Raw genomic sequence first — 171224 nt, forward strand, 5'->3', positions numbered from 1 at the left:
TTCCTCGACGTCGTCGTGCCGGCGGCCGACGCCGAGGAGGCCCGGCTCGTGCCCGGCGCGCGCGTCGTGGGGGTGACGACCCTCGCCGACGTCGCCCGGCTCCACGGGGCGTCGCTCGACGACCCGGGCGGTGCCGCGTCCCCGGTCGTGGTGCCCCGCCCGGCCGCCGTGCGACCGCAGCCGGGCGACCTCGCGGACGTCGTGGGGCAGCACGAGGCGCGGCACGCGCTCGAGGTCGCCGCCGCGGGCGGGCACCACCTGCTGCTGGTCGGCGCGCCGGGCGCGGGCAAGACGATGCTCGCGTCACGGCTGCCCGGGATCCTGCCCGACCTCACCGAGGGCGAGGCCGTCGAGGTGACGGCCGTCCACTCGGTGGCCGGGGTGTTCGACCCGGGGTCCGGGCTCGTCCGCCGCCCGCCGTACGAGGACCCGCACCACACGGCCACCCCGGCGGCGATCGTCGGGGGCGGCAGCGGCCTGCCCCGGCCCGGCGCCGCGTCGCGCGCCCATCGCGGGGTCCTCTTCCTCGACGAGGCGCCCGAGTTCGGGGCGCGCGTGCTGCAGACCCTGCGGCAGCCGCTCGAGCACGGCGAGCTCGTGATCCATCGTGCCGGCGGGACGGCGCGCTACCCCGCGCGCTTCCAGCTCGTCCTCGCGGCGAACCCGTGCCCGTGCGGCAAGGGCGTCGGGAAGGGACTCGAGTGCACCTGCTCGCCCGTCGCGCAGCGCCGCTACTTCGGCCGGCTGTCCGGTCCGCTGCTCGACCGCGTCGACGTCCAGGTCGAGGTCCGACCCGTCACCCGGGTCGAGCGTGCTGACGCCGGGCGGCCGGAGTCGAGCGCGGCGGTCGCGCGGCGGGTCGCCGCCGCCCGGGAGACGGCGTCCGCGCGCCTGGCGGGGACGCCGTGGCGGACGAACGCCGAGGTGCCCGGCACCTGGCTGCGCGACCGGCTGGGTCCCGATCCCAGCCTGCTGACGGACGTCGACACCGCGCTCGACCGCGGCACGCTGAGCCTGCGTGGCGCGGACCGTGTGCTGCGCCTCGCCTGGACGGTCGCCGACCTCGCCGGGCACGCCGCACCTACGCGCGCCGACGTCGGGGCCGGGCTCGCGCTCCGGACGCGGGGCTACCGTGGCTGAGCGGCGGGCGGCCCCGACGGCTCCCGTGCGGCCGGTCTTCGACGTCAACGACGACCGGCTCGCGCGGGCGGCGTGGTCGCGCCTGGCGGAGCCCGGGGACGAGGTCGCGGTCGCGCTCGTCGAGCAGCTCGGGGCCTCGGCCGCGCTGGCCTGGCTCGTCGAGGCGGTGAACGACCCGGCGCAGGCTCGCCGCGAGCTCGTCGGGCTCGCGGAGGTCGCAGGCGACGGTGGGGCGGGGCTGGGGCCGCTGCTCGGAGGGGCCGGACCCGGCGCCTCGGCAGCCGGCGACGACCGGCCCGCGCCCGGTCGCGACCCGCGGAGCGGGCCCGTCGCGCGGCTCCTGCGCGCCGTCGCGCGCTGGGCCCCGCGGCTGGAGGGTCTCGACCCGCGCCGCGAGCTCCGCGTGCTCGACCGGCTCGACGGCTCGTTCGTCGTCCCGGGCGACCCGGGATGGCCAACGGCCCTCGACGACCTGGGTCCGGGTCGCCCGCTCGCGCTGTGGGTCCGCGGGTCGGACCGCCTGGCGGCGCTGGCCGCGCGCTCCGTCGCCGTGGTCGGGGCACGCGCCTGCACGGACTACGGGCGCCACGTGACGGGGGAGATCGCGTCGGGCCTCACGACGCGCGGGTTCACGGTCGTCTCGGGCGGCGCCTACGGGATCGACGCCGCGGCCCACCGCGCGGCGCTCGTGTCGGGCGGTCCGACCGTCGCGTTCCTCGCCGGCGGGGTGGACCGGCTGTACCCCGTCGGCAACACGGAGCTCCTCCGGGCCGTCGTCGGGACCGGAGGTGCCGTGGTGTCGGAGGTGCCACCAGGCTCCGTGCCCAGCCGGGTCCGCTTCCTGCTGCGCAACCGGCTCATCGCGGCGTTCGCGGGTGCGACCGTGGTCGTGGAGGCGGCCTGGCGCTCGGGGTCCCTGAGCACGGCGGTCCGCGCGGCCGAGCTCTCGCGGCCCGTCGGCGCCGTCCCCGGACCCGTGACCTCGATGGCGTCGACCGGCTGCCACCGTCTCCTGCGCGACGGGGCCGCCGTGTGCGTCACCGACGCCGACGAGGTGGCGGAGCTGGCCGGAGCGCTGGCACGGGACGCGGCGCCCGCGGCGCCGGCCGCGGGGACCCGCAGGACACCCCGCGACGCCGTGTACGACGGGCTCGACGCCGTGGAGACCCGGACGTGGGACGCGCTGCCGTTGCGGTCGGGCGCCCCGACGGACGCCGTCGCGCGGTCGGCGGGGCTCGCCGTCCCGGAGGCTGTCGGTGCCCTCGGTCGGCTCGAGGTCCGCGGTCTGGCAGAGCGGACGCCGGGCGGATGGCGGCGCGTGCGCGCGGGGTGAGGAGCCGGCCGGGCGGCGTCACGGTGCCGGGCGGAGGTGCCGGGCGGAGACGACGAGGGCCAGCCGAGGAGGGAGCCCGGCGGAACGCGCGCAGAGCCGCCGCGTCGCACGGAGCATGGGTGGCGACGAGTCGGCGCGGAGGAGGGGGCGTGCGGGCCTCCGGGCAGAGCCGCGGAGCGCCTCCCGCGGACGTGCGGTGCCGCGCGCGAGACTGGGGGAGTGACCCGCACGACCCGTCCCGACGACGCCGACACGCCCGACGAGCGCCGGCCCGACGCCCTGCCGCCCGCGCTCGACGCGGCGCTCGCGGACTTCGGGACGCATCTCGAGGTCGCTCAGGGCTCGTCCGCGCACACGGTGCGCGCGTACACGGGCGACGTCGAGTCGCTCCTGGGCCACGCCGTGCGGAACGGGGCGTCGTCGCCGGAGGACGTCGACCTCGCGGCCCTGCGCGCGTGGCTGACCGAGCAGTCCGAGCGCGGGCTCGCCCGGGCGACGCTCGCGCGCCGGGGTGCGGCCGCGCGGGCGTTCTTCGACTGGGCGCGGCGGACCGGGCGCGTGGTAGCGGACCCGGCGGCCCGGCTCGCGAGCCCGCGCGTCCCGCGCACCCTGCCGACCGTGCTCACGGCCGACGCGGCCGGCAGGTTGCTCGATGCCGCGCGGGAGGCGGCGGCCGCGGGCGACCCGGCCCGGTTGCGCGAGTGGGCCGCCGCCGAGCTGCTGTACGGGGCCGGGATCCGCGTGGGCGAGCTCGCGGGTATCGACGTGGACGACGTGGACCTGTCGCAGCGGGTCGTCCGGGTGCTCGGCAAGGGGGACAAGGAGCGCGTCGTGCCGTTCGGCGTCCCGGCGGCACGGGCCGTGACGCGCTGGCTGGACTCGGGGCGGCCGGGGCTCGTGACGGAGCGGTCGGGCGCGGCGCTCCTCGTCGGGGACCGGGGCGGTCGGTGGGGGCAGCGGCAGGTGCGCGACGCCGTGCACCGGCTCGCGCTCGCGGCGGGGGTCGACGACGTCGCCCCGCACGACCTGCGGCACAGCGCCGCGACGCACCTCCTCGCGGGCGGCTCGGACCTGCGCAGCGTCCAGGAGATCCTCGGGCACTCCTCGCTCGCGACGACGCAGCGCTACACCCACGTGACGGCCGAGCGGCTGCGCAGCTCGTTCGAGCAGGCCTTCCCACGCGCCTGAGCACGCCGGGGCATCGTCGTCCGGTCACGGCTCCCCGAGCGGGAGGAGCACGATCGGCGGCCGCTCGCCGAGCAGCGCGAGCGGGTCGACGTAGCGCTCGCCCCGTCGCACGCCCCAGTGCACGCAGGCGGCCGCGCAGTGGCTCGCGACGGTCTCGCCGCCGGGGGAGCCCTGCACGGTCCCGACGACGTCACCCGCGGCGACGCGCGTCCCCCGCGGTGCCACGGCGGTGACCGGCTCGAGCGACGTGCGCAGCCCGTCGTCGTGCGTGACGACCACCACGTCGCGGCCCGCGACGGGGCCGGCGAACGTGACGACCCCGGGTGCGGGGGCGAGGACGGTCTCGCCGGCGGCGGCGGCGAGGTCGACGCCCCGGTGGCCGGGCAGCCAGTCGTGCAGCGGCGGGTCGAACGGTGCGAGCACGCCGAGCGCGTCGGGCGCGCGGTCGAGCGGCGGCACCCAGCCGGGGGAGGCGCCGGCGGGGGCGTCCAGGGGCCCGCCCGGGGCGGCGGGCGCCGGTGGGCCCAGGACGAGCAGGAGCGCGGTCAGCACGAGGGCCACCGCACGTCGTCGGACGGTCGCAGGGGTACGGTCGAGAGCCATCGCGCCAGGGTGCCCGACGCAGGTCGCGGCCGGGCGGCGGGAGTCGGCGGCCTGTGGACGGCGGGTCGCGACGACGCACGGGACCGGCGGCTGTGGTCGGCCCTGCCGTCGGGTAGACTTGCCGCTGCGACCGGCGCGTTCGCCGTGCCCGGCCCGAGGTGATCACCTCGGCCGAGGACGGAGCCGGTCGACTTCGCGCGTCACGTCCTCGCCCATCCTCCCGGCTCCGCCGGACCGGGCGGGGCCGCGTCCGGCGTCGGTCCTGCCCGCACCTGCTCGAACGGTGCGTCGCAGGCGTCGGCACGGGTGACGCCAGGGGTGCGACCACCAGGGTCGTCACCGACAACCGCACCGCGGTCCGTCCCACGGGAGGGGCCGCCAGAAGCGTGCGCGCACCGGGTGGATCCCGGGCCGCACGGCGAAAGGACGTGTCATGGCCGTCGTGACCATGCGCCAGCTCCTCGAGAGCGGTGTCCACTTCGGGCACCAGACCCGCCGTTGGAACCCGAAGATGAAGCGCTTCATCTTCACGGAGCGCAACGGCATCTACATCGTCGACCTCCAGCAGTCGCTGTCGTACATCGACCGCGCATACGAGTTCGTCAAGGAGACCGTCGCGCACGGCGGTTCCATCCTCTTCGTCGGCACCAAGAAGCAGGCCCAGGAGCCCGTGGCCGAGCAGGCCGCGCGCGTCGGCATGCCCTACGTGAACCACCGCTGGCTCGGTGGCATGCTCACCAACTTCACCACGGTGCACAAGCGTCTCCAGCGCCTCAAGGAGCTCGAGGAGATCGACTTCGACGACGTCGCCGGCTCGTCGCTCACCAAGAAGGAGCTCCTCGTCCTGCGTCGCGAGAAGGACAAGCTCGCCCGCACGCTCGGCGGCATCCGCGACATGGCGAAGGTCCCCTCCGCCGTGTGGATCGTCGACACGAACAAGGAGCACCTCGCGGTCGACGAGGCGCGCAAGCTCCACATCCCGATCGTCGCGATCCTGGACACCAACTGCGACCCCGACGTCGTGGACTACAAGATCCCGGGCAACGACGACGCGATCCGCTCCGTGACGCTGCTCACGCGCGTCATCGCGGACGCCGTCGCCGAGGGTCTGCTCCAGCGCCACTCGGGCCGTTCGGGCGCCGAGGCCGAGGCGGGCGCCGAGGCCGAGCCGCTGGCCGAGTGGGAGCGCGAGCTCCTCGCCGGTGCCGAGAAGCAGCTCGAGGCTGACGAGACCGCCGCCGAGGCGAACGTCGAGGCCGCCGCGGCCGAGGAGGTCGCCGAGGCTGCTGCCGAGGTCGCCGCCGAGGAGCCGGGCGACGCCGCCGCCGAGGTCGTGGCCGAGGCTGCTGCCGAGGTCGCCGCCGTCGCCGACGCGGAGGCCGTGGTCGCCGACGCCGAGGCCGACGAGACCAAGTGACGTCCCGGGGTGCGCGGCGGGCGACCGCCGCGCACCCCGTGCCGTCCCACCGGCGCACCGGGCACCGCCACGGTGCCCCCAGCACGTACCCGTGACGAAGAACCCGTGACGAACCACGAGTGAGGAACCACCATGGCGAACTACACCGCCGCTGACATCAAGGCGCTGCGCGAGCGCACCGGCGCCGGCATGCTCGACGTCAAGAAGGCTCTCGACGAGGCGGACGGCGACGCGGAGAAGGCGCTCGAGATCATCCGCGTCAAGGGTCTGAAGGGCGTCGCCAAGCGCGAGGGCCGCTCGACCTCCGAGGGCCTCATCGCCGTCGACATCCGCGACACCGAGGGTGGCCAGGTCGCGACGCTCATCGAGCTCAACTCCGAGACGGACTTCGTCGCCAAGAACGACACGTTCATCTCGCTCGCGGACCGCGTCCTCAAGGCTGCGGCCGAGGCCGGCGCGCGCGACGCGGACGCGGCGCTCGCCGCGGACGCGGACGGCGAGACCGTCCAGCAGGTCATCGACAACCAGGCCGCGACGCTCGGCGAGAAGATCGTCCTGCGCCGCGTGACCCGCGTCGCGGGCGAGCGCGTCACGGCGTACCTGCACCGCACCGCGCGCGACCTGCCGCCGTCGATCGGCGTCGTCGTCGCCACGGACGCCGCGGGCGAGGCCGTCGCGAAGGACGTCGCGCAGCACGTCGCCGCGATGTCCCCGACGTACCTGTCGCGCGACGAGGTCCCGGCCGAGACGGTCGAGAACGAGCGCCGCATCGCCGAGGAGACCTCGCGCAACGAGGGCAAGCCCGAGGCCGCGCTCCCGAAGATCGTCGAGGGTCGTCTGAACGGCTACTTCAAGGACGTCGTCCTCGTCGACCAGCCGCTCGCGAAGGACCCGAAGAAGACGGTCGGCCAGGTCGTCTCCGAGGTCGGTGGCACCATCACCGAGTTCGTGCGGTACCGCGTCGGCGCCTGACGCCCCCGTCGGCCCGGTCCCGTCGCCCGCGAGGCGACGGGACCGGGCCGACCGCGCACCCGGCTCCGGGCGCGCGACGACCGGCGTCGTGCCGCACCATCGGGTGGGACGACGGCGGAGCACGACCACCCCGCCCCACCGGGCCAGGACGAAGGACAGGTGTCGACAGTGACCGCAGGCGAGCAGACCACGCCCCGCGAGGGGTCCCAGCACCGGCGGGTGCTCCTCAAGCTGTCGGGCGAGACGTTCGGCGGCGGGCAGATCGGTCTGGCGCCCGACGTCGTCCAGCGCGTCGCCCAGGAGATCGCGGACGCGGTCGCCCAGGGCGTGCAGGTCGCCATCGTCGTCGGCGGCGGGAACTTCTTCCGCGGCGCCGAGCTCTCCCAGCGCGGGCTCGACCGCGCGCGCGCCGACTACATGGGCATGCTCGGCACCGTCATGAACTGCCTCGCCCTCCAGGACTTCCTCGAGCAGGCGGGGGTGAAGACGCGCGTGCAGACCGCCATCACGATGGGCCAGGTCGCCGAGCCGTACATCCCGCTGCGGGCGATCCGCCACCTCGAGAAGGGCCGCGTCGTCATCTTCGGCGCAGGCGCGGGCATGCCCTACTTCTCCACCGACACGGTCTCCGTGCAGCGCGCCCTCGAGACGCACTGCCAGGAGGTCCTCATGGGCAAGAACGGCGTGGACGGCGTCTACACCGCCGACCCGCGCAAGGACCCGTCGGCGACCAAGCTCGACCACCTCACGTACACCGACGCGCTCGTCAACGACCTCGGGGTCATGGACGCGACGGCGCTGAGCCTGTGCCGGGACAACGACGTGCGGATGCGCGTGTTCGGCATGAGCGAGCCGGGGAACGTCACGCGTGCCCTGGTCGGCGAGAATATTGGCACACTGGTCACGACCGACTGACATCGGTGCGCCGACGCCGGCGACCCCGGACACGACGGCACGGACCGACCCACGACGAACGACGAAGGAGCACTGGTGATCGACGAGACCCTCCTCGAGGCCGAGGAGAAGATGGACAAGGCCGTCGAGGTGGCCAAGGAGGACTTCGCCGCGATCCGCACGGGCCGTGCGAACGCCGCGATGTTCAACAAGATCACGGTCGACTACTACGGTGCGCCGACGCCGCTGCAGCAGCTCGCGTCGTTCACGGTGACCGAGGCGCGCACGATCCTCGTCTCCCCGTTCGACAAGAGCTCGATCACGGCGGTCGAGAAGTCGCTGCGCGACTCCGACCTCGGCGTGAACCCGTCCAACGACGGCAACGTCATCCGGGTCGTGCTGCCCGCCCTCACGGAGGAGCGCCGTCGTGACTTCGTGAAGCTCGCCAAGGCGAAGGCGGAGGACTCGCGCGTCGCGATCCGCAACGTGCGCCGTCGCGCCAAGGAGGAGCTGGACCGCATCGCGCGCGACGGCGAGGCCGGCGAGGACGAGGTCGGGCGCGCGGAGAAGGAGCTCGAGGCCCTCACCAAGGCGCACGTGGACCAGGTCGACGCGCTGCTCGCGGGCAAGGAGAGCGAGCTGCTCGAGGTCTGAGCACCTCGTCCGGCGAGCTCCTCCACGCACCGATGACCGACACCTCCTCGACGGCCGCCGGCGACAGCACCTCCGCGGCGCGCGCTCCCAAGGCGGGCCGCAACCTGCCCGTGGCGATCGCGGTGGGCCTCGGCCTGCTCGCGATCGTCGCGGCGAGCCTCGCCTTCCGGCCCGAGTTCTTCGTGCTGCTCGCGACCGTGGCGGTCGGCGCCGCGCTGTGGGAGCTCGCCCAGGCGTTCAAGCGCCGCGAGCTGCACCTCCCGCTCCTCCCGCTCCTCGTGGGCACGGTCGGCATCCTCGTCTCCTCGTACTACTCGGGGCCCGAGGCGCTGCTCGTCTCGTTCATGCTCACGGTCGCGGGCGCGGTCGTGTGGCGGGTCATCGACGGGTCGGGGACGGCGGCGGTGCGCGACGCCGCGGCGGCGACGTTCGCGGCGGCCTACCTTCCGTTCATGGCGGGCTTCGTCATGCTCATGCTGGCCGCCCCCGACGGGCGCGTCCGGGTCCTGATCTTCATCCTGCTCGCCGTCGCGAACGACGTCGGCGGGTACGTCGCGGGCGTCCTGTTCGGGCGTCATCCGCTGGCCCCGTCCGTGAGCCCCAAGAAGTCCTGGGAGGGGCTCGCCGGGTCGTTCGTCCTGGCCACCGCCGTCGGGGTCGTCGGCGCGGTGGTGGGCCTCGGCGCGAGCCCGCTGCTCGGCGTCGCGCTGGGCGTCCTGGCGCCGCTCACGGCGACGATCGGCGACCTCGCCGAGTCGATGATCAAGCGCGACCTAGAATTGAAGGACATGGGGTCGCTCCTGCCCGGTCACGGAGGCATCCTGGACCGGCTCGACTCCATGCTCCTCACCGCCCCGTTCGTGTACGTGCTCCTCGCGCTGGCCGTCTGACAGCCGTCCGACGTCCCGCTCGCACCGCGGTGCGAACCGTCCGCACGACCCCCCACGCTTGGACCTCCTCATGACCGTCCGTTCCGTCCGCCCCTCCGCGGAGTCGAAGCCGCTCCCGCTCGTCATGACCGCGCCCCGGCGCGGCAAGCCGCCGCGCCACTTCGCGGACCTCGCGCCCGAGGAGGTGCGCGACGTCGTCGTCGAGCTGGGGGAGAAGCCGTTCCGCGCCAAGCAGCTCGCGACGCACTACTACGCGCACCTCACGCGCGACCCCGAGGCGATGACGGACCTGCCGAAGGCGACGCGCGACGTGCTCACGGACGCGCTCTTCCCGCCGCTGCTCACCGCGGCGCGGCGGATGGAGGCCGACGGCGGGACGACCGTCAAGACGCTGTGGCACCTCTTCGACGGCGCCAAGGTCGAGTCGGTGCTCATGCGGTACCCGCAGCGCTCGACGCTGTGCGTGTCGAGCCAGGCGGGCTGCGGCATGGCGTGCCCGTTCTGCGCGACGGGGCAGCTCGGCCTCACGCGCAACCTGTCCGTCGCGGAGATCGTCGAGCAGGTCCGCTCCGCCGCCCGGTCGCTCGCCGACGGGGAGATCCCCGGCGGCCCGACCCGGCTCAACAACCTCGTGTTCATGGGCATGGGGGAGCCGCTCGCCAACTACAAGGCGGTCATGGGCACGGTCCGACGCCTCGTGGCGCCGGCCCCGGACGGGCTCGGCATGTCGGCGCGCAACATCACGGTGTCGACGGTCGGCCTCGTCCCGGCGATGCGCAAGCTCGCCGACGAGGGGATCCCGGTGACGCTCGCGCTGTCGCTGCACGCGCCCGACGACGACCTGCGCAGCGAGCTCGTGCCGATCAACACGCGGTGGAGCGTCGACGAGACGCTCGACGCGGCGCGGCACTACTTCGAGGTCACCGGCCGGCGCGTGAGCATCGAGTACGCGCTCATCAAGGACATGAACGACCACGCGTGGCGCGCCGACCTGCTCGGCGAGAAGCTCAACGCGCGGGGCCGCGGCTGGGTGCACGTCAACCCGATCCCGCTCAACCCGACGCCCGGCTCGATCTGGACGGCCAGCGACCCTGCCGTCGAGGCGGAGTTCGTGGCACGATTGCGCGGGCACGGGATCCCGACGACGATCCGTGACACCCGCGGCAGCGACATCGACGGTGCCTGCGGGCAGCTCGCTGCAGAGGAGGACGAGTGAGTTCGCTGTTCACCACGGTCGGCAAGACCCGGAACGGGTACGACCCCGAGGAGGTCGACGACTTCTTCGAGCACGCCCGCGACGTGTACGAGGGCCGGGCGCAGGAGCGGCTGACCAGCACCGAGATCCAGGCCTCGGTCTTCGACCTGGTCCGTGGTGGGTACGACACGCACGAGGTCGACGCCGCGCTGGACCGCCTCGAGGGCGCGTTCATCGCGCGCCAGCGCGCGGAGTACGTCGCCGCCCACGGCCAGCAGGCCTGGATGAACGCGCTCGCGGAGCGCGCCCGGTCGCTGTACGGCCGTCTGGGCCGCCCGGACGGCGAGAAGTTCGCGCTCGCGGAGCGTGGCAAGCCCGCCTACGACGTCGACGACGTGGACGACCTGTGCGACCGGCTCGTCGCCTACTTCGACCGTCAGGTCCCGATCACCGCGGCGGAGATCCGTTCCGCGACGTTCGGCCGTGCGCGCGGTCGCGACGGGTACGCGGAGGGCCCGGTCGACGCGTTCTTCGCCCGCGCCATCGAGGTCCTGCTCGGCGTCGAGTGACGACGCCCGGCGCTTCCCGACGCGCGTGACCCTCGACCCGCGGACCTCCGCGAGCCCGCTGGTGCGCCGCGCCGCGGCGTGGCTGGCGGCCGTCAACGCCCGGCACCCATGGAACCACAACGAGCACTTCCACGGCTGGGTCGTGCGCCGTGTGCCGCGCGGCGCCCGCGTCGTGCTCGACGCTGGCTGCGGTGCCGGCGTGCTGCTCGGCAGGCTGCGCCGGCGGGTCGCCGAGGTCCACGGCATCGACGCCGACGGCGGCATGGTCGCCCAGGCGCTCGTGCGCCACGCCGCGGATCCCGCGGTGACCGTGCGGCGGCTCGGGTTCGACGACGTCGGCTCGCCCGACGACGTCCGCTCGCCCGACGGGTCCGGTCCACCGAGCCACCCGGCCGGCCCGGCCGCCGGGCCGGAGGGCTACGACGCGGTGACGATGGTCGCCGTGCTGCACCATCTCGACCTCGACGAGGCGCTCCGGCACGCCCGCAGCCTGCTCGCCCCGGGCGGGCGCCTGCTCGTCGTCGGCCTCGCGCGCGTGGCGTCGGCGCGCGACCTCGCCGTCGACGTCCCGTCCGCGCTCCTCAACCCCCTCGTGGGCCTCGTCAAGCACCCGCGGCGGGCCCGGCCCGGCGATCCCGGGACGGACGCCCCGGGCATGCCGGTCCGGGACCCGCGGCACACCGTCGACGAGGTCGCGCGCACGGCCCGGGCGCACCTGCCCGGGGCGCGCGTGCGCCGTCGGCTCTTCTTCCGGTACACGCTCGAGTGGACGGCCCCGCGCTGACGCGTCCGGGACACGCCGTGCGCACGCACCGCCCGCGGCCTGGGAGGATGGGAACCATGCCCGACGGACCCGCCCCCGCCCTCCGCACCGTGACGATCCTCGGCTCGACCGGGTCGATCGGCACCCAGGCGATCGACGTCGTCCAGGCTCACCCCGACCGGTTCCGCGTCGACGCGCTCTCGGCGGGCGGCGGGGACGTGGAGCTGCTCGCGCGCCAGGCCGCGGCGCTGGGCGTGCGCGCGGTCGGCGTCGCCGACGCGTCGCGCGCGACGGCCCTGGGCGAGGCGCTGGCGCGGGCCTTCGCCGGCCGGGGCGACGTCCCCGAGGTGCTCGCCGGACCCGACGCCGCGGACGCGCTGGCAGGCCGGGGGAGCGACGTCGTCCTCAACGGCGTCACGGGCTCCGTGGGTCTCGGCCCGACGCTCGCCGCACTGCGCGCCGGGTCCACGCTCGCGCTCGCGAACAAGGAGTCGCTCGTCGCCGGAGGCGCCCTGGTGCGCGCGGCGCAGCAGCACCCCGACCAGATCGTCCCCGTCGACTCCGAGCACTCGGCCATCGCGCAGTGCCTCCGCTCCGGGACGCGGGCCGAGGTGCGCCGCCTGATCCTCACCGCCTCGGGCGGGCCCTTCCGCGGGTGGGACGCGGACGCGGTCAAGGCGGCGACGGTCGAGCAGGCGCTCGCGCACCCCACCTGGGCCATGGGCCCGGTCGTCACGGTGAACTCCGCGAGCCTCATGAACAAGGGCCTCGAGCTCATCGAGGCGCACCTGCTGTTCGACGTCCCGGCCGACGACATCACCGTCGTCGTGCACCCGCAGTCCGTGGTGCACTCGATGGTCGAGTTCGTCGACGGCTCGACGATCGCGCAGGCGTCGCCCCCGGACATGCGCCTGCCCATCGCGCTCGGGCTGTCGTGGCCCGACCGGCTCGACCCGGTGACCCCGCCGTGCGACTGGACGGCCGCGACGTCGTGGACGTTCGAGCCGCTCGACGACGCCGCGTTCCCCGCGGTGAGCCTCGCGCGCGCCGCCGTCGCGGCGAGCGCGACCCACCCGGCGGTCTACAACGCCGCCAACGAGGAGGCCGTCGCCGCGTTCCTCAGCGGACGCGCAGGTTTCGGTGACATCGTGACGACGGTCGAGCGTGTGCTCGCGGCGCACGACGGAACCTCCGCGGACGCCGTGACGTTGGACGACGTGGCGGAGGCCGAGACCTGGGCGCGCGCCCGCGCGCGCGAGATCCTGGACCGCCGGTGACGAGCAACCGTCCGGTCGCGTCGAGCGCCCGGGCCGAGAAGGAGCAGAGAGACAGATGGCGACGCTGATCGGCATCCTCGTGATCGTGGTCGGGATCGTCGTCTCGATCGCGCTGCACGAGGTCGGGCACATGGTGCCCGCGAAGAGGTTCGGCGTCCGCGTGAGCCAGTACATGGTCGGGTTCGGCCCGACCCTGTGGTCGCGTACCAAGGGCGAGACCGAGTACGGGTTCAAGGCGATCCCGCTCGGCGGCTACGTCCGCCTCGTCGGCATGTACCCGCCCGCGCCCGCCGGTGCGCGGCCGCGCGGGAACGGCTTCTTCTCGCAGGTCGTCGCCGACGCCCGCGACGCGAGCACCGAGGAGATCCGGCCCGGCGAGGAGCACCGGGCCTTCTACAACCTCTCCGCGCCCAAGAAGGTCGTCGTCATGCTCGGCGGCCCCTTCATGAACCTCCTCATCGCGTTCGTGCTCATGGCGATCGTGTGCGTCGGCATCGGCCTGCCCGCCGTCACGACGACGGTCGGGTCCGTGTCCGCGTGCGTCCCGTCGGTCGTCGCGACCGAGCAGGAGGAGTGCGCGGCCACGGCCGACCCGTCGCCGGCGGCCGTCGCCGGACTGGAGCCGGGCGACACCGTGGTGTCGTTCGACGGCGCGGAGGTCACCTCCTGGGACCAGCTCTCCGGGATGATCCGCGGCTCCGCCGGCCAGGCGACGCCCGTCGTCGTCGAGCGCGACGGCGAGCAGGTCGACCTCACCATCACGCCGGTCGACGTGGAGCGCCAGGTCGTCGCCGAGGACGGGACGCCCGTCGTGGACGAGTCCGGCGACCCGGTGACCGAGCCCGCCGGCTTCGTCGGCTTCACCCCGACGGTGGAGCGGCAGCCCACGGGGATCGGCGTCGCGGCCGAGGCCACGTGGCAGCAGGTGAGCGGCACGGCGGGGATCATCGTCACCCTGCCCGTGAAGGTCTACGAGGCTGCCCAGGCTGCGTTCACCGACGCGCCGCGCGGCCAGGACTCGGTGATGAGCGTCGTCGGCGTCGGCCGTGTCGCCGTGGACGTGGCAGGTGCCGAGAGCCCCGTCCTCGACCGCGTCGTGACGATGCTCATGCTGCTCGCCGCGCTCAACGTGGCCCTGTTCGTCTTCAACCTCATCCCGCTGCTGCCGCTCGACGGCGGGCACGTCGTCAACGCCCTCTACGAGGGGGCCAAGCGCACGGTCGCGCGCGTCCGCGGCCTCCCGCGCCCCGGCCCTGCTGACCTCGCCCGCATGATGCCCGTCGCGTACGTCATGTTCGTCGTCCTCGTCGGCGTCGGCGCCCTCCTCATCCTCGCCGACATCATCGACCCGGTCCGCCTCACGTGACGCCGTCCCCGTCGGAGTCGTCGGGTTCGCTGCCCGCGGCGTCGCGCGTGGGCACCCGCGCGTCGTCCTGAGGTCGGCGCGCGGTGCTGAGGCGCGAGAAGTGGCCCCTGCGGGCGGCGTGCCAGGGACCACTTCCCGCATCTCGTGACCACGGACGCGAGAGCGCGGACCCGACCCCGGCGGCGTGGAGGGGCCGCGAAGATGTGCGGGACCGAGCGGGAAGGTGACGTCCCGGACAGGTCCGACGTGCGGCGTCGGACGGCGGGCGGGGGATACTAGGGGCGTGAGCGTACCCATCAGTCTCGGAATGCCTGCCGCCCCGCCGCCTGTCCTCGCGCCGCGACGCAAGAGCCGCAAGATCAAGGTCGGCAAGGTGGACGTCGGCGGCGACGCGCCGATCAGCGTCCAGTCGATGACGACGACGCCGACGACGGACATCAACGCGACGCTCCAGCAGATCGCGGAGCTCACGGCGTCGGGCTGCGACATCGTGCGCGTGGCGGTGCCGAGCGCGGACGACGCGCTCGCGCTGCCGGCGATCGCGAAGAAGTCGCAGATCCCCGTCATCGCGGACATCCACTTCCAGCCCAAGTACGTGTTCGCCGCGATCGACGCGGGCTGCGCCGCCGTCCGCGTGAACCCGGGCAACATCCGCAAGTTCGACGACCAGGTCAAGGAGATCGCGAAGGCGGCCTCCGACGCGGGCGTGTCCCTGCGCATCGGCGTGAACGCCGGTTCCCTCGACCCGCGCCTGCTGGCGAAGTACGGCAAGGCGACGCCCGAGGCGCTGGTCGAGTCGGCCGTGTGGGAGGCGTCGCTGTTCGAGGAGCACGGGTTCCACGACTTCAAGATCTCGGTGAAGCACAACGACCCCGTCGTCATGGTGCGGGCGTACGAGCTGCTCGCGGAGGCGGGGGACTGGCCGCTGCACCTCGGCGTGACCGAGGCCGGACCGGCGTTCCAGGGCACGATCAAGTCGGCCACGGCGTTCGGCGCGCTGCTGAGCAAGGGCATCGGCGACACGATCCGCGTCTCGCTGTCCGCGCCCCCGGTCGAGGAGGTCAAGGTCGGCAACCAGATCCTCCAGGCGCTGAACCTGCGGCCGCGCAAGCTCGAGATCGTCTCGTGCCCGTCGTGCGGTCGCGCCCAGGTGGACGTGTACACGCTCGCGGAGAAGGTCACGGCCGGGCTCGAGGGCATGGAGGTGCCGCTGCGCGTCGCGGTGATGGGCTGCGTCGTCAACGGTCCGGGCGAGGCGCGCGAGGCGGACCTCGGGGTCGCGTCGGGCAACGGCAAGGGCCAGATCTTCGTCAAGGGCGAGGTCGTCAAGACGGTGCCGGAGTCGCTCATCGTCGAGACGCTCATCGAGGAGGCGCTGCGCATCGCGGAGACCATGACGCCGGAGAACGACGCGCAGGCCGGCCCGCCGGTCGTCACGGTCGGCTGACGGTCCGGTGGCCCGCTGGCGTCCGTCCGTCCCGGCCCTGAGGCCGCGGTCGCGCGGCGAGGCCGGTGACGGCGAGCGCGCCCGGGCGCGCGTCCTCGTCGACGCGGACGTCCCGGAGGCGCTGGCGGTCTGCGCGGGCGACCCGGTCGCGTCGACGCTCGCGGCGGCGCGGCTCGCGGTCGCGCAGCACGCGGGCCTGCACGCAGCGGGCGGTCAGGCGTGGGGGTTCCCGGCCGTCGGGCCGCTCGAGGCGGTCTGCTGGGCCGGTGCCAACCTCGTGCCGGTCGTCCCGGCGTCGCTCGAGCCCGACCGGGCCCGCGCGGCGGTCGCGGCGTTCGCGGTGCTCGCGCGGCACGCGGGTCGGCGATCGTCGTCGGTCGTGGGCGAGCGCGACGCCGTCCTCGCGCTGTGGGAGCTGCTCGCGCCGCACTGGCCGTCGCCGCGCGAGATCCGGGCGAACCAGCCGTCGCTCGCGATCGACCGCGAGCCCGACGTCGAGCCGGACCCGGGCGTGCGCCGGTCCGTCCCGGCGGAGGTGCCCGTCGTCCTGCCCGCGTGCGTGCGCATGTTCACCGAGGAGGTGGGCTACTCGCCCGTCGAGGGCGGCGGCCGCGCGTACGAGGAGCGGGTGCGGTCGCTCGTGCTCGCGGGCCGGTCGTTCGTCCGGCTCGCGGCGAGCGACGGCGCGCCGCACGTCGTCTTCAAGGCCGAGCTCGGCGCGGTCACGCCGCTCGTGGCGCAGGTGCAGGGCGTGTGGGTCGACCCGCGGTACCGCGGGCGGGGCCTCGCGGCGCCGGGGATGGCCGCCGTCGTGCGCCTGGCACGCCAGGGCACCCCGGCCGAGGCCGCCCGCCGCGTCGCGCCGCCCGTCGTGTCGCTGTACGTCAACGACTACAACACGCGCGCCCTCGCGACGTACCGCCGCGTCGGGTTCGAGCAGGTCGGCACCTACGCCACCGTGCTCTTCTGACCTCGCGGCGCTCCTGACGCCCGTCGGCGACCGCCCGGGCGGTGCTACTTGAGCAGGCGCGACATCCGGCGGTCGGCGAGCACCTGGCCGCCCGTCTGGCACGTGGCGCAGTACTGCAGGCTGCGGTCGGCGAAGCTCACCTCCCGCACCGTGTCCCCGCACACGGGGCACGGCAACCCGGTGCGCCCGTGCACACGCATCCCGGCGCGCTTGGCGTCCTTGAGCTCGGCTGCCGGCTTGCCCGACGACGCCGCGACGGCCTCGGTGAGCACCTCCCCGACGGCGGCGTGCACCCGGGCGACCTCGTCCGGCGTGAACGAGCGCGTGAGCTTGAACGGGCTCGTGCGGGCGGCGTGCAGGATGTCGTCGGAGTAGGCGTTGCCGATCCCCGCGATCGACGACTGGTCGCGCAGCAGCCCCTTGACCTGCTGGTTGCGCGCGGCCATGAGCACTCCGAGCGCCTCGGGCGTGAAGCCCGGGTCGAGCGGCTCGATCCCGAGCGTCTCGATCGCCCGTATCTCTTCGGGGTGCCGCACGACGTGCACCGCGAGCCGCTTGCGCGTCCCGGCCTCCGTGAGGTCGAACCCCGAGCCGTCGTCGAACCGCACGCGCAGCGCGAGCACCGCGGCCTTCCCGCCGCCGCTGCCGCCGAGCCGGGGCCGCACGGGCGTCGTCGGCGCCTTCTCCGACCACCGCAGCCACCCCGCGCGGGCGAGGTGGAAGACGAGGTGGACCTCGTCGTCGGGCCCCGGGGCGGGCGGGCCGCCCCCGGCCGGCGCGAGGACGAGGTCGAGCCACTTGCCGTGGCGTCGGGCGCCGGTCACGACGCGCCCGACGAGCGCGCCGACGGGCGGGTCGAACGTCTTGAGCGCGGCGATCTGCGCGACGTCGGCGGCGACGACGGTGCGGCTGGTCGCGCGGTCGTCGAGGAACCTGACCAGGGCCTCGACCTCGGGCAGCTCGGGCATGGGGACATCCTCCCCGCCGGTAGGGTGGGGCGCATGTCTTCCGTCACGTCCGGCGCGTCCGCCGCGGCCTCCACCCGCGTCCGGGGCGCCGACCTCCTGCGCCTGTCCACCCTGTTCGTCCGGACGCTGCGCGAGGACCCGGCCGACGCCGAGGTCGCGAGCCACAAGCTCCTCGTGCGAGCGGGCTACATCCGCCGTGCCGCCCCCGGCATCTACACCTGGCTCCCGCTCGGCCTGCGCGTGCTGCGCAAGGTCGAGGACGTGGTCCGCGAGGAGATGGCCGCGGCGGGCGCGCAGGAGGTGCACTTCCCGGCGCTGCTGCCCAAGGAGCCGTACGAGGCGACGGGCCGCTGGACGGAGTACGGGCCCAACATCTTCCGGCTCAAGGACCGCAAGGAGGGCGACTACCTCCTCGCGCCGACGCACGAGGAGATGTTCACGCTCCTCGTCAAGGACCTGTACTCGTCGTACAAGGACCTGCCGCTCACGATCTACCAGATCCAGACCAAGTACCGCGACGAGGCGCGTCCCCGCGCGGGCCTCATCCGCGGCCGCGAGTTCGTCATGAAGGACGCCTACTCGTTCGACACGACGGACGAGGGCCTCGAGCGCTCCTACGAGGCGCAGCGCGCGGCGTACCGGCGCATCTTCGACCGGCTCGGGCTCGAGTACGTGATCGTGGCCGCGACGTCGGGCGCCATGGGTGGCTCGCGCTCCGAGGAGTTCCTCACGCCGACGCCGATCGGCGAGGACACGTTCGTGCGCTCGCCCGGCGGGTACGCGGCCAACGTCGAGGCGGTCGTGACGCCCGTCCCGGAGGCCGTGGACTACGCCGACGCGCCCGCCGCGCACGTCGAGGACACCCCCGACACCCCGACGATCGACTCGCTCGTCGCCCTCTCCAACGACCGCTTCCCGCGCTCCGACCGCGCATGGACGGCCGCGGACACGCTGAAGAACGTCGTGCTCGCCCTCACGCATCCCGACGGCCGCCGCGAGGTCGTCGTCGTCGGGCTGCCCGGCGACCGCGAGGTCGACCTCAAGCGCGTCGGCGCGGCGTTCGAGCCGGCCGAGGTCGAGCCGGCGACGGACGCGGACTTCGCCGCGCACCCCGAGCTCGTCAAGGGCTACATCGGCCCGCAGGCGCTCGGCCCGAACGTCCGCCGGGACGCCCCCGCGGACGTCGCCGAGGGCGAGGTGCCCGAGCGGCACTCCGTGCGCTACCTGCTCGACCCGCGGGTCGTCGCGGGCACGCGCTGGATCACCGGCGCGAACGAGCCGGGGCGGCACGTGTTCGACCTCGTCGCCGAGCGGGACTTCGCCGCCGACGGCACGGTCGAGGCCGCCGAGGTCCGCGCGGGCGACCTCGCGCCCGACGGCTCCGGCCCGCTCGAGCTGGCCCGCGGCATCGAGATCGGTCACATCTTCGCGCTCGGCCGCAAGTACGCCCAGGCGCTCGGGCTCACCGTGCTCGACGAGAACGGCAAGCAGGTCGTCGTGACCATGGGGTCGTACGGCATCGGCGTGACGCGCGTGCTCGCCGCGCTCGCGGAGGCCAACCACGACGACGCCGGTCTCGCGTGGCCCGCGCACGTCGCCCCCGCGCACGTGCACGTCGTCGCGACGGGCAAGGACGCGAGCGTGTTCGACGAGGCCGAGCGCCTCGCGACCGAGCTCGCCGCCCGGGGCGTGGAGGTGGTCTACGACGACCGTCCCAAGGTCTCGCCGGGCGTGAAGTTCAAGGACGCCGAGCTCCTCGGCGTGCCGCTGCTGCTCGTCGTGGGCCGCGGTCTGGCCGACGGCGTCGTCGAGGTCCGTCCCCGCGCGGGCGAGGCCGTGCAGGTCCCCGTCGCGGACGCCGTCGAGCACGTCGCGGCGCAGGTGGCCGAGCTCCTGGGCTGACCCGTCGCAGCGTCGGGGGCGCCCCCGGTCCGGTTCACGGACCGGGGGCGTCTTCGTCGTCCCCGGGGGAGCAGGGAGGAGCGGCGTCCCGCACGGGTCGCGTGCCGGTCCCGGACGGGGCCGGGCGGCGCCCGCCCGACGGCGGGGCGCGGGCAGGCTCAGCCGGCGGACTGCTCGGGGAGCCCGGGGAAGGCGACGGGCGGCTCGCCCCACGCGACCGCGCCCGTCCACGAGTCGACGAGGAGGGCCACCGCCTCGGCCCGGGACGTGGGCGCGGCCGTGGCGACGAGGCTCGCGTACGACTGCGCGAGGCCGGACTCGACCTGGCGCGCCAGGGCGGCGAGGTCCGCGTCGTCCGGCAGCACGTAGGCGACGCGCCGGGGGTCCTGCGCGGTGCCGTCCGTCCCGGCGGCGAGCGCCCACGCCTGGCCGCGCGCCCGGTGCTCGGCGGCGCGTGCGACCGCCGCCGTGCGGGCGTCGCCGTCGGACTGCGCCGCGCGCACCTCGTACGCGTACCCCGCGGCGTCCTCGGACTCGACGAGCGTCGCGAGGTCCGCGGCGCCGATCCCGGCGGGGGCCTCCGCGACCGGAGGCGCCGCCGACACGAGCCCGTCGGCCGCGGCCGACCCGGTGAGCGCGGCGAGGCGCCGCGCCGAGACGTGCTCCGAGGTGGCGACGGACGCGAGGAGCCGCGCGAGCCCGGCGTCCGTCGACGCGTCGGCCGCGGCGCCCGTGCGCTGCGCGGCCTCGACGAGGGCGACGACGACGTCGTCGGTCGTGGCGGTGGCGGGGTCGTCCGTCGTACCGCGGTCCGTGGCGGTCGGCGCGTCCTCGGCCGGTGCGTCGTCCGCGCCGTCTGCGTCGTCCGTCGCGGTGGACGACGTGGGGCCGTCGCCGGGAAGGTCGAGGTCGCCCAGGCCCGAGTCGTACACGCCGCCGAGGGCGTCCGCGTGCTGCTCGGCGAACGCCGCGACCTCCGCGAGCGCGGCGAGCGTGGCCGGGTCGGTCACGCTCGGCGTGACGTCCGCCACGAGCCCGGCGACCGCGAGGGCGTCGTCCACCGCGTCCGCGCGCAGCACCTCGACGGCGTCGGGCGAGGGCTCGGTGGGGGGCGGGGTCTCCAGCCGCACGCCGCACCCGGCCGCCAGGACGGCCGTCGCCAGCACCGTCACGGCCGCGAGCAGCCGGCCGCCGGGCCGGGACGTCCGGCGCGGGCGGGGACGGGTCGCGGCGGGCACCGCGGTCGCGTGGGGACTCATCGGGGGCGATGATGTCACGTCCGGGGCTCGCGAGTCGTTAGGCTGGTCCCCGGTCGAACGTCCCGACGGCCAGGCCGTCGGGAGATTCCCGAGACAACAACACACCGGTCGTCTTCCGTACCCGGCGTGGGACACGGACAGGAGCTGAGTCATGGCAGGGCAGGCGGGCGGTCAGCCCGGCAAGGCACCCGGAGGCGACGCGGCGACGCACGCGCTCCGCGAGAGCGTGCGCGCGGCGATCGAGCCCGCGGTCCAGGACGCGGGGCTCCACCTCGAGGACGTCACGGTGTCGCGTGCCGGAGCCCGGTCCGTGGTGCGCGTCGTGCTCGACCTCCCGGACGACGTCGAGGGGAACCTCGACCTCGACACGGTGGCGGAGGCGACGCGCCCGATCTCGACGGCGCTGGACGCGGTGGACCCGCTCCACGGCGCGTACACGCTCGAGGTCTCGACGCCCGGCACCGACCGTCCGCTCACCGAGCCCCGCCACTTCCGGCGCGCCCGCGGCCGCCTCGTGCGCCTCGTGCTCGCCGACGGCGGCACGGTCGAGGGGCGCCTGCGGTCCGGGTCCGAGGTCGGCCCCGGGCTGCTCCTGGACGTGCCGGGCAAGCGCGGTGTCGTGACGGAGCGCGTCGTGCCCCTGGCGGACGTGGTCCGCGGGCAGGTGCAGGTGGAGCTCAAGCGCGCGCTCGAGGCCGACCTGCCCGAGCTCGACGAGACCGACGGCTCGACCGACGAGACGACCGCCCACGACGAGGAGGCCTGACGATGGACGTGGACATGAGCGCGCTGCGCCTGCTGGAGCGCGAGAGGGACATCAGCCTCGACGTCCTGGTCGCCGCGATCGAGCAGGCCCTGCTCTCGGCGTACCACCGCACCCCGGACGCGTACACGCGCGCCCGGGTCGAGCTCGACCGCAAGACCGGGCACGTCACGGTGTGGGCGCGCGAGGAGCTGCCGGCTCCGGAGACCGATGACGAGGACGCCCCGCGTGGCCCGGTCGAGCACGGTCCCGAGTTCGACCACACGCCCGCCGACTTCGGCCGGATCGCGACGTCGACCGCGCGGCAGGTCATCGTCCAGCGCCTGCGCGACGCGGAGGACGACCAGATCCTCGGCACGTTCCGCGGCAAGGAGGGCGAGGTCCTCGCGGGCGTCATCCAGCAGGGGCGCGACCCGCGCGTCGTGCTCGTGGACGTCGGCGGCACGGAGGCCGTCCTCCCGCCGCACGAGCAGGTGCCGACGGAGGAGTACGTGCACGGCGAGCGCCTGCGCGCCTACGTGCTCGAGGTCGCCCGGGGAATGAAGGGCGCGCAGATCACGTTGAGCCGGACGCACCCGAACCTCGTGCGCAAGCTGTTCGAGCTCGAGGTCCCGGAGGTCGCCGACGGCTCGGTGGAGATCACGGCCATCGCGCGCGAGGCCGGGCACCGGACCAAGGTCGCGGTGCGGTCCAGGGTCCCGGGTCTCGGGGCCAAGGGCGCGTGCATCGGGCCGATGGGCTCGCGCGTGCGCGCCGTCATGGCGGAGCTGCACGGCGAGAAGATCGACATCGTCGACCACAGCGACGACCCGGCGCAGTTCGTCGCGAACGCGCTGTCGCCGGCTCGTGTGTCGTCCGTCACGGTCGTCGACGAGGCGGCCCGGGCCGCGCGCGTCGTCGTCCCGGACTTCCAGCTCTCGCTCGCGATCGGCAAGGAGGGGCAGAACGCCCGCCTGGCCGCGAAGCTCACGGGGTGGCGCATCGACATCCGCTCGGACGAGGGCGGCGCCCCGTCGGAGGGTTCCGACCGCGACGCTCCCGCAGGTCCCCGCACCGGAGACCGGTAGTCGCCGGGAGTGGGACGGTCACGGATGACGGGACGGCGCGGTAGACTGTCCTCGACCGGGCCGCGCGCCCGCACCTCGACCATGCCCCAGGACACCCCGACCCGCCCCGTACCCACGGGCAAGGGTCCTGTCCGCACGTGCGTCGGATGCCGGGAGCGCGACCTGCGGTCAGCTCTCCTCCGTCTGGTCCTCGACCGGTCCGGCGCGAGCACCGACGAGCCCCGGCTCGTGGTGGACGCGGGACGGTCGCTGCCGGGTCGTGGTGCGTGGCTCCACGCGTCGACCCGGTGCCTCGAGACGGCGGAACGCCGGCGGGCCGTCCCGCGGGCCCTGCACGTCGCCGGGCCCCTCGACCTCGCCGCGGTCCGCACCGCGATCGAGGCCCGGTCGGGAGAGCACGGCTGAGCCACTGCGTCACGGCCCCACCCGGGGCCGCACTGCACGACACGTCGACAAGGAAGCGGGTTAGAAGCCGATGGGCACCCGATGAGTACCCAGCGATGAGCACCCAGCACTAACGACGGTCCTCCCTGTCCGGGGCGGACCGAGACAGGAGAGTTGTGGCAAAGGTCCGCGTCTACGAGCTCGCGAAGGAGCTCGGGGTGGAGAGCAAGACCATCATGACCAAGCTGACGGAGCTCGGTGAGTTCGTCCGCTCGGCATCCTCGACCATCGAGCCACCGGTGGTCCGCAAGCTGCGCGACGCCTTCCCCGCCGGGGGCGGCGGCGCGAGCAAGCCCGCGGCGGCTCCCGCCCCCGCGCGCCCGGCCGCGCCCAAGCCGGCCCCGAAGCCCGAGGTGAAGGCCGAGCCGGTCGCGCCGAAGGCGGAGGCGCCCGCGCCCCAGCCGGCGGCACCCGCCCCGGCGAAGGCCGAGCCCGCGAAGGCGGCTCCGGCACCCGCCGCGCCGGCTCCGAAGGCCCCGGCGCCCCAGGCCCCCGCGGCCGAGCGCCCCGCGCCCGCCCAGAAGCCCACCGCCACGCCCAAGCCGGGCGGCGGCACGAACGCGCCCGCGCCCCGTCCCGGCGGCACGAGCGCGCGCCCTGGCGCCCCGCGCCCGGGCAACAACCCGTTCGCCTCCAGCCAGGGCATGCCCCGGCAGGGTGGCGGGCCCCGTCCCGGTGCCCCGCGCCCGGGCAACAACCCGTTCGCGTCGAGCCAGGGCATGCCCCGGCCCGGCTCGCGTCCCGAGCGCACCGAGGGTGCGGCGGCGGCGTCCGGCGAGCGTCCGGGCGGCCCCCGTCCGGGTGGTCCCCGTCCCGCACCGCGTCCCGGCGGCCCGCGCCCGAACCCGGGCATGATGCCCGGTCGCACCTCGATCGGTCGCCCCGGTGAGCGTCCTGCTCCCGGCGGTCGTCCTGGCGGGGGCGGCGGCGGTCGTGGCGGCGGTGGCGGCTTCGCCGGTCGCCCCGGTGGCGGCGGTGCTCCCGGTGGTGGCGGCGGCTTCGCCGGTCGCCCCGGTGGCGGCGGTCGTGGTGGCGCGGGTCGTGGCTCCACGCAGGGCGCCTTCGGGCGCGCCGGTGGCCGTCCGGTCCGTGGGCGCAAGTCGAAGCGGGCGAAGCGCCAGGAGTTCGAGCAGATGCAGGCGCCGTCGCTCGGCGGCGTGCAGGTTCCCCGCGGCAACGGCAAGACCGTCGTCCGCCTGCGTCACGGCTCGTCCCTGAACGACTTCGCCGACAAGATCGACGCGAACCCCGCGAGCCTCGTCACGGTCCTCTTCCACCTCGGTGAGATGGCGACCGCGACCCAGTCGCTCGACGAGGACACGTTCGGCACGCTCGCGGCCGAGCTCGGCTACGTCATCGAGATGGTCTCGGCCGAGGAGGAGGACCGCGAGCTGCTCGGGTCCTTCGACATCGACCTGGACGCGGAGCTCGAGGCCGAGGGCGACGACGAGCTCATGGCTCGTCCGCCGGTCGTCACCGTCATGGGTCACGTCGACCACGGAAAGACCAAGCTCCTCGACGCGATCCGCCAGACGGACGTCGTCGCGGGCGAGGCCGGCGGTATCACCCAGCACATCGGTGCCTACCAGGTGCGCCACGAGCACGAGGGCACCGACCGCGCCATCACCTTCATCGACACCCCGGGTCACGAGGCGTTCACCGCCATGCGTGCCCGCGGTGCCCAGGTGACGGACATCGCGATCCTGGTCGTGGCCGCGGACGACGGCGTGATGCCGCAGACCATCGAGGCGCTGAACCACGCCCAGGCGGCGAACGTGCCGATCGTCGTCGCGGTGAACAAGGTGGACAAGGAGTCGGCCAACCCGGCCAAGATCCGCCAGCAGCTCACCGAGTACAACCTGGTGGCCGAGGAGTACGGCGGCGACACCATGTTCGTCGACGTGTCGGCCAAGCAGAACATGGGCATCGACGACCTCCTCGAGGCCGTCCTGCTCACGGCCGACGCCTCGCTCGACCTGCGTGCGAACCCCGACAAGGACGCCCGCGGCGTCGCCATCGAGGCGAACCTGGACAAGGGCCGCGGCGCCGTCGCGACCGTCCTCGTCCAGTCCGGCACGCTGCGCGTCGGCGACGCGATCGTCGCCGGCACGGCCCACGGCCGCGTCCGCGCGATGTTCGACGAGCACGGCAACGCCGTGACCGAGGCGGGCCCCGCCCGTCCGGTCCTCGTGCTGGGTCTCGCGTCCGTGCCGAGCGCGGGCGACACGTTCCTCGTGGCGCCCGACGAGCGCACGGCCCGCCAGATCGCCGAGAAGCGCGAGGCCGCCGAGCGTGCCGCCCTCCTGGCCAAGCGCCGCAAGCGCATCAGCCTCGAGGACTTCACGCAGGCTCTCCAGCAGGGCAAGGTCGAGACCCTCAACCTCGTCCTCAAGGGCGACGTGTCCGGTGCCGTCGAGGCCCTCGAGGACGCGCTGCTCAAGATCGACGTGGGCGACGAGGTCGAGCTGCGCGTCATCCACCGCGGCGTCGGTGCGATCACGCAGAACGACGTCAACCTCGCGACGGTCGACAACGCGATCATCATCGGCTTCAACGTGAAGTACGGCGAGCGCGTCGAGGACCTGGCCGAGCGCGAGGGCGTCGACGTCCGCTTCTACTCGATCATCTACCAGGCGATCGAGGACGTGGAGGCCGCGCTCAAGGGCATGCTCAAGCCGGAGTACGAGGAGGCCCAGCTGGGCACGGCGGAGATCCGCGAGATCTTCCGCTCCTCGAAGTTCGGCAACATCGCCGGTTCGATCGTCCGCTCGGGCGAGATCCGCCGCAACGCCAAGGCGCGCGTCCTGCGCGACGGCAAGATCGTGGGGGACAACCTCACGGTCGAGTCGCTCAAGCGGTTCAAGGACGACGCCACCGAGGTCCGCGAGGGCTTCGAGTGCGGTATCGGGCTGGGCTCGTTCAACGACCTCCAGGTCGGCGACACGATCGAGACGTTCGAGATGCGGGAGAAGCCGCGTTCCTGACGCTCGTCACGCCCGGGGGCGGTCACGGTCCGTGGCCGCCCCCGGGCGTTCGTCTCCCGTCCCGCCCGGCCGACGGGGACCGTTCGGCGTACGGTCGTCGGGACCGTAGCCGGAACGCTCGGCACGAAAGGAAGAAGCCATGGTCGACCACCCTCGGGCGAGGAAGCTCGCCGACCGCATCAAGGAGATCGTCGCGCAGATGCTCGACTCGCGGATCAAGGACCCGCGCCTCGGGTTCGTCACCGTGACGGACGTGCGCGTCACCGGTGACCTGCAGAACGCGTCCGTGTTCTACACCGTGTACGGCACCGACGAGGAGCGCGCCGGGACGGCAGCCGCGCTGGAGAGCGCCAAGGGCCTGATCCGGTCCGAGGTCGGCAAGCAGACGGGGATCCGCCTGACGCCGGCGATCGAGTTCCACCTCGACTCCGTCCCGGAGACGGCGGCGCACCTCGACGCCGCGCTCGTCGAGGCGCGCCGTCGCGACGCCGAGCTCGCGGCCCTGCGCGAGGGCAAGACCTTCGCCGGGGACGCGGACCCGTACCGGACGAGCGACGAGGAGGCGGAGTCGGCCGAGGGCTGACCTCCGACCGCGCACCGCACCGAGGGCCGGTGGCGACACGCAGCGCGTGCCGCCACCGGCCCTCGGCCGTCCCCCGACCGGACGGGCGCTGTGCCTGCGTCCCGGCCTCCGGTCAGCGGCCCGTGCCGCGCGGGAGGAGGAGCGCGCCCGCGGTGGCGACGGCGAGCACGGCGGCACCGACGGCGAGGGCCGGCACCAGGCCGGTCGCGAAGGCGGCCGGTGTCAGCGCGCCGCCCGCGGCGAGGAAGACGGCGGTCAGCACCGCGACCCCGAGCGCGACGCCGACCTCCCGCAGCGTCGCGTTGACGCTGCTCGCCGTCGCGTGGTCCGCCTCCCCGACCCCGGCGAGCACCGCCGTCGCGAGGGGCGCGAAGGTGAGCCCCATGCCCACGCCGGCGAGCACGAACGCCGGGACGAGCGCGCCGTACGCGGCGGGGTCGGCGTCCACGAGGAGGGCCATCCCGCCGAGCGCGACGGTCTGCAGCGAGAGGCCCGTGACGACGAGGGGGCGCACGCCGACCCGGGACGCGAGCGCGCCCGCGAGCGGGGCCACGACCATGGGTGCGGCCGTCCACGGCAGGGTCCGGACGCCCGCCTCGAGGGGTGAGTAGCCCAGGCCGACCTGCAGGAACTGCGTGAGCAGGAACACCGCGCCGAACATCCCGACGGCGAACGCGAGGCTGGCGACGTTGGCCGCGCTGAAGCTCCGCGAGCGGAACAGGCGCAGCGGGACGAGCGGGTGCGCGCTGCGCGCCTCCTGGAGGACGAAGAGCACGAGCAGGGCCGCCGCGGCGGCGAGGGTCGCGATCGTCGCCGTCGAGTCCCAGCCGCGCCGCTCGGCGTCGACGATGCCCCACACGACGAGCAGGACGCCGCCGCCGGCGAGGAGCAGCCCCGGGGCGTCGAACGGCTGGCGGCGCCCGAGCGACTCGCGCAGCGCAGCGAGGACGAGCGGCACGGCGACGACCGCGACCGGCACGTTGAGCCAGAAGATCGCCTGCCAGCTCAGGCCCTCCACGACGGCGCCGCCGACGAGCGGGCCGAGCGCGACCCCGAGGCCGGAGACGCCGCCCCAGACCCCGATCGCGAGCGCGCGCCGCGCGGGCGGGACCGCGCCGACGAGCAGCGTGAGCGACAGGGGGAAGATCGCGGCGGCGCCGGCACCCTGGACGGCGCGGGCCGCGACGAGCGCGCCGGGCGTGTCCGCGAGCGCGGCGGCGGCCGACGCGAGCGTGAAGAGCGCGATCCCGCCGACGAACACCCGGCGGCGGCCGAGGCGGTCGCCGAGCGCGGCCGCGGGCAGCATGAGGGTCGCGAACGCGAGCGTGTAGGCGTTGACGAACCACTGGAGCTGCTCGACGGTCGGTCGCAGCGCCTCCGAGATCACGGGGAGCGCGCCGGTGACGACGAGGTTGTCGAGCGTGGCCATGAACATGGGCAGCGACGCGGCGACGAGCGCGAGCGCGACGGGGCGCGCTCGCTGCGTCGTGGGACTCGGGTCGGGCACCTGCGGGGCGGGCGGGCGGCGCTCCGGCGCGTCCGCGACGGTCGTGCCGGTGCCGGACGGGCCGTCGGGCCAGGGCGTCGGTCGAGGGGAGTGACATGGTCGGCCTCCGAGGCGGAAGTAAGCATTGATTGATTACTACCTGGGTGACGCTAGTAATCGACTGATAACCTGTCAACCATGAGTTCCGACGCGCCGGCCCGGCGCATGACGCGCGACGAGCGCCGCGAGCAGATCCTCGACGCCGCGACCGCGGTGTTCGCGGAGGGCGGCTACGCGGGCACGAGCACCGACCAGGTCGCCCGCGCGGCGCACGTGTCCCAGCCCTACGTGGTGCGGCTCTTCGGGACCAAGGAGGAGCTGTTCCGCGAGGTGTTCGACCGCGTCGCGAGCGAGATCGTCGCTCAGTTCGAGGCCGTCCCGCCCGGCCCGGACGCGAAGGCCGCGATGGGCGAGGCGTACCTGCGGCTCATCGCCGACCCGGACCAGCTCCGCGTCCTCATGCACGGGTTCATGCTCGGCTCCGACCCGGTGCTCGGCGCCCGGGCGCGCGAGGTCCTGGCGCGCGGGTTCGACCTCTACCGCACGCGCTCCGGGGCGAGCGACGAGGAGGCGCGGGACTTCGTGGCGCACGGGATGCTGCTCAACACCCTGTTCGCCGTCCAGGCGCCGTCCCGCGCGGACGACGACCCGGTGCTCGCGGCGCTCGTCCGGTGCACCGTCCACCCGTCGGACGCGCCGGGCCGTGCCGGGTCGAGGGCGCCCCGATGACCGCCGCACGCGCCGCGCGCCCGCGCGACCGCGCGCCGCGGCGGCCGACGGCGCCCGACGGTCTGGTCGTCGTCGACAAGCCGGGCGGCTGGACGAGCCACGACGTCGTCGGTCGCGGGCGCCGGCTCGCCGGCACGCGCAAGGTCGGGCACGCGGGCACGCTCGACCCCATGGCGACGGGCGTGCTCGTGCTCGGGGTCGGTCGGGCGACCAAGCTGCTCACGTACGTCGTGGGCGCGGACAAGGACTACGACGCGACGATCCGGCTGGGCGCCGCCACGACGACCGACGACGCCGAGGGCGAGGTCGTCGCGCGCGCCGACGCGTCGGGGGTCGGGCGCGCGGACCTCGACCGCGGGATCGCCGACCTCACGGGCGAGATCCTGCAGGTGCCGAGCACGGTGAGCGCGATCAAGGTCGACGGGCAGCGGGCCTACGCCCGGGCTCGCGCGGGCGAGGACGTCGCGCTCGCGGCACGGCCCGTCGTCGTCTCGCGCTTCGAGGTCCTCGACGTGCGCCCGGTGGGGCCGGGGGAGACGCCCGACAACGCGCCCCCCGCCCTGGACGTGGACGTCGCCGTGACCGTGTCGTCCGGCACGTACGTCCGGGCGCTCGCCCGCGACCTCGGTGCCGCGCTCGGCGTGGGCGGGCACCTCACGGCCCTGCGGCGCACGCGCGTCGGCGGGTACGGGCTCGCCGTCGCCTCGACGCTCGAGGAGCTCGAGGCCCAGGCCGACCGCGACGGGGTCCTCGCGACGCTGCCGCTCGCCGAGGCCGCGCGCGCGACGTTCCCCGTGCGCGACCTCTCGACGTCGGAGGCCACGGCGCTGTCGTACGGGCAGTGGATCCCGGCGACCGGGACGCCGGGCACGACGGCGGCGATCTCCCCGGCCGGGGAGCTCGTCGCGCTGGTCGAGGACACGCGCCGCGGCGGCGCGGACCTCGCGAGGCCCGTGCTCGTCCTCGCGCCCGCCTGACGTCCTTCGGTTCGGCGTCGGGGCCGGGGCGTGGCAGTCTTGTCCAGCGGCGCCGACGACTCCCTGCCGGCGCGCACGACCCACCCCCTCACCGGAGGAGTTCTCGCGTGCACCTGTGGACGGACCTGAGCCAGGTTCCCCCGGGTTTCGGCCCGTCGGTCGTGACGATCGGCAACTTCGACGGCGTCCACCGCGGCCACGCCCAGGTGCTCGGGCGGATCGTCGACCTCGCCCGCTCGCGCGCCGCGCGCGCCGTCGCCGTGACGTTCCACCCGCACCCGGCGGTCGTGCACCGCCCCGAGAGCGCGCCCGAGCTCATCACGGGCATCGCCGACCGGGTCGAGCTGCTCGCGGCGACGGGCCTGGACGCCGTCCTCCTCGTGGAGTACACGCTCGAGTTCGCGCGCCAGACCCCGGAGGAGTTCGTGCGCACGTACCTCGTCGACGGGCTCCGGGTCGGGACCGTCGTCGTGGGGCACGACGTGCGCTTCGGCCGCGACAACGCGGGGACGATCGAGACCATGGTCGAGCTCGGGTCGCGGTTCGGCTTCGAGGTCGTGGCGATCGACGACGTCGGGCAGCACCAGGGCGTGCCCGTCACGGACGAGGCCACGCCGGGCGACTCCCAGGTGCGCTGGTCCTCCACGGGGGTGCGGGCGCTGCTCGCGGCGGGCGACGTGCGCGAGGCGGCCCGCATCCTCGGCCGGTCGCACCGCGTGCGGGGCACGGTCGTGCACGGCGACGCCCGGGGCCGCGAGCTCGGCTTCCCGACGGCGAACCTCGGCGCGATCAGCGGCATGGTCCCGGCCGACGGCGTGTACGCGGGCTGGCTGGAGCGGCCGCAGCTCGCGGGCGCCGACCCCGAGCACGCCGACGTCCGCCTCCCGGCCGCGATCTCGATCGGCACCAACCCGACGTTCGACGGCGTCGAGCGCCGGGTCGAGGCGTACGTCCTGGACCGCGCGGACCTCGACCTGTACGACGAGGACGTCGTCCTCGAGCTGGTCGAGCGGCTGCGTCCCACGCTGCGGTTCGACGGCATCGAGCCGCTCGTCGCGCAGATGCACGACGACGTCGCCCGTGCCCGCGCGATCCTCGCCGGCGCGGACGGGGAGCCGGTCGCGACGATCCCGGGGTCCTGACGGTGGCGGCACCCGGCCCCGTGCTCGAGGCGCGCGCGCTGCGCGTCGGGTACGCCGACGTGGCCGTGTGCGCGCCCGTCGACCTCACGGTGCACCCCGGCGAGCTGGTCGTCGTCATCGGCGCGAACGGGAGCGGGAAGTCGACGCTCCTGCGCACGGTGCTCGGCCTGCAGCCCCCGCTCGGTGGCGCGGTGCGGGCCTTCGGGCGTGCGGTCGACGAGCGCGAGCGGGACTTCCGCGCGCGCGTCGCGGGCGTGCTCGACGACGACGCGTTCTTCCCCGCGCTCACGGTGCGCGAGCACCTCGTCCTCGTCGCGCGCGGCCACGGCGTGGTCGGCGCGGGAGCGGTCGTGGACGCGCTCCTGGACCGGTTCGGGATCGCCGAGCAGGCGGCGTCGCTGCCGACGGCGCTCTCGTCGGGCCAGCGACGCCGCTTCCTGCTCGCGTCGGGCCTCGTCCGGCCCCGCGAGCTGCTGGTCCTCGACGAGCCGGAGCAGCGCCTCGACCCCGGGATGCGCGAGCGGCTCGCGGGGCTGCTCGTGGACGACGCGCGCAGCGGCGTCGCGGTCGTCCTCGCGACGCACGACCCCGAGCTCGTCGCGCGGACGGGCGCGCGCGGCCTCCTGGTCGGCGACGACGCGTGCGTCGCGCTCGACCCGGCGGACACCCACGACGCGCTCCTGGCGGTGCGCTGACGGTGACCGGCGCGCGCCCCGGCGGACCCCCCGGAGAGACCCGCGGCACGGGCCGCGACGGCGCCGACGGCGCGGTGGACATGCTTCGCTCCGACCCGGACGAGCTGCTCACCGGACGCGAGCTGCGTCGTCTGACCGCGCGTGCCGCGGCGGCGCGCGCCGACGCGGGCCCGGGGGAGATCGTCGTCGACGTGGCCTACGCCGTCGTGTCCGTCGCGCTCGCGACCGGCTGGGTGATCGGGCTCGCCTCGATGCTGCGCTCGGCGCTCGACCCCGGCTCGGCGGCGGGAACCGTGGTCCTCGGACCGGGCGCCGTCCAGGCGCTCGGGACCGCCGCGCTGCTCGCGCTCCTCACGGGCACGGCCGTGCGCCTCGGTCCGGTGGGGGCGGGCAGCGGGGGAGTGCGCTGGTGGGTGCCCACCCCGGCGGACCGGCGCGGGCTGGTGTCGCCGTCGTTCGTCCGCGCGGTGCTCCTGGGCGGTGTGCTGGGCGCGGTCGGGACGGTCGTCGTGTCGGTCGCCGCCGGCCTCGACGTCGCCCCCGCGCTCCGGGCGGCGCTGACGGGCGGCGCGCTCGGGCTCCTGCTCGTGTCGGTGGCGGGCCTCGCCCAGCCGTTCCCGCGGGCGGCCGGCGCCCTCGCCCGCACGAGCGACGTCGCCGTCGCGGCCGTGCCGGTCGCGGGCCTCGTGCTCGTCGTCGCGGGCCGCCCCGGGCTGCCGGCGCTCGCCGCCCCGCCCCTCGTGGCGCTCGGCCTCCTCACCGTCGGGGCCGTGCTCGTGCTGCGCTGGTGGCGCGGGCTGGAGTCGCTCGGGGCGACCGTCCTGCGCGCGCAGAGCTCGGTCGCCGACCAGGTGGGCGGAGCCGTGCTCTCGTTCGACACGCGCGACCTCGGCCGCGCCCTGCGTCGTGCCGGGGCGGCCCGCGTGCGCGTCCGGCGCCCGCGCCGGTTCGCCGCCGTGCGGGGCGCGTTCGGCGCGGTCGTGGCGGCCGACCTCGTGCTCCTCGGGCGCAGCCCGTCCGCCCTCGCGCAGCTCGTCGGTCTGGGCGCGCTGACGGTCGTCGCCCAGCAGGTCCCCGGCCTCGGCTCGGGGTTCGGCCTCTTCGCGGTGCTGGTCGTCGCGGGCCTCGGGGCCGCGGTGCTCGGCGCCGAGGGGGCGCGCACCGCGGAGATGGCGCCCGTCGTCGACTCCCTCGTGCCGCTCGCCGCACGGTGGACCCGGCTCGCGCGCACCGTCGTCCCCACGCTCACGGCCGCCGCGTGCCTGCTCGCGGGATCGGCACCGCTCGTCGTCGCGACGGGCGACGCGCGCTGGGCCGCGCTCGGCGCGCTCGCGGCGGTCGTGCAGGGCGCCGCCGCCGTGCGGAGCGCCTACCGCGAGCCGCCGAACTGGGGCGGCCCCCTGCTCGCGACGCCCGCGGGCGGGGTGCCCACGGGCGCGGCCGCGGTGCTGCGCAAGGGGCCGGACGTCGCCGTCCTCGGCGCCGTCCCCCTCGGGGTGGCGCTCCTCGTGGGCACCGCGGGCTGGGCCGCCGTCGTCGCGCAGGCGCTGGTGGCGGCGCTGGCGCTCGCGGTCGCGACCCACGTGCGCGCGGCGCGCTGACCCCACCTCCGCCGAGCGAGCGACCTGCGGCGAGACCGCGACGTCCAGCACACCAGGGGCAGCGTGCCCTGCGGCGGATCGCTGTCTCGGCGTCGGTGGGCTCAGACGGGTGTCGGCGCCTCGACGACCCGGCCGTCCGCCAGGTGCACGCGGGCGTCGACCGGGTCGAGGGTCGCCTCGTCGTGCGTGACGAGCAGCGTCGCGGCGTCGAGCTCGCGCGCGAGGCGCACGACGAGCTCCACGACCTGCACGCCGCGCTCGTGGTCGAGCGCCGAGGTGGGCTCGTCGACGAGGAGCACCTGCGGGTCGTTCATGAGCGCCCGGGCGATCGCCACCCGCTGGCGCTGACCGCCCGAGAGGTGCTCCGGGCGGCGGTCCGCCCGGTCGGCGACGCCCACCGCATCGAGCAGGGCGAGCGCGTGCGCGCGGCGCGACGCCGCGGGCCGGCCCCGCAGGTGGCTCATGAGCTCGAGCTGCTCCAGCACGGTGAGGGACGCCACGAGCTGCGGCTGCTGGAACACGATCCCGATGCGCTCGCGGCGCAGGGCCGCCGCGCGGTCCGCGGCGCGCCGAGCCCGACGCCGGGACCCGCGGCCGGCCGCTGGCGCACCCCGCTGGTCCTCGGGTCCGTCGAGCGGGGCGCTGACGACGTCGTCGCCGACCCGCACCACGCCGGACGTGGGCGGCGTGAGGGTCGCGGCCACGGCGAGCAGGCTGGACTTGCCGGCGCCGGAGGGGCCGAGCAGCGCCGTGGTCGTGCCGGACGGCACGGTGAGGCTGACGTCGTCCACGGCGACGAGGACGCCGTCGCCGTCGGGGTAGGCGAGGCGGATGCGGTCGAGCGTGAGGTCCATGGGAGCTCCTCGGGTTCGGGGTGGGCGTCGGGGCCGGGTCGGAGGGGTGACGGAGGCGTCGGGACGGCGACCGGGGCAGGTCAGCGCGCCGCGAGCGCGGCGTGCGGGTCCACGCGCGCGACGCGCGTCACCGCGAGCACCGCCCCGAGCCCGCCGAGCACGACGAGCACGACGGCGGGGACGAGCGTCGTCGAGAGGTCGACGACGACGGGCATGACGCGCGCCGCGAGCAGGCCCGCCCCGGCCGCGAGCGCCGTGCCGAGCCCGACGCCGACGCCGAGCACCACGCCCGCCTGGCCGATCGCGTCGCGCAGGAGGTAGCGCGTCGAGGCGCCGAGCGCGCGCAGCACGGCGACGTCTCCGGCGCGCTGGATGGTCCAGACGGTGAAGAACGCGCCGACGACGAGCGCGGAGATGGCGAGGAGGAACACCTGCATGAGGGTCAGCGAGAGGTTCTCGGCGGTGAACGAGGAGATGGCCGAGCGCGCCTCGCGCGGCGTCGCGGTGACGGTCCCGAGCTCCGCGTCGGCCGCGGCGAGCGCGTCCGCCGACGGTGGCTCCTCGCCGAACCGGAGCGCGACGACGGTCGCGGCCGGGCCCTCCTGTGCGTCGCCCGCAGCGCCGCCGCGCGCGCCGACCGCCTGCCAGTCGTCGAGGGAGACCCACACGACGGGCGTGTGGGAGAAGTCGGCCTCGACGTCCTCGACCGCGGCGACCCGCAGGTCGAGCGGGCCCGCGCTGACCCGGTCGCCGACGTCGGCGCCGAGCGCGTCGGACGCCCCGCGGGAGAGCACGACGGAGCCCGGCGCGACGTCCGTGCCGTCGCCGGAGGTCCCCGGCACCAGGCCGGAGCCCGGCCGGACGCCGAAGGCGGTGACGGCGGCGGTCGTCTCGCCGGAGGCCCGCACCGTCGCGACGCCGAGGGGCTCCGCGGCGCGCACGCCGGGGACGGCGGCCCACGCGTCCCGCTGGTCGGCGGTGACCTCCGACTCGGTGAAGGTCGGCGAGGCGCCCTCGGCCGGGGGCGCGAACGCGAGGCGGTCGGCGGGCAGGTCCGTCACGGCCGACGTGCTCGCGCGGCCGAGGCCGGCCGTGAGCGCGGCGAGGAACGCGACGAGGAAGGTGATGAGCGCGACGACCGCGATCATGAGCGCGAAGCGCCCGCGGGCGTGGCGCAGGTCGCGCAGGGCGAGGAACACGGGGACGACCTCCGGGGTCCGTGGGGTGAGGGACGGGGTGCGGGCGGCGCAGGCCGCGCTCTCCCGTCGACGGTCCCTCCACGGTCCCGCGGCGCGGGCCGTGGCGGATCGTCGCCGCGGTCGGTCCTGCGTCGCCGCGGGGTGGAGCCGGGCATCGACCGTTCGGACGATGCCGGGCCGGGGCCGGGTGGCTAGGGTGTCGCCGTGATCCCGGCCGTGCCCTCGACCCCCGCCGCGCCCGACAGGCCCGTCGGGCCCGGCGGACGCGTCGTGCCGGCGGCCACCCGCTGGCTGCGCCGCGGCCTGGACGTCCTCTTCGTCGGCCTGCTCGCGCTCGCCCTCGCCGGGGCGCTCGCCTCCGGCACGGTGCGCGGCCTCGTCGCCGTCGCGGCGGGCGCCGCGCTGCTCGCGCTCTACGTCCTGGGCCGGCGCCGCCTGCCGCTCCCGGACGACGTGGGAGCGCCGCGCGGCGCGTGGTGGCCCGCCGGGGCGTGGGTGACCGGGCTCGTGGTCCTGTGGGTCGCCCTGTGCCTGACCTCGGTCACGGCCGTCTGGGTCGCGTTCCCGCTCATGTTCGTCGCGATGCACGTGCTCGGCCCGCGCCGCGGCCCGGTCGCGGTCGGGGCGGTCGTGCTCCTCGTGGTCGGGGTCATGTGGGCCGGCACCGCGAACCTCGCGGTGCCGTTCGTGCTGGGCCCGGCGATCGGCGGCGCCGTGGCGGTCGTCGTCGTGCTCGCGCTGGAGGCGGTCGTGCGCGAGTCGCAGGAGCGTCAGCGCACCCTCGACGAGCTCGTCCGGACGCGCGACGAGCTCGCCACCGCCGAGCGCGAGCGCGCCGTCGCAGGGGAGCGCGAACGCCTCGCGCGCGAGATCCACGACACGCTCGCCCAGGGGTTCTCCTCGGCCGAGCTGCTCCTGCGCGCGGCGCAGACCGCGCTCGACGCCGGGGACGTCAGCACCGCGCGCGGGTACGTCGAGCAGACGCGGGAGGTCGCGCGGCACAACCTCGCCGAGGCGCGGCGCGTCGTGCGTGCGCTCGCGCCCGCCGACCTCGCGTCGTCGAACCTCGTCGACGCGCTGCGCCGGACCGCGGCGCGGACCGCGGCCCGGACCGCGGCTCGTCCGACGGCCGACCCGGTCGGGGGCGCGTCCGGTGCCGGGCCGGACGTCGTCGTGCAGGTGAGCGGCGACCCCGTGGCGCTGCCGACGGACGTCGAGGCCGCCCTGCTGCGCGTCGCCCAGTCCGCGCTCGCCAACGTCGAGCGGCACGCGGCCGCGACGCGCGTCGCCGTGACGCTGAGCTTCCTGGCGGGCGCGGCGGCGGGGGAGGAGGCGGTCGCCCTCGACGTGGTCGACGACGGGCGCGGCTTCGACCCGGAGGCCCTCCCCGCGCCCTCCGACGACGTGCCGGGCGGGACGTCGGGCGGGTTCGGCCTCGTCGCGATGCGCGCGCGGCTCGCCGAGCTCGGAGGCACGCTGTCCGTGGAGTCCGCGCCCGGTGCGGGCACCGCCGTGGCGGCCTGGGTGCCGCTCGGGGCCGCCGAGGACGCGGAGGAGGGGCGATGACCGGACCGGGCGTCGTCGACGTCGTGCTCGCGGACGACCACCCGGTCGTCCGCACGGGCCTGCGCGCCGTCCTCGAGGCGGAGCCGGACGTGCGCGTCGTCGCCGAGGTCGGCTCGGCCGAGGAGCTCCTCGCGCGGCTGCGCGGCGGGCTGCGGGCCGACGTCGTGCTGCTCGACCTGCAGTTCGGGCCCGGCCGGCTCGGAGGGGTCGACGCGGTCCGCGAGATCGTCGCGACCGACGGGCCCGCCGTGCTCGTCGTGACGACCTACGACGCGGACGCCGACATCCTCGCGGCCGTCGAGGCGGGCGCCCGCGGCTACCTGCTCAAGGACGCGCCGACGCACGAGCTCGTCGCCGCCGTGCGCGCCGCCGCGGCGGGCGAGGTCGCGCTCGGCCCGGCGGTGCAGCGGCGGCTGCTCGGCCGCCTGCGCAGCCCCGGCACGGCGCTCACCGCGCGCGAGCTCGAGGTGCTCTCGCTCGTCGCCGAGGGGCGCACCAACGACGAGATCGCGCGCGAGCTGTTCCTGTCCCGTGCGACCGTGAAGACCCACCTCGTCCACGTCTACGACAAGCTCGGCGCGCCGTCGCGCACCGCCGCCGTCGCCGAGGCCCGACGGCGCGGCCTCCTGCGCGGGTAGCGCGCCGCCCCGTGGTGCGCCGGCTCGCGCGGAGCACGACCGGGACGAGGCGGCGCGTCCACCTGGTAAGATCGATGCGCCGTCTGACCGGCCGCGGATCCAGAGAGCCCCGGGAGAACCGTCCCGGCGCACCGCGCAACGAACCCGAAGGAGAACCGTGCCGCTCGACACTGCCACGAAGCAGCGCATCATGACCGAGTACGCGACGAGCGAGGGCGACACCGGTTCGCCCGAGGTTCAGGTCGCGCTCCTCACGCAGCGCATCAAGGACCTCACCGAGCACCTCAAGGAGCACAAGCACGACCACCACAGCCGTCGTGGTCTGCTCCTCCTCGTCGGCCAGCGCCGTCGCCTCCTCGGCTACCTGCAGAAGGTCGACATCAACCGCTACCGCAGCCTCATCGAGCGCCTCGGTCTGCGTCGCTGACACGACACCGCCAGCCCGGTCCCTGCGGGGACCGGGCTGGTCTGGTGTGATGTACCCGTCACACCCCGGCTGAGCACCACCCAGCCGCACACCACCCACCGCGCCGCCGGCCTCTCGTTCGGTCCTCGGTAGTGGCTCACGGACCCCCGCGGTCTCGTCTCCGGACGTGATCGTGCGGGAACCGCCGTGGACCTCGATCGAAGACCGCCGAGCGTCGAGTGCGACCGGAGCCCCCGCGCCACGCGCGCCGGGGCGCGGACCGGAACCCTCGACAGGGGCTACCCGGGCGGCGCTTCGAGAAAGGGAGGGCACCCGTGGAGGGTCCCGAGATCCAGTTCGCCGAGGCCACGATCGACAACGGTCGCTTCGGCACCCGCACCGTCCGGTTCGAGACCGGGCGCCTCGCCCGTCAGGCCGCCGGCTCCGTCGCCGCGTACCTCGACGACGAGACCATGCTCCTGTCGGCCACGACGGCCGGCAAGCACCCCAAGGACCAGTTCGACTTCTTCCCGCTGACGGTGGACGTCGAGGAGCGCATGTACGCCGCGGGCCGCATCCCCGGCTCGTTCTTCCGCCGCGAGGGCCGCCCCTCGACGGACGCGATCCTCGCGTGCCGCCTCATCGACCGCCCGCTGCGCCCGCTGTTCGTCAAGGGCCTGCGCAACGAGGTCCAGGTCGTCATCACGGTCCTCGCGCTCCACCCGGACGACGCGTACGACACGCTCGCGATCAACGCCGCCTCGGCGTCGACGCAGATCTCCGGCCTGCCGTTCTCCGGCCCGGTCGGCGCGGTCCGCATCGCGCTCGTCGACGGCCAGTGGGTCGCGTTCCCCAAGTACTCCGACAAGGAGCGCGCGGTCTTCGACATGGTCGTGGCCGGGCGCGTCGTGGGTGACGACGTCGCGATCGCGATGATCGAGGCCGAGGCCACCGACGGTGCCTGGGGCCTCGTCAAGGACGAGGGCGTCGGCGCGCCGACCGAGGAGGTCGTCGCCGAGGGCATCGAGGCGGCCAAGCCGTTCATCAAGGCCCTGTGCGACGCGCAGTCGGCGCTCGCGGCCCAGGCGGCGAAGCCGGTCAAGGAGTACCCGGTCTTCCTGGACTACCAGGACGACGCGTTCGCCGCGGTCGAGGCCGAGGTCTCGACCGACCTGCGCGCCGCGCTCGCCATCGCGGACAAGCAGGACCGCGAGAACCGTCTCGACGAGATCAAGAACGAGATGGTCGGCAAGCTCCAGGCCGGGTTCGACGGCCGCGAGAAGGAGCTCTCCGCCGCGTACCGCTCGCTGCAGAAGAAGCTCGTGCGCCAGCGCGTCCTCACCGAGGGCGTGCGCATCGACGGCCGTGGGCTCGCGGACATCCGTACCCTGTCGGCCGAGGTCGAGGTGCTCCCGCGCGTGCACGGCTCCGCGCTCTTCGAGCGTGGCGAGACCCAGATCATGGGCGTCACCACGCTGAACATGCTCCGCATGGAGCAGCAGATCGACTCGCTCGGTCCGGAGACGCGCAAGCGCTACATGCACAACTACAACTTCCCGCCCTACTCGACCGGCGAGACCGGCCGCGTGGGCAGCCCGAAGCGCCGCGAGATCGGCCACGGCGCGCTCGCCGAGCGCGCGCTCGTGCCGGTGCTCCCGAGCCGCGAGGAGTTCCCGTACGCGATCCGTCAGGTGTCCGAGGCCCTCGGCTCCAACGGCTCGACGTCCATGGGCTCCGTGTGCGCCTCGACGCTCTCGCTCCTCAACGCGGGCGTGCCGCTGCGCGCCCCCGTCGCGGGCATCGCGATGGGCCTCATCTCCGACACGGTGGACGGTGAGACCCGCTACGCGGCGCTCACCGACATCCTCGGTGCCGAGGACGCGTTCGGCGACATGGACTTCAAGGTCGCCGGCACGCGCGAGTTCGTCACGGCCATCCAGCTCGACACCAAGCTCGACGGCATCCCCGCCTCGGTGCTCGCCGGTGCGCTGACGCAGGCGCGCGACGCGCGCCTGACGATCCTCGACGTCCTCGCCGAGGCCATCGACGTGCCGGACGAGATGTCCCCGAACGCCCCGCGCGTCATCTCCGTGAAGGTGCCGGTCGACAAGATCGGCGAGGTCATCGGGCCCAAGGGCAAGATGATCAACCAGATCCAGGAGGAGACGGGCGCGGACATCTCCATCGAGGACGACGGCACCGTGTACATCGGCGCCACCGACGGCCCGTCGGCCGAGGCCGCCCGCGCGGCGATCAACGCGATCGCCAACCCGCACGTCCCGGAGATCGGCGAGCGCTTCGTCGGCACGGTCGTCAAGACGACGTCGTTCGGCGCGTTCATCTCGCTCTCCCCGGGCAAGGACGGTCTGCTGCACATCAGCCAGATCCGCAAGCTCGTGGGCGGCAAGCGCGTCGAGAACGTCGAGGACGTGCTCTCCATCGGTCAGAAGGTCCAGGTCGAGATCGGCGAGATCGACCCGCGCGGCAAGCTCTCGCTGCACGCCGTGGTCGAGGAGGAGGCTCCGGCCGACGCTCCCGCGACCGAGGGCGCGGACGCCTGACGTGCCCTGGGACCTCCCGCTCGTCCCGGCGGGTGACGCCGGGGCCGAGCTGACCGCCGGGCAGGACGGAGCGACCATCCGTCGCTCCGTCCTGCCCGGCGGGGTCCGCGTGCTCACCGAGTCGATGCCGGGCCTGCGCTCGGCGACGATGGGCGCGTGGGTGGGCGTCGGCTCGCGCGACGAGACCGACGGCCACTTCGGCTCGACGCACTTCCTCGAGCACCTGCTGTTCAAGGGCACCGCCCGCCGCTCGGCCATGGACATCGCCGAGGCGTTCGACGCCGTCGGCGGCGAGGCCAACGCCGCGACCGGCAAGGAGCACACGTGCTACTACGCGCGCGTGCTCGACGCCGACCTGCCCATGGCGGTCGACGTCATCGCCGACATGGTGACGTCCGCGCGGCTGGACCCCGACGAGCTCGAGACCGAGCGCGGCGTGATCCTCGAAGAGCTCGCGATGAACGACGACGACCCCTCGGACGTCGTGCACGAGGAGTTCGCGGCCGCCGTCCTCGGCGGGCACGCGCTCGGGCGGCCCATCGGCGGCACCCCGGACACGATCAACGCGGTCCCGCGCGAGGCGGTCTGGGAGCACTACCGGTGGCACTACCGCCCCGAGACGCTCGTCGTCGCGGCGGCCGGCGGCGTCGACCACGACACGCTCGTCGCACAGGTGGGCCAGGCGCTGCACGACGGCGGCTGGTCGCTCGACGCGGACACCGCGCCGCGCGCCCGTCGCGACCCCGCCGACCCCGCCCTCGCGGACGTCGGGACCACGGGGGTCGAGCTGTCGGTCCACCGGGCCGTCGAGCAGGCGAACGTCGTCATCGGCGGCACCGGCCTGTCGGCGACGGACGACCGTCGCTTCACGCTCTCCGTGCTCAGCGCGGTGCTGGGCGGCGGCATGAGCTCGCGCCTGTTCCAGGAGATCCGGGAGAAGCGCGGCCTCGCGTACTCGACGTACTCCTTCGCGTCGGGCCACGGCGGCATCGGTACGTTCGGCCTCTACGCCGGGTGCGCGCCGTCCAAGGTCGACGAGGTGACCGAGCTCCTGCACGCCGAGCTCGACCGCCTCGCCGGCGACGGCATCACCGGCGCCGAGCTCGACCGCAGCATCGGCCAGCTCTCCGGCGGCATGGTCCTCGGGCTCGAGGACTCCGGCTCGCGCATGAGCCGGCTCGGCAAGGCCGAGCTCGTCTACGGCGAGCTCCTGAGCGTCGAGGAGTCGCTCGACGCGATCCGCTCGGTCACGGCCGACGACGTGCAGAAGCTGGCGGGCGAGCTCGCCTCGCGGCCCCGGTCCGTCGTGCGCGTCGGGCCGTTCGGCGGCTGAGCCCTCGCCTGCCACGGCGTCTCGCGGCGGCCGTCCTCCTCCCGGAGGGCGGCCGCCGTCGCGCTGCGGGCCGGGTGCCGTGGGCGCGCCCACCACCGGTGCCGCGGACGGCGCGCCGGTCGGCCCGCGCACCGGCGATAGGGTGACGGGCGTGAGCGAGCAGAACATCCCCGCGCCCGATACCGCCCCGACCGACCCCGGCCAGGGGCCGGGCCGCCCGTTGCGGGTCGCCGTCCTGGGCGCTGCCGGGCGCATGGGCGCGACCGTCTGCACGGCCGTCGAGGGTGCGGCGGACCTCGAGCTCGTCGCGCGTCTGGACGCCGGCGACGAGGTCACGTCCGCGACGCTCAACGGCGCCGACGTCGCCGTCGACTTCACGGTCCCGTCCGCGACGGAGGCGAACGTCCACGCGCTGATCGACGCGGGCGTGCATGCGGTCGTCGGGACCACGGGCTGGACGGACGAGAGCCGGGGTCGGGTCACCGAGCACCTCGAGCGCCGCGCCGCGGGCGGCGGCCCCGCCCTCGGCGTCCTCATCGCCCCCAACTTCGGCCTCTCGGCCGTCCTCGCGATGACGTTCGCCGCGAAGGCGGCCCGTTACTTCGAGTCGGCCGAGGTGATCGAGCTTCACCACCCGGACAAGGTCGACGCGCCGTCCGGCACCGCCCGGCACACCGCTGCGGCGATCGCCGCGGCACGTGCCGACGCGGGCCTCGCCCCGAGCCCCGACGCGACCGAGTCCGGGTGGGAGGCGCGGGGCGCCGACGTCGAGGGGGTGCGCGTGCACGCGGTGCGTCTGCGCGGCCTCGTCGCCCACGAGGAGATCCTGTTCGGCAACGCGGGCGAGCAGCTCGTCATCCGGCAGGACTCGTTCGACCGCGTCTCCTTCATGCCGGGCGTGCTGCTCGCCGTGCGCGAGGTCGTCGCGCGCCCGGGCCTGACGGTCGGTCTCGAGAACGTGCTGGACCTGGCGTGAGCGCCCCCGACGGCACCGACGGCACCGAGGGCCCCGCCGACCCCGGCGAGGACCGCGGTACGGGCACCGGTCCCGGTCGGCAGGGCAGGGCTGCCCGGCCCTGGAAGGCGATCGTCGGCGCGGTGCTCGTGACGATCCTGCTCGCGCTGTACGTGTGGCAGGTGGCGGGGCGTGCCGCCGCGCTGGTCGGCACGGGCGAGCCGGTCGCGATGGTGATCGGTGCGGGCGTGCTCGTGCTGCCCCTGCTCGTGGTGGGCCTGGTCGGCCGCGAGTTCCTGCTCGCGGGCACGGTGCAGCGCATGGCGGACGACCTGGCGGCGCGCGGCCGGCTCCCCGTCGACGACCTGCCGCGCTCGCCCGGGGGGCGGATCGACCGGGACGCGGCCGACGCTGCGTTCGCGCCCTACCGCGACGCGGTCGACGCCGACCCCCAGAGCTGGGAGGCGTGGTACCACCTGGCGTTCGCGTACGACGCCGCGCGTGACCGCCGTCGGGCGCGCGAGGCCCTGCGCAAGGCCGCGGCTCTCTACCGCGCCCGTCGCTGACCGAGGCGGTCCACCCGACGTGGGCGGACCATGTCGGCAGGTCAGAGGCTCGTCCAGCAGTAGAGGCGGTGGCCCGCGTCGTCCGCCTGGACGCACAGGGTCGCGAGCCGGTGCAGGGCACCGGCCAGGTCGGCGGGGTCGGAGCCTTCCAGCTCCTCGGTGGCGGCCCAGCGCACGGCGACGGCGTCGAGGTCGGTCGAGGTCGCCGCGGCGAGCGCCGTCACGAGCTCCGCGGTGACCGCGACGACCCACGGACCCTCGTCGCCCGCGCTCGCGACGAGCTCCCCGTGCCGGGGGTCGCTCTTCGCCTCGGCGTACGGGCGGTCCGTGAGGAGGCCCGCGAGCGTGCCCAGCACGACGAACGGGTCGATCCCCTTGAGCTCGACCGTGGGGAACACCGGCTGGTTCGTCAGCGGGTCGGGGCTGCTCGGGCCCGTCCGTGCCGCGCGACCGGCCTGCGCGTCGTCGGGTGCGGAGAAGTAGTCGGTGAGGATGCCCATGGCGGTCGATCCTCGCAGGTCACCCGCGCGAACGGGTCACGACGGTGTCACGGCTGCGTGACGAACGGTGGCACGAGCCCTCAGATCTCGGCGGCCCACCGGCGTTCCACGACGTCGCGCACCCCGGTGGCGAGCGTCCGGGTCCGCCCGTCGGGCCCGAGCCCGGCGCCCGCGAGGAACGTCTCGCGCGCCGTGTCGCCGTCGAGCACCCAGGTGACGACCTCCTCCGCGCCGTCGCGTCGCAGCCGGTCGACCGCCGCCGCGAGCAGACGCGACCCGTGGCCGCCGCGCTGGTGGCGCGGCTCGACCTCGAGCGCGAGGACCTGCCCGGGGGCCACGGCGGCGAACCCGACGACGTCGGCGCCCGCGCACGCGACGAGCACGCCGAAGCCCGGGCCGGGGGGCGAGGAGATGCCGGCGGCCCACTGCTCGCGCATCCGCACGGTGTCGAGCGCGTCGAGCACGTCGGCCCCGAGGACCTCGGCGTGGGACGAGCGCCAGGCACCGACCTGGATCGCGGTCACCGCGACGTCGTCGCCGGGCACGGCGGGGCGGACGGAGACGTCGGCGGTCTCGCGGAAGAGGCTCACGGGTTCACCCTACGAGACCTCGGGCGTCGGCCGTGACGGAGGCGTCCTCAGCCCCAGCCCAGGGCGCGCAGGCCCGCGGCCGTGGCTGCGGCGAGCACGACGACGACGATGAACGGCGCGCGCAGCGCGAGCGCGACCGCCGCGACCGCGAGCGCGGGCAGGCGCGCGTCGACGACCAGGGCCTGCCCGTCGCCGACCGTCTGCACCGTGACGAGCGCCGCGAGGAGCGCGGCGGTCACGAGCGCGGCGGTGCGGGCGACGCGCTCGTCCGCGAGCCAGTGCTCGGGCACGAGGTGCCCGGCCAGCTTGAGCGCGAAGCACACGGCGGACGCGACCAGCACCACGACCCACACGGTCGCTGACGTCATGACGGCTCCTTCCCGGGGCGCCCGTCGGCGGGCGGCGCCGACGGCCCGCTCGACGCGTCGCGCCGGCGCCGCGCGTCCACCTGCCCGATGACGATCGCGACGGCGGCGGCCGCCAGCACCGGGACGCCGCCCGGCGCGACCGGGATGAGCGCGGCCGCGACGACGACGGCCGCCGCCGCGGTGAGCTGCATCGCCCGCGCCGCGAGGCGGGGCCACAGGAGGGCGAGGAACGCCGCGGCGGCGGCCGCGTCCAGGCCCCACGCGCGCGGGTCGCCGAGCGCGTCGCCCGCGAGCGCCCCGACGAGCGTCATGGCGTTCCAGAGCACGAAGATGCCGACCCCGGTCCACCAGAACCCGGCCCGGACCGCGCGGCGCGAGCGCTGCGCCGTCGCGACGGCGGTCGACTCGTCGATCGTGAGCTGCGCCGCGACCACCTTGTGCCACGAGCGCAGCGCGAGCAGGGGGCCCAGCTGCGCCCCGTACAGCGCGTTGCGGACCCCGAGGAAGCCCGCGGTGGCGATCGCGGCGCCCGGCGCGCCGCCCGCGCCGACGACGCCGATGAGCGCGAACTGCGACCCGCCCGAGAACATGAGCAGGCTCAGCGCCATGGTCTGCGCGACGTCGAGGCCGGCGACCACGGACAGCGCCCCGAACGAGATGCCGTACAGGCCCGTCGCGACGGAGACCGAGACGGCCTGGCGGACCGCGGCGCGGACCTCGTCCTCGACGGCGTGCTCGACGGCGTCGGTCACCTCGGCGTCGAGCGACGCGGGCGCGTCGGGCTCGGCGTCGGGGCGCGTGACGTCGTCGGGCCGGCTCATGCGTGCGGGTCGGCCGGGCCCTCGCCCGCCGCGGCGGCGTTCGCCGCGCGCTGGTGCGCCGTGAGGGACATGCGGTCGATCGCCGCGAGCGCGAGCGCGGACACGACGAACGCGAGGTGGATGATCGTCTGCCACAGCATGGTCTCGGCCGTGATGCGGTTGCTCGACGACTCGATGAACGTGCGCAGCAGATGGATCGAGGAGATGCCGATGATCGACATCGCGAGCTTGGTCTTGAGCACGTTCGCGTTGACGTGGCTCAGCCACTCCGGCTGGTCGGGGTGGTCGTCGAGCCGGATGCGCGAGACGAACGTCTCGTAGCCGCCGACGATGACCATGATGAGCAGGTTGGAGATCATGACGACGTCGACGAGGCCGAGGACGGCCAGCATGATCTCCTCGGCGCCGTAGGTGTGCGTCTCGAGCTGGTGCGTGTCCGCGTTCATGGCCGACACCTCGCCGGTGAACCCGCCGACGATGAGGTGCCACAGCTCCTTGAGGAACTGCCAGACGTAGACGACCTGGGCCACGATGAGGCCGAAGTAGAGCGGTGCCTGGAGCCAGCGGGACGCGAAGATCATGTACCCGACGGTCGTGACGCGGGCGTTCGGGGAGGGGGCGGTCGGGCTGGTGGTCAGCGCGGGCGACGAGGGCACGGGCGGAGGCTCTCCGGGAGTCGGCGGCAGGGGAGCGTCAGGCTACAACGCGCGGTGCCGGCACGTCGTCGGGCACCACGGCGCCGGGCACGCCCGCCGCCGCGCGGGCGTCGTGGACGTCCCGCCTCAGAGCGCGACGTACACGGTCTCGAGGTACTCCTCGAGGCCCGCCTCGCCGCCCTCGCGGCCGAGGCCGGACTGCTTCAGCCCGCCGAACGGCGCGCTCGCGTCCGACACCATCCCGCGGTTGATACCGATCATCCCGGCCTCGACCTCCTCGGACACCCGCACGGCGCGGTCGAGCGAGGCGGTGTACGCGTAGGCGGCGAGGCCGTACTCGGTCGCGTTCGCGAGCGCGAGGCCCTCGTCGTCGTCGCCGAACGCGACGACCGGCGCCACCGGCCCGAAGATCTCCTCGGTGACGACGCGCGCGTCCGGGTCGACGCCGGACAGCACGGTCGGCACGTAGAAGTACCCCGTGGACCGCGGCCGGTCGGCGCCCGTGAGGACCTGCGCGCCGCCGTCGGACGCGGCGTCGACGAGCTCGGCGACCTTGTCCACCGCCTTCGCCTCGATGAGCGGGCCGACCTGCGTCCCGTCCTGCGCGCCCGGCCCGACCCGCAGGTCCTCGAACGCGGTGGCGAGCCGCTGCGCGAACTCGCGCGCGACGGCGTCGTGCACGAGGAAGCGGTTGGCCGCGACGCACGACTGGCCCGCGTTGCGCAGCTTCGCGACGAGCGCGCCCTCGACCGCGGTGTCGAGGTCCGCGTCGGCGAACACGAGGAACGGCGCGTTGCCGCCGAGCTCCATCGAGGTGCGCAGCACCTGGGGCGCGGCCTTCTCCAGGAGCGTGCGCCCGACGGCCGTCGAGCCCGTGAACGACAGCTTGCGCAGGCGCTCGTCGGCGAGGAGCGGCTCGGTGACGTCCGCGGCGCGCGACGACGGGACGACGTTGACGACGCCGGTCGGCAGCCCGCGGTCCGCGAGCTCGGACCGGATGACCTCGGCCACGAGCGCCGTCGTCAACGGCGTGAGCCGGGCGGGCTTGATGACGACGGTGCAGCCCGCGGCGAGCGCCGGCCCGATCTTGCGCGTCGCCATCGCGATGGGGAAGTTCCACGGCGTGACGAGCAGGGCCGGGCCCACGGGCCGGCGGAAGACGAGCTGCCGGTTGCCGCCCGCGGGTGCGGTGCGGGCGAGCCCGTCGGCGCGCACCGCCTGCTCCGCGTACCAGCGCAGGAAGTCGGCGCCGTAGAGCACCTCGGCGCGCGCCTCGGCGAGCGGCTTGCCGCACTCGGCCGTGATGAGCGCGGCGACGTCGTCGGCGCGCGCGACGACCCGGTCGTAGACGGCGCGCAGGACCTCGCCGCGCACGCGCGGGGGCGTCGCCCGCCACGCGGGACCGGCGCGGTGCGCGGCGTCGAGCGCGCGGAGCGCGTCGGCGGGGCTCGCGTCGGCGACGTCGAAGAGGGACTCCTCCGTGGCCGGGTCCTCGACCTCGAACGTCCGGCCGCCCTCGGCGGGGCCCCAGTGGCCGTCGACGAGCAGCCCCGTGGGCACGTGCGCGACGAGCGCGGGGGAGAGGTTCGACGTCGAGGCGGGGCGGGACATGCTCCGAGTATCGCCCTCGGGGTCGCGGGGACGCACCCGGGCGGCGGTCGCGCGGGGCGGTCCCACGCCTGGACGGGCGCGGTGCGGGGACCCGCCGCACGGTAGTTTGTGCACATGGTCCTTCCCGCCACCCCCGCGCGCCCGTTCGGTGCCGTCCTCACGGCCATGGTCACCCCGATGACGCCCGACGGCGCCGTCGACCTCGCGGCGGCGGCCCGGCTCGCGAAGCGCCTGGTGGACGACGGGAACGACGGCCTGGTGCTGAGCGGCACGACGGGCGAGTCGCCCACGACCCACGCGCCGGAGAAGCAGGACCTCGTGCGCGTCGTCGTCGACGCGGTCGGCGACCGCGCGGCGGTCGTCGCCGGGGCCGGGTCCAACGACACCGACCACGCCCTGCGCATGGCGGAGCAGGCGGCCGAGGCCGGCGCCGACGGGCTCCTCGTCGTCTCGCCCTACTACTCGCGCCCCAGCCAGGAGGGCGTGTACCGGCACGTGACGGCGATCGCCGACGCGACCGACCTGCCCGTCATGCTCTACGACGTCCCCGGACGCACGGGCGTGCGGATCGCCCCCGCGACGTACGCGCGGCTCGCGGCGCACGAGCGGGTCGTCGCGAGCAAGGACGCGACGGGCGACGTGTACGCCGCCGCCAAGCTCGCCGCCGCGACCGGGCTCGCGTTCTACAGCGGCGACGACGGCCTGCTGCTGCCGTTCCTCGCGCACGGCGCCGCCGGCATCGTGTCCGTGTCCGGGCACGCGGTCGCCGGGCCGTTCGCCGAGGTCGTGCGCCGCTTCGACGCGGGCGACCACGCGGGCGCGCTCGACGTCTTCCTCACCACGACGCCCGTCATCGACGCGCTCAACGGCGCGGGCTTCCAGGCCGTCATGGCCAAGGCAGCCGTCGAGCTGCGCGGCCTCACCGACAACCGGTTCCTGCGCCTGCCGAACGTCGCGGCGACCGAGGACGACGTCGCGCTGGTCCGCGACGCCCTCGTCGCCGCGGGCGTGCTCGTCGGCGCGAGCACCGCGGCGGCCACCGCCGCACCCACGAACTAGCGAGGGCAGGAGCCCTCGAAACCCCCGGCTCAGCCACGACAGGAGGCCCCGTGAGCCATCCCCACCCTGAACTCTCCCTGCCTCCCGAGCTCCCCACCGGAGGGCTGCGCATCGTCGCCCTCGGCGGGCTCGGGGAGGTCGGCCGCAACATGGCCGTCCTCGAGTACGACGGGCGCCTGCTCGTCATCGACTGCGGCGTCCTCTTCCCCGAGGACAACCAGCCCGGCGTCGACCTCATCCTCCCGGACTTCGACTACATCGCGGACCGGCTGGAGGACATCGAGGCGATCGTCCTCACGCACGGCCACGAGGACCACATCGGCGCCGTCCCGTACCTGCTGCGCCTGCGCCGCGACATCCCGCTCGTCGGGTCGCAGCTCACGCTGGCGTTCGTCGAGGCGAAGCTCAAGGAGCACCGCATCTCGCCCGTGACCCTCGCGGTCAAGGAGGGCCAGGTCGAGCAGCTCGGCGTGTTCCGATGCGAGTTCGTCGCCGTGAACCACTCGATCCCCGACGCGCTCGCGGTCGCCGTGACGACCGGCGCCGGGACCGTGCTGCACACGGGCGACTTCAAGATGGACCAGCTCCCGCTCGACGGGCGCATCACCGACCTCCGGGCGTTCGCGCGCCTCGGCGAGCAGGGCGTCGACCTGTTCATGGTCGACTCGACCAACGCCGAGGTCCCCGGGTTCGTCACGCCCGAGGTCGAGATCGGCCCGGTGCTCGACAACGTCTTCGCAGCGTCGGAGAAGCGCATCATCGTCGCGTCGTTCTCCTCGCACGTGCACCGCGTGCAGCAGGTCCTCAACGCGGCGCACCACCACGGGCGCCGCGTCGCGCTCGTCGGGCGCTCGATGGTCCGCAACATGACCATCGCCGCCGAGCTCGGGTACCTCCACGTGCCCGAGGGCGTGCTCATCGACCTCAAGAAGGTCGACTCCCTGCGCGACGACGAGATCGTGCTCATGTGCACCGGCTCCCAGGGCGAGCCCATGGCGGCCCTGTCGCGCATGGCCAACGGCGACCACAAGGTCCAGGTCGGCCACGGCGACACCGTGATCCTCGCGTCGTCGCTCATCCCGGGTAACGAGAACGCCGTGTTCCGCATCATCAACGGGCTCACCCGGCTCGGGGCGCGCGTCGTGCACGGCGGCAACGCCAAGGTGCACGTGTCCGGGCACGCGAGCGCGGGCGAGCTCCTCTACTGCTACAACGTGCTCAAGCCCAAGAACGTCATGCCGGTGCACGGCGAGGTCCGCCACCTCGTCGCCAACGGGGCGCTCGCGGTCCGCACGGGCGTGCCGGCCGACCGCGTCGTGCTCGCCGAGGACGGCGTCGTCGTCGACCTCGTCGACGGCAAGGCGTCGGTCGTCGGCGCGGTGCCCTGCGGGTACGTCTACGTCGACGGGTCGAGCGTCGGCGAGATCACCGACGCCGAGCTCAAGGACCGGCGCATCCTCGGCGAGGAGGGCTTCGTGTCCGTCTTCGCCGTCGTGGACTCCGCGACGGGCAAGGTGCTCGCCGGGCCCCAGATCCTCGCGCGCGGGTTCGCCGAGGACGACAAGGTGTTCCAGGACATCCAGCCGGAGGTCGTCAAGGCGCTCGAGGACGCGATCGCCGGCGGCGCGACCGACACGCACCAGCTCCAGCAGGTCATGCGGCGCGTCATCGGGCGGTGGGTCTCCAACCGCCTGCGCCGCCGCCCGATGATCGTCCCGGTGGTCGTCGAGGCGTAGCGCCAGCCCCCGGGCCGGTCGGCCCCTCGGTCGACCGGCCCGGAATGGGGCGAAGTACCACTATCCTGGCGCTCCGCCCGAGCTCCCAGGAGACCGCCCATGTCCTCCCCGCACCCCGCCGGCGCTCCGTCACCGCACTCCTTCCCTGCCGCCGCCCCCGTTCTCGCCGGTCATGCCGGGGTGCCGAGGACGCCCGCCGCGTCACCGCGACCGGTGCCCCGTGGCCTGGGCGTGGCGTCCGTCGCCCTCGCCGCAGCGGTCGCCGGGGGAGCGGTGGTCCAGGCCGCGCTCGCCGTACCCGTGGTCTCGACGCTGCACGAGCTCGTCCGGGGTCGGAGCGTGTCGATGGCGGTCCTCGCGGCGTACGACACCGTCGCCCTGCTGTTCTGGGTGGTTCAGCTCGCGGCCGGGATCGTCACCGTCGTGTGGCTCTGGCGCTCCCGGCGCTTCGCCGAGACCGTGACGCCGTGGTGGTCGCACGCGCGCTCGCGCGTCTGGGTCTGGCTGGGATGGATCGTTCCGGTCGTGTCGCTGTGGTTCCCCCTCCAGGTCGTGCGCGACGTCCGTGCGGCGACGCTCCGCGCGGAGCGTCCGGGGCTGGGCGGCTGGTGGGCGGCCTGGCTCGTCGGAGGGTTCGCCGCGAACGCCGGCGGTCGGCTGATGAGGTCGGACTCCCCGGACGTCTGGTCGGCGCTCCCGGTGCTGGACGCTGTCGCGGCCGTCGCTCTCGTCGTCGCCGCCGTGCTGTGGGCGCGCGTCGTGCGGGAGGTGGGCGACGGCCAGCGGGCCGTCGTCGCGTCCGCGACCGCGCCGGGCGCCGGCTGGTCCTGACCGTCGTCGGCGGGACCCGTCAGCGTCCCGCGAGCGCGCGCCCGACCGTGGTCGTGGCCCTCACGTAACGCTCGGCGCGCTCCGCGTCGTCGCCGGGGACGAGGTCGGCGAGCTCGAGCGAGACCAGGCCGTGCACGAGGCCCCACAGCCCGAGCGCGACGTCGTCGACGGCTGCCGCGTCCGGCACGAGGCGCGCGACGGCGTCGCGCAGCACGAGGAACGTCGCCTCCTCGACGGCGCGGGGGCGCTCCGCGCCGGGCCGCACGCCGCGGGCGAACATCACCGCGTAGAAGTGCGGGTCCGCGAGCGCGAAGGCGCGGTACGCGCCGCCGAGGGCCGCGAGGTCCGCGCCCGGGTCGTCGGTCCGGACGACGGCCGCGAGGTGGGCGGCGAAGCGCCGGAAGCCCTCGGCGGACACGGCAGCGACGAGGTCGTCGCGGCTGCCGAAGAGCGCGTACACCGCGGACGGGCTCGTGCCCGCCGCCGTCGCGACCGACCGCACCGTCACCGAGCCCTCGCCGTGCGCGGAGATGGCGCGCGACGCCACGTCGAGGAGGCGGTCGCGCAGAGCGTCGTCGTGCAGTCGGGGGCGGGCCACGCGACGAGTCTAGAGGGCTTGACCCGGGTTTGCGAACGGTGTTCTATAACAGTGTTCGTAAACCCGGGCGGCACCTGGCGCCCGGGTCGTCCCGCTCACCCCGGAGGTTCCCGTGCTCGAGCTCACCGACGCCGCCCGCATCACCGCCGGCATCGTCCTGCTCACGGTCGTCGGCATCGAGTCCGGCGGCGCGTTCCTCGTCAAGGTCGTCACGCGGCGCGTGCCGGCGACGGGCTTCCAGACGTCGTTCTTCCGCGCCGGGCACGCGCACGCGGGCGTGCTCGTGGTCCTGGGGCTCGTGTGCCTGCTGCTCGCGGACGCCACCGACCTCGCGGGCTTCTGGCGGTGGCTCGCGGCCACCGGGGTCCTCGTCTCCGCCGTCCTCCTGCCCGCCGGGTTCTTCCTGTCCGCGGTGGGTGCGGGGCGCGACGCGCCGAACCGGGCCGTCGTGCTGCTCCCTGCCGGCGGAGTGGTCCTCGCGGCGGGGGTCGTGACGCTGGCGATCGGGCTCTTCCTCGGGTGACGGCGGCGGTCCGGGCGCGCGCGGTGCTGCGGGTGCGCCACGGCGTCGTGGGCGGCCGCCGCTACGGTTCGGGCATGACGAACGCCGAGGACTTCGCCCCGCTCGACCCCGTCCGCCTGGTGACCCTGTCGCAGGGGTGGAGCATCATCTACTCGCCCGGCGGCCCGGAGTGGCACCAGCACAAGGGCGCCCTCGAGCGGCACGGCGTCGAGGGCTCCGGGTACGACTTCTCCGGCGCGCTCCAGGCCACGCTGACCGACCACGAGCCGGGCGTCCTCGACGCCGTCGGGTTCGACCCCGAGGGCGGCATGGTGAGCGTGCACGGGCCGGACCTCGACGCCCTGCACGCCGCGGCCCGGCACCTGCACCGCCTGGTCACCGACGAGCAGGCGCTCGACGCCGCGCTCGCGCGGTCCGCGGAGCTCGGGCTCGACGACTGAGACGTCCTGACGGGCGGTCGCTCGGTCGGCAGCCGGGAGCGTGTCAGCGGGAGCGCAGCGCGGCGAGCTGGTCGGCGTGCCACTCCGCGACGTACCCGACGAGCCGAGGGTCCGCCACGGTCGAACCGTGCCCCACGGCCGCGTCGAGCGCGTCGAGGTAGGCCCGGTCGGCCGCGAAGCGTCCGTCGACCGCCGCGCGTCCGACGGCCGGGCTCCCGTGGCCCGGGACGAGCACGTCCACGTCGCGCGCGGCAAGCTCGAGCGCGTCGAGCGCACCCCGGTAGACCCTGACCGGGTCGAGGGCGTCGGTGTCCACGAGCGGCACCTCGACGTCCGAGAGCATGTCGCCCGCCACGAGCACGGTCCCGTGCGGCGTGCGCACCACCAGCGCGGCGTGGCCCGGCGCGTGGGCGTCGTGCTCGACGACGGCCACCGACCCCGGGCCGGTCGGTGCCGCGTCGGGCCACGGGAGCCGCCGCGCGCCGCGGGGGAGCGGGGACAGCGCCCCGACGAGCGCGGGGTCGTGGCCGGGTGCGGCGGCCTCGGTCGACGCGAGGACCGTGGCACGCCGTCGCTGCGTCGTGGCGGCGGTGCGCGCCGTCGCCCAGCGGGGCGCGGCGCCGAGCGCGGGCGACCACAGCACGTGGTCCCAGTGCGCGTGCGTCGCGAACCCGGCGGTCACGCGCCAGCCGCGCGCCCGCACCGCGGCGGCGAGCCCCTCGACCTCGGCGACCGTCACCGCCGGGTCCACGACCAGCGCCCCGCCGTCCGGCGTGGTGACGACGGTCGACGTCGTGGTCCAGATCTCCGCCGTGGCGACCCAGACGCCGGGGAGCACCTCGACGAGGTCGCGCGCTCGCGGCGCGGCCGCGGCCCCGCCGGGGGCGGCGGTGCCCCGGCCGGTCGGTGGGTCGCTCGGTCCGCCGCCCGGTCCGTCGCTCCGCTCGGCGTGCGTGGGCTCGTGCACGGGTCCTCCGGTCCTCGTCGTTCGCGGGTCGTCGTCCGGGGTCGTCGTCCGTGGGTCCTCGCTCGCGGGGGTCGCGGGCCGTCCGGCAGCACCCCGGCCGGGACACGCGCCGCCGGGTCCGCGTCCGTGTCGTCCCTCGCAGGTAGGTTAGGACCACTATGGCGACCCGCACGTCCCCGCAGGCACGTCGGACCGCGAGCAACCGCACGCCAGCGCCCCGCACCTCGGCGCGCGGCGGTTCGTCCTCGGCCCGCGGCACGTCGCGCGCCGGTACCGGTCGCGGGCGGTCCACCTCCTCCGGCACGCGCCGGCCGGCCCGGCGCCCCGCGTCGGGGCCGCCGTGGCCCGTCCGCGCGGTGCGGGCGGTCTGGCTCGGCGCCGCGCACGGCGTGGGAGCGCTCGTGCGCACCATCGGAAAGGGAGCAAGAGAGCTGGACCCGGCACACCGGCGCGACGGCGTCGCGTTCTTCCTCATCGGCCTCGCGGTCGTCGTCGCGGCCCGCGAGTGGTGGGGCATCCAGGGCACGTTCGGCAAGGTCGTGCACGGCGTCGTCGCCGGCACGTTCGGCCTCGCGGGCGTCGCCGTACCCGTCCTGCTGCTCTGGCTCGCCGTGCGCATCATGCGCCACCCCGAGCGCGCCCAGGCGAACTCGCGCGTCGCGATCGGGCTCACGCTCATCGTCGTGTCGGTGTGCTCGCTCGTGCACATCTCCGAGGACCTCCCGGCGCCGGGCGACGGCTTCGAGGCGGTGCAGGACGCCGGCGGCATCGTCGGCTACCTGGCCGCGACGCCGGTGACCACCGGGCTGACGCCCTGGTTCGCGGTGCCCATCTTCCTGCTGCTCGGGTTCTTCGGGCTGCTGGTCGTCACCGCGACGCCGGTGCACCGGATCCCCAGCCGGCTGCGCGGCCTCTACGACGTGCTCACCGGCAACCACCGCGCGGACGACGCGGAGCAGGACGCCGACGGCCTCGCCCTCGCGGAGGGCGTCTCGCGCCACGACGGCTCCGACGTCCCGACCGGTCGTCGCCCTCGCAAGCCCCGGAAGACCAAGGCGCAGCGGGCCGCGGAGGCGGCCGAGATCGAGAAGCCCGAGGGCGGGTTCTCGGGCGACGAGGCGTTCGAGACCGCGGCGTTCCTCGACTACGAGGAGGACACGCCGCGAGGGCGGGGCAAGAAGCGGCGCGGGGACGAGCCGGTGCCCGGCACCGCACCGACCGAGGCCGTCCCCGCCGTCGGGCACGGCACCGCGCAGGACACCGCGGCGGCCGCGATGGGCGCCGTCGCGCCCGACCCCGCCGACGGCGCGGGCAGCGTCCCGCCGCCCCCGCCGAGCAGCCCCCTGCCGCGCGGCGTGCAGCCGATGCTCGAGGGCGACACGGTCTACCTCCTGCCCAACGAGGACTCCCTGGTCAAGGGGGCGCCGCACAAGGTCCGGTCCGCCGCGAACGACCGGGTCGTCGAGGCGCTCACCCAGACGTTCGAGCAGTTCGAGGTCGACGCGAAGGTCACCGGCTTCACGCGCGGCCCGACGGTCACGCGCTACGAGGTCGAGGTCGGCCCCAAGGTCAAGGTCGAGCGCATCACGTCGCTCTCGAACAACATCGCCTACGCGGTCGCGAGCGCGGACGTGCGCATCCTCGCGCCGATCCCCGGCAAGTCGGCGATCGGCATCGAGATCCCCAACACCGACCGCGAGACGGTCGTGCTCGGCGACGTGCTGCGGTCGTCGGCGGCGCGCCGGACCGAGCACCCCATGGTCATGGGCGTGGGCAAGGACGTCGAGGGCGGCTACGTCGTCGCGAACCTCGCGAAGATGCCGCACATCCTCGTCGCGGGCGCGACGGGCGCGGGCAAGTCGAGCTTCATCAACTCCATGATCACGTCGATCCTCATGCGCTCGACGCCCGAGCAGGTGCGCCTCGTGCTCGTGGACCCGAAGCGCGTCGAGCTGACCATCTACGAGGGCATCCCGCACCTCATCACGCCCATCATCACCAACCCGAAGAAGGCGGCTGAGGCCCTCGACTGGGTCGTGCGGGAGATGGACGCCCGGTACGACGACCTCGCCGCGTTCGGGTACAAGCACATCGACGACTTCAACGCCGCCGTGCGCTCGGGCAAGGTCAAGCCGCTGCCGGGCTCCGAGCGCAAGATCGCGCCCTACCCGTACCTGCTCGTGGTCGTCGACGAGCTCGCGGACCTCATGATGGTCGCCCCGCGCGACGTCGAGGCGTCGATCCAGCGCATCACGCAGCTCGCGCGAGCGGCGGGGATCCACCTCGTGCTCGCGACGCAGCGGCCGTCGGTCGACGTCGTCACCGGCCTCATCAAGGCCAACGTGCCGTCGCGCCTCGCGTTCGCGACGTCCTCGCTCGCGGACTCGCGCGTCGTGCTCGACCAGCCGGGCGCCGAGAAGCTCATCGGCCAGGGTGACGCGCTGTTCCTCCCGATGGGCGCCGCGAAGCCCATGCGCGTCCAGGGCGCGTGGGTCTCCGAGTCCGAGGTGCACTCGGTCGTCGAGCACGTCAAGGGCCAGCTCAAGCCGGTGTACCGCGAGGACGTCACGCAGACCGCGGCGAAGAAGCAGGTCGACGAGGACATCGGCGACGACCTCGACCTGCTCCTGCAGGCGACGGAGCTCGTCGTGACCTCGCAGTTCGGCTCGACGTCGATGCTCCAGCGCAAGCTGCGCGTCGGGTTCGCCAAGGCGGGTCGCCTCATGGACCTCCTCGAGTCCCGCGAGATCGTCGGCCCGTCCGAGGGGTCCAAGGCGCGCGAGGTCCTCGTCTCACCGGAGGAGCTCCCGTCCGCGCTCGCGCTGATCCGCGGCGAGCCGGCGCAGGACGTCTTCGACGGTCAGGCCTCCTCGGCGCCCGCGGCCTCGGCCGGTGCGGGGCACGACTACGGCGAGGGCACCGACGGGCACATGCCGCCGGTGGCGACCGACTACCACGACGGGGCCGACGTGGAGTCGGGCTGGCGCTGAGCCGGTGACCGCACGTCCGGGCCGCGGTCGGACCATCCCGGGCGACCCCCTAGGCTGGTGACGTGGTCACCGCCGTCCCCTCGCCGTGGAACTCCGCGAACCTCGTCACCATGGCGAGGATCCTGCTCGTCCCGTTCTTCGCGTGGGCGCTGCTCGTCGACGGCGGGGAGTCCGTCACGTGGCGGCTGGTCGCGACGGGCATCTTCGTCCTCGCCGCGACGTCGGACCGCCTGGACGGCTACCTGGCGCGCAAGTACGACCTCGTCACGGACCTCGGCAAGCTGCTCGACCCGATCGCGGACAAGCTGCTGGTCGGCACCGCGCTGGTCCTGCTCGCGTGGCCGCTCGGCGTGCTGCCCTGGTGGGTGCCCGTGGTCGTGCTCGCGCGCGAGCTCGGCGTCACGCTCCTGCGGTTCGCGGTCCTCAGGTACGCGGTCATGCCCGCGTCCCGCGGCGGCAAGCTCAAGACCGTGCTCCAGACGGTCGCCATCACGCTCTTCCTCCTGCCGCTGGCGCACCTGCCCGCGTGGATCGGCGTCGTCGCCTGGGTGGTGCTCGCCGCGGCGATCCTCGTCACCGTCGTGACGGGCGTGGAGTACGCGTACCAGGGCTGGCGGCTGCGGCGCGACGCGATCCGCGCGGCCCGCCTCGCCGAGCGCGGGGCGACGCCGGACGCCGCCTCGGCCTCGTGACGGGCGCGCGCGCCCCCGAGGTCGGGGGGACCCCGCTCGCGCGACCGGACGTCGTCGGCCTCCTCGCCGCGCTGGAGGCGCGCGGGTGGACCCTCGCGACCGCCGAGTCGCTCACGGGCGGCCTGCTCTCCGCGACGATCGTCGACGTGCCGGGTGCGTCGCGCGTGCTCCGCGGCGCCGTCGTCGCGTACGCGACGGACGTCAAGCGGTCGGTGCTCGGGGTCGACGGCGACCTCCTCGCCGCGCACGGGGCCGTCCACCCGGACGTCGCGCGCCAGATGGCGGAGCGGGTGCGGGAGGTGCTCGGCGCGGACGTCGGGGTCGCGACCACGGGCGTCGCGGGACCGGACCCGCAGGACGGTCAGTCCCCGGGCACGGTGTTCGTCGCGGCGAGCGGGCCGCGCGGGACGCACGTGCGTCGGCTGCACCTCGACGGCGACCGCGCGGCCGTGCGTGCCGGGACCGTCGCCGCGGCGGTCGACCTCGCGCGCGCGGTGGTCGAGGAACCGCCCTCCGCGGACCCGCGGGGTGAAATCCGCGGGTGAACCGCGGTCGCCCGGGCGACCCGCCGGGCCCGGGCCCGGCGGTGCTCGTGGAGAGGTCGTGAACGTGCCGCGGGGGGTTCGCCGGGCGGCACGGCGCGGGAACAAGGCCCCACGTCGGGACGTTGCACAGCACGTGATCGCCAACAGGACCGTCAACCGACCGGTGGGCCGCACGGACAGCGCGCCGACGGCCGGTCCGGCACGCCGAAACGGAGACGTGAGCGGACCGCGGGCGGGGTACGGTAGGACGACCCCGTCACGCGGGGCAGTGAACAGGAAGACCGGCACGAGCAGTTCGCGCACCCCGGTGGGGTCCTCACCGGCTCCGGGGGGCGCACGGGACACGGAAGGGGGTCGCCAGATGATTGTTCTTCGACGAGAGATCGGGGACGTGCTGCGAGACGCTCGCCAGCGACAGGGGCGCACCCTGCGAGAGGTGTCCTCCGCCGCACGGGTCTCGCTGGGCTACCTCAGCGAGGTCGAGCGCGGTCAGAAGGAAGCGTCGTCGGAGCTCCTCGGCTCGATCTGCGAGGCGCTCGACATCCCGATGTCGTTGGTGCTGCGCGAGGTCAGCGACCGGGTCGCGGTCGCCGAGGGTCTGCTCATCCCGGACACGATCCCGGCAGACTTCGCGACCGCGGTCCTCGGGCGGCAGAACCCCGACGGCACCGCACGACGAGAGGACCTGCAGCCCGTCGGCTGACGGTCCACGCCGGGGCCGCCCCGGAGCAGGTGCCGGGCAGCGACGCTCGCGATCACCCGCTCGCGGGCGGCGCCTGGCACGAGGGACACCAGAAGACCGGACGGTCGTACGGCGGCTCGTTCGCCGTACCTTCTGCGACAGGCGTGCCACAGACGTGGCACGCCTTTCGTGTGCGCGCGTGCACGTGACGTACGACGCCGGCCCGGGGGTCGAACCCGTGCCGGACGGTGCGCTGCATGAGCGCTCGTGCCGTCGTGAGCACGCCCGCGAGGTCCTCGACGTCCCGGACCGGGGTCCACGGGTAGATCCGCTCCGCGAAGAGCGACTCGGCCGTGTAGATCGTGCCGATACCGGCGACGAGGTGCTGGTCGAGCAGCGCCTCCGCGACCGGGACGCCGGTCCTCTCGCGGCCCGGTCGGTGCCGTGGCCCCGTGCCTCCCGCGGCGTCGTCCGCCCGCATGCGCGCGACGGCCTCCGCGAGCCCCGCCGTGAGAAAGTCGTCGGCCAGCACGTCGGGGCCGAGCGGGCCGGTGATGGTCCGTTCGTCGGCGGTGCGCAGCACGTGGAGCATCCCGATGCGGTTCCCGACGGCCGTCCACCACTCGTTGGCGAGCACCACGCGCACGTTCGGCTCCGCGCCCCGCGCGTCCCGGGCCCCCGTGCGGGCGAGGCGCCACGACCCCTCCATGCGCAGGTGCGTGTGCAACGACCGACCGTCGTCCAGCCGCGTGAACAGGTGCTTGCCGTACGGCACGTTCGCCACGACCGTCCGGCCCGTGAGGTCGACCTCGGCGGCGGTCGGCCATCGCAGCTCGGCGCGCACGAGGACCCGGCCGGCGAGCGCCTCGTCCAGGCGCGCGGACACGAGCCGCAGGATGTCACCCTCGGGCACGGCCGGCCCTCCGCGCGCTCGGGGTGCGTCGGCCGCTCCTCCCGGGACGTGGCTGCACGGGCGCCACGTCAGGCCGCCCGCAGGCCGCGGGGCGTCGCGCGGAACCCCGCGTCGAGGAGGGCGCGGACCGCCTCGTCGGCGGACGTCGCCGTCGTCCCCGCCCCGGCCAGCGCCTCGACCCCGTCGACCCGCTGCACCACGACCTTGCCGAGCCGGCCCGCGCGCACCGCGCGGACGAGCTCGGCGCTCGCCTCGGCGAGCCGCGGGCCGTCGACGAAGGAGAGGACCGACCGGCCCCCGCGCTCGACGTACAGGGCGAGGTCGCCGTCGCTCAGCACGACGACGGCCCCGGCCTTGCGCCCGGGGCGGTGGCCGCGCGACGTGTCGGCACCGGTCGCCGCGCGGTCCGCCGGCACCGCGCCCCCGGCGGGCTTTCCCACGGCCGCGGCCGCCACGGGGCTCGTCGCGGTGCCCGGCCCCGGGCCGACGGCGGACGGTCGTGCGGGCCACGGCAGCGCGGCGCCGTACGGGTTCGCGGGGTCGGTCGCGGCGAGGAGCACCGCGCCCGGCCGGGGGCCTCCGCGCGGCTGGCCGTCGTCGGGACGCAGCGGAGGCCGGCCGTCCGGCCCGGTGCCCGACCCGCGGGCCGCGGCGGACTCGATCGCCCGCTCGCGGTCCTGGGCGTCGGTGCGGAGCTGGTCCACCGCGCCCGGGAGCGCGAACTGGGAGCCGCCGAGGTGCTCGACGAAGTACCCGCGCCGCGCGGCTCCCGTCGCCTCGAGCTCGCTCAGCACGCGGTACACCGCGCGGAACGATCCCGCCACGCCCTCGGCGGGGGCGACGGCGCGCGTGAGCACCCCGTGCCGGTCGAGCAGGACGCGCGCGAGCGCGTGCGCGCGCCGGGTCGGGTCCGGCTCGCGCGGCGGCAGCGCCGACCAGCGGCCGGCGCCCCCGCGCAGCGTCGTGTCGGGCGAGGTCGGGGGCCGCAGCCCCGCGAACCGACCCCGCCCGACGGGGCGGGCGCGCGCCGGCGCCCGGGGGGCACGGTGCGCACCGCCGCCGGACCCGAGCCGGGCGCGCAGCGAGCCCAGCCCGTCGTTCGTCACGTGGCCCGACCAGACCAGGTCCCACAGCGCCTCGAGGGTCGGCCCGACCTCGGCGCCCGCCCGCTCGGCGAGCCGCGGGAGGAAGTAGCCGCCCGAGCCGTCGAGCAGGTCGAGGAGGGTCGCGTGCAGCCCGGTCTCGGGCGCGGGGCCGGGGTCCGGCAGCGTGAGCGGCGCCCACTCGGCCAGGTGGAGGCTCACGAGCCCGTCGCCGCCGCCCGAGCCGGGCAGGGGGGCGTGACCGCACCACACGACCTCCCCGGTCGTCGTGAGCTCGTCGAGCATCGTCGGCGTGTAGTCCGTGACCCGCGACGGCAGGACGAGCGTCTCGAGCGCGGAGGCGGGCACGGCCGCCCCCGAGAGCTGCTCGACGACGCGCAGCAGGCCGTCGGCCCCGCGCAGCGCTCCGAGCCCCTGCCACCGCGGCAGGAAGACGCCGAGCGTCTCTGCCGGCACCGGCTCGACCTCGGCGCGCAGCGCCGCGAGCGACCGCCGGCGCAGCACGCGCAGCACCTCGGCGTCGCACCAGTCGTCGCCCGTGCCGCCGATCGACTCGGGCCGCAGGCGCCCGCGGACGACGAGCCGTGCCGCCTCGAGCCGCTCGAGCGTCTGCACCACCACCGCGACGCCGAGGCCGAGGCGCGTCGCGAGGTCGCCCGCGGTGAACGGGCCGTGCGTGCGCGCGTGGCGGCGCACGAGGTCGCCGAGGGGGTCGGGGACGGGCTCGGTGAACACCTCGGGGATGCCGACCGGCAGCGCGACGCCCAGCGCGTCGCGCAGGCGGCCGGCGTCCTCCACGACGGCCCACTGCACGGCCCGCTCGGGAGCGACGCCTGCCAGCCGGACGCGGACCACGCGCCGGGCCGCCTCGAGCTCGCGCACCCACGCCCCGGCGTCGGCGCGCACGTCCTCGCGCGTGCGGGCCGCGACCTCGGCGTCCGTGAGGGGCCCGACCCGCCGCAGCACGTCCCACACGTCCTCCGCGTGACGGGCCTGGCGCTCCGGCGCGAGCGCGCCGAGCTCGGCCTCCGTGCGCTCGATCTGCGCGGGGTCGAGCAGGTCCGCGAGCTGCGCCGCGACGCCGTCGCCGCCCAGCAGCTCCGCGAGCAGCGTCGGGTCGAGCGAGAGCGCCGCCGCACGCCGCTCCGCGAGCGGGGCGTCGCCGTCGTAGAGGAACTGCGCGGTGTACCCGAACAGCAGGGACTGCGCGAAGGGCGACGGCGTCGGGGTCGTCACCTCGACGAGGCGCACGCGCCCGGCGGCGAGGTCGCGCATGAGGTCGGTGAGCGCGGCGACGTCGAAGTCGTCCTGCAGGCACTCGCGCGCCGCCTCGAGCACGATCGGGAACTCGGGGTACTGCGACGCGACCGACAGGAGCTGGGCCGAGCGCTGGCGCTGCTGCCACAGCGGCTGGCGGCGGTCCGGGCGACGCCGGGGGAGCAGGAGCGCGCGCGCCGCCGCCTCGCGGAACCGGGACGCGAACATGACCGACCCGCCGAGCTCGTCGCGCACCGCGTCGAGGACCTCGTCGGGGTCGAGCAGCAGGTCCTCCGCCGGCACGACGGGCGCGTCGCCGCCGAGCCCGCCCGTCCCGTCGCTCGACCCCTCCAGCCACGAGTCCCCGGTGTCCGGCAGGCGCAGGACGATGCCGTCGTCCGCGTGCATCGCCGCGGCGTCGACGCCGTACCGCTCCCGCAGCCGCGCGGCGAGCACGAGCGCCCACGGCGCGTGCACCTTCGCCCCGTAGGGCGAGTGCACGACGACGCGCCAGTCCCCGAGCTCGTCGCGGAAGCGCTCGACGACGACCGTCCGGTCGTCCGGCACGCGCCCGGTCGCGTCGCGCTGCTCGCGGAGGTAGGCGAGCAGGTTGTCGCTCGCCCACGCGTCGAGCCCGGCGGCACGGAGCCGGTCGGCCGCGGCGTCCTGGTCGTCCGCGGCGAGGGTGTCGGTCTCGCGGACCCAGGCGCCGAGCGCGCGGCCGAGCTCGGCGGGCCGGCCGGGGGAGTCGCCCTTCCAGAACGGCAGGCGCCCCGGGATGCCCGGCGCCGGGGTCACGAGCACGCGGTCGGGCGTGATGTCCTCGATGCGCCAGGTGCTCGACCCGAGCGTGAACGTGTCGCCGACGCGCGACTCGTACACCATCTCCTCGTCGAGCTCGCCGACGCGCTTCCCGCCGCGCGGCGCCCGGCCGCCCGCGGTGTCCGGGTCTCCGGCGACGGTCCCGGTGCCGGAGTCCGTCGCGAGGAAGACGCCGTACATCCCGCGGTCGGGGATCGTCCCGCCGCTCGTCGCGGCGAGGCGCAGCGCGCCCGGGCGCCCGGTGATCCGGCCCGACGCGCGGTCCCACACGATGCGCGCGCGCAGCTCGCCGAAGTCCTCGCTCGGGTAGCGCCCCGCCAGCATGTCGAGCACGGCGTGCAGCGACGCGTCGCCCAGGTGGGCGTAGGGCGCGCTGCGTCGCACGACGGTGGCGAGCTCGGCGACGGTCCACTCGTCGACCGCGACCATCGCCACGACCTGCTGCGCGAGCACGTCGAGCGGGTTCGCGAGCACGTGCAGCTCCTCGATGCCCCCGGTGCGCATGCGCTCGGCCACGACGGCGGACGGCACGAGGTCGCCCCGGTGCGTGGGGAACACGACGCCGTGCGAGACGGCGCCCACCTGGTGCCCCGCGCGCCCGATGCGCTGGAGCCCGGACGCGACCGACGGCGGGGCACCGACCTGCACGACGAGGTCGACCGCGCCCATGTCGATGCCGAGCTCGAGGCTCGACGTCGCGACGACCGCGGGCAGGCGCCCGTCCTTGAGCTCGGTCTCCGTCCGCGTGCGCTCCGCGCGGCTCATCGACCCGTGGTGGGCGCGCGCGATGACGGGCTCGGCGCCGGAGCTCGCGCCCGACTGCGCCTGCACCTGGGCCGCCGTGATCGTGCCCGGGTCGAGGACGTCCTCGCCCTGGCGCTCCGCCCACACCTCGTTCATGCGCGCCGTGAGCCGTTCGGCGCCACGTCGCGAGTTGGTGAAGACGAGCGTGGAGCGGTGGTCGGCGACCAGGTCGACGACGCGCTCCTCGACGTGCGGCCACACCGACGGGCGCGGAGGGCGCACGTCGGGCGCCCCGGTGGGTCGCGAGGTCGCCGGACCCGACAGGTCGGGCTCGCCCGGGGGCAGGGGCGGGAGGCCGTCGAGGGACGTCCCCGGTCTCGTGCCACCACCCCCGCGGCCGCCCGCCCCCGGGCGCGCCGCCGTCCGCTGCGAGGTGTCGGGAACGAGGGCCGCCGAGCCGAGGTCCGCGAGGTCGGGGACGGGCACCACGACGTCGACCTCGATGCGCTTGCTCGCGGGCGGCTGCACGACGACCACCTCGCGACCGGCCTCCGCCTCCGGGCGGTGGCCGCCGAGGAACGTCGCGACGGCCTCGACGGGCCGGACCGTCGCCGACAGCCCGACGCGCTGCGCCGGCGGGCGCTCCTGCGCCTCGAGGAAGGCGTCGAGCCGCTCGAGGGACACCGCGAGGTGCGCGCCGCGCTTGGTCCCGGCCACCGCGTGGATCTCGTCGACGATCACCGTCTCGACGCCCGCGAGCCCGGCGCGCGCCTGCGACGTGAGCACGAGGAACAGCGACTCGGGCGTCGTGATGAGGATGTCCGGCGGGTGCGTCGCGAGGCGGCGGCGCTCGCTCGTGGGCGTGTCGCCCGTCCGGGTGCCGACGACGACGTCCGGCACCTCGAGCCCCAGCCGCACCGCCGCCTGGCGGATGCCGGCGAGCGGCGACCGGAGGTTGCGCTCGACGTCCGCCGCGAGCGCCTTGAGCGGCGAGACGTACACGACGCGGCAGCGCCGCTCCCGGGCGACCTCCGCGCCGGACCCGGGCGCGGCCATGATCCGGTCGAGCGACCAGAGGAACGCCGCGAGCGTCTTGCCCGACCCGGTCGGGGCGACGACGAGCGCGTGCCGGTCGCTCGACACGGCGTCCCACGCCCCCGCCTGCGCGGCGGTCGGGGCGTCGAACGCGCCCGAGAACCAGGCGCGCGTGGGCGCGGCGAAGCGCGCGAGCGGGTCCACGGTCACCCGCCCATTGTGGTCGTGCCCACCCACACGCGCCGCGCGACGCGGGGCAGGCGCCCCGCCAGTGCGACAGACAGGTGCGGGAACAGCACGGCCGTCCGTCCGTGGGAGGCTGGTGCCGTGCGCTACCGCGAGTTCTCCGAGCTGGTCGACGAGGTGTTCGGCGCGTCCCTGGGACGCGCCTACGTCCGGGAGCAGGTGCTGTCCGCGCTCGACGACCGGACCGCCGCCCAGGCCCTCGAGGACGGCGTGGAGCCGCGCGTCGTCTGGCACGCGCTGTGCGACGCGCTCGACGTGCCCGACGAACGCCGCTGGGGTCACGACGACCACCGCCAGGCCCCGCCGCGCCGCTGACCCGTCCCGCGCCGGCGGCCGCGGACCGTCGAGGGGCGCGACGGGCCGCGCGCCACGATGATGGCCGCATGAGCGCTCCCGCCCGAGGCCGTGCCGCGGTCCGCGTGACCGCGGCCGACGTGCGGGGAGCCGTCTGGTCGCTCGTCTCGACGACCGTCGGCCTGGGGCTCGCGATCTGGTTCGTGCCCGGGGTCGAGGTCACCAACCCGTGGTCGCTCGTCCTCGCGGCGCTCGCCGTCGGGCTGGGCGACGTGCTCCTGCGCCCCGTGCTGCGGCGGCTCGCGCACCGGTTCGGCGTGGTCGGCGCGCTCGTGTCCGGCGTGGTGGCGCAGCTGGCGGTCGCGTGGGCGGCCCTCACGTACCTGCCGGGGTTCCGGAGCGGCTCGTGGGTGGACGTCCTCGCGGTCCTCGTGCTCGCCGCCGTCCTCATGGCGCTCGGTCGCTGGGTCGTGGGGGCGAGCGACAACGAGTACGTCCTGGGCGACCTCCTCCGGCGCGCGCGCCGGCAGGCGGGACTCCCGCGGCGGGACCAGGGTGCGGCGGGTGCGGCCGGGCGGCCGGCGGGGCTGCTCCTCGTCCTGCTCGACGGCGTCGCGCGCCCCACGCTCGACTACGCGCTCCAGGCGGGGCTGACCCCGACGCTCGCGCGCTGGCTCGGCAGCGGGAGCCACCACCTCACGACGTGGTGGGCGCGCGTGCCCGCGACGACGCCGGCCTCGACGATCGGCCTCCTGCACGGCTCGACCGAGCACGTGCCCGCGTTCCGCTGGTGGTCGCGCGCGCTCGGCCGGCTCGTCGTGACCAACCGCCCCGCCGACGCGGCGGCGGTCGAGGCGCGCACGAGCGACGGTTCCGGGCTGCTCGCGGGGGGCGGCGTCGCCGTCTCGACCATGTTCTCGGGCGACGCCGCGACGAGCCTGCTCGTGATGAGCCGTGCGCGCGAGGGCCTCGGGCCGGGGCAGATGTTCGTGCACTTCTTCGCGAGCCCGTTCGTGCTCGTCCGGGCGGTCGTCGTTGCGCTCGGCGAGCTCGTCAAGGAGCTGTACCAGGGCTGGCAGCAGGCCGTGCGCGGCGTCGAGCCCCGCGTGTCGCGCCTCGGCTGGTACCCGGTGCTGCGCGCGGTGACGAACGTCGTGCTGCGCGACCTCAACACGACGCTCGTCGCGGAGCAGCTCGTGCGCGGGGCGCCGGTCGTGTGCGTCGACCTCGTCGACTACGACGAGATCGCCCACCACGCCGGGCCGCTGCGCCCTGAGTCGCTGCGCGCGCTCGAGGGGCTCGACCGCGTCGTCGGCCTCTGGGAGCAGGTCGCCGCGGTGGCCCCGCGCCGGTACGACGTCGTCGTGCTCTCGGACCACGGGCAGTCGCTCGGGTCCACGTTCGAGCAGGTCGAGGGCCGGTCCTTCCTCGACGAGGTCCGCCGGCTGATGGCGCTCCGGCCGGGCCCGCACGACGGGCCTCGCGCGGGCGAGGGCTCCTCGCGGGGCGAGGGCTCCTCGCGGGGCGAGGGGCGCCGTCGGGCCACCGCGCCGGACAGCGAGACCTGGGGCCCGACGAACACGGCCCTCAACGCCCTGCGGCCGACGGCGCCGGACGCCGTCCCGGAGGGCGCGGGCCGCATGCTGGTCGGTCCGGACCGCTCGGAGCGCCGCGGCGGACCCGAGACCGCCGCGCTGCCCGAGCTCCCCGAGGTCGCGGTCGTGGGGTCGGGCAACCTGGGCATGGTGTGGTTCCCGCGCGAGCCACGGCGGCTCACGGGGGACGAGGTCCGTGACCGGTGGCCCGGCCTGCTCCCGGGGCTCGTCGCGAACCCCGCCGTCGGCGTCGTCGTCGAGCGCGGGGCCGGCGGGGAGGCGCGGGCGCACGGCCGCGGCGGCTCGCGCGACCTGCGGACCGGCGAGGTCGTGGGGGAGGACCCGCTCGCGGGCTACGGGTCGCGCGCGGCGGCGGACCTGCTGCGTGTCGCGGACCTCGAGGACGCGGGCGACCTCGTGCTCGTCTCGCGTGTGGACGAGGTCGGGATGGTGCACGCGTTCGAGGGGCTGGTCGGGTCCCACGGCGGCCTCGGCGGGGCGCAGAACGAGGCCGTCCTGCTGCACCCCACGCACCTCGTGCTGCCCGACGACGAGCTCGAGGACGTGGACGGCGCGCGGATGCTCGTCGGGGCCGAGGCGGTCCACCGGCGCCTCGTCGCCTGGCTCGGCGACCTCGGCCTGCGCCCCGCCGAGCCCGCCGAGCCCGCCGCGCCCGCCGCGCCCGCCGCGAACGGGGCGCCGCGAGGGGAGGAGGAGCCGTGAGCGTCCGCGTGACGTGGCTCGGCCACTCGAGCGTCGTCCTCGACCTGCCGTCCGGCCGCCCCGGCGGCCGGGCCGTGCGGCTCGTCGCCGACCCGCTCCTGCACCGGCACGCCGGGATGCTGCGGCGGCGCGGGGAGCGGCCTGCCGCGGTGTGGCAGGGCAGCGACGCCGTCCTCCTGTCCCACCTGCACCACGACCACGCCGAGCTGCGCTCGCTGCGCCTCCTCGGCGACGTGCCCGTGCTCACCGCGCCGGCGAACGCGCGGTGGCTGCGCGCCCGGGGCCTGCGCGGGGTCGGGCTCGACGACGCGTGGCACGCGGTCGGCCCGGCCGAGGCGGGGGTCGAGGTGCGCCTCGTGACGGCGGTGCACGGGCACCGGCCGATGCCGCACCGGCCCAACGCGGCGAACGGGCACCTCGTGCGGTCGGACGGTCCGCGCGGTGTGCGGGTGTGGGTCGTCGGGGACACCGAGCACTACCCGGACATGGTCCACCTCCCGGCGCTCGCGGACGGCCCCGTGGACGTCGCGCTCGTCCCGGTGGGCGGGTGGGGCCCGCGCCTGTCGGGCGGGCACCTCGGCCCCGCGCAGGCGGCACGGGTGTGCGCCGAGGTGGGCGTCGGCGTCGCGATCCCGGTGCACTGGGGCACGCTGCACGCACCGGGCGGACGGCACTTCCCGCGCGGGTGGATGGACCACGCGGGGACGGCGTTCGAGGCGGCGGTGCAGCGCGAGGCGCCGGGGACGCGCGTCGTGGTGCTGCGCCCGGGGGAGGCGTGGTCGTCGTCCGGCGACGAGAGCGGGGCGCGGGCGTGACACGCCGAGGTGCGCGTTCCGGGATCGAACACGTGTTCGGCTAGAGTTGTGCACAGGGCCCGCCGCGGCGGGTCCAGGACGCCGGTCCGGCACGACGATCCACAGGCTCGAGGGTCGCCGGAGCCGCGTGTCGGTGGCTGCCCGTAGCGTCGGGCCACAACGAACAGATGAACGTCGAACCGAAGGTGGACTGACATGCCCGCACCCGCAGACCGCGAGAAGGCGCTCGAGGCAGCCCTCGCCCAGATCGACCGGAGCTTCGGCAAGGGCTCCGTGATGCGCCTCGGCGAGGAGGGCCGCGCCCCCGTCGAGGTCATCCCCACGGGCTCCATCGCGCTCGACATCGCGCTCGGCATCGGCGGCCTGCCGCGCGGGCGCGTCATCGAGGTGTACGGCCCGGAGTCCTCCGGCAAGACCACGGTCGCGCTGCACGCCGTGGCGAGCGCGCAGCGCGCCGGTGGCATCGCGGCGTTCATCGACGCCGAGCACGCGCTCGACCCCGAGTACGCCAAGAAGCTCGGCGTGGACACCGACGCCCTGCTCGTCTCCCAGCCGGACACGGGGGAGCAGGCGCTCGAGATCACGGACATGCTCATCCGCTCGGGCGCGCTCGACATCATCGTCATCGACTCCGTCGCGGCGCTCGTGCCCAAGGCCGAGATCGAGGGCGAGATGGGCGACAGCCACGTCGGCCTTCAGGCCCGCCTCATGTCGCAGGCGCTGCGCAAGATCACGGGTGCGCTCAACGCGTCCGGGACGACCGCGATCTTCATCAACCAGCTCCGCGAGAAGATCGGCGTCTTCTTCGGCTCGCCCGAGACGACGACCGGTGGCAAGGCGCTGAAGTTCTACGCCTCCGTCCGCCTCGACATCCGCCGCATCGAGACGCTCAAGGAGGGCACCGACGCGGTCGGCAACCGGACCCGCGTCAAGGTCGTCAAGAACAAGATGGCCCCACCCTTCAAGCAGGCCGAGTTCGACATCCTCTACGGCGTCGGCATCTCGCGCGAGGGCGGCCTCATCGACATGGGTGTGGAGCACGGGTTCGTGCGCAAGTCCGGGTCGTGGTTCACCTACGGTGGCGACCAGCTCGGCCAGGGCAAGGAGAACGCGCGCTCGTTCCTGCGCGACAACCCGGACCTCGCCAACGAGCTCGAGAAGAAGATCAAGGAGAAGCTCGGCGTCGGGGCTAAGGTCGACGCGCCGGCCGACCCGGCCGCGGGCGCGACGGTCGCGGCCGACGGCGCTGCGGCGCCCGCCGCGGCGAAGGCCCCGGCTGCAGCCGCCAAGGGGAAGAAGTCGCCGTTCTGATCGGCGAGCAGGACGGGGACGAGGGCGTCGAGCCCTCCGGCCCGCCCGAGGAGGACGACGGGCGTCGTGCCGGCCGCAAGGCCGCGCGGCGCCCGCGCCCGACCCTCCACGAGCTCGTGGAACGGGGCGAGATCAGCGACGCCGACCTCGCCGAGCGCGCCCGGGAGACCGTGCTGCGGATCCTCACGGCCGCGCCGAAGAGCCGCGCGGAGCTCGCGCAGTCCCTCGCGCGCAAGGGCTACCCCGAGCACGTCGTGCTGCCGATCCTCGACCGGCTCGAGGAGGTCGGCCTCGTCGACGACGCGCAGTACGCGGAGATGATCGTCCGCACCCGGCACGCGGAGCGCGGGCTGTCCCGCCGCGCGATCTCGACCGAGCTGCGCCGCCGCGGCATCGACGGCGAGGTCGGCGCCGCGGCGCTCGAGCAGGTCGACGACGACTCCGAGGCCGACGCGGCCCTGGAGCTCGCGCGCACGCGCCTCGCCCGCACGCGTGGCCTCGACCGTGACGTGCGGGTGCGCCGGACCGTCGGGGCGCTCGCCCGGAAGGGCTACAGCCCGTCGCTGGCCTTTGAGATCGTCCAGCGAGAGCTCGACGCCGAGGCGGTCGAGCCCCCGCTCGACTGAACCCGTCAGCGGGTGACGGAGACTGCGGGTGCGTCCTCGGCCGGTCCTCCCGCGACGACCGTGGGGTTCCCGATGCCCGGGCCGGCGGCCGTCGCGCCCGCGGTGCGGCCGCTGAGGAAGCGGGAGAGCCAGCGCGCCACGAGGGTCAGCAGCCAGTTGATGACGATGAAGATCACCGCGGCGAGCACGAGCGACTGCAGGATGTTGCCGTTGCCGACGCCGTAGAGCTGCGCGGCCCGCAGGAGCTCGTTGTACGTGATGATCTGCCCGAGCGCGGAGTCCTTGAGCACGACGACGAGCTGGGACACGAGCGCGGGGAGCATCGCGATGAGCGCCTGGGGGAGCTGGATCGACCGCAGCGTCTGCCCCGTGGTGAGCCCGATCGCGAGCCCGGCCTCGCCCTGGCCCCGGGGGAGGTTCCCGACGCCCGAGCGGACGAGCTCGGCGATGACGGAGCCGTTGTAGAGCACGAGCGCGAGCACCACGGCGAGGAACGGCGCGTCGTCGACGTGGCTGAGGCCCAGGAGCAGCCAGAAGAAGATCATCATGAGCAGCACGGGCACGGCCCGGAAGAACTCGACCACGATGCCGCTCACGACGCGCACCGCGCGCAGGTGCGACAGCCTGCCGGTGCCGAAGAGGAGCCCGAAGACCAGCGCGCCGACGATGGCGAAGCCGGCGGCGCGCAGCGTGTTCTGCAGGCCCGGGATGAAGTAGTACTGCCACGCGTCGGCCGTGAACAGCGACGACCACAGCTCGGGGGCGAGCTGGCCCTTGTTGCCGAGCGCGACGAGCACGAGGGCGGCGACGCCGAGCACGACGATCGCCCCGACCACGTTGCCGATCATGATCGCGCGTCGCGCCCGGGGGCCCGGGGCGTCGAAGAGGACGGACTGCTGGGTGCTCATCGGCGGACCGCCAGTCGGTTCGAGAGGGACGTGGTGAGCAGCCCGATGGGGATGACGAGGATGACGTAGCCGATCGCGAACGTCAGGAAGATCCCGTAGATGTAGTTCGAGTTGAACTCGATCATGGTCTTCATGAGGCTCGACGTCTCCGTCGTGACGCTCGCCGCCGCCGCGACCGTGGAGTTCTTCAGCAGCGCGATGAGCGTGTTGCCGAGCGGCGCGACGGAGCCGCGGAACGCCTGGGGCAGGATGATGAGGCGCGCCGCGGGCAGGAACGGCAGGCCGATCGCGCGCGCCGCCTCGGCCTGGCCGAGCGGCACCGTGTTCACGCCCGACCGGATCGACTCGCACACGAACGCCGCGTGGTAGATCGCCAGGCCCACGACCGCGAGCCGGAAGAAGTTCGCCGCGAAGTCGGGTGCGAGCGTGACGTTGAGCTGTCCCCACAGCCCCAGCACCATGAAGGTCATGATGATGGTCAGCGGCGTGTTGCGGAACACGTTGACGTACGCGGTCCCGGCCCAGCGCAGGCTCGGCACGGGGGAGATGCGCATGAGCGCGAGCGCCGTGCCGAGCACGAGCGCGAGGATCGCGGCCCAGAACGTCAGCTGGATGTTGACCCAGAACGCGCCGAGCACGTCGTACTCCCGGGCGAGCGCCCAGGTCTGCGACAGGTAGTCACCCACGGTTGGTGGTCCTCCGGGAGGGTACGTGCCGGGCCGGGTCGACGGCCCGGTGGCCGGGGGAGCGGCGCACCGGCGCGCGGCTCCCCCGGCCGTGGACGGTCAGGCGCAGGGGTCGACCGTCGGAGGGTTCTCGCTGGCGTTCGGCGTGTACCCGGTGCCTTCGGTGTTCTTGGTGACGAACTCCTCCCAGGAACCGTCCTCGATCATCTTCTCGATCGCGGTGTTGACGTCCTCGCAGACGTCGTTGTCCTGCGGGAGCCCGACGCCGTAGCGCTCGGTCGAGAACGGCGCCCCGACGACCTTGACCTTGCCCTTGTTGGCGGGCTGGGCCGCGAGGCCCGCGAGGATGATGTCGTCGGTCGTGACGGCGTCGACCTGGCCGGCGGTGAGCGCGGTGACGCACTCGGCGTAGCCGGGGCGCTCGAGGAGCTGCACGCCCGCGGCGTACTCGTCCTTGATGCGCTGCGCCGACGTCGAGCCCGTGACGGAGCAGAGGTTCTTGCCCTCGAGCGACTCCGGTCCGGTGATGTCGGTGTTGTCCTCGGCGACGAGCAGGTCCTGCCCGGCCACGAAGTACGGCCCGGCGAACGCGACCGTCTCCTTGCGCGTGTCCGTGATGGAGTAGGTCGCGAAGATCATGTCGACCTGGCCGGTCTGGAGCATCGTCTCGCGCTGGGCGGACGGCGCCTCGACCCACTCGATCTGGTCCTCGCCGTAGCCGAGCTCGCCTGCCACGTACGTGGCGACGTCGACGTCGAAGCCCGTGTAGGTGGAGCCGTCCTGGTACCCGAGCCCCGGCTGGTCGAACTTGATGCCGATCTTGATCGAGCCCTCGGCGCCACCGCCGGTGTCGCCCGTGTCGGTGGCCGTGTCGGTCGCGTCGTCGTCGCCGCCGCCGACCTCGCCGCCGCCGCACGCCGCGAGCGTGAGCGCGGTGAGAGCGGCCAGCACGGCAGCACCTGCGTGTCGTGTGCGCATCGTTCCTACCCTTCGTGAGTGGTGGACGCCCGTCGAAGGTGTGCCTCGACGGTCGACCGGGTTCTGGGGCTGTCGGGCCGGGCTCGTGCCTGCCCGGCGGGGTTCAGTGGGTGAGGATCTTCGAGAGGAAGTCCTTGGCGCGGTCGCTCTTGGGCGCGGTGAAGAACTCCTCGGGATGGGCCTCCTCGACGATCTGGCCGTCGGCCATGAAGACGACCCGGTTCGCGGCCTTGCGGGCGAAGCCCATCTCGTGCGTGACGACGATCATCGTCATGCCCTCCTTGGCGAGGGCGACCATGACGTCGAGGACCTCGTTGATCATCTCGGGGTCGAGCGCCGAGGTGGGCTCGTCGAAGAGCATGACCTTGGGCTGCATCGCGAGCGCGCGGGCGATGGCGACGCGCTGCTGCTGCCCGCCGGAGAGCTGGGCGGGCATCTTCTGCGCCTGGTTCATCACGCCGACGCGGTCGAGCAGCGCGAGCGCGCGGTCCTTCGCGACCTTGGCCTTCTCGCGCCGCACCTTGACGGGGCCGAGCGTGACGTTGTCGAGGATCGTCTTGTGCGCGAAGAGGTTGAAGGACTGGAAGACCATGCCGACGTCGGAGCGCAGCCGCGCGAGCGCCTTGCCCTCCTCGGGCAGCGGCTCGCCGTCCACCAGGATCTCGCCGGAGTCGATCGTCTCCAGCCGGTTGATCGCCCGGCACAGCGTCGACTTGCCCGAGCCCGACGGGCCGATGACGACGAGCACCTCGCCGCGCCGGACGGTCAGGTTGATGTCCCGGAGCACGTGCAGCTCCCCGAAGTGCTTGTTGACGTCGCGCAGCTCGACGAGCGGCTCACCGAGGACCTGCTCGGCGGGGAGGGGCTGAGCGTCCTGCGCGCTGCGCTGCGCGTCGGACGGCGAAGAGGTTTCGTCGGCCATTCCTGGACACTATGTCCCTTCTGTTGCACGGTGCCACCTCATCCGGCAACAGTCGGGCAACAGTTCCGTAACACGGCACCCGGCGCCGTACCCTGGACGGTGATGTCCACGATCGCCCCCGCCCCCGTCCCGGCCGCGCTCGCACCCGGTGCCACCTCCGGTGCGCCGGTCGACGACGCGCACCCGCGCACCTACGTCGTCCGCACGCTCGGTTGCCAGATGAACGTCCACGACTCCGAGCACATGGCCGGGATGCTGGAGGAGGCGGGGTACACGCGCGCGAGCGCGGACGACGAGGCCGCGAACCGCGCCGACGTCGTCGTCATCAACACGTGCGCCGTGCGGGAGAACGCCGCGACGCGCCTCTACGGGAACCTCGGCCAGCTCGCCTCCGTGAAGGCCGCGCGGCCCGGGATGCAGATCGCCGTCGGCGGCTGCCTCGCGCAGAAGGACCGCGGCACGATCGTCGAGAAGGCGCCGTGGGTCGACGTCGTCTTCGGCACGCACAACCTCGACGCGCTGCCCGTGCTGCTCGAGCGCGCACGCCACAACGAGGCCGCGCAGGTCGAGATCGCCGAGTCGCTGCAGGTGTTCCCGTCCACGCTGCCGACGAAGCGCGAGTCGGTCTACGCCGGCTGGGTGTCGATCAGCGTCGGCTGCAACAACACGTGCACGTTCTGCATCGTGCCGCACCTGCGCGGCAAGGAGCGCGACCGTCGTCCGGGCGAGGTCCTCGCCGAGGTCGGGGCGCTCGTCGAGGCCGGTGCCATCGAGGTGACGCTGCTCGGCCAGAACGTCAACAGCTACGGCGTCGAGTTCGGCGACCGCGGCGCGTTCGCCAAGCTCATGCGCGCGTGCGGGACGATCGACGGCCTCGAGCGCGTCCGGTTCACGTCGCCGCACCCGGCCGCGTTCACCGACGACGTCATCGCGGCCATGGCCGAGACGCCGAGCGTCATGCCCCAGCTCCACATGCCGCTCCAGTCGGGCTCCGACCGGATCCTGCGCGCCATGCGCCGCTCCTACCGCTCCGAGCGGTTCCTCGGGATCCTCGACCGGGTGCGGGCCGTCATGCCCGACGCCGCGATCACCACCGACATCATCGTGGGTTTCCCGGGGGAGACCGAGGAGGACTTCGCGGAGACGATGCGCGTCGTCGAGGCCTCGCGCTTCTCCTCGGCCTTCATGTTCCAGTACTCGCCCCGCCCCGGGACGCCGGCCGCGACCATGGACGAGCAGCTCCCCAAGGAGGTCGTCCAGGAACGCTTCGAGCGGCTCCAGGCGCTCCAGGAGCGCATCGCCGGCGAGGAGTCCGCACGCCAGGTGGGCCGGACGATCGACGTCCTCGTCGGCGAGGGCGCCGGGCGCAAGGACGGCGCCACGCACCGCGTGACCGGACGCGCCCCGGACAACCGGCTCGTCCACCTCGCGCTCCCCACGGACGTCGTCCCCACGGCGCCCGACGACGCCGCGACCTCGTCCGGCGCGACGCCCTGGTCCACGGACCCGCGCCTCGCGGACGACCTCGACCCCCGCATGCCGCGACCCGGTGACGTCGTCACGGTCGAGGTCACGCGCTCCGCGCCCCACCACCTCATCGCCGACTCGGCGGTCGGGGGCGGCACGTTCGCGGTGCGGCGCACCCGCTCCGGCGACGCGTGGGCGCAGCGCGAGCGCGCCCGCCTGGGCGGTGCCGACGACGACCACGGGCACGGTCACGGCGGCGGCGCCGCGTCCGGCCCCGTCGCCCTGGGCCTCCCCACGCTCCGCGCCTGAGCCGCCGATCCCGGCCCCGCGTGCCCGGACGCGCGTTCCGGGCGCGCATGCCCGCCAGTGCTTGCTGGCCGTGCGGACCTGGACGTGCGCGGCCCGGACGTGATGGCCGGCGTCAGTCGTCCAAGGTTCCCGGGGGGAGCTGGGCGCCGATGGCGTGGAAGAGCTGGACGGCTGTCCCCAGGCCGCACGAGACGGTCTGGGCGAGCTGGTCGTCCGTCGCGCCGTGCTCGAGGTCGACGGAGACCTCGGCGTAGAGCGCGAGCCGGCCCGCCTCCTCGCGGACGTAGACCTTGGGCCAGATGCGCTCGCGGTTCCAGTCGTTCACGGCCTGCAGGGTCACGAGCCGGGACTCGAGCGGGAGCGACGTGGACCAGCGGCCCCGCACCTGGAGGATCTCGGAACGGTCGCCGAGCAGCAGGAACCAGAAGCGGTGGCCGTCCCACGTCCCGGTGATGTCCCCGTCGTCGTCCACGCGGAAGTGGTACCCGCGACGCGTGAGGTGGTCGCCGATGCGCGCCATCGACAGCGCGCGCGGCAGCTCCTCCTCGCGCGGGAGCGAGTCGGGCGCCTTGGGGCGGCGGTTGCCGAACAGGCGTGCGAACCAGTTGGTGCGGGCCTGCGTCATGGCGCCTGCCTCGCGGGGTCGGGGTAGAACTCGTCGAGCGCGTCGAAGAACATCGACCCGGTGCTCAGGCCGCACTGGAGGAGCTGGTCGAGCTGGTCGTCCGTCACCCCGTGCTCGAGGTCCACGGTCACCTCGGTGAAGACCTGGATCATCCCGTTGTCGCGCACGCGCGTGTACGTCTTGGGCCAGATCCGGTCCGCGTTCCACTCGTTGCAGAACTCGAGGATCTCCTCCAGCCGCTCGAGCGCGAGGTCGCGGTTCCACTGCCCGCGGACCTGCAGGATCTCGTCGCCGTGGCCGAAGAGCAGGAAGTAGAACAGCCGGCCGTGCCACAGCCCGCCCACGTCGCCGTCGGAGTCGACGAAGTAGCTGTAGCCGCTGTCGGTGATCCACTCGACGACCCGGGAGAGGGACAGCGGGGTCGGGGGTCGCAGCACGTCCGTCGCGACCTGGCCCAGCTCCCGCGCCAGGAGGTCCTCGACCTGCGACTGCAGCTCGTCCCCGGCGCGGCCGGGAACGGCCCCGCCGCCGTCCGGAGCCTCGCCGGGATCACCGTCCCGCCGGTCGTCGTCGTCCTGCGCCCCGAAGAACCTCACCCACCCACCGTACTCGCGCGCGCCCCCGGACGCCGCATCGCCGACGTCGTCCCGGCGACCGCTACGGTGGGCGCGTGACCGTCCGCGCCGTCGTCCTGCCCGGTACCCCGCTGCTCGTCCCCGGCGCCGCGGGTGCCGCCGCGGTGCTCGGCGCCACGCGCACCGCGGCGCTCGCGGCGCTGGGTCGACTGGTGGACGGCGTCCCGTCCCTGCGCGGGGATCGGTCCGCCCCGGCCCCCGTGGTCGTCGTCGCACCGGGAACCGCACGGACGCGGGGACCGGCACGGGCGTCGCTCGCGGCGGCGGGCGTCGCGGACACCTGGCTCGACACCGCCTGGGCCGTCGCGACCCGGGCGGGCGGGCCGGGAGCCCCCGTGGCGGGGACGGCCGCGTCGGTCGGGCTCCTCGCCCTGGCCGGTGCCGGCTGGGCGGGCCCCGTCGACGTCGTCGAGCTCGGTGACGACGAGGCCGCCGCGCAGGCGCTCGGCGCGGACCTCGCGCGGCAGGGTGCGCGGGTCGTCGTCGTGCACGACCCGCGGAGCGCGGCGCCGGACGCCGTGCTCGCCGGGTTCGGAGCCGCGCCCGACGACGGGCACCGCCACGTCGCGACGGGGGAGTACGAGGAGCGCGGCTACGAGGTGCGCTGGTTCGACGACGGCGCCCTCGCCTCCCCGGCGCCGGCCGGGCCCGTCAGCCGCTGAGCCCCGCCCCGACGGCGGCCGCGTCCTGCTCGCGACCGAGGCGGCGCAGCGTCGCGACGAGCTCGTTCGCGACCATCGTCCGAGCGTCGCGGTCGTGGACGATCGCGAAGCCCTCCATCGCGGACTCGAGGAGGTCGACGGCGTCCGCGTCGGCTCCGGCCGCGGTGCGGGAGCGGCCCGCGAGCCAGAACGCGTGGGCGGCGTCGCCGACCTGGCCCGCGCGGGCGAACTCCTCGGCCACGGCCTCGGCGAGCGTGGCCGCGGCGTCGAGCTCTCCTGCGGTCGCCAGCAGCCGGGCACGGGTGTCCCGCAGGTCGCGGCGCTCCCGCTCGTCGGCGGCGGAGTCCCGCTCGACGAGGTCGGCCGCGCGGGTCGCCTGGCCGACGACGTCGGGACCGGCGGCGTCGAGGTCGTCCAGCGTGCGCTGGAGCTGCGCGAGCGCGCCGGTCACGTCGCCGCGCCCGGCCTCCAGCCGTGCCGACGCGCGGACGACCGGACCGACGAACCGGGGGGCGACGCCGCCCGCGCGCAGGAGCGCGAGGGCGTGCACGAACGCCGGGGCGGCGCCGTCGTCGTCGCCCTCGACCGCGGCGAGCTGAGCCGCCTCGGCGAGCGCGAACCCTGCCCGGTCGAGGTGGCCGGCCGACTCCAGCAGCGCTGACGCGCGCCGCAGGAGCTGCGCGGCGCGCACCGGGTCCTCGCCCGTGACGTCGTCGGCGAGCCGGAGCAGACCTTCGGCGTCGGTGGGCTCGTCCCCGGCGTGCTCGGCCTGCCCAGCGTGGTCGGCGCTGTGCTCGGTGCGTGCGAGGTCCGCGGCGGCGTCACCGGTGGGCGCCGGGGCCGGGCCGTCCGACGGGTGCGCCGTCCCCCGGTCGTCCGCCGCGCCGGCGGCGTCGACGGTCGGGGCGGCCGGGGCACCGGCCACGGGCCCCGGTGCGCCCGACAGGACCGAGAGGTCCACGGGCAGCGAGCGCGCCCCGTGGTCCCACGCGGCGCGCAGCCGCTCGGTCGCGGCGGGCGTGCCGTTGCGGTCGTCGAACGAGCGCGCGAGCCCGGCCGCCTCGCGGCGCACCCAGTCGTCGAGCTCGGCGACCGTGGTCGCGGGCACGTCGCGCAGGGCGAGCGGGGCGTCCGCGTGCTCGGCCCGCAGCACGCCCGTCGCGACGCTCACGCTCGTGAGGAAGCCGAGCCGGTCGCCCGGCGAGTCGGCCTCGGTGAGGAACGCCTGGTGCTCGGCGAGCAGGCGCAGCGCGCGCGACGCGTTCCCGGTGCGCGCGAGGAACTCGACGTGCCGGCCCTTCGGGCCCGTCATCGACACGCCGGTGTCGAGATGCCGCAGCCCGCGACGGTGCGTGCGGGCGGCGGCCTCGGCGTCGCCGACCGCGACGTACGCGAGCTGGAGGTGGGAGAGCATGTCGCCGGGCTCCGTGGCGCACGAGGGCGACCCCTGCAGCACCTGCTCGAGCAGCCGGATGCCCTCCTCGTGGCGCCCCGTCTCGAAGAGGTACGCGGCACGGTCGCCCGGCTCGCAGGCCTCGCACTGGGAGTACTCGTCCCGCGGGGTCGCGACCCACGCCCGGTAGGCGTCCTCGACGTCCGCGCCCCCGCGCTCCCGGGCCCACTCGAAGCGCTCCAGCGCGACCGCGTTCGTACCGTTCCCGGCGAGCGCGTAGCGCCGCGCCATGTCGTCGAGCGTGCGCTCGATCTGCGCGGCGGGGACCGTGGGGAACTCCATGAGGTGCCCGACCATCCACTTGAACGACCAGAAGAGCGAGTGCGCGTCCTCGGCGTCGAAGTGCTCGGGGTGCTCGTCCCACCAGCGCAGCAGCTTGGTGAACGGCAGGTAGGCCTTGGTGACCTCGCCGCCCCAGACGAAGGACTCGACGAGGACGAAGAGCGCGTACGCGCGCGCCCCGTCCGGCCCCTCGGCCTCCACGCGCTCGACCTCGGCCGCGGCGGCCGTGGAGCGCGCGAGGCCGTAGGGCATGCGGCGGACGTCGTACAGCGTGGCGTTCACCTGGTCCACGGACCGGGTCATCGGTTCTCCTCGTCGGTGTGCTGGTCGGTGTGCTTGTCGGGGCGGGGGGTCGCGAGGGCGCGGGCCAGCAGGAGCGACAGCGAGTCGTTCATGAGCGTCGCCTCGACGGGCTGCAGCGCCTTGCCCGACGCCAGCACCGCGGTCACGTACAGCGAGCGGGCGCCCGCGGCGCGGACCTCGGCGTCGGGGCTCGCGAGCAGGTCGCGGACCGTGTCGTTGGCGTCGTTGAGGACGAGCCGACGGGGGCGGACCGGGCCGCTGAGGCCCGCGAGGACCTCGCCCCACAGGTCCTCGGTCTCGGCCACGCGGGCCGCCTCGCGCGCGTGGTCGCCGTCGCGGTCGTGCAGCAGCATCGCCGGCAGGGCGTCCGGCTCGTACCGGCGCAGCACGACGTCGCAGTCCTGCTCGGCGAGCGCGGCGTCGAGCGACGCCAGCGCGTCCGCGACCTCGAGCTCGCGCAGGGGCTCGACCTCGTCGAGGACGTGCGCGACGTCGGTGGCGGAGACGGGCGACAGCCGCCACTGCGGGAACCGCGCCGCGACGCGCTCGAGCAGGTCGGCGTCGTAGACGTACCCGCCGTTGACGACGGCGAGGCCCTGGGCCGCCGCGACGGGCGCGATGCGGCGGAACTCCTCGACGCTCGACGTGTAGAGCAGGCGGGCCTGCGGGTGCGCCTCCGCGAGGTCGGCGAGCGTCCCCGTCCCCGCGGTCGTCTCGAACGGCAGCACGCGCGCCGCGACGTCGAGCATCTCGTCGTCGGTGAGCGCGAGCGCCCGGACCGCGAGGTGGTGGGTCTCCAGGAAGCGGCGCGCGAGGACGGTGTCCGTCGCGAGCGTCTCGAGCAGCCACCGGCGGACCTGCGCTCCGAGCGCGTCCCGGGTCGCGAGCAGGACCTCGTCCTCGTACAGGCCCTCGCGCGACGCGGTCGGCCGCAGCACGGACGCGTCGAGGACGCAGCGGACGAAGAACGCCCACGGGGGCAGGAGGTCGTCGACGGCGCTGCCGAGCAGCATGCGCTTGAGGTAGACGCGGTGCCGCGCCGTGGTCGTCGGCGCGACCGCGGCGGGCAGCACGTACCCGACGCCGGACAGCCCCGCGAGGGGCAGGTCGAGGTCGATCCGGGCGAGCGGGCCGAAGCCCAGCGTCCGCTCGGCGTAGGCCGTCAGCGCCGCGTCGCGCGCGGCGGGCGTCGGGTGCGCGGCACGCCAGGGCAGCTCGTCGCCGCTCAGCCGGCGCAGCACGACGGGCGCGTCCGCGCCGACCGGGGCCGCGTCGTCGAGACGCGTCTCGACGAGCAGCTCGACGGGCAGGAGCGAGCCGAAGTCCTGCGCGAGCGCGACCACGGTCTCGGGCGCGAGCCAGTGCTCGGTGTCCCGGCGCGGACGCAGGCGCACGACGCTCCCCGGCTCCGCGGGCGCGTCCGGGTCGTCCGGGCCCAGCTCGACGAGCTCGTACCGCCCGTCGGCGCGGCCCCGCCAGCGCACCGGCGCGACCGGGGCGCCCGACGGGCTCGGGCGGGCCGAGCGCGAGACGAGCTCGATCTCGTCGGCGACCATGAACGCCGAGAGCAGCCCGATGCCGAACTGGCCCAGGAACTCCTCGCGGCCCGAGCCCAGCTCGACGTCGCGCTTGGAGCTGCGACCGATGGTCGCGAGCAGCTCCTGCGCCTCGTCGCGGGTCAGGCCCACGCCCGAGTCGTGCACCTCGAGACCGCCGTCCGGGAGCGGGCGCAGCAGGATGCGGCTCGGTGCCTCCGAGCCCTCCAGCGCGACCCGCGCCGTGATCGCGTCGACCCCGTTCTGCAGGAGCTCGCGCAGGTAGACGCGCGGGCTGGAGTACAGGTGCCGGGCGAGGAGGTCCACGACGCCCCGCAGGTCGACCTGGAACGCCGCCGTCGCCTCCCCGCCCGGGGCCGTGCCGTGCGGGGAGACCCCGCCGTCGGTGCGCTCGTGCGCCGCGCTCACCGCGCGTCGACGTCGGGGCCGTCGGCGACGACGGCCTGCGCCGCGGTGTCGGGGAAGCGCTCGTCGAGCGCGTCGAAGAACTGCAGGCCCGTGAACAGGCCGCACTCGACGAGCTGGCCGAGCTGGTCGTCCGCCGCGCCGAACTCGAGGTCGGTCGCGACCTCGGTGTACACGGCGACCTGGTCGTCCTCGACGCGCGTGTAGACCTTGGGCCAGATCTTGTCGCGGTTGAACTCGTTGGCGACGAGCACGACCTGCGCCTCCGCGGCGGCGGGCAGCGTCCGGTTCCACCGGCCGCGGACCTGCAGGATCTCCTGCTTCTCGCCCATGAGGAAGAAGAAGAACACCTTGCCGTCCCAGTTGCCGCCGAGGTCCCCGTCGGAGTCGACGAAGTACCGCCAGTCGCGGCTCTTGAGGAACGCCTCGACCCGCTCGCGCGTCACCGGCGCGTTCTGGCTGGTCGGGGCGGCGTCCGGCTTGGTGAAGAAACCCATGTGCTCGAGTCCTTGTCGTCGGTGCGTGCGTCCGTGCGCCGCCCGCGGGAGGGCGGGTCGGGGCACGCGACGGGGTCGGTGGCGGGCCCGCGAGCAGGCGGACCGTCCACCGGACACACTACGCATCACCGCCCACACGACCCAGGCCCGGGCGACCCGGCCGGTACCGTTGCGCGGGTGAAGACCGAGCCCGACCCGACCGGCGCGCAGCACGGCGACGACCCGTACGGCCGCCGCGTCGTCGTCGCCGTCGTGGGACCGACCGCCACGGGCAAGTCGGACCTCGCCCTCGACCTGGCCGAGCGGCTGTCCGTGCCCGGCGCGCCGGCGGAGATCGTCAACGCCGACGCGTACCAGCTCTACCGCGGCATGGACGTCGGCACCGCGAAGGTCCCCGTCGACGAGCGCCGCGGCGTGCGCCACCACCTCCTCGACGTGCTCGACCCCGTCGAGGACGCGTCGGTCGCGCGCTACCAGGAGGAGGCCCGCCGGACGCTCGACGAGATCGCCGCGCGCGGGGCGCGCGCCGTCGTCGTGGGCGGGTCGGGCCTCTACGTGCGCGCCCTCCTCGACGACATGCGGTTCCCCGGCACCGACCCCGCCGTGCGCGCGGCGCTCGAGGCGCGTGCCGAGACGGAGGGGACGCGCGCGCTGCACGACGAGCTCGCCCGGCGCGACCCCGCGGCGGCCGCGAGCATCGGCCCCGCCAACACGCGACGGGTCGTCCGCGCCCTGGAGGTCATGGAGCTCACGGGTGAGCCCTTCACCGCGAACCTCCCGCGGCAGGTCTACGTGCGCCCGACCGTCCAGCTCGGCCTCGACTGCGACCGCGCGGTGCTCGACGCGCGCGTCGCGGGCCGGGTCGAGCGGATGTGGGCGCAGGGGCTCGTCGACGAGGTGCGCCGGGTGGAGGCGCGGGGGATGGGCCGGACCGCGCGTCGCGCCGTCGGGTACGCCGAGGTGCTGGCCGCGCTCCACGGCGAGACGACCGAGGACGCCGCGCGCGAGGCCGTCACCGCCAACACGCGCCGCCTCGCGCGCAAGCAGATGGGCTGGTTCGGGCGCGACCCCCGCGTGCGCTGGCTCGACGCGCAGTCCCCGACGCGCGTCGAGGACGCGCTCGCGCTCGTCGCCGTGGCCGACGAGCACGCCGCCGCGTCCGCCCGGGGCGAGGCCGTCGGGCCGGACGAAGCGGACGGCGCCGCACCGGTGCGCCGTAGTCTGGGCTCATGATGCGCACCCGCTTCACCAAGGGCCACGGGACCCGCAACGACTTCGTGCTGCTCGCGGACACGACGGGCGAGCTCGACCTCACGCCCGAGCTCGTGCGCGCGCTCGCGGACCGCCGCGGCGGGATCGGTGGCGACGGCGTCATCCGCCTCGTCCCGACCGCGCTCGTGCCCGAGTCGCGCGAGGTGCTCGCGGAGGACCCGCACGCCATCTGGTTCATGGACTACCGCAACGCCGACGGCTCCGTCGCCGAGATGTGCGGCAACGGCGTGCGCGTGTTCGCCGCGTTCGCCGAGCGGCTCGGGCTCGTGAGCTTCGCGGGCGGGAACGAGGTCCCCGTCGGGACGCGCGCGGGCGTCAAGCGCGTGCGCAAGGAGGACGACGGCTGGTTCGCGGTCGACATGGGCCCGTGGTTCCTCCCCGGCGGCCGGCCCGCGCTGCACGACGGCTACGACGCGACCGTCGTCGTCCGCGGCTGGGAGGTCCCGCGCCCCGCGCTGAGCGTCGACCTCGGCAACCCGCACACGGTGCTCGCCGTCGCGCGCGAGGACGTGCTGGCACACGCGGACCTCACCCAGGCGCCGGTCGTCGAGCCGCACCCGGCGCACGGGACGAACGTCGAGCTCGTGGTGCCGCTGGGTGAGACGACGGCGGACGACGGAACCCTCGTCGGTCGCGTGCGCATGCGCGTCCACGAGCGCGGCGTCGGGGAGACGCCGTCGTGCGGCACCGGTGCGTGCGCCGCGGCGCTCGCGGTCCGGGTCTGGGGCGGCCCGGACGCGCCGGACACCTGGCTCGTCGACGTCCCGGGCGGGACGGTGCGCGTGCGGGCGCTCGAGGGCGACCGCGTCGAGCTCGCGGGACCCGCCGAGCTCGTCTACTCGGGCGAGGTGGACCTGGCGGCGTTCCTGCCCGCGCTCGCGGCGTCGGCCCCCGACGACGGCGTCGACGGCGACGGCGACGGCGCCGACGCCGCCACGACGGCGGACGACCACGAGGCCGAGCCCGTCGCGACCGAGGACGACCGCGCGCCGGTCTGACGGTCGGGCTCAGCCCGGGGCCACGACCTCCAGCACCCGGAACCCCTTCGCGCTCGCGGCGCGCTCGACGACCGCGCCCTGCAGGTGCGGCGGCAGCGCCTCGGCGAGCCACCGCTGGAGCGAGTCCGACCCGAGGTTGCGCTGCACGACGAGGTGCGCGCTCGCGCCCGGCGCGAGGCGCGGGAGCCAGTGCAGCAGCATCGCGTGCAGGACGTCCTTGCCGACCCGGATCGGCGGGTTCGACCACAGCGCGGCGAACGCGACGTCGTCGGGCACGTCGTCCGGCACGACCGCACGGACGTTCGTCAGGCCGAGCCGCTCCGCGTTGCGCCGCACGAGGTCGAGCGCGCGCTCGTTGACGTCGACGGCCCACACGGTCGCGCCCGGAGCTTCCAGGGCCATCGTGAGGGCGACCGGGCCCCAGCCGCAGCCGAGGTCGAGGACGTGCGCGGCGTCGCCGTCGGACCCGCCGTCCGCGCGGGCGGACCGGGCCGCCACGACGTCGTCGAGCGGTGGGGTGGTGCGGAGCAGGACCTGCGTGCCGAGGTCGAGGCGCCCGGGGGAGAAGACGCCGGACGCGACCTCCACCTCGACGTCACGTCCCGCAAGGCGCACGGAGATCGTGCGGCGCTCGGCGGGGGACGCCGGCTTCGCGGTGAAGTAGTGGTCCTGCGTGCTGTCGTGCGCAGGGTCGACGGCGGGGTCCTGGTCCTCGGTCACGTCGGCCGATCCTACGCGGACCGGCACGCGGACGACGGCGGCCGGCTCCGTCCGCGCAGGGCTCACCGGCTTATCCGCTGGCCCCGGGACGATTTCCCGTGCCACGCTTGTTGTGTCACCAGGGCGCACGCGCGCCTCTTCCCGACGAAAGGCGGCACATGAGCGCTACCCCGGCAAACTCACCGGCGAACCCCACCCCGGCTCAGGACGAGCCGACCGGCGCGACGCGGGACATCGCGAGCGACGTCGTGGCGCGGGTGCTCGCTCGGGCCGGGACGGCGCGCGCCGAGGGCGGCACGGTCCACGCACGGCACGACGGCGAGCAGCTCGAGCTCGAGGAGCGCAGCGCGCTGCGCCGCGTGGTCGGCCTGTCGACCGAGCTCGAGGACGTCACCGAGGTCGAGTACCGGCAGCTGCGCCTCGAGAAGGTCGTGCTCGTCGGGCTGTGGAGCCCCGGCTCCGACCCGCGCGAGGACGGCGCCCCCACGTCCGCGGAGGAGGCCGAGATCTCGCTGCGCGAGCTCGCGGCCCTCGCCGAGACGGCGGGCTCCCAGGTGCTCGACGGCGTGATCCAGCGCCGCGCGAAGCCCGACCCGGGCACGTACCTGGGCTCCGGCAAGGCAGCCGAGCTGGCCGACGTCGTCGCCGCCAGCGGAGCCGACACGGTCGTGATCGACGGCGAGCTCGCGCCCTCCCAGCGGCGTGCGCTCGAGGACATCGTCAAGGTCAAGGTGATCGACCGGACCGCCCTGATCCTCGACATCTTCGCCCAGCACGCGAAGTCCCGGGAGGGCAAGGCGCAGGTCGAGCTCGCCCAGCTCGAGTACCTCCTCCCGCGCCTGCGCGGGTGGGGCGAGTCGATGTCCCGGCAGGCCGGTGGTCAGGTCGGCGGGGCGGGCGCGGGCATGGGCTCGCGTGGTCCGGGTGAGACGAAGATCGAGCTGGACCGCCGCCGCATCCGCAACCGCATGGCCAAGCTGCGCCGGGAGATCCAGGCGATGGCCCCGGGCCGCGAGACCAAGCGCGCGTCGCGCAAGCGGCACGCGGTCCCGTCCGTCGCGATCGCGGGCTACACGAACGCGGGCAAGTCGAGCCTGCTCAACGCCATCACGGGCGCGGGCGTGCTCGTCGAGAACGCCCTGTTCGCGACGCTCGACCCCACGGTGCGCCGCACGCGCACCGAGGACGGTCGCGTGTACACGCTCGCCGACACCGTCGGGTTCGTCCGCGCGCTGCCGCACCAGCTCGTCGAGGCGTTCCGGTCGACGCTCGAGGAGGTCGGCGACGCCGACCTGCTGCTCCACGTGGTGGACGCGTCGCACCCCGACCCGGAGGGCCAGATCGCGGCGGTGCGCCACGTCCTGGCCGACATCCCGGGCGTGGAGGACGTGCCCGAGGTGATCGTCCTCAACAAGGCCGACGTCGCGGACCCCGAGACGATCGCGCGGATCCGGCTGCGCGAGCGGCGCACGGTGGTGGTCTCGGCGCACACGGGCGAGGGGATCGAGCACCTGCGCGAGCTCATCGCGCACGAGCTGCCCCGCCCGGACGTCGAGATCGACGTCGTCGTCCCCTACCACCGCGGCGACCTCGTGCACCGGGTCCACACCGAGGGCGAGATCGACCACGAGGAGCACACGCCCGAGGGCACGCTGCTGCGCGGTCGCGTCGCCCAGGCGCTCGCGACCGAGCTCGTCGGGGCCTCGGCCCAGGGCTGACCGGCCCGCACCGGACCTCGGCCCGACGCTCTCCACGGCCCCGTGCGGCTCCTGCCGCACGGGGCCGTGCCGTGCCCGGCGCCGTCGTCCACAGGGCCTCCGCCCCGTGGGTGACCGACCGTAGACTCGGCGGGTGCCCCCCTCCACGCGACCTGCCCCCGACCGCGTCGACGCCGAGGGGCCGGGGACGACGGCCGGCACCGCGGGAGGCGACGTGCCCGACGTCGACGCGCTGCTCGACGTCGCCGTCACGCGGCTGGGCGGCGCGCGGCGCGACGGCCAGCACGCGATGGTACGCGCGGTCACCGACGCGATCGAGGGGTCGGAGCACCTCGTGGTGCAGGCGGGCACGGGCACGGGCAAGTCGCTCGGGTACCTCGTGCCCGCGGTGCGGCACGCGGTGGCGACCGACGAGCGGGTGATCGTCTCGACCGCGACGCTGGCGCTCCAGCGCCAGGTCATCACGCGCGACCTCCCGCTCGTCGCCGACGCCGTCGCTGACCGCCTCCCGCGCCCCGCGACGATCGCGCTCCTCAAGGGCTGGCACAACTACCTGTGCGTCCACAAGATCGCGGGCGGGTACCCGGCCGACGAGCCGACGCTGTTCGACCTGCCGGGCGAGTCCGCGGGCGCCGCCGACCACCCCGCCGCACGCGGCGGGACCAGCGCCGCGGCGCTCGGCGAGCAGGTCGTGCGCCTGCGCGAGTGGGCCGACGAGACGTCGACCGGGGACCGGGACGACCTCGTGCCGGGGGTGAGCGACAAGGCGTGGCGGCAGGTCTCGGTCACGGCGCTCGAGTGCCTCGGCCAGCGGTGCCCCCTGCTCGCCGAGTGCTTCCCCGAGAAGGCGCGCGCGACGGCACGGGAGGCCGACGTCGTGGTGACCAACCACGCGATGCTCGGCATCGCCGCGATGGGCTCGCCCGGCGTGCTGCCCGAGCACGACGTGCTCGTCGTCGACGAGGCGCACGAGCTCGCCGACCGGGTGACCGCGGCGGCGACGGTCGACCTCTCCGTCCCGGCGATCGAGAGCGCGGCCCGCCTCGCGCGGCGGCACGGGGGCGTCACGACGGACGCGCTGGACGCGGCCTCGGCCGCGTTCGGCACGGTCGTCGGAGCGCTGCCCGCCGAGCGGTTCCCGGACGGGCTGCCCGAGGGCGCGCGCTCCGCCGTCGCCGCCGTGCGCGACGCCGCGCGCGAGGTGCTCTCGACGCTCAAGCCCGAGACCGGGGTCACCAAGCCGGCCCAGCCCGACTCCGGCCTGAAGATGGCGCAGTCGACCATGCTGCAGCTCTTCGAGGTCGCCGAGCGCATGGCCGCGGACCCGACCGGGCACGACGTGCTCTGGTGCTCCCGGCCCGGCGAGGGCGGTTGGTCGGCCGACCGGTTCGGGGAGGGCGCGAGCCGCCTGCACGCCGCCCCGCTGGGCGTCGCGGGCCTCATCCGCACGCACCTGCTCGCCGAGCGCACCGGGGTCTTCACCTCGGCGACGCTCGCGCTCGGCGGGAGCTTCGACGCCGTCGCGCGCACCTTCGGGCTCGGCGGCGGCGAGAGCGGGGACGCCGACGCGCCGCGGTGGCGCGGGCTCGACGTCGGCAGCCCGTTCGACTACGCGCGGCAGGGCATCCTCTACGTCGCCAAGCGGCTGCCGACGCCCGGCCGCGAGGCGTCCACGGAGCACCAGCTCGACGAGATCGCCGCGCTCGTGGAAGCGGCGGGCGGCCGCACGCTCGGCCTGTTCTCGTCGCGTCGCGCCGCGGTGGCCGCTGCGGAGGCGATGCGCGAGCGGCTCGACGTGCCGATCCTGTGCCAGGGCGACGACCAGCTCCCCACGCTCGTGCGCGAGTTCGCCGACGACCCGGCGACGTGCCTGTTCGGCACGCTGTCGCTGTGGCAGGGCGTCGACGTCCCGGGGCCGTCGTGCCATCTCGTGCTCATCGACCGGATCCCGTTCCCGCGCCCGGACGACCCGGTGAAGTCGGCGCGGGCCCGTGCCGTCGAGGCCGCGGGCGGCAACGGGTTCATGCAGGTCTCGGCGACGCACGCCGCGCTCCTGCTGGCGCAGGGCGCCGGTCGGCTCGTCCGGTCGACGGCGGACCGTGGCGTGGTCGCGGTCCTCGACCCGCGCCTCGTGACCGCGCGCTACGGGACGTTCCTCACGCGGTCCATGCCGGGGTTCTGGCAGACGACGGACCGTGACGTCGCCACCGCTGCGCTCCGGCGCCTCACCGCTCTAGGCTGAGTCCTTTCCCGCGAGCATCAGGGAACCCAGCGAACTTCACGGAGGCGACATGACGACGAGCACGTCCCCGCACGGCACGGGCGACGCGACCACGGGCGGGCCGGGAGGGGGAGCGCGGACGACCAAGCTGGCGATCGTCGGCGCGGGCGCCGTCGGGTCGACGCTGGCCTACGCGGCCCTCATGCGCGGGGCCGCGCGCACGGTCGCGCTCCTGGACGTGAACCGGGCGAAGGTCGAGGCGGAGGTGCTCGACCTCCAGCACGGCATCCAGTTCATGCCGATGGCCCGCGTCGAGGGGTCGGACGACGTCGCGGTGTGCGCAGGGGCCGACGTGGTCGTCGTGACGGCCGGGGCCAAGCAGAAGCCCGGCCAGACGCGGCTCGACCTCGCCGAGGGCACGATCGGCCTCATGCGCACGATCCTTCCCGGGCTGGTGGAGGTCGCCCCGGACGCGGTCTACGTCATGGTGACGAACCCGGTCGACATCGTCACGTACGCGGCGCTCAAGTTCTCGGGGCTGCCACCGTCGCAGCTCTTCGGCAGCGGGACGGTGCTCGACTCGTCGCGCCTGCGCTTCCTCGTGGCCCAGCACTGCGGCGTGGCGGTGCAGAACGTCCACGCGTACATCGCCGGCGAGCACGGCGACAGCGAGATCCCGCTATGGAGCTCGGCGACCATCGGCGGCGTGCCGCTCCTCGAGTGGCCGGGACTCGGTGGCCGTGGCCCGCTGACCGAGGCGGTGCGCGACGACATCGCGCGCGAGGTCGTGCAGTCGGCCTATCGGATCATCGAGGGCAAGGGGGCGACGAACTACGCCGTCGGGCTCGCGGGCACGCGCATCATCGAGGCCGTGCTCGACGACGAGCACCGCATCCTGCCCGTCTCGACGCTGCTCGACGGCGCGTACGGGCTCGACGACGTGTGCCTCTCGCTGCCCACGCTCGTCGACCGTCGCGGCGCCAGCGAGCGGGTCGAGGTGCCGCTGGCCGCGGCAGAGCTCGCCGGGCTGCGCTCGTCCGCGGAGTCGCTGCGGGGCGTCGCCCGGCGCTTCGGCCTCTGACCCACCGGGCCCGCCGACGGGGTCCGCGCACCGCGAGAGCCGGGTGGTCGACGACCACCCGGCTCTCGCCGTGCTCGGTGACTGTGACTGTGACGGGGACGACGACGGGGACCGGACCCCGTGCGCTCAGAGGCTGCGCAGGACGGAGACGACGCGCCCGAGGACCTGGGCGTCGTCGCCCGGGATCGGGTCGTACGCCGCGTTGTGCGGCATGAGCCAGACGCGACCGTCCGCGCGGCGCAGGGACTTCACCGTGGCCTCGCCGTCGATCATCGCCGCGACGATCTCGCCGTTCTCCGCCACGGGCTGGCGGCGTACGACGACCCAGTCGCCGTCGCAGATCGCGGCGTCGACCATCGAGTCGCCCTGCACCCGCAGGAGGAAGAGCTCGCCCTCGCCGACGAGCTGGCGGGGCAGCGGGAAGACGTCCTCGACGACCTGCTCCGCGAGGATCGGGCCGCCGGCGGCGATGCGGCCGACCACCGGGACGTACGACGGCGCCGGGTGCGCCTCGTCGTACGCGGGCTCGGTCGCGGAGCCCGCCGCCGTGAGCGGGGTGGCGCGGCGCGCGTCGTCCGGTTGAACGACCTCGATCGCGCGGGGGCGGTTCGGGTCGCGCCGCAGGAACCCCTTGCGCTCGAGCGTCGTGAGCTGGTGCTTCACCGACGACGGGCTCGTCAGGCCCACGGCCTCGCCGATCTCCCGCATGCTCGGCGGGTAGCCGCGCTGCTCGACGCACGCGCGGATGGTCTCGAGCACGAGGCGCTGCCGCGGCGTGAGCCCGTCACCTCCCGCCGACCCGTCCGGGAGCTCGCGCACCTCGGCGAGCCCCCGTGCCCTGTCCGTGCCTCGTCCCGCCATGGTCGCTCCGCCTTCGTCCGTCGCGGCCGCCGACGCCTCCCGGGCCTGCAGCCTCCCCTCCCCGGCGCGTGCGCTCCGGGACCTCGGTCGCCCCTCCGGGTCCGAGCGGACATGTCCGGCGAACCGACCTGACCCCAGGCTAGGGGAGGTTGCGACACGAATCAAACACCTGTTCGAGCATGTCTCGACTCCGTGGGTCGTTCGTGATAGACCTTCGTACAGGTGTTCTACGTACACGTGTTCGACCGGTCCGGGTCGGCGCGGAGGCGAAGGGCTCGCGGCGTCCGATCGACCGGGGAAGGCGATCGGGCCCGCGGGCCGGGACGGAGCAGGGATGGATGCGATGACGATCTCGACGGTCGGGCCCCTCGGCCCTGGGGCAGGGCGAGCGGGGGAGCGGCCGCTGCGGCTCACGCGGCGGGGCCGCGTGGTCCTCGTGCTCCTGGCCGCCGTGGTCCTGCTGCTCGCCGCACGGGTGGGCGTCGCCGTCGCGAGCGGTCCGGGAGAGCCTCTGGAGGTCCGGGTCCACGTCGTGAGTTCGGGCGAGACCCTCTGGGAGCTCGCGCAGGGCGTGGCGGCCCCGGGCGAGGACCTGCGCGACGTCGTGAGCGGGCTCGCCGAGCTCAACGGGCTCTCGTCGTCGGGCCTCCAGGCCGGTCAGAGGATCCTCCTGCCGACATCCGCCTGACGCCGAGCCCCGCGGTCTCAGGGGGCCGGTGCGGTGTGACGCAGGACGGTGCGGTGTGACGCAGGACACGGGAGGAAACGGCTCCGCACGGTGCGCAGGGGTTGCGGTGGCATTTAGGTCACCCTAAGTTAGTGTCACCTCACAACGCCGGCTGGGGGGCTGGGCGGACGAGGCGAGGAGCACGCGGTCCACCGCGACTCCTGTGCACGTCACCGCGCGTGAGGCGAGTCACGCGCGAGATGGGGACGGGGGCGTCCCGACGGGGGCGGTCGAACACGACCGCCCCCGTTCTGCCGTCCACGCGCCCCGGTGCGGCTGCCCGCGCGCCGCCGCGTCACCGCGCGCGAGCCGCCGGCGTCGGAGGCGTGTTGCACCGTCCTGCCGCGACGGCATACGTTCGTCGCGCCGACCTGTCGGCGCGAACCCGCGGAGGAGCCCGCCATGCACTGCCCGTTCTGCCGCCACGCGGACTCCCGCGTCGTCGACTCGCGCACCTCGGACGACGGCGCGTCGATCCGTCGGCGCCGTCAGTGCCCCGAGTGCAACCGCCGATTCACGACGATCGAGACCGCGAGCCTGTCCGTGGTCAAGCGCTCCGGCGTGACGGAGCCCTTCTCGCGCGAGAAGATCGTCAACGGCGTGCGCAAGGCCTGTCAGGGGCGGCCCGTCAACGAGGACGACCTGGCGGTGCTCGCGCAGCGCGTCGAGGAGACCATCCGGGCGAGCGGCAGCGCCGAGCTCGACGCGTACGAGATCGGGCTCGCGATCCTCGGGCCGCTGCGCGAGCTCGACGAGGTCGCCTACCTGCGCTTCGCGAGCGTCTACCAGGCGTTCGACTCGCTCGAGGACTTCGAGAGCGCGATCACCTCGCTGCGCGTCGAGCGCGAGGAGCGCGAGACGGCCGCGGCGCGGGCCGAGGAGGGCTCGGGCAGCACCGCTGCGGACGCCGACGTGCGCGAGCACACCGCACCGCACGCCTGAGGCGTCGCGCGCAAGGTCACGTCGCGGCGCCGTGCGCGAGGTCACGTGGTGCCCCCGGCGGAGGGCCCGGGTCGTCGACGTTCGCCCGGCGGGCCTACAGGTCGCTGGACCGCGACGCCCAGATGTTGATGCCGGTGTCCGCGGGCAGCGCGTCGACGGCGGCGAGCTCCTCGGCGGAGAGCGGCGGCGCGTCGAGCGCGGCGAGGTTCTCGTCGAGCTGTCGCGTCGAGCTCGCGCCGAGCAGCACGGAGGTGACCCGCTCGTCCCGCATCGCCCAGAGGATCGCCGTCGTGGCGAGGCTGCGCCCGTGGGCGCGGGCGAGGTCGTCGAGCCGGCGGACGTGGTCGAGGTTCGCCTCCGAGAGGAATGCCGGTCGCAGCGGCCCCCCGCGCGCCGCGCGCGAGTCGTCCGGGACCCCGTGCAGGTACCGGTCGGTGAGCATCCCCTGGGCGAGCGGCGAGAAGGCGACGACGCCGAGTCCCTCGGCGCCGGCGACGTCGAGCACGGACGCGCCTGCGGGGTCGTGCGGGTCGGGCTCCTCGACCCACCGGTTGAGCATCGAGTACGACACCTGGGTCACGACGAGGTCGACGCCCACCTGCTCCGCGACCTGCAGCGCCTCCCGGGTGCGGCGCGCCGAGTAGGACGAGATGCCCGCGTACCGCGCGCGCCCCGAACGGACCGCGGTGGCGAGCGCGCCGACGGTCTCCTCGAGCGGCGTCGTCGGGTCGAAGCGGTGGGAGTAGAAGATGTCGACGTGGTCGAGCCCGAGGCGACGCAGCGAGGCGTCGAGCGAGGAGAGCAGGTACTTGCGCGAGCCGCCCTCGCCGTAGGGACCGGGCCCCATGCGGTAGCCGGCCTTGGTCGTCACGACGAGCTCGTCGCGCACGGGCCGCAGCTCGCGCGCGAGGAGGTGCCCCAGCGACTCCTCGGCCGCTCCGCCCGGCGGGCCGTAGTTGTTCGCGAGGTCGAGGTGGGTCACCCCGCGGTCGACCGCGTGCAGCACGATCTCGCGCTGCGTCGCCCGCGGGTCGGCGTCGCCGAAGTTCTGCCACAGACCCAGCGACACCGCCGGCAGCGCCAGCCCGGAACGGCCGAGACGGCGGTGCGGCAGCGGGGCGTGGTCCGCGGACGACGCCGCGGAGGGGCCGGCGGCGGGGGCGGTGGAGGAGTCGGTCGGCACGGGGCCGACGCTACCGGACGCCACCCGACCGTCCCTCGGGGAGCGGCTGACCGGCGGACAAATCAGGTGGCGTCCGGCGTCGGGGTGCGGGAGGCTGGTCGAGGTGCCCGCACCGTCGGGCCGACCGCAGTGCACGACCGAGTTCCCCCATCGACGAGGAGACCGCCATGGCGTCCGACCAGCAGCGATCCGCTGCAGACACCGCACCGACCGACGAGGCCAAGGCGAAGTTCCGGGAGGCGCTCGACCGGAAGAACGCCGCACGCCACCGCACGGCCGACGGCGAGTCCAACACCGGGGCGGTGCACGGGTCCGAGACCGTGGGCCCGGTCCAGCGCACGTTCCGCCGCAAGTCGGGCTGACCGCCGGTCCGGCTCAGCGCTCGTCGTCCGGTCGCCCCGTCGGGGTGGCCGGACGACGCACGTCCGGGGCGACGACGGTCGCTAGGCTTCCGAACGGGCGAAGCGTCGCCCGGTCAGCTCGCGGACCTCGATGACGACCCACTCCTCGGTCGGCACGTCGACGACGGGGACGAGCGGGGCCGCGTCCGCCAGGACGGCGTCGACCTCGTGCTCGGAGCGCACCCGGCGCGCGGTGCCGCGGGCGACGACGCTCCAGGCCCCGTCGTCGTCGACGTGGTCCCACTCGAGCGCGACCCGCTCGTTGGTCGCGAGGGTCGCGAGCTTGGTCCCCGGCACGGTGCGGAACGCGAGCGTGCGCCCGTGCGCGCGGACGGTCACGGGGTAGATGTCCGGCTCGCCCCGCACGCTCACGGCGAGGCGTGCGACGTGGGTCCCCTCCACGAGGTCCCACGACGCGTCCGCGTCGAGGATCTGCGGCCCGTCGTGCGTGTATCCGGTCATGCCTCATCGTGGCACCGCCGAGCGCGGGGCGCTCAGCGGCGAAGGTCATGCCGCCCGAGGACCTTCGCCGCGTGCGCCGGGGCCACCGGTGCACGCGGCGAAGGCGCTCGTGGTGAGCGTCAGTCGAGGACGCGCAGGGCGATCGTCTGCTCCATCGCGGCGAGCGCCTCGATGACGGCGGGCTCGACGCGCGAGCCGACGTCCGTGACGACGTAGCCGATCTCGCCACGCGTGGCGAGGAGCTGACCCTCGATGTTCGTGCCGTGCTCCGCGAGGGTCGCGTTGACGGCCGCGAGGACGCCCGGCGTGTTCCGGTGCAGGTGCGTGATGCGCGTGATCCCGGTCGTCTGCTCGAGCGCGAGGTTCGGCACGTTGACGCTGAGCGTCGTCGAGCCCGTCGTGAGGTAGTCGCGCAGCTTGGCCGAGACGAACTGGCCGATCGCCTCCTGCGCCTCCTCGGTGGAGCCGCCGATGTGCGGCGTGAGGATGACGTTCGGCAGGCCGCGCAGCTCGGAGTCGAACGCGTCGCCCTTGCGCTTGGGCTCCTGCGGGAACACGTCGACGGCGGCACCGGAGACGCGGCCCTCCTCGATCGCCTCGCGCAGCGCGCCGTAGTCCACGACGAACCCGCGCGACAGGTTGAGGAAGATCGAGCCCTGCCGCATGCGGGCGAACTGCTTGGCGCCGAACAGCCCGGCGTTGCCCTGGCGGCCGTCGACGTGCAGCGTGACGACGTCCGCCTGCTCCAGCAGCTCGTCGAGCGTGTCCATGCGTCGCGCGTTGCCGAGCGCGAGCTTCTCCGCCGTGTCGTAGAAGACCACGGACATGCCGAGGTTCTCGGCCACGACCGAGAGCTGGGTGCCGATGTTGCCGTAGCCCACGATGCCGAGCGTGCGGCCGCGGACCTCGTGCGCGCCCTCGGCCGACTTGTCCCAGCGGCCCTCGTGCAGCGCGCGGTCGCGCTCGGTGAGGCGGCGCGTGAGCGCGATGATCTCGGCGAGCGCGAGCTCGACGACGGAGCGCGTGTTCTGGAACGGGGCGTTGAACACGGCGACGCCCTGCGACGCGGCGGAGCGCAGGTCGATCTGGTTCGTGCCGATGCAGAACGCGCCGAGCGCCACCAGGTCGGGGGCGTTCTCGAGCACGTTCGCGGTGACGTTCGTCTTGGACCGGATCCCGAGGAGGTGGACCCCGTCGAGGGCCTCGATCAGCTCGGACTCGTCGAGGGCGCCGGAACGGACGGTGACGTCGATGCCCGCCGCCTCGAGGTTCGAGGCAGCGAGGGGGTGCAGGTTTTCAAGGAGGAGGGCGCGTAGCACGCTCCCATGGTGCGCCCGGTCCGTGGTCCGGACCAAACGGGTCTTGACACTCGGGACGAGGTGAACGGCCGACCTGCGCCGTCCGGGTCGGAGGGTCAGGGTGCGACGCGCGCCCCGTCCTCCGCGACCGTGCTCGTCGGCGCGTCCGTCGTCGAGCCCGCCTCCTCGCCCGGTCCCGTCCCGGTCACGCCGGCCGGGAGCGCGCGGGCGTGCACGACGACGAGGCGCTGGGTCGGGCGGGTCATGGCGACGTAGAGGTCCGAGGCGCCGGACGGGCCGGTCGCGACCTCGGCGGGCTCCACGAGCACGACGGCGTCGAACTCGAGCCCCTTCACCTGCACCGGGTCCAGGACCGTGAGCGGGGCGTCCGGGCCCGCGTCCTCGAGACCGAGGGCGGCGCGCAGGGCGGGCGTCGCGTGCGCCGCGGCGACGACGGCGACCCGCCCCGACTCCGCGGCGACGAACTCCGCGCGCGCCGCGTCGGCCTCGGCGCGGACCTGGGCGGGGAGGCCGGCGGGCGTCGCCTCGACGACGCGCAGCGCGTCCTCCACGTCGCGCGCGGACGTGAGCGGCGAGACCGGCAGCCCCGCGGCGAGGGCCGCCCGGCGGGCGGCGTCGGCCACGGAGGCGGGGGTCCGGTAGTTGACGGTCAGCTCCGCGAGGCGCCACGCGTCACGGAAGACCGGGTCGAGCATGCCCTTCCACGAGCGCGCCCCCGCGAGCGACGACGTCTGCGCGACGTCGCCGACGACGGTGAACGAGCGCGTCGGGCACCGGCGCACGAGCATGCGCCACGCCATGGCCGACAGCTCCTGCGCCTCGTCGACCACGACGTGACCGTAGGTCCACGTGCGGTCCTGCGCGGCGCGCTCCGCGGTGGTCAGGCGCGGGCCGCTCGCGGAGAAGCGCTCGGCGAGCACGTCCGCGCCGACGATCCCGCCGCCGGCCCCGGACGACTCGAGCACCTGCCGCGCGTACTCGAGGTCCTGCGCGCGCTGCGCCGCCCGTGCGGCGGCCTCGGCCCGCTCCGCCTGGTCGTCCTCGCCGAGGAGCTCGGCGGCCTCGTCGAGGAGCGGGACGTCGGCGGGCGTCCACGGCGAGCCCTTCGGCCGTTCCAGCAGGCGCCGGTCGGCGGGCGAGAGCTCGGGTGCCGCCTCCGCGAGCCGGTGCGGCTTGGTCCACAGGTCCTCGACGAGGCGCTCCGGCGTGAGAGGGAGCCACGCGAGGTTGAGCGCGACGCGCACGTCGCGGTGCGAGCGCAGGTCCTCGAGCGCGAGCGCGCGGTCCTCGCCGACGAGCGGCTCGCCGAGCTGGCGCCCGTACTGGTCGACGAGGCGCGAGAGCATCTCGCGGACGAACGTGACGCGCGCGAGGTTGTGCGGCTTGTGGGTGCGCCGCGCCTTCGCGATGGCGTCGCGGACGTCGCGGCGCCGGATCAGCAGGTCGTGGCCGTCGAGGCGCACGGGGACGTCCGCCGCGGGCACGCGCTCGCGCGCCCGCACCGCGCGTCGCACCGCGCGGGCCATGACCGCCCGGCCCTTGACGCGCGCGACGCGGGGGTCCTCCGCGCCGTCGGCCACGACGCCCGGCAGGAGGTCGGCGATCGTCGTGCTGACGACCCCGGTCTCGCCGAGCGACGGCAGCACCTGGTCGATGTAGCGCAGGAACGAGTGGCTCGGGCCGACGAGGAGGACGCCCGAGCGCTCGAGGAGCCGCCGGTGCGCGTAGAGGAGGTAGGCGGCGCGGTGCAGCGCGACGGCGGTCTTGCCCGTGCCCGGCCCGCCCTGCACGACGAGCGCGCCGGCCAGCCCGGACCGGATGATCGCGTCCTGCTCCGCCTGGATCGTCGCGACGATGTCGCCCATGCGCCCGGTACGGCCCGCCGCCATCGCGGCGAGGAGCGCGCCCTCGCCCGAGAGCGTGGTCCCGGTGACGGCCTCGGGCGCGTCCAGGTCCAGGAGCTCGTCCTCGAGGCCCGTCACGTCGCGCCCGCGGGTCACCAGGTGCCGCCGCCGGACGACGCCGTCGGGGTGGGCCGCCGTCGCGCGGTAGAACGACTGCGCCGCGGGCGCGCGCCAGTCGGTGAGGAGGCTCGTGTGCTCGGCGTCGGTCAGGCCGATGCGCCCGACGTAGCGGCGCGTGCCGTCGTCCAGGTCGAGGCGGCCGAACGCGAGCCGGTCCTCGACCGCGTCGAGCTGCGCGACGCGGTCCTCGTACAGCGTCGCGAACGCGTCGCGCTCGCTCCGGTTCTGCGGCGAGCCCGACGGCCCGGACCGGCGGACGGCGTCGAGCCGCGCGCGGGCGGCGGCGCGCAGCTCGTCGAGGCGTGCGTAGAGGGTGTCCACGACCTCCTGCTCGAGCCGGAGTTCGTCGTTGCGTCCCACGCTGTCCCTTCCCTCGGCCGGGCGTCGCGTCCGGGCGCGCGCCCGTGACACGGCCGTCCATTATGGCGCACCGGCGCCGGGACCCGGACCGCGCCTCGGCGCGTCCCGTGCCCGTGACCGGGCCGGACGCGCGGCTGACGCTAGGATCGTGGGCCATGGCGACCAGAGGGGAGCGGGCGTCGTGACCGGGACCGACCGTCAGGTCCCCGCGCGGCCCTCGGCGCGGGGCGACGAGGCCGACGCGCGCGACCAGGTGCTGTCCGAGCGCGCTGTCCTCGCACCGACCGACGAGCTGCGCATCCTCCTCGTCGAGGACGACGACGGCGACGCGATCCTCGTCGAGGAGCTGCTGGCGGACGGCAACCTCACGGTCGACCTCCACCGCGCGACGACGCTCGACGCCGCGCTCGAGATGCTCGTCTCCTGGCACGTCGACTGCGTCCTGCTGGACCTCGGTCTGCCCGACTCGGTCGGGCTGTCGGCGGTCGAGCGGGTGCGGACCGGCACCCACCCGCCCGCCCTGGTGGTCCTCACGGGGCACTCGGGCATCGACCTCGGCGTCCAGGCCGTCGCCGCCGGCGCCGACGACTACCTGGTGAAGGGCGAGGTCGACGGCGACCTCCTGGGCCGGTCGGTGCGCTACGCCGTGCAGCGGCGCATGTCCGTCGAGCAGCAGCGCGCGCTGTACCGCAGCGAGGTCCGGGCGGCCGAGACCGCGCGACTCGAGCGCGCGCTCCTGCCCACGCCGCTCGTCCAGGACGACCGGCTCGACGTCATGGTGGGCTACGTCCCCGGCGGCAACGGCCTCCTGGGCGGCGACTTCTTCGACGCGGTCGAGCGGCCGGACGGGACCGTCCTGTGCATCATCGGCGACGTCGCGGGCCACGGTCCCGACGAGGCCGCGCTCGGCGCGACGCTGCGCACGGCGTGGCGCACCATCGTGCTCTCGGACACCCAGCCGGAGGGCATCCTCCCGCTCCTGGAGCGCGTCCTCGTGCCCGAGCGCGCCCGCCCCGAGGTCTTCGTCACGCTGTGCCAGGTCGTGGTCTCCGCGGACCGCCGCCGCGCGGAGGTGTACCTCGCCGGGCACCTCGCGCCGCTCCTGCTGCGCGACACCGCGACCGAGATCACGCCCACCGCGCGCGGTCGCGCGCTCGGCATCCCCGTGCAGGGCGGGTGGGCGTCGCAGTCCGTCGACCTCGGGGAACGCTGGGCTCTCATGCTCTACACGGACGGGCTCGTCGAGGCGACCGTCGCGGGGCCGGGTGGCGTGGCCGGGCCGCGCACCCGCCCGGAGCGGGTCGGCGTCGACGGGTTGCGCCGCGCGGTCGACAGCGCGCTCGAGCAGGGCGTCGAGGGGGTCGTGGAGCGCGTCTTCCGCCGCGTGCGCGACCTGCACGGCGGCCCGCTGGCCGACGACGCCGCCCTCCTCGTGCTCGGCTGGGGCGGGGACGAGGGCACCCCCGGCGAGCGCACGGCGACTCTCGCCGACTCCGACGAGTGGGCCCGGTGACGCGCCCGGTGGGCGAGACGGCCGTCGCGGGGCGCGCCGGGCGCCGGCGTGCCCCGACCCTGCGCCGCCGCCTCGGGTGGGCGCTCGTCGTCGCGGGCGTGATCCTCCTCGGCGTCCTCGCGACGTCGGCCATCGCGCTCTCGCGCGTGCTCACCATCCAGAGCGAGGTCACCGGGCCGTTCTTCGACGCGGTGACCGAGGCGGACGCCGCGTACGTGGGCCTGCTCGACGCCGAGGTCGCGGTCCGCGCGTACGTCGCGACCGGCGACGACACCGCACTCGAGGCCTACACCCGCGCGGTGGGGACGGACGCCGAGGGCGTCGTCCCGGACCGCACCCTCGTCGACCGCCTCGGGTTCGACGCCGAGCTCGCGGCGCTGGCCGGGCAGTCTGACGCCTCCGTGCGGGCCTGGGTCACCGACTACGCCGAGCCGGCCATCGCGACCACCGAGGACGACGGGCCGGGGCGGGTGCGCGCCGTCGACCAGGCCCACGGCGCCGAGCTGTTCGCGGCCGCGCGGGCCGACACCGCGCGGTACGTCGACGCGCTCCGGGCCGAGCGCGTGGAGCGGCTCGACGCGCTCGAACGGTGGAGCCGGGCGCTCTTCGGGAGCGTCCTCGTCCTGGTCGGCTCGGCGCTCGCGGTCGGGATCATCCTCTGGGTGTGCCTCAAGCGCTGGGTGACCGAGCCGATGGCCGAGCTGGCGCACCGGGTGCGGCTCGTGAGCTCCGGGAGCCTCGACGAGCCGGTCGTGACCTCCGGTCCGGCGGAGATCGCCGACCTCGCGCAGGACGTCGAGCACATGCGCGTCGAGCTCGTGAACCAGGTCGCGGAGATCAAGTCGTCCCACGAGGACGCCGCCCGCTCGCACGAGCTCCTCGCCGAGCAGGCGCGCGAGCTCGAGCGGTCGAACCGCGACCTCGAGCAGTTCGCCTACGTCGCGTCCCACGACCTCCAGGAGCCGCTGCGCAAGGTCGCGAGCTTCACGCAGCTCCTCAAGAAGCGGTACGGCGGCGAGCTCGACGACCGCGCGGACCAGTACATCGACTTCGCGGTCGACGGCGCCAAGCGCATGCAGCGGCTCATCCAGGACCTGCTCGGCTTCTCCCGCGTGGGCCGGACGGGCAACGAGCGCGTCGACGTGGACCTCGAGCGGGAGCTCGAGGGCGTGCTCGAGGACCTGTCCGAGAAGGTCGCGGAGACGGGGGCGAGCATCACGCACGACCCGCTGCCCGTCGTCGTCGGCGAGCGGGCGCTCCTGCACCAGCTCCTGGCCAACCTCGTGGGCAACGCGCTGAAGTTCCGGGACCCGGACCGGCCGCCGGCGGTGCACCTGGGGGTGCTCGCGCGCGACACGCACTGGGAGATCTCCGTCGAGGACAACGGGATCGGGATCGACCCGCAGTACGCGGAGCGCGTGTTCGTCATCTTCCAGCGTCTGCACGCGAAGGACGTGTACGAGGGGACCGGCATCGGCCTCGCGCTGTGCAAGCGCATCGTCGAGTACCACGGCGGCCGGATCTGGATCGAGCCGCGCGAGGGCGGGACGACGATCCGCTTCACGCTCGCCCACGCGTACGTGCACGCGCAGGTCGGCTACGCTCGCTCCGACCCCGACGGCGCGGAGCAGGTCACCCCTGCCCGCGCGCGTCACGACGACGAGGAGAGCCCCGCATGAGCCACGGCAGCAAGCCGATCGACGTCCTCCTGGTCGAGGACGACCCCGGCGACGTGCTCATGACGCGCGAGGCGTTCGAGGACCACAAGGTGACGAACCGCCTCTCGGTGGTCTCCGACGGTGTGAGCGCGCTGCAGTTCCTGCGCAAGGAGGGCGAGCACGCGGGCGCCCCGACGCCGGACCTCATCCTCCTCGACCTCAACCTGCCCCGGATGGACGGGCGCGAGGTCCTCGCCGAGCTCAAGGCGGACGAGGCGCTGCGCAAGATCCCGGTCGTCGTCCTGACGACGTCGGAGGCCGAGGAGGACGTCGTGCGCAGCTACTCGCTGCACGCCAACGCGTACGTCACCAAGCCCGTCGACTTCGACCGCTTCATCGACGTCGTGCGCCAGATCGACGACTTCTTCGTCTCGGTGGTGCGCCTGCCCGGTCGCTGACCTGGGCACGGGCCCGGGACGGGCCACTGCGGGACCGCCGGTCCGGGAAGAACCGCGGGACGAGCCGTGTTGTCCTCGTCAGGCCCGCCGCGCCGTCGGCAGCGCACGGGCGAAGGACGTCACGAGGAGGATGCATGCTGGACCCTCGCGGGATCTACGAGCTCGACGAGCAGGCGGTGGCACGCCTGTGGCCCACGCCGCCCGAGCCGGGCGCCGGGCCCGTGCTGCTGCACGCCGTCGCGGGGTTCGTCGACGCGGGCAGCGCGGGCGCGGTGGCGGTCGACCACCTGCTGGAGATCGGCGAGGTCACCCGGGTGGTGACGTTCGACGTCGACCAGCTCCTCGACTACCGCTCCAAGCGCGCCACGATGACCTTCAGCACCGACCGCTGGTCCGACTACGACGAGCCGCACCTGGTGATCGACCACGTGCGCGACGCCGAGGGGACGGGGTTCCTGCTGCTGCACGGCGCCGAGCCGGACGTGCAGTGGGAGCGCGTGGTCGCGGCGGTGCGCGACGTCGTCGAGCGCCTCGGGGTGTCGCTCACGGTCGGCTTCCACGGCATCCCCATGGGGATCCCGCACACGCGTCCGCTCTCGGTCACGGCGCACGCGACCCGGCCCGAGCTGCTCGGCGAGCACACGTCGTGGTTCGGCACCGTGAAGGTCCCGGCGAGCCTCGCCGCGCTGCTGGAGCTGCGGCTCGGCCGCGCCGAGCACGACGCGCTCGGCGTCACCGTGCACGTGCCGCACTACCTCGCGCAGTCGTCGTACCCGCCCGCGGCGGTGGTCGCGCTCGAGCACGTGCAGCGCGTCACGGGCCTGGACCTCGCGACGAGCGGGCTCGCGGAGGCGGTGCAGGAGGCGAAGACGGAGGTCGAGCGTCAGGTGCGTGACTCCGAGGAGGTCGCCGCCGTCGTGCGCGCGCTCGAGGAGCAGTACGACGCGTTCGCGCGCTCCGTCGGTCGGACGAGCCTGCTCGCCGAGTCCGCGCCGATCCCGACGGCTGACGAGCTCGGGGCGGAGTTCGAGCGCTTCCTCGCCCAGCAGTCGGGCGACTGAGCCGCGGCTCGCCCCGACCCGCCCCGGTCCGCCGACCGGGGCGGAATGTGCCGAAAAATCATCACGAGAGGTGGCGAGTTCCGTGGCGGACCAGACGTGGTCCATGCCACACTGTGACCCGTTGCAGTGACGTACTTGCGCACGACCCGGTGCAGGGCCGGTACGTGGGTCCGCCCGGCGGGGTGGTCCGGCGTCGGGCCCGCCGGCCGCACACGGCCGGGCGCCGGCGAAGGACGTGGGACATGGCATTGCGGCGTACGGGGGTGGACGAAGGGTCCGCTCGCTGATGTCCCCGGACGGACAGAAGGTCAGAGGAAGAGCATGGCGCAGGGTTCTGTGAAGTGGTTCAACGCCGAGAAGGGCTACGGCTTCATCGCGCAGGACGGCGGCGGTGCCGACGTCTTCGTGCACTACTCGGCGATCGAGTCGAACGGGTACCGCACGCTCGACGAGGCGCAGCGGGTCGAGTTCGAGATCACCCAGGGGCCGAAGGGCCCGCAGGCGGAGAAGGTTCGTCCGCTCTGACGTCCACGACGTCTCGCGGCCGGGCCACCCGGTCGTCGCAGGAGCCGCGTCCCTCGGGCGCGGCTCCTGTCGCGTCTCACGACCCGTCCGCGGCGGTGCCGTCGGCCGACGTCCCCGCGGGGTCGTCGAGCACCGGCGCGGTGCCGACGAACGCGCGGAGCTCGTCGCCCGTGACGACGCGTGCCGGGACGGCGAGCGAGCGGACCGCACGCGCCAGCGTCGTGCTCGACAGGGTCGGCGCACCGGACCCGGCACGGACCGCGGCCAGGACGACGTTGCCGTAGCGCCGGCCCTTGAGCTGCGCGGGCTCGGCGATCGCCGCGACCCGGTCCTCCGCGCAGGCGTTCTCCCCGAACGCGGCTGCGAGCGTCGCGGTCTCGCGGCGTGCCGTCGTGAGCGGCGGTCGGTCGGCGCAGTTGACCAGGTACACCCCGCCGGGGCGCAGGACGCGGTGCACCTCGTCCGCCATGCCGCGCGTCGCGAGGTGGTCGGGCGTGCGGTCGCCGTCGAACACGTCGCGCACGACGACGTCGTACGAGGCGTCGGGAAGGCTCGCCAGCGCGTGCCGTGCGTCGTCGGGACGCAGCCGGAGCCGGGGGGAGCGCGGCAGGTCGAACCAGGTGCGGACCAGCTCGAGCAGGCGGGCGTCGAGGTCGACCCCGAGCTGGGACGAGCCCGGCCGGGTGTGCTCCACCCAGCGCGGCAGGCTGCACCCGGCCGCGCCGAGGTGCAGCGCGCGCAGCGGGCCCGGGGCGAGCTCGTCCACGACGGCCGCCATCTGCTGCATGTACTCGAACGCGAGCATCCCGGGGTCGTCGAGGTCGAGGTAGGAGCTGGGGACGCCGTTGACGTAGAGCGTGACCGCCGACGGGTGGTCGGGGTCGCGCTCGACGTGCGCGGTCCCCGTCGACGTGGGCACGGGCCCGGTCGGGAGGTCGGGGGCCGCGGCCGTGCCACGGCTCCCGGCACCCCGGCGCCGGGACGGTGTGGGTGGCGCGGAGGACCCTGGGGAGCGTCGGGAGGTGCGGCGAGCCATGTGCTCACCGTACGGGCTGGCAGCCACCCGACGTTGACAGGATCGAACAGGTGTTCGATAGTGGAGGAGGAGGTGCGCGATGTCGAACGAAGCAGGCGCGAGGGGGGCGGTCGCCGTCCCCGCCGAGGTCCGTCGGCTGCTGGACCGCGCGGACGCGGAGCTCGTCGCGGCGGCGCTCGCGCAGGACGCGGGCGAGCGCTTCGTGCACGCGCACCTCGGTGCGCTGCGCGCCGCCGCGGCGGTCGTCGCGTTGCGCGCCCGCCCCGTGCGCCGCGGCCGGGCCCGGTCGGTGTGGGACCAGCTCGCGGACGCCGAGCCGTCGCTCGCCGCCTGGTCCGGCTACTTCGCGAGCGGGGCGCGCGTCCGCGCCGCCGTCGACGCGGGTCGGTTCGACGCCGTGGACCCGCGCCGCGCCGACGAGCTCGTGGCGTGCGCCGAGGACTTCCGCGACGAGGTCGCGATGCTCGTCGACCCGGCGGCCGGGTTCGTCCGGATGCCCGGCCTGCGGACGGTGGCGTCGTGACCTCGGCGCGGCGCTCGCCGAGCGCCCGGTGAGGCGGCGGTGAGCCGCGGGCCGCGCGCGGTCGTCCGCCGCGACTGGGGCGACGACGAGGAGGGGTGCTCGATCCTCCACGTCGACATGGACGCGTTCTTCGCGTCCGTCGAGCTCGCCCGGCGCCCCCAGCTCGTGGGGCGTCCGGTGATCGTGGGCGGCGCGGAGCGGGGGGTCGTCCTCGCGGCGACGTACGAGGCGCGGGCGTTCGGCGTCCACTCGGCGATGCCGATGGTGACGGCGCGCCGCCTGTGCCCCCAGGCGATCGTCGTGCCCCCGGACCACACGCGGTACCACGAGGTCTCCCGGTCCGTCATGGCGGCGATCGGCGAGATCACGGCGCTCGTGGAGCAGGTGAGCGTCGACGAGGCGTTCCTGGACGTGAGCGGGGCCAGGCGACGGCTCGGGCCCCCGACGCGGATCGCGGCCGAGCTGCGGCGGCGCGTGCGGGCCGAGCACGGCATCACCTGCTCGGTCGGCATCGCGACGAACAAGTTCGTCGCCAAGCTGGCCTCGACGCACGCCAAGCCGGACGGCGTGCTCCTCGTGCCGGCCGCGGCCACGGTCCCGTTCCTGCGGACTCTGCCCGTCGGCGCCCTGTGGGGCGTGGGGGAGCGGACCGAGAGCGCGCTGGCGCAGTGGGGCATCCGCACCGTCGCCGAGCTCGCCGACACGGACGTGGCCTCCCTCCAGGCGGCGGTCGGCAAGGTCGCGGGGGCGCACCTGCACGACCTCGCGTGGGGGCGCGACCCCCGGCCGGTCGAGCCGGAGCGGTCCGAGCGGAGCATCGGCGCCGAGACGACGTTCACCCACGACCTGCGCGACCTCACGGCGGTCCAGGCGCGCGTGCTGGAGCTCGCGGACCGGTGCGCGGGCCGCCTGCGCCACCAGGGTCTCGTCGCCCGCACCGTGAGCGTGAAGGTCCGGACGAGCGACTTCCGCACCGTCACCCGCGCACGGACCCTCGGAGCCCCGACGGACGTCGCGCGCGAGATCTACCTCGTGGCGCGCGAGCTCGTCGCGAGCGTCGACCTCCGGGGCCTGGCCGTGCGGCTCGTGGGAGTCCGCGCCGAGGGGCTCGAACCTCGCGCGGAGGCCGTCGTGCAGCCCACGCTCGAGGAGGCCGTCGAGGAGACGAGCGCGGCGCGACGCCGGGTGGAGGAGGCCGTCGACGCGGTCCGAGGGCGGTTCGGGGTGAGATCCATCGCCATGGGGCCCGCCAGGACCCGCTCGACTACCAACCCCGCGGATGTCGATCTATCCTGAGGGTGACACACGACCACCGTGGAGAAACGGGGTGCTCATGCCTCTGTCTGAGTACGAGCAGCGGGTCTTGGAGCAGATGGAGCGCGCGCTCACCTCGGACGACCCGCGGTTGGCGAACACGCTCCAGGCGCCACGACGACGTTCGGCGCTGCGCTATGTCCTGGCCGGGGTCGGCGTCGTCGGCGGCCTCCTCCTCCTCGTGCTGGGGGCCGCGCTCTCGCAGACCTGGCTCGGGGTGATCGGCTTCGTCCTCATGTTCGGCGGCGTCGTCCTCGTCTTCCAGTCCCCGCGCTCGTCGCGCAAGGGACCGGTCGGGACCGTCGAGGCGGACGGCACCGTCCGCCCGGCCGCGCCGAGCAAGCCGTCGCGCAAGCCGTTCCTCAGCCGACTGGAAGAGCGCTGGGACCGTCGGCGCGAGCAGGACGGTCGCTGAGCGATCCCTCGACCGCGTCGACCGCCGTGTCGACGAGCTCCTGGAGCCGCTCCGGGCGGGTGACCGTCCGCGGCTCCGGGGCGTAGCGCTCGGCCTCCAGAGCCGACGCGAGCCCGGCCACGGCCTCGGCGACGTCCTCGTCACGCGGGTGCTGACCGCGGCGCGCCTGCAGGGCTGCGACGACGGCGGCGGGGACGCGCCGGGGCGTCGTGGACGTCGGCCACCGCACGTCGAGCGCCCCGAGCCTGTCGGTGAACTCGGCCCACGCGTCCTCGGCGTCCCGCATGCTCTGCGTCTCGGCCCGACGCCGCAGCACCAGCCATAGTGCCCCGCCCATGGCGACCGCGACGAGGAGCGCCACCCCCACGACGAGCGGCCACGGTGCCCCCTCGTCCGCACCGCCGCCGGTCGTCCCGCCGGTGCCCGGCGTCGTGGGGACCGGGCTCGCAGGGGCGGACGGTGCCGCGGTCGTCGCACCAGGGTTCGGCACGTTGCCCGGGTCCTGCAGGCCCCCGGGAGTGACGGCCACGGGCGTCGCCCAGCGCGGCGTCGGACCCGTCTGCTGGGCCGGGGTCGGTTCGAACCGTACCCAGCCCTGGCCCGGGAACCAGAGCTCCGGCCAGGCGTGGGAGTCGCGGCCGGTGACCTGGAAGCTCGAGTCGTCCACGCGCTCGCCGGGCAGGAACCCGACGCCGAGTCGCGCGGGGATCCCGAGGGTCCGCGCCATCATCGTCATCGACGTCGCGAACTGGACGCAGTAGCCCGTGCGGTCCTGGAGGAAGTCCCAGACCGCGTCGCCGGAGTCGCCCGGCGGGACCTCGGTCGAGTACGTGAACTGCGAGACGTCGCGGAAGTAGGTCTGCAGCGCGAGCGCCTGGTCGTAGCGCGTCGGCGCCCCCTCGACCACCGCGGCCGCCAGGTCACGGATGTCCTGCTCGTGCTCGGTCGCCGGGACGTCGAGATAGTTGGGGTCGTCCGGGTCGGCTCCGGTCGCCTCCCGCAGCGACGGCCCGTCGAGCGGCCGGGGGAAGACCGTGAGGTCGTACGCGGTCCCCGCGCTCGTGGGCTGCTCGCCGAGCACCTCGTCGCGGACGTCGTCGTACGACCAGTCGCCGTCGATGCCCACGGCGCGGGGCTCGGTCGGCACGGGGAGCCGGGTGTCCCGCAACGACTCGAGCGTGACGCGCACGGAGGTCGGCTCCTCGACCCCGGCAGGGTCGCTCGGCCACAGCACCTGCTCCGCGCCCTCGATCGGGGTGCCGTCGCGGTCCGCGCCGCGCCGCCAGTTGGTGCCGTCGAACCCCGTGAGGGTGAACACGCGGAGCGGGCCGACCTCGTCGCCGTCGGTGCGGTAGCGCAGGACGACCTCCCCGGAGCGCTCGGCGAGGTCGCGCCGCATGTCGAGGTCGTCCGAGAGGCGCACCGTCTGCCCGGTCGACGAGAAGAGCCGGGACCACGACGCCGACGCGACCTCGGGGAGCGAGGCGCTCGCCGACCCGAGCCCCAGGGCGACGACCGCGACGGCGACCGCCACGACGAGCGCCCCGGCGGCCCGCAGGCCGCCGGCCGCACGGTCCTCCGCCCGTCGTGTGGTCGCGCCGCGCCGCACGGTGCGGTGCGGGTTGTCGACCGCGAGGAGGAGGACCAGCGCGGTCACGGTCACGACGAACGCCAGAGGCGGGATCTCGCCCATGATGACGAGCCCGGGGATCCACAGCGCGAGGAGCGGCAGCGCGACCCCGGCTCCCAGCCGGAGCCCGCCGGCCATGAGGTCGGCGACGAGGAACACGACGACCGCACCCCCGACCGCCATGAGGGCGATCGGGAGGCTCGGGTCGATCGGGGCGACCTCCGCGAGCGTGAGGTCCCGCGCGGTGGAGAGCCGGGACAGGACCCGGTCGACGTTGGAGAGGCCGATGAGGAGGGAGAACCGGTCGGTCGGGCCCCCGTAGAGCCCGAGCAGGGCCCAGAGGCCGACGACGAGCCCCGCGAGCGAGGGGAGCAGCGCGGCCGGCGGGGCGAGGACCTCGCCCCGCGTCGCGTGGCCCCGCTCGAGGGCGTAGCGCGAGATCCCGGTCACGAGCGCCAGGACCGCGACGGTGCGCACGGCCGTGCCGGTCCAGCCGCCCGGTCCGATGACGCTCCCGAGCGCGTAGGTCGACGCGACGACCGCGACGGCGACGAGCCCGCTCGTCGCGAGCACGCGGAGGCCGACGGGGGTCGAGGGGGCCGGTCGGGACGTGGTCATCGTGAGCCCTCCACGAGCAGGGTCCAGGCGTGCTCCAGGGAGACCGACGGGTCGACGAGCGCCGCGTGCCACCCGGTGGACCGCAGGGCGGCCACCGTCTCGAGCGCGTCGGCGTGCTCGGGCGCCCAGGGCCGTGCGCTCACGACGAGCGCGCGGTGCAGGCCGTCACCGGCCATCGCCGCCACGGTGTGCCGGGCGACGGAGCCGAGCGGGCCGAGCACCGCGACGGTGATCTCGCCCGGGCGCCGGTCCCGTCGCAGCGCCTCGGACGTCGCGACGACCGAGCGGTCGGCGTCCGCGACGACGTGGTGCCCGTGCAGGTCGACGGTGGCGTCCAGGAGGTCGGCCGGGCCCTCGCCGGAGCGGTTGACGCGGAAGCCGGTGCCGGACACGACCGGCGCGAGGGACGTCGGGACGAGCCGGACGGGGTGCCCGGCCTGGAGGAGGGACACGCCGATGGACGCCGCGCACTCGACCGCCCACTCGCCGTCGGCGAGCGCGCGCGGGCTCGACGCGGCGAGCTCCGGGTGGGGCAGGAGCCCGCGGTCGAGGAGGACGCTGACGGGCGGCAGGCCCGCGCTCTCGTCCGCGCGGACCATGAGCTGGCCGTGCCGGGCCGCGCTGGCCCAGTGCACGCGCCGCGGGTCGTCGCCGGCGACGTAGTCGCGCAGCACCGAGTCGTCGCTCGACGCGAGCCGGGCGCCCGACGCCGAGCGCTCGTGCTCGCCGAACGCGCGCGACCCGCGGACGGGCAGCTCCACCGTGCGCGGCCACACCGCGACCGCGGTCGGCTCGCCGAGCTCCTGGGTCGCGCTGACCAGGCCGAAGAGGTCGACCCGCGTCGTGAGGAGCGGGCCGAGCGGCCACCGTCCGCGGCGGAGCGGGCGCAGGCGGTAGCGGACCGCGATGTGGTCGCCCACCGTCGCGACCTGCGCGCGCAGGGAGCCCTGGTCGCACAGCTCGTGCGCGGCCTGCTCGCTGATCCGCAGGCGGGCGAGCGTCGTGGCGGTGGACGACGTCGCCCGGGTCGCCGCGACCGTGAGGCGTGCCGTCGTGTACTGCCCGTGCACGGCCGGGTTCGGCTGGACGCGACGCGTCACGTGCAGGGCCCCGCGACCGCGGTCGATGCGTCGGACGGCCATCCAGCACCAGGCGGCACCGACGGCGAGCGCACCGGCGACGCCGAGCCCGACGAGGTCGGGCAGGCCGAGCGTGACGCCCAGGACCACGAGCGCGGCGCCGGCGGCGAGCACCACCGTGCCGCGCCGGGTCAGGCGTGCGCTGGCGAGGCTCCTGCTCCTGCCGCGGAGCCGCGCGAGGAACGACGGGGCGCGCACGTCAGCGTCGCTCGGTCGCGTCCAGGGCGGGGATCGGCGTCTGCGCCACGATCGACGCGACGACGGCCTCGGCGTCCTGGCCCGAGAGCCGGGCCTCGGTCGTGATGACGAGGCGGTGCGCGAGCACCGGGACGGCGAGGTACTGGACGTCGTCGGGGAGCACGTGGTCTCGCCCCGCCATGGCCGCGAGGGACTTCGCCGCGCGCAGGAGCTGGAGCGTCGTGCGGGGCGAGGCCCCGAGCCGCAGGCCGGGGTGCTCGCGCGTCGCGGTGACGAGGGCGAGCACGTACCGCTTGACGGCGGTGGACGCGTAGACGGCGCGCGCCACCTCGGCGAACCGCAGGACGGCGGCACCGGTCGTCACGGGGCTGAGGTGCGCCAGCGGGTTGTCCGACTCCTGCCGGTCGAGCATCCGGAGCTCGGCGTCGACGTCGGGGTAGCCGACGGTCAGCCGGGCCATGAAGCGGTCGCGCTGCGCCTCGGGGAGCGGGTAGGTGCCCTCCATCTCGACGGGGTTCTGCGTCGCGACGACGAGGAACGGGCTCGGCAGCGGGTGGGTGGTCCCGTCGACCGTCGTCTGCCCCTCCTCCATGCACTCGAGGAGCGCCGACTGCGTCTTGGGCGAGGCGCGGTTGATCTCGTCGCCGATCACGATGTTGGAGAAGACCGGTCCGGGACGGAACTCGAACTCGTGGTTCGCCGCGCGGTAGATGTTGACGCCGGTGAGGTCGCTCGGCAGGAGGTCCGGCGTGAACTGGATGCGTCCGACCTTGCAGTCGATCGTGCGGGCCAGCGCCTTGGCGAGCGTCGTCTTGCCGACGCCGGGGACGTCCTCGATGAGGAGGTGACCCTGGGCGAGGAGGACGGCGACGGTGACCGTCACGAGGTCCGGGCGGCCCGTGACGACGGACTCGATGCCGGAGCGGATCCGGCCCGTGGTCTCGACCAGCTCGTCGAGACCGGCGAGGGGGCCGCCCCCGGGCTCGTCGGCGGGCGCGACAGGGGCGATGTCGGGGAGCACGGAGACCTCCGTCGTCGGTGGCGCAGGGCCGCGGACCAGGGAGACCGCGGGTGGGAAGAGCCTAGTGGACCGCCGGCCGTGCGCCGAGCGTCGGCGCGAGGGCCGGACGCGCCGCTGCGGCGCCCGCGCGGCGCGGGGTGTGCCGCCGGGACGCCGACGCGACGCGCCATGGGGAGTGGTCCCCTCCACCGCGCTCCACACCGGCTGACCTGCGGAGATCCTGCGAAGGCGGGTGAAAGCCGGTGGATTCACCGAGAGCGGTGGAGGGAAGTGGAGTACCGTGGAGGAGAAGGGAGCAGGAGAGGAGGTGCCTGGTGCATGTCCGGTTTCGTGGACGACGTGCTCGGCGGTTCCTCCGGCCTGCTCCTGGGCACCTTCACGCCACGGCTGGACGACAAGGGGAGGCTCATCCTCCCCGCGAAGTTCCGGTCGCGGCTCGCACCGGGTCTCGTCATGACGCGGGGGCAGGAGCGTTGTCTGTTCCTGCTGCCGATGGACGAGTTCCGGCGCATGTACGACCAGATCCGGCAGGCGCCGGTGACGAGCAAGCAGGCCCGGGACTACCTGCGCGTCTTCCTCTCGGGGGCGAGCGACGAGATCCCGGACAAGCAGGGACGCGTCTCGATCCCCGCGCCCCTGCGGGCGTACGCGGGGCTCGACCGCGACGTCGCCGTGATCGGCGCCGGCACGCGGGTCGAGATCTGGGACGCGCAGGCGTGGGAGACGTATCTCGCGGAGCAGGAGTCGGCGTACTCCGACACCGCCGAGGAGGTGTTCCCGGACCTGCGCTTCTAGGGTCACGCCCCACGGCTCCCGCACGGTGAGGCCTCCTCCCGCCCGGTCTGGCGCACTTCCCCGGCGCCAGAAAGGACGCGGAGGGAGACCTGACCGTACGGGACCGGCCCGGCGAGCGGCACCGCCGGGCGGCGCGGCCACCACCGACCGGCACGGACCACCAGCGACCAGCACCGACCAGCACGGAGAGGAGACGGACATGACGAGCACCCCCGACGACGCCGCCGAGCGGCACGTCCCGGTCCTCCTCCAGCGGTGCGTCGACCTGCTCGCCCCCGCGCTGGCGGAGCCCGGCGCCGTCCTCGTGGACTGCACGCTCGGCATGGGCGGGCACACCGAGGCGGTCCTCGAGCAGGTCCCGACGGCGCGCGTCGTCGGCATCGACCGCGACCCCGAGGCCATCGCCCGCGCGTCGCGGCGCCTGGAGCGCTTCGGCGACCGGTTCCGCGCGGTGCACGCCGTCTACGACGAGATCGGCGACGTCGTGGCCGACGTCGTCGGCGGGCCGGTGCAGGGCGTGCTCATGGACCTCGGGGTGTCGTCGCTGCAGATCGACGAGGCGGACCGCGGGTTCTCCTACGCGCACGACGCGCCGCTCGACATGCGCATGGACCCGACGACCGGCCAGACCGCCGCCGACGTCCTCAACACCTACGACGAGCGCGCGCTCACCCGGATCCTGCGCGACTACGGCGAGGAGCGGTTCGCGCAGCGCGTCGCCCGGGCGATCGTCCGACGCCGCGAGCAGCGCCCGTGGGAGCGCAGCGCCGAGCTCGTCGAGGTCGTCCGCGGGGCGATCCCCGCGGCGACGCGCACGACGGGCGGGAACCCGGCCAAGCGCACCTTCCAGGCGCTGCGGATCGAGGTGAACGGCGAGCTCGAGGTCCTCGAGCGCGCGGTCCCCGCCGCGGTGGACGTGCTCGCCGTCGGGGGGCGCGTCGTCGTCGAGTCGTACCACTCGCTCGAGGACCGGATCGTCAAGCGCGTGCTGGCTGCGGGGGCGACCGTCAGCGCCCCGCCCGGGCTGCCGGTGGTGCCGGAGGACGACCAGCCCTACCTGCGGCTCCTCACCCGGGGCGCCGAGGAGGCCTCCGAGCAGGAGCGGGAGTCCAACCCGCGCTCCGCGTCCGTCCGGCTCCGCGCCGCCGAGCGCACCCGACCCACGCCGCAGCACCGGCGCCCGACGCACCACCAGACCGACCGACCGCACGACCCGGGGGAGAGGACACGATGAGCGCACAGAGGTCGACCGCCGCCCGCCCGCTCCCGCGCACGGCGCGCCCGGCACCGCGCCCGTCGCTCACGGCGCTGCCGGGCGGCGCGTCCGAGCGCGCGCTCCGCTCGCGCCTCGAGCTCGTCCGCGCGCCGCTGCAGGCGCGGTCCAAGATCCCGTTCCTCGTCGTCTGCATGTCGATCCTCGGTGCCGCGCTCCTGTGTGCTCTCCTGGTGAACACGACGATGGCGCGCAACTCCTACGAGATGTCGGAGCTGCGCCGGGAGGTGAGCCGCGTGGCCCAGGACACGCAGAGCCTGCAGGCGCAGGTCGATGCCCGGAAGACCTCGCTGCCGGACACCGCGGCGTCCCTCGGCATGGTTCCCGCCGAGGACCCCGCGATGCTCCGGCTGTCCGACGGCACGGTCGTCGGCGGCGCGCTGGAGGAGGCCGGGCAGTGACGGGCGACGCCGGAGCAGGACGCGACCGCCGGTCGCACCCCGCGGCGAGCACGCAGCGGTCCCGCCCCGCCCCCACGGCCTCCCGGCCCTCGCCGGGAGGCCGCGCTGGTTCCGGCGGGGGTCGGAAGACCGCGGGCACGAGCACCCGCACCGCGGCGTCCGCCCGTGCGTCGAGGACCACCGTCTCGCGGGCGCCGCGGGGCGCGGGGCGCCCGCCCGCCCGCCCCGCGCGGGGGAGCCGCGAGCCGGGGCGCCCCGAGCGGCGCCAGCGCTGGCTCATCGTCGTCGCGGGCGTCATCACGGCGGTCTTCGTGGGCCAGCTCGTGAACGTGCAGGTGCTCCGCGGGCCGGCGCTCGCGGCGGACGCGCGCGCCGACCGCACGCGCAGCTCGACGCTGCTGGCCCACCGTGGCGACATCACCGACGCCGACGGCGTGGTGCTCGCGACGTCCGTGGACCGGTACACGGTCGCGGCGGACCCGAAGACGATCGCCGACTTCACGCCCCGCACCGCGGACCTCGTCGACGGCGAGCCGCTCGAGGAGGGCGGTGCCGTGGGCGTGGCCAAGCTGCTCGCCCCGATCCTCGGGAGGTCCTCCCCGGAGCTCGCCGCGCAGCTCAACGGGACGTCGCGGTACGTCGTCCTGGCCAAGGACGTCACGCCCGAGGTGCAGCGCCAGATCGCCGACCTGCGGCTCTCCGCCTACGTGCGCACCACCATGACGAGCGAGCGGACGTACCCGGCGGGCACCGTCGCGGGCAACCTCGTGGGCTTCGTCAACGAGGAGCAGGCGGGCGGCGGTGGCGTCGAGGCGTCCTACGACGACGTCCTCGCCGGCGTCTCCGGGTCGCGCGAGTGCGAGGCCGGGCTCGGCGGCCAGGTCATCCCGACCGGCCGGTGCGACGTCGTGGACGCGGTGCCCGGGCGGAACGTGCAGCTCACCGTCGCGCGCGACGTGCAGTGGAAGGCGCAGGACTCCGTGGACCGCGCCGTGAGCGAGACCGGCGCGGAGTACGCGATCGCCGTCGTGCAGGACCTCCGCACGGGCGAGATCCTCGCGCTCGCGGACTCCGGCACCGTGAACCCGAACGACCGCACGACGGACGCCGTGGCGCGGCCGAGCCGTGCGGTGTCGAACGTGTTCGACCCCGGGTCGACGGGCAAGGTCGTCACGATGGCCGCCGCGATCGAGGGCGGGTACGCCGACGCCGCGACGCAGTTCGAGGTGCCGTACCTCTACACGACGCCCAACGGCGAGACCTTCCAGGACTCGCACGAACACCCGGTGGAGCGGCTCACGCTCGCCGGCGTGCTCGCGGAGTCGTCGAACACGGGGACCGTCCAGGTCGGGGAGCGGATCCCGAAGCAGGTGCGCTACGACTACCTGCGCAAGTTCGGGTTCGGCGAACTGTCGGGCGTCGGCCTGCCGGGGGAGTCTGCCGGGATCCTCCACCCTGCCGACGCGTGGGACGGACGCACCGAGTACGCCGTGCTCTTCGGCCAGAGCGTGTCGGTGAACGCGATCCAGGCCACGAGCGTCTTCTCCACGATCGCGAACGGGGGCGTCCGCACGACGCCGAGCGTCGTCGCCGGCACGACCGACGAGCGCGGCGCGTTCGTCCCGGCCGAGCGCCCGGCCCCGGTGCGCGTGGTCTCGCAGGAGACGGCGGACACGGTGCTGCACATGATGGAGTCGGTCGTCGAGGAGGGCACGGGCTCCAGCGCCGCGGTGCCCGGCTACCGGGTCGCCGGGAAGACGGGCACGGCGCAGATGGCGGGCTCCGACGGGAGGCTCTCCTCGATCATGGCCTCTTTCATCGGCGTGGCGCCGGCGGACGACCCGCGCTACACCGTGTCGGTGTTCCTCAAGGACCCCCACTCGTCGATCTTCGGCGGCGTCGTCGCGGCGCCCGTGTTCAGCGAGATCATGGGTTTCACGCTCGAGCACGAGGGCGTGCAGCCGAGCACGGAGCCGTACGTGCCGCTCCCGACGACGTGGTGAACCTCACCCCGTCGGTCGGCCTCGCGCAGCGAGCCCGTCGCCCCGCCCGTGACGGTGTCCGTGGAGGTCCGGTGAAGCCTGGTCCGGTGCGGCGGCCGGGGCGGGACGGCTTGCGAGGGTGGCGGTCCCGGCACGGTAGGTTCTACACGTGACATCCCCGATCGACCGCCTTCGTCCTGCCGCGACCACCCGCCGGTCGGTCGAGGACCTGGCAGCACGGTTCGGCCTCGACGTCCGCGCAGGTGACGGGTCCGGAGGGCCGTCCGCACCGGGCGCCGTCGAGGTGTGGGGGGTCGCCTCCGACGACCGCACGGCGGACGCGGGCGACCTCTTCGTCGCCCTCCCGGGTGCCCGCGCGCACGGGGCGCGCTTCGCTCCCGCCGCCGTCGCGCGCGGGGCGCACGCCGTCCTCACGGACGAGCAAGGCGCGGCGTCGGTGGCCGAGGCGGACCTGGGCGTCCCGGTGCTCGTCGCCGCGGACCCGCGCGCGCTGCTCGGCCCCGTCGCCGCGTGGGTCTACGGCAGCCCGGCGCAGGACCTCACGACGTTCGGCGTGACGGGGACGAACGGCAAGACCACCACCACGTACCTCGTCGACCACGCGCTGCGCGCGCTCGGCTGGAAGGGCGGCCTCATCGGCACGGTGGAGATGCGGTCGGGAGACCGCGTCCTGCCGAGCTGCCTCACGACGCCCGAGGCGGCCGACCTGCAGGCGCTGCTCGCGGCGATGCGCGAGGACACCGTGCGCACCCTCGCGATGGAGGTCTCCTCGCACGCGCTCGCGCTGCACCGGGTCGACGGGCTCGTGTTCGACGTCGTCGGCTTCACGAACCTCAGCCAGGACCACCTCGACTTCCACGGCGACCTGCAGGAGTACTTCGAGGCGAAGGCGCTCCTGTTCACGCCGGAGCACGCCCGCCGCGGCGTCGTCGTCGTCGACGACGCGTGGGGCGAGCGCATGGTCGCGGCGTCCCGCGTCCCGGTCGCGACGCTGCGCGTGAGCCCGCAGGACACGGCGGACGACCAGCCTGCCGCCGACTGGACCGTGCACGACGTCGAGCCGTCGGCGGCGGGGGGCTCCGCGTTCACGCTGCGCCACCGTGACGGGCGGAGCGTGCGCACGACGACGGCCCTGCCCGGTGCGTTCAACGTCGCCAACGCGGCGCTCGCCCTCGCGCTCGTGCTCGAGGCGGGCACGGACCCGCGCGACCTGGAGGCGGCGCTCGAGGCGGCCGGCGGGCTCACCCCGGCGGTCCCGGGTCGCATGGAGCTCGTCTCGCGTCCGCCGCACCGCCCGCGCGTCGTCGTCGACTTCGCCCACAACCCGGACGCGCTCGCGCTCGCGCTCGACGCGCTGCGCCCGACGACGCCCGGTCGCCTGGTCGTCGTGTTCGGCGCCACGGGTGACCGCGACCGCGGAAAGCGGCCCACGATGGGCGGCGTCGCGGTCGAGGGGGCCGACGTCGTCGTCGTGACGGACGACGACCCGCACGGCGAGGACCCCGCCGCGATCCGGGCCGAGGTACTCCCGGGCGCGCACGCCGCGCGCGAGGCGGCGGCCGCCGCGCCCGAGCCGCGCGACGTCGTGGTGCTCGAGGTCGCGCCGCGCGCACGGGCGATCCGCGAGGCGATCGCCGCCGCGGGCCCCGACGACACGGTGCTCGTCGCGGGCCGCGGTCACGAGGTGTGGCAGGAGATCGCCGGCGTCGACCACCCCCTGGACGACCGTGTCGAGGCGCGTGCCGCGCTCGAGGAGCGGGCCGCGGCCGGCGCACCCCACGGAACCCCCGACGACCTGAAGGAGCACCACGCATGATCGAGCTCACTGCGGCGCAGGTGGCCGCAGCGACCGGCGGACGGCTGTCCGCCGACCCGGAGGTGCGGGTCGGGGGGCCCGTCGTCGTCGACTCGCGCCGGGTCGGGCCCGGGTCGCTCTTCGTCGCGCTGCCCGGCGAGCACGTCGACGGCCACGACTACGCGGCCGGGGCCGTCGCCGCCGGCGCGACCCTGGTCCTCGCGGCCCGCGAGCTCGACGTGCCGTGCGTCGTCGTCGACGACGTCCAGACCGCCCTCGGCGAGCTCGCCCGGCACGTGCTCGCGACGCTGCGCGAGCGTGGCGACCTGCGCGTCGTCGCGGTGACCGGCTCGGTGGGCAAGACCACGACCAAGGACCTGCTGGGGCAGCTCCTGCGGCCCGAGGGCGAGACGGTCGTGCCGCGGGGCTCGTTCAACAACGAGATCGGGCTCCCCCTCACCGTGCTCGAGGCGGACGCGTCGACGCGGTTCCTCGTGCTGGAGATGGGGGCGAGCGGCGTCGGCCACCTCACCTACCTGACGCGCATCGCGCCGCCCGACGTCTCGGTGGTCCTCGTCGTGGGCAGCGCCCACCTCGGGGAGTTCGGCGGGATCGAGGCCGTGGCGCGCGCGAAGGCGGAGATCGTCACGGGCCTGGCCCCGGACGGGGTCGCGGTGCTCAACGCCGACGACCTCAGGGTCGCCGCCATGGCCGACGCCGCCCCGGGCGACGTCGTCACGTTCGGCACGATCCCCGCGTCCGACGTGCGCGCCGAGGACCTCGGGATCGACCGGACCGGCCGTGCGTCCTTCACGCTGCGCGTCCGTCCGGGAGCTGCCGGGGACGCGCGGCCGACCGAGGAGACGCACGCGCGCGTGACCCTCGGCCTGGTGGGGGAGCACCACGTGACGAACGCCCTCGCGGCCGCGACGGCGGCGCTGCGCCTCGGTGTCGCGCTGCCGGACGTCGCCGCGCGGCTGTCCGACGCGCGCGCGCTGAGCCCGCACCGGATGCAGGTCACCGAGCGTCCCGACGGCGTGACGGTGATCGACGACTCGTACAACGCCAACCCCGACTCGATGCGGGCGGCGCTCAAGGCGCTGGCCGTCATGGCGGGACGCGACCGGCGATCCGTCGCGGTGCTCGGCGAGATGCTCGAGCTCGGCGAGGACTCGCGCGTCGCTCACGACGACATCGGCCGGCTCGTGGTCCGATTGAACGTCAAGCTGCTCGTCGTGGTCGGCGAGGGTGCCGGCGGGATCCACGACGGTGCGACCCAGGAGGGTTCGTGGGGCGACGAGACGCGGTTCGTCCCCGACGTGGAGGCGGCGTCCGCGCTGCTGCGCGACGAGCTGCGGGAAGGGGACGTCGTGCTCGTGAAGGCCTCGAACGGGTCCGGGCTGTGGCGGCTCGGCGACGAGCTGGCCGCGGCCGGCGCGGACACGTCCGGAGGTGACGGCGCATGATCGCGATCATCGTCGCGGCGGGCGTCTCCCTGCTCGTCGCCCTCTTCGGGACGCCGCTGTTCATCCGGTTCCTCGTCCACCGCAACTACGGGCAGTTCGTCCGCCAGGACGGTCCGACGGCGCACTTCACCAAGCGCGGGACGCCCACCATGGGCGGGGTCGTGATCATCGGGGCGACGCTGCTCGGCTGGGCGATGTCGTACGTCGTCTCCGGGCGGTTCCCGAGCGTGTCCTCGCTGCTCGTGCTCTTCCTCATGACCGGGCTCGGGATCGTCGGGTTCCTCGACGACTTCACGAAGATCCGCAAGCAGCGCAGCCTCGGCCTCACGGCGCGCGCCAAGATCATCGGCCAGGGGGCCGTCGGCATCGCGTTCGCGGTGCTCGCCCTGCAGTTCCCCAACGAGCACGGCCGGACGCCCGCGTCGACGCGCATCTCCTTCCTGCGCGACACGAACCTCGACCTCGCGTTCGCGGGCGCGACGGTCGGGCTGATCCTGTTCGTGATCTGGGCGAACTTCCTCATCACGGCGTGGTCGAACGCGGTGAACCTGACGGACGGCCTCGACGGCCTCGCGACGGGCGTGTCGCTCATCGTGTTCGGCTCGTACGTGCTCGTGGGGATCTGGCAGCTCAACCAGACGTGCCAGCGCCTCGCCTCGGCGGGTCCCAGCTGCTACGAGACGCGAGACCCGCAGGACCTCGCGATCGTCGCCGCGGCGATCGTCGGCGCGTGCTTCGGCTTCCTGTGGTGGAACGCGAGCCCGGCGAAGATCTTCATGGGCGACACCGGCTCGCTCGCCCTCGGCGGCGCGCTCGCCGGCCTGTCGATCCTCACGCGGACCGAGTTCCTCGCGCTCATCATCGGCGGCCTCTTCGTCATCATCGTCCTCTCCGACGTCATCCAGATCGGCTTCTTCAAGATGACCGGTCGGCGCGTGTTCAAGATGGCCCCGCTGCACCACCACTTCGAGCTGTCGGGCTGGGGCGAGGTCACCATCGTGATCCGCTTCTGGCTCATCGCCGGGCTGTTCGCCGCGCTGGGCATCGGGATCTTCTACGCCGAGTGGGTGGTCGGCTAGTGGCACGCGACCGTCACGACCTCGCGGTCCCGCTCGACGCGGCGCGCGTGGTCGTCGCCGGCCTCGGCGTCTCGGGCCGGGCGGCCGCCGCCGCCCTCGCGACCCGGGCCGCCGCCGTCGTCACGCTCGACGACCGCGCCGAGGACGCCGACCTGCGCGCCGCCGACGACGTCGACCTCGCGGCGACCGACCTCGTCGTCGTCTCGCCGGGCTGGCCGCCGAGCCACCCGCTCCTCGTGGCCGCGGCCGAGCGGGGCGTGCCGGTGTGGAGCGAGGTCGAGCTCGCCTGGCGCCTGCGCGTCGACGGTCCGTCCGGGCGCCCGGCGCCCTGGCTCGCCGTGACCGGGACGAACGGCAAGACGACGACCGTCGAGATGCTCGAGACGATCCTGCGGACCGCCGGGCTGCGCGCGGCGGCAGTGGGCAACGTCGGCACGCCGGTGGTCGAGGCGGCGGGCGACCCCACGCTCGACGTGCTCGCCGTGGAGCTCTCGAGCTTCCAGCTCCACTTCACGCACACGACGTCACCCGAGGCGGGTGCCGTGCTCAACGTGGCCCCCGACCACCTCGACTGGCACGGCGGGATCGACGCGTACGCGGCGGACAAGGGCCGGGTCTTCGAGGACGCGCAGGTGGCGTGCGTGTACAACGCCGCGGACCCGCGCACCGAGGCGCTGGTGCGCGAGGCCGACGTGGTCGAGGGCGCGCGCGCCGTCGGCTTCACGCTCGGCGCCCCGACGCGCGGCCAGCTCGGCGTCATCGAGGACGTGCTCGTGGACCGCGCGTTCCACGCGCCCGCGGACGCGCCCGACCGGCACACGCACGCGGCCGAGCTCGCCACGCTGGGCGACCTCGCGCACCTGGCCGGGGCCGACGGCGTCGTGCCCGCGCACGTCGTCGCGAACGCGCTCGCCGCGGCCGCCCTCGCCCGGGCACACGGCGTCCCGGCCGTCGCCGTGCGCGACGGCCTGCGCGCGTTCCGCACGGGCTCGCACCGCATCGAGCAGGTCGCGTCGGTCGACGGCGTCGCGTACGTCGACGACTCCAAGGCGACCAACGCGCACGCCGCCTCCGCGTCGCTCGCGTCGTTCGCGCCCGGGACCGTCGTGTGGGTCGCGGGCGGCCTCGCCAAGGGCGCCTCGTTCGACGAGCTCGTCGCCGCGCGCGCCGACCGGCTGCGGGCCGTGGTCCTCATCGGCGTGGACGCGGAGCCGTTCGCGGGCGCGCTCGCCCGACACGCGCCCGATATCCCGGTCGTGCGGGTCGATCCTGGCGACACTGGGACCGTGATGCCCCGCGCCGTCGACTCCGCCCGCCGCCTCGCGCAGGCCGGCGACACGGTGCTGCTCGCCCCGGCCGGCGCGTCGATGGACCAGTTCCGCTCGTACGCGGCGCGCGGCGACGCGTTCGCCGACGCGGCGCGCGCGCTGCGCCCCGACCACGGGTAGGCCGGCCCGGCCATGACACAGACCGCGAACGGACGAGGGGCGCCGTCGACGCGCACGACCCCTCGCACGGGCGCGGGTCGGAAGTCGGCACGGGGCCGGGCGAAGCCGCCGACCGGTCGTGGGACGCGCCCCCGCACGACCGCCGCCCCGACCGAGCGGCCCTGGCTCGGGCAGTGGAACAGCACCGTGACGAGCTACTACCTCCTGGTCGGGGCGACCGCGTTGCTGACGATCATCGGGCTCGTCATGGTGTTCTCGAGCTCGGCCGTCACGGAGATCGCCGCGGGCAAGTCCCCGTTCAACGCGTTCGCCAAGCAGGCGCAGTTCGTCCTCATCGGGCTTCCGGTGCTCCTGATCGCGACGCGGATCCCGGTCGCGTGGTACCGGCGCCTCGCCTGGCCTGCGCTGGTCGCGGCGGTGGCGCTACAGCTCCTCATCTTCACGCCGCTCGCGAAGAACGTGAACGGCAACACGAACTGGATCGACCTGGGCGCCTTCGACGTGCAGCCGTCGGAGGTCGCCAAGCTCGCCCTCGCGCTGTGGCTCGGCGCGGTGCTCGGGCGCAAGCAGCGGCTGCTCGGGCAGTGGCGCCACGTGCTCGTCCCCGCGGTGCCGGTCGCCGTGGTGGTGATCGGGCTCGTCCTGGCGGGACACGACCTGGGCACGGCCCTCGTGCTCATGGCGCTCGTCGCCGGCGCGTTTTTCGTCTCGGGCGCCGACGGCCGGTTGCTCGCGCTCGGTGCCGGTATCGCCGCGTTCGTCGTGGGCTACGTCTTCATCCTCAACCAGTCGGGCGGCGACCGGCTGGGGCGCATCATGGCCACCTACCGTGAGTGCACGGACACGCTCGGCGAGTGCTACCAGTCCCTGCACGGGCAGTGGGCGCTGGGCACCGGCGGCCTCACGGGCGTCGGCCTCGGGGCGAGCCGCGAGAAGTGGAGCTACCTGCCCGAGGCGCACAACGACTTCATCTTCGCCGTGATCGGCGAGGAGCTGGGCCTCTTCGGCACGCTCCTCGTCCTCGGCCTGTTCGTGATCGTCGGCGTCGCGACGAGCCGGATCATCCGGCGGCACCCGGACCCGTTCGTGAAGATCACGACCGCCGCGATCGCGTGCTGGATCGTCGGGCAGGCCTTCATCAACATCGGCGTCGTGATCGGACTGCTCCCCGTGATCGGCGTCCCGCTGCCGCTCGTCTCCGCGGGCGGCTCCGCGCTCATCATGACCATGGCCGCGCTCGGCGTGCTCATCTCCTTCGCCCGCACCGAGCCCGGCGCGGCGGAGGCGCTGGCGGCGCGGGGGAGCGTCGTGCGGCGCTCGCTCGCGGTCGTCGGCCGGGCGGCGCGGCCCCGGCGCCGGGCGCGATGATCCCCGGTCCCGGGACCGGGCGACGCCCGGCTCCGGCGGCCCACAGCATCAGACCACAGCCAGGACGCGGCACCCGCCGCAAGGAAGGACGACGAGGTACGTGACGACGATCGGTTCGGTGGTGCTCGCAGGCGGCGGGACGGCGGGGCACGTGAACCCGCTCCTGGCAGTGGCGGACGAGCTGCGGGCGCGTGAGCCCGGCGTGGTGGTGACCGCGCTCGGGGTCGCGGGCGGACTGGAGGACGACCTCGTCCCCGCGCGCGGCTACCCGCTGCGGCACGTGCCGCGCGTCCCGCTCCCGCGGCGTCCGAGCGCCGAGTGGGTGAACCTCCCGGGGCGGCTCAAGTCGGCGGTCGACGCGGCGGGCGCCGTGATCGACGAGACGGACGCACGCGTCGTCGTGGGCTTCGGCGGCTACGTCTCGACCCCCGCCTACCTCGCCGCGCGCCGTCGTGACGTCCCGGTGGTGATCCACGAGCAGAACGCGCGCCCCGGGCTCGCCAACCGGCTCGGTGCCCGGTGGGCCGCGCGCGTCGGCGTGACGTTCGAGGGCACGCCGCTCAAGGGCGGCGTGGTGACCGGCCTGCCGCTGCGCCGCGAGATCCAGGACCTCGTGGCCGCCCGCGCGGCCGACGCGATGGCCGTGCGTGCGGACGCCGCGGCGCGGCTCGGGCTCGACCCGGGCCGGCGCACGCTCGTCGTCACGGGCGGGTCGCTCGGGGCGCAGAGCCTCAACGAGGCGGTCTCCGGGGCGGCCGACGCGCTCCTCGGCGCGGGTGCGCAGGTGCTCCACCTGACGGGCAAGGGGAAGGACGCCGCCGTCCGCGACGCGGCCGCGGCCGCCGTCGCGTCGCGCCCCGGCGCGCGGTACGACGTGCGCGAGTACCTCGCCGAGATGCAGCTCGCGCTCGCCGTCGCGGACCTGGTCGTGTGCCGCGCGGGCGCCGGGACGGTGGGCGAGCTCGCGGCGCTGGGCGTCCCCGCCGTGTACGTCCCCCTGCCGATCGGCAACGGCGAGCAGCGGCTCAACGCGGGCCCAGTGGTCGCCGCGGGCGGCGGCCTGCTCGTCGACGACGCGCAGCTCGACGCGGCCTGGGTCGCGCGCGAGGTCCCGGCGCTGCTCGGCGATCCGGGGCGCCTCGACGCGATGGCGAGCGCGGCGGCCGGTGCGGGGGTGCGCGACGGCGCAGCGCGCGTCGCCGACCTCGTCGCGGAGGCGGTCGCCGCCGCCGGCCGGACCGGGACGCGCTCGTGACGGCGCACGGCGCCGCCGGCCCGGTCCCGCTCGAGGAGCTGGGGACCGTCCACCTCGTCGGGGTCGGGGGTGCGGGCATGTCGGTGATCGCCCGGCTCCTCGCCGCCCACGGCGTCCGGGTCCAGGGCTCGGACGCGCGCGAGAGCGAGACGCTCGCCGCGCTCCGGGCCGACGGCGTGCGGGTCTGGGCGGGCCACGACGCCGCCCACGTCGCGGGCGCCGACACCGTGGTGGTCTCGAGCGCGGTCCGCGAGTCGAACCCGGAGCTCTCCGCCGCGCGTGCCGCGGGGCTGCGCGTGCTGCACCGCTCGCAGGCGCTCGCGTCGCTCATGGTGCGCGGCCGCTCGGTCGCGGTCGCCGGCGCGCACGGCAAGACGACGACGTCCGCGATGATCGCGACGGTCCTGCGCGGCGCGGGCCTCGACCCGTCGTTCGCGATCGGCGGCACGGTGCTCACCGCCGACGGTCCCGTCGCCGGGGGCCACCTCGGGTCCGACGTCCTCGTGGCCGAGGCCGACGAGTCCGACGGCTCGTTCCTCAACTACGCGCCCGACGTCGCGGTCGTGACGAACGTGGAGCCGGACCACCTCGACCACTACGGGTCGCGCGCGGCGTTCGAGCAGGCGTTCGTCGACTTCGCGGCGCGGATCGCACCGGGCGGGACGCTCGTCGCGTGCGCGGACGACGCCGGGGCGCGGGCGCTCGCGGCGGCCCACGCCGAGGGCGGGGGCGTGGTCGTCACCTACGGCGCGGCCGCGGACGTCGACGTGCGCGTGTCGGACGTGCGCCCGACCGTCGACGACGGGCGCGCGGGGGTGCGGGCGTCGCTCGCGGGTGCTGTCGGGGGCGCCACGCTCGACGGGCTCGAGCTGGGGCTGCGCGTGCCGGGCCACCACAACGCGCTGAACGCCACGGCGGCGGTCGTGACGGCGGTCGTGCTCGGCGTGGAGCCGGCGACGGCGGTCGCCGCGGCGCACGGCTTCCTCGGCACGGGACGCCGGTTCGAGGCGCGCGGCGAGGTGGGCGGGGTGCGGGTCGTCGACGACTACGCGCACCACCCGACGGAGGTCGCGGCGCTGCTGGCCGCCGCGCGGCCGGTCGCCGCGGGTGGCCGGGTCCTCGTGCTCTTCCAGCCGCACCTCTACTCGCGCACCGCGACGTTCGCGCGCGAGTTCGCGCAGGCGCTGGGGGCCGCGGACGAGGTCGTGGTCACCGGGATCTACGCGGCGCGGGAGGATCCGGACCCGGCCGTGGGACCACGCACGATCACGGACCTGATGGACGCTCCCGGCGTGGTGGTGGCGGCCGTCGAGGACCGGGTCGAGGCCGCGCGCCGCGTCGCGGACGCCGCGCGGCCGGGGGACCTCGTCCTCACGGTTGGAGCCGGCGACGTGACGGAGCTGGGTGCGGTGGTCCTCGCGCGGATCGCCGAGCGGACCGCCGGCGCCGGGGCTCCCGGAGGGGGCGCGGCCTGATGCGCCCGCCGCCCCGGCCCCGACCCGCCGCACCCCGACCGGACCGGTCGGGGGCGGGAGAGCGCGCGGCGCGGCCCGCGGCCCCGGCACGGTCGGGGACGCCGAAGCCGGTCACCCGGGCGCCGGCCGAGGAGACGCCCACCCGGCCCGTCCGCCGCGTGACCTCCTCCGGTCGCGAGCTCGTGCCGTCGACCACCGAGCGACCCCGGGCGGGCGGGCCCGCGACGGGACCGCAGAGCGTCCGAGGGCGGCCGCGGGGTTCCGCGCGGACGCCGACCGCCCCGCGCGGGACGCCGACGGCGCCGGTCGGCGTGGTGTCGCACGGGATGACCGAGCGGCTGGCCGAGCGCGACGCGATGCGCCGGCACCGGGTGCGCACCCGCGTGCTGGGGTGGGTCTCGGGCGCTCTCGTGGTGGCCGCGCTCGTGTGGCTCGCGTTCTTCTCCTCGGTGCTCGGGCTCGACCCGGAGGACGTGACGATCTCGGGGGAGGGCACGGTGATCGACCCGGCCCAGGTCGAGGCCGTGGTCGCGGAGTCCGCCGGGGTGCCGCTGCCGCGGCTCGACACCGTCGCCCTGCGCGAGCGGGTCCTGGCGCTCAACGGCGTCCGCGACGTCGAGATCCGCCGCGCCTGGCCGGCAGGGCTGACCGTGCGGCTCGAGTCGCGCGAGCCCGTGGTCGCGGTCCCGGTGGACGGTGGGTTCGCGCTGCTCGACGCGGACGGCGTGCAGGTGCGGACGGACCCCGCCGTCCCCGACGGCCTGCCGGAGATCGACGCCCCGCTCGATGACCGAGGGGCCAAGGCGCTCGACGCGGCGCTCGTGCTCCTCAACGCGCTGCCGGCCGACCTCCACGCGCAGGTCGCCGAGGTCTCGGCCCCGACGCGGGACGCCGTCCGGATGACCCTGCGCGACGGCGTCGTGGTGGAGTGGGGGAGCGCGGAGGAGGCGGCGCTCAAGGTCCGCGTCCTGCAGACGCTGCGGGCGGTGCCGGAGAACGCGGGCGTGACGCTCTACGACGTCTCGGCACCCACGATGCCGGTGACGCGGTGACCCGCACGGTGGCGTCCCGACCGGGGATCGCCGACACGCGCGAGGCGGTCGTTGATGATGGGCACGTCGACACCTACGGTCGACCCATGAACGACCTGACATAACTATAACCCTCTAGTTGAGGGTGAAGGTTCAGGGCTGACCGATCGAGAGGCATTGACGTGGCAACTCCGCAGAACTACCTAGCAGTGATCAAGGTGGTCGGCATCGGCGGTGGGGGCGTGAACGCCGTCAACCGGATGATCGAGGTCGGCCTCAAGGGCGTCGAGTTCATCGCCATCAACACGGACGCGCAGGCGCTCCTCATGTCGGACGCCGACGTCAAGCTCGACGTCGGCCGCGAGCTGACGCGCGGCCTCGGCGCCGGCGCGGACCCCGAGGTCGGCAAGAAGGCCGCCGAGGACCACGCCGAGGAGATCGAGGACGTGCTGCGCGGCGCGGACATGGTCTTCGTCACCGCGGGCGAGGGCGGCGGCACCGGCACGGGCGGCGCGCCCGTCGTCGCGCGGATCGCTCGCTCGCTCGGTGCGCTCACCGTCGGCGTCGTGACCCGGCCGTTCACGTTCGAGGGTCGTCGCCGCTCCGTCCAGGCGGACCAGGGCATCGAGAACCTCCGCAACGAGGTCGACACCCTCATCGTCATCCCCAACGACCGCCTCCTGTCGATGTCCGACCGCAACGTCAGCGCGCTCCAGGCGTTCCACCAGGCCGACCAGGTGCTGCTCTCCGGTGTGCAGGGCATCACGGACCTCATCACGACGCCCGGCCTCATCAACCTCGACTTCGCCGACGTGAAGTCGGTCATGCAGGGGGCGGGCAGCGCCCTCATGGGCATCGGCAACGCGCGGGGCGACGACCGCGCGGTCCAGGCCGCCGAGATGGCGATCTCGTCGCCGCTCCTGGAGGCCAGCATCGACGGCGCCCACGGCGTGCTCCTGTCGATCCAGGGCGGCTCCGACCTCGGCCTCTTCGAGATCAACGAGGCGGCGCGCCTGGTCCACGAGGCCGCCCACACCGAGGCGAACATCATCTTCGGCGCCGTGATCGACGACGCCCTGGGCGACGAGGTGCGCGTCACCGTCATCGCCGCGGGCTTCGACGGCGGCGCGCCGCAGGTCCGCGGCGACGCCCGCGCGCTCGGCCAGGTGGCCGGGGCGCAGCGCCCGGCGACGAGCGCGATCCCGGTCGTCCCGGCGGCGCGCCCGGTGCCGCCGGCGCCGACGACGGGCGCGCACACGCTGCCCCGCCCGGTGGTGCCGATCCAGCCGGAGGCCGACGACGTGCCCGTCACGCTCGACGGCGGCTCGGGCCCGGTCCCCGTCCAGCCGACGGCCGCCCCGACGTTCACGGTGGTCGGCTCGGGCGACGCGGCGAACCAGAACGCCGACGCGGTGCCGGGCGGCCAGAACGCGGGCGTCGAGGTGCCGCCGCGGATCTTCGACGAGGAGCCCGCGCGCCGCAAGGTCGAGGAGCTCGACGTCCCCGACTTCCTCAAGTGACCCGGTGCTGACCCAGGACCGGGCCCGATGAGCACCCGACCTGCGTCCGACGGGAGGGGCGGCGTCTTCGACGCCACCCCTCCCGTCGTGCTCGAGGTGGACCTCGGTCCCGGCGTGCGTGCCGGGTTCACGACGCGCACGGGCGGAGTCTCGCCGGCGCCGTGGGACTCGCTCAACCTCGGCCTGAACGTGACCGACGACGCGTCGCGCGTCCGGAGCAACCGTGCCCGCGCCGCCGCGTGGCTCGGTGCGCCGGTCGCCTTCTCCTCCCAGGTGCACGGCACGGACGTCGTGCGGCTGGGCTCCCCGCCCCGGGACGCGGACGGCGCGCCCGTCGACTCCGTGGGCGAGGCCGACGCGATGGTCGCGACCGCACCGGGCACGGGGCTCGGCGTGCTCGTGGCCGACTGCGTGCCCGTGCTCCTCGCGGACGCCGACGCGGGTGTCGTCGGGGTCGCCCACGCCGGACGGCGCGGGCTCGCGCACGGCGTCGTCCCGGCGGTCCTCGAGGCGATGCGCGCCGCGGGGGCGCGGGTCGGGGACGTCCGGGCCGCCGTCGGGCCGAGCGCGTGCGGCCGGTGCTACGAGGTCCCCGCGACGATGCGCGACGACGTCGCGCTCGCGCGGCCGGCCACGCGGTCCACGACGTCGTGGGGCACCCCCGCGCTCGACCTGCCGGCCGGCGTGGTGACCGACCTCGTCGCCGCGGGGGTCGAGGACGTCGTGCACGTCGACGCGTGCACGATCGAGGACGACCGGTTCTTCTCGCACCGACGCGCGGCGATCGGCGGGACGACGACCGGTCGCTTCGCCGGTCTGGTCACGCTCTCCGGCGCGTGAGGGCCCCGTCCTCGACCTCCGGGTGAGTTGCGGACGCCGGGCGTGTCGTCCCGGGATCGTCCGACGCCCTCGGTTAGCGTGAACGCACCGGTCCGACGGCCGGTGGACCGACGGATCGATCGAGGACGGAGCAAGGCCCATGGCGGGAGCGCTGCGCAAGACCATGCTGTATCTGGGCCTCGCTGATGATCGCGGCGAGGACGAGCAGGACGAGTACGTCGACGAGCTCGACGAGACGGGGGCGGACGTGTCGCACGACTACCAGGCCCAGGTGACGCCGCTGCACCGCGCGCTCGGACCGCGCGAGGTGCCGCAGACGAGCATGTCGGCCGCCGAGCTGCGCCGGATCACGACGGTCCACCCGCGGTCGTACAACGACGCGCGCGTGATCGGGGAGGCGTTCCGAGGAGGGACGCCCGTGATCATGAACCTGTCGGACATGGACGACGCGGACGCGAAGCGCCTGGTCGACTTCTCCGCCGGTCTGATCTTCGGGCTCCACGGCGCGATCGAGCGCGTCACCAACAAGGTGTTCCTCCTCTCGCCCGAGCACGTGGAGATCACCGGCGAGGAGCAGGCCGCGGCGCCGGCTCCGGGGCGCGCCGGGTTCTACAACCAGAGCTGACGACGTGCGGGGCGCGCAGCGCCCGCCGAGCACGCGCCCCGCGCACGGCAGACGGAGGGACGGACGTGCCGACACGTCCGTCCCTCCGCTGCTGTCCGCCTCGCGGCGCGCGTGTCCCGTGCCCGGTCGCGGGACGCGCGTCTGGCACAGTTGACCCGTGATCTGGGACCTCATCACAGGGATCGTCGGATTCCTGCTCTGGCTCTACCTGCTGCTGCTCGTCGGTCGGCTCGTGTTCGACTGGGTGCAGTTCTTCGCGCGCGACTGGCGGCCGCGAGGCGTGATGCTCGTGCTCGCCGAGGTGATCTACTCGGCGACGGACCCGCCGCTGCGCGCGCTGCGCCGTCTCATCCCGCCGCTCTCGCTGGGGCAGGTGCGCCTCGACCTGGCGTTCATCATCCTCTTCTTCGCGGTGACGATCGCGGCGCAGATCGTGTCGTCGCTCTGAGACGCACGTCACGGGCCGCGCCGCGCCGGGACGACCACGACGGTTCGCTACGTCCGGTTCGCCCCGACCGCGACCGTCCCGACGCCACACCGTCACGTCATCCACACGGGCGCGCGGCGCGCGAACGCACGGCCGCTCCCGGCCCCTCCGGGCAATCTCCGCTACTTTGGACTCTGGTGATCGCGAGGTCGCCCGGACCGACACGCAAACGCTATGAGGTGAACCGATGGCACTGCTCACTGCAGAGGACATCCTGAACAAGAAGTTCTCGGCGACGAAGTTCCGCGAGGGGTACGACGTCGAAGAGGTCGACGACTTCTTGGACGAGGTGGTGAGGACCCTCAACTCCGTGCAGGAGGAGAACGAGGACCTCAAGTCGAAGCTCGCTGCCGCGGAGCGTCGTATCGCCGAGCTCAGCCGGGCCGACGCGTCCAGCGCTGCGGTGCAGCCCGCCGTCGTGGAGGCGCCCAAGGCGCCCGAGCCGGAGCCCGCCCCGGTGGCGCCGATCTCGCAGGCCGTCGTCGCGAAGAACGGCGCGGAGCCGGAGTCGGCGACCGGCATGCTCCAGCTCGCCCAGAAGCTGCACGACGACTACGTGCGCTCGGGCCAGGAGGAGGGTGACCGGCTCATCGCGGAGGCGAAGGAGGAGGGCACGCGCATCGTGCGCGAGGCCGAGGAGACCTCGCACCGCACGCTGTCGCAGCTCGAGCAGGAGCGCTCGCTCCTCGAGCGCAAGATCGACGAGCTGCGCATCTTCGAGCGCGACTACCGCACGCGCCTCAAGAGCTACCTGCAGAACCTGCTGGGCGACCTGGACAACCGGGGCAGCGCCCTCCCGCCGCGCAGCAACGTCGGCGGGGCGAGCCGTACGAGCGACCTCGCTCCCGGCATCTAGCACCTGCGTCGACCGTCCGGCAGCGGCCGGTACGCCTCGCACCTGCGTCTTTCCGTCTCGGCGGTCCGGCGTGGTGTGTTGTGCGTACCGGCCGCTGCGTCTACTCTCGCGTGACTCGAACTTGGAGGGGCGACATGACCAAGCTCACCACCGCGGCCCGCACGGCCGTGCGCGACCGATTCCCGAACCTCGCGAAGGACGTCAAGTCCTTCCCCGTGCGCGACGGGGAGGAGCCCTGGACCCTGCGGGAGGCCGAGGAGCTCGCTGCCGAGCTCCTCTCGGAGAAGGAGCGCCTGGAGGGGGAGCTCGCCTCCGCCGACGAGGAGCTCTCGAACCTCCTGCGCCACTCCGGCGACGGCGCCGGCGACGACCAGGCGGACTCCGGCTCGAGCGCCCTGGAGCGCGAGCAGGAGCTGACCCTCGTCAACAACGTGCGCGACCTCCTCGCGCAGACGTCGCACGCCCTCGACCGCATCGCGGCGGGCACCTACGCGACCTGCGAGGAGACCGGGCTGCCGATCGGCAAGGCACGCCTCCAGGCGTTCCCGCGGGCGAACCTCTCGGTCGAGGCGAAGCAGCGCGCCGAGCGGCGCTGAGCGCCGCGCGCCCGACCGGTCGGGCGGGGTCCGCGCGGAGGCCGGTGCCGACGTGGCAGACTTGCCGCCGATGTCCACCTCCGCGCGCCCCGAGCCCACCGACCCCGCCGACGCCGTGACCGACGCAGATCCCGGCACCGAGACCGGTACCGAGCCCGGCGTCGAGACCGGCGCTGAGACCGGCGTGGAGTCCACCGCGTCCGGCGCCGCCGTGACAACCGCCGGCCGCGGTCCGCGGCGCGTGCTCGTGGTCTGGACGGTCGTCCTCGCCGCCCTCGTCCTCGTGCTCGACCAGCTCACCAAGTGGTGGGCCGAGTCGAGCCTGACGCTCGGCGACGACACGATCCCGCTCCTGGGGTCCTTGCTCGGGCTCCGGCTCATCTACAACCCGGGTGCGGCGCTGTCCATCGCGACGGGGATGACCTGGGTCCTGACGATCGTCGTCGTGGCCGTGGTGGTCGTCATCGTGCGCATGGTGAGCCGGATCGGCTCCCGCGCGTGGGCCGTCGCGCTCGGGCTGCTGCTCGGTGGGGCGCTGGGGAACCTCCTGGACCGGTTCTTCCGGGAGCCGGGCTTCGCGCGGGGCCACGTCGTCGACTTCATCGCGTACGCGAACTGGTTCGTCGGCAACGTCGCGGACATCGCGATCGTCGGCGCCGCGGTGATGATCGCGGTGCTGTCGGTCCTCGGGATCGGGCTCGACGGGACGCGCCACGGCGCGGACGAGAAGCCCGAGGCGGACGCGCAGGGCCCGACGACGGCGCGTGCCGACGGCGAGGAGGAGCAGTGAGTCTCCGCGCGCTCCCGGTCCCGGACGGCCTCGCGGGCGAGCGGGTCGACGCCGGGCTGGCGCGGCTCCTGGGGCTCTCCCGCACGCGGGCGGCGGAGCTCGCCGCGGACGGGGCGGTCCGCCTCGACGGCCGGGAGGTCGGCAAGTCCGACCGGCTCGTCCCCGGCGGGTGGCTCGAGGTCGACGTGCCCGACGCCGCGCCGGCGGCCGTGGAGGTCGTCGCCGAGCCGGTGCCGGGCATGGGCATCGTGCACGACGACGACGACGTCGTGGTGGTCGACAAGCCCGTCGGCGTCGCGGCGCACCCCTCGCCGGGATGGACCGGCCCGACCGTCGTCGGCGCCCTCGCCGCCGCGGGGTACCGCATCTCCACGTCGGGCGCGGCGGAGCGCCAGGGCATCGTGCACCGCCTCGACGTCGGGACCTCGGGCCTCATGGTCGTCGCGAAGAGCGAGGTCGCGTACACGGCGCTCAAGCGCGCCTTCAAGGAGCGCACGGTCGAGAAGGTCTACCACGCGCTCGTCCAGGGGCACCCCGAGCCGACCACGGGGACGATCGACGCGCCCATCGGGCGGCACCCCAGCGCCGACTGGAAGTTCGCGGTCACCGCGGAGGGCAAGCCGTCGGTCACGCACTACGAGGTCCAGGAGATGCTGCCCGCCGCGTCGCTCGTCGAGGTGCACCTCGAGACCGGGCGCACGCACCAGATCCGCGTGCACTTCTCGGCGCTGCGCCACCCGTGCGTCGGCGACCTCACCTACGGCGCCGACCCGGTGCTCGCCTCGCGGGTGGCCCTGACGCGGCAGTGGCTCCACGCGGTGCGCCTCGGGTTCGAGCACCCGACGACCGGGCAGTGGCTCGAGCTGACGAGCGAGTACCCGGAGGACCTCGCGCACGCGCTCGAGGTGCTGCGCGGGGCGTACGCGTGAGCGTCGGCGCCGCCGCCGGGGCCGAGAGCGCCGGCACGGCGCGGCTGGTCGTCGAGCGGGTGGTCGACGACGCCGGCCTGGCCGCGGCGCACGCGCTGCGGCTCGCGGTGTTCGTCGACGAGCAGGGCGTGCCCGTCGAGGAGGAGATCGACGACCTCGACACCGCGCCGACGACGACGCACGTCCTCGTGCGCGACCGCGAGCGGGAGGGCGTGGTCGTCTGCACGGGGCGGCTCCTGACCGACCCGGCGCACCCGGGCGAGGTCCACGTCGGCCGGGTCGCGGTGTCCGCGTCCGCGCGCGGCACCGGCGCGGGCGCCGCGGTGATGCGCGCGCTGGAGGAGGTCGCGCTCGCCGAGCACGCGGCGTCAGGCACCGACGGGCGGCGCGTCGTGCGCGTCCTGCTCTCCGCCCAGGTCCAGGCGGTCGGCTTCTACGAGCGGCTCGGATACACGGTCTTCGGCCCCGTCTACCTCGACGCGGGGATCGACCACCGCGACGCCGGGAAGATCCTCGCGACCGACGTCTGAGGCCCGTCCTCCGGGGTCCGGGCGTCCGTCGCGTGACATGGCGCACGACCCGCCGCGACGTCGCTGGAGTGTCGGTGGTGCGCGCCTAAGATCGGTGCATGCCGACCGCCGCTGAGGACTTTGTCCACCTCCACGTCCACACCGAGTACTCGATGCTGGACGGCGCGGCGCGGATCGGCGACCTGTTCGACGAGGTCGAGCGGCTCGGCCAGAAGGCGATCGCGACGACGGACCACGGCTACGTGTTCGGGGCCTTCGAGTTCTGGTCGCGCGCGCAGGCGAAGGGCATCAAGCCGATCATCGGCGTCGAGGCGTACATCACGCCGGGGACCAGCCGGTTCGACCAGACGCGCGTGCGGTTCGGTCAGCAGGGGCAGGAGTCCGACGACGTCTCGGCGCGCGGCGCGTACACGCACATGACGCTCCTCGCCAAGGACAACGAGGGCCTGCACAACCTGTTCCGGGCGTCGTCGCTGGCGTCGCTGGACGGCCAGATGGGCAAGTGGCCCCGCATGGACCGGGACCTGCTCCAGACCTACGGCAAGGGCCTGATCGCGACGAGCGGCTGCCCGTCGGGGGAGATCCAGACCCGCCTGCGGCTCGGCCAGTGGGACGAGGCCGTGCGGACCGCGGGCGAGCTGCAGGACGTGTTCGGGCGCGAGAACTTCTACGTGGAGCTCATGGACCACGGGCTCGACATCGAGACCCGGGTCACCCAGGACCTGCTGCGCCTCGCGGAGACGATCGGCGCGCGGCTCGTCGCGACGAACGACCTGCACTACGTGCGCGAGGACGACGCGTCGAGCCAGGAGGCGCTGCTCGCGATCAACTCCGGCTCGACGCTCGACGACCCGGACCGGTTCAAGTTCGACGGGACCGGCTACTACGTGAAGTCGGCGGCCGAGATGCGCCGCGTGTTCGCCGAGCTGCCCGAGGCGTGCGACAACACGCTGCTCATCGCCGAGCAGTGCGAGGTGTCGTTCGACACCAAGGCGAACTACATGCCGCGCTTCCCCGTCCCCGACGGCGAGGACGAGACGAGCTGGTTCGTCAAGGAGATCGAGCGGGGGCTGCACCGGCGGTACCCGAACGGGATCCCGGACGCGTCGCGCAAGCAGGCGCAGTACGAGACCGAGGTCATCATCCAGATGGGCTTCCCGGGGTACTTCCTCGTGGTCGCCGACTTCATCAACTGGGCCAAGGAGCAGGGGATCCGGGTCGGGCCGGGCCGTGGCTCGGCCGCCGGGTCGATGGCCTCCTACCTCATGGGCATCACCGAGCTCGACCCGCTCGAGCACGGCCTGATCTTCGAGCGGTTCCTCAACCCCGAGCGCGTGTCGATGCCCGACGTCGACGTCGACTTCGACGAGCGTCGGCGCGGGGAGGTCATCCGGTACGTCACGGAGAAGTACGGGGACGACCGCGTCGCCCAGATCGTCACCTACGGCACGATCAAGGCGAAGCAGGCCCTCAAGGACTCCGCCCGTCTCCTGGGCTTCCCCTTCGCGATGGGCGAGAAGCTCACCAAGGCGATGCCGCCCGCGGTCATGGGCAAGGACATCCCGCTGTCCGGGATCTTCGACCCGAAGCACGAGCGCTACCCCGAGGCGGCGGAGTTCCGTCAGCTCCACGACACCGACCCCGAGGCGCAGCGCGTCGTCGAGCTCGCGCGCGGCATCGAGGGCCTGAAGCGGCAGTGGGGCGTGCACGCGGCGGGCGTCATCATGTCGAGCGACCCGCTCATCGACATCATCCCGATCATGCGCCGCCCGCAGGACGGCGCGGTCATCACGCAGTTCGACTACCCGACGTCCGAGGGCCTCGGGCTCATCAAGATGGACTTCCTGGGGCTGCGCAACCTCACGATCCTCGACGACGCGCTCGAGAACATCGTGATGAACGGCAAGGACCCGATCGAGATCGAGTCGCTCACGCTCGACGACAAGGCGTCCTACGACCTGCTGGCGCGTGGCGACACCCTCGGCGTGTTCCAGCTCGACGGCGGGCCGATGCGCGCGCTGCTGCGGCAGATGAAGCCGGACAAGTTCGACGACCTCTCGGCCGTCATCGCGCTGTACCGCCCGGGTCCCATGGGCATGAACTCGCACACGAACTACGCGCTGCGCAAGAACGGCCTGCAGAAGATCGAGCCGATCCACCCGGAGCTCGAGAAGCCGCTCGCCGAGATCCTGGACGAGACCTACGGGCTCATCGTCTACCAGGAGCAGGTGCAGCGCGCCGCGCAGATCCTCGCCGGGTACTCGCTCGGCCAGGCCGACCTGCTGCGGCGTGCGATGGGCAAGAAGAAGAAGGAGATCCTCGACAAGGAGTTCGTGCCCTTCCAGGCCGGCTGCCGCGAGCGCGGGTACTCCGACGGCGCGATCCAGGCCGTGTGGGACACGCTCGTCCCGTTCGCGGGCTACGCGTTCAACAAGGCGCACTCGGCGGGCTACGGCCTCGTCGCGTACTGGACGGCGTTCCTCAAGGCGAACTACCCGACCGAGTACATGGCGGCGCTCCTGCAGAGCGTGCGGGACGACAAGGACAAGCTCGCCCTGTACCTCAACGAGTGCCGGCGCATGCACATCACGGTGCTGCCGCCCGACGTGAACGACTCGGCGGCCAAGTTCACGGCCGTGGGCAACGACATCCGCTTCGGCCTCACGGGCGTGCGCAACGTCGGGGCGAACGTGGTCGACGCGATCATCCGCACGCGCGAGGAGAAGGGCGCGTTCACGTCGTTCACCGACTTCCTCGACAAGGTGCCGGCCGTCGTCTGCAACAAGCGCACCATCGAGTCGCTCATCAAGGCGGGCGCGTTCGACTCCCTCGGTCACCCGCGGCGCGCGCTGCTCGTCGTGCACGAGCAGGCGGTCGACTCGGTCATCAGCGTCAAGCGCAAGGAGGCCGAGGGGCAGTTCGACCTGTTCGCCGACTTCGGCGGCGACGCCGAGGACGGCATGTCGTTCTCCGTCGACGTGCCCGACCTGCCGGACTGGGACAAGAAGCAGCGGCTCGCGTTCGAGCGCGAGATGCTCGGTCTCTACGTGTCCGACCACCCGCTCTCCGGCCTGGAGCACGTGCTCACGCGGGCGGCCGACACCGGCATCGCGAACCTGCTCGCGGACGAGGGCCGCCCGGACGGGTCGACCGTGGTGATCGCGGGCCTGGTCACGTCGCTCCAGCGCAAGATGAGCAAGAACGGCAACCCGTGGGCGGCGGTGACCATCGAGGACCTCGAGGGCGCCGTGGAGGTCATGTTCTTCGGCGAGACGTACCTGGCCTACTCGACGATCCTCGCCGAGGACCAGGTGGTCGTGCTGCGCGGGCGCGTGCGCCGTCGTGACGACACGATGCAGCTCCAGGCCATGGAGGTGTCGCTGCCCGACATCACGGTGGGCGCGGAGTCGCCGCTCGCCGTGAAGGTGTCCCACACGCGCTGCGTGGAGCCCATCATCGTGCGGCTGCGCGAGGTGCTCGCGACGCACCCCGGCTCGGCCGAGGTCCACGTCCAGGTGCTGGAACCCGGCAAGACGACGGTCGTCCGCGCGGGCGACGGGCTGCGCGTCGAGAAGTCACCGGCGCTGTTCGGCGACCTCAAGGCCCTGCTCGGGCCGTCGTGCCTGGTCGGCTGACGCGGATGACCGAGGCCGTCGACGGGGCCGTGCCCGCGTCGTGGGACGACGGCTCGGCGGCGCACCGGTTCCGGGTCGTGCCCGCGGCCTACGTGCTGCTGCGCCGCGGCGACGAGGTGCTGCTCCAGCTCCGGCAGGGCACCGGGTACTGCGACGGGTTCTGGGCCGCGGCGGCGGCCGGGCACGTCGAGCCGGGGGAGTCGGCGGTGGCGGCCGCCGTGCGCGAGGCGCGGGAGGAGCTCGGCGTCGAGATCGACCCTGCCGACCTGCGACCTCTCACCGCGCTCCACCGCGGCGAGCCCGGCGGTCCGGCGCTCGAGCAGCGTGTCGACTTCTTCTTCACCGCGACGGTGTGGGGCGGTGCCGCAGTGCTCCAGGAGCGGGACAAGGCGGCCGACCTGCGGTGGTTCGGCCTCGACGACCTGCCGGACCGCGTCGTCCCGCACGAGCTGCACGTCCTGCGGGCACTCGCTGGGGGCTCCGTGCCGCCCGTCATGACCTTCGGGTTCGGCGCCTGACCCCGCACGCGCGCAGGGGTCGTCCGGGGACCGGGCGCCGGCCGCGTCCTGCACCGGAGCCCGTAGGCTCGACGCCGTGATGCGCCTCAACCCGGAACAGCTCGTCTTCGTCACCGAACGCCACCTGGCGACCCTCACCACGCTGCGCGCCGACGGCACGCCGCACGTCGTCCCCGTCGCCTTCACGTGGGACGCCGACGCGGGCGTGCTCCGCATCACGACGAACCGCGCGTCGGTCAAGGCCCGCAACGCGCGCCTGCCGGGGGCGGGGGGCGGCGCGCCCCGCGCCGCGGTGTGCCAGGTCGACGGTGGGCGGTGGCTCACGCTCGAGGGCACCATCGAGGTCGTCGAGGACGAGGACGAGGTGGCGGACGCCGTCGCGCGCTACGCCCGCCGGTACCGCCCGCTCGACCACAACCCCGAGCGCGTCGTCCTGCGCCTCACCCCGGACAAGGTGATGGCCTCGACGTACATGGCCTGACGGTCGTTCAGGCGACGGTCGCGCTCTCGGTCCCCTGGGGGTGGTCGACCGAGACGACGTCGCCGCGGTGCAGCTGGCGTCCGCGGCGCGTGTCGACCTCGCCGTTGACGCGGACCTCGCCCTCCGTGACGAGCTCGCGCGCCTCGGCGCCGGACTCGGCGAGGCCGGCGAGCTTGAGGAACTGGCCGAGGCGGATGACGTCGTCGGAGATCTCGACCGGGCGGGCGTCGTCAGGGGAGCTCATGGCTCCCATTGTCCCCGCCGGCGGGCCCCGCCACGACACGGTGTGACGTGGTCCGCCCCGGACGACCGGTGGACGAAACGCCTCGTCGCGGCGGCGCACGGGCTCCTAGACTCGACCCATGATCACCCGCATCGATCTTCGAGGACGTTCCCTGTCCGCCCGCGAGCTCGTCGAGACCCTGCCGCGCGCAGAGCTCGGCGTCGAGGACGCGGCGCATCGGGTCGCCCCGATCATCGAGGCGGTCCGGGCGCGCGGCGCGGACGCGCTGCGCGAGTACGCCGAGCGGTTCGACGGCGTGCGCCCCGTGCACCTGCGCGTCCCGGCCGACGCGCTCGCCGACGCGCTCGCCGCCCTCGACCCGGCCGTCCGGTCGGGCCTGGAGGAGGCGATCCGTCGCGTGCGGCTCGTGCACGCCGCGCAGCGTCCGCAGGACTTCACGGTCGAGATCGCGCCCGGGGCGCAGGTCCGCCAGCGCTGGGTGCCGGTGCGACGCGTCGGGCTCTACGCGCCCGGCGGCCTCGCGGTCTACCCGTCCTCCGTGGTGATGAACGTCGTCGCGGCGCAGGAGGCGGGCGTCCGCAGCCTCGCGGTCGCGTCGCCGCCGCAGAAGGAGAACGACGGCCTGCCGCACCCGACGATCCTCGCGGCGTGCGCGCTGCTCGGCGTCGACGAGGTCTACGCGGTGGGCGGTGCGCAGGCGGTCGCGATGTTCGCCTACGGCGCCGCGGGCAGCGAGCCGCAGGACGGGGACGTGCTGTGCGAGCCGGTCGACGTCGTGACGGGCCCCGGCAACGTGTTCGTGGCCGCGGCCAAGCGGCTCGTCCGGGGCGTCGTCGGCATCGACGCGGAGGCGGGCCCCACGGAGATCGCGATCCTCGCGGACGGCTCCGCCGACCCGGGGCACGTGGCGGCCGACCTCATCAGCCAGGCGGAGCACGACCCGCTGGCGGCGGCCGTCCTCGTCACGCCCTCCGTCGAGCTCGCCGCCGCGGTCGAGGCGCGCCTCGCGGACCTCGTGAGCGCCACGAAGCACGCGGCGCGCGTCGCGCAGGCCCTCGCCGGTCCGCAGTCCGCGGTCGTGCTCGTCGACGACCTCGAGCACGGCTTGCAGGTGGTCGACGCGTACGGCGCGGAGCACCTCGAGATCCAGGCGGACGGCGCGGCAGCGCTGGCGGAGCGGGTCACGAGCGCGGGTGCGATCTTCGTCGGCCCCTGGTCGCCCGTCTCGCTCGGCGACTACATGGCCGGGTCCAACCACGTGCTGCCGACAGGCGGCTGCGCGCACTTCTCGAGCGGCCTCGGGGTGCACAGCTACGTCAAGGCGGTCCAGGTCGTCGAGTACGACCGTGACGCCCTGGAGGAGCTGGCGGACCGGATCGTCGCCGTCGCGAACGACGAGGACCTCCCGGCCCACGGCGAGGCGGTGCGGGCACGGTTCCTGTGACCGCCGCGCGCGAGGACCGCGTGCCGGTGCGGCGCGCGGTCCCGCGCGACGCCGCCGACCTCGTCGCCCTGCGCGTGCACCTCATGCGCGCGATGGGGGAGGCGGAGGCCGACGACCGTTCCTGGCAGCACCGGGCCAGGGAGTGGTTCACCCGGATGCTCGGCTCGGACGACGTCGTCGCCTTCGTCGTCGACGCGCCCGGCCAGGTCGCGGCGTGCGCCCTCGTCGAGCTGCACCGGTCGGCGCCGTCGGCACGGAACCCGCACGGCACGACGGCGCACCTGTCGAACGTCTGCACCGTGCCGGGGGCGAGGGGTCAGGGCTACGCGCGCGCGTGCGTCGTCGCGGCCCTCGACTGGGCGCGCGAGAGCGGCGCGGACTCGGTCTCCCTGCACGCCACGCCCGACGGCGAGTCCCTGTACCGCGCGCTGGGCTTCGTCGACACGACGTACACCGAGCTGCGCCTGCGGTGGTGACGCGCTCTCGCCGCCTCAGCGCACGCCGAGGACGAACGGGTGCACGGCCGCCGCGCCGGCCTGGCGCAGCAGGCGTGCCGCGACCGTGAGGGTCCAGCCCGACTCGGTGTAGTCGTCGACGAGGAGCACGCGGCGGCCGGCGAGTCCCGCCCGCGCGGCGTCCGACAGCTCGAGCTGCAGGCGGCCGGCGACCCCCGCGAGCCGGGTCGCGGAGTTCACGTCGTGCCGGCCCGGCTCCTCGCGGCCCGGGACCGGCCCGACGGCGCCGATGAGCGGCTTGCCGAGGTAGCTCGCGAGCCCGTTCGCGAGGTGGAACGTGAGCCGCGGTCGCGTCGCCGAGCGGACCGCGACGACGCCGTCCACGAGGAGCCGACGTCCGGCGGGAGCCGTGGCGCCGGGTTCGGCTCCCTCGCCGGGCCCGGTCTCCGCCTCCGGCGCAGTGGCGGCCTCGTAGAGCTCGGCCCAGTCGTCGAGCACCCGCGCGGCCGCGCGCCGGAGCGCGACGGGCGTGTCGCCGTCGGGCGTCGCGGGGGCGAAGAGCTCGCGCAGCGGCGCCGACCAGCCCAGCCCGTCGAGCCGCGCGACGGCCCGCCCGGTCTCCGCGAGCTCGTCCGCGCCGAGGCGCCCGCGCAGGTCGAGGCCCAGGCGGTCCATGCCGCTCGGCCACTGACGGCGCGCGACGACCTCGACGCCGGGCCGGTCCATGTCGGCGCGCGCCGCGGCGACCGCCTCCGCGTCCGGGAGCGCGGGCAGCGTCACGCCACCGCACGTGTCGCAGCGCCCGCAGCGCCACCCGTCCTCGAGCTCCGGGTCGTCGAGCGCGGCGCGCAGGAACGCCATGCGGCACCCGTCGGTCGCCTCGTAGTCGAGCATCGCCTGCTGCTCCGCGGTGCGCGTGGCGTCGACGCGCTCGTACCGCTCCGCGTCGTACGTCCACGGCCGCCCCGTTGCCTCCCAGCCGCCCTTGACGCGCCGGACGGCGCCGTCGACGTCGAGCACCTTGAGCATGCCCTCGAGACGCGAGCGCTTGAGGTCGACCTGCGTCTCGAGCTGGGCGACCGACTGGGTCCCGCCCGTGCTCAGGGCGTCGAGCGTCGTGCGGACCTGGGCCTGCGGCGGGAACGCGGTCGAGGCGAACCACTCCCAGATGCGCCGGTCCTCCTCGCCGGGCAGCAGCACGACGACGGCCGAGTCCACGCCACGGCCCGCGCGCCCGACCTGCTGGTAGTAGGCGATGGGGGAGCTCGGCGCGCCGAGGTGCACGACGAACGCCAGGTCGGGCTTGTCGAAGCCCATCCCGAGCGCCGAGGTCGCGACGAGCGCCTTGACCCGGTTCTCCTTGAGGTCCTCCTCCAGGCGCTCGCGCTCGGCCGGGTCGGTCTGGCCGGTGTACGAGGCGACGGCGAGCCCCGCCGCGCGCAGCTGGCTCGCGACCTGCTCGGCCGCGGAGACGGTGAGGCAGTAGACGATGCCCGAGCCGTCGACGTCCTGCAGCGCCTCGACGAGCCACGCGACGCGCGTGGGCTGGTCCGGCAGGCGCAGGACGGCGAGGTGGAGGGACTCGCGGTCCAGCCCGCCGCGCAGGACGAGCACGTCCTCGTGGCCCGCCTCGCCGGCTCCGGCGGCCGCGCCGGACGCGTGCGCCGCGGTCACGCCGAGCTGCTCCGCAACGTCCGCGGTCACGCGCGCGTTCGCGGTCGCCGTCGTCGCGAGCACGGGGATGCCGGGCGGCAGGTCGGCGAGGAGCGTACGGATGCGGCGGTAGTCGGGCCGGAAGTCGTGCCCCCAGTCGGAGATGCAGTGCGCCTCGTCGATGACGACGAGGCCCGCGTCGGCCGCGAGCCGGGGGAGCACCTCGTCGCGGAAGCCGGGGTTGTTGAGCCGCTCCGGCGAGCACAGCAGCACGTCGACCTCACCGTCCGCGATGGCCCGGTGCACGTCGTCCCACTCGGTGACGTTGGCGGAGTTGATGGTGACGGCCTTGATGCCCGCCCGCGCGGCGGCCGAGATCTGGTCGCGCATGAGCGCCAGGAGCGGGGAGACGATGACGGTCGGCCCGGCTCCGCGGTCGCGCAGCAGGCGCGTGGCCACGAAGTACACGGCGGACTTGCCCCACCCGGTGCGCTGCACGACGAGCGCACGGCGCCGGAACGCCACGAGGGCCTCGATCGCGCGCCACTGGTCCTCGCGCAGCGCCGCGTCCTCGCGCCCCACGAGCGCGCGCAGCGCGGTCTCGGCGTCCTCGCGCAGCGACTGCCCGTCGAGCAGGCCGCGCAGCATGGCGAGCTTGGCCCGCTTGGCGGCCTCCCCGCCGTCGGGCGCGGGGGAGGGCGCGCCGGCCGGTAGGGCGGAGCCGTCCGCCGCCTCCGCGCGCGGCTCGGGTGCCGCGTCCGGTCCGGGCCCCCTCGGCGCGGCTGACGCCCAAGGGTCGCCGTACGGGTCGGCGGGCTCGTCGAGCGGCGGCGCGTCGGCCGGGTCGAAGGGCAGGTCGGCGTACGGGTCGGTGGGGCTCACCCGCACGATCGTAGGCGCACCCGCCGACCCTCGGGTCGTCGTGCACAGGCAGCGGCCCGCGGACCCCGGGGACGGGGTCGCGGGCCGTGCGGGTCGATCGCGCAGGGCGTCAGGAGCGCATGTCCATGACCACGCGACCGTCGATCCTGCCCTCCTCCATCTCGGCGAAGATCGCGTTGACGTCGTCGAGCGGGCGCACCGTGTACGTCGGGCTGATCTTCCCGCGCGCGAAGAAGTCGAGCGCCTCCGCCATGTCCTTGCGCGTCCCGACGATCGAGCCGCGGACGGTCAGCCCGAAGAGCACGGTCGTGAAGATGTCGAGCGGGAACTTCTCCGGCGGGAGGCCGACGAGCGAGACCGTGCCGCCGCGGCGCAGCGCGCCGACCGCCTGGGGGAACGCGTGCGCGTTGACGGCGGTCACGAGCGCGCCGTGGACGCCGCCGCCGGTCAGGTCCTGGATCTCGGCCGCGGCGTCGGGCGACGTGGCCGCGTTGACGGTGACCTCCGCCCCGTGCTTGCGCGCGAGGGCGAGCTTCTCGTCGTCCACGTCCACCGCGGCGACGCGGCGGCCCATCGCCACGGCGTACTGCACCGCGATGTGCCCGAGCCCGCCGATGCCGGAGACGAGCACCCACTCGCCGGGCTGGGTGTCCGTGACCTTGAGCCCCTTGTAGACGGTGACGCCCGCGCACAGGATCGGCCCGACGGCGGACGGCTCGACCCCGTCCGGGACCACCGGGCAGTACCGCGAGTCGACGAGCATGTACTGGCCGAACGAGCCGTCGACCGAGTAGCCGCCGTTCTTCTGGTTCGGGCACAGCGTCTCCCAGCCGGTCTCGCAGTACTCGCACTCGCCGCACGCGCTCCAGAGCCAGGCGTTGCCGACCGTGTCGCCGACCCGGACGCGCGTCACCTGGTCGCCGACCGCGACGACCGTCCCGACGCCCTCGTGGCCGGGCACGAACGGGGGAACGGGCTTGACCGGCCAGTCGCCGTGCGCGGCGTGCAGGTCCGTGTGGCAGACGCCGGTGTAGTCGACCCGGACGAGCGCCTCGTGGGGTCCGGGCGACGGGACCTCGACCTCGTCGACGCTCAGCGGGTCCGTGAAGGAGTGGACGACGGCGGCACGCATGGTGGGCATGACGATCACCTCGGATCCTCGGGGAGAGTGGCGGCCGGACCGTGCCGGCGGTCCTGCCTCGTCCTCGACGCTACGCGCGCGGGTACCGGTCGTCGCGACGAGCGGTGCGACGCGTGACTCACGACCGGGCGGCTCGTGACCTTCGCCCCTCCACGACGAGCGCGAGCGTCCCGGCGGCCACGACGACCCACTCGCTCACCGCGGCGAGCACCTGCTGCGTCCCGCCCACGGTCTCGTTCACGCCGAAGAACCCCACGGTCGTCGACAGGTAGAACGCGGCGAGGGTCAGCGCCCCGAAGCCGACCGCGCCGAGGAGCGGGAGCCAGTGCCGCCACACGAGCACCAGGAGGCCGAGGACGACCCCCGCGACGGCGTTGAGCGCGAAGAGCGGGCCGACCACGGCGATGTCGCGGTAGCCCTCGACGAACAGGACGAGGTGGACGTCCGCGGAGAGAAGCAGCCCGGCCGCGGTCAGGCCGCGCAGGACCCACGCGCCGAGCGCGTGGCCTTCCCGCACGGGCGGGGTCGGCGGCCCCGTGGTCACGGACATCGTCGTCTCCTCCGCTCGGGGGCGGTCGGGGCGCGGCTCGCGCACCCCGGTGCTTCAATGGAACCGCCGACGGCGGCGTCGCGCGCGCCGGGCGGCCGGGGCGGGTCGAGGGGTCCGTCCGTGCAGGCACCGTGCAGGGAGGCCGGACATGGACGCACCGCACCGCGCAGACGTCGCGCCCGGCGCCGGACCCGACCGGGGCACGAGGGCTCCGGCCCGTGGCCCGGACCGGGATTCCGCCCCGCTGCCGCGTGTCCCCCACGCGGCGACGCCGACGCGGCGCGTCGTCCTCGCCGGGTCCGGAGCGGGCGCCGCGCTCGCCCTCCTCGCCGCGTGCGGCGGCGAGCCGTCGGGGACGCGGAGCGGGGGGACGAGCGGCGACGGCGGCTCCGGCGGGGGCGAGGCCGTCGTCGAGCCCGGACAGGCGCTCGCGAGCACCGACGACGTCCCGGTCGGCGGGGCGCTCGCGGTCACCGTCGCGGGCGCCCCGCTCCTCGTCACGCAGCCCGAGGAGGGCACGTTCGCGGCCTTCAGCGCGATCTGCACCCATCAGGGCTGCACGGTCGGGCCCGGGGACGGCGAGCTCCTGTGCCCGTGCCACGCGTCCCGCTACGACCTCGCGACGGGTGCCGTGCTGGGCGGACCGGCGCCGTCGCCGCTGCCCGAGGTGCCCGTGACGGTCGACGGCGGCGAGGTCACGTCGGCCTGACACGGCGGCCGGGGACCGCGCGCGTCGGGCGCGAGGTCAGCGCGAGGTCAGCGCGAGCCCGCCCACGACCAGCGTCGCTGCCCGCGTGCCGGACGTCACGGACGTCGGTGGGCGCACGGTTCGTAGACTGTCCGGGTGACCCCACCCTCCGTCGCGGGACGGCCCCTGCTCCCGCTGCGCCCCGAGCTCGCCGGCGTCGAGCCGTACGGCGCGCCCCAGCTCGACGTCCCGGTCCTGCTCAACGTCAACGAGAACCCGCACGCGCCGAGCGAGGCCGTCGTCGCGACGATCGCCCAGGCCGTGCGCGACGCCGCCGCCGGGCTCAACCGCTACCCCGACCGCGACTTCCTCGGGCTGCGTGCCGACCTCGCGGCGTACCTGGGCACGGAGTCCGGCGTCGTGCTGGGCGCCGAGCAGCTCTGGGCGGCCAACGGGTCGAACGAGATCATGCTCCACGTGCTGCAGGCGTTCGGCGGCCCGGGCCGCACCGCGGTGTCGTTCGCGCCCACGTACTCGATGTACCCGGAGTACGCGCGCGACACCCACACGGCGTGGGTCGTCGGGCGTCGGGCCGAGGACTTCACGCTCGACCCGGAGCACGCGCGCGAGGTGATCGCGCGCGAGCAGCCCTCGGTCGTCCTGCTCGCGAGCCCCAACAACCCGACCGGGACCGCGCTGCCCGCGGCGACCGTCGAGGCGGTGTGCGAGGCGGCGCTCGCGGTCCGCGTCCCGCTCGCCGACGGTCGCGAGGCGCCGGCCGTCGTCGTCGTGGACGAGGCGTACGGGGAGTTCCGACGTGCCGGCACGCCGTCGGCGCTCGAGCTGCTCGACCGCTACCCGAACCTCGCCGTGACGCGCACGATGTCCAAGGCGTTCGCGCTCGCGGGCGCCCGCGTGGGGTACCTCGCGGCGTCGCGCGAGCTCGTCGACGCGCTGCGCGTCGTCCGGCTCCCGTACCACCTGTCGGCCGTGACCCAGGCGGTCGCCCGCGCGGCCCTGGCGCACTCGGCGGAGCTGCTCGCGCAGGTCTCCGCGTTGCGCGAGCGCCGCGACGAGACCGTCGCGTGGCTGCGCTCGCTCCGGCACCCGGACGGGCGCGCGCTCGCGGTCGCGGAGTCCGACGCGAACTTCGTCCTGTTCGGCACGTTCGACGACCGGCACGCGGTCTGGGCGGCGTTGTTGGAGCGGGGCGTGCTCATCCGGGAGACTGGTCCCGACGGCTGGCTGCGGGTGTCGATCGGCACCGGCGAGGAGATGCGGGCCTTCCGACAGGCCCTCGTGGAGGTGGCAGGACTGTGAAGCGCACCGCGCGCATCGAGCGCGCGACGTCCGAGTCGAGCGTGCTCGTCGAGCTCGACCTCGACGGCACGGGACGGACGGAGATCTCGACGACCGTCCCGTTCTACGACCACATGCTCACGGCGCTGGGCAAGCACTCGCTCATCGACCTCAAGGTCGTCGCGACGGGCGACACGCACATCGACGCGCACCACACCGTCGAGGACGTGGCGATCACGATCGGCGAGGCGCTGCGCGTCGCGCTCGGGGACAAGGTCGGCATCGGCCGCTTCGGCGACGCCACCGTGCCCCTCGACGAGGCGCTCGCGCTCGCGGTCGTGGACGTGTCCGGGCGCCCCTACCTGGTGCACTCGGGCGAGCCGGAGGGGCAGGAGTACCACCTCATCGGCGGGCACTTCACGGGGTCGCTCACGCGCCACGTGCTCGAGTCGATCGCGCACCACGCGGGCATCTGCATCCACGTGCGCGTCCTCGCGGGCCGCGACCCGCACCACATCGTCGAGGCGCAGTTCAAGGCGCTCGCTCGGGCGCTGCGCGCCGCGGTCGCTCCCGACCCGCGCGTCGAGGGCGTCCCGTCCACCAAGGGGGCCCTGTGAGCACGCACGACGACGACGCGCTGGACGGCGTCGAGATCCCGGACGACCTCTCGTCCCTCACGGGTCCGGCGGCACCCGACCTCGTCGCGCTCATCACGCAGATCGCCGGAGCCGAGCCGCTCGCCGCGGCGTGCTCGCTCGCGCAGGTCGAGGCCGACGTCGTGCCGACCGACGTGGGCGCCGTCGCGGTGCTCCGCGACACGGCGGGCGACGCGCCCGCGCACGCCGCCGCCGCGCTGACCACCCTGGTCAAGGGCGTGCCGCTCGTGCTCGTCGCGCGCAGCGGCGAGCAGCTCACGATGACGCGCTGGGCCGACGGCGCCCCGGGCGACCAGCTGGCCCCGGGCCTCGTGCTCGGCGGCGCGCCCGAGTCGCTCGAGGACCTGCTCACCGGCACGACGACGCTCGCCGACCAGGACGGCGTCGTCGCGAGCTCGTCCATCTCGCGCTGGAAGGCGATGCGGCTGCTCACGTCCGCCGCGCGCCGGGCCCGGAAGAGCGGCGCATGAGCGAGCAGGTCGCCGGCGGGGCGTCGGGCGCGCGGCGCCCGTCCGTCGTCGTGCTCGACTACGGGTTCGGCAACGTCCGCTCGGCCGTGCGCGCGCTCGAGCGCGTCGGCGCGGACGTCGAGCTCACCGCGGACCGCGCCGCGGCCCAGGACGCCGACGGGCTCGTCGTCCCCGGCGTCGGTGCGTTCGCCGCGGTCATGGCGGGCCTGCGCGGCGTCCGCGGCGACGAGATCGTCGGACGGCGGCTCGCCGGCGGGCGGCCCGTGCTCGGCATCTGCGTGGGCATGCAGGTCATGTTCGACCAGGGCGACGAGCACGGCACCCTGACCGACGGGCTGGGGGAGTGGGCCGGTCTCGTCGACCGCCTCGAGGCAGAGGTCGTCCCCCACATGGGCTGGGACACGGTCGACGTGCCCGCGGGCAGCGTGCTGTTCCGCGGCGTCGAGGACGAGCGCTTCTACTTCGTCCACTCCTACGCCGCCCGGTCGTTCACGACGGGCCAGGACCTGCCCGCGGACTCGCCGATCCGGCGCCCGCTCGTCACGTGGTCCGACCACGGGGGGCGGTTCGTCGCCGCCGTGGAGAACGGGCCGTTGTCCGCCACGCAGTTCCACCCCGAGAAGTCCGGCGACGCGGGTGCGACCCTGCTCGAGAACTGGGTCCGCTCGCTCTGACCGACCGCGCGCCCGGTGCACCTCGCCCGGCGCGCACCACCCGGCGCGACAGCGACGCGCCACCGACACCGATGGAGAACCCCGTGACCGACCGCCTCGTGCTGCTCCCCGCCGTCGACGTCGCCGACGGCCAGGCCGTCCGCCTCGTCCAGGGCGAGGCCGGCTCCGAGACCTCGTACGGCGACCCGCTCGCCGCCGCGCTCGACTGGCAGTCGGGCGGTGCGGAGTGGATCCACCTCGTGGACCTCGACGCCGCGTTCGGCCGCGGCTCCAACGCGGAGCTGCTCGCCGACGTCGTCGCGCGCCTCGACGTCCAGGTCGAGCTCTCCGGCGGGATCCGCGACGACGCGTCGCTCGAGCGTGCGCTCGCCACGGGCGCGCGCCGCGTCAACCTCGGCACCGCGGCGCTCGAGAACCCCGAGTGGACGGCGAAGGTCATCGCCGAGCACGGCGACGCGATCGCCGTCGGCCTCGACGTGCGCGGCACCACGCTCGCCGCGCGCGGATGGACGCAGGAGGGCGGCGACCTGTGGGAGGTCCTCGACCGCCTCGAGGCCGCCGGGTGCGCGCGCTACGTCGTCACGGACGTGACCAAGGACGGCACGCTGCGCGGGCCGAACATCGACCTCCTGCGCGACGTCGCGGCGCGCACGGAGGCGCCGGTCGTCGCGTCGGGCGGCATCTCCAGCCTCGCCGACCTCGAGGCGCTGCGCGCGCTCGTCCCCGCGGGCGTCGAGGGCGCGATCGTGGGCAAGGCGCTCTACGCGGGCGCGTTCACGCTGCCCCAGGCGCTCGACGTCGCGGGCCGGCCGTGACGACGGGCCCGGAGCCCGCGGGGAAGGCGCTGCCGCCGTCCTCCGGCTTCGCGGGCGACGACGGGTCGGCCGACCCGGCGCTGGCCGCGCTGCTCGACGCCTACGCCGCGGGCACGGGCTCGTTGGCCGAGGTCGTCGCGCGGCTCGGCGAGACGCGCGTCCTCGTCCCGATCCTGGCCGAGCTCGAGAGCGCGGGCGAGGGCGAGCACGGGCACACCGTCGACAAGGAGGCCTCGGCCGGCGTCGTCGCGATCGAGGCGCCGGACGGGCGCCGCGCGCTCCCCGTGTTCACGTCCGTGGCGGCGATGGCGGCGTGGCGCGCGACCGCGCGCCCCGTCCCCGTGGACGCGCGCCGCGCGGCGCTGTCCGCCGTGAGCGAGGACTGGTCGCTGCTCGTCCTCGACCCGGGCGGGCCCGTGACCGCGCTCGTGCCCCGCCCGGCCGTGTGGGCGCTCGCCCAGGGCAAGGACTGGTCGCCGGCCGTCGTCGACGGCGCGGTGGACCCCGAGGTGCTCGCGGCGGTCCAGGGCGCGCTCGCCGGGATCCCGCACGTCGCGCGGGCGTGGGCGGAGCCCGGGCGGCGCGCGGAGGTCGCCGTCGTGCTGCGCATCGACGCCGGGCTGGACCGGGCGGGCCTCGACGCCGTGCTCGGGCAGGTCAACGGCGCGCTCGCAAACGACGCCGTCGTGTCCGAGCGCGTGGACGGCCTCGAGCTGCGGGTCGGCCGGGCGGACTGACGCCCGCGGGTCAGCGACGGCGCAGGCGGCTCAGGCCCCACGCGAGCGCGGCCGAGAACGCGACGACGGCGCCGAGGGCCTGCCCGCCGAGGATCACGCGGTTGAGGTCGAGCGCGGGCTGCCAGCGCACGCCCGCGTCGTCGACGACGTAGACGCCCTTGGCGATGACACGGACCCCGAAGCCGCCCCCGCCTCCCGAGCCCTCGCCGCCCGCCTCGCCGCCGGCGTTGCCGGACCCGGGGTCGGGCGACACGCCCGTGCTCGGCGTCGCGGCCTCCTCGCCCTCCGCCGGCGTGGACGCGGCCCCGACGCGGCGACGCCAGTCGGCAGCCCCCTTGCCGGACAGCTCGCCCGCGCCGGAGCCCCAGCCCGAGCCGGTGCCGCCCCAGACGGTCGCGACGGGGATGACGAGCGTGCCGTCGCGCTCGTAGGACTCTCCGAAGACGCGACGCACGGTGAGCGTGTCGCGTGCTGCGTGGGTGATGTGCGCCGGGTCGACCGGGGACGTGTCCGAGCTCGCGTGTGTGCTCATGGCAGGAAGGGTAGACCTGCGGTCCCGGGTGCGCGCGGGGTGCGGTGCGGCGGGTCGTGCCGGCCCGCCGCACCGCCGCGACGGGCTCCTTGCAGGGGTGGTCAGGCGTCGCACTCCGGGAGGGCCGTGAACGCCGACTCGTCGCCGAGCATCGTCTGGAGCGTGCTCACCGGGACGAGCAGCGACTTGTCGGTCGACGTCTTCGCGTAGACGACGCCGATCACCTCGCCGGCGTCGTTGAGCGCCGCGGAGCCGGAGCTCCCGGGCTCGACCGGGGCGTCGGTGACGAGCACCTCGCCGAGGTTCTCGTGCAACGGGTCCGTCGTCGTCCCGATGACCGAGCCCTGCGTCACCGTGAGCCGGCCGCCCTCGGGGTAGCCCACGACCGTCACCGGGTCGCCCGGCGCCGGGTCGGCCGCGGCGAGGGTCGGGGCCGACGGGAGGTCCTCCGCCGTCCGGACGATCGCGAGGTCCGCGAGTCCGGCCACGCTCGCGGTCTGGGCCGCGATGTCGCGGCCGTCGTAGGTGAGGAGCTGCAGCGAGCGCGACGAGTCGACGACGTGCTTGTTGGTGATGAGCGTCCGGGAGTCGACGGCGAACCCCGAGCCGGTCGACAGCCCGTCGCAGCGCACGTTGCGGATGCGTACGGCCATGCGCCGGACGGCGTCGAAGCCGTCCGCCGAGAGGTTCTCGGAGCCCGCGGGGTCGTCGGGAGCGACGAGCGACGGCACGACCGAGTCCGGCACGGGCGCGGGGAGGTCCGGCAGGACGCCGCACGCCGCGAGCGAGCCGACGAGCAGGGACACCGGGACGAGCGACCCGACGACGCGCCGGCGGACGGAGCGCCCGTCGGCCCTGGCGGCCGGCCCGGGTCGGTGGCGGGTCATCCGGCGAGCTCCTGCTGGAGCTGCGTGTTCGCGTCCGTGGCCTCCTGGCACAGCAGGTCGACCTGGTCGGCGAAGCGCTCGAGGTCCGCGGGGTCGTACGCGTCGCGGTTGTTGAGGTAGCCGATGAGCTGCGTCTGCGCCGTCGTGCACTGGCCGAGCGCGGCCGCGACCTTGCCCGCCGCCTCCGAGACCCGGCTCTGGTAGTCGAGGTACTGCTGCGACGCCTCGTTCTCGTCGCCGAGCTGCGCCTTCTCGTTGGCGAGGTCGCTGATGCGGTCCTGCGCGGCGGTGAGCTGGGTGCGCGCGGACTCGAGCTCCGCGTTCGCGCCGTCGAGCTCGGTCTGGAGCCGGGCGACGTCCTCGCCCAGGCCGCGGGCCTCGCCCTCCCAGTCCGCGCTCGACTCCTGCCACCGCGTCGTGGTGACCCACAGGTAGGCGCCTACCCCCAGCGCGGCCGCGAGGAGGAGGGACAGCACCACGATCGCGACCACCGCACCACGACGGCGCCGGGGCGCGGACGTCCCGTCCCCGCCGGGCGGTGTCGCGCCCGGCGTCCCGGTCGTCGTCGCGCTCGTCGTCGTGATCGGTGCCGCGGACGCCGGCGCGAACGACGGCGGCCCGCCGGTCGGCGACGGCGCGGCCGGGACCGGGAGCGTCGTCCCGCGCGGCACGCTCGCGGGCGCGGGCGGTGACGATGGCCGAGCCTGCGGCGGCTCGGGGGACCCGCCGTGCGGCGGCGGCACCGGGGGCGTGCTCAACTCACGGCACCCGTGTACTTCTCGCCCGGACCCTCGCCCGGGGCGTCGGGGTAGACCGACGCCTCGCGGAACGCGAGCTGGAGCGAGCGCAGGCCGTCACGGAGCGAGCGGGCGTGCTGGTTGCCGATGTCGGGAGCGCTCGCCGTGAGGAGCGCCGCGAGCGCGTTGATGAGCTTGCGCGCCTCGTCGAGGTCGAGGTGGCCCTGCTCCTGCGCGTCCTCGGCGAGCCCGCACTTGACGGCCGCGGCGCTCATGAGGTGGACGGCCGCGGACGTGATGACCTCCACGGCGGCGACGTCGGCGATGTCGCGCACCGCGTCGGTGGCAGGGTCGGGCACGGCGGCGTTCTCGGTACTCATGGCGACCATCTTTCCATCCTGTCGTGCCGTGCCGCCCACCCCGAACGCGACCCGTCTCCCGGTGTCGCCGAGATAGCGACCTGCCGCCGAGATAGCGACGTACCGGATCGGTACGTCGCTATCTCGGCAGGGGATCGCTATCTCGTGTGCGGGGTCAGACGCGGACCGGCTCCGCCGCGGTGCCGGGCTGGCCGCCCTCGACGGGCGCGCCGGTGGCGGCGAGCGCGACGCGCAGCGCACCCCCGAGGCCCGCGTCGACGTTCGTCCAGTACGCGATCGCGCGCTCGCGGATCTCGTCGCTGCGGACGGCGCCCACGTGCCCCGTGATCGTCGCGAGGAAGCGGTCGCGCGCCGCGTCGTCGAACACCTCGCGGTAGAGCGTGCCCGCCTGGCCGAAGTCGTCGTCCTCCGGGTGCAGCGTCGCGGCGGAGCGCGTGAGCTCGCCGTCGGCCTCCCAGCCGGCCGACTCCGCGGCGCGCGCCGGGTCGGCGTGCGCGCCGCCCTGGCTGTTGGGCGCGTAGACGGGCGTCGTCGCGGAGGAGAAGGAGTAGCGCATCGCGCCGTCCTTCGCGTACGAGTGGCCGCCCTCGCTCGCGGCGTGCGGCGCGTTGACGGGGAGCTGGGCATGGTTGGTGCCCACGCGGTACCGGTGCGCGTCGGCGTAGGAGAAGATGCGCGCGAGCAGCATCTTGTCCGGGCTCGTCGCGATGCCGGGGACGAAGTTGCTCGGCGCGAACGTCGCCTGCTCGATCTGCGCGAAGTAGTTCTCGGGGTTGCGGTTCAGCTCCATCACGCCCACCTCGACCAGCGGGTAGTCCGCGTGCGGCCACACCTTGGTCAGGTCGAACGGGTTGAACCGGTAGGTCTTCGCGTCCTCGTAGGGCATGACCTGGACCGAGAGCGTCCAGCGGGGGAAGTCGCCCGCGTCGATGTGGTCGTAGAGGTCGCGGATGTGGTGGTCGGAGTCCGACCCGGCGAGCTGCGACGCCTCGTCGGCCGAGAGGTTGTCGATGCCCTGCGCCGTCTTGAAGTGGTACTTGACCCAGAACCGCTCGCCGGCCGCGTTGATCCACTGGTAGGTGTGCGAGCCGAACCCGTCCATGTGGCGCCAGCTCGACGGCAGCCCGCGGTCGCCCATGAGCCAGGTCACCTGGTGCGCGGACTCGGGGGACAGGGTCCAGAAGTCCCACTGCATGTCGTTGTCGCGCAGGTTCGAGCCGGGCAGGCGCTTCTGCGAGCGGATGAAGTCGGGGAACTTGATGCCGTCGCGCAGGAAGAACACGGGCGTGTTGTTGCCGACGAGGTCGTAGTTGCCCTCGGTCGTGTAGAACTTCAGCGCGAAGCCGCGCGGGTCGCGCCACGTGTCGGGGGAGCCCTGCTCGCCCGCGACGGAGGAGAAGCGCGCGAGCATCTCGGTGGTCGTGCCGGGCTGGAAGAGGGCAGCGCGCGTGAAGGTGCTGACGTCGTTCGTCACCGTGAACGTCCCGAAGGCGCCGCCGCCCTTGGCGTGCACGACGCGCTCGGGGACGCGCTCGCGGTTGAACTGGGCGAGCTTCTCGACGAGGTAGTGGTCGTGCAGGACGATCGGCCCGTCGGCGCCGACGGTCTGCGCGTGGGCGTCCGAGGCGACGGGCGCGCCGGCGTTCGTGGTGGTGAAGGGGGCGGTCATGGGTCTCCTTCCGTGGGCCGCGGTCGCGGCCCGTCTGGTGTTCTCATACCGGGATCTTCGTGAGAAAACGGGCGCGCTCCCGGTGCGCGAGGTACGGGAAGCGGGTCGGGGGTGGTCAGTCCGCGCAGTCGGGGCAGAGGCCCCAGAACGTCACCTCGGCGGTGTCGATCTGGAACCCCGACGTGCTGCTGGGGGTCAGGCAGGGGGCGTGGCCGACGGTGCAGTCGACGTCGGCGACGGCGCCGCACCCGCGGCACACCACGTGGTGGTGGTTGTCGCCGAGGCGGCGCTCGTAGCGTGCCGGGTGGCCCGCGGGCTCGATCCGGCGGACCAGGCCCTTGTCGGTGAGCGTGTGCAGGACGTCGTAGACCGCCTGGACCGAGACGGAGCCGAGGGACGCGCGCGCGGCCCGCAGGACGTCGTCGGCGTCGGCGTGCTGCTGGAGCTCGACCGCGTCGAGCACCGCCAGCCGGGCCGCGGTGACGCGCAGGCCGTGCTCGCGCAGCTCGCCCTCGTGGCGGGCGCGTCGTGGCCCGTCGTCGAGGGTCGTCCCCGCGCCGGGCGTCGCTCCTGTCGTCATGGCACCACTCTAACCACGTAAACTGGAAGAGTTCCAATGATGGAGGCGATCCGGAGTTCGGCCCTGCGGCCGGGTGCGAAGGTCCGGCCGCCTCTGCTATCCTTGATGGCTGACCGACTCGTGCGCGTCCCCTCGTCCGGTTTCGGGCGACGGGAGGGGTGCGAGTGCGCAAGTGGATCTCATCCCACCCGGGTCTCGACCGCCGACGAACGTCGCGACAGAGGCCGGGTCCTGGTCCGGGACGCACCCTTCGGGGGCGTTCCGACGTGGTCGTCGCCCGGTGCGACGTCCCGACCTGATGGCCTCCGCCCTGCGCTCAGGGACGGAGGCCTTCTTCGTCCCGGGTGGTCTACCGACGACTTCCTAGGAGCATCACATCAGCGAGCCTCGCATCAACGATCGGATCCGCGTCCCCGAGGTCCGACTCATCGGTCCCGGCGGGGAGCAGGTCGGCGTCGTCCGCACCGAGGTTGCCCTGAGCCTTGCCCAGGACGCGGACCTCGACCTCGTCGAGGTCGCCCCGGACGCCCGGCCCCCCGTCGCCAAGCTCATGGACTTCGGCAAGTTCAAGTACGAGTCCGACATGAAGGCGCGTGAGGCGCGGCGCAACCAGGCGAACACGGTCCTCAAGGAGATCCGCTTCCGCCTGAAGATCGACCCGCACGACTACGGCACCAAGAAGGGCCACGTCGAGCGCTTCCTCGCCGCCGGCGACAAGGTCAAGGTCATGATCATGTTCCGTGGCCGCGAGCAGTCCCGCCCCGAGATGGGCGTGCGCCTGCTCCAGCGCCTCGCGGACGACGTCGCGGAGCTCGGCTTCGTGGAGTCGATGCCGAAGCAGGACGGCCGCAACATGACCATGGTGCTCGGCCCGGTGAAGAAGAAGGCCGACGCCAAGAGCGAGCAGCGCAAGCGGGCGCAGGAGGCCGAGCCCCGGCTGACGAAGTCCGCCCAGCGTGCCGCGGCGCGCACCGGCGACGGCACGGAGGTCGAGGACCTCGACGCGCCCGAGGCCGTCGAGGTCACCGAGAGCACCGAGGCCCCCGCGGTCGAGGCCGCCCCGGCCCCGGCCGAGGAGGCTGTCCCCGCCGAGGCTCCGGTCGCCGAGGCGCCCGCCCCGAAGGCCGCACCCGCCCCGAAGGCTGCTCCCGCCCCGAAGGCTGCTCCCGCCCCGAAGGCTGCTCCCGCGCCGAAGGCTGCCGCACCGCGATCGGCGCCCGCGCCGCGTCCGGCCGCGGCACCGCGTCCTGCGGCCCGACCGGCCGCGGACTCGAAGCCCGCCGCGCCGCGCCCGGCCGCCCCCCGTCCGGCACCGGCGGCGCCGTCCGCGCCGGCGACCGGTGCCAAGCCGGCGGCCCCCAAGCCTGCCGCGCCCAAGCCGAGCGCTCCGCGCCCGGCGCCCAAGCCGGCACCGCGAGGCAAGGCCGGCTGACGACCGGCAGCACAGACCGACCCTGCTCGGGGTCCGGGCCCACCGGCCAGGACCCGAACACGTCGGCCGCCGCGAGGCGGCTGACCGGACACAAGGAGAGACGGCAGTCATGCCGAAGAACAAGACGCACTCGGGTGCCAAGAAGCGCTTCCGCATCACGGGTACCGGCAAGGTCATGCGCGAGCAGGCCAACGCTCGACACCTGCTCGAGCACAAGGCCACCAAGCGCAAGCGCCGCCTCGCCCAGGACCAGGTGGTCTCGCCCGCCGACGTCAAGACCATCAAGAAGCTGCTCGGCAAGTGACCCGGCAGGTGGCGGGACCCGCCACCGACCGGCTCACCCCTGAGCCCCGAACTGCAAGGAGCATCACGTGGCACGCGTGAAGCGGGCGGTCAACGCCCAGAAGAAGCGCCGTACGACCCTCGAGCGCGCCAGCGGCTACCGCGGCCAGCGCTCGCGCCTCTACCGCAAGGCGAAGGAGCAGGTCACCCACTCCCTCGTCTACTCCTACCGTGACCGCAAGGCGCGCAAGGGCGACTTCCGCAAGCTGTGGATCCAGCGCATCAACGCGGCGTCGCGCGCCCAGGGCCTGACGTACAACCGCCTCATCCAGGGCCTCAAGGCCGCGGGTGTCGAGGTCGACCGTCGCCTGCTCGCCGAGCTCGCGGTCAACGACGTGGCCGCGTTCAACGCGCTCGTCCAGGTCGCGAAGGACGCGCTCCCCGAGGACGTCAACGCGCCGAAGGCCGCAGCCTGACCAGCACCTCACCTGGCCGCCAGCCGGCCCCGGACGCCCGGTCGGCGCCCGGTCCGCTCGACCCCACGCTGACGAACCCTCGCAGCGACCGGGTCAAGGCGGTCCGTGCGCTGGCCGGGCGTCCGGCGCGTTCCCGGCACGGGCAGCTCCTCGTGGAGGGCCCCCAGGGCGTGCGCGAGGCCGTGCGGCTCACGCCCGACCGGGTCCGTGACGTGTACGTGACGCCGACGGCGGGCGAGCGGTACGCGGAGATCGTCGGGGACGCCCGCGCGGCCGGGCTGCACGTCCATGTCACGACGGCCGAGGTGCTCACCGCGATGAGCGCCGACGCGCAGGGCGTGCTCGCCGTCGTCCGCGCGCAGGAGCCGACGCTCGCGGACGTCGCCAGCACGCTGGCGACCCCCGGCCGGGAGCGGCCCGCCCTCGTCGCGGTGCTCGCGACGGTCCGCGACCCCGGGAACGCGGGGACGGTGATCCGGGCCGCCGACGCGGCGGGCGCGGACGCGGTCGTCCTCGCGGGCGAGAGCGTGGACGTGCACAACCCCAAGGTCGTGCGGTCGACGGCCGGCTCGTTGTTCCACCTGCCCGTGGTGACGGGCGTGGGCCTCGCGGACGCCCTGGCCACGCTGCGCGCCGCCGGGCTCACGGTCCTCGCGGCCGACGGCGCGGGCGACCTGGACCTGGACGACCTGCTCGACCTGGCGGGCACCACGGACGCGGGGACCGGTGCCGACGCGTCGCGACGGGTCGACCTCGCCGCGCCCACGGCCTGGGTCTTCGGGAACGAGGCGTGGGGCCTGCCTGCGGAGGACCGGGCGCTGGCCGACGCCGTCGTGCGCGTGCCGATCCGCGGTCGGGCCGAGTCCCTCAACCTCGCGACTGCCGCGACGGTGTGCCTCTACGCCTCGAGCCGGGCGCACCGACCCGCCCGGGCTCCGGCGCCCTCGGGAGAGGGCGCGTGAGCCTGTTCGCCGCGCTCTACCCGAGCGCACCGGCGCTCGACCACCTGGCGCTCGCGCTCGCGGGCGCGCACGCCCAGGAGTCGCGGCGTCCGGACGGCGCCCCCCTCGTGCGGTGGACCCCACCTGAGCTGTGGCACCTCACCGTCTCGTTCTTCGGGGACGTGCCGGACGGGTCCGTCCCCGACCTCGCCGCGGCGCTCGCCCTGGTCGCGCGCGAGGCGGCGCCGCTGTCCCTGCGGCTGCGCGGTGCGGGGGTCTTCGACCGGCGCGTGCTGTGGGTCGGCGTCGGGGGCGCCGACGCGGACCCGCTCCGCGACCTCAGCGCGGCCGTCGCGGAGGCGGCCGGGGACGCCGGGGTCCGTGTCGACCGGCGTTCGCGGCAGCGCGCCCACCTGACCGTGGCGCGCGCGGCCGCGGGTGCCCGCCAGGCCCGCCGTCGCGCGCGCTCCGGAGGGCGAGCCCTGGGCGGTCACGACGCGCTGACGGCGGGCGACCCGTTGGCGGGGCCCGCCGCCGCGCTGTCCGTCTACGCGGGACCGGACTGGACGGCGAGCGAGCTCCACCTCGTCGAGTCCGCGTCCGGCGACCTGCCGGGGGACACGTCCGGCCGTCGGGTGCACCGCACGGTCGAGGCGCTGCCGCTCGGCGGCGCGTGAGCGCACCGCCGTCGCGGCCGCGGGCCTGTGCCATGATGGCTGTCATGAGCAAGCACGGTGGTCGCCGATTTCCCGGGCCCGTCACGGGCCCGCGCGGCTGACGCGTGCACCCCTCCCGCCTGCGGCGGGACGGACCGGGCCCGGACGGGCGCCCTAGAATGACCGCGACGCGCGCACGAGCGCGCGCCCGCGCGCGCCCCGTGCGCCGCGCCCCGCGGGACGACCCCAGAGCAGACGCCTGCCCGGGCCGCCGCCCGCTCCCGCAGTCCCGCCCTCGCCAGGAAGGCACGCATGTCCAGCCCTGACGCCGACGTCGTCACCCCCGTCACGGGGGACGGCGGCCCGGACACCCCGACCGCTCCCTCCCCGCTCGACGCCGACGCGCTCCAGCGCGCGCTCGACGCCGCCCTCGCCGCGATCGCCGGGGCCGGCGACCTCGACGCGCTCAAGCTCGTGCGCACCGAGCACACGGGCGACCGCAGCGCGCTCGCGCTCGCGAACCGCCAGATCGGCTCGCTCGCGCCCGCGGACAAGAAGACCGCCGGCAAGCTCCTCGGGCCGCTCCGCGGCCGCGTGAACCAGGCGCTCGCCGCGCGCCAGGCCGAGCTCGAGGCCGAGCGCGACGAGCGCGTGCTCGTCGAGGAGGCGGTGGACGTCACGCTCCCGGTCGACCGCGTGCCCGCCGGCGCGCGGCACCCCCTGGAGACGCTGCAGGAGCGCGTCGCCGACTTCTTCGTCGGGCTCGGCTGGGAGATCGCCGAGGGGCCCGAGGTCGAGGCCGAGTGGTTCAACTTCGACGCCCTGAACTTCGGTGTCGACCACCCGGCGCGGCAGATGCAGGACACGTTCTACGTGGCCGGTGCTGACGGCCCCGGAGACGGCGCCGCGGCCCCGTCGAACCTCGTGCTGCGCACGCACACGTCGCCCGTCCAGGCGCGCTCGCTGCTCGAGCGCGGCGTGCCGCTGTACGTCGCGTGCCCGGGCAAGACGTTCCGCACCGACGCGCTCGACGCGACCCACACGCCCGTCTTCCACCAGGTCGAGGGCCTGGCGATCGACGAGGGCCTGACCATGGCGAACCTCCTCGGCACGCTCGACGCGTTCGCCCGGGCGATGTTCGGTCCCGAGGCGCGCACGCGCCTGCGGCCGAGCTACTTCCCGTTCACCGAGCCGAGCGCCGAGATGGACCTGTGGTTCCCGCAGAAGAAGGGCGGGCCCGGCTGGATCGAGTGGGGCGGCTGCGGCATGGTCAACCCGAACGTGCTGCGGTCCGTCGGGGTCGACCCCGACGTGTACTCGGGCTTCGCGTTCGGCATGGGCATCGAGCGCACGCTCATGCTGCGCCACGGGATCGCGGACATGCACGACATGGTGGAGGGCGACGTGCGCTTCTCCGCCCAGTTCGGAACGGAGATCTGATGCCCTACGTCGCCATCGACTGGCTGGGCGACCACGTCGAGCTGCCCGAGGGGCTCACCGCCGAGCGGCTCGCCGCCGACCTCGTCCGCGTCGGCCTGGAGGAGGAGGCGATCCACGGCGCGGCCGTGACGGGCCCCCTCGTCGTCGGGCGCGTCCTGGAGATGACGCCCGAGCCGCAGAAGAACGGCAAGACGATCAACTGGTGCCTGGTCGACGTCGGCCCGGAGCACAACGTCGCCGAGATCAAGGGCGTCGACCCCGCGGACATGCCGGCGGGCGGTGCGCGCGGCATCGTGTGCGGCGCGCACAACTTCGCGCCGGGCGACCTCGTCGTCGTCGCGCTGCCCGGCTCCGTCCTGCCCGGGCCGTTCGCCATCGCGAGCCGCAAGACGTACGGGCACGTGTCCGACGGGATGATCTGCTCGCAGCGCGAGCTCGGGCTCGGCGAGGACCACGACGGCATCATCGTGCTGCCGCGGCTCGGGTACGCGGCCGAGGACCTCACCCCGGGGCAGGACGCGGTCGCGCTGCTCGGGCTCGGCGACGAGGTCCTGGAGATCAACGTGACGCCGGACCGCGGGTACGCGTTCTCCTACCGCGGCGTCGCGCGCGAGTTCTCGCACTCGACGGGTGCGCGCTTCACGGACCCCGGCCTGCCGGGCTCGCTGCCGACCCCGCCCCCCGCCGCGACCCCCGACGGCTTCCCCGTCGAGGTGGACGACGCGGCGCCGGTCCACGGCGTCGTCGGGTGCGACCGGTTCGTCACGCGCGTCGTGCGGGGGCTCGACCCCGCGGCGCAGACGCCTGCGTGGATGCAGCGCCGCCTCACGGCGTCGGGCATGCGGCCCATCTCGCTCGCGGTCGACGTGACGAACTACGTCATGCTCGACCTGGGCCAGCCCCTGCACGCGTACGACCTCGAGCAGGTCGCGGCGCCGATCGTCGTGCGTCGCGCCGCGCCGGGCGAGCGTCTGGTGACCCTCGACGACGCGGACCGGGCGCTCGACCCCGAGGACCTGCTCATCACGGACAGCCCCGGAGACGTGCGCGGCTCGCGCGTGCTCGGGCTCGCCGGGGTCATGGGCGGGGCGTCCTCCGAGGTCGGCCCGACGACGACGGCCGTGCTGGTCGAGGCCGCGCACTTCGACCCGGTGACGGTCGCGCGCACGTCGCGCCGCCACAAGCTGTCGAGCGAGGCGGCCAAGCGGTTCGAGCGCGGCGTCGACCCGCTGCTGCCCGCGGTCGCGGCGCAGCGCGTGGTCGACCTCCTCGTCGAGCTCGGCGGCGGCACGGCCGACCCCGCGGTGAGCGACCTCGACCGGGTCGAGGCTCCGGCCGCGGTCCGGCTGCCCGTCGGCGAGGCCGCGCGCCTCGTCGGCGTGCCGTACACGCTGGAGCAGGTCGTCGGGACGCTCGGCGCGATCGGGTGCACGGTCGCGGCGGACGACGTGGACGCCACGGGTGTGCTCGTGGTGACCCCGCCGTCGTGGCGGCCCGACCTCACGGAGCCCGCCGAGCTCGTGGAGGAGGTCGCGCGGCTCGTCGGCTACGACGAGATCCCGTCCCTGCTGCCCGCCGCTCCCGGCGGTCGCGGGCTCACGCGCGAGCAGCGCGTGCGCCGGTCGGTCGCCCGGGCGCTCGCGGAGGACGGGTTCGTCGAGACGCTGAGCTACCCGTTCGTCGGGGACGCGGAGCTGGACGCGCTGCGCCTGCCCGCGGACGACGAGCGCCGCCGGGCGCTGCGCCTGCTCAACCCGCTCGCCGACGACCGGCCGCTGATGCGCACGGACCTCCTGAGCACGCTGCTCGAGACGGCGCGCCGCAACGTCGGGCGCGGGCTGGGCGACGTCGCGCTGTTCGAGGTCGGTCTCGTGACGCACCCGCGCGCGGGTGCCCCGGCGGCGCCCGCGCTGCCGGGCGGCGTCCGGCCGTCCGACGACCAGCTCGCCGCGATCGACGCGTCGCTCCCGGCGCAGCCGCGCCACGTGGCGGGCGTCCTCGTCGGTCGCCGCGTGCGTGCCGGCTGGTGGGGAGCGGGCCGTGCCGCGGACTGGACCGACGCGCTCGCGGCGGCCCGGCTCGTGGTGGAGCGTGCCGGCCTCCACGTGGGTGCCGACGTGTCCGTCGTGGCCGACACGGCGCGCGCCCCGTTCCACCCGGGCCGCTGCGCGTGCCTGGAGCTCGCGGACGGGACCGTGGTCGGGCACGCGGGCGAGCTGCACCCCAAGGTGCTGGAGAACCTCGGCCTGCCCGCGCGCACGGTGGCGTTCGAGGTCGACCTGTCCGCGGTCGTCGCCGCCTCGTCGGACGAGCCCGTGCAGGCGACGCCCGTCTCGGGCTTCCCGGCCGCCAAGGAGGACCTCGCGTTCGTGGTGGACGCCGGCGTGACCGCGCAGGCGCTGCGCGACGCGATCGTCGACGGTGCCGGGGAGCTGGTCGAGGACGTCGCGCTGTTCGACGTCTTCACCGGCGAGCAGGTCGGCGCCGGGCGCAAGTCGCTGGCGTTCTCGCTGCGACTGCGCGCCGCCGACCGCACGCTGACGGCGGACGACGTCGCGCGCGTCCGCGAGGGTGCCGTGACGGCCGCGCGCGAGCGCGTGGGCGCGGAGCTGCGGGCGTGAGCGCGGGCGCGGCCGGCCCGGTGGGTGCGGCGGGTACCGTCGCGCCCGCCCGGACGGCGCTCGTCACCGGCGCGTCGCGCGGCATCGGCCGCGCGATCGCCGTCGGCCTCGCCGCGGCCGGTCTCGACGTCGCGCTCCTCGCGCGCGACGCCGCCCGGCTCGCGGGCGTGGCCGACGAGATCGGCGCCCTGACCGTCAGCGGTGCGGGGCGCGCGGTCGTGGTCACGGCCGACGTCACGGACGCCGCCGCGGTCACGGCCGCCGTCGGCGCCGCGCAGGACGCGCTGGGGAGCGTCGACCTGCTCGTCAACAACGCGGGGCGCGTCGACGCCGAGGTGCCGCTCTGGGAGGCGGACCCCGACGAGTGGTGGGCGATCGTCGAGACCAACGTGCGCGGGCCGTTCCTCCTCGCGCACGCCGTCGTCCCCGGCATGCTCGCGCGCGGCGGGGGACGCGTCGTCGACCTCAACAGCGGCGCGGGCTCGCACGACATGGACGGCGCGAGCGCGTACAACGCGAGCAAGACGGCGCTCCTGCGGCTCGGTGCGAACCTGCACCGCTCCGGGTTCGCGCGCGGGCTGCGGACCTTCGAGGTCGCGCCCGGCGTCGTCCAGACCGACATGACGGCGTCGATGGTCATGCACGAGGGTCGCACCGAGTGGACCCCGGTGGAGCGCACGGTCGAGATGGTCGTCGCGATCGCGCGCGGCGAGCTCGACGCGTTCTCGGGAGCGTTCGTGCGCGTGACGCACGACTCCCCGGAGTCGTTGCGCGCCGCGGCCGAGGAGGCCCTCGGCCGCGGGGACGTCCTGCCCGGCCCCGACGCGCGGCGCCTGCGCGTCACGCGCTGGGGCGCGGACGACCCGATGCCGGGAGAGCTCCCGGCCCGCTGACCTCCCACCGGCACGGACGCGACGACCCGCCGCGTCACGGACCCGTCGCACGCCCGACCCGCAGCGCCGCCCGACCCCTCCGGCCGGGCGGCGCTCGTGCGTCCGCGGGTGGCGCGTGCGAGGGGGAGATCACCCGCCATCTGGTTGAAGTTTCACGCACCCATCGGGGATGCTGTGCTGGACACCTGACCAAGTACCGGGCGGACACCGACGTCGCGGCTCGACGACGCCTGGGAGCGACGTATGACGACGGCCCGCCCTGTCCGGCAGTGGAACGGCCTCACCGTTCCCGAGGCCGGCACCTACGCGCTGGACGAGGCGCACAAGCGCATCGGGTTCACCGGGATGCACATGATGGTGTCGCCCGTCCGGGGCGAGTTCACCCGGGCGCGCGCGACCGTCCTGGTCGGCGAGGACCCGCTCGCCTCGGCGGTCTCCGCGACGATCGAGACCGCGAGCCTCACGACGCACCACGAGGAGCGCGACGCGCACCTGCGCAGCCCCGACTTCCTCGACGTCGACGCCTACCCGACGATCGAGTTCCGTAGCACCTCGGTCTGCTGGCAGGGCGAGCAGCAGGACCAGATCCTCGCGTGGGCGCGTCTGCGGAACCGCTCGCCCGAGCGCGCCGAGCTCGCGCCCGAGCGGGTGCAACCCCGGACGGCGCAGGCCGGGCGGTTCCTCGTCGAGGGGCTGCTCACGGTCCGGGGCGTCACGCACCGGACCGTGCTGTCGATGCAGTACGGGGGCGCGCGCCGCGACCCCTACGGCCGCGACATCTTCGGCTTCCACGCCGCGGCCGAGATCGACCGCGAGAGCTTCGGCCTGGTCTGGAACGTGCTGCTCGAGACCGGCGGGTTCCTCGTCGGCAAGAAGATCGGCCTCGAGATCGCGGGGGAGGCGATCCACCAGGCCTGACGCGGTGCGTCGCGTCCGCCGGTCCCCGTGAGACCGGGGGAGGTCGTCCGGCGCGCGGGACGTAGCATGGCGAGCGACACGGGGTGCCCCGACGCGGGGCTGAGATGAGACCCGTCGAACCTGCTCTGGCTCGTACCAGCGAAGGGATGTCCGGCGATGACGCTCGCCCTGCCCCAGCACGACCCCGCACCCCGGCGCGACAGCGCCCGTCGGCCCGCGGGCGGCCGCTCACCCGGCCCGGACGGCGGCCCTGGCGCGCGGCCCTCGCGTCCGCGCGTCCTGTCGATCGCGGGGACCGACCCGACCGGGGGCGCGGGCATCCAGGCGGACCTCAAGTCCTTCGCCGCGCACGGCGCGTACGGCATGGCCGTGACGACGGCGCTCGTCGCGCAGAACACGCACGGCGTCCGCTCCGTGCACGTCCCCGGGCCCGCCTTCCTGCGCGAGCAGCTCGACGCCGTGTCCGACGACGTCGAGATCGACGCCGTGAAGATCGGCATGGTGGCCGACGAGGCCAACGCCCGCGAGATCGGGGCGTGGCTCGACGTGCTCGCGGCCGCGCGGACCGACGCCGGGCTCCAGCGACCCTGGGTCGTCCTCGACCCCGTCATGGTCGCCACGTCGGGGCACCGGCTGCTCGACGCGGGCGCGGAGCAGGCGGTGCGCGACCTCGCGGCCCGGGCCGACGTCGTCACCCCCAACCTGCCCGAGCTGGCCGTCCTCGCGGGCCGCGACGTCGCCACGACCTGGGACGACGCGCTGGCCCAGGCCGCGTCGTACGCGGCGACGAGCGGCGCCGTCGTGCTGCTCAAGGGCGGGCACCTCACCGGCGAGACGTCGCCGGACGCCCTCGTCGTGCCGGCCGCGGTCCCCGGTGCCTCACCCGCGGTCACCACGTTCGACGCGCCCCGCGTCGACACCCCGCACACCCACGGCACGGGGTGCTCGCTCTCCGCGGCGCTCGCGGCCCTGCGCCCGCAGCGCGAGGGCTGGGCGGCGGCCGCGCGCGACGCGAAGGAGTGGCTCACCGGCGCGCTGCGGTCGGGTGCCGCGCTGCAGGTCGGGACGGGCCGGGGCCCGGTCGACCACCTGCACGCCACGTCGCCCGTCGCGCCCGGCTGACCGCGCGGAACGGGTCAGGCGCTCGTCGTCGGCTGCGCGACGGCGCAGTCGTAGCCGGGCGGCCACCAGCGCCAGGTCGCCACGACGTCCTGCGCCGCGACGCCCGCGGGGCGGTCGGCGACGCACGCGTCCGCCTGCTGGCGCAGCCCGACCGTCACCCAGTACACGGCGAGCGCCGCGGCGAGCAGGACGGCGAGGACCGTCACGGCGGGGCGCAGGGCAGGGGAGGGCCCGCCGTCGGACCCGTCCTCCTCGCCAGGCCGCGCGGGCACCCAGTCCCAGCTCACGCGGTGCCCGAGCTCGTGGCCTGCGCCGCTGCGTCGGGGACGAGCAGGACCTTGCCCGTGGTCGCGCGGCCCTCCAGCGCCCGGTGGGCGTCGGCGGCGTCGGCGAGCGGGAACGTGGCGCCGACGCGCACGTGCAGCGTCCCGCCCGCGACCGCGCCGAGGACCTCCGTCGCGCGCTCGACGAGCTCCGCGCGCGTCGCCGTGTGGTCGGCGAGCTTGGGCCGCGTGAGGAAGAGCGACCCGCCTGCGTTGAGCCGCTGCGGGTCGAACGGCGGGACCTGCCCGGACGAGCCGCCGTACAGCACGAGCGTGCCCCGACGGCGCAGCGACGCGAGCGACGCGTCGAACGTGTCCTTGCCCACCGAGTCGTACACCGCCGCGACGCCCTCGCCGCCCGTGAGCCCGCGCACGACCTCCGGCAGCTCCGCGGTGAGGTCCGCGAACGCCGTGTACTGGATCGCGTGCTCGGCGCCCGCGCCGCGGGACAGATCGGCCTTCTCGGGCGTCGAGACCGTCGAGATCACGTGCGCGCCCCGCGCCACGAGCATCTGCGTCAGGAGCAGCCCGACGCCGCCCGCGCCCGCGTGCACGAGCACCCGGTCGCCCGGGCGGACCGGGTAGGACGAGGTGCACAGGTAGTGCGCGGTGAGGCCCTGGAGCGCGACGGCGGTCGCGTCCTCGAGCGACACGGCGTCGGGGACGTGCAGCGCCTGGGCGGCGTCCACGACGACGAGGTCCGCGTACGACCCGGGCGCCTCGGTCCACACGACGCGGTCGCCGACGGTGAAGCCCTCGACGCCGTCGCCCACCTCGGCGACCACGCCCGCGCCCTCGCTGCCGACCACGTGCGGGTACTCCGTCGCGTACACGCCCGAGCGCTTGTACGTGTCGATGAAGTTCACGCCCGCGACGGCGGACCGGACGAGGAGCTGGCCGGGGCCCGGCGAGGGGTCGGGCAGCTCGGTGTGGTCGAGGACCTCGGGGCCGCCCGCCGCGCGGGCCACGATCGCGTGCATGGCCCCAGCCTAGGGTCGGCCGGCGCCCCCGGCCGCCCCGACCACGACGGTGGACGACACCGCCGCGGCGCCGCCGGGGTCGTCCCCGACCAGGCGGGGCGGGCGGGTGTGCCCGGCCGTCGCGTGCCACCGCCCGAACCGGCGCTCGACGCGCACCGGGTGGTCGAAGCAGCGCGTGACGTGCTCCGTGACGAGCACGTCCTCGGCGGCTCCCGCGACGACGACGCGGCCGTGCGCGAGCAGGAGCGCGTGGCTCGTCGTGGTGGGCAGCTCCTCGAGGTGGTGCGTCACCAGCACCGAGGCGACGTGCGGGCGGGTCGCGCGCACGGCGTCGAGCGTCTCGAGGAGCTGCTCGCGCGCGGCGACGTCGAGCCCGGTCGACGGCTCGTCGAGCAGCAGGAGGGCGGGGTCGGGCAGGAGCGCGCGCGCCACGAGAGCCCGCCCGCGCTCGCCCTGGGAGAGCGTCGGCCAGGGGTCGTGCGCGCGGTGCGCGAGGCCGAGGTCGGCGACCAGTCCCCGGGCGAGGGTGACCTCGTCCGGGGTCGGCTGCCAGCGGGGACGCCAGTCGACGGTCCCCGTGAGGCCGGTCAGGGTCACCTCGAGCACGGTCAGCGGCGAGCGCAGGTCGTGACGCGGGTCGACGTGGCCGATGCGGCGGTGCAGGGTCTGGATGTCCACGCGGCCCAGGCGCTCGCCGAGCACGTGGACCGTGCCCCGGGTCGGGTGGCGGCGCGCCCCGCAGAGCCCGAGGATCGTGCTCTTGCCCGCGCCGTTCGGTCCGAGCAGCGCCCAGTGCTCGCCCGCCCGGACGACGAGGTCGACGCCGCCGAGGATCGCCCGCCCCTCCCGCACCAGGTCGACGCCGCGCAGGGACAGGACCTCGGCGCTCACCGCTCGCCGCCCGTCGCACCGGGGCCGCGCCCGGCGACCTTCGCGTGGACGGCTGCGAGGTGCTCGCGCGCGGCCGCGGACGCGCGGACGGCGTCGCGGTCGCGCACCGCGTCGAGGATCGCCTCGTGCGCGTCCTGGTCGTGCCGGTGCGCCTCGCCCGCGCGGTCGAGGTCGACCATCACGACCATCGCGCGGCGCAGGCGCGGGACGAAGGTCGCGAACAGCTCGCCGAGCACCGCGTTGTGCGCGGCGTCGACGACCGCCCGGTGGAAGACGAGGTCCGCGTCCACGTACTCGGCGGCCGACGACGTCGCCGGGACCTGCCCGCGGCGGGAGAGCGCCGTCGTCATCGCACGGAGGTCCGCGGGGGTGCGGCGCGCGGCGGCGAGGCCGGCAGCCTCGGTCTCGAGGGCAGCGCGGACCTCCAGCACGTCGATGATCTCCCCGCGGCGCAGCACCTCGTCCCAGTCGTCCGCGGTGTCGGTCGACACGACGTACACGCCCGACCCCTGCCGGCTGTCGAGCACGCCGCGCCCCGCGAGCTGGCGGATCGCCTCGCGGACGGTGGAGCGTCCGACGCCGAGCTCGGTCGCGAGCGCCTGCTCGCCGGGGAGCCGGTGGTCGAGGGGCCAGACGCCGGACCGCACGCGGTCGAGCAGGAGCTCGGCCGCCTGGTCCGCGAGGGGGCGCCGGTGCAGCGCGGTCATGGATCACCTCTCAGGTTGTCTGAGGACTTGTCGCGCGCTAGCGTACCCGTCATGTCCTGGACGGCGCTCCTCCTTCGGCGCCACGGCGGGGTCTGACCGGACCGGCTCCCCGCCGTGGGGAACCGTCGCGCGCCGGTCGCCCACCGCCCCGCTCCCGCGGGGCGCGACCCGAAGGACAGCCAGACCATGACCGCTCTCACTTCCACGCGCACCCCCGGCACCTCGACCGGCGGCAGCGCGGCCCCGTCCGCGTCCCCCTGGAACCGCCAGCGACCCTCGCGCATGCCGTCGTCCCGCTACACCGACGTCCACGCGCGGGTCGAGGTGCCGGAGCTGCCCGACCGTCGGTGGCCCTCGCGCCGCCTCACCCAGGCGCCGCTGTGGGTCCCCGTCGACCTGCGCGACGGCAACCAGGCGCTCGCGGAACCGATGGACCCGGCGCGCAAGCGCCGCTTCTTCGAGCTGCTCGTCGCCATGGGCTACACCGAGATCGAGGTGGGCTACCCGTCGGCGTCGCAGACCGACTTCGACTTCGTGCGCCTGCTCGCCGAGACCGACTTCGCGCCCGAGCACGTCACGGTCGTCGTGTTCACCGCCGCGCGGGCGGACCTGATCGCGCGCACGTTCGAGGCCGTCCGGGGCCTGCGCAACCCCGTCGTCGTCCACGTCTACACCGCGACGGCGCCCGTCTGGCGCGACGTCGTCCTCGGCCGCGACCGCGAGGACCTCGCGCGTCTCGTCACCGACGCCGGGACCGACGTGCTGCGGCACGCAGGCGACGACCCGCGCGTCCGCTTCGAGTTCTCGCCCGAGGTCTTCAACCTCACCGAGCCCGACTACGTGCTCGACGTGTGCGACCGCATGACGACGCTCTGGGACGCGACGCCCGAACGGCCGGTGATCCTCAACCTGCCCGCCACGGTCGAGGTCGCGACGCCCAACGTCTACGCCGACCAGATCGAGTACATGGACCGGAACCTCGCACGGCGCGATGGCGTCATCCTCTCGGTCCACCCGCACAACGACCGCGGCACCGGCGTCGCGTGCGCCGAGCTCGCCGTCCTCGCCGGCGCGCAGCGCGTCGAGGGGTGCCTCTTCGGCAACGGCGAGCGCACCGGGAACGTCGACCTCGTCACGCTCGGCCTCAACCTGCACGCGCAGGGCGTCGACCCGATGGTCGACTTCTCCGACCTCGACGGGATCCGGGACGTCGTCGTCGCGTGCAACCGGATCGACGTGCACCCGCGCCACCCCTACGTGGGCGAGCTGGTCCACACCGCCTACTCCGGCACGCACCAGGACGCGATCCGCAAGGGCATGGCCCGGCACCGGGCCGACGCCGCGGCGTCGGGCCTCGATCCCGCGCAGGCGCCGTGGCGCGTGCCCTACCTGCCCGTCGACCCCGCCGACCTCGGGCGGACGTACGAGGCCCTCGTCCGCGTGAGCAGCCAGTCCGGCAAGGGCGGCGTCGCGTACGTGCTGCACTCCGTCCACGGCCTCGAGCTGCCCCGCGGCCTCCAGGTCGACCTCGCGCGCCGCGTCCAGGAGCACGCCGACACCACCGGCACCGAGGTGACGCCCGACGCGCTCCTCGCGCTGTTCGACGACGTCTATGCCGGTCCCGGAGCCGTCGAGCCCGTCTCCTGGACGAGCCACCGCACCGACCACGGGACCGAGCGCCTCGACCTCGTGCTCACCGTCGACGGCGCGCAGGTCACCACCTCCGGGACCGGTGCCGGTGCGGTCGACGCCCTCGTCGACGCGCTCGCCCGCCTCGGCCGGCCCGTCGAGATCCTCTCGCTCGCCCAGCAGTCCGTCGGCCAGGGCAGCGACGCGACCGCCGTGACCTACCTCGAGCACCGCGGCCCCGACGGCGCCCCGCGCTGGACCGTGGGCCGCGACACCTCCGTCCTCGGCGCGAGCGTCCGCGCGGTCTGCGCGGCGACAGCCTGAGCTCGTCAGCCCCGCGGCCCCCGCTCGAGCCGTACACGTGGTGATGAGACGCGAGAAATGGCCCCGAGGACGAGGCTCCGATGGGCCACTTCTCGCATCTCGGCCGGGGACCACCCGCCACGCGGGCGGTACGACATCCCACGCCCGGACTGGGCGTGACGGCCGGACCGGGGGCTGCGGGTCGTGCGGTGACGGGCAGGACGAGCGGTGGGGTCGGACCGTGTGCGCAGGACGTCAGAGGCGCACTCCGAGAACCCCCGCACGACAGACCAGGGTGACGGTGCGCCAGTCCCAGCACACGGTCC

At 75.1% G+C, this 171224-nt stretch carries 158 protein-coding genes and 1 riboswitch (1 of these 159 cut by a window edge); of the genes, 109 read left to right on the top strand and 49 right to left on the bottom strand.

The genetic code is table 11. From position 1 onward, the window contains the following. The 3 genes from ACZ402_RS14510 to ACZ402_RS14520 form a co-directional block, all read left to right on the top strand. Nucleotides 1-1140, top strand: partial view of a YifB family Mg chelatase-like AAA ATPase gene (locus ACZ402_RS14510; RefSeq protein WP_375824372.1) — the 3' portion only. It extends 399 nt beyond the left edge of the window; the window shows 1140 of its 1539 coding nt (coding positions 400-1539); the start codon falls outside the window, past its left edge; the stop codon is at nucleotides 1138-1140. After that, nucleotides 1133-2473, top strand: a complete 1341-nt coding sequence (gene dprA, locus ACZ402_RS14515; protein ID WP_375824373.1) for a DNA-processing protein DprA — start codon at nucleotides 1133-1135, stop codon at nucleotides 2471-2473. The genes ACZ402_RS14510 and dprA overlap by 8 nt, the downstream gene beginning before the upstream one ends. 219 nt (nucleotides 2474-2692) lie before the next feature. Then, nucleotides 2693-3661, top strand: a complete 969-nt coding sequence (locus ACZ402_RS14520; RefSeq protein WP_375824374.1) for a tyrosine recombinase XerC — start codon at nucleotides 2693-2695, stop codon at nucleotides 3659-3661. A gap of 24 nt (nucleotides 3662-3685) precedes the next feature. Here the strand turns inward: ACZ402_RS14520 and ACZ402_RS14525 are convergent, their stop codons facing one another. Next, a complete protein-coding gene (locus ACZ402_RS14525) occupies nucleotides 3686-4264 on the bottom strand; it encodes a M23 family metallopeptidase (protein WP_375824375.1) in 579 nt (192 codons plus the stop codon). A gap of 433 nt (nucleotides 4265-4697) precedes the next feature. Between ACZ402_RS14525 and rpsB the strand changes: the two genes are divergently transcribed. From rpsB to ACZ402_RS14585, 12 genes are all read left to right on the top strand, one after another. Next, entirely contained in the window at nucleotides 4698-5681 is a 984-nt protein-coding gene (gene rpsB, locus ACZ402_RS14530; protein ID WP_375824376.1) for a 30S ribosomal protein S2, read from the top strand. 132 nt (nucleotides 5682-5813) lie between these two features. Then, nucleotides 5814-6653 carry a translation elongation factor Ts gene (gene tsf / locus ACZ402_RS14535; protein WP_375824377.1) on the top strand — a complete coding sequence of 280 codons (840 nt, stop codon included), beginning with the start codon at nucleotides 5814-5816 and terminating at the stop codon, nucleotides 6651-6653. Nucleotides 6654-6812: 159 nt separating this feature from the next. Continuing rightward, nucleotides 6813-7568, top strand: a complete 756-nt coding sequence (gene pyrH, locus ACZ402_RS14540) for a UMP kinase (protein ID WP_375824378.1) — start codon at nucleotides 6813-6815, stop codon at nucleotides 7566-7568. Nucleotides 7569-7643: 75 nt separating this feature from the next. Continuing rightward, nucleotides 7644-8201: a ribosome recycling factor gene (gene frr, locus ACZ402_RS14545; RefSeq protein ID WP_253051284.1), complete on the top strand. Its 558-nt coding sequence runs from the start codon at nucleotides 7644-7646 to the stop codon at nucleotides 8199-8201. Nucleotides 8202-8233: 32 nt separating this feature from the next. Continuing rightward, entirely contained in the window at nucleotides 8234-9091 is an 858-nt protein-coding gene (locus ACZ402_RS14550) for a phosphatidate cytidylyltransferase (RefSeq protein WP_375824379.1), read from the top strand. Between the two features lie 70 nt (nucleotides 9092-9161). After that, nucleotides 9162-10307, top strand: a complete 1146-nt coding sequence (rlmN, locus tag ACZ402_RS14555) for a dual-specificity RNA methyltransferase RlmN (protein ID WP_087472902.1) — start codon at nucleotides 9162-9164, stop codon at nucleotides 10305-10307. Further along, nucleotides 10304-10855, top strand: a complete 552-nt coding sequence (locus tag ACZ402_RS14560) for a DivIVA domain-containing protein (RefSeq protein ID WP_375824380.1) — start codon at nucleotides 10304-10306, stop codon at nucleotides 10853-10855. Before rlmN ends, ACZ402_RS14560 begins: the two co-directional genes overlap by 4 nt. A 25-nt stretch (nucleotides 10856-10880) precedes the next feature. Beyond that, nucleotides 10881-11639, top strand: coding sequence for a class I SAM-dependent methyltransferase (locus tag ACZ402_RS14565; protein ID WP_375824381.1), 759 nt, complete (start codon nucleotides 10881-10883; stop codon nucleotides 11637-11639). Nucleotides 11640-11695: 56 nt separating this feature from the next. Next, on the top strand, nucleotides 11696-12895 hold the full coding sequence (dxr, locus tag ACZ402_RS14570) for a 1-deoxy-D-xylulose-5-phosphate reductoisomerase (RefSeq protein WP_375824382.1): 1200 nt from the start codon (nucleotides 11696-11698) through the stop codon (nucleotides 12893-12895). Nucleotides 12896-12950: 55 nt separating this feature from the next. Then, nucleotides 12951-14261 carry a M50 family metallopeptidase gene (locus ACZ402_RS14575; protein WP_375824383.1) on the top strand — a complete coding sequence of 437 codons (1311 nt, stop codon included), beginning with the start codon at nucleotides 12951-12953 and terminating at the stop codon, nucleotides 14259-14261. A gap of 307 nt (nucleotides 14262-14568) precedes the next feature. Next, nucleotides 14569-15708 carry a flavodoxin-dependent (E)-4-hydroxy-3-methylbut-2-enyl-diphosphate synthase gene (ispG, locus tag ACZ402_RS14580; RefSeq protein WP_021482273.1) on the top strand — a complete coding sequence of 380 codons (1140 nt, stop codon included), beginning with the start codon at nucleotides 14569-14571 and terminating at the stop codon, nucleotides 15706-15708. A 7-nt stretch (nucleotides 15709-15715) separates the two neighbouring features. After that, on the top strand, nucleotides 15716-16678 hold the full coding sequence (locus ACZ402_RS14585) for a GNAT family N-acetyltransferase (protein WP_375824384.1): 963 nt from the start codon (nucleotides 15716-15718) through the stop codon (nucleotides 16676-16678). Nucleotides 16679-16722: 44 nt separating this feature from the next. On the opposite strand, the gene ACZ402_RS14590 is transcribed toward ACZ402_RS14585, so the two are convergent. Then, nucleotides 16723-17646 carry an Fpg/Nei family DNA glycosylase gene (locus ACZ402_RS14590; RefSeq protein WP_375824385.1) on the bottom strand — a complete coding sequence of 308 codons (924 nt, stop codon included), beginning with the start codon at nucleotides 17644-17646 and terminating at the stop codon, nucleotides 16723-16725. A 33-nt stretch (nucleotides 17647-17679) separates the two neighbouring features. Between ACZ402_RS14590 and ACZ402_RS14595 the strand changes: the two genes are divergently transcribed. Beyond that, nucleotides 17680-19548, top strand: a complete 1869-nt coding sequence (locus ACZ402_RS14595; protein ID WP_375824386.1) for a proline--tRNA ligase — start codon at nucleotides 17680-17682, stop codon at nucleotides 19546-19548. A gap of 158 nt (nucleotides 19549-19706) precedes the next feature. Here ACZ402_RS14595 and ACZ402_RS14600 read toward each other — a convergent pair whose 3' ends face one another. Further along, entirely contained in the window at nucleotides 19707-20807 is a 1101-nt protein-coding gene (locus tag ACZ402_RS14600; RefSeq protein WP_375824387.1) for a DUF4439 domain-containing protein, read from the bottom strand. A 151-nt stretch (nucleotides 20808-20958) separates the two neighbouring features. Here ACZ402_RS14600 and rimP point away from each other — a divergent pair, with 151 nt between their 5' ends. From rimP to rbfA, 5 genes are all read left to right on the top strand, one after another. Next, the gene (rimP, locus tag ACZ402_RS14605; protein WP_375824388.1) at nucleotides 20959-21573 is read left to right on the top strand and encodes a ribosome maturation factor RimP; all 615 of its coding nucleotides are present in this window, start codon (nucleotides 20959-20961) and stop codon (nucleotides 21571-21573) included. Nucleotides 21574-21575: 2 nt separating this feature from the next. Further along, the gene (nusA, locus tag ACZ402_RS14610; protein ID WP_375824389.1) at nucleotides 21576-22637 is read left to right on the top strand and encodes a transcription termination factor NusA; all 1062 of its coding nucleotides are present in this window, start codon (nucleotides 21576-21578) and stop codon (nucleotides 22635-22637) included. Between the two features lie 81 nt (nucleotides 22638-22718). Beyond that, entirely contained in the window at nucleotides 22719-23042 is a 324-nt protein-coding gene (locus ACZ402_RS14615) for a YlxR family protein (protein ID WP_375824390.1), read from the top strand. Nucleotides 23043-23197: 155 nt separating this feature from the next. Beyond that, on the top strand, nucleotides 23198-26065 hold the full coding sequence (infB, locus tag ACZ402_RS14620) for a translation initiation factor IF-2 (protein WP_375824391.1): 2868 nt from the start codon (nucleotides 23198-23200) through the stop codon (nucleotides 26063-26065). A gap of 139 nt (nucleotides 26066-26204) precedes the next feature. Next, nucleotides 26205-26648, top strand: a complete 444-nt coding sequence (gene rbfA, locus ACZ402_RS14625) for a 30S ribosome-binding factor RbfA (RefSeq protein WP_375824392.1) — start codon at nucleotides 26205-26207, stop codon at nucleotides 26646-26648. Between the two features lie 112 nt (nucleotides 26649-26760). On the opposite strand, the gene ACZ402_RS14630 is transcribed toward rbfA, so the two are convergent. Then, complete coding sequence (locus ACZ402_RS14630; RefSeq protein WP_375824393.1) at nucleotides 26761-28155, bottom strand: MFS transporter; 1395 nt, start codon at nucleotides 28153-28155, stop codon at nucleotides 26761-26763. 177 nt (nucleotides 28156-28332) lie between these two features. Between ACZ402_RS14630 and ACZ402_RS14635 the strand changes: the two genes are divergently transcribed. The 5 genes from ACZ402_RS14635 (at nucleotide 28333) to ACZ402_RS14655 (ending at nucleotide 33338) form a co-directional block, all read left to right on the top strand. Next, nucleotides 28333-28923: a TetR/AcrR family transcriptional regulator gene (locus ACZ402_RS14635; protein WP_375824394.1), complete on the top strand. Its 591-nt coding sequence runs from the start codon at nucleotides 28333-28335 to the stop codon at nucleotides 28921-28923. Continuing rightward, a complete protein-coding gene (gene truB, locus ACZ402_RS14640; protein WP_375824395.1) occupies nucleotides 28920-29900 on the top strand; it encodes a tRNA pseudouridine(55) synthase TruB in 981 nt (326 codons plus the stop codon). The genes ACZ402_RS14635 and truB overlap by 4 nt, the downstream gene beginning before the upstream one ends. 107 nt (nucleotides 29901-30007) lie before the next feature. Continuing rightward, entirely contained in the window at nucleotides 30008-31042 is a 1035-nt protein-coding gene (locus ACZ402_RS14645) for a bifunctional riboflavin kinase/FAD synthetase (RefSeq protein WP_375824396.1), read from the top strand. A 2-nt stretch (nucleotides 31043-31044) separates the two neighbouring features. Continuing rightward, the gene (locus tag ACZ402_RS14650; RefSeq protein WP_375824397.1) at nucleotides 31045-31737 is read left to right on the top strand and encodes an ABC transporter ATP-binding protein; all 693 of its coding nucleotides are present in this window, start codon (nucleotides 31045-31047) and stop codon (nucleotides 31735-31737) included. A gap of 80 nt (nucleotides 31738-31817) precedes the next feature. After that, on the top strand, nucleotides 31818-33338 hold the full coding sequence (locus ACZ402_RS14655; RefSeq protein ID WP_375824398.1) for a DUF6297 family protein: 1521 nt from the start codon (nucleotides 31818-31820) through the stop codon (nucleotides 33336-33338). 101 nt (nucleotides 33339-33439) lie between these two features. On the opposite strand, the gene ACZ402_RS14660 is transcribed toward ACZ402_RS14655, so the two are convergent. Together ACZ402_RS14660 and ACZ402_RS14665 are read right to left on the bottom strand one after the other, a co-directional pair. Next, nucleotides 33440-34192, bottom strand: a complete 753-nt coding sequence (locus tag ACZ402_RS14660) for an ABC transporter ATP-binding protein (RefSeq protein ID WP_375824399.1) — start codon at nucleotides 34190-34192, stop codon at nucleotides 33440-33442. Nucleotides 34193-34272: 80 nt separating this feature from the next. Further along, a complete protein-coding gene (locus tag ACZ402_RS14665; protein WP_375824400.1) occupies nucleotides 34273-35391 on the bottom strand; it encodes an ABC transporter permease in 1119 nt (372 codons plus the stop codon). Nucleotides 35392-35595: 204 nt separating this feature from the next. Here ACZ402_RS14665 and ACZ402_RS14670 point away from each other — a divergent pair, with 204 nt between their 5' ends. From ACZ402_RS14670 to ACZ402_RS14700, 7 genes are all read left to right on the top strand, one after another. Beyond that, nucleotides 35596-36957 (top strand): sensor histidine kinase, encoded by a 1362-nt coding sequence (locus tag ACZ402_RS14670; RefSeq protein ID WP_375824401.1) that lies wholly within the window; start codon nucleotides 35596-35598, stop codon nucleotides 36955-36957. Continuing rightward, on the top strand, nucleotides 36954-37595 hold the full coding sequence (locus ACZ402_RS14675) for a response regulator transcription factor (RefSeq protein WP_375824402.1): 642 nt from the start codon (nucleotides 36954-36956) through the stop codon (nucleotides 37593-37595). Before ACZ402_RS14670 ends, ACZ402_RS14675 begins: the two co-directional genes overlap by 4 nt. 157 nt (nucleotides 37596-37752) lie before the next feature. Continuing rightward, complete coding sequence (gene rpsO, locus ACZ402_RS14680) at nucleotides 37753-38022, top strand: 30S ribosomal protein S15 (protein ID WP_021479897.1); 270 nt, start codon at nucleotides 37753-37755, stop codon at nucleotides 38020-38022. A gap of 314 nt (nucleotides 38023-38336) precedes the next feature. Beyond that, nucleotides 38337-40562, top strand: coding sequence for a polyribonucleotide nucleotidyltransferase (locus ACZ402_RS14685; protein ID WP_053371618.1), 2226 nt, complete (start codon nucleotides 38337-38339; stop codon nucleotides 40560-40562). Nucleotide 40563: 1 nt separating this feature from the next. Beyond that, complete coding sequence (locus tag ACZ402_RS14690; protein WP_375824403.1) at nucleotides 40564-41895, top strand: M16 family metallopeptidase; 1332 nt, start codon at nucleotides 40564-40566, stop codon at nucleotides 41893-41895. Nucleotides 41896-42115: 220 nt separating this feature from the next. Further along, the gene (dapB, locus tag ACZ402_RS14695; protein WP_375824525.1) at nucleotides 42116-42871 is read left to right on the top strand and encodes a 4-hydroxy-tetrahydrodipicolinate reductase; all 756 of its coding nucleotides are present in this window, start codon (nucleotides 42116-42118) and stop codon (nucleotides 42869-42871) included. Nucleotides 42872-42981: 110 nt separating this feature from the next. Continuing rightward, nucleotides 42982-43416 (top strand): hypothetical protein, encoded by a 435-nt coding sequence (locus ACZ402_RS14700; protein WP_375824526.1) that lies wholly within the window; start codon nucleotides 42982-42984, stop codon nucleotides 43414-43416. Nucleotides 43417-43457: 41 nt separating this feature from the next. On the opposite strand, the gene ACZ402_RS14705 is transcribed toward ACZ402_RS14700, so the two are convergent. The 6 genes from ACZ402_RS14705 to ACZ402_RS14730 form a co-directional block, all read right to left on the bottom strand. Then, nucleotides 43458-43916 (bottom strand): hypothetical protein, encoded by a 459-nt coding sequence (locus ACZ402_RS14705; RefSeq protein WP_375824404.1) that lies wholly within the window; start codon nucleotides 43914-43916, stop codon nucleotides 43458-43460. Nucleotides 43917-43996: 80 nt separating this feature from the next. Then, entirely contained in the window at nucleotides 43997-44506 is a 510-nt protein-coding gene (locus ACZ402_RS14710) for a GNAT family N-acetyltransferase (protein WP_375824405.1), read from the bottom strand. 47 nt (nucleotides 44507-44553) lie between these two features. Then, complete coding sequence (locus ACZ402_RS14715; protein WP_375824406.1) at nucleotides 44554-44874, bottom strand: AzlD domain-containing protein; 321 nt, start codon at nucleotides 44872-44874, stop codon at nucleotides 44554-44556. Beyond that, nucleotides 44871-45695 carry an AzlC family ABC transporter permease gene (locus tag ACZ402_RS14720; RefSeq protein ID WP_375824407.1) on the bottom strand — a complete coding sequence of 275 codons (825 nt, stop codon included), beginning with the start codon at nucleotides 45693-45695 and terminating at the stop codon, nucleotides 44871-44873. Before ACZ402_RS14720 ends, ACZ402_RS14715 begins: the two co-directional genes overlap by 4 nt. After that, nucleotides 45692-46351, bottom strand: a complete 660-nt coding sequence (locus tag ACZ402_RS14725; RefSeq protein WP_375824408.1) for a TIGR00645 family protein — start codon at nucleotides 46349-46351, stop codon at nucleotides 45692-45694. Before ACZ402_RS14725 ends, ACZ402_RS14720 begins: the two co-directional genes overlap by 4 nt. A 126-nt stretch (nucleotides 46352-46477) precedes the next feature. Continuing rightward, the gene (locus ACZ402_RS14730; RefSeq protein WP_375824409.1) at nucleotides 46478-47962 is read right to left on the bottom strand and encodes an NAD-dependent succinate-semialdehyde dehydrogenase; all 1485 of its coding nucleotides are present in this window, start codon (nucleotides 47960-47962) and stop codon (nucleotides 46478-46480) included. A 114-nt stretch (nucleotides 47963-48076) separates the two neighbouring features. Here ACZ402_RS14730 and dapA point away from each other — a divergent pair, with 114 nt between their 5' ends. The 3 genes from dapA to ACZ402_RS14745 all read left to right on the top strand — a co-directional run bounded on the left by dapA (nucleotide 48077) and on the right by ACZ402_RS14745 (nucleotide 51588). Next, nucleotides 48077-49021: a 4-hydroxy-tetrahydrodipicolinate synthase gene (gene dapA / locus ACZ402_RS14735; RefSeq protein ID WP_375824410.1), complete on the top strand. Its 945-nt coding sequence runs from the start codon at nucleotides 48077-48079 to the stop codon at nucleotides 49019-49021. A gap of 50 nt (nucleotides 49022-49071) precedes the next feature. After that, complete coding sequence (locus tag ACZ402_RS14740; RefSeq protein ID WP_375824411.1) at nucleotides 49072-50757, top strand: ribonuclease J; 1686 nt, start codon at nucleotides 49072-49074, stop codon at nucleotides 50755-50757. Between the two features lie 231 nt (nucleotides 50758-50988). Next, entirely contained in the window at nucleotides 50989-51588 is a 600-nt protein-coding gene (locus ACZ402_RS14745; protein ID WP_375824412.1) for a DUF4328 domain-containing protein, read from the top strand. 19 nt (nucleotides 51589-51607) lie between these two features. On the opposite strand, the gene ACZ402_RS14750 is transcribed toward ACZ402_RS14745, so the two are convergent. Then, complete coding sequence (locus tag ACZ402_RS14750) at nucleotides 51608-52186, bottom strand: TetR/AcrR family transcriptional regulator (protein WP_375824413.1); 579 nt, start codon at nucleotides 52184-52186, stop codon at nucleotides 51608-51610. A gap of 112 nt (nucleotides 52187-52298) precedes the next feature. On the opposite strand from ACZ402_RS14750, the gene ACZ402_RS14755 reads away from it, so the two are divergent. Both ACZ402_RS14755 and ACZ402_RS14760 read left to right on the top strand, forming a co-directional pair. After that, the gene (locus ACZ402_RS14755; protein WP_375824414.1) at nucleotides 52299-52709 is read left to right on the top strand and encodes a hypothetical protein; all 411 of its coding nucleotides are present in this window, start codon (nucleotides 52299-52301) and stop codon (nucleotides 52707-52709) included. A 74-nt stretch (nucleotides 52710-52783) separates the two neighbouring features. Next, nucleotides 52784-53149: an Imm51 family immunity protein gene (locus ACZ402_RS14760; RefSeq protein ID WP_375824415.1), complete on the top strand. Its 366-nt coding sequence runs from the start codon at nucleotides 52784-52786 to the stop codon at nucleotides 53147-53149. Between the two features lie 43 nt (nucleotides 53150-53192). Here the strand turns inward: ACZ402_RS14760 and ACZ402_RS14765 are convergent, their stop codons facing one another. Beyond that, complete coding sequence (locus tag ACZ402_RS14765; RefSeq protein ID WP_375824416.1) at nucleotides 53193-54116, bottom strand: MBL fold metallo-hydrolase; 924 nt, start codon at nucleotides 54114-54116, stop codon at nucleotides 53193-53195. A 158-nt stretch (nucleotides 54117-54274) separates the two neighbouring features. Here ACZ402_RS14765 and ACZ402_RS14770 point away from each other — a divergent pair, with 158 nt between their 5' ends. The 4 genes from ACZ402_RS14770 to ACZ402_RS14785 all read left to right on the top strand — a co-directional run bounded on the left by ACZ402_RS14770 (nucleotide 54275) and on the right by ACZ402_RS14785 (nucleotide 59046). After that, nucleotides 54275-57106 carry a DNA translocase FtsK 4TM domain-containing protein gene (locus ACZ402_RS14770; RefSeq protein WP_375824417.1) on the top strand — a complete coding sequence of 944 codons (2832 nt, stop codon included), beginning with the start codon at nucleotides 54275-54277 and terminating at the stop codon, nucleotides 57104-57106. Between the two features lie 62 nt (nucleotides 57107-57168). Then, entirely contained in the window at nucleotides 57169-57798 is a 630-nt protein-coding gene (gene pgsA / locus ACZ402_RS14775; protein ID WP_375824418.1) for a CDP-diacylglycerol--glycerol-3-phosphate 3-phosphatidyltransferase, read from the top strand. Next, the gene (locus ACZ402_RS14780; protein ID WP_375824419.1) at nucleotides 57795-58343 is read left to right on the top strand and encodes a CinA family protein; all 549 of its coding nucleotides are present in this window, start codon (nucleotides 57795-57797) and stop codon (nucleotides 58341-58343) included. The genes pgsA and ACZ402_RS14780 overlap by 4 nt, the downstream gene beginning before the upstream one ends. A gap of 361 nt (nucleotides 58344-58704) precedes the next feature. Beyond that, complete coding sequence (locus tag ACZ402_RS14785; RefSeq protein WP_024840578.1) at nucleotides 58705-59046, top strand: helix-turn-helix domain-containing protein; 342 nt, start codon at nucleotides 58705-58707, stop codon at nucleotides 59044-59046. A 52-nt stretch (nucleotides 59047-59098) separates the two neighbouring features. Here ACZ402_RS14785 and ACZ402_RS14790 read toward each other — a convergent pair whose 3' ends face one another. Then, nucleotides 59099-59938: a DNA-formamidopyrimidine glycosylase family protein gene (locus tag ACZ402_RS14790; protein ID WP_375824420.1), complete on the bottom strand. Its 840-nt coding sequence runs from the start codon at nucleotides 59936-59938 to the stop codon at nucleotides 59099-59101. Nucleotides 59939-60006: 68 nt separating this feature from the next. Next, nucleotides 60007-65109 (bottom strand): Lhr family helicase, encoded by a 5103-nt coding sequence (locus ACZ402_RS14795; protein WP_375824421.1) that lies wholly within the window; start codon nucleotides 65107-65109, stop codon nucleotides 60007-60009. A 117-nt stretch (nucleotides 65110-65226) separates the two neighbouring features. Between ACZ402_RS14795 and ACZ402_RS14800 the strand changes: the two genes are divergently transcribed. The 5 genes from ACZ402_RS14800 to ACZ402_RS14820 all read left to right on the top strand — a co-directional run bounded on the left by ACZ402_RS14800 (nucleotide 65227) and on the right by ACZ402_RS14820 (nucleotide 70509). Then, nucleotides 65227-65460, top strand: a complete 234-nt coding sequence (locus ACZ402_RS14800; protein WP_375824422.1) for a DUF3046 domain-containing protein — start codon at nucleotides 65227-65229, stop codon at nucleotides 65458-65460. 68 nt (nucleotides 65461-65528) lie between these two features. Further along, nucleotides 65529-67757, top strand: coding sequence for a phage holin family protein (locus ACZ402_RS14805; protein ID WP_375824423.1), 2229 nt, complete (start codon nucleotides 65529-65531; stop codon nucleotides 67755-67757). Beyond that, nucleotides 67754-68572, top strand: coding sequence for an MBL fold metallo-hydrolase (locus ACZ402_RS14810; protein ID WP_375824424.1), 819 nt, complete (start codon nucleotides 67754-67756; stop codon nucleotides 68570-68572). The genes ACZ402_RS14805 and ACZ402_RS14810 overlap by 4 nt, the downstream gene beginning before the upstream one ends. Before the next feature lie 195 nt (nucleotides 68573-68767). Then, entirely contained in the window at nucleotides 68768-69883 is a 1116-nt protein-coding gene (gene recA / locus ACZ402_RS14815) for a recombinase RecA (protein WP_375824425.1), read from the top strand. Nucleotides 69884-69999: 116 nt separating this feature from the next. Continuing rightward, entirely contained in the window at nucleotides 70000-70509 is a 510-nt protein-coding gene (locus ACZ402_RS14820) for a regulatory protein RecX (protein WP_375824426.1), read from the top strand. 5 nt (nucleotides 70510-70514) lie between these two features. Here the strand turns inward: ACZ402_RS14820 and ACZ402_RS14825 are convergent, their stop codons facing one another. The 4 genes from ACZ402_RS14825 to ACZ402_RS14840 all read right to left on the bottom strand — a co-directional run bounded on the left by ACZ402_RS14825 (nucleotide 70515) and on the right by ACZ402_RS14840 (nucleotide 74003). Further along, on the bottom strand, nucleotides 70515-71417 hold the full coding sequence (locus ACZ402_RS14825) for an amino acid ABC transporter permease (protein WP_375824427.1): 903 nt from the start codon (nucleotides 71415-71417) through the stop codon (nucleotides 70515-70517). Further along, on the bottom strand, nucleotides 71414-72103 hold the full coding sequence (locus tag ACZ402_RS14830) for an amino acid ABC transporter permease (RefSeq protein WP_375824428.1): 690 nt from the start codon (nucleotides 72101-72103) through the stop codon (nucleotides 71414-71416). Before ACZ402_RS14830 ends, ACZ402_RS14825 begins: the two co-directional genes overlap by 4 nt. Nucleotides 72104-72202: 99 nt before the next feature. After that, nucleotides 72203-73081, bottom strand: coding sequence for a glutamate ABC transporter substrate-binding protein (locus ACZ402_RS14835; protein WP_375824429.1), 879 nt, complete (start codon nucleotides 73079-73081; stop codon nucleotides 72203-72205). Between the two features lie 103 nt (nucleotides 73082-73184). After that, complete coding sequence (locus ACZ402_RS14840) at nucleotides 73185-74003, bottom strand: amino acid ABC transporter ATP-binding protein (protein WP_375824430.1); 819 nt, start codon at nucleotides 74001-74003, stop codon at nucleotides 73185-73187. Between the two features lie 102 nt (nucleotides 74004-74105). Between ACZ402_RS14840 and miaB the strand changes: the two genes are divergently transcribed. Continuing rightward, entirely contained in the window at nucleotides 74106-75779 is a 1674-nt protein-coding gene (gene miaB / locus ACZ402_RS14845) for a tRNA (N6-isopentenyl adenosine(37)-C2)-methylthiotransferase MiaB (protein WP_375824431.1), read from the top strand. Nucleotides 75780-75891: 112 nt separating this feature from the next. On the opposite strand, the gene ACZ402_RS14850 is transcribed toward miaB, so the two are convergent. Then, the gene (locus ACZ402_RS14850; RefSeq protein WP_375824432.1) at nucleotides 75892-76404 is read right to left on the bottom strand and encodes a type III secretion system chaperone family protein; all 513 of its coding nucleotides are present in this window, start codon (nucleotides 76402-76404) and stop codon (nucleotides 75892-75894) included. Continuing rightward, entirely contained in the window at nucleotides 76401-77000 is a 600-nt protein-coding gene (locus tag ACZ402_RS14855) for a type III secretion system chaperone family protein (RefSeq protein ID WP_375824433.1), read from the bottom strand. The genes ACZ402_RS14850 and ACZ402_RS14855 overlap by 4 nt, the downstream gene beginning before the upstream one ends. Nucleotides 77001-77074: 74 nt before the next feature. Here ACZ402_RS14855 and ACZ402_RS14860 point away from each other — a divergent pair, with 74 nt between their 5' ends. Beyond that, nucleotides 77075-77701 (top strand): hypothetical protein, encoded by a 627-nt coding sequence (locus ACZ402_RS14860; protein ID WP_375824434.1) that lies wholly within the window; start codon nucleotides 77075-77077, stop codon nucleotides 77699-77701. Here ACZ402_RS14860 and ACZ402_RS14865 read toward each other — a convergent pair. From ACZ402_RS14865 to ACZ402_RS14875, 3 genes are read right to left on the bottom strand one after another with little or no spacing between them, the layout of a single operon-like run. Continuing rightward, a complete protein-coding gene (locus tag ACZ402_RS14865; protein WP_375824435.1) occupies nucleotides 77691-79739 on the bottom strand; it encodes a hypothetical protein in 2049 nt (682 codons plus the stop codon). The two genes, ACZ402_RS14860 and ACZ402_RS14865, sit on opposite strands and share 11 nt — an antisense overlap. Next, nucleotides 79736-81703: an HSP90 family protein gene (locus ACZ402_RS14870; protein ID WP_375824436.1), complete on the bottom strand. Its 1968-nt coding sequence runs from the start codon at nucleotides 81701-81703 to the stop codon at nucleotides 79736-79738. Before ACZ402_RS14870 ends, ACZ402_RS14865 begins: the two co-directional genes overlap by 4 nt. After that, nucleotides 81700-82197, bottom strand: coding sequence for a type III secretion system chaperone family protein (locus ACZ402_RS14875; RefSeq protein ID WP_375824437.1), 498 nt, complete (start codon nucleotides 82195-82197; stop codon nucleotides 81700-81702). The genes ACZ402_RS14870 and ACZ402_RS14875 overlap by 4 nt, the downstream gene beginning before the upstream one ends. 177 nt (nucleotides 82198-82374) lie before the next feature. On the opposite strand from ACZ402_RS14875, the gene miaA reads away from it, so the two are divergent. Both miaA and dapF read left to right on the top strand, forming a co-directional pair. Further along, entirely contained in the window at nucleotides 82375-83430 is a 1056-nt protein-coding gene (gene miaA / locus ACZ402_RS14880) for a tRNA (adenosine(37)-N6)-dimethylallyltransferase MiaA (protein WP_375824438.1), read from the top strand. Further along, nucleotides 83427-84467 (top strand): diaminopimelate epimerase, encoded by a 1041-nt coding sequence (gene dapF / locus ACZ402_RS14885; RefSeq protein ID WP_375824439.1) that lies wholly within the window; start codon nucleotides 83427-83429, stop codon nucleotides 84465-84467. The genes miaA and dapF overlap by 4 nt, the downstream gene beginning before the upstream one ends. A gap of 9 nt (nucleotides 84468-84476) precedes the next feature. Here the strand turns inward: dapF and ACZ402_RS14890 are convergent, their stop codons facing one another. After that, nucleotides 84477-85187: a class I SAM-dependent methyltransferase gene (locus ACZ402_RS14890; protein WP_375824440.1), complete on the bottom strand. Its 711-nt coding sequence runs from the start codon at nucleotides 85185-85187 to the stop codon at nucleotides 84477-84479. A gap of 158 nt (nucleotides 85188-85345) precedes the next feature. Here ACZ402_RS14890 and hflX point away from each other — a divergent pair, with 158 nt between their 5' ends. The 3 genes from hflX to ACZ402_RS14905 all read left to right on the top strand — a co-directional run bounded on the left by hflX (nucleotide 85346) and on the right by ACZ402_RS14905 (nucleotide 90207). Beyond that, complete coding sequence (hflX, locus tag ACZ402_RS14895; RefSeq protein WP_375824441.1) at nucleotides 85346-86905, top strand: GTPase HflX; 1560 nt, start codon at nucleotides 85346-85348, stop codon at nucleotides 86903-86905. A 133-nt stretch (nucleotides 86906-87038) separates the two neighbouring features. Beyond that, nucleotides 87039-89147 (top strand): ATP-dependent DNA helicase, encoded by a 2109-nt coding sequence (locus ACZ402_RS14900; protein WP_375824442.1) that lies wholly within the window; start codon nucleotides 87039-87041, stop codon nucleotides 89145-89147. Between the two features lie 49 nt (nucleotides 89148-89196). Beyond that, entirely contained in the window at nucleotides 89197-90207 is a 1011-nt protein-coding gene (locus ACZ402_RS14905; RefSeq protein ID WP_375824443.1) for an L-lactate dehydrogenase, read from the top strand. A gap of 126 nt (nucleotides 90208-90333) precedes the next feature. Here the strand turns inward: ACZ402_RS14905 and lexA are convergent, their stop codons facing one another. After that, the gene (gene lexA, locus ACZ402_RS14910; protein WP_375824444.1) at nucleotides 90334-91068 is read right to left on the bottom strand and encodes a transcriptional repressor LexA; all 735 of its coding nucleotides are present in this window, start codon (nucleotides 91066-91068) and stop codon (nucleotides 90334-90336) included. 343 nt (nucleotides 91069-91411) lie between these two features. Here lexA and ACZ402_RS14915 point away from each other — a divergent pair, with 343 nt between their 5' ends. Together ACZ402_RS14915 and nrdR are read left to right on the top strand one after the other, a co-directional pair. Beyond that, on the top strand, nucleotides 91412-91756 hold the full coding sequence (locus ACZ402_RS14915) for a LysM peptidoglycan-binding domain-containing protein (RefSeq protein WP_375824445.1): 345 nt from the start codon (nucleotides 91412-91414) through the stop codon (nucleotides 91754-91756). A 441-nt stretch (nucleotides 91757-92197) separates the two neighbouring features. Then, nucleotides 92198-92737: a transcriptional regulator NrdR gene (gene nrdR / locus ACZ402_RS14920; RefSeq protein ID WP_375824446.1), complete on the top strand. Its 540-nt coding sequence runs from the start codon at nucleotides 92198-92200 to the stop codon at nucleotides 92735-92737. Between the two features lie 94 nt (nucleotides 92738-92831). On the opposite strand, the gene ACZ402_RS14925 is transcribed toward nrdR, so the two are convergent. Beyond that, on the bottom strand, nucleotides 92832-93920 hold the full coding sequence (locus tag ACZ402_RS14925) for an aldo/keto reductase (protein WP_375824447.1): 1089 nt from the start codon (nucleotides 93918-93920) through the stop codon (nucleotides 92832-92834). Between the two features lie 167 nt (nucleotides 93921-94087). Between ACZ402_RS14925 and ACZ402_RS14930 the strand changes: the two genes are divergently transcribed. Continuing rightward, nucleotides 94088-94282, top strand: a complete 195-nt coding sequence (locus ACZ402_RS14930; RefSeq protein WP_375824448.1) for a DUF5302 domain-containing protein — start codon at nucleotides 94088-94090, stop codon at nucleotides 94280-94282. Nucleotides 94283-94363: 81 nt separating this feature from the next. On the opposite strand, the gene ACZ402_RS14935 is transcribed toward ACZ402_RS14930, so the two are convergent. The 3 genes from ACZ402_RS14935 to ACZ402_RS14945 form a co-directional block, all read right to left on the bottom strand. Then, complete coding sequence (locus ACZ402_RS14935) at nucleotides 94364-94783, bottom strand: pyridoxamine 5'-phosphate oxidase family protein (RefSeq protein ID WP_375824450.1); 420 nt, start codon at nucleotides 94781-94783, stop codon at nucleotides 94364-94366. 119 nt (nucleotides 94784-94902) lie between these two features. Then, complete coding sequence (gene serA / locus ACZ402_RS14940; protein WP_375824451.1) at nucleotides 94903-96102, bottom strand: phosphoglycerate dehydrogenase; 1200 nt, start codon at nucleotides 96100-96102, stop codon at nucleotides 94903-94905. 95 nt (nucleotides 96103-96197) lie between these two features. Then, nucleotides 96198-98486 (bottom strand): HelD family protein, encoded by a 2289-nt coding sequence (locus ACZ402_RS14945; RefSeq protein ID WP_375824452.1) that lies wholly within the window; start codon nucleotides 98484-98486, stop codon nucleotides 96198-96200. A gap of 181 nt (nucleotides 98487-98667) precedes the next feature. Here ACZ402_RS14945 and ACZ402_RS14950 point away from each other — a divergent pair, with 181 nt between their 5' ends. The 5 genes from ACZ402_RS14950 to ACZ402_RS14970 all read left to right on the top strand — a co-directional run bounded on the left by ACZ402_RS14950 (nucleotide 98668) and on the right by ACZ402_RS14970 (nucleotide 103701). Next, nucleotides 98668-99999, top strand: a complete 1332-nt coding sequence (locus tag ACZ402_RS14950) for a PP2C family protein-serine/threonine phosphatase (protein ID WP_375824453.1) — start codon at nucleotides 98668-98670, stop codon at nucleotides 99997-99999. Beyond that, complete coding sequence (locus tag ACZ402_RS14955) at nucleotides 99996-101678, top strand: sensor histidine kinase (protein ID WP_375824454.1); 1683 nt, start codon at nucleotides 99996-99998, stop codon at nucleotides 101676-101678. Before ACZ402_RS14950 ends, ACZ402_RS14955 begins: the two co-directional genes overlap by 4 nt. Beyond that, nucleotides 101675-102115 carry a response regulator gene (locus ACZ402_RS14960; protein ID WP_087471801.1) on the top strand — a complete coding sequence of 147 codons (441 nt, stop codon included), beginning with the start codon at nucleotides 101675-101677 and terminating at the stop codon, nucleotides 102113-102115. Before ACZ402_RS14955 ends, ACZ402_RS14960 begins: the two co-directional genes overlap by 4 nt. A gap of 134 nt (nucleotides 102116-102249) precedes the next feature. After that, a complete protein-coding gene (locus ACZ402_RS14965) occupies nucleotides 102250-103176 on the top strand; it encodes a proteasome assembly chaperone family protein (protein ID WP_375824455.1) in 927 nt (308 codons plus the stop codon). Between the two features lie 321 nt (nucleotides 103177-103497). Continuing rightward, nucleotides 103498-103701, top strand: a complete 204-nt coding sequence (locus ACZ402_RS14970) for a cold-shock protein (RefSeq protein ID WP_034655075.1) — start codon at nucleotides 103498-103500, stop codon at nucleotides 103699-103701. A 76-nt stretch (nucleotides 103702-103777) separates the two neighbouring features. Here ACZ402_RS14970 and ACZ402_RS14975 read toward each other — a convergent pair whose 3' ends face one another. Then, on the bottom strand, nucleotides 103778-104620 hold the full coding sequence (locus tag ACZ402_RS14975; RefSeq protein ID WP_375824457.1) for a spermidine synthase: 843 nt from the start codon (nucleotides 104618-104620) through the stop codon (nucleotides 103778-103780). Nucleotides 104621-104816: 196 nt separating this feature from the next. On the opposite strand from ACZ402_RS14975, the gene ACZ402_RS14980 reads away from it, so the two are divergent. The 3 genes from ACZ402_RS14980 to ACZ402_RS14990 are packed head-to-tail and all read left to right on the top strand — an operon-like array spanning nucleotide 104817 to nucleotide 106989. Continuing rightward, entirely contained in the window at nucleotides 104817-105260 is a 444-nt protein-coding gene (locus tag ACZ402_RS14980; RefSeq protein ID WP_375824458.1) for an SAV_6107 family HEPN domain-containing protein, read from the top strand. Between the two features lie 39 nt (nucleotides 105261-105299). Then, the gene (locus ACZ402_RS14985) at nucleotides 105300-106556 is read left to right on the top strand and encodes a DNA polymerase IV (protein WP_375824459.1); all 1257 of its coding nucleotides are present in this window, start codon (nucleotides 105300-105302) and stop codon (nucleotides 106554-106556) included. Nucleotides 106557-106593: 37 nt separating this feature from the next. Next, on the top strand, nucleotides 106594-106989 hold the full coding sequence (locus ACZ402_RS14990) for a DUF3040 domain-containing protein (RefSeq protein ID WP_375824460.1): 396 nt from the start codon (nucleotides 106594-106596) through the stop codon (nucleotides 106987-106989). Here ACZ402_RS14990 and ACZ402_RS14995 read toward each other — a convergent pair. The 3 genes from ACZ402_RS14995 to ACZ402_RS15005 are packed head-to-tail and all read right to left on the bottom strand — an operon-like array spanning nucleotide 106937 to nucleotide 111595. Next, nucleotides 106937-109237 (bottom strand): transglutaminase TgpA family protein, encoded by a 2301-nt coding sequence (locus ACZ402_RS14995; protein WP_375824461.1) that lies wholly within the window; start codon nucleotides 109235-109237, stop codon nucleotides 106937-106939. The two genes, ACZ402_RS14990 and ACZ402_RS14995, sit on opposite strands and share 53 nt — an antisense overlap. Continuing rightward, entirely contained in the window at nucleotides 109234-110574 is a 1341-nt protein-coding gene (locus ACZ402_RS15000; protein ID WP_375824463.1) for a DUF58 domain-containing protein, read from the bottom strand. Before ACZ402_RS15000 ends, ACZ402_RS14995 begins: the two co-directional genes overlap by 4 nt. A gap of 1 nt (nucleotide 110575) precedes the next feature. Beyond that, on the bottom strand, nucleotides 110576-111595 hold the full coding sequence (locus ACZ402_RS15005) for an AAA family ATPase (RefSeq protein ID WP_375824464.1): 1020 nt from the start codon (nucleotides 111593-111595) through the stop codon (nucleotides 110576-110578). Between the two features lie 360 nt (nucleotides 111596-111955). On the opposite strand from ACZ402_RS15005, the gene mraZ reads away from it, so the two are divergent. The 24 genes from mraZ (at nucleotide 111956) to ACZ402_RS15125 (ending at nucleotide 138791) form a co-directional block, all read left to right on the top strand. Next, complete coding sequence (mraZ, locus tag ACZ402_RS15010) at nucleotides 111956-112390, top strand: division/cell wall cluster transcriptional repressor MraZ (RefSeq protein ID WP_031316739.1); 435 nt, start codon at nucleotides 111956-111958, stop codon at nucleotides 112388-112390. A gap of 199 nt (nucleotides 112391-112589) precedes the next feature. Beyond that, a complete protein-coding gene (rsmH, locus tag ACZ402_RS15015) occupies nucleotides 112590-113624 on the top strand; it encodes a 16S rRNA (cytosine(1402)-N(4))-methyltransferase RsmH (protein ID WP_375824465.1) in 1035 nt (344 codons plus the stop codon). Next, a complete protein-coding gene (gene ftsL / locus ACZ402_RS15020; protein ID WP_375824466.1) occupies nucleotides 113621-114064 on the top strand; it encodes a cell division protein FtsL in 444 nt (147 codons plus the stop codon). Before rsmH ends, ftsL begins: the two co-directional genes overlap by 4 nt. Beyond that, nucleotides 114061-116067, top strand: coding sequence for a peptidoglycan D,D-transpeptidase FtsI family protein (locus tag ACZ402_RS15025; protein WP_375824467.1), 2007 nt, complete (start codon nucleotides 114061-114063; stop codon nucleotides 116065-116067). The genes ftsL and ACZ402_RS15025 overlap by 4 nt, the downstream gene beginning before the upstream one ends. A 148-nt stretch (nucleotides 116068-116215) precedes the next feature. Next, nucleotides 116216-117883, top strand: a complete 1668-nt coding sequence (locus tag ACZ402_RS15030; protein WP_375824468.1) for a UDP-N-acetylmuramoyl-L-alanyl-D-glutamate--2,6-diaminopimelate ligase — start codon at nucleotides 116216-116218, stop codon at nucleotides 117881-117883. Next, complete coding sequence (locus ACZ402_RS15035) at nucleotides 117880-119328, top strand: UDP-N-acetylmuramoyl-tripeptide--D-alanyl-D-alanine ligase (protein WP_375824469.1); 1449 nt, start codon at nucleotides 117880-117882, stop codon at nucleotides 119326-119328. Before ACZ402_RS15030 ends, ACZ402_RS15035 begins: the two co-directional genes overlap by 4 nt. Next, nucleotides 119325-120407, top strand: a complete 1083-nt coding sequence (gene mraY / locus ACZ402_RS15040) for a phospho-N-acetylmuramoyl-pentapeptide-transferase (protein WP_047234006.1) — start codon at nucleotides 119325-119327, stop codon at nucleotides 120405-120407. The genes ACZ402_RS15035 and mraY overlap by 4 nt, the downstream gene beginning before the upstream one ends. Then, nucleotides 120407-121855, top strand: coding sequence for a UDP-N-acetylmuramoyl-L-alanine--D-glutamate ligase (murD, locus tag ACZ402_RS15045; RefSeq protein ID WP_375824470.1), 1449 nt, complete (start codon nucleotides 120407-120409; stop codon nucleotides 121853-121855). The genes mraY and murD overlap by 1 nt, the downstream gene beginning before the upstream one ends. A gap of 186 nt (nucleotides 121856-122041) precedes the next feature. Beyond that, complete coding sequence (gene ftsW / locus ACZ402_RS15050; protein ID WP_375824471.1) at nucleotides 122042-123223, top strand: putative lipid II flippase FtsW; 1182 nt, start codon at nucleotides 122042-122044, stop codon at nucleotides 123221-123223. 100 nt (nucleotides 123224-123323) lie between these two features. Further along, the gene (gene murG, locus ACZ402_RS15055; RefSeq protein ID WP_375824472.1) at nucleotides 123324-124478 is read left to right on the top strand and encodes an undecaprenyldiphospho-muramoylpentapeptide beta-N-acetylglucosaminyltransferase; all 1155 of its coding nucleotides are present in this window, start codon (nucleotides 123324-123326) and stop codon (nucleotides 124476-124478) included. After that, entirely contained in the window at nucleotides 124475-125953 is a 1479-nt protein-coding gene (gene murC, locus ACZ402_RS15060) for a UDP-N-acetylmuramate--L-alanine ligase (protein ID WP_375824474.1), read from the top strand. The genes murG and murC overlap by 4 nt, the downstream gene beginning before the upstream one ends. A gap of 326 nt (nucleotides 125954-126279) precedes the next feature. After that, the gene (locus ACZ402_RS15065; protein WP_375824475.1) at nucleotides 126280-127005 is read left to right on the top strand and encodes a cell division protein FtsQ/DivIB; all 726 of its coding nucleotides are present in this window, start codon (nucleotides 126280-126282) and stop codon (nucleotides 127003-127005) included. 161 nt (nucleotides 127006-127166) lie between these two features. After that, nucleotides 127167-128504 (top strand): cell division protein FtsZ, encoded by a 1338-nt coding sequence (ftsZ, locus tag ACZ402_RS15070; protein WP_375824476.1) that lies wholly within the window; start codon nucleotides 127167-127169, stop codon nucleotides 128502-128504. 27 nt (nucleotides 128505-128531) lie between these two features. Next, nucleotides 128532-129344, top strand: coding sequence for a peptidoglycan editing factor PgeF (gene pgeF, locus ACZ402_RS15075; protein ID WP_375824477.1), 813 nt, complete (start codon nucleotides 128532-128534; stop codon nucleotides 129342-129344). 139 nt (nucleotides 129345-129483) lie between these two features. Further along, nucleotides 129484-129969, top strand: coding sequence for a cell division protein SepF (locus ACZ402_RS15080; protein ID WP_047234000.1), 486 nt, complete (start codon nucleotides 129484-129486; stop codon nucleotides 129967-129969). 157 nt (nucleotides 129970-130126) lie between these two features. Next, nucleotides 130127-130417, top strand: a complete 291-nt coding sequence (locus ACZ402_RS15085) for a YggT family protein (RefSeq protein WP_375824478.1) — start codon at nucleotides 130127-130129, stop codon at nucleotides 130415-130417. A 226-nt stretch (nucleotides 130418-130643) separates the two neighbouring features. Next, nucleotides 130644-131312, top strand: coding sequence for a DivIVA domain-containing protein (locus tag ACZ402_RS15090; RefSeq protein WP_047233999.1), 669 nt, complete (start codon nucleotides 130644-130646; stop codon nucleotides 131310-131312). Between the two features lie 134 nt (nucleotides 131313-131446). Further along, nucleotides 131447-131908 carry a TraR/DksA family transcriptional regulator gene (locus ACZ402_RS15095; protein WP_375824479.1) on the top strand — a complete coding sequence of 154 codons (462 nt, stop codon included), beginning with the start codon at nucleotides 131447-131449 and terminating at the stop codon, nucleotides 131906-131908. A 70-nt stretch (nucleotides 131909-131978) separates the two neighbouring features. Next, nucleotides 131979-132698: a signal peptidase II gene (locus ACZ402_RS15100; RefSeq protein WP_375824480.1), complete on the top strand. Its 720-nt coding sequence runs from the start codon at nucleotides 131979-131981 to the stop codon at nucleotides 132696-132698. Beyond that, the gene (locus tag ACZ402_RS15105) at nucleotides 132695-133627 is read left to right on the top strand and encodes an RluA family pseudouridine synthase (RefSeq protein WP_375824481.1); all 933 of its coding nucleotides are present in this window, start codon (nucleotides 132695-132697) and stop codon (nucleotides 133625-133627) included. Before ACZ402_RS15100 ends, ACZ402_RS15105 begins: the two co-directional genes overlap by 4 nt. After that, complete coding sequence (locus tag ACZ402_RS15110) at nucleotides 133624-134157, top strand: GNAT family N-acetyltransferase (protein WP_375824482.1); 534 nt, start codon at nucleotides 133624-133626, stop codon at nucleotides 134155-134157. The genes ACZ402_RS15105 and ACZ402_RS15110 overlap by 4 nt, the downstream gene beginning before the upstream one ends. Before the next feature lie 98 nt (nucleotides 134158-134255). Further along, on the top strand, nucleotides 134256-137792 hold the full coding sequence (gene dnaE / locus ACZ402_RS15115; RefSeq protein ID WP_375824483.1) for a DNA polymerase III subunit alpha: 3537 nt from the start codon (nucleotides 134256-134258) through the stop codon (nucleotides 137790-137792). Nucleotides 137793-137797: 5 nt separating this feature from the next. Then, entirely contained in the window at nucleotides 137798-138310 is a 513-nt protein-coding gene (locus tag ACZ402_RS15120) for an NUDIX domain-containing protein (protein ID WP_375824484.1), read from the top strand. 76 nt (nucleotides 138311-138386) lie between these two features. Further along, nucleotides 138387-138791, top strand: a complete 405-nt coding sequence (locus ACZ402_RS15125) for a pyridoxamine 5'-phosphate oxidase family protein (RefSeq protein ID WP_375824485.1) — start codon at nucleotides 138387-138389, stop codon at nucleotides 138789-138791. Nucleotides 138792-138798: 7 nt separating this feature from the next. On the opposite strand, the gene ACZ402_RS15130 is transcribed toward ACZ402_RS15125, so the two are convergent. Continuing rightward, a complete protein-coding gene (locus ACZ402_RS15130) occupies nucleotides 138799-139035 on the bottom strand; it encodes an RNA-binding S4 domain-containing protein (protein ID WP_375824486.1) in 237 nt (78 codons plus the stop codon). A 118-nt stretch (nucleotides 139036-139153) separates the two neighbouring features. On the opposite strand from ACZ402_RS15130, the gene hisD reads away from it, so the two are divergent. Together hisD and ACZ402_RS15140 are read left to right on the top strand one after the other, a co-directional pair. Beyond that, nucleotides 139154-140479, top strand: coding sequence for a histidinol dehydrogenase (gene hisD, locus ACZ402_RS15135; RefSeq protein ID WP_375824487.1), 1326 nt, complete (start codon nucleotides 139154-139156; stop codon nucleotides 140477-140479). Beyond that, nucleotides 140476-140955 (top strand): GNAT family N-acetyltransferase, encoded by a 480-nt coding sequence (locus tag ACZ402_RS15140; RefSeq protein ID WP_375824488.1) that lies wholly within the window; start codon nucleotides 140476-140478, stop codon nucleotides 140953-140955. Before hisD ends, ACZ402_RS15140 begins: the two co-directional genes overlap by 4 nt. 15 nt (nucleotides 140956-140970) lie before the next feature. Here ACZ402_RS15140 and ACZ402_RS15145 read toward each other — a convergent pair whose 3' ends face one another. From ACZ402_RS15145 to ACZ402_RS15155, 3 genes are all read right to left on the bottom strand, one after another. Continuing rightward, nucleotides 140971-143235, bottom strand: a complete 2265-nt coding sequence (locus ACZ402_RS15145; protein WP_375824527.1) for a RecQ family ATP-dependent DNA helicase — start codon at nucleotides 143233-143235, stop codon at nucleotides 140971-140973. A 343-nt stretch (nucleotides 143236-143578) separates the two neighbouring features. Then, nucleotides 143579-144610 (bottom strand): alcohol dehydrogenase AdhP, encoded by a 1032-nt coding sequence (gene adhP, locus ACZ402_RS15150; RefSeq protein ID WP_375824490.1) that lies wholly within the window; start codon nucleotides 144608-144610, stop codon nucleotides 143579-143581. A 118-nt stretch (nucleotides 144611-144728) separates the two neighbouring features. Then, entirely contained in the window at nucleotides 144729-145160 is a 432-nt protein-coding gene (locus ACZ402_RS15155) for a hypothetical protein (RefSeq protein ID WP_375824491.1), read from the bottom strand. A gap of 148 nt (nucleotides 145161-145308) precedes the next feature. Between ACZ402_RS15155 and ACZ402_RS15160 the strand changes: the two genes are divergently transcribed. From ACZ402_RS15160 to ACZ402_RS15190, 7 genes are all read left to right on the top strand, one after another. After that, complete coding sequence (locus ACZ402_RS15160; protein ID WP_375824492.1) at nucleotides 145309-145869, top strand: Rieske (2Fe-2S) protein; 561 nt, start codon at nucleotides 145309-145311, stop codon at nucleotides 145867-145869. A 135-nt stretch (nucleotides 145870-146004) separates the two neighbouring features. Next, on the top strand, nucleotides 146005-147168 hold the full coding sequence (locus tag ACZ402_RS15165) for a histidinol-phosphate transaminase (RefSeq protein WP_375824493.1): 1164 nt from the start codon (nucleotides 146005-146007) through the stop codon (nucleotides 147166-147168). Next, on the top strand, nucleotides 147165-147764 hold the full coding sequence (gene hisB, locus ACZ402_RS15170; RefSeq protein WP_021482124.1) for an imidazoleglycerol-phosphate dehydratase HisB: 600 nt from the start codon (nucleotides 147165-147167) through the stop codon (nucleotides 147762-147764). Before ACZ402_RS15165 ends, hisB begins: the two co-directional genes overlap by 4 nt. Further along, entirely contained in the window at nucleotides 147761-148273 is a 513-nt protein-coding gene (locus tag ACZ402_RS15175) for a hypothetical protein (protein WP_375824494.1), read from the top strand. Before hisB ends, ACZ402_RS15175 begins: the two co-directional genes overlap by 4 nt. Then, entirely contained in the window at nucleotides 148270-148947 is a 678-nt protein-coding gene (hisH, locus tag ACZ402_RS15180; protein WP_375824495.1) for an imidazole glycerol phosphate synthase subunit HisH, read from the top strand. The genes ACZ402_RS15175 and hisH overlap by 4 nt, the downstream gene beginning before the upstream one ends. A gap of 83 nt (nucleotides 148948-149030) precedes the next feature. Further along, nucleotides 149031-149762, top strand: a complete 732-nt coding sequence (priA, locus tag ACZ402_RS15185) for a bifunctional 1-(5-phosphoribosyl)-5-((5-phosphoribosylamino)methylideneamino)imidazole-4-carboxamide isomerase/phosphoribosylanthranilate isomerase PriA (RefSeq protein ID WP_087472915.1) — start codon at nucleotides 149031-149033, stop codon at nucleotides 149760-149762. Beyond that, the gene (locus ACZ402_RS15190; protein ID WP_375824496.1) at nucleotides 149759-150499 is read left to right on the top strand and encodes an SseB family protein; all 741 of its coding nucleotides are present in this window, start codon (nucleotides 149759-149761) and stop codon (nucleotides 150497-150499) included. Before priA ends, ACZ402_RS15190 begins: the two co-directional genes overlap by 4 nt. A 10-nt stretch (nucleotides 150500-150509) precedes the next feature. Here the strand turns inward: ACZ402_RS15190 and ACZ402_RS15195 are convergent, their stop codons facing one another. The 6 genes from ACZ402_RS15195 to ACZ402_RS15220 all read right to left on the bottom strand — a co-directional run bounded on the left by ACZ402_RS15195 (nucleotide 150510) and on the right by ACZ402_RS15220 (nucleotide 155284). Continuing rightward, nucleotides 150510-151031 (bottom strand): hypothetical protein, encoded by a 522-nt coding sequence (locus ACZ402_RS15195; RefSeq protein WP_375824497.1) that lies wholly within the window; start codon nucleotides 151029-151031, stop codon nucleotides 150510-150512. A 101-nt stretch (nucleotides 151032-151132) separates the two neighbouring features. Further along, nucleotides 151133-151918, bottom strand: coding sequence for a S1C family serine protease (locus ACZ402_RS15200; RefSeq protein ID WP_375824498.1), 786 nt, complete (start codon nucleotides 151916-151918; stop codon nucleotides 151133-151135). Beyond that, nucleotides 151915-152676 (bottom strand): hypothetical protein, encoded by a 762-nt coding sequence (locus ACZ402_RS15205; protein WP_375824499.1) that lies wholly within the window; start codon nucleotides 152674-152676, stop codon nucleotides 151915-151917. The genes ACZ402_RS15200 and ACZ402_RS15205 overlap by 4 nt, the downstream gene beginning before the upstream one ends. Further along, the gene (locus ACZ402_RS15210; protein ID WP_375824500.1) at nucleotides 152673-153044 is read right to left on the bottom strand and encodes a DUF1844 domain-containing protein; all 372 of its coding nucleotides are present in this window, start codon (nucleotides 153042-153044) and stop codon (nucleotides 152673-152675) included. Before ACZ402_RS15210 ends, ACZ402_RS15205 begins: the two co-directional genes overlap by 4 nt. A 145-nt stretch (nucleotides 153045-153189) precedes the next feature. After that, the gene (locus tag ACZ402_RS15215) at nucleotides 153190-154704 is read right to left on the bottom strand and encodes a catalase (protein ID WP_375824501.1); all 1515 of its coding nucleotides are present in this window, start codon (nucleotides 154702-154704) and stop codon (nucleotides 153190-153192) included. 115 nt (nucleotides 154705-154819) lie between these two features. Further along, nucleotides 154820-155284: a Fur family transcriptional regulator gene (locus tag ACZ402_RS15220; RefSeq protein ID WP_237842471.1), complete on the bottom strand. Its 465-nt coding sequence runs from the start codon at nucleotides 155282-155284 to the stop codon at nucleotides 154820-154822. A 427-nt stretch (nucleotides 155285-155711) separates the two neighbouring features. Here ACZ402_RS15220 and infC point away from each other — a divergent pair, with 427 nt between their 5' ends. The 10 genes from infC to thiD all read left to right on the top strand — a co-directional run bounded on the left by infC (nucleotide 155712) and on the right by thiD (nucleotide 166065). Continuing rightward, nucleotides 155712-156716 carry a translation initiation factor IF-3 gene (infC, locus tag ACZ402_RS15225; RefSeq protein WP_375824528.1) on the top strand — a complete coding sequence of 335 codons (1005 nt, stop codon included), beginning with the start codon at nucleotides 155712-155714 and terminating at the stop codon, nucleotides 156714-156716. 109 nt (nucleotides 156717-156825) lie between these two features. After that, complete coding sequence (gene rpmI, locus ACZ402_RS15230; protein WP_047233980.1) at nucleotides 156826-157020, top strand: 50S ribosomal protein L35; 195 nt, start codon at nucleotides 156826-156828, stop codon at nucleotides 157018-157020. Between the two features lie 67 nt (nucleotides 157021-157087). Continuing rightward, nucleotides 157088-157474, top strand: coding sequence for a 50S ribosomal protein L20 (rplT, locus tag ACZ402_RS15235; RefSeq protein WP_024840664.1), 387 nt, complete (start codon nucleotides 157088-157090; stop codon nucleotides 157472-157474). Between the two features lie 68 nt (nucleotides 157475-157542). Next, nucleotides 157543-158436, top strand: a complete 894-nt coding sequence (locus ACZ402_RS15240; RefSeq protein ID WP_375824529.1) for a TrmH family RNA methyltransferase — start codon at nucleotides 157543-157545, stop codon at nucleotides 158434-158436. After that, nucleotides 158433-159092, top strand: coding sequence for an RNA 2',3'-cyclic phosphodiesterase (thpR, locus tag ACZ402_RS15245; RefSeq protein ID WP_375824502.1), 660 nt, complete (start codon nucleotides 158433-158435; stop codon nucleotides 159090-159092). Before ACZ402_RS15240 ends, thpR begins: the two co-directional genes overlap by 4 nt. 291 nt (nucleotides 159093-159383) lie before the next feature. Beyond that, on the top strand, nucleotides 159384-160511 hold the full coding sequence (gene pheS, locus ACZ402_RS15250; protein WP_375824504.1) for a phenylalanine--tRNA ligase subunit alpha: 1128 nt from the start codon (nucleotides 159384-159386) through the stop codon (nucleotides 160509-160511). After that, entirely contained in the window at nucleotides 160511-163132 is a 2622-nt protein-coding gene (gene pheT / locus ACZ402_RS15255) for a phenylalanine--tRNA ligase subunit beta (RefSeq protein WP_375824505.1), read from the top strand. The genes pheS and pheT overlap by 1 nt, the downstream gene beginning before the upstream one ends. Then, nucleotides 163129-164025: an SDR family oxidoreductase gene (locus tag ACZ402_RS15260; RefSeq protein ID WP_375824506.1), complete on the top strand. Its 897-nt coding sequence runs from the start codon at nucleotides 163129-163131 to the stop codon at nucleotides 164023-164025. The genes pheT and ACZ402_RS15260 overlap by 4 nt, the downstream gene beginning before the upstream one ends. Before the next feature lie 243 nt (nucleotides 164026-164268). After that, nucleotides 164269-164943, top strand: coding sequence for a YceI family protein (locus ACZ402_RS15265; protein WP_375824507.1), 675 nt, complete (start codon nucleotides 164269-164271; stop codon nucleotides 164941-164943). A 69-nt stretch (nucleotides 164944-165012) separates the two neighbouring features. Further along, nucleotides 165013-165107: riboswitch (TPP riboswitch) on the top strand. Further along, entirely contained in the window at nucleotides 165100-166065 is a 966-nt protein-coding gene (gene thiD / locus ACZ402_RS15270) for a bifunctional hydroxymethylpyrimidine kinase/phosphomethylpyrimidine kinase (protein ID WP_375824508.1), read from the top strand. Its footprint overlaps the riboswitch before it by 8 nt. 14 nt (nucleotides 166066-166079) lie before the next feature. Here thiD and ACZ402_RS15275 read toward each other — a convergent pair whose 3' ends face one another. The 4 genes from ACZ402_RS15275 to ACZ402_RS15290 are packed head-to-tail and all read right to left on the bottom strand — an operon-like array spanning nucleotide 166080 to nucleotide 168966. Beyond that, entirely contained in the window at nucleotides 166080-166352 is a 273-nt protein-coding gene (locus ACZ402_RS15275) for a hypothetical protein (RefSeq protein ID WP_375824509.1), read from the bottom strand. Continuing rightward, nucleotides 166349-167368, bottom strand: a complete 1020-nt coding sequence (locus ACZ402_RS15280; protein ID WP_375824510.1) for a quinone oxidoreductase family protein — start codon at nucleotides 167366-167368, stop codon at nucleotides 166349-166351. Before ACZ402_RS15280 ends, ACZ402_RS15275 begins: the two co-directional genes overlap by 4 nt. Nucleotides 167369-167377: 9 nt before the next feature. Continuing rightward, nucleotides 167378-168259, bottom strand: coding sequence for an ABC transporter ATP-binding protein (locus ACZ402_RS15285; protein ID WP_375824511.1), 882 nt, complete (start codon nucleotides 168257-168259; stop codon nucleotides 167378-167380). Further along, a complete protein-coding gene (locus tag ACZ402_RS15290) occupies nucleotides 168256-168966 on the bottom strand; it encodes a FadR/GntR family transcriptional regulator (protein WP_375824512.1) in 711 nt (236 codons plus the stop codon). The genes ACZ402_RS15285 and ACZ402_RS15290 overlap by 4 nt, the downstream gene beginning before the upstream one ends. Before the next feature lie 186 nt (nucleotides 168967-169152). On the opposite strand from ACZ402_RS15290, the gene ACZ402_RS15295 reads away from it, so the two are divergent. Further along, nucleotides 169153-170919 (top strand): 2-isopropylmalate synthase, encoded by a 1767-nt coding sequence (locus ACZ402_RS15295; RefSeq protein ID WP_375824513.1) that lies wholly within the window; start codon nucleotides 169153-169155, stop codon nucleotides 170917-170919. The last annotated feature ends 305 nt before the right edge of the window (nucleotides 170920-171224 follow it).

It is taken from the genome of Cellulosimicrobium sp. NPDC030954 (genome assembly GCF_055571305.1).

What these genes read in the sequence shown, in the direction of transcription:
- ACZ402_RS15215 (WP_375824501.1), bottom strand. Translation starts at nt 154,704, where the DNA reads ATGACCGCCCCCTTCACCACCACGAACGCCGGCGCGCCCGTCGCCTCG.
- ACZ402_RS15200 (WP_375824498.1), bottom strand. Translation starts at nt 151,918, where the DNA reads ATGACCCGCCACCGACCCGGGCCGGCCGCCAGGGCCGACGGGCGCTCC.
- ACZ402_RS14615 (WP_375824390.1), top strand. Translation starts at nt 22,719, where the DNA reads ATGCCCCAGGACACCCCGACCCGCCCCGTACCCACGGGCAAGGGTCCT.
- dapA (WP_375824410.1), top strand. Translation starts at nt 48,077, where the DNA reads ATGGTCCTTCCCGCCACCCCCGCGCGCCCGTTCGGTGCCGTCCTCACG.
- ACZ402_RS14835 (WP_375824429.1), bottom strand. Translation starts at nt 73,081, where the DNA reads ATGCGCACACGACACGCAGGTGCTGCCGTGCTGGCCGCTCTCACCGCG.
- ACZ402_RS14595 (WP_375824386.1), top strand. Translation starts at nt 17,680, where the DNA reads ATGTCTTCCGTCACGTCCGGCGCGTCCGCCGCGGCCTCCACCCGCGTC.
- ACZ402_RS15210 (WP_375824500.1), bottom strand. Translation starts at nt 153,044, where the DNA reads ATGGTCGCCATGAGTACCGAGAACGCCGCCGTGCCCGACCCTGCCACC.
- ACZ402_RS14865 (WP_375824435.1), bottom strand. Translation starts at nt 79,739, where the DNA reads ATGACCCGGTCCGTGGACCAGGTGAACGCCACGCTGTACGACGTCCGC.
- ACZ402_RS14655 (WP_375824398.1), top strand. Translation starts at nt 31,818, where the DNA reads ATGCTTCGCTCCGACCCGGACGAGCTGCTCACCGGACGCGAGCTGCGT.
- rsmH (WP_375824465.1), top strand. Translation starts at nt 112,590, where the DNA reads ATGACGAGCACCCCCGACGACGCCGCCGAGCGGCACGTCCCGGTCCTC.
- ACZ402_RS15295 (WP_375824513.1), top strand. Translation starts at nt 169,153, where the DNA reads ATGACCGCTCTCACTTCCACGCGCACCCCCGGCACCTCGACCGGCGGC.
- ACZ402_RS14970 (WP_034655075.1), top strand. Translation starts at nt 103,498, where the DNA reads ATGGCGCAGGGTTCTGTGAAGTGGTTCAACGCCGAGAAGGGCTACGGC.
- ACZ402_RS14840 (WP_375824430.1), bottom strand. Translation starts at nt 74,003, where the DNA reads ATGGCCGACGAAACCTCTTCGCCGTCCGACGCGCAGCGCAGCGCGCAG.
- hflX (WP_375824441.1), top strand. Translation starts at nt 85,346, where the DNA reads ATGAGCGCTACCCCGGCAAACTCACCGGCGAACCCCACCCCGGCTCAG.
- ACZ402_RS15160 (WP_375824492.1), top strand. Translation starts at nt 145,309, where the DNA reads ATGGACGCACCGCACCGCGCAGACGTCGCGCCCGGCGCCGGACCCGAC.
- ACZ402_RS14660 (WP_375824399.1), bottom strand. Translation starts at nt 34,192, where the DNA reads ATGGACCTCACGCTCGACCGCATCCGCCTCGCCTACCCCGACGGCGAC.
- rlmN (WP_087472902.1), top strand. Translation starts at nt 9,162, where the DNA reads ATGACCGTCCGTTCCGTCCGCCCCTCCGCGGAGTCGAAGCCGCTCCCG.
- ACZ402_RS14935 (WP_375824450.1), bottom strand. Translation starts at nt 94,783, where the DNA reads ATGACCGGATACACGCACGACGGGCCGCAGATCCTCGACGCGGACGCG.
- ACZ402_RS15095 (WP_375824479.1), top strand. Translation starts at nt 131,447, where the DNA reads ATGACCAAGCTCACCACCGCGGCCCGCACGGCCGTGCGCGACCGATTC.
- ACZ402_RS14905 (WP_375824443.1), top strand. Translation starts at nt 89,197, where the DNA reads ATGACGACGAGCACGTCCCCGCACGGCACGGGCGACGCGACCACGGGC.
- ACZ402_RS15220 (WP_237842471.1), bottom strand. Translation starts at nt 155,284, where the DNA reads ATGACGACAGGAGCGACGCCCGGCGCGGGGACGACCCTCGACGACGGG.
- ACZ402_RS14730 (WP_375824409.1), bottom strand. Translation starts at nt 47,962, where the DNA reads ATGTCCCGCCCCGCCTCGACGTCGAACCTCTCCCCCGCGCTCGTCGCG.
- ACZ402_RS14760 (WP_375824415.1), top strand. Translation starts at nt 52,784, where the DNA reads ATGACGAACGCCGAGGACTTCGCCCCGCTCGACCCCGTCCGCCTGGTG.
- ACZ402_RS14805 (WP_375824423.1), top strand. Translation starts at nt 65,529, where the DNA reads ATGAGCGCTCCCGCCCGAGGCCGTGCCGCGGTCCGCGTGACCGCGGCC.
- ACZ402_RS14965 (WP_375824455.1), top strand. Translation starts at nt 102,250, where the DNA reads ATGCTGGACCCTCGCGGGATCTACGAGCTCGACGAGCAGGCGGTGGCA.
- dapF (WP_375824439.1), top strand. Translation starts at nt 83,427, where the DNA reads ATGATGCGCACCCGCTTCACCAAGGGCCACGGGACCCGCAACGACTTC.
- truB (WP_375824395.1), top strand. Translation starts at nt 28,920, where the DNA reads ATGACCGCCGCACGCGCCGCGCGCCCGCGCGACCGCGCGCCGCGGCGG.
- ACZ402_RS15290 (WP_375824512.1), bottom strand. Translation starts at nt 168,966, where the DNA reads ATGACCGCGCTGCACCGGCGCCCCCTCGCGGACCAGGCGGCCGAGCTC.
- ACZ402_RS14770 (WP_375824417.1), top strand. Translation starts at nt 54,275, where the DNA reads ATGGCGACCCGCACGTCCCCGCAGGCACGTCGGACCGCGAGCAACCGC.
- ACZ402_RS14575 (WP_375824383.1), top strand. Translation starts at nt 12,951, where the DNA reads ATGGCGACGCTGATCGGCATCCTCGTGATCGTGGTCGGGATCGTCGTC.
- ftsL (WP_375824466.1), top strand. Translation starts at nt 113,621, where the DNA reads ATGAGCGCACAGAGGTCGACCGCCGCCCGCCCGCTCCCGCGCACGGCG.
- ACZ402_RS15130 (WP_375824486.1), bottom strand. Translation starts at nt 139,035, where the DNA reads ATGAGCTCCCCTGACGACGCCCGCCCGGTCGAGATCTCCGACGACGTC.
- mraY (WP_047234006.1), top strand. Translation starts at nt 119,325, where the DNA reads ATGATCGCGATCATCGTCGCGGCGGGCGTCTCCCTGCTCGTCGCCCTC.
- ACZ402_RS14930 (WP_375824448.1), top strand. Translation starts at nt 94,088, where the DNA reads ATGGCGTCCGACCAGCAGCGATCCGCTGCAGACACCGCACCGACCGAC.
- rimP (WP_375824388.1), top strand. Translation starts at nt 20,959, where the DNA reads ATGGCAGGGCAGGCGGGCGGTCAGCCCGGCAAGGCACCCGGAGGCGAC.
- thiD (WP_375824508.1), top strand. Translation starts at nt 165,100, where the DNA reads ATGACGCTCGCCCTGCCCCAGCACGACCCCGCACCCCGGCGCGACAGC.
- ACZ402_RS14960 (WP_087471801.1), top strand. Translation starts at nt 101,675, where the DNA reads ATGAGCCACGGCAGCAAGCCGATCGACGTCCTCCTGGTCGAGGACGAC.
- hisH (WP_375824495.1), top strand. Translation starts at nt 148,270, where the DNA reads ATGAGCGAGCAGGTCGCCGGCGGGGCGTCGGGCGCGCGGCGCCCGTCC.
- pheT (WP_375824505.1), top strand. Translation starts at nt 160,511, where the DNA reads ATGCCCTACGTCGCCATCGACTGGCTGGGCGACCACGTCGAGCTGCCC.
- ACZ402_RS15155 (WP_375824491.1), bottom strand. Translation starts at nt 145,160, where the DNA reads ATGTCCGTGACCACGGGGCCGCCGACCCCGCCCGTGCGGGAAGGCCAC.
- pgeF (WP_375824477.1), top strand. Translation starts at nt 128,532, where the DNA reads ATGAGCACCCGACCTGCGTCCGACGGGAGGGGCGGCGTCTTCGACGCC.
- dnaE (WP_375824483.1), top strand. Translation starts at nt 134,256, where the DNA reads ATGCCGACCGCCGCTGAGGACTTTGTCCACCTCCACGTCCACACCGAG.
- ACZ402_RS14600 (WP_375824387.1), bottom strand. Translation starts at nt 20,807, where the DNA reads ATGAGTCCCCACGCGACCGCGGTGCCCGCCGCGACCCGTCCCCGCCCG.
- dxr (WP_375824382.1), top strand. Translation starts at nt 11,696, where the DNA reads ATGCCCGACGGACCCGCCCCCGCCCTCCGCACCGTGACGATCCTCGGC.
- rpmI (WP_047233980.1), top strand. Translation starts at nt 156,826, where the DNA reads ATGCCGAAGAACAAGACGCACTCGGGTGCCAAGAAGCGCTTCCGCATC.
- ACZ402_RS14875 (WP_375824437.1), bottom strand. Translation starts at nt 82,197, where the DNA reads ATGGGTTTCTTCACCAAGCCGGACGCCGCCCCGACCAGCCAGAACGCG.
- ACZ402_RS14590 (WP_375824385.1), bottom strand. Translation starts at nt 17,646, where the DNA reads ATGCCCGAGCTGCCCGAGGTCGAGGCCCTGGTCAGGTTCCTCGACGAC.
- ACZ402_RS15100 (WP_375824480.1), top strand. Translation starts at nt 131,979, where the DNA reads ATGTCCACCTCCGCGCGCCCCGAGCCCACCGACCCCGCCGACGCCGTG.
- nrdR (WP_375824446.1), top strand. Translation starts at nt 92,198, where the DNA reads ATGCACTGCCCGTTCTGCCGCCACGCGGACTCCCGCGTCGTCGACTCG.
- tsf (WP_375824377.1), top strand. Translation starts at nt 5,814, where the DNA reads ATGGCGAACTACACCGCCGCTGACATCAAGGCGCTGCGCGAGCGCACC.
- ACZ402_RS14995 (WP_375824461.1), bottom strand. Translation starts at nt 109,237, where the DNA reads ATGACCACGTCCCGACCGGCCCCCTCGACCCCCGTCGGCCTCCGCGTG.
- ACZ402_RS15280 (WP_375824510.1), bottom strand. Translation starts at nt 167,368, where the DNA reads ATGCACGCGATCGTGGCCCGCGCGGCGGGCGGCCCCGAGGTCCTCGAC.
- ACZ402_RS14915 (WP_375824445.1), top strand. Translation starts at nt 91,412, where the DNA reads ATGACGATCTCGACGGTCGGGCCCCTCGGCCCTGGGGCAGGGCGAGCG.
- ACZ402_RS14980 (WP_375824458.1), top strand. Translation starts at nt 104,817, where the DNA reads ATGTCGAACGAAGCAGGCGCGAGGGGGGCGGTCGCCGTCCCCGCCGAG.
- hisD (WP_375824487.1), top strand. Translation starts at nt 139,154, where the DNA reads ATGATCACCCGCATCGATCTTCGAGGACGTTCCCTGTCCGCCCGCGAG.
- ACZ402_RS15065 (WP_375824475.1), top strand. Translation starts at nt 126,280, where the DNA reads ATGACCGAGCGGCTGGCCGAGCGCGACGCGATGCGCCGGCACCGGGTG.
- nusA (WP_375824389.1), top strand. Translation starts at nt 21,576, where the DNA reads ATGGACGTGGACATGAGCGCGCTGCGCCTGCTGGAGCGCGAGAGGGAC.
- ACZ402_RS14525 (WP_375824375.1), bottom strand. Translation starts at nt 4,264, where the DNA reads ATGGCTCTCGACCGTACCCCTGCGACCGTCCGACGACGTGCGGTGGCC.
- ACZ402_RS14635 (WP_375824394.1), top strand. Translation starts at nt 28,333, where the DNA reads ATGAGTTCCGACGCGCCGGCCCGGCGCATGACGCGCGACGAGCGCCGC.
- ACZ402_RS14720 (WP_375824407.1), bottom strand. Translation starts at nt 45,695, where the DNA reads ATGAGCCGGCCCGACGACGTCACGCGCCCCGACGCCGAGCCCGACGCG.
- ACZ402_RS14850 (WP_375824432.1), bottom strand. Translation starts at nt 76,404, where the DNA reads ATGACGCAGGCCCGCACCAACTGGTTCGCACGCCTGTTCGGCAACCGC.
- miaB (WP_375824431.1), top strand. Translation starts at nt 74,106, where the DNA reads ATGTCCACGATCGCCCCCGCCCCCGTCCCGGCCGCGCTCGCACCCGGT.
- ACZ402_RS14675 (WP_375824402.1), top strand. Translation starts at nt 36,954, where the DNA reads ATGACCGGACCGGGCGTCGTCGACGTCGTGCTCGCGGACGACCACCCG.
- ACZ402_RS14785 (WP_024840578.1), top strand. Translation starts at nt 58,705, where the DNA reads ATGATTGTTCTTCGACGAGAGATCGGGGACGTGCTGCGAGACGCTCGC.
- ACZ402_RS14825 (WP_375824427.1), bottom strand. Translation starts at nt 71,417, where the DNA reads ATGAGCACCCAGCAGTCCGTCCTCTTCGACGCCCCGGGCCCCCGGGCG.
- ACZ402_RS14705 (WP_375824404.1), bottom strand. Translation starts at nt 43,916, where the DNA reads ATGGGCATCCTCACCGACTACTTCTCCGCACCCGACGACGCGCAGGCC.
- recA (WP_375824425.1), top strand. Translation starts at nt 68,768, where the DNA reads ATGCCCGCACCCGCAGACCGCGAGAAGGCGCTCGAGGCAGCCCTCGCC.
- pheS (WP_375824504.1), top strand. Translation starts at nt 159,384, where the DNA reads ATGTCCAGCCCTGACGCCGACGTCGTCACCCCCGTCACGGGGGACGGC.
- ACZ402_RS15035 (WP_375824469.1), top strand. Translation starts at nt 117,880, where the DNA reads ATGATCGAGCTCACTGCGGCGCAGGTGGCCGCAGCGACCGGCGGACGG.
- ACZ402_RS15145 (WP_375824527.1), bottom strand. Translation starts at nt 143,235, where the DNA reads ATGCTGCGCGGCCTGCTCGACGGGCAGTCGCTGCGCGAGGACGCCGAG.
- ACZ402_RS14550 (WP_375824379.1), top strand. Translation starts at nt 8,234, where the DNA reads ATGACCGACACCTCCTCGACGGCCGCCGGCGACAGCACCTCCGCGGCG.
- rpsB (WP_375824376.1), top strand. Translation starts at nt 4,698, where the DNA reads ATGGCCGTCGTGACCATGCGCCAGCTCCTCGAGAGCGGTGTCCACTTC.
- ACZ402_RS14715 (WP_375824406.1), bottom strand. Translation starts at nt 44,874, where the DNA reads ATGACGTCAGCGACCGTGTGGGTCGTGGTGCTGGTCGCGTCCGCCGTG.
- ispG (WP_021482273.1), top strand. Translation starts at nt 14,569, where the DNA reads ATGCCTGCCGCCCCGCCGCCTGTCCTCGCGCCGCGACGCAAGAGCCGC.
- ACZ402_RS14990 (WP_375824460.1), top strand. Translation starts at nt 106,594, where the DNA reads ATGCCTCTGTCTGAGTACGAGCAGCGGGTCTTGGAGCAGATGGAGCGC.
- ACZ402_RS15195 (WP_375824497.1), bottom strand. Translation starts at nt 151,031, where the DNA reads ATGAGCACACACGCGAGCTCGGACACGTCCCCGGTCGACCCGGCGCAC.
- ACZ402_RS15080 (WP_047234000.1), top strand. Translation starts at nt 129,484, where the DNA reads ATGGCGGGAGCGCTGCGCAAGACCATGCTGTATCTGGGCCTCGCTGAT.
- ACZ402_RS15265 (WP_375824507.1), top strand. Translation starts at nt 164,269, where the DNA reads ATGACGACGGCCCGCCCTGTCCGGCAGTGGAACGGCCTCACCGTTCCC.
- lexA (WP_375824444.1), bottom strand. Translation starts at nt 91,068, where the DNA reads ATGGCGGGACGAGGCACGGACAGGGCACGGGGGCTCGCCGAGGTGCGC.
- adhP (WP_375824490.1), bottom strand. Translation starts at nt 144,610, where the DNA reads ATGCCCACCATGCGTGCCGCCGTCGTCCACTCCTTCACGGACCCGCTG.
- rbfA (WP_375824392.1), top strand. Translation starts at nt 26,205, where the DNA reads ATGGTCGACCACCCTCGGGCGAGGAAGCTCGCCGACCGCATCAAGGAG.
- ACZ402_RS15090 (WP_047233999.1), top strand. Translation starts at nt 130,644, where the DNA reads ATGGCACTGCTCACTGCAGAGGACATCCTGAACAAGAAGTTCTCGGCG.
- ACZ402_RS15120 (WP_375824484.1), top strand. Translation starts at nt 137,798, where the DNA reads ATGACCGAGGCCGTCGACGGGGCCGTGCCCGCGTCGTGGGACGACGGC.